This window comes from Nonomuraea sp. NEAU-A123 (assembly GCF_018603905.1).
Lineage (GTDB): Bacteria > Actinomycetota > Actinomycetes > Streptosporangiales > Streptosporangiaceae > Nonomuraea.
Genome location: NZ_JAHFZZ010000001.1, coordinates 110,497 through 339,119 on the forward strand (window position 1 = coordinate 110,497; position 228,623 = coordinate 339,119).

A 228,623-nucleotide genomic window follows, 5' to 3' on the forward strand; every position below is an offset into this window, starting at 1 on the left:
AGGATCAAGGCGGGCACGGTCAACATCAACGAGGGGTACGGCTCGGCGTACGCCTCCTATGACGCGCCCATGGGCGGCATGAAGGCGTCCGGGCTGGGCCGCAGGCACGGCGCCGAAGGCCTGCTCCGCTACACCGAGGCGCAGACCGTCGCCGCGCAGGCCACGTGGCTGGGCTTCGAGCCGCCCCTCGCGATGACGTACGACAAATGGGCGAATGTCCTGGTCACCACCCTCAAGACGATGAAGAGGCTCCGCCTGAAGTAGGTATACGCTGTATACGTGAAGGAACAGGGAACGGCCGCCCGCATCGCGGATGTCGCGCAGCGGATCCTCGTCGAGCAGGGCGCCGAGGCGGTGAGCATGCGCCGGGTCGGCGAGGCCGTCGGCGTCACCGCGATGGCCATCTACCGCCACTACCCGAACCGCGAGGCGCTGCTGCGGGCCGTCGCCACCACCAGCGGTCGCGAACTGGCCGCGGAATGGGCGCGACTCCCGCGCTCCGGCACGCTGGAGGAGCGGATCGACGTCCTGCTCGACGGCTTCCTCGACTTCGCGCTCGGCCGGCCGCACCTGTACACGTTCCTGATGTCGGACGCCTGGGCGCGGGCACGGCGTTTCCCCGAGGACTTCCGCGAAGGACAGGGGCCGCCGTTCACCGTGATCGTCGAGGTCGTCGAGGAGGGGATGCGCACGGGGCTGCTGCGCCGTGACGACCCGCTGGAGGTGGCGCTGACCGTCACGTCGAGCATGCAGGGGCTCATCCAGCAGTACCTGAGCGGGCGCGTCGCGATGGACGAGGCCGGGTTCCGCGCGCTCTGTCACCGGTGCATGCGGCGGATCATCGACGGCCTGCGCGTGTGAGCGGAATACCGCGTCCGGCGCGGGTGTCGTGATCTCCATGGAGATTCGTTACGTGGGCGGCCCGACCGCGGTTCTGGAGATCGGTGGGGTGCGGCTGCTGACCGACCCCACGTTCGACCCGCCGGGTGACTACCCGATCGGGAACCGGGCGCTGGTCAAGACGGCCGGACCGGCGTTCGGGCCCGGCGCCACCGGGACCGTGGACGCCGTGCTGCTCTCCCACGACCAGCATCCCGACAATCTCGACAAGGCCGGACGCGCCTTCCTGGCCTCGGCGCCGGTGGTGCTGTCGACGGGGTCGGCGGCCGAGCGGATCGGCGAGCCGGTCCGGGCGCTGCCGAACTGGACGCACACCGATCTCGTCCGGCCCGGCGGCGGTGCGCTGCGGGTGACCGGCGTGCCCGCGCAGCACGGGCCCGACGGGAGCGAGCACCTGGTGGGCGAGGTGACCGGGTTCGTACTGAGCGGCGAGGGGCTGCCGACCGTGTACGTGAGCGGGGACAACGCCTCGCTGGACGTGGTCAGGGACATCGCGGGGCGCGTCGGGGCGGTGGACGTGGCGGTGCTGTTCGCCGGAGGGGCGCGGACGCCGCTGGTGGGTGACGCGTATCTGACGCTGACCAGCGACGACGTGGCAGAGGCGGCCGAGATCCTGGGCGCCCGTCACGTGGTGCCGCTGCACTTCGAGCACTGGGGGCACTTCACGCAGGGCCGGGACACGCTGGTCAAGGCCCTCGCCGGGCTCGGCGAGCGCGTGCACCTGCTGGAGCCGGGTGAAGGGGTGACGCTCTCTTAGGGGGCGCTGGCTCTTGGGCGTTTTGGGCGCTCGGGTCAGCTGAGTGGGTGGCTGACCCAGACGTTCGGCTCGACGTAGACGGCGTGGTCGTGGGCCACGTCGCAGTGCACGGGGTTGAGCGCGCCGGGGACCTCGACGGGACCGGGCCGGTCGAACGGCAGGCCGGTCCACTCGCGCCACTCGGCGAGCGTGCCCGGGATCACCATCGAGCGCGGCGCGACCTTGACGATCTTCGCGCCCGCCCGCACGTGCACGCGCAGCCAGGCGTCGTGCGGCAGGCCGTCGTCCCGGGACCTGAAGGCGTACTCCGTCATAGGCGTGTGCGGTTCGAGGTGCTTCTGGTTCGGCCGGACCGGCGCCACCAGCTCGCGGAACCCCAGCCGCGCGGCTTGATCCCGCATCGCGGCCAGCATCAGCGGTGACAGCCCCGAGCCCAGCAGGTCGCTCCTGACGGTGATCTCCAGCGCGGAGACGGCGTCCAGGGGGCGGTCCCGCTTGACGGCCAGCCATCCCTGGCGGATCACCCCGTCCCAGCCGTCGTCGGGCAGCTCGGCGCCCCTGGTCGCGAAGGGGATCATGCAGGCTCTGGCCACCATCCGGCCGGGCTCGGCGTCGTCATCGGCCACCAGCACGTATTCGGCGTAGTCCGTCGCGGCGACCGGGTAGAACAGGTCGGCGATCGGGTCGTTGAGCATGAAGACGCGCCACGAGTTGTCCATCTCCCATAACGCGGGCGCGAACTCGGGACGCTCGGCGAGCGTGGTGATCCGGAGTGACATGCGGGTTATTGTCACATTTCCCGCGATCAGCTCTCATCACATTTCCGACGGTCGCTGGATGGGCTGGTGCTCGGTCTTGAAGATCAAGGTCGTGTGCAGGTGCACGATCTCCGTACGGATCAGGAACTTCTCCAGCGCCAGCCGGTGCAGGTGGTCGGCGTCGGCCACGGCCACGTGCACCAGGAAGTCCTCGGTGCCCGCGACGTGGAACAGCGTGATCGTCTCCGGCAGCCCCAGCACGAACGTGCGCAACGGGTCCACGATCCGGCTGGTGTGCGGCCGTACGCGCAGGGCGAGCAGCGCCTGGAGCGGGCGGCCGAGCCGGGCCGTGTCCACCGAGGCACGGAACCCGGTGATCACCCCGCGACGGCGCAGCGACCGCACACGTTCCAGCGCCGTGGAGGGCGCGACGCCGAGCCGCTCGGCCAGGTCCTTGTTCGGCAGCCGGGCGTCCTTCTGCAACTCGGCCAGGATCGCCAGGTCGATCGAATCCAGTTCGGCGTTATGCACTATGACCGGCCTCCCATTCGGCAAAGCTAGTGGAACGCCGTCAGCGCGTCGACGGGGTCGCTACTTCGGCGGAAAGAGGCCGGCTGTGGTCCGTTCGGTTGCGGGCAGGCGGTAGCCGGCCGCCTTCATGGCCTGCCGGTAGGCGCGCAGGGCCGCCGCGGCGTCGCCGCGTTGTTCGTAGTGGACGGCCAATCGGTTCCACAGGTCCACCGCGGCGCGACCGGGGGTCGCCTGTTCCAGCGCGTGTTCGCCCTGGGCCAGGGTGGCGATCCCGTCGTCCCGGTGGTCCGCGGTGATCTGGGCTAGCCCCAGCGTGATCAATGCCTGGGCCTCGCCCGCGCGTGAGGTGCCGGAGGCGATGCGCGAGCGGGCGGCCTGTGCCCATCGCAGGGCCTCCTCGGGTTCGCCGAGTTGGGTGGCCGCGCGTGACAGGCTCACCTCGCACTCGCGGAGTTCGACGGGGCCGCCGACCGAGGTGAGCCGGTCGTGCGCGTCGAGCAGGATCTCGCGGGCCTTGACAGGCTCGGCGTCCTTGGTCTCCAGCAGCAGTGATCCGTAGGTGTGCCGCAGGACGGCGAGGTTGCGGTGGTGGTCGGTCTCGCCGAACAGGGCCAGGGCGCGGTCGGCCAGCGCCTTGGCGTCGGCGTCGCGTGCCCGGTGGTGCGCGACGATCGCGGCGTTCCAGTATGCCGAGCCCCTGGCCAAGGGACTGCCCATGTCGTCGGAGACCTCGATCAGACGCTGGAGCAGACGGGAGGCCCGGGTCAGATCGTCTCGGACGATGTAGACGCCCGCGAGCGACACCCCGAGTCGTACGACCTCGTCGCTCCAGGGCAGGCCCAGCTCCTCGAACGCGGCCATCGCGCGTTCGCCGAGGTCGCAGGCGTAGCTGAAGTCGCCGGCGTCTCGGCTGCAGCGCAGCACGTCGGTGGCCCGTTCGGCCCACTCACCGGTGCCGGATTCGGCGGCCTTCCACAGCGCCTCATAGGCGTTCAGCGCCTCCTCGGTACGGCCGAGCAGCTCCAGGGCTCGGGCCCGGCCGAGCCTGGCACGCGGGTGCAGCGGTGGAGGTCCCTCGTCGAGGACGGCTTCGAACTCGCTCAGCGCGTCCTGGGGCGAGGAGTTGTGCAGGGCGAGCTCGGCGAAGGCCAGGCGCCGTTCGGTTTCCTGCCATGACGCCGGATGCCGGCCGGTGAGCAGGTGCTCGGGTGTGGTGTCGAGCAGCTCGGCCAGATGGCGCAGCACCTCTGAGGAGGGGCGACGCTGCCCGGACTCGATCAGCGACAGGTAGCTGGCCGACAGCAGGCCGGGCTTGACCAGGTCCGCCTGGGAGAGCCGCCGCTTGCGGCGCAGCTCACGGATGCGGTTGCCGATGTCCCCGTCTGCCATGAGCCCATCCTAGCGGTGTGAAGGGACATATTTACAAAATTCACAACCTTCATTACTGTCGCCTTCACCTTCACCGCGAGGTTCCCGGCCCTGGCTGGCGGGCCGCGCCTGCCATCCGGTGACCATCCACTGTGCGACTTCCATGGAGCGACGCAATGACTGTCCGTACTGAATCAGTGACTTTCACGAGCGAGGGAGAGACGCTGCGAGGCGAGGTTCACCTGCCGTCCAGCGCACCCGAGGGAACCCGGCTGCCGGCCGTCGTGGTGACGGGGTCCTGGACCACCGTCCGCCAGCAGATGCCCGCCCTGTACGCCCGCCGCCTGGCCGAACGCGGCTACCTGGCGCTGGCCTTCGACTTCCGAGGCTACGGCGACAGCACGGGTTCGCCTCGCGACCTCGAATCCCCCGTCCAGAAGGCGGCCGACATCCACCAGGCGGTCACCTTCCTGACCGGGCACCCCCAGGCCGACCCCGACCGGATCGGCGCCCTGGCCCTGTGCGCCGGCGCCGGCTACGCCGCGGTCAACGCCGCCGGCGACGATCGCGTCCGCTCTCTGGCGCTGGTCGCCCCCTGGTTGCACGACGCCACCCTCGTCGAGGCGCTCTACGGCGGGCCCGAGGGCGTGGCCCAGCTGATGAAGACCGGGCAGGATGCCGAGCGGCACTGGCGCCAGACCGGCGAGGTGACCTACGTACCCGCCGTCAGCGCCACCGACCCCGACGCCGCCATGTACGGCCCGTTCGACTACTACCTCAACCCGGAGCGGGGCGCGATCCCGCAGTGGGGCAACCGGTTCGCCGTCATGGCCTGGCCCGGCTGGCTCACCTTCGACCCCATCGCCGTCGCCCCCAAGATCCACACCCCGACGCTGCTCGTCCACAGCGAGGAGGCGGCCATCCCTGACGGCGCCCGCCGTTTCCACGACGCTCTGGCGGGCCCCAAGGCGTTGGTGTGGACCTCCGGCACCCAGCTCGACTTCTACGACCAGGAACCCCACGTCACCACCGCTGTCGACGCCGCAGTAGACCATTTCACCGCGACCCTCTAGAAGCCTCTAGAAGACGCGACTCTCTAGAAGAACGGAACAGCGGTTGGCGCCTGCCGAGCTCGAAGCCGACCCGCTGAAGATGCGCACCCGCGAAGGCACGGTCATCGCCCGCTCGCCCGAACTGGTACGCATGCACGCCACCGTCGCCGACCTGTTGGAGGTGTTCTCCAACGGTCGGGCGACGGTGTACCGCGTCCTTGAACGCGCCTCATGGCGGACGGCGCCTTCTGGACGCGATCGAGGCCAGAACGCCGCAGCACACTGTCTGATGAGCCAGCTCTCGCGGGACTCCTCAAGATCAAGGGTGTGCGCTAGCGTCGGCGGCATGACGGAACTCGACCCCAGGCTCCGTGCCATCACGGACCTGAACGTGGCCGACGCCCGCGAGTCGGGCGGCAGGCACGAGTACGACGGCAGGATCCAGGACCTGTCGCCAGAAGGCGTACGGGCCGGGCTGGCGCGGCTTGGCGAAGGCGCCGCACCGGCCGACCCGTACGACTCGGCGCATCTCCGGATCTTCGAGGACGGCCTGCGTGCCCAGTTCGGCGAGCTGGAGCTGCATCGGAGCAACCCGCTGCCGCACCTGTCGAACCTCGACCTGGCCTGCTACGACCGCGACTACGCGCCGGAGGCCGAGCGCGAGGCCGCCAAGGCCGCGCACCTGGCGCTCTGGCCGGAGGCGGTGACGCACGCGATCGCCGCGCTCGACCGGGTCAGCGCGCCCGTCGCGAGATCGCTGGTCGCGGCCGTCCAGGGCCTGGCCGCCGGTGTCACGGACGGGGCCGCGCTCGACGCGCACGGCCTGCTGGTCGCGCACGTCGAGCGGGCGGCGGCGGTCGGCGATCCCGACGCGGCGCTCGGCGGCGAGGCGCTGGCCCGGCTGATGGGCGCCACCGAAGGGCTCCCCGTCGACCTCGGCAGGCTGGCCGAGCGCGCCGACGCCGAGCGCGACCGGCTCATGGCCCTGCTCACCGAGTCCTGCGCCAAGCTGGGGCGGCGGGGCGAGCCGCCGCTCGACGTCGTACGCGACCTGGTCAAGCAGCACCCCGACGCCGACGGCGTCATCGAGGCGGCCAGGATCGGCGCCGAGAAGGCCATCGCGTTCACCCGCGAGAAGGACCTGGTGCCCTACCACGACGGCGAATGCCTGGTCGGCCTGGCGCCCCCGTCGCGCCGCTGGGGGATGGCGATGATGTCGTGGAACTCTCCCGGCGAGCCGGAAGGCCCCTCCTGGTACCACATCACCCCGCCCGAGCCCTCCTGGCCCGCGCAGGACATCGAGGAGTGGCTGGAGGTCTTCAGCGACACCACGCTGCCCGCGATCAACGTGCACGAGGTCGCCCCCGGGCACTTCTCGCACGGCCGCGCCCTGCGCCGGGCCGGTTCGGACGTCCGGCGGCTGCTGCACTCGATGGCGTTCGCCGAGGGCTGGGCGCACTATGCCGAGGAGCTGTGCGTCGAGGAGGGGTTCGAGGCCCAGAACCCGCGCTTCGAGATCGGCATCTGGGTGGAGGCGCTGATCCGCGTCACCCGGCTGGCCTGCGCCATCGGCGTGCACACCGGGCAGATGACGGTCGAGGACGGCGCCCGGCGTTTCGAGTCCGACACGCACCTGGCCGGACCGGCCGCGCTGTCGGAGGCCAGGCGGGCCACGTTCGACCCCACCTACGGCCGCTACACCTGGGGCAAGCTGCTCATCCTCGACCTGCGCGAGCAGGCACGCAAGGAGTGGGGCACCGGCTTCACGCTGGGGCGCTTCCACAAGGCCCTGTTCGACCTGGGCTCGCCGCCGTTGGGGCTGATCGGCAGCATCCTCTAGGTTCACCCCCCGATACACTTGGAGCACCGCATTCGCCTTTGGGGGGTCCTCTCGGTGTCTGAGTTCGACACAGTGCTCGTCGTCGACTTCGGCGCGCAATACGCGCAGCTGATCGCCAGACGGGTGCGTGAGTGCCACGTCTACTCCGAGATCGTCCCCTCGACGATGCCGGTCGAGGAGATGCTGGCCAAGAAGCCCAAGGCGATCATCCTGTCCGGCGGGCCCTCCTCGGTCTACGCCGAGGGCGCGCCCGCCGTGCCCCACGGGCTGTTCTCGACGGGGGTGCCGACGTTCGGCATCTGCTACGGCTTCCAGGCCATGGCGCAGGCGCTGGGCGGCGAGGTCGCCCAGACGGGCGTCGCCGAGTACGGCGGCACCGACCTCGACGTGCTCAGCGAGGGCGTGATCTTCGCCGGGCTGCCCACCGCGCAGAAGGTGTGGATGTCCCACGGCGACAGCGTGGCCGCCGCCCCCGACGGCTTCACGGTGACCGCCTCGACCCGTCAGACCCCCGTCGCCGCCTTCGAGGACACCGGGCGCGGGCTCTACGGCGTGCAGTTCCACCCCGAGGTGCTCCACTCCGAGCACGGTCAGGCGGTGCTCAAGCACTTCCTCGACGCGGCGGGCTGCCGCCCCACCTGGACCATGCTCAACATCGTCGAAGACGCCGTCGAGGCGGTCCGCCAGCAGGTCGGCGACGGCCGCGCGATCTGCGCGCTGTCGGGCGGCGTTGACTCGGCGGTGGCCGCCGCGATGGTCCAGCGGGCCATCGGCGACCGGCTGACCTGCGTGTTCGTCGACCACGGCCTGCTGCGCAAGGGTGAGGCCGAGCAGGTCGAACGCGACTTCGTACGCGCCACGGGCGTCAAGCTCCGCGTCGTCGACGCCGCCGACCGCTTCCTCAAGGCGCTCGACGGCGTCAGCGACCCGGAGGACAAGCGCAAGATCATCGGCCGCGAGTTCATCCGGGTCTTCGAGGACGAGCAGCGCGCGATCATGGCCGACGGCCCCGTCGACTTCCTGGTCCAGGGCACGCTCTACCCCGACGTGGTCGAGTCCGGCGGCGGCACGGGCACCGCCAACATCAAGTCGCACCACAACGTCGGCGGCCTGCCCGAGGACCTGCAGTTCAAGCTCGTGGAGCCGTTGCGGACGCTGTTCAAGGACGAGGTGCGGCGGGCGGGCGAGGAGCTCGGCCTGCCGGCGGCGATGGTGTGGCGCCAGCCGTTCCCCGGTCCTGGGCTGGGGATCCGCATTGTCGGCGAGGTCACGCGGGAGCGGCTCGACCTGCTGCGTGAGGCGGACGCGATCGCGCGCGAGGAGCTGTCTCGGGCTGGGCTCGACCGGGAGATCTGGCAGTGTCCCGTCGTGCTGCTGGCCGACGTGCGGTCGGTGGGGGTGCAGGGCGATGGGCGGACTTATGGGCATCCGGTGGTTTTGCGGCCGGTGACGTCTGAGGACGCGATGACGGCTGACTGGGCGCGGGTGCCTTATGACGTGCTGTCACGGATCTCGACCCGGATCACGAACGAGGTGCGTGACGTGAACCGGGTCGTGGTGGACATCACGAGCAAGCCGCCGGGCACCATCGAGTGGGAGTAACCGGGGCCTGGGGCCTGGGTTGGCGAGTATGCGAGTGATGCCATCGCTCGTAACTACAAGCCATTTTTAGTTTGGCGTCTTGGAGCTGCGCGAAACTAAAAATTTCTCTTAGGACCTAGACTGGTGTTGTGGAGTCACGTGAAGACACGCCTCGTGTGCGGCTCTGGCGACGGGCAGCGCGCCAGCGTGGCTACTTCACCGCGAACCAGGCCCTTGAGGACGATTACTCCTACCAGTCACAGTACTTTCAGGTCCGCCAGGGTCACTGGACGCGGATCGATCGCGGCGTCTATCGCTTCCGGGAGTTCGTCGATCTCCCTCAAGGCGAGCATGATCACTTCGTACGCTGGGCGCTGTGGAGCCGGGGACAAGCGGTCGTGTCCCACACCACCGCGCTCGCTGTTCACGATCTGGGCATCGCCAATCCTGCCCGGATCCATCTGACGGTCCCGCCCGATTTCCGTCGGCGAAGTTCCTCGGTGGTCCTCCATCGAGCGGAGCTGGCGAGTGACGAGGTGGAAGAGCATGAAGGATTTCGGGTGACCAGACCCGTACGCGCCATCGCGGAGTCCGCTGCGGACGGCGTTGATCAGGATGTGATCGATTCCGCGGTCGCCGAGCTGCTCGATCGTGGTGCCGCGACCAAGGGACAACTTCTGAGGGCTGCACAGCAAGCCGACTCGAGGGCCGAGCTCGTGGTAGAGCGAGCCATTCGCGCGGAGCTCACATGAGCGGCTATGTAACCCCGGTGGATCTCCGACGCGCCTCGTCCAGTTCCTCGTGCCGGCCGCCTGACCGGAAGGTGGTGGCGTGATGAACGAGCGTACCGATTCCGTGGAGATCATCAGCCCGAACAACGTGCTGGCGAACGCGATGCCAGCCCGCGAGATGAACCTTTACCGCCGCTACTTCGACCTGGTCGCCACCGGCCGCAAAACAATCGAGGTCCGCGTCCAGTACCCCAACCTCCGCACCCTGACGGTCGGCGACCACATCCGCTTCGTCTGCGGACGCGACGACGCACTCACCCGCGTCAAACGCGTCGCCCGCTACGCCTCGTTCGAGGAGATGCTCGATACCGAAGGCCCCGCCAACGTCAACCCCGACAGCCCCCGCGACCAGCAACTCGCCAACATCCGCCGCATTTACGGCCCTGAGAAGGAAGTACTCGGCGTCCTGGCCATCGAGATCGAACTCCTCGACCCACCTGCGAACCCCTGACACCCGAGACCTGCAGCCGTCTACATCCACATGGCCGACCACCTATCGGTGTGAGCGTGATGTGGATCATTCGGGTGACACACGCATGGCGACGTCGTCTAGGGCTCGGTCAGGGAGGCAACCTGAGGTGATCGCGCAGGAGATCGTAGAGGATCTTGAGGCTGCGCTCAGCGAGTCCGCTGAGGCTCTGCAGGAGGTGCGAGCTAAGACCGTGCTGCGCTATTTGCCGGCTGGTGACACGTTCGGTTGCGGGAAGCCCTCCGTCAGGGCTTGTTCAGGTAGGCAAGGACGGCGAGGACACGGCGGTTGCTGTTGTCGTCATCGATGATGCCGAGTTTCCCGAACAGGGAGGTGGTGTACTTGCTGATGGCGCTCTCACTGAGGAAGAGCCGCTGGCCTATGGCCTGATTGGACAATCCCTCGGCCATGAGGCTGAGCACGGAGTGTTCGCGTTCGGTGAGCTGTCCGAGTCGCCGGTTCGAGGATCCGCTGGACAGCAGTTTGGCGATGACGGCCGGGTCCATGGCGGTCCCGCCATCGGCGACGCGTTCCAGCGCATCGATGAACTGGTCGGCGTCGAACATGCTGTCCTTGAGGAAGTAGCCGATGCCACCGGAGCAGTCGGCCAGGAGTTCGCGGGCGTACAGCTGTTCGACGTGCTGAGAAAGAATCAAGATCGGCAGTCCGGGAACCTCGCTGCGGGCAGCGAGAGCAGCCCGCAGGCCCTCGTCCGATTGGGTCGGCGGCATGCGGACGTCGACGATGGACACGTCTGGCCGCCACCTCAGCAGCGCGTCGAGTGTCTCGGGTCCGGTGGTCGCGGTCGCCACCACCTGGTGTCCGTAGGCCTGGAGGAGGCAGATCATCCCGTCGCGCAGGAGGTAGAGGTCTTCGGCTACAACGATGCGCATGGCAGCATCATCCTCGCGCGGGTCGGACCGCCTGCCGGGCTGGTGATCTCCAGAGTGCCGTCGAAGACCGCGAGGCGGCGGTGCAGCCCCGCGAGCCCGCCGCCGGCTCGCACGCCGGCCCCGCCCCGGCCGTTGTCTTCGACCTCAACGACGATGTCGGTGTCGTCCCGGATGATGAAGATGCGTGCCCGGGTCGCATGGGCGTGCTTGGCCGCGTTCGTCAGCAGTTCGGCGACTCCGAAGTACAGGGCGGACTCGATCGGCGGGTCCAGACGTAGCTGAACGTCGGCGCTGACCGCCGTTTCGAGCGGACTGTCCAGGGCGAGAGCGCGCACGGCATCGATGAGCCCACGCTCGTTCAGCACCGGCGGGTTGATTCCCTTGACCAGTTCCCGGAGCTCGGTCAGTGACGTGGTGGCGCCGGCTTGTGCTTCCCGCATCAGCGCCTTGGCTTGGTCGGGGTCGGTCTCCATTCGTCGCGGCCTGTGGCGCGGTCAGTGTCGCAGTCCTCATCGTGGTGGTCATTCTCTCGGTCACGGGCCGCGAGGTGACTTCGTTCATGTGGGGGAGGACAGGTGGAATATTCGCGAGCGGCGTGGTGACCTACTGGCTGGCTGTCCTCGCCTCGCGGGGAGCAGGATGGGCCTACGTACGCGTGCGCATCATCTCCGTCATCGTGCCGATCGCGATCATCGCCATTGACAGCATTCCAGGTGCCCTTCCGCCGTGGTTCATCGCGATGCAGGTCGCAGGTGCCCTCACGCTCGTACCGGCCGCGTTCATCGTCAACCGATCCGAATTGAGCGCCGCTTTCCCCAAGGCACGCTGACCCACTCAGGAGCGGGTGGCGTAAGAAGCCCTCAGTGGCCGGACAAGCTTGCCACCCTGGGCATTTACCGCCGCCCATCAGACAACCGGGCAAGGGCGACGGTAAATTTGCCGGGGCAGGGGATTTCCCCAAAGCGAGCGCAGATCGTTGACGCGTGACAGCCCTTCAACCGCTGGCGCCGAACCAATCTCAGTCAACTGCACGACCTACTGCGCTAACGCGGTTCACCCGTAATAGCGGTACAAGGCGAGCCAGAGAACCGCCACGTGGTCTTCGGAGGCGAAGGCGATTACTTCGTCGCGGGACAGGTAGTCCTCAGACCAACGGTCCCAACCGGCATGCGCACCGACAAAATAGCGACTTCGTTCCGGCGGGAACGCGGTGAGGAGCTGGTCAGCCAGCTCCGCTCGGCTGGCTTGTGTCTCGGCAAGCTGGATTCGCTCCTGCTCGGTGTGCGGGAACTCGGTGTAGTCGCCATCGTTCATCGTCCAGCGCATCCGACCGATCAGCCAAGCCCGCAGGAGGTCGGGGGCACCGGTCACTTCCTGCCAAGGTTCTCGACGATGCGGGGCATCGTCGTCTTCGTCCCCGAACCCAGCGTCGGGCAAGACAAGGTTCCCGTTGGAGACCAGGGTTATCCGCTCGCCGGTGGACCCTAAGCCCCGCACACCCGAACCGTAAGGTCCGGGCCCGGCCGGCAGGGGTCCGGCTTCTTCGTCGTCGTCTTCCCAATGCGCGCGCTCTTCCAGCGGCGTGAACGCCTCCGGCAGTCGCGTTTCAAGAAGGGTGTCGAGCAGCCGGAAAATCTCGTCCGTTGCCGTAACAAGGCCGCCGTGGCGGGATCGGTAGGTCACTGATGCGGTGCTGTCCGCCACGGCCTCCAGAGCCTCCACCCGCAGGTCGTCCACGCCGCGAACCCTGACGATGCACCTTTCCTGATACAGGTGCGCAACCTTGAAGTCGGCCAGATCCGCCGCCAATGATCCCATCACTCTCGCTTAATCATCCAAAGGTGCTAGGGGCACGAAATACCGCCAGGCACGGATCCTAGCGGGTTCCATTACGTGAGTGGTTGAGCAATCCCGGCCATCGGCCTGGCCCGACTGATCGGCTGGACCAACCTCGCCGCTGCTACCGACCCCACCCTGCTGACGGGTTCCAACTACTTGGTCTCACAACATGAGAACGCTTCAGCCCTGAGGTGCAGGCGAAGGCCCATTCGTAGCGGACCAGACGCCTCGCGGTCGGTCAGCAGGGCGTCTGATCGCCTTCGCAGACGAGACTCTATACGAGGTCGTCGAACTCCCCAGCCAAAAGGCCACGTCGAAAAGCCGCGAACTCGCTACGGGTGAAGTACAGCCTGGGACTGTCTTCTTTCGAATCGCGTAGTGCGATCGGTGGTCCCTGATCGGCCTTGATTCCTGCCACGTGAGCTCTGTATTCGGCTTCGCCAGAGCTGTCGTCCAGCAATGCAACTTCGACACAATCTCCACCGGTGCCGTTGGAGAATCTGGACTTGCGCAAGATTGCGCGGGGAGGCTGCGCCGATCTATCGGCTCGCCCGGCGTTCACCGCGTTCCCTCCTGCCGCCTCTGCTCGTGTGACGGGCGATGGGTGATGCCAGTGAGGGTGCCTGTCACCTGGGTCCTGATACATCTGCCGGGTCGGTTGGGATGGTTTGTGGCCCGGTCAAGTTGTCAGGTTGGGGGAGAGAGGTGCCCGTGGGGTGGGGTCTGGTAGTCCACCAGCGGATCGTGCTGACTCTGGCCGAAGCGCCGTCGCGCGGTAGCGTTCCATCCGTGATTGAGAACAGCGAGATTGAAGAAACCAAGCAAACTGCAGGGGCGCCCCACGTTGACCTGGGGCGCTCTCCTCGCGTGGCCTTGCGCCGCATCACCAGTTACGATCAAGACGAGTTTCTTGAACGGGTCCGTGCCAGCGTCAACTTGAACCTGCCCGCGACCCCGGAGGCGTTCCAGGCGTTCCTCAGCCGATTCGATGAGGGACGTTCTGCCGAAGGATTGCTGGTCTGTCTGCGCGACACTGGTGTCATAGCAGGCAATGTCAATATCAACAGCATCATTCGTGGACGCTTCCAGAACGGCTCGCTGGGCTACGCCGCCTTCGCGCCCTATGCCGGTCACGGGTACATGTCAGAAGGTCTTGGCCTGGTGCTGCGCCATGCATTCGAAGAGCTACGGTTGCATCGGCTGGAAGCGCAGATCCGGCCCGATAACCAGGCGTCCATCAAACTGGTCCAACGCCACGGCTTCCGTTACGAGGGTTACTCGCCCGATCTCCTGTTCATCGATGGCACGGGGCAAGGTCATGGCCGATGGGCCCTCACCAACGACATGTTTGGCATCGTTCCCGACGCTCCGCATCACACGCTACCTAACCATTGACAACGCTGGCCGGGGCAACTCCAGTTCGTGGCCTGGTTATATTGTCAGGTTGGGAGTTGCGACTTTCTTGCCGAAATCGTCCGCAGATGCTTGCCCAATGGCTGTGACGATCCCACCAGCCCTTCAGCCGCGACTGGCGAGGCGGGTGGGAATTCATCTCCCTCGATGCGGGTGGGTAGCGCGTCCGCAAGCTGGAGGCAGGGCGCTCGCAGCCCGTCTGGATCTATCTTCACAACAACGGTTCTGTGATGTAGTCAGGGCCTTTCGGCGTCGGATCCAGCAGGCGACTTCACATAAACGCCCATCCCGCGAACGGTTTCCACGAGCCCTTCATCCTTGAGAACCTGTACGGCCTTGCGAAGTGTGTCGCGCGCGACGCCGAACTCGGCCTCCAACTCCACCAAGCTCGGTATGCGTCGGCCTGGCGGGATCTGTCCTGACTGGATGCGCTTCCGGACGGCTGCCGCAATCTGCTGGTACGGCGGAACCGGCCCCTCTCTGTCAATCACTCCAACAAGCTATGCGACTAGCGCAAACAGGCCATAGCTACCCCAGAGGCTAGACGTGGGTAGTACACCGGCTTACTCTGCTACTAGAGCGGTTCGCTGCAGGCGCTTCGGACACCGAACGGCCTCTTTTGGCACCTGACCTGCGAGGAGACATAGCACTATGACCGAGCTGCCCGACTTCCACGGCCCGCACATTGAGCACCGTCACGCTGCTATCGAACGGATCGATTGGTGTGAGCCGGTGCCGCGCTTCGATCGGATTCGGGTTCTGCGGCATACGTGCGAGTGCAAGGCCCGCATCTACGAGTTTTGCGCTGCGGGCGGGCTCGCCTGGGTGCGACGAACGGACCGGGTCGAGCAGGCGCCAACCTCCAGGGAGAGCCCTCCGAGGCCGGTCGGCGAGGTCGAGAAGCTCTGGGCGAAGCTCCTGTCTGGTCGGGCTCGATAGTGGCATGCCGCAGTTCGGCGCGGGTACGCGTTCTACCAGTCGGAGAAGCCGGATCAGGGCAGGTCGTACCGGACTACTGTCGGGGCCGCATGTGATCATGTTGGTCCCCGACCCGGAGGCTCCCGATGTCCATCACTCCTCTGTTCGGCGCGCGTGTGCTTGCGATGTCCCCCGATCGGCTGACCGCCCGGCTGAGGATCTTTGTCGTCCACTACGGCTCCGACCCGTACGAACAGGTCACGCTGAACGGGGAGCACTGCGAGTTCCTCCGGCACCTCTGGGACTTCGCCATGGAGGTGGACGGCCCGCTCGCGACTCGGGTCACCATGGAACAGCTCTACGACGAGATCTGGCTCGACGACGGGCCCGCCGCGTTCATCGAGGACGTCCGGCAGCTCACCCCGGTTGCCGGACAGCCCCCGACCGGCGCGGACCTCCAACGTCTGCACGACCATCCGGACCCCTACGGCGGCGGTTGGCCCGGTGAGGACGGCCTCGTTCGGGCGGACTATCTCGTCCGGGTCACCGACCCGCGCTGGTTCGACCACCTGAGGCCGGGCGTGACCTGGACGTCGTCGTGGCATCCGGTTTGGCCGGAGGCGCCGGAGGACCGCCCGCACATCGACCTGCCGGACGAGGCCGTCGGCCCGACACCTGAGCTCCGCCAGGCCGAACGGCTCGCCGACCAGGACGCCGACCTGGAGGAGATCCGCCAGGCGTTCGAGGCCGCGCAGCCGCTCGACACGAGCGCGCCCCCGCTCGCCGAGGTCGGGCTCTACTCGGTCACCGGCAACTCGCATGCTCTCGCGCCCGTGCTCGAACGGCTCAAGGCCGGGGGCGGCGAGGACTATCCGCGCGCTTGCCGCCTGGCTACGCGTTTGGGGAGTCGCGTGCTGATGAAGAGCACACGCCCGCTCGAACACCCCCTCCTGGAGTTGCTGGCCGGACTGGACGGCGATCCCGAGTCGGCCGCGAACGCACTGTGGCTTCGGGGGAGGTTGCGTTTCCAGAAGGGCGCCTACGACGAGGCCCGGGATGTCTGGGCGCAGGCCGCCGCCACCGGAGTCCGCCCGTACGCGGACTGGGCCGCGAACGGACTCGCGGCCGGAGGTGGGACGACGCACCTTCACGACCGCGACGACCGGCTCATCACCGAGCTCGCGGACGAACTCTTCTTCGCTGACCGCCTTGAGGAAGCGCTCCACGCGTACTCTCTGGCCGCCGAAACCGAGATGACCGAGAAGGTCGCCCACTGCATCGGTGACATCCATCGGAAGCAGGGCCGTCCCGCCGAGGCCGCCGAGGCGTACGAGCGCGCGCTCGAGCTCTCCGACGGATGGAACGCCACGACCGCCGCGTTCAACCTGGCCGCGATGAGGGCGAAGCTGGGCGACCACGACGGCGCGGTCGCGGCGGCCCGCGAGGCGCACCGCCGCTGCGTCACCGAAGGCCAGTCGCGGGAGCGGAGAGCGAAGACCGCGACGCACCTCGGTGACATGCTCCGTCTGCGTGGCGACTGGGCGGAGGCGAAGGCCGCGTACGAGGAGGCCATCCAGACGGGACAGAGGAAGAAGCGGGGGGAGGGCCAGCTCTGGTCGGCGCGCTGGACCTACATCGGTCTCGGCGAGGTCAAGGCCAAGCTCGGCGAGACCGATGCCGCCAGGGAGCTGCTTCAGCGCGTCCTACAGCAGTGTGGACCCGTCTCCATCGACATGCCCGAGGACCGGCGAAAGGCCTGGGCCGCCGCGACGGAACGGCTCGGCCATATCGCTAAAAACCAGCGCGACGCACCCCAGGCCGAGTCGTGGTACCACCAGATCATCGAACATGGCACGCCCAGGGAGGCGGTCTGGGCTACGGCGCATCTGGCCGAGCTGCACTACTGGCTCGACCACCATGACCATGCCCGCACGCTCTACCAGCGGGTGCTGGACCGCACCAAGGAGGCCGAACTGGTCGCCGAGGCCGCGTTCCGGCTCGGCGAGCTGACCGCGCAGGCCGGTGACCACCCCCGGGCGATGGACCTGATGGAGACAGCGATCGCCACGGCCGACCCATCGTTCATGCCGCAGGCCGCCGACCTCCTCGCGCGCCTACGCGAACGCGCCTAGGGCCTCCTCCTGCCCCCGACAGGCAGTGATCACGTGGTCCTCCTTGACGGAGCGCGCCACCCGATCTCAAGCAGGGCGAAAAGCCCCATAGGGGATGTCTTGTCACAGTGGTCATGATGTGTGACCATCAAGGTCCTATGGAGGACGTTGTACCGCCGCGCGAGATCCTCGACCGCATCGCCGGCAAGTGGGCGATCGAGATTCTGGTGGCGGCGTCTGACGGGCCGATCAGGTTCACCGAGTTGGAGCGGCTCGTCGAGGGCAGCCGCCGGATGCTCACCCTGACGCTGCGCAGCCTGGAACGTGACGGCCTGCTCCAGCGTACGGTTTACGCCACGGTCCCGCCCAAGGTCGAGTACATGGCCACGCCCATGGCGCTGGAGCTCCACGAGGCGCTGCGGACGCTCACCGACTGGTCGGTCAGGCACGGCGAGTCCGTGGCGAAGTCCCGCGAGAGCTACGACGCCCGCCACGCGGCCGCGAGTTAGACGACTGCCTCCTCGCGCTCGGCGGCCGACGCCGGTCCCCGCGGGGGCAGGCGCCGGACAAGTCGTACGACGGAGGCGACCAGCAGCGGCACCAGCAGGACGCTGATGAGGATCGGCGAGGCCATGTAGCGGAAGTCCTGGGCGGAGATGTTGGCCAGGATGGCGAGCTGCTGCCCCACCACCGGCGCCGCCACGGCGATCACATAACGGTTGCGCAGCGCCAGCGCGCCCAGCGCCACGCTCAGATAGGACAGATAGCACCAGAACGCCCCCCGCCACAGCGCCCAGTCGTACTGGGGTTCCTCGGCGGTGGCCAGCCACGAGCTCGCCACCTGGTAGAGGTCCTGTGACATCGGCCTGAGCGAGTAGACCCACCGGCCCTGGAAGTCGGGCACCTTGCCGGGGCCCACGTAGGTGTCGGCGTTCGGGCGCAGCGAGAACCGGTAGGTCCGCCCGCCGGGAGCCGTGTCGTCCCCGAACACCTTCCAGGCGATCGCGCCCCGGCACAGCCTGGCGTCGACCACCATCGCCGGCCGTTCGACCAGCAGGCGTTTCCAGAGGTCGAGCAGTTCGGTGGCGTGTGTGTCGGCCTGCTGCCAGTTGAAGTCACGCCGCCAGATCAACGGGTTGATCGTGTAGCAGGTGCCGCCCTCGGTCCACCTGGTCAGCGGCGCGACGGCTGACATGAGCGTCTTGTCCTGCTCGGTGAACAGCTCGGGATGGTCCCGGTAGGCGACGGCGATGTCGCCGAAGGCCGTGTGGTAGACGTACGTCTTCGACGGTGCCGCGATGCCGAGCTGGGGGAAGACCAGGTTGCTGAGCAGCAGCGGGATGGCCGCCGCCACCGTGCCGACCAGCGCCAGCCGTACCCGCATGACCGTGACGATCACCAGCAGCACGACGATGGCGACGCCCACCACGAGGAAGCCGTTCGCCCGGAACAACCCCAGCGTGGTCATCAGCAGGCCCAGCCCGAGCAGCCTGCGGTTGGTGACGGTACGGTCGGCGGCCATCGCCGCGCAGGCGGCCGCGATCGCGACCGCGCAGATCGTGAACGGCACGTCCTTCCAGAGCGTGACCGTGAACGCCCCGGCCGTGGGCACCAGCGGCAGGAGCACCGCCACTACCGTTGTCGTCTTGCGCGGCGCGCCGAGCGCCTTGAGCGCCTCCGTCAGGTAGGTGAGCGCGGCCGCCATGGCGGTGGTCTGCAGGAACGTGACCGCGCCGAGGTCGCCGGTGGTCCTGAAGCTGAGCCACAGCAGCGAGTCGTAGAGGACCGAGTGGTCGCCCACCCACGGGCCGACGATGGTGTGACTCAGGTAGAGGACCGAATCGCGGCTGAACAGGCCGGGGTAGAAGGCCGCCCACCAGCAGGCGAGAACGGCCTGAACAGCGACGAACGTCCCAAGCGGCACCCATCGCCGGCGCTTGGCGATTTCGATCTGCATGGCTCCCGATCCAGGCGGTCTAGGGGTAGCTCACCCCGGCTTCCATCCCCTTGCCGCGCAGCAGCGTCGGCACCGTGACGAGGTGGTAGCCGTGTTTTTTGAGCTCCTTGATGATCGCCGGCATGGCTTGCACGGTCTGCGGCACCACGTCGTGCATGAGGAGCACGCCGTCGCGTTTGGCCAGCCTCAACACGGCCGCCTTGATCTTCTCTACATTACGCAGGCTCCAGTCGAGCGTCGTACCCGTCCACAGCACCTGCGACATGTCCTGCGAGCCCGCCAGGCCCAGCACCCGGTCGTCGGTGGCTCCGTACGGTGGCCGGAACATCGTCGGCAGCTTGCCCGTCTGCTGCCGGATGAGCTCCTGAGTGGTGTGGATCTCGTCGAGGATCTCGTTGTCGAGCAGTGTGGGCAGCGACGGGTGTGAATAGGTGTGGTTGCCGATGGCGTGGCCCTCGGCGGCTTCCCGCCTGACGATGCTCGGATATTTCTCCACCTGCGCGCCCACCAGGAAGAAGGTGGCTTTGACACGTTCCTTCTTGAGCAGGTCGAGCAGCTTCGGCGTGTAGACGCTCGGGCCGTCGTCGAAGGTCAGGGCCAGACATTTGACCCGGCTGCAATTGATCTCTGCCTGAACGTCGGTCGCGGGGAGTGCGGTCATCGCCAATGACGCCGCCAGTAAGCCGTGAATCACCACAACCGATAGCCTATGGCCAAAGACGCCGGCGGAAGACTCTTAGATCGTTCCCATATATGACGCGGTGCGCCGTACGGGACACCTCCAGGGCGAGCCGGTTCTCCGCGGCCCAGTTCTCGATCGTGGTGATCGGCACCGGTTGGATCCACTCGTGGGCGGTGATCAGATCGTGGATCCGGCAGGCGGCGTTGCGCCACAGGGGTCTCGCGCTCATGTCCTTGTAGACGAACAGGCCGCCGGGCCGTACCGCCGCGCAGGCCCGGTCGAACACGGCCCGCTGCGCCGGAATCGGCAGGTGGTGGATGACGTCCTGCATGTGGACCACGTCGTAGGAACGGTCCGGCCACGGCGAGCGGGCGTCGCGGTGCTCGAAGCGGAGCGTCGAGCCGCTGTCGCGGAGCCGGACGGCCATCCGCCCGGCCAGCCCGATCGCGACCGGGCACGGGTCGAAGCCGTGGCCCTGGACGCGCTTCCCGCGCGCCGCCATGAGGCCAAGCGTCAGTCCTGAGCCGCACCCGATGTCGAGCACACTCGCCCCCTCCGGCACGAACCCGATCGTCACCTCGAACGGGCAGACCAGCACCCGCAGCCGCTGCTTGAGCCGCAGGGCCCGGGGCGCGTCCGCGTACAGCCGCCACGCGTCGTCGAGCAGCACGCTCCGGTCGAGCGGCACGCGGGTCTCCTAACTCTCGCGCCGGGCGCACATGAACAGCGTCAAACCCCTGAGCGAACGGACCGGGAGCCGCCTCTCCAGCATGACGACTGCGGTCAGTCCCGCGTTGATCAGCGGAGGCACCCGCTCCAGGTCACTGCCCGTGGACGAGCGCCGGTGCCGGGCGACCAGCGGGCGAAGGAGCACGTTCCAGCTCCACAGCCGCTCGACCCGCAGGCCCGCCTTCTCGACCACGCCGGTCAGCGAATCGCGGCAGTAGCGGCGCACATGGCCGACGGCCTCGTCGTGGGCGGACCACAGCGACATGTCGCAGGGGACCGCGATCAGCGCCCGCCCGCCCGGCCGCAGCACCCTGGCGATCTGCTCGGTGGCCAGATAGTCCTCCTCGATGTGCTCCAGCACGTCGAGGGCGGTCACCAGATCCACGCTCCCGGACTCGATCGGCAGGTCACGCGCGTCAGCCTGTACGGCCCGGAGCCCCCGATCCCTGGCCACCTCCACCGCGAACCCGGAGCAGTCGGCCGCGGTCGCGTCCCAGCCCTCCTCGACCAGCACCCGGGTGTTGCCACCACCGCCCGCGCCGATGTCGAGCGCCCGGCCCGGCCGCAGGCGGCGCAACTCGGCGCGGAGGAGGGCCCGGCGCTCCCGGTACCACCAGTGGCCGTCTTCGAGCGCGGTCATGCGGCGGATCTCTTGTGTTCGCATCTCTGTCATTTCTCTGGGAAGACCCACCGATCCAGCGCGACGAAGCGCAGCAGGGTGAGCAGGCAGTACGTGCCGGCGACGGTGGTCACCTCGGACAGACGACTGCCCGGCGGCAGGCCGTGCAGCGCCATGGTGGTGATGGCGTAGTCGGTCAGGAAGACCAGCGAGGCCCGGGCGTGCGGGGTCTTGCGGTGACCGCCGAGCAGGTTGACCGTCCAGCGGCGGGCCTCGGCGTTCGCGAAGCCGGTGAGCGCCAGTGCGGCGAGGTTGGTCGCGGCGGGCGACCAGAGTTCGCGCAACGAGAGATAGAGCAGCACGTAGAGGACCGCCGAGGCCACGCCGATCACGGCGAACGACGCGAATCTGGCCGGCGGGCGGGCGACGACCGCGTCCGGGTGCGTGGGTGTGAGTTCGGTCTCCTTCCGCACCTTGAGCGCGGCCTTGCCGGTGGACATCGACCGCGCCACCCTGGCCAGCCCCCGGAGGTCCTCGATCGCCGTCCTGACGATGCGGACGCGCGAGTCCAGGTCTTCGACCCAGTCCACGGGCACCTCGTGTACGCGCAGGCCGTTGTGCTCGGCCAGCAGGAGCAGCTCGGTGTCGAAGAACCAGCCGTCATCCTCGACGCGGTCCATGAGCGGCCTGATCACGTCCGTTCTGGCGGCCTTGAAGCCGCACTGGGCGTCACTGAATCCGGCGCCGAACCCGTACCGGAGCAGGGCGTTGTAGCCGCGCGAGACCAGTTCGCGCCGTAGCGACCGGCGGGTGCGGGCGCCGTGGGCGAGCCGGGTGCCGATCGCGACCTCGGAATGGCCGCTGGCCAGCGAGGCCACCATCGGGAACAGCGCGCCGAGCCCGGTCGACAGGTCGACGTCCATGTACGCGACGATGTCGGCCGGGCTGTCGCGCCAGGCGGCCTTCAACGCCGCACCTCGGCCCCTGGTCTCCAGCCTGCGGGCATACACCTGCGGGAACTCGCGGGACAGGCCCCTGGCGACCCGCCAGGTGCCGTCGATGCTGCCGTTGTCGACGATCGTGATGCGCCACGGCAGCGGGAAGGAATCGCCGAGGAACGCGTTGAGCGTCCTGATACAGCCGGGCAGGGCCCTCTGTTCGTTGAGCACCGGAATGACGATGTCCACAGTCGCCAGGGTGACCGGTCCGTCGAGAACGGCCTGGCCCAGCTCCATGGCGGAACGCGTGTCCATACGGGAATGGTGCTGGGGCCGTCCATTGATGCGCGGGCTGTTTCTCCGCACCATTCTTCGGGTAGGGCAGACTTTTACCCGAGCTGATAGACGGAACACGGCCCGCTACGGAAACGCAGTTTCGCGAACCCGTCAAGGGCCGTGCCATTCTCCGTGAACGCCCATTTGACGCCATATTCATGTACGAGCCGCGAGATGTTCTCCGCTGACGGCTGCCGGAACACCTCGTCGTTCGCCGCCAGGCGCGCCTGGTCCACGAACGGCACGGCCAGGAACGAGGTGCCGAACGGCGTGCTCCGCGACAGCGTGCTCTGGGCGTACGCCCAGCTCTCCACCAGCACCCGACGCTCACTGTAGGCGGACACCCAGAAGTGGCGGCTGTCGCACCTCTTCCCTGCGATGGGCCGGCAGTGCCCATCGGTCGCCACGACGTCGCCCGGCGCCGAGTGGTCACGCAGCCATCGCGCGGCCTCCATCCCGCCCGGCGGCAGCACACGTGTGGGCGGGACTCCGCTGCTCGACGGTCCGATGCCGCTCGACGGCCCGATCCCCTTGGTCACGGTGGCCGGCAGCGCGTACCCGGTGAGCAGCGCGACCACCGCGAGCGTCACGGGCCCGCGCCGCAGCGCGACCGCCGCCGCCACCACCGCGGCCACCACCCCCAGCACGAGGTACGGCAGCGCGAGGGGGAACAGCTCCTGGACCGGCACGTCCGGCCCGAGCAGCGCCTGGACCCCCACGACCAGCCCGGCGCCCAGCGCCACCCACCACTTGGCGGCGGCGAATCCCCGCTCCCGGCCCAGGGCCGCCATCCCGGCCACGGACGCGATCGACAGGTACGGCCGAGCCCCCTCCAGGAAGTAGTACTGGCTGAGCGCCGGATGGCCCAACAGCACGACGCCCGCGACACCCGCCGCCCCGATCCCGAGCAACAGCAGTACCCCAGGATCCAGCCGCGCCGCCCGCCTGGCGACCACCCCCAGCAGTCCCGCCCACACGCACGCCAGGCACGCCAGGTGAATCACCGTCAGCCCGGCAATGGGCCACACAGGCGCCTCGGCGAGCGGCTCACCACCGAGGTACGTCACCGCCCCCCACACCCGCCGCATGCTCGCGAACGGCGCGAGTATCAACCCCTGCCGCTGGCCCCCGAAGACGACGAACTGCGCGAACGCCAGAGTCGGCACCGTGATCAGGATTCCCACGAGAGCGGGCCGAGACCACCGCCTGACGACCAGGACGAGCACCAGCCCACCCAGCAACAGCGGGAGGAACGTCGCCTTCGCCCCGGTCAGCGCGACCAGCAGCACCGCGACCAGTACCCACCCGCCGACCCCGGCCCGCTCCCCGCGCAGACGGCCGACGAGCAGCAGCACCACAGGGACACAGAGCAACGCGCCGAACGTCTGCGTCGGACTGGTCCACACCGTGAACAGCGACCGCGACGTGAACAGATTGCTCGCTCCCCAGTAGAGCTCCGGGCAGACAGCGAAGTACGTCACCACGACCGCGGCCACGCCTGCCCACCACCGCCCGGTCACCCGCCTGGCGAGCACCGCCACCAGCACGACCATCGCCACCATCATCGGCAGCATCGACAGCCGGTACAGCAGCGTCTGCGGCTCGATCCCGGTGACCCAGCTGGTGGCGGCCATCTCGGCGTAGACGTACCAGTGGTAGGTCAGCGGCTCGCCCAGGATCGTCGGGAGCGTAGGTGGCATGTGGTGCTTGAGCTCGCCGAGCAGGGCGAGGTGGTAATGCATGTCGACGTATGGCGCCGCGTTGCCGGGCCAGGTCAGGCCGTGGCCGAGGTAGAACGACCGGGCACTCCAGACGATGAGATAGCAGATGACCGCCGCGACGGCCCACGCACACCACAAGGGCATCCGCTCACCAGCCGCAACCGCCCAGGGTGTCCGCTCGCTCTTTGGGTGCGTCTGCTCGCTCTCTGGGGGCGTGCGCTCGCGAGCCGTCGCCCCCGGCCGCCAGTGCCGTCGCAGTCGCGGTACGGCTGTGAAAAGGGCGATCACCGTAACAGGCCACGCGAGCACCAGTTGCGGCACCCCCGCCGCGCGCGCCGGGATGTAGGTCAGCACTTCGACCGCGTAGCCCAGCGCCAAGCCCGCCGCCAGCTCCTCGGCGAGCGACCCCCCAGCCCGCCCCAGCGCCCGCCACAGCAACGTCCCGGGAACCAGCACCCCGACGCCGACATAAGCCCCGAAAGCCACCAGATCCCGAACGGATACCCCGCGCCAGATCAGCGCCATCACGGCCACCAGACCCACCAGCGCCACCGGCACCCAGCCGGACCATCTCCGCCGCTCCGACACCGGCGACGTGACCGCGCTCGTAACCGCCGTGATCGTCATCCCACCACGCCCTCCAGGCCACCGTGCCTGACCAGGCGGCGGTGGTCCGTAGTCCCCCGAACCCTGCTCGTCATGCGATCACCGTCACCAGGCGGGTGAACTCCGTGGTCAGCTCCACCCCATCCCAAACCCGGTGAAAACTCAGCGCGCTCCCGATCGGCACCATCCGATCGACCCCCCGCCCGCCCAGCGCCCCCGCCAGCAACTCCAGCTCGGCCGGGACGAACCCGAAGTGCGTCATCGTCTGATCCCGACGCTCCACCAGCCCGGCCAACTCCCCGAGCCCCTCGATCCGGGCATGCGCGAACGTCCCCGTGCCCAGCCACCGCCGCGGCGCCGCCTCAGGACCCGCCAGCGTGACACTGGCCAGCGCGTTGCCGTGGAAGTCGATGGCGCTGGCCCGGCCATCGGCGGCCAGCCCGTACGTGGCCACTCGCTTCTCGACCGCCATCGCGGCGTCCACGGACCACCCACGCTGAGCCACCGCCCGCGCCAGGCAGGCGGTGAAGCCGTCGCGCGCCGTGTCGCAGTCGGCGGGTGAGCCGACCCAGTAGACGGTGCGCGGGGACGAGCACGCCGCCTGGTCGAACCAGTAGGCGTCGTTGGCGAACCCGTCGGCGACCGCGCCCCGAGTGGCGGCCGACGCCGACAGCCAGGCCGCCGCCCGCAGCACCGCGAACGAGGTCCGATCGGGAAAGGTCAGATCACGCGCGTGCGGGGCGAGCGGATGGCGGCGAATCTCGTCGACCGTGGCGTCGCCGCCCCAGATGACCCGCAGATCACAGGCCGCCGACAGGGCTGCGGTGACGGCGTCGGAACGGTCGTACGTGACGATGCGCTGCGTGGCGGCCACCACCGGATCGGCGTCGGCCAGCGACTCCTGAAGCGTCCGCGTGATCGTCGCGGCCACGGCGCCCGCGCGGGGCGACAGGCGTACCACGTTGCGGTTCCCCATCAACGCCGACAGCGCCCAGGAGTAGACGAAGACGGTGTCGACGTTCGCGGGCGGGACGTGGAACACGAGGCCACGCGGCGCCCTCAGGTGATCGCCTCGCGGCCCGTCCAGAATCCGCGCGAGCTCGCTGGGTCGCAGGAAGAAGCCGAGCGACGCCAGCTCCGGATGGCGCCGCGCCAGCTCAGGACTCAGCAACCGCCTCCCGAACTCGGCAATGAACCCGCGAATCCGCTCATCCCCCACCGCAAGCGGCTCACCCTCGCGTACCTGCCCAACCAACGTCCCAACGGCCACATCCGGCCCCTCAGGAAACCGAACCCTGACCGACGCGCCCCCGGTAGCCAGACCAGCCCGCTCGTCCATCACGCCGCCGCCCATGCCGCCGTGTCGCTGCAGCCGCGTGCCTCTGCTTTCGGCAGCCGCCCGAGCACCGAGAACCGTTTGCCCGGCCACACCCCGTCGTCCACCCCGTGCACCACGCCGAGGTCCTCCGTCAGAAGGACGTGCCCCGGATACGACGTGGGCAGCGTGCTGACCACCTCGATCAGCCCCGGCACGCCGACGGGCGCCTCCTGCCACGTCTCCGGGTCACGGATCACGACATCGGCGAAATCGGGGCAGTAAAGCCCACCCCCATCCGGCCCCTCCAGGAACACGGTGCCGATCTGCTCGACCATCCCGTAGAAGTCGTGGATCCGCCGCAGCCCGCACTCCTCGCCCAGCCGCCTGCGGAACGTGGCGTTGTCGACGGCCTGCTCGGCCAGCCGCTTCCAACCCCCGGAGTGGATCAGCACCCCCTGCGACAGATCAAGCCCCAGCTCACGCAGGTGCGACCACGCCATGAACGTGAACCCGAAGATCAAATAGGGCGCACCACCATGCCGTGCGAGGAAGCCCCTGACCGCCTCGGCGTCCAGCCCGCCACCCTCGTCGAGGACGAACGCGTGATCCCTGCCGAAGTTCATCATGCCGAGCACGCCCGCGCCGCGAGCGCTCAGCGTGGGATCGCGTACCACCGACCGGCTGTCGACGATCAGCATCGGCAGCCGCCGCCCGCCCAGCACCGCCCGGAGCGTCGCCGCCAGCATGCGCGGCTGCGCGGCCGCCGCCTCGCGGTCGAGGTAGACGCGGCTGGGCCGCTGCCCGGTCGTCCCGCTGGAGGTGAGCACCCTGAACACCGCACTCTCCGGCACACTGCGCAACTCGTGCGTCTTGAACAGCCGCACCGGCAACCACGGCAGATCCGCCACCCGCCCGTACGGCCCCACCGCCCCGATCGCGTCGAGAATCCTCCGGTACGGCAGGCACGCCCGCCGATGCCGCTCGGTCAGCGCGACCAGCTCAGGCAGCAGCACCGCCTCCTTCGCGCCCTGGGCCAAGGTGAAGACGCTCATGTACGGGCCTCCAGCGTGCTGTAGTCGATCTTTCCCGTGCCGAGCAGTGGCAGCCGGTCGACGCCGCGTACGTCGAACCCGCTCCAGTGGAGCCGCAGCTCGGACCCCAGCCGCCGGGCGAGCGTGGTGCAGCCGTCGGCGTCGAGGCCCTCGGCCCAGACCGTGATGCGGTCGTCGCCGCTCGTGGCCGCGATGGGTCCGCGGCCGCGGAGCAGGTGTTCGATGTCGTCGAGGTTCACGCGTACGCCGAAGACCTTGGCGATGCGTTTCATCCGGCCGGTGATGTAGAGGAAGCCCTCGTCGTCGAGGTGGCCGAGGTCGCCCGTAGGCAGCACGCCGCCCAGGTCGTCGCCTCTGGCCAGGTCGTCGGCCGTTTCGGCGTAACCCATCATCACGTTGGGGCCGTGATAGACGACCTGGCCGTCGTCAATGGTCAGGCGGCCGCCTGCGACGGCCAGGCCGGCGGAGCCCGGTTTGGCGGCCAGGCGGTCGTGGGGGAGTACGGCGATGCGGGCGGTCGCCTCCGTCTGGCCGTACATGACGAAGAATCGCTGGGCCTTGGCGGCGAACTCGGTGACCAGCTCGGGGCGCAGTCGCCCGCCCGCCTGGGTGAGGGTGGTGAGCGCGGGGTGTTCGATCGGGTCGAAGCGGAGTTTGCGCAGCATCTCGTACTGGTAGGGGACCGCGGCGAGTGAGGTGCACCGGTGCTCGTCGAGCATGGTCCAGAAGGACCGTTCGAGCAGGCCCGCGTCGGTCAGCACCACGGTGGCGCCCGCGGCGAGGTGGCTGTTGAGCACCGACAGGCCGTAGCTGTAGTACAGCGGCAGGCTGGTCGGCGCGGTCTCGCCGGGGCCGATGGCCAGGGCGGCGGCGATGGCTCGGGCGTTGGCCAGCACGGCGGACCGTGACAGTCGTACGAGCTTGGGGTTGCCGGTGGAACCCGAGGTGGCGAGCAGGACGGCCAGGTGCGGGTGGTGCTCGGGGGTGCCGCCCCGGGCGCGCCGCAGTCCGTCGGCGGCCCGCGTGAACCCGAGCAGGGCGGCGGGCTTGAACCTGGCGGCCAGCTCGGCCAGCGTGCCGGGCGGCAGGTCGGGGTCCAGCAGCGCGATGGGCCGGCCCGCCTGCAACGCCGCGAGGTAACGCAGTACGGACTGCAGATCGATGCGCATGCCGCAGAACACCGGACCGGGCGGCAGGGCGGCCAGAGCCTGCATGGTGCTCCCGATCCGGGCGCTCAGCTCGTCGCCGGTGAGCACACCCGGCTCCCCGGCGACGACTATCCGCGCGTCCGGGTGCGGAAAGCACTCCCGAGGCAGCACCTCCTGCCGCAGAGAGCCCCCGGCCCCGCTGTCAGCGGCGTCCGCGGTATGAGGTGCGCCGGGGTGTGGGGAATGGGTTGTGGAAGTTCGCCCGTTGCCCACGGTGCCGCCGTTGGTGTGCGGTGGGGAACCGTTGGCGGGGTGTAGAGAAGCGTTCATGGAAGACCGCCCGTCCATCGTGTCGGAGGCTTACAGCACCAGTCCGCCGTCCACCCCGATGACCTGGCCGGTGATGAAGCAGGCGTCGGCGGAGAGCAGGAAGGCGGCCGCGGCGGCCACGTCGCCGGCGGTGCCCAGGCGGCCGAGCGGGGTCGCGGCGATGGTTTCGGCGCGTGCCCGGTCGTCGAGCGTGGAGAGCATGTCGGTCTGGATGTAACCGGGTGCCACCGCGTTGACCCGGATGCCCTGGGGCCCCAGCTCCTTGGCGGCGGCCAGGGTGAGGCCGAGCACGGCGGCCTTGGTGGCGGAGTAGACGGCCTGGCCGGGCGCTCCCTTGCGGCCCATGACCGAGGAGACCAGGACCACGGCCGGGTCGGTGCCCCTGCGCAGCAGCTTGACTGCGGCCTGCAGGGTGTGGGTGGCGCCCAGCGCGTTGACGTGGAAGAGACGGCTCACCACGTCGCTGTGCATCATGCCGAGCAGGCTGGCCGCGTGCCCGCCCGCGTTGATCACCAGGGCGTCGAGCCGCCCGTGTCGCCGGTGGACCTCCCGCATCATGGCGGACACCGCGGCGGGGTCGGCCACGTCGCCGTGGACCGTGTCGGTGTGGCCGCCGGTCTCGGCGGCCACCTCGGCCGCCGCCTTGGCGGCCCGCTCCCGGTCGCGCCCATGGACGACGACCTCGTGGCCGGTGCGGGCCAGCCGGACGGCGACGGCCCGGCCGATGCCCAGCGTGGAGCCGGTGACGAGCGCGACGCGGCGGTCAGGTGACGGCGTCGGCACCGTGCTTCTCCAGCAGCTCGGCGGCCTTGGCGAACGAGCTCATGTCGATCATCTCGTCCGTGTCGATCATGATGGCGAACTCGTCCTCCATCGCGGCGACGAGGGCCATGTGGGCCAGCGAGTCCCACTGCGGGATCGCGCGGTAGTGGAGCCCGTCGACGTCCGTGTCGGCCGGCAGGCTCAGCGAGGCGCGGAAGACGCCGCGCAGGCGGTCGAGCTGGCTCATGTCTGCTCACTTTCTGTCGCCGAACAACGACTTAGTGTAGCCGTGATCGTCCGTCAACAGAAACCAAGCCCCCGTCGTGAGTAATGGAACCGTATAACGGCGAGTGCCCGCTGTGCCGGGCTGGGAATGTCGCATGGCGCGCGTCAACCGCTACAGGGGGAATGATGGACGAATCCAATCACTGGTACGGGCACTCCCGCATACTCGGCCGATACTGTGAAGTGGCGGAAGACATTCCCCGGCGAATACAGGGTTTCTTGCAGCACGGCTGGAACTATCTCCACGGATTCCCGCCCAACGACCACTGGTGCAGCCCCGGCTACCCCCGTTTCGTCTGGTCCGACGTGCTCAGACGGCGTGGCTGGTCGATGGGCCGCCGAGGTCACTATGTCATCGGCGCGCCGTGGATCTACCTGCTTGATATGGAGCCCCGAACGGGCGCCGTTCCCGAAAGGGAGGGTACGATCTGGTACCCCTTCCACGGTTGGGAAAAGCATTCGGTCACCGGGGACCATGCCCGACTCGCCGCTGAAATCGCTGAAGTGGAGACAGGGCCGGTGACAATCTGTCTTTACTGGTTGGAATTCGCTAATCCGGACATCCGGCGTGCTTATCGGTCGGCGGGTTTCCGGGTCATCTGTCATGGCGAGCGTGGTTCGCGGTGGGATGGCAAGGGGCGGGACTTCCTGCCCGGCCAGCTCGCCGAGCTGCGGCGGCATCGCAGGGTGGCCTCCAACCGGCTGGGCAGCGCGCTGTTCTACGGCGCCTCCGTGGGCTGCGAGGTCGCCGTCTACGGGGACCCGATGCAGTTCGAGGACGAGCGGCCCGAGTACGGCGGCACCGCCCGCCGGATGCGGCTCTGGCCCGAGTTGCACGGCGCGCACGTCGATCCCGAGGCGGCCAGGGAGGCGGCGCGGCAGGAGCTGGGATTCGAGTATCAGGCGACACCGGAGGAGCTACGGCGAATGTTCGGCTGGAAGCGGGCGCAATGCGCATGAACGAGGCACCCGAGAACGTCCGGCTGATCGGCGGCGAGATGCTGCTGTGGTCAGACTCATCCCATACGTCCGGCGTCACGGACTGGCGAGGCGTGGCCCTCGAACTGGTCAGGCGCCTGCTCCCCATCGAAACCGACAAGGCGGCTTGGGCCGACGACGAGGCCGGCGCCGGAGAGGGCACCAGGTGCCACGAACGGGCCAGGGCCGGGGAACAGGCCTGGGATGACGGGGTGGCGAGGGCCGGGGAGTGGCCTTGGGGTGGTGAGCGGGCCAGGGTGCTGCTGGTCGGGCCGCACCCGCGCGGCCTGGTGGACGAAGTGGTGGCGCGGGCCTCGTCGGTGGCCGTGCTGCTGCGCTCCTATCCCGACGCGTGCGCCCTCGCCGAGCGCCATCCCGGTATCGCAGTGCACTGCGGCCGCCTGGCGGCGTTGCCGGCGGAGGAGACGTACGACCTGGTTCTGGCACTCGACGGATTGCGGCGTACGCACTCGGCCGAGGAGGTCGCGCCGCCCTGGCGTGAGTCGCTGGGCATGCTCGCCGCGCGCGTCGCGCCGGGCGGGCGGTTCGTCCTGAGCGTCAGCAACGACCTGGGCATCGACCGGTTCGTCGAGGCCAGGCCCGCCGACAGGGCGGGAGCCGACGAGCACTGGGAGCCGCACGGCTTCGACCAGGGCTACCCGGATGGCTCCGGCGCCCTGGACGAGGAGCTGGCGGCGGCCGGACTGGTCCCTGAGAGGTGTTACGCCGCCTATCCGGGACGTGGGGCGCCGCGCGCGCTGCTCGCCCGCGAACTGCTCGGGCCCGACCTGCCCGACGCGCTCACGGTCCCGCTGAGCGCCCGTGGTGGCGACAGGATGCTGGTGGCCGACCCGCTGCGGCTGACCCGGCTGGTGTTCAGGCACGGCCTCGGCGAGCAACTCGCCCCGGTATGGGTGGCGACCGCGACCAGACCCCCGATCGCGACCACCGCCCCGACCGCGACCAGACCTTCGGTCGCGCCCGTCGTGGTGGGTCTGCCGCTCGGACTCGTCGAAGAGGGGCACGCCGTACACGAGGTCACTCGGAGCACCACCCGCCAACTGCCCGACGGTGTGGAGCGGGCCATTCCCGGCGGGCGGGTCGTGGAGGAGGTCCTGGTCGAGGCGTGTGCCCGTGAGGACGTGCGGGCCGTCCGCGACCTGCTTGCCGCGCTCGGCGGCTGGGTCGAGATGGGCGGCGACGCCGCGGCCGACAACCTGGTCTGGGACGGTGAGCGGTTCGCCGCCATCCACCCCATGCCCGTGCAGCCTGACCGGCCCGCTGACCGCGTGGTGCTGTGCCGGGTGTTGTGGCGGTTCGCGGTCCGCCTGCTGGCCGCCGGTCACCACCATCCGTGGCCGTGGCCGCGGCAGGCCGAGCAACTGGCGCTGACGCTCTGCGGCATGGCGGGCCGGCCTTGTGATCAGGCCGACCTCGATCTGGCCCGCAAGCTCGACGCCGAGCTGGGGCAGCCGGCCGAGCTGAGTGAGGCCGCCCCGACGTACCGTGACCTGCTCGGCGCGCGAGACCGGCTGGCGGATCAGCTGACCGCCGCGCTGGCCAGGGTGTCCCGTCTGGAGACCAAGCTCACCTACCGCGAACGCGAGCTGCTGCGGGCCAGGGGCCGGCTGAGAAAGAGCCAGCGGAAGTCAGCCGCCTACCGCAGGACGCTCGGCTACCGGCTCTCACGCCGTCTGGCCCGCCCGCGCAAGGTCGCCCGCAGGGTCCTGCGCCTCCTGTCCGGCTGACGAAGAGGAGTTCCTGTGCCGGTTCTTTCGGTGATCGTCCCGTTCTACAACGTCGAGAAGTACATCGGTTCCTGCCTGGATTCGCTGGCCGCGCAGAAGCTCCAGGACCTTGAGATGATCTGCGTGGACGACGGCAGCACCGACGCCGGTGCCGCCGTGGTCGAGGCCCGGATGGCGACCGACGGGCGGATCAGGCTCATCCGGCAGGCCAACCAGGGGGTCGGGCGGGCCCGCAACATCGGCGTACGGCGGGCGACGGGCCGCTACCTCGCCTTCGTCGACGGCGACGACATGGTGCCGCCCCGCGCGTTCCAGCGGCTGGTCTCCTCCCTGGAGGCCACCGGCTCCGATCTGGCCTGCGGCAACGTCATGCGGCTCTACCGCAACCTGCTCGTACCCTCGTGGGCGCACAAGCAGGCGTTCGCCGAGCCGCTCAAGCGCACCCACATCACCCGCCACCCGCTGCTGATCCGCGACCGCATGCTGTGGAACAAGGTCTACCGCCGCGACTTCTGGGACGCGCTCGGTCTGACCTTCCCCGAGCGCATGTACGAGGACCAGCCGGTCGCCATGGCCGCGCACGTGGGCGCGTCGTCGGTGGACGTGATCAAGGGCATCGTCTATCACTGGCGGCAGCGCGACGAGGAGGGCTCCTCGATCACCCAGCGCTGCCTGGAGCCGGCCAACCTGCGTGACCGCCTGCTGTCGGTGCTGGAGACGGCCGCGCTGCTGGACAGGGACGCGCCCGCGCTCAGGCCGCACTTCGACCGCGACACGCTCGACATCGACATGACCGTAGCGGTGGCGGCCATGGCCGGGATGGGCGCCGCGGCCGCCCCCGCCCTCGTCGACCTGATCGTCCGCTATCTCGACGGCGTCGCGCCGGAGGCCTGGCAGAGCATCCCGTTCGCGCAGCGGCTCCAGGCGCACCTGCTCCACGGGCGCCGCCTGGACGAGCTGGCGCGCGTCTTCGAGCAGGACCGCGAGGGTCTCCTGCAGCCGCGCATCAGCCTCGCGGGACTGCTGCGCAAGCGCTGGCACGGCCGGCACCCGGCCATGCCCAGGCGCCTGTCGGAGGTGTCGGCCGAGCTCAGCCTGTCGGCCCGCCTGCTGGAGCTGGAATGGCACGACGGCCGGCTCAGAGGTACGGGGCGCGTGAGCGTGGACCGGTTCGACGCGTCGGACCTGCGCAAGGCGAGCGTGCAGGTGTGGCTGGAGGAGCGCAGGACCGGCGACGTCATCCCGCTGTCCGACCAGCGCGTCTCGTCGACCTGGGCGAACGTCGAGCAGGAAGGCGGCGGTGCGGTGCCGGAGCACGGCTTCTCCTTCGAGTTCGCCTTCGACCCGGCGGCTCTTACGGGCCCGCGGCTCGCCCGCCGGGGGCACTGGAACCTGAAGGCGCGGCTGCGCGCTCACCGGCTGACGCTGGAGGCGAAGGTCGCGGGACCGCGCTGGTTGCCGCCGCTGGTGCCCGCGCCCAGGCGTATGGCGGGCGTGTGGCTGGTGCCGGTACGCGGCGGTGGCGGGGCCTGGGGGCTGCGGCTGCGCCGGGCCCAGGCGCTGATCGGCGAGTGCCGGGTCGACGGCGACGACCTGGTCTTCTCCGGTCAGCTCGCCGACCCGGGCGACGGCGACCCGGTGCTGCGGCTGGTGCGCAGGAGCGACGGCGAGGAGATGTACTTCCCCGTCATGCTGGCCGGGCACGACTTCCGGGCCAGGGTGCCGCTGGTGGACATCGACGAGGTCGTCGGCCACGAGTCGCGCTGGGACTTCGTCATCGACCAGGGCCGGATGATCCGGCCGCTGGCGCGTACCCAGGCCCGGCCGATCGTGACCGTCGCCGAGCGGCGCTTCCTGGTCGACCGGAGCGACGACGGCAACCTCATGCTCGCCGAACGCTGAGCCGACGAGCTGGCGAGCCGACACACCGGCGTCGGCGAGTCGACAAGCCAGCGAGTCGACAAGCCAGCGAGTCGGCGAGCCAGGCAAGCCGGTGAGTCGGCGAGCCGCGGATCACTCCAGGATGGCGCGCAGCCGGTCGACGACCTCGTCCTGCTGGTGGTCGGTGAGGTCGGGGAAGAGCGGCAGAGAGAGCTGCTCGGCGTAATATGCCTCGGCCTCCGGGCAGATCCCGCGCCGGTAGCCGAGGTCCGCGAAGACCGGATGCCAGTAGGCCGGGATGTAGTTGACCTGCACCCCGATCCCCGCGGCCCGCATGCGGTCGTACACCTCCCGCCGGCGCCCGTCGCGGATCCTGACCGGATAGAGGTGCCAGCTCGGGGAGGTGTAGGGGCGCCGGGCGGGAAGTGTCAGCCCCGGCAGGTCGCCGAGCAGCGTGTTGTAGCGGGCGACCAGGTCGGCTCGCCGCGCGCGGAAGCGTTCGAGCCGCCGCAACTGGCTGACGCCGAGCGCGCAGAGCACGTCGGGCAGCCGGTAGTTGAGGCCGAAGTCGTGGACCTCCTGGTGCCAGCCGCCGTGGCCGGGGTCGCGCTGCTCGGCCGGGTCGCGGACCAGGCCGTGGTTGCGGAACCGGGCGGCGCGGGCGTAGCGGTCGCGATCGTGTACGGCGACGGCGCCGCCCTCGGCGGTGGTCACGGTCTTGGTGGGGAAGAACGAGAACGTGGTGATATCGGCCGGCTCCCCGACCGGCCGGTCCTTGTAGAACGAGCCGATGGAGTGGGCGGCGTCGCCGATCAGCAAGGCGCCGGTCCGGTCGGCGATCACGCGCAGTTCGTCGTAGTCGGCGGGATGGCCCGCGTAGTCGACCGCGGTGATCGCCTTGGTGCCGTCGCCCGCCAGCGACTCGACCGACACGGGATCGAGGTTGCCCGTGTCGGGCTGCACGTCGGCGAAGACCACCCGGGCACCGCGCATGGCGGCGGTGGCGGCCGTCGCCACGAACGTCAGCGGCGAGGTGATCACCTCGTCACCCGGCCCGACCCCGGCCGCCACGTACGCGACGTGCAGGGCCGCCGTGCCGGAGGTGACCGCCAGGCACGGCACGCCGCCCGTCCAGCGGGCCAGCTCGGCCTCGAACGAGCCGACCATGGGCCCGGTCGTCAGCCACTCGCCGCGCAGCACCTCGGTCACGGCCTCGACATCGGCGTCGGCGATCGACTGCCGTCCGTAGGGCAGCATCAGACGCTGACCGCGGCCATGGCGCGCAGGTCGTCGACCGACAGCCAGCGGTCGTTGGTGTCGGAGCGGTAGGCGAAGCCCTCCGGCAGCAGCTCGCCGCCCTGCGGGGGCACGTAGCCCCAGGTGGCGATCGTCGGTTGCACGACGTAGCGGTCACTCAGGCGCAGGGTCCTGCGGCCGTCGTCGGGGCCGATCATCTCCTCGTGCAGCTTCTCGCCGGGCCGGATGCCGATCTCGTAGACCGGGCACTGCGGCGCCAGAGCCTGGGCCAGGTCGGGCAGGCGCATGCTGGGGATGCGCGGCACGTACAGCTCGCCGCCCTGCATCAGGTCGAAGGAGTCGACCACGAACCGGACGGCCTGGTCGAGCGTGATCCAGAACCGGGTCATCCGCTTGTCGGTGATCGGCACGCTGCCGCCCTCCTCGGCCAGCCGCAGGAAGAACGGCACCACCGAACCCCTGCTGCCCACCACGTTGCCGTAGCGCACCACGGCGAAGCGGGTCACGTGGCTGGCGGCGTAGTGGTTGGCCGAGACGAACAGCTTGTCGGCGACCAGCTTCGTCGCGCCGTACAGGTTGATCGGGCTGGACGCCTTGTCGGTGGAGAGCGCGACGACCTTGCGCACGCCGCAGTCGATGGCGGCCTCCACCACGTTCTGGGAGCCGGAGACGTTGGTCACGACGTACTCGAACGGGTTGTACTCGGCCGTGTCGACCTGCTTCAGCGCCGCCGCGTGCACCACGTAGTCGATGCGGTGCATGGCCCTGGTCAGGCGGTCCCTGTCGCGCACGTCGCCGATGAACCAGCGCAACCGCTGGTCGTCGCCGAACAGGTGACGCGCCTCGTACTGCTTGAGCTCGTCGCGCGAGAAGATCACCAGGCGGCGCACGCCGAGGTGGTCCAGCGCGTGGCGGACGAAAGCCTTGCCGAAGGACCCCGTGCCTCCGGTGATCAGAATCGACGATCCACTGAGAATGCTCACGCGGCCCCCCGCTGTAGTCATCCAAGCTGCCCGGTAGCATAGCGCGATCGTCAAATGACACACAGTCACATAGGGGAATGGGGCTTCGGGTGAGGATTGTCGGAATCGTTCAGGCGCGCATGGGCTCGACGCGCCTGCCGGGCAAGGTCTTGCGCGAGCTCGGCGGCCGCTCCGTGCTGGGCTGGGTGGTCCGTGCGGTACGCGCGGCGGACGTGGTCGACGACCTGGTGGTGGCGACCACCACGGAGGCGGCCGACGACCTGGTGGTGGCGGAGTGCCGCAGGCTCGGCGTGTCCTGGCACCGGGGGCCGGTCGACGACGTGCTCACCCGGTTCACGCAGGTGCTGCGGGGTCATCCGGGCGAGGCCGTCATGCGGTTCACGGCGGACTGCCCGCTGCTCGATCCGGTGGTGATCCGCGAGGCCGCGCTGGTCTTCCGTGCGGTGCCCGGCCTCGACTACCTGAGCACGAGCCTGGCGCGCACGCTGCCGCGTGGGCTCGACGTGGAGATCGCCGGGCTGGCCGCGCTGGAACGGGCCGATCGGGAGGCCACCGCGCATCACCGTACGCACGTCACGTCCTACATCTACTCGCATCCGGGCGAGTCGCGGCTGCTCGGCCTCGCCTACGCGCCGGCGGCGGCCGACCTGCGGGTCACGCTCGACACGGAGGACGACTGGCGGCTCATCTCGCGGGTCGTCGCGGAGCTGGGCGACGGGTGCGTGCCGGTCCGGTCACTGGTCGGCTGGCTGCGGGAGCGGCCCGAGGTGTGCGAGCTCAACGCGCACGTGGCGCAGAAGGCGTTGCAGGAGGCGTGACGCACCGGGTGGGGTTCCGTTGTGACGCGGGCGTGGCGAGCGGGGTCGGTCATCTGATGCGCTGCGTGGCGCTGGCCGAGGAGCTGTGCGGGCGGGGGGCCGAAGTGCTGTTCCTGGGGGAGGTGGCGGGGTCCGAGTGGGCGGGGTCGCAGTTGCGGCAGCGCGGGTTCCCGCTGTGCGCCGCGCCTGCCGAGCCGGAGGCGCTGGTCGAGCTGGTGCGGGTGTTCGGGCTGGACGCGGTGGTGCTGGACTCGTACGTGCTGGCCGCCGGTACGGGGGCGGCGCTGCGGGCGGCGGGCACGGCCGTGCTGGCGATCATCGACGGCGACCCGCTGGGCCAGGAGGCGGACCTCTACCTCGACCAGAACCTCGGCGCCGAGCTGCGCCCCTTCCAGCCGCCCCGAGAGGCCGAGGGCGGTCCCCGGGACGAGCGGCCGGCCGGTCCCCGGGACGAGCGGCCGGCCGGTCCCCGGGACGAGCGGCCGGCCGGTCCACGGGGCGAGAGGCCGCCCGGTCCGCAGGGCGCTTGGCTGGCCGGTCCGCAGGGTGCGCGGCTGGCCGGGGCGCGTTATGCGTTGCTGCGGGACAGCGTCCTGCTGATGCGGGGGACCGCCCGACGCCGCCCGGCCCGGTCGGAGGGGCCGCTGGTGCTGTGCTTCTTCGGCGGCACCGACAGCGCCGGCGTGGCGCCGGCCTGGGCCGGGGCGCTGTGTGCGACCGGGCTGCCGTTCCGGGCGACCGTGGTCAGCCCGGTGCCGTTCGACGTGGACGGGCCCGTCACGGTCATCCCGCCGACGGACCGGCTGCCCGGCCTGATGGCCGAGGCCAACCTGGTGGTCACCGCGGCGGGCTCGGCCGTCTGGGAACTGCTCCACCTGGGTGTGCCGACCGCGCTGAGCTGGGTGGCCGACAACCAGCTGATCGGCTACGAGGCGCTGGTCGGCGGCGGCATCGCGGCGGGGCTGGGACCCGCCCCGGACGCGGCGGCCGTCGGCGTCCTCACCCGCCTGCTCGCCGACCCCGCGGCCCGCGACGAGTACGGCAGGCGCGGCGTCAAGCTGATCGACGGCCGGGGCAGGGAACGCGTCGCCGACGCGCTCCTCGCTCTCTTGTGAAGCACGTCAGACCAGGTCCCAGGTCAACGGTGTGCCGACCGTGGCGTCCCTGGCGAAGCGGCGGCCCATCACCTGCGCCGCCGCCGCCGGAGGCAGCCCGCCGGCCGGCCGGATGGAGCGGACGTTCTGCTCCGTCACCGGCTCGCCCGCCCGCACATCCCGTACGACGTACAACGACCGCCGGAACCGGAGCCCCTCGCTCTCGGAGGCCCGCGGCCCGATGACCGCGCTGCCCAGCGACTGCCAGGCTCGCTCGCTCTCCACCACGAGCGCCGCGAGTTCGGTGGGCTCCAGCGAGAACGCCGAGTCGACACCCCCGTCGCCCCGGTCCACGGTGACGTGCTTCTCGATCAGGCAGGCGCCGAGCGCGACCGCCGCCAGCGCGGCGCCGAGTCCGGGCGTGTGGTCGGAGATGCCCACGACCGCGCCGGTGAGCCCGGCGAGCAGCGGCAGCGAGCGCAGGTTGCTCTCGGTGGGCGCGGCGGGGTAGGTCGCGGTGCAGGTCAGCACGGCGAGCTGGGCGCAGCCCGCGTCACGGGCGGCCGCCACGGCGGCGTGGATCTCGCCGATCGACGCCATGCCGGTGGAGAGGATCAGCGGCTTCCCCGTGGCGGCGGCGAGCCTGATCAGGGGGAGGTCCACGATCTCCGAGGAGGCGATCTTGTAGGCCGGGGCGTCCAGGCTCTCCAGCAGCTCGACGGCCGTGGGGTCGAAGGGCGAGGAGAACGGGATGAGCCCCCGCCGGCGAGCCTTGGCGAAGATCGGCTCGTGCCACTCCCACGGCGTGTGGGCCCGCTCGTAGAGCTGGTAGAGGCGTTCGCCGCCCCACAGCTCGTGCTCGTCGGCCAGGCGGAAGGCGGGGCCGTCGGCGTCGACGGTGATCGTGTCGGGGCGGTAGGTCTGCAGCTTCAGCGCGTGGGCGCCGCTGTCGGCCACCGCGTCGACGATGGCCAGCGCCTGCTCGAGGCGGCCGTTGTGGTTGCCCGACATCTCGGCGATGACGAAGGGAGGCTGGTCCGCCCCGATCGCGCGCCCGGCGATGGAGATCATGCGCTGTCGTCCTTCCTCCATGAGTCGTCCTTCCTGGTGAGTTGCACGGTGACCACGTCCCGGCGGACGCCGTCGATGTCGCGCGGGTGGACGGCGACCTCGGCGAAGCCGAAGCGCCGGTGCAGCCTCCTGGCCGCCTCGTTGCCGGCGAGCACCTGTCCGCGCAGCGTGGTCAGCCCCAGCGGGCCGAACGCGTGGTCGATGGCCGACCGCTCCAGCCCGATCCAGGCCGGCAGCAGCGCGCCCGACCGCTCCAGCCCCGCCAGATCGAGGTAGAAACCCCACTCGCCGCTCCGCGAGCCGGGGTCGAGGCCGGAGAACGTCACCACCCCCGCGACGGTCCCGTCGTGGACGTAGATCAGCACGCGGGTGGCCGGGTCGTCCTTTACCGAGGCCCACCACCGGGCGTGCTCGTCCTCGGCGATGACGTGGGTGGTGAAGCTGGCCGCCCGCACCTTCGGGTGGTTGCGCCATCGGCGGATGGCGGGCAGCTCATGGTCGTGTACGGCTCTCAGCACGGCGTCTCCCTACTCAGCGCGCTCGACTGACTGCACAACGTAGCGGATTCATCCGGCAAAGAGCTGATCAGGGGGCGGTAGCGAAGGTCGTGCGGGGGTGATGAGCGAGGCATGCTGCCCTCGACCCCAACCCCGACCCAAGGGAGCTTCTCGGTATGACGCCCATGCTCAGCGTCGTCGTCCCGATCTACAACGTGGAGCCGTACATCGCCGAATGCCTGGAGTCCCTGGCGGCGCAGACGCTGGAGGACATCGAGGTCATCCTGGTCGACGACGGCTCCGTGGACGGAAGCGTGCGGGTGGCGCGGGAGTTCACCGACCGCGATCCGCGCTTCGTCCTGTTCGACCAGCCGAACCAGGGCCCTGGTCCGGCGCGCAACGCGGGGATCCGCCGGGCCCGCGGCACCTATCTGACCTTCGCCGACGGTGACGACGTCGTGCCGCCCAAGGCGTACGAGCTGCTGGTCGGGTCGTTGCGGGAGAGCGGCTCGGACTTCGCGTGCGGCGGGGTGCTGCGCATGAAGGAGGGGGAGCTGGCCGTGTCGTCGCTGCACGAGAAGGTGTTCAGGCGGCATGTGCCGCGCTCGCACATCCTGGACCGGCAGGTCCTGATCAGGGACCGCACGGTGTGGAACAAGGTCTACCGGAAGGACTTCTGGCACGAGCACGGGCTGGAGTTCCCGGCGGGGATCTATGAGGACGTGCCGCTCAGCATGCGGGCGCACGTGCTGGCGACGGGCGTCGACGTGCTGCCCGACATCGTCTACCACTGGCGCAAGCGCGAGGAGGGGGAGAGCTCCATCACGCAGCGGCGGGCGGAGCTGTCGAACCTGGCCGAACGGCTGACCGCCATCCGGGCGGTCCGGGCCTTCCTCGAGGAGAAGGCGCCCCAGCTCATCGACGCCTTCGACGGCCTGGTGCTGGAGAAGGACCTCCTCTTCCTGTTCCAGGCGCTGGAGTACTGCCAGGACGACGAGATCGGGCCGCTGCTCGAACTCTCGGAGCAGTGGATGGCCGGGATGAGCCCCGTCGCGCTCGGCTCGGTGGCGTCGCTGCGCAGGCTCGAACTCCACCTGCTGAGCCGCGGCCTGGTCAAGGAGCTGCGGGAGGTACGCAGGTTCAGGCGCGAGGCGGTCAACGGCACCCCGATCCTGCCGCACGAGGTCGGCTGGTACGGCGACTACCCCTACTTCCGCGACCGGACCCTCAAGATCCCCGACGCGGTCTTCGAGGCGAGTGAAGAGCTCAAGCTGGTGGCCACGGTCGACGAGTGCGACTGGACGGGGGACCGATTCGAGGTACGCGGCGAGGTGTACATCCACCGGGTGCCGCAGCAGCCGACCCGGGTCGACATGTGGCTGGCCGACGGCGAGCGCCGGGTGATGCTGGACGTGGAGCGTACGGGCGAGCGGGGTGTCCAGGTGGCGATCGACCCGGGGCTGCTCGAAAAGGGCGGCCCGAGCTGGCGGCTGCATGCCCGGGTGGAATTGTGCGGCCTGGCGCTGAAAGGGTGCTTTCGCGAAGGTGAGGCGCAGAAGGTCTGGCGGCTGTCGGTGCCAGGATGGTCAAGAACCTGCATGGACATCACCCAGTAGTTCCAGAGAGTAATTGGAACACGACGGCGCGTCGCCATGCTTGGAAGCCATGAGGACCTATTCGCTCGATGACGTCTACGCGACACGCAAGCGGAGAGACTCCTGGTGGACCGTGTACTTCGTGGACCCGGTCGCCTGCCGGGCCGCTCTGCTGGTGGCCAACCGCACGCGGTTGACGCCCAACCAGCTCACGGTCCTGTCACTGGTCCTCGGCATGGTGTCGGCCACTTTTCTGGCGATGGACCGGCTGGCCGCGGGGGCGGCCATGTTCTACCTGAGCTTCATGGTGGACTGCCTGGACGGCAAGATCGCGCGGCTCAAGGGCTCGGGGACGCCCTTCGGTCTGTGGCTCGACTACCTCGGTGACCGGATCAGGGTGGTGTTCTGCGCCGCCGGGCTCGCCTACGGACAGTACGCGATCACCGGCGACGTCGGATACGTCGTCATGGGCGCGGCGGTGGCGGTGGTCGACCTGATCAGGTACGTCAACGCGCCGCAGATGAGGCGGGTCCGCGAGACGGTCCGGGCTGAGGCCGAAGCCGAGACCGGCGCCGAGGCGGAGACGGAGGCGGATGCGGACGGCGCGGGCCAGGCGGAGGACGACGAGGTCGAGGTGTGGGTGCCGCGCCAGCGGCCACCGCTCAGCCGCAGACGTCGTCTCACACGGCGGATCAACAAGGCCATGGCCCGCCGCCGGATCCGTTCTCACCTGATCAGCGGCATCGAGTTCCACGCCGCTGTGTTCGTGGTCGCGCCGCTTCTGGGACCCGTGGCGCTGATCCCGATCTCCGCGGTCGCCAGCGTCCTGCTGCTGGCCAATGAGGTCGTCCTCGTCCGCCGGATGTGGCTTTTCATACGCAAGCACCGCGTGCCCTCCAAGGGGAGCCGAGAGCACGTTCTCGTCTAAGTTTTCGGGGGTTTTACATGTCAGACCGGCCCATCTTCGTCGTCGGGTGCCCGCGCTCCGGCACCACGATGCTGCAGCTCATGCTCCACTCGCACCCGCGGATCGCGGTGGCGCCGGAGACCAGGTTCCTGGTGCCGGCCTACCATCGGCGGCGGACGTTCGGCGACCTGCGCGTCGAGGATCGCCGCCGCGCGCTCGCGCAGTGGATCTCCAGCGACCGCAGCACCAAGTTCCACGAGCTCAAGCTCGCCAAGGACGACTACGTCCGGCAGGTCGTCGAGGGGCCCGGGTCGCTCGGCTCGGTGATCGGCACCACCTTCCGCATGTACGCCGACCGGTTCGACAAGCCCCGCTGGGGAGACAAGCGGCCGAGCTACGTCAAGCAGGTCGACATGCTGCTCAGGCTCTTCCCGGACGCCCAGTTCGTCCACCTGATCAGGGACGGTCGCGACTGCGTCTCGTCGCTGAAGGAGATGCCCTGGTACACGCTGGACTCCTTCCACGCGATCTCCACCTGGGCCGAGGCCATCGACGCGGGCAACAAGCTGAGGCGGACGATGCCCGAGGACTCCTACTACGAGCTGCGGTACGAGGACCTCACCGACGACCCGGCGACCGAGATGAAGAAGCTCTGCCACTTCCTCGACGAGGACTTCGACCCGATGATGGTGTCACCGCGGGAGGCGGCCCAGGTGGCGGTCCCGCCGCACAAGGTCTGGCACCGCAACACGCACGAGGAGGTCACCCGGAGCAGGGTGGGGAGCTGGACCAGCCGGCTGGACGGCTGGGAGATCGCGCTGTGCGAGCAGGTGCTCGGCGCCCGGCTCCAGGCCAACGGGTACGAGCTCACCGGCGCGCCGGCGGCGGCCAAGGAGCACGTGCTGTCCCTGCAGAGGACGATGCAGAAGCGCCGCGCCGGCCGGATGCGCAAGGCGATGCGCGACCGCATCAACCGGCTGCGCGAGCCGAGCCCGGTCGCCGCGCTGCTCACCTCGACGCAGCAGGTGCTCGCCGGGGTGCCGCAGCCGCGCAACGAGTCGCCCGAGCTGGCCCAGCGCGCGGGGTAACCGCCGGGCTCACCGCGCCAGGTGGGCGAACAGGGATTCCCAGCGGTCCAGGACGTGGTCGAGCCGGAAGGCGCCGGCCCGTGCCCGAACGGCGGCGCCCAGGCGCCGCCGTTCGCGCACCGAGCCCATCAGCCGGGCCAGCTCCACGCCGAACGCGGCCACGTCCCCGGCCGGGACGAGCACCGGCCCGGCCGACCGCACCCCGCCCGACACGTCGAACGCCACTGCGGGCACCCCGTGCGCCGCCGACTCCAGCAGCACGACGGGCAGCCCCTCGTGCTCGCTGCTCATCCCCACGACCGCCGCCTTCAGGTACTCGCCCGGCATGTCGGCGGCGGGCACCCGGCCTCTGAACACCACCCGGTCCCCGACGCCCTCGCGTACGGCGTGCGCGCGCAGCCGCTCCAGCTCGGCGCCGTCGCCGATCAGGTGCAGCTCCCACGGCGGCGGCGGCGCGGCCCTGGCGAACGCGCTGATGAGCCGGTCGAACCGTTTGATCCCCTCCAGCCGCCCCACTCCCAGCACCCTGAGAGTGTCCAGCTCGGACACCGCCAGCGGCCAGCGCGCCAGCGGGTTCGGCAGGGTCCAGGTGTTGGGCAGCAGCGCGTCCTCGGAGAAGCGCCAGGCGTCGTCCTCACTGAGGAAGACCGCCTGGTCGAGATTGGGGTAGTGCCGACTGATCGAGCCGAGGTGCCAGCAGCCGCGGGCGTGCTCGTACGAGCCGTGGTACTGCCCCACCGGACGCAGCGAGCGGGGCAGCAGGGACGTCAGCCGGGTCACCACCCCCGGCGAGGTCAGCACCGCGAAACCGGCCCGCATCGGGCCGAGCAGGGCGGCCAGCCGTTCGTCGGCCCGCCGGCGGGCCCGCGGGCTCTGCGGTCCCACGGGCTCCGGGCTGATCACGTGGTGCCGGTAGCGCGGCGCCTCGACGTAGCGGAACGGCGCCGCCGCCCGGTGCAGCCCGACCACGTGCACGTCGTAGCCGCGTCCGGCCAGCCCCTGCGCCAGCGTGTGCGTCACCTGCTGGATGCCGCCCAGCGTGTCGGCGTCCATGCACGCGAACATCACGGTCATGACGCCGCCCGGTGCCCGAAGAAGGCGTCCACGACGCGCGCGGCGGCGTCCCCCCGCTCGTCGGCGCACCACAACCGATGGAAGGCCGCGTACCGCTCGGCATAGGCCGCGTGTACGGCCGGCAGCTCCCGCAACGCCGCCACCACCTCCTCGGTCGTCGTGACGCACGGCCCGGGGGCGATGGCCGGCAGGTCGTGGTAGACGCCCCGCTCGGTCAGCCGGTACTCGTCCCAGTCGTCGATCAGGAACACCATGGGCTTGCCGGTCAGCGCGTAGTCGCACATCACCGACGAGTAGTCCGTGAGCAGCGCGTCCGAGGCCAGGATCAGGTCGTTGATCTCCGGGTACGACCCGGCGGGCCGGACGAAGTGCCTGAGGTGCTGCGGGATCCTGAAACGTTCCACCGGGTGCGTCCGCAGGATCAGCACCCACTCGCCGGACAGTTCCTCGGCCATCAGCTCCAGGTCCGCCCGGACCGACCGCCCGCTGTTCTTGGCCCGGTCGCGATAGGTGGGCGCGTACAACAGGGTCTTCCTGCCCGGCGGTATCTCCAGCCGGGCCATGACGTCGTGCCTGGTCTCCCGGCGCACCAGCGCGTCGCAGCGCGGCGTGCCGTACCTGAGGACCCAGCCCCGGTAGCCGTTGGACGGCAGGAAGATCCGCGAGAACTCGGCGCTCGGCGAGATGAGCGCGTCCCAGCGGGCGACGGCGGCGCGCCACTCGTCGCGCGGCCGGTCGAAGTCGGCGCGCAGGTCGGGCGCGTCGAAGCCGACCGACTTGATGCCCTGGCCATGCCAAGTCTGGAGATAGCGGGTTCCGGGCGGTTTCGGATAGTTGAGGGGGAAGCCGTGGCTGTCGACCCAGATGCCCGCACGGGCCAGCAGCCACACGTAGTGCCAGCCGCCGCGGCGGACGAGCCGCGTGTCGCTGGGGAAGTTCGCCCGGTCCCTGGCCACGGACCAGACGACGTCGATCGGCAGGTTCCGCCGCCGCAGCTCCTCGTAGATGGCGCGCGGGCTGCCGGTGTAGCCCTTGCCGACGTCGGCCTCGAACAGGGCCAGGTTGCGGCGCGGCGGGAGCAGGCGGATCACCGCCTTGTAGAAGCGCAGTTTCATGGCCGGCGTGCTGAGCCGCTTCATCAGCCGGCGCTTGATTCTCTGGCGCAGCGACGGGGCCGATGGCGCGCGCACGTGCAGGTACGCGGCGTTGCCCTCGGCGGTGATCGTGCGCCCCCGCAGCGCGATCGGCTCCATGGTGGGCGGGGCCATCAGCCGGTCGGTCGTGGTGCGGCCGTCGGAGATCCTGGTGAAGCCGATGCGCGGATCGCACGAGTCCGCGGGCGTGAAGGTGATCTCACTCACGTACCCGCCGTCACCGGACGGGACGGGCCTGATGGGGACGCGTTCGCCGCCGAGCTGGAGGAAGGCCGCCCATTCGCTGGGCAGCATCCCAAAAGGGTCGTAGGAGTGCACGACCATTCGGATCCGCTCGCCGTCGGCGGCGATCTCGGTCACCTCGTGCCGCAGCCGGGCCGCGGTGTAGGGCAGCTCGGCCATCCGCAGCCGGGTGATGTCCATGCCGGGCGTGACCGTCGTGCCCCAGTACGTACGGCCCGCGTGCCGTACCGCGGTCCGCGGGGCGGCGCACGGGTAGGACAGCGACCGGGCGGCCACCATCAGGTCGTCGACCCGGTCGTCGAGGATGAGCCGGCAGCAGACCCGGGCCATCGGCTCGATCCGCTCGAACGCCTCGGCCGGCACCTCCTCCAGGTACGGCCGGACGATCGAGACGAACTCCCTGACCCACGCCCGATCGCGCCTGGGCAGCGGGTTGAGGTACACACGCAGGTCCTGCCTGAGGAAACGGTGCTGCCTGGCGGGCACCAGGTCCCCGGCGTCGTGGGCCCGCAGCAGGTCGTCGCTCAGCCGGGCCGCCGCCACACGGTGCCGTACGTTGTCCAGCTCCTTGATGTTGAGCGAGATGGAGCTGTCGTCGGATGCGCGGTGCCAGTGGTAGACCACCCAGGGCACGACCGCGAACCGGCGCGACATGGCGTACAGCCCGGCGGCGAAGACGTGGTCCTCGTAGTGGATGTCCTCCGGGAAGCGCAGCCCGTTCTCGCGCAGGAAGCGCACGCTGTAGAGCTTGTTGGTGCTGAAGGAGTCGAGGAACAGCTCGGGCTCCTCGCGGATGCCCGCCACGACCCGCCGCCTGGCGAACAGCGACGGGTAGTAGGGCGCCAGCCGCCCGCTCCTCTCGTACAGCCGCGAGATCTGCCCGGCCACGAAGTCGGCGCCGGTCCGCTCGATCTCGCCGAGCAGGCTCTTGCAGGCGTGCCTGGGCAGCTCGTCGTCGCTGTCGAGGAACATCACGTACGGCGCCGCCGCCGCGTCGAGACCGTCGTTGCGCGGCGCGCCGCAGCCGCCGCTGTTGGTCTGCCTGCGCAGGTAGCGGACGCGTGGATCGCTCCCCGCGAGCTCGCCCGCCACCCGGGCCGTGTCGTCGGTGCTCGCGTCGTCGGCGATGATCACTTCGAGGTCGCGCAGCGACTGGCCGAGTACCGAGCGCACGGCCCTGGGCAGGCGGGCCGCGTCGTTGTAGGTGATGATGACAACGGTGCAGTCCGGCATGCCATCTCCCCGAAGGTCCCTCGAAATAAGACATGTGGGGATGAACTTCCCCGGCTCCGAGTGAAGTGTCCGGACTTGATGGTCTTTTTGCTGAATCAGCGCATGAGGCGTCTGATCAACCAGCCGATGAACAGCAGCGCCGCGAGCGCCCCGACGACGGGAGCGAGCCGCTTCAGCAGCGGCGTCCCGGCGATCTCCAGCAGGTCGAGCGCCTCCTCGTCGGGCGTGAGCGACGTACGCAGCGTCCCGGCGGGCCGGACGTCCTCCTCGGGACTGGGCACCGCGCTCAGCCGCGGCCCCTCCTCCTGAGGTACGGCGGGCGCCTCATGGGCGGGCTCGGCCAGGAGCTGCGCGAGGTTGCCCGCGAACCTGTCGATGAGCTTCGCGCCGACCTCGGCCATGACCCCGCGCCCGAACTGGGCGGGCCGGCCGGTCACGTTGAACGACGTCTCGACGAAGACCGCGGTGGACCCGTCGCCGGGCGTCAGCGTGGCCTTGACGGTCGCCGAGGCCGTGCCCGCGCCGCGGGCCTCCTTGCCCGACGCCTGGAGGGTAAGCGTGTGAGCGTCCTTGTCCACGTTCTCGAACCTGGCCGAGCCGCGGTAGGTCACGGTGATCGGACCGACCTTGACCTTCATCCGGCCGGTGAACTCGTCGCCCTCGAAGATGTCGAGCGAGGCCCCCGGCAGGCACGGGGCGACCCGTTCGACGTCGAGCAGCACGGCCCACGCCTGCTCGACCGGCACCGGAACACTGAACTCGTGCTCGAACCGCATCGCCATCGATCCGCTCCTCTCCCGTCACTGCGCCCCGTCTGTTTGCGACATTACGTCTGAGAGGGGGCACCCCGGAAGAGGTGCCCCCTCGAACCGGTCAGGGGGATCCGGCGGCGTTCAGAATCGCGCGATGGGTCAGCACCCTGGCCAGATGCCGGCGATAGTCGGGCTGGGCGTGCAGGTCGGAGGGCGGCGAGGTGTCGGCCGCCGCCTCCTCGCACGCCTGCCGTACCTGATCGCCGAGCTGGACACCCCGCAGGGCGGTCTCGACCGCGCGGGCCCGCACGGGCGTCGGGCCCATGTTGGTCAGGCCGATCCTCGCCTCCTCGATCGCTCCGTTGGAACGCTTGACCGCCGCGGCCACCCCGACGATGGCCCACGACTGCGCGGTCCGGTGGAACTTCTCGTAGTGATAGCCCCAGCCGGCGCCGAGCTTCGGGATCCGCACCCCGACCAGGATCTCTCCCGGCCGCAGCGCCGACTCCAGGTAGTCGACGAAGAACTCGGCGGCGGGTATCTCCCGCTCGCCCTCCGGCGACCTGGTCACGAAGACGCCCTCCAGCGCCAGGACCACCGCGGGCAGGTCGCCCGCCGGGTCGCAGTGCGCCAGCGAGCCGCCGAACGTGCCGCGGTGCCGCACCGCGGGGTCGGCGACCTTCGTGGTGGTGAGCGCCACGAGCGGGCAGTCGGCGTTGACCACGCCGGAGCGCATCACCTCGTCGTGCGTGGCCATCGCGCCGATGAAGACGTGGTCGCCACGGTCGTGCACGCCCGTCAGCTCGGGCAGGCGGCCCACGTCGACCAGCTTCGACGGGTAGGCCAGCCGGAGCCGGAGCAGCGGGAGGAGCGACTGCCCGCCGGCGAGGACCTTGGCGTCCTCGTCGGCGGCGAGCTCCTGGACGGCCTCGCCGAGCGAGCCTGCGCGGACGTAGTCGAACTGAGCCGGGATCATCGCAGCGCCCTCCAGATCCGCTCGGGTGTACATGGCATCTGGATGTCGTGCACGCCGCGCGGGCGCAGCGCGTCGACGATGGCGTTGACGACGGCCGGAGTCGAGGCGATCGTGCCCGCCTCGCCGACACCCTTGGCGCCCAGCGGATTGCTGGTGGCCGGGGTCTCGGTCCTGTCGGTGACGAAGTCCGGCAGGTCCATCGCCGTCGGCAGCAGGTAGTCGGCCATCGTGGTGGTGAGCAGGTTGCCCTCCGCGTCGTAGACGGCCTCCTCGTACAGCGCCTGCGCGACGCCCTGCGCGATGCCGCCGTGGATCTGGCCCTCGACGATCAGCGGGTTGACCACCTTGCCCACGTCGTCGACCGCCACGTACGAGCGGATCTTCGCCATGCCGGTCTCGGTGTCCACCTCCACGGCGCACAGGTGGGTGCCGTGCGGGAAGGAGTAGTTCTCCGGGTCGAAGGTGGCGTCGGAGTCGAGCCGCGCCTCGACGCCCTCGGGCAGGTCGTGTGCGGTGAACGCGGCGTAGGCCAGCTCCTGGATGCTCTTCTGGGAGTCGGTGCCTTTCACCTTGAACACGCCCTCGGCGAAGTCCAGGTCGTCGGGCGAGCATTCGAGCATGTGCGAGGCGAGCTTCCTGGCCTTGTCCTTGACCTTGTCGCACGCCTTGAGCACGGCGATGCCGCCGACGGTCAGTGAGCGCGAGCCGTAGGTGTCCATGCCCCGGGGCGCGATCGCCGTGTCGCCGTGGAGCACCGTGATGTCCTCGAACGGCACGCCGAGCGCGTCGGAGGTGATCTGGCTCCACGCCGTCACGTGTCCCTGGCCGTGCGGGGAGCTGCCGGTGACGACCTCGACCTTGCCGGTCGGCAGCATGCGTACCGAGCCGTGCTCCCAGCCGCCCGCGCCGTAGTTGGCCGCGCCGAGCATCCTGGACGGGGCCAGCCCGCACATCTCGGTGAACGTGCTCACGCCGATCCCGAGCTGGACCGGGTCGCCCCGGTCACGCCGGTCGGCCTGTTCGGCGCGCAGCTTGTCGTAGCCGAACAGCGCCATCGCCTTGTCTGTCGCCGCCTCGTAGTTGCCCGAGTCGTAGGTCAGCCCGGAGATGGTGGTGAACGGGAACTCCTCGTGCTTGATCCAGTTGCGCCGCCGCACCTCCAGCGGGTCCAGGCGGAGCTCGGCGGCCAGCTCGTCCATCATCCGCTCGATGCCGTACGTCGCCTCGGGGCGGCCCGCGCCGCGGTAGGCGTCGGTCGGCATCTTCGTGGTGAAGACGCCCGTGCAGCCGAACTCGTAGGCGTCCATCTTGTAGATGCCGTTGAACATCGACGCGCCGAGCAGCGGCACGCCGGGCGTGACCAGCATCAGGTAGGCGCCCATGTCGGCCAGCAGCTCCACCTGGAGCCCGCGGATCCGCCCGTCGGCCTCGGCCGCCAGCCTGAGATGCTGGATCTGGTCGCGGCCGTGGTGCACGGTCAGGTTGCCCTCGGAGCGGGACTCCGTCCACTTGACCGGCTTGCCCAGCCGCTTGGTGAGCAGCAGGCACAGCACCTCTTCGGCGGTGACCTGCAGCTTGGAGCCGAACCCGCCGCCGACGTCGGGCGCGATCACCCGGATCTTGTGCTCGGGGATGCCGGTCACCACGGCCAGCATGACGCGCAGGACGTGCGGGATCTGCGTGGCCGACCAGAGCGTGAAGGAGTCGCCGTCGGTGGTCGCGAGCACCGACCGCGGCTCCATCGCACTCGGGATCAACCGCTGCTGGATGTAGGTCCGGTCGATGACCACCGGCGCGTCCCTGAAGGCCGCCTCGACGTCACCTGAGGTGATCTTCACGGTGAACGCCTGGTTGCCCGCCTCGTGCACCTTGGGGCTGTCCGGGGCGAGCGCCTCGTTCATGTCGAGTACGGCCGGCAGCGGCTCATAGTCGACCTCGATCGCCTCCAGCGCGTCCGCGGCCAGGTAGCGGTCGGTGGCGACCACGCAGGCGACGGCCTCGCCCACGTAACGCACCTCCGACACGGCCATCGGGGGGTGATCGGGGATCACGATGTCCTCGCTCACCGGCCACGCGCACGGCAGGCTGCCCTGTTCGGCGGCGAAGTCCTGGCCGCTGAACGCCGCCACGACACCCGGCAGGTCGCGTGCCGCCGAGACGTCGACGCCGGTGATCCGCGCGTGCGCCATCGGGCTGCGCAGGAACATGACGTGCAGCATCCCCGGCTGCCGCAGGTTGTCGGTCCACTGGGTGCGCCCGGTCAGGAGCCGCGCGTCCTCCTTGCGCTTCCTCGCCTTGCCGACCTCGGTCACGGCGTCCTCACCGCCTGGCCCATCTCCTGTGCGCCCCGCCGTACCGCGCGGACGATGTTGCAGTAGCCGGTGCACCGGCAGAGGTTGCCTTCCAGGCCCTCCCTGATGGCGTCCTCCGACGGGTCCGGATTGTCCCTGAGCAGGTCGATCGCGGCCATGACCATGCCGGGCGTGCAGTAGCCGCACTGCAGGGCGTGTTCCTCGTGGAAGGCCTGCTGCATCGGGTGCATCGACCCGTTGGCGCCCAGGCCCTCGATGGTGACGATGTCGCAGCCGTCAGCCTGTACGGCGAGCACCGAGCAGCTCTTGACACTCTTGCCGTCGAGCATCACGGTGCAGGCGCCGCAGTTGCTGGTGTCGCAGCCGACCGGGGTGCCGGTCTTGCCCAGACGTTCTCGTAGCAGGTGAACGAGAAGGAGTCGCGGCTCGACTTCCTCCTCGTACTTGACTCCGTCGACGGTGACGGCTATCCGAGGCATACGTCCTCCCCAGAGGAGCGCGGGAAACGCGGACAAAGCCAACGTACGCTCGTGTTTTTCCCGGTCAAGGGTTACTTGCCGCGGATCACCCGCGCGATTACCGCCACGAGGCCCGCGAAGCCCAGTCCCACGATCACGAGAGACACCAGGACCAGGGGGTCCGTGATCGCCCGGGTCAGGATCAGGATGCCGAGCACCACGAAGAGCGTGCCGCTCAGCAGCGCCATCCAGTCGGTCCTGTGGACGCTGCGCGGCTTGTCGACCTCACGCTGCACGTCGCACCTCCATGTCGCCGACGCCGCCCCTCAGGTTCAGCACGATGGTCGAGACGGCGCCCTTCGGGCGCGTGTCAGGCTCCAGCACCTTGTCGAACTTGACGTCGACGCCGCCTCTGAGTGATTGGTCCACCTTGATGTCGCCGACCTTGTTGCTGGCGTGCACCTCGACCCTGGCGGTCGGCGGCACGATCACCGTCAGCTCGCCGATCGAGACCTTGGCGTTGAACGTCAGGCTGGTGCCCGGAGTGAGCTTGAGTTCGGACAGGTCGAGCCGGCCGTCCCCGACGCCTACGTCGTAGAGCTTGCTCGCCTCCGCCACGGTGGTCGGCCGCCAGACGAAGTCGCCGACATTCCGTGGCAGGTCCCCGAGCATCAGGCCGAGGCCGATCAGCAGCGCGACCATGGTGCCGATCGCGACCAGTCCCGCGCCGCGGCCCCACCAGGCCGCGATGAGCAGCCCGGCGCCGATGGTGACGAGTACGGCGCCGCCGACCAGGGTGGGACTGACCCCCGAGGCGGACCTGGCTTGGACCGCCACGACGATCCCTCCAATGATGATGGCCAGCAACATGGTGATGGCGCCGATGAACGATCTGGGCCGCTTCCGGCGGGGCGGGGACGGGGGCGTCGGCCGGCCGTACAGGGCGGGGTCGTACGGTGAGTAGCCGCCGGGCCGCCTGCTCGGGTCGAGCGGCTGGTAGGGGCCTCTTGGCGCGAACGGCTCGCCGTAGGCGACGGCGGTCTTCGGCTCGGCTCGGAAGCGCGGCGCGGCGGGCGGCGGCGTCTCGCCGGCGGGCCTTTGGAACGGCGCCTCCTGAGACGAATCCCGGGTCGGCTCCTGAGTCGGCTCCGGATATGGCTCAGCCCGGGCGGTGGCCGGTTCGTCGAGCGGTGCATCGGCGGCGACGGGGTTGACGCGCGTCGGGGCGGTCGGCGGCTCGGGGCCGACGGGCGGCGCGGGCTCCGTCACCGGCTCGCGCGCGTACGAGTCGGCGGGGCGGGATCGCGGAAAGCCCGCCGTGGGCGCGGTGGGGCTCGGGATGGGCGAGTGGGCGAAGTCGTACAGGAACGGGTCGGGCTCGCCCTGTGGGGGACGGCGGTTGAGCCGCTCGGGCATCGACCGGACCAGCCCGAGCAGGTCCACGCCGCTGGTGTGCGCCGCGAGCAGCCCGATGGCCAGCATCATGCCGACCACCAGCGTGCCGGTGCCGAGCCAGACCGACGCCAGGTTGATGCCGAGCCCGGCCGCGAGCACCGCCGCGAGCAGCGCCATCACGGTGTCGGCGGCGAAGTCGCGCCGGGTCCACTGCTCGATGTAACCGGGCCGCCCGTTCGGCTCCTTCATCAGCAGGAACGCCGCGATGTACAGGAACAGCCCCACCCCGGAGCCGAACAGCAGCACCGTGAAGCCCACGCGGAACACCACCGGGTCGATCCCGGTGTGCCGCCCGAGTCCGGCGCAGACTCCCATGAGGAAGCGCCCCTCGCTGCTGCGTCGCAGCGCGCTGGGCGGAGCGGCCGGTCTCTTCGGCGGTGCTTCTGTCATGTCACTATCGTGGCCCCACCCGGCGGCGATCTCCATCCGGGAGACCCCTGACCCGACCCGGGGGTTGTTCCCTGATGTCACCAACGCACGCGACATGTGACGATGGCGATGTTATGGCTGACCAGAAGACTCTTGCCGAACCCGGTGGCGACGCGCCGTACCGCCGGATGATGCGCCCCATGGAGGGCCGGCTGCTCGGCGGCGTTGCACAAGGGCTCGCGGCTCAGCTGAAGCTTGATCCTGTCGTGATCAGGTTGATGTTCGTGCTGCTCAGCGTGGTTGACGGAGTCGGCGTGGTGGCCTACGCGGTGCTCTGGATGATCACGCCCCGTAAGCCGCACGAGGGGCAGCAGTCGCCACAGCGCGACTGGAGCCAGCTCGCGGCGTTCAGCGCGATCGGTGTTGCGCTGTCCGCCGCGAGCTGGCTGACCGGTGCCTCCAAGGGAGGCATCGGCATATTGCCGTTCGCTGTGGGCGGCATCGGCGCGATCATCCTGTGGCAGCAGGCCGATCCCGAACGCCGCCGGAACTGGATGAGCGGGGCGACCAAGAGCATCAGGAAGAACCGGGTGCGCACGCTGCTCGGCATCGTGCTCGTCGTCATCGGCGCGGCGGGCTTCCTGGCCGCCCAGGGGGAGCTGTCCAAGGCCAAGCCCGGCCTGATGTTCACCGTCGTCGTGGTCGGCGGGCTGGCGGTCATCGCCGCGCCCTGGCTCGCGGGGCTGTGGAAGGAACTCCAGCTCGAGCGGCGCGAGCGCATCAGGTCGGAGGAGCGGGCCGAGGTCGCGGCCATGGTGCACGACTCGGTCCTGCATACGCTCACGCTGATCCAGCGCGTCGCGCACGACCCGCGCGAGGTCACCAGGCTGGCCCGCGCGCAGGAGCGCGACCTGCGCAACTGGCTCTACCAGCCCGCCCAGGACGCCGACGCGACACTGGCCGCGGCCGTACGGAGGATCGCCGCGGAAGAGGAGGACGCGCACGGCGTGCCGATCGAGGTGGTCTGCGTGGGCGACATCGAACTCGACCCGGCCGGCAAGCTGGCCGCCATGCTGAAGGCGTCGCGGCAGTCGATGGTCAACGCCGCCAAGTACTCTGAAAGTCCGTCTATTTCCGTATATGCGGAGGTAGAGGGCGAAGAAGTGACGATTTTCGTGAAGGACCGTGGCAAGGGATTCGACATGGACACGGTGCCTCTCGACAGAATGGGGATCAGGGAGTCCATCATCGGGAGAATGGAACGTCACGGTGGCGCCGCCAGGGTGCGCTCCGAGCCCGGTGAGGGAACGGAAGTGATGTTGACGATGAAGGTGGAGAAGCAATGACCAGGGTGCTGATCGTCGACGATCACCGGCTGTTCCGCTCCGGTGTACGGGCCGAGCTGGGCGACTCCATCCAGGTCGTCGGCGAGGCCGAGGACGTCGAGACGGCGGTCAAGGCGATCGCCGAGCTCACCCCCGACGTGGTCCTGCTCGACGTGCACATGCCCGGCGGCGGCGGGCAGGAGGTGCTGCGCAGGGTGCTCGGCGCCGGTTCGCAGGTACGTTTCCTGGCGCTGTCGGTGTCCGACGCGGCCGAGGACGTGATCGGCGTCATCCGAGGCGGCGCCCGCGGCTACGTGACCAAGAACATCAGCGGCAAGGAGCTGACCGACGCCATCCGCCGGGTGGCCGACGGCGACGCGGTCTTCTCGCCGCGGCTGGCCGGCTTCGTGCTCGACGCGTTCGCCTCGTCGGAGGCGCCGTCCATCGATCCCGAGCTCGACTCGCTGACGCAGCGCGAGCGCGAGGTGCTCCGGCTGATCGCCCGTGGTTACGCCTACAAGGAGATCGCCAAGGAGCTGTTCATCTCGGTCAAGACGGTCGAGACGCACGTGTCGTCGGTGCTGCGCAAGCTCCAGTTGTCCAACCGGCACGAGCTGTCCCGCTGGGCCACCGCCAGGCGGCTCGTCTAGCCCGCGTTTTCTCTTATGCGGAGGCCGGGGTGCTGGCTTAGTTGGCTCTGGCATGCGACATTTCCAGAATGGGCAGGGACGTACCGGTCGTCGTGTTCAGCCGAGACGATCGACGGAAATATCGGGATAAGGTGCGGCGATGCCTTGATGTCTTCGCCCAGATGCTCCGCGAGGATCGCTTCGAGGCCGATCGCGACCGGCCCCTCGCCGGGCTGGAGATCGAGCTCAACATTGTGGACGCGGCGGGCGAGGCGGCCATGTGCAACGCCGCGGTGCTCGCCGCGATCGAGCAGCCCGACTGGGCCACCGAGCTGGGCCAGTTCAACATCGAGATCAACATCGAGCCCCAGGAGCTGGGCGGCGACGGGCCGCTCAGGCTGGAGAACGACGTCAGGGCCCGGCTCAACCACGGCGAGGAGCGCGCCCAGTCCGAGGGCGGCCACCTGGTCCTGATCGGCATCCTGCCCACGCTGCGCGAGCAGGAGATCGGCGAGGGGGCGCTGTCGGCCAACCCGCGCTACCGGCTGCTCAACGAGCAGATCTTCGCCGCGCGCGGTGAGGACCTGCACCTGTCGATCGAGGGCATCGAACGCCTCGACACCCACGCCGACAGCATCACCCCCGAGGCCGCGTGCACCAGTGTGCAGCTCCACCTGCAGGTCAGCCCGGAGCAGTTCGCCGCGCACTGGAACGCCGCCCAGGCCATCGCCGGGCCGCAGGTGGCCGTCGCCGCGAACTCGCCGTACCTGTTCGGCAAGGAGCTGCACCGCGAGACCAGGATCACACTGTTCGAGCAGGCCACGGACACCCGTCCCACCGAACTGAAGGCCCAGGGCGTACGGCCGCGCGTCTGGTTCGGCGAGCGGTGGATCACCAGCGTCTTCGACCTGTTCGAGGAGAACGTCCTGTACTACCCGGCGCTGCTGCCACTCTGCGACGACGAGGACCCACGGGCCGAGCTGGAACAGGGCCGCATCCCGCAACTGCACGAGCTGACCCTGCACAACGGCACGATCTACCGGTGGAACCGGCCGGTGTACGCGGTGGCCGACGGCGCCCCGCACCTGCGGGTGGAGAACCGGGTGCTGCCCGCCGGGCCGTCCGTGGTCGACATCGCGGCCAACGCGGCCTTCTACTACGGGCTGATGGCCGTACTCCCGCATGCCGAGCGGCCGATCTGGAGCCAGATGTCGTTCGCCGCCGCCGAGGACAACCTGAACAGCGCGGCCAGGCACGGCCTCGACGCGCGCCTCTACTGGCCGGGCCTGGGCGAGGTGTCCGCCGGGGAGCTGATCCTGCGCCGCCTGCTCCCGATGGCCTACGAGGGGCTCAGCAAGTGGGGCGTGGACCGGCCCGTGGCCGACCGGCTGCTCGGGGTCATCGAGGGCCGGTGCCTGTCCGGCCGTACCGGGTCGACCTGGCAGGTCGAACGAGTACAGGCGCACGGCGGAGACCGGCACGAGGCGCTGCGGGCGATGACGCTTGAGTACATAGAACGCATGCATGGCAACGAGCCGGTGCACACTTGGGACGTGTGATGCCTGTGCGACGATCCTTGGCCGTTGTCCTGGTGCTCCTCCTGGCCGCGTGCGGGCTGTCCCGGCCGGCTTCCCTGGACACTTCGGGGGCCGACACGTTCGAGGGTGACGTACGGACCGCGCGGGAGCTGACGGAGGCGTTCTGGAAGCAGCAGTTCAGCACCCTCGGCCGGACTTACCGGCCTATTTCCGATTTCGTCCCCTATTCCGGGACGTCCGGGCCGAGCTGCGGCGGCGAGCCTGCCGTACCGAACAACGCCTTCTACTGCCCTGCCGGCCATTTCATCGCCTATGACCAGGACTGGATGGAGTCGCTCTGGACCGACATGGGGGACGGCTCGGTCTACCTGATCATTCCCCACGAGTTCGGGCATTCGGTGCAGGCGCAGCTACGGGCCGGCTTCGAGCTGAACGTACAGGCGGAGCTGCAGGCCGACTGCTACGCGGGCGGCACGCTGGCGTCGCTGGTCAACGCGGGCGCGCTGCGGGTGGAACCGGGGGACGAGGACGAACTGTTCCGCAACCTGGAGGCGGCGGGCGACCCCACGGACGACTGGCTCAACCCCAGCGCCCACGGCACGGCCGAACAACGCCAGCAGGCCTTCACCAACGGCGTCCAAGGCGGCGTGGCCGCCTGCTGAGAAGCTGCGGCTGGGGATGTACTCGCGTGTCAACCCAAAGGATGATGCGGCCGATCATGACGTCGGCATACCGTTGCCCCATGCCATTGGGAGAGATCGGCTGGCTGCGCGGGGGCGCCTGCAGATCCAGCGATCCTGAGCTGTTCTTCCCGCTCGCGCCCTCTGCCCCACAGGAGGCGCAAGCCAAAGCGATCTGCGCCACCTGCCAGGTCCTGACCGACTGCCGCTCGTACGCGCTGAGCGCGGGGGAGGCGGACGGCATCTGGGGCGGCCTGACCCCAGAGGAACGCCGCCGCTCCCGCTTCCCCTTAGGCTGGCGCAGCCCAGCCGCCACTTAGCGGCACACGACGCGCACCACGACCTGGCCTGCGTAGGCGGGACATGCCTTGATCGCGCAGGCCCGGATGGCGCGGACCCCGGGCCCTGTCGGTCTGGACGTGACGGTCCGGATGTGACGGTCCGGATGTGACGGTCGGGACGTGACAGTCCGGGTGTGTCCGTCCGACACGATGGTCCGATCGTGTCGGTCCGATCGCGATGGTCTGGACTCCGCTAGGTCCGAACCCACGATGCCCGTGCCCACGCCCACGCCCACGCCCGTGCCCACACCCCACACTCGTGCCCGTGCCCACGCTGGCCAAATGGCGCCGACTTCGGCGCGCGGGTGGGTGGGTGGTTCAAGCACACGGCGGACTCTCGCCTGAGTCAGCGTGGATGGCCGATATTCACCAGTTGGAATGGATAGCGAGCGGCGTAGCCTGCAGGGGTGCTACTTCGCTCGATCGCCGTCCTGGCCGTGGCCAACGTCCTGAACAACCGGGTGGCGCCCCGGCTCGCGCCCCTGACCTCCGCCGCCGCGACCGCCGCCCTGGTGGTCATGGCGCGGCGGTCCGGGGTGCCGTGGCAGGAGCTGGGGTTCGAACACGGGCGAAGGGGCGCGGCGATCGGCGGCGCCCTGGCAGCGGGTGTCGCCGCCGTCTACACGGCCGGTGTCGCGATGCCGCGCACCCGCCCGTTGTTCCAGGACGACCGCGCCCTGTCCCTGTCGCGCGCACGCGTCCTGGAGGAGGCGCTGGTCCAGGTGCCCCTGGGCACGGTCCTCCTGGAGGAGGTGGGCTTCCGCGGCGTCCTGCACGGCACACTCCGCCGCACCCACGGAACCGTCGTGGCAACGGCGGTGTCGTCGGCCCTGTTCGGGCTGTGGCACATTCTCCCGGCAATCGACATGGCCCGCGCCAACCCAGCGCTCGGCGCCCTGACGGCCGGCGAGACGCCAGGCCACCTGGACACGGCACGAGTGGTGGCGGGCAGCGTCATATCAACGGCCGCAGCCGGCGTCTTCTTCTGCGAACTACGCCGCCGAGGCGGCCTGACAGCCCCAACCATGCTGCACCTGGCAACCAACTCCCTCGGCTACCTCTTCGCCCGAATCGCCGGAAAACAGCCGCAACCCAGCAAATGAGACCGGCCGCCGCAAGAACGCCCCAGACCGTCAGCTCCCGCCCCCCGCAACAGCCGGCCCGTTCCCCAGCCGGCCCAGCCCCCGGAGGGCTTGAGGACGATTCAGAGCGACCTGCCGCGACGGTCCAGGGGTAAGCCCGGCACCCACTTCGGCAGTCCACCTCTCTCGGGGCGCCCCGGCTCAGATCGCCAGCCCGCCCCCGAGAATGGCCCGCCCTCCAGGACGGTCCGGTCGCCGGGATCGGTTGGCCCCGACAAGGCGGTCCTTTCGGGACGGTTCAGGGGTGGGGGTCAGGCTGTGGTGACGGTTTGGAAGGCTTCTGCGTAGTGGCCTTCGCCGAAGCCGGCCTGTTCGGCCCATGAGGCGAAGCGGGTCTTGACGAAGTCGGCGAAGCCCTCCACGTGGGCCACCTGGCTGACGTGCGACTGCAAGGCCGTCAGTTTGCGGTCGATGGCCTCTGTGATGTCCGTCCAGTGGTTGGGGGTGGAGCCGCCCATGAGCCAGACCTCGCGGACCGTCCAGGCCGCCAGGCCCTCTTCCTTGACCAGTTCGGGGAAGGCGTACGGGTTGCGGGCGTCGGGGTAGACGGCGTCGAGTGTGGAGCCGCCCACCGCGCGGTGGTCGGGGTGGCTGGGGGCGATGAACTGGTAGTTGCGCTCGGGGTGGTGGGTGATCACCAGGTCGGGGCGTACCTGGCGGATGACCCTGGCGATGTCCTTGCGCAGTGCCAGCGACGGCACCACGGTGCCGTCCGCGTGGCCGAGGAAGCGGACGTCCGTGACGCCCACCGCCTTGGCGGCCGCCGTCTGTTCGGTTCTGCGTAGTTCGGCCATGCCGGTGTTGTCGAGCGTACGTTCGTTGCCGCCCGCGTCGCCGTCCGTAACCAGCAGGTAGGTGACCTCGACACCCCGATCGACGAAGAGTGCCACCGTGCCCGCGGCGCCGAAGTCGGCGTCGTCGGGATGTGCGGTCACGACAAGTACCCGGTTGATCTCGTTGTCGGCCAGCATCTTCTCCCTTTCGGATTGTCCATTGACGACAACCAGCAGCTCGTAGCGGGCATTCCGGACGCCGATCGATGGGGCCGCGGTCCCAGGCGTCAGGGTCCGATCGGTGGAGCCGGGGTGGGGATTCCAGCCGTCGAGGCGCCGATTGTCGGTGGAGAGTCTTAACCTAGGTGCGTGCCGACCCAAGTCTCTGTTGACCACCCCTTGCTCGATGGCCTCAACCCGCAGCAGCGGGAGGCCGTGATCCATCACGGCGGTCCGCTGCTGATCGTGGCGGGGGCGGGTTCAGGAAAGACGCGGGTGCTCACCCATCGCATCGCCTACCTGCTCGCCGAGCGTGAGGTGCATCCGGGCGAGATCCTGGCGATCACCTTCACCAACAAGGCCGCGCGCGAGATGAAGGAGCGCATCGACCGGCTCGTCGGGCCCAGGTCCAAGGCGATGTGGGTGATGACGTTCCACAGCGCCTGCATGCGCATCCTGCGCCGCGAGGCCAAGCGGCTCGGGTTCCCCTCCAGCTTCTCCATCTACGACCAGGCCGACTCGCAACGGCTGATGGCGATGGTGTGCAGGGAGATGGACCTCGACCCGAAGCGCTATCCGCCGCGGTCGTTCTCCGCCCAGGTGAGCAACTTCAAGAACGAGCTGGTCGACTACGAGACCGCGCTCGACAAGGCGGGCTCGCACCTGGAGAAGGTGCTCGCGGAGGCCTACAAGAGCTATCAGCGCAAGCTCACCGAGGCCGGCGCGATGGACTTCGACGACATCATCATGAACACGGTGACGCTGTTCCAGCTCTTCCCCGACGTGGCCGAGCACTACCGGATGCGGTTCAGGCACGTGCTCGTCGACGAATACCAGGACACCAACCACGCCCAATACATCCTGATCAGGGAGCTGGTGGGCCGCCCCGACCTGCGCACGACCGACGGCGAGCTGGTCCGTTCGGGCGCCGACCAGTCGGAGCTGTGCGTGGTCGGCGACGCCGACCAGTCGATCTACGCCTTCCGCGGCGCGACGATCCGCAACATCCTGGAGTTCGAGCGCGACTACCCCGACGCGCGCACGATCCTGCTGGAACAGAACTACCGCTCCACCCAGAACATCCTGGCCGCCGCCAACGCCGTCATCTCCCGCAACGAGTCGCGCAAGCCGAAGAACCTCTGGTCCGACCAGGGCGACGGGCCCAAGATCGTCGGTTATGTGGCCGACAACGAGCATGACGAGGCCATGTTCGTGGCCCAGGAGGTCGATCGGCTCAGCGACGACGAGGGCGTCAAGGCCGGCGACGTGGCGGTCTTCTACCGCACCAACGCGGCCTCCCGGGTGTTCGAGGAGATCTTCATCCGCACCGGCCTGCCGTACAAGGTGGTCGGGGGCGTGCGCTTCTACGAGCGCAAGGAGGTCAAGGACCTGCTGGCATACCTGCGCGTGCTGGCCAACCCCGCCGACGTGGTGTCGATGCGCCGCATCCTCAACGTGCCCAAGCGCGGCATCGGCGACCGGGCCGAGGCGATGCTCGAGGCGCTCTCCTCGCGCGAGCGCATCTCCTTCTGGGACGCGCTGCGCAGGGCTGACGAGGCGTACGGCATGGCGACGCGGTCGCTCAACGCCGTGCGCGAGTTCGTCGCGATGATCGAGGAGCTGATCGGCAAGGCCGAGGGCATGCCGCCGTCGGCGCTCGCCGAGGAGGTTCTGGTCGCCACCGGCTACCGCGCCGAGCTGGAGGCTTCGGAGGATCCGCAGGACGAGTCCCGGCTGGAAAACCTCAACGAGCTCATCTCGGTGGCCTCGGAGTTCGAGGAGGCCAATCCCGAGGGCACGCTGGTGGAGTTCCTGGAGCAGGTGTCACTGGTGGCCGACGCCGACCAGATCCCCGAAGCCGACGGCGGGCAGGGCGTGGTCACGCTGATGACCCTGCACACCGCCAAGGGGCTGGAGTTCCCGGTCGTCTTCCTGACGGCGATGGAAGACGGCGTCTTCCCGCACGTCCGTTCGCTGGGCGAGCCGAAGGAGCTGGAGGAGGAGCGTCGGCTGGCTTACGTCGGCATCACCCGGGCCCAGAAGCGCCTCTACATCACGCGGGCCGCGGTACGCAGTTCGTGGGGTTCGCCGTCGTTCAACCCGGCCTCGCGGTTCGTCAGCGAGGTGCCGGTGCAGCTACTCGACTGGCGCACGCCGCCGGAGAAGTCGGCGTGGAGCGCGGCGACCCGGCGCGAGCCCGCGCAGACGGCGGCGCCGAAGAAGGGCGCCCGCGTGGTGCCCACACTGGCGCCGGGGGACCGGGTCACGCACGACGCGTTCGGGCTGGGCACCGTCGTCTCGGTGGACGGGGTGGCGGAGAAGACCAAGGTCAAGATCGACTTCGGGAGCGGAGGCGAGAAGACGCTGCTCCTCGCCTACGCTCCGCTGGAGAAGCTCTAGCTCTTGGCGACGGTGGTCTTGGTGAGGGCGCTGCCCTTCTTCCACTCGGTCCAGTTGAGCTGCCAGTAGCTCCAGCCGTTGCGCCAGTCGAGCTTGCGCTTGGTGCCGGTGATCTTGACGACGTCGCCGCGCTGGGCGATGCCGTAGAACCACTTGGCGCCGGCCGGAGTGGCGCGGACGCAGCCGTGGCTCTGGTTAGAGCGGCCCAGATACTGGTAGTAGCCGGCGCTCTGGTGCACATACTCGCCGCTGTCGGAAATGCGCACCGCCCACGGGATCTCCTCCTTGTAGTAGCGAGGGTCCTTCGGGTCGGTGACGCCCATCCACGCCGAGGTCATGGTCTCCATGGGCTTCTTGTTCATCGTGAGATGGGTGCCGCTGGTGGTCAGGTAGACGTCCACGCCGTTCTTGGGCATGCCGCCGCGGCCCGCGCTGATCGGGATCGACTTGACCAGCTTGCCGTCACGCCTGACCTTCATCACGTGGCTACGGGTGTTGACCACCGAGATGTTGGAGTAGCCGACGGCGAAGCGGCGGCTGACGTCCTTGGCGGCCTCGTTGCCGGGAATCTGGCTCAAGCGGGCGTTGAGCTGAACCTTCTGGTGCGGGCGCCAGTACGTCTTGGTGCGGTAGACGACCTTGCGGTCGGTCACCCAGCGCCAGGCGCCGTCGACCGGCCGGTCCGCCTGCACCTGCAGTGCGGCCTCGGCCGCCGCCCGGTCGGTCACCTTGCGGTCGAACGTCACGATGATGGGGAAACCGACACCGACCTTCTCCTTGGCTTCACCTTCGGGGGTGATGTCGGCGATCTCCAGCTTGGCCTTCTTCGCCACGACCTTCTGTACCGGGCTCCTCGGTACGGCCCGCTTCGGTGCGGCCGCACCGGCTGCGTGCACTGGGGTCGCGGCGGCCTGAGCCACCGGGGCAGGCGTTCCTTCCGTGGTACAAGCCGCCACTGTGGTGATCAGGGCGGCCAGAGCCAGCATCCGGGGGAGGGGATTCAAGGGTTACTCCAGGACTATGTGCTACTCATGAGGCGTCTCATAAGTGAGACAACCAAAAGGCGTCGTACGTGGACGATCGGCTGTAACGATCACGTAACACCTACTGGAGTGCAGGTTTGCCGCGAACCCGGCTCAGTCCTTGAGGTCGGTGGTGACCTGGTTCGCGGGCGGGGACTTGATCGAGACCTTGGTGCCCCAGCCGGTGTAGCGGGTGTCGGTCGTGACGGCCTTCCCCTCCCACCAGGAGATGTCCAGGAAGTCCGTGGCCTGCCACGAGGTGGTCAGCCGGCTCGGGAGCCCCTTGCCGTCGACCTTGAGGGTGTAGGTGACGGTGGCCTCGGTGTCGCTGCGCATCGGGATCGAGCTGCTGAACCAGGGGGAGATCTTGAAGAGCTGGCTGAAGGTGATCTGGCCGCGGTAGGTGGACCCGCTGAGCTTCCCGTTCTTCACCAGGGCCGCGAGCGTCGCCGGCTCGGCCGGGCTCACCACCTGGCCGAACCAGCTGCTCATGGTGGTGAGGTTCATCTTGCTGTAGGTCTTGAGCCAGGTCTTGCCCTTCGGCATGTTCTCGCCCAAGTCCCCGCCCGTCACCCACGCGACGTCACCGATCGCGATCGTCCGCTCGGGCGTGGTGTTGTGCCCGTCGTACAGCGGACTGGAGAACTTGCCGGTGATGTCCCAGCCGGTGAGCCCCTTCTTCCCGAACCGGATCTTGCCGGTCCGCACGACCAGCGGGTCCTTGTTGATGCTGCCGACGAACGCGCTGGTGTCCGTGAAACGCACCCCATGCCCGGCCACGAGCTGGGCTTTCAATGCCGCGACGGGGTTCTTGGCCGCCGCCTGGGCGGGAGCGGAAGAGATGAGGACGGCGACGGCGGCCGTAAGAGCGGTGATCATGAGTTTCATGAGGCGCAATCCTGCCGACAAATGATCACAACCGCACCTCATTACTCGCCCGAGAAAGCCACACTCGTCCGGCTTGCCCAGTGGGACAGGGCTGCGGCGGGACTTCGCGATTGACGCCGGGCTCGGTGGGGGACCCAATAGGGTGCCGGGATGCGGGTACTGATTTCGGGTGGGGCGGGGTTCATCGGGAGCACGGTCGCGTCGGCGTGCCTGGACGCGGGGATCACGCCGGTGATTCTCGACAACCTGGTCACGGGGCGGCGGGAGTTCGCCGAGGGCCGGACTTTCTATGAGGGCGATATCGCCGACGGGGCGCTGGTCGACAAGATATTCGCCGAGCAGCCCGGCATCGAGGCCGTCATTCATTGCGCGGCGCTGATCGTGGTGCCGGATTCGGTGGCCGATCCGGTCGGCTACTACCGGGCTAATGTCACCAAGAGCCTGGAGTTCGTGGATCACCTGCTGCGCAACGGGTGCCCGCGGATGATTTTCAGCTCCTCGGCGTCGATTTACCGGACCGGGGACGATCATACGGTCGACGAGAGCTCGGCCCTCGACCCGCAGAGCCCGTACGCGCGGACCAAGGCGGTGTGCGAGGCGATGTTCGCCGATATCGCGGCGACGCGGCCGATCAGGGTGCTCTCCCTGCGTTACTTCAATCCGATCGGGGCCGATCCGGCGATGCGGACCGGGCTGCAGTTGCGGCGGCCCAGCCATGCGCTGGGCAAGATGATCGGCGCGCACGAGGAAGGCGTGCCGTTCGAGATCACCGGCACCGACTACTCGACGCGGGACGGGTCCGGGATTCGCGACTACGTACACGTCTGGGATCTGGCGGCGGCGCACGTGGCCGCTCTGCAGCGGTTCGACGCGCTGTCCGACGCGGAAGCGGTCATCAACCTGGGCACCGGGTCGGGGACGACCGTCCGGGAGCTGGTCGACGCGTTCAACCGGGTGGTGGCGCGGCCGGTCGAGGTGGTGGAGACCGAGCGGCGGCCCGGCGACGTGGCGGGCGCCTACACGCGGAGCGATCTCGCCGACCGGCTGCTGGGGTGGCGGCCGCGCTACTCGATCGAGGACGGGATCAGGCACTCGCTCGAATGGGCCGCCCTACGGGACTCGCGCCTCGCCGAATGACCTCTGGACCAAGAGGTTCGTTCGGCGGTACAATTCGTACACGAACTGTTCGTATGCGAAAGGAATGATGGACGAGGCGGAGGCGGCACGTGAGGTCGCGCGGCTCTACCCGGCCGTCTACCGGCGGTTCAAGGCGTCCAAGCGGCCCATCGCGGCCGGGCTGACCGCGCGGATGCATGCCGTGCTCGGTCATCTCATGGACGCCGGCCCGTTGACGCTCGGTGAGCTGACCGAGCACCTGCAGTTGTCCAAGGCGGCCACCACCGAGCTGGTCGACCGCGTCGAGGAGCGCGGGCTCGTGGCCAGGATCAGGGACGAGCGTGATCGGCGTCGGGTGTTCGTCTGGGTCACGGACGAGGGGCGGGCCGCTGCCGCCACGGCCTCGCCGCGCGTGCTGGCGGACGATCTGCTGGCGCGGGCCGTACGCGACATGACGCCGGAGGAACGCGAGGCGCTCATCACCGGGCTCCGCGCGCTGCTGAGGGAGGAGCGCCCGTGACGCGCTCCTGAGAAGGCGCCGCCCGCGAGGCGGTCCCGGAAAGAAACCGCCCGTGAGGCGGTCCGGAAGGAGAGAGTCATGATGTCCGCTGACGAGAGCGTGAGCTGCGAAAGCTGTGGGATGCCGATGAACTCGGCCGAGGATCACGCGCCCGGACATCCGGAGAGCACGTGGTGCCGGATGTGCAGCAAGCCCGACGGCGCGCTGCAGGACTTCGACGAGCGGTTCGAGCGTATGGTCCAGTGGCAGACGCAGCGCACCGGCCAGCCCAGGGGCGAGGCGGAGGAGGCCACCAGGGCCTACATGCGGACGATGCCCGCCTGGCGCGGCCACCCGAGGCTGGTCCCGTGAACATCCTGGTCGTCAGGAGGGGTGGCCGGGCTTCATGCGGGTGTGGCCTCTCCCGCCTGACGACGGGAGAGGCGTGAGCCCCACTGCCTCACGATCAGGCTGAGCGGATGCTCGGTTACTTCGCGATCCGGCTGAACGGGATGTCCAGCGAGGGAATCGTCTCATCCTCCGTGCCGGACTTGGGCTTGTCCGTCACCTGGTCGGCCGGCGGCGCCGTGATCTTCGCCGTGATGCCCCAGCCGCTGTAAAGGGTCTCGATGCTGAGGCCCTCCTTCTTGCTCGCGCTCGAGGAGAGCGCGGTCAGCGGGAACGTCGTGACCAGCCGGGAAGGCAGGCCCTTGGCGTCGACGGTGAGCTTCCAGGAGATGGCGACCTTCGCCGTCTTGCTGCTGGGCGCGCCGAGCAGCAGGTTGCCGCGGAAGGACGGGGAGACCCTGCGCAGGTCACCCACGGTGATCTTGCCCGTGTAGCCGCCGTTGGCCGCCTTGGCGCCCTTGAACAGGGTCTTGAGCGTGGCCGCCTCGGTGAGGTTGAGCGGCTGGCCGTAGACCCCGGTCATGCCGGTGAACGGCGTGTTCGGCGCCTTGAGCCAGGTCTTGTCCTCGGGCAGCACTTCGCCCCAGATGCCGCCGGACAGGTACGACGTCTTGCCGATCGTGATCGTCCGCTCTGGCGAGGACAGGGCCTTGTAGAGCTTGGCTTCGTCCTCATCGGTGGGTTCCGGTGCCAGCGCCTTGATGTTGAACTTGCCGGTGATGTCCGACGCGGCGACGCCCGTGTTGCTGAACTGGTAGGTCCCCGACCGGCGGGTGATGATGAAGCGCCTGCTGCCCGAGATGGCGGTGGAGCGCTCGCTGAACTTCACACCCTTACCGGCGACGTACTGCTTCTTCACCGCGGCGACCGGGTCCTTGGCGGCCGGTGCCGCCTGTGCCGGTCCGGCCGTGATGAGCGTGGCGGCTGACGCTAAAGCCAGCCCCGCGATGATGCGCTTCATATCAATGCCCTCGTCTCTGATTTACGGAAGCGGGAGGATCTTGCCAAACAAAGATCACAACGATATCTCAGACGATTGTCTGCAGAGAGGAAAATATGTGGATTTTTCGTGCAGAAGGGCCCGGACGCGGTCCGGGCCCTTCTGTGGCAATCTCTGACTATTCGGTGTTGCCCTCGTCATCGGGCGGAACGCTGACGTAGTTCCGGTCGATGGCGGCCGGCGGCTCGGGAGCCTTCTTCATCAGGTCCTTGAAGTCCACGACCTGATCGGCGGGAGGCGCGGTCACGTTCACCGCGGTGCCCCACTCGGTGTATCGGCTTTCGGTCGAGGCGCTGAGGGTGACCTTCTCGATGACCGGCATAGACCACGAGATGGCCAGTCGCTTGACCAGTTTCTGCGCGTCCAGTGTGAGCCGCCAGGAGATGACTGTTTTGGCCGGCTTGCCGGTCGGCTTCGTAGCGATCTGCTCGCGGAACGTCGGCGACACCTTGTACAGCTCGGCGAAAGTTACCGAACCCCGATACTGGGCGCCGCTCACCGTCTTGGTCTTCGCCAGCAGATATTTGAGCGTCGCCGGTTCGAAGATGTTGATGAGCTGGTCGCCGTAAGCGGCTGAGGACGGGCTGCCGTTCATGCCGATCCAGGTCTTGTTCTCGGGCATGAGCGTGCCGTAAAGACCGCCGTTGACGTACAGGCGCTTGCCGACGCTAACCAGGTAGATCCGCTCGGTGAGCAGGTCGACGGAGTCGGAGAAGGAGGCGTCCTTCGCGGCGATCTTCTCCAGCCGCGCCCGCTCTTTCTCGGTGAGGATCGGAGTGCGGGTGTTCTCGGCGCTCGCGATGCCCTTGGCGTCGAAGCCGATCACGCCCTGCCTGTCGGCTCGGGTGTAGGACTCACGGCCGACCTTGATGCTGGTGTGCTCGGTGAGCTTGACTCCCTGCCCCGCGACGAACTGCTTCTTCAATGCCGCCACCGGGTCCGCCGGTTTGGCCTGCGCGTACGCGGGGCCGGCCACGGCCAGCGCGGAAACTGCCACCGCGCCGGCGATCCATCGCCTCATAGATGTGGGTGCCCTTCTTCAGATGTCCAGAAATATCGTGCTGAAGTGAGATCACTGTCACATAACGGGATAACCGAGACCCGATGACCTGGGCAGGTCAAGCTTGGGGCTAGGCTTCACTGGCGGAAACGCCCGGCACGCACGCACGGGGTGGCCCGGGCCGTCGAACATTCAGTCGGACAAGCGTCGAACATCAGTCGGATAAGCAAGGACGGACCCTCGTGGACCTGTTCGAACATCAGGCGAAGGAGCTCTTCGCTGACTACGGCATTCCGGTGCCACGCGGCATCGTCGCCCACACCGTGGAGGAGGTGCGGGCGGCGGCAGAGCAGCTGACCGGCCGCGTCGTCGTCAAGGCCCAGGTGAAGACCGGTGGCCGTGGCAAGGCCGGTGGCGTGAAGGTGGCAGATGACGCCGCCGATGCCGTTGAGAAGGCCAGCGCCATCCTGGGCATGGACATCAAGGGCCACACGGTCCACAAGGTGCTCGTGGAGGAGGCCAGCGCGATCGCGGAGGAGTACTACTTCTCCTTCCTGCTCGACCGCGCGAACCGTACATTCCTCGCGATCTGCTCCGCCGCCGGCGGCATGGACATCGAAGAGGTCGCGCACTCCGCCCCCGAAAAGGTGGCCAAGGTGCCGGTCTCCGCGCTGGACGGCATCGACCGCGCCAAGGCGCGCGAGATCGCGCTCGCGGGCGGACTGCCCGAGGTGGCGCTCGACGGCGCCGCCGAGCTCATCGAGAAGCTCTGGTGCGCCTTCGTCGACGAGGACGCCACGCTGGTCGAGGTCAACCCGATGATCCTGTCGGCGGACGGCCAGGTGAAGGCGCTCGACGGCAAGGTCACGCTCGACGACAACGCCGTCTTCCGCCAGCCGGAGCACGAGGCGTACGCCGACAAGGCCGCCGAGGACCCTCTTGAGGCCAAGGCCAAGGAGAAGGACCTCAACTACGTCAAGCTCGACGGCGACGTGGGCATCATCGGCAACGGCGCGGGCCTGGTCATGTCGACGCTCGACGTGGTCGCCTACGCCGGCGAAGGGCTGCCCGGCAAGCCGTCGCCCGCCAACTTCCTCGACATCGGCGGCGGCGCCTCGGCCGAGGTCATGGCCGCGGGCCTGGAGATCATCCTCTCCGACCCGAGCGTGAAGTCGATCTTCGTGAACGTCTTCGGCGGCATCACCTCCTGTGACGCGGTGGCCAACGGCATCATCTCGGCCTTCAAGCTGCTGGAGAGCCGCGGCGAAGCGGTGACCCACCCGCTGGTGGTCCGGCTTGACGGCAACAACGCCCTGCTCGGGCGGCAGATCCTGGCCGACGCCGCACTCCCGCGGGTCGAGCTGGTCGACACGATGGACGACGCGGCCAAGCGGGTCGCCGAGCTCGCTGCGGTAGGTGCGTAACACATGGCTATCTGGCTGACCGAGAACAGCAAGATCATCGTTCAGGGCATGACCGGCGGTGAGGGCACCAAGCACACCCGCCGCATGCTGGCCTCCGGCGCTCGCGTGGTGGGTGGCGTCAACGCCCGCAAGGCGGGCACGACGCATGAGGGCCTGCCGGTGTTCGGCACGGTCAAGGAGGCCATGGAGCAGACGGGCGCCGACGTGTCGGTCGCCTTCGTGCCCCCGGCTTTCACCAAGGACGCCGTCAAGGAGGCCATCGACGCGGAGATCCCGCTCTGCGTGGTGATCACCGAGGGCGTGCCGGTCCACGACTCGACCGAGTTCTGGGCGTACGCGATCGCCAAGGGCAACAAGACCCGCATCATCGGCCCGAACTGCCCCGGCATCGCCTCGCCCGGCGCCTCCAACGCCGGCATCATCCCCGCCGACATCACCACGGCCGGCCGCATCGGCCTGGTGTCCAAGTCGGGCACGCTGACGTACCAGCTCATGTACGAGCTGCGTGACTTCGGCTTCTCGACCGCGGTGGGCATCGGCGGTGACCCGGTCATCGGCACGACGCACATCGACGCGCTCCAGGCGTTCCAGGAGGACCCGGGCACCGACGCGATCGTGATGATCGGTGAGATCGGCGGCGACGCCGAGGAGCGGGCCGCCGCCTACATCGAGCAGCACGTGACCAAGCCGGTGGTGGCTTACGTCGCGGGCTTCACCGCCCCGGAGGGCAAGACGATGGGTCACGCCGGTGCCATCGTCTCGGGCTCCGCAGGCACCGCTCAGGCGAAGAAGGAGGCCCTCGAAAAGGTGGGCGTCCGCGTCGGCAAGACTCCGTCCGAGACCGCGCGCCTCATGCGCGAGATCATGCAGTCGCGCTGACCCTCCGGCTCCAGCACGCCCCGCCCGTTTCGTGGCGGGGCGTTCTGCTGTCCTCACCCGCTCGGGGGAGAGCAGGTGGCTCCCGAGGGGGATGGCACAGGCCAGGGGAGACGGAAGCCTTTGGGCGTCAAGCTGATGATGTCCGGAGGTCTTCATGGTGGTGGCGCGGTGGCCCATGTGGGCGCCTTTCACGGGTGCCGTCTGGGGGGTGGTCTATGCCGTCGTGCAGGTGGTGTGGGTCGTCAGCGGTACTGACGTCGCGTGGACGGTGTTCTCCGGGCCCCAGGTGCAGGTCGGGTTGGCCGTCTGCGGGGTGATCGGCGCCGGGCTCTGCCTGGCTGCTCGCCAGGGTTCCCGGGCGGTGGTCGGCGCCGGGTTGGCGCTGGTTGCCGGGGTCTTCGGCCTGGGGATGCTGGGGCTGCCGATGTACTTCGTGACGATCGTGTCCGGGGCGGGGATCGAGAGCGTGGCCGAGCTGGTCCAGGTGGTGGTGAACGCGGCCGGGGCCGGCCTCATGATGCTCGTCGGTCTCTCCTATGTCCGGCGGTTGCGCGGCCTATGTCCCCGTTGCGGGCAGGCGCACGCCGCCACCACGGACGGCCGTCTCGCCTACCCGGGAGCGTCTGTCGCGTCCAGGCGGGTTCGAGCGGCGGTCTACCTGCTCATGTGCGGGATCCTGCCGTGGGCCGGGGTCAAGACCGTCTGGATGCTGGGCGGCGACGCGCTCGGCGTGACTGCGCGAGCCTGGGGGCAGGAGGTGGAGGCCGGGGCCAAGGGAGCGGCCAAGGCGCTCGCCACCGTAGGTGTCGACGTGACCGTATTGGCCGCGCTGCTCGGCGTCTTCTTGATGCTCGGCCTCCTCCACCGCTGGGGGCTGATCTTCCCCCGCTGGACCCTGCTCCTGTCCGGTCGCCGGGTCCCGCGTCTCCTGCCGCTGATCCCGGCCTGGCTGACCGCGGCCAGCCTGTCGGTGTACGGCATCGCCCTGCTCGTCATCGCCCCGCTCAGCGCTGTCGGCGTACTCCCGGGGTTCGAGCCGGTATCGCCCTTCACTACTCGCGAGGGTCTGACCTGGATGATCGAGTTCGGTGGACTGGCATTCACCGGTCTGGGAGTGGGCTTGATCGTGGCGGCCCGGTCCTACGGCCGGCGAACCCGGCCGGTCTGCGCCACGGCCGGCGAATGACCACGCGGGTGGTCTCACCGTCTCGTAGCGGTGCCCGGCCCCGCATCACCGGAGGAGCGTATCCCTGGACGGAGCCCGGCCATGGTCGGTGGGTGGGGCCTGCCGGGCCTGCCGTAAAAACGGAAAATCCCCGAATTTGGCAGAGGGAAAGCACCGCGCGCGGCGCGTCAACCAAGCGCAGGTTGGGAAACCTTGAGAAAATAACTACTTGTGACGGCGCTACTCGAATCGGTCCTTGGCCGGCTGCCCGGTGTCTCGAGTGATGACGACGAGGCGCGCCGGCCGCTTCCCGTGTCCGGGATGCTCGCCGCCGCCATCACCCTCGGCGTCGGCCTGGCCGTCCTCACCACGCTGACCCTGGTCGGCTGGATCGCCGCGCCGCGCGGCGCGCTGGGCGCGGGGCTGCCGGGAGTGTTCCGTACGGCGGCGCAGGTCTGGCTGGCCGCCCACCACGCCGGGTTCGCGATCCCCGGCGGCAAGGTGGGGCTGCTGCCGCTCGGCCTGACGATCCTGCCCGCCGTGCTGCTCTACCGCGCCGGGCGATGGATGGCCCGCGACGCCGACCTGCGCCTGCGCCTGCCCGCGCGGCTGCCCAAGAACAGCCCGCGCGAGCAGGCCAACGCGCGCCGCCGGGCCCAGCTCGTGCTGGTCGCCCAGGCCGGGGTCTCGCTGGCCGCGCCCTACGCCCTGCTGGCCGGGCTCATCGCGCTCGTGGCCCGCAACGAGGTCACGCAGCCGTTCATCGGCGAGGCGCTGATCAGCCACTTCGCGCTGGCGTTTCTGGCCGGGGCGCTGGCCACCGCGCGGACGATCGGTCCGTGGCGGGCGATGCTGCGCCTGCTGCCCGAGCGGGTGCGCGCGCTGACCGTCGGCACGGCCGTCGCCATCACGGTGCTGCTCGTCGCCGGGCTCGCCCTCGTGCTGATAGCCCTGATCATGAACTTCGGGCAGGTACGCGAGCTGTCGAACGTGCTCTCGCCCGGCTTCGTGGGCGGCGTGCTGCTCCTGCTGGTCCAGGCCCTCTACCTGCTCAACACCGTCATCTGGGCCGCCTCCTACATCGCCGGGCCCGGGTTCGCCGTCGGCGCCGGCACCCTGGTCGCGCCCACGGGCGTGCAGCTCGGCACGGTGCCGAGCCTGCCGCTGCTCGGCGCGCTGCCCGAGAGCGGTCCCGTGCCGGGCTGGACGATGGCGGTGATCGCGCTGCCGTTCGCCGCCGGGACCGTGGCGGGCATCGTGGTGGCCCGGATGGCGCCGTCGCCCTCGTACGAGGCCGCGCCGTTGTGGGGGTTCTTCACCGGGATCACCACCGGGCTGGTCGCCGCGCTGCTCGCCGCGCTGTCCGGCGGCCCCATCGGCGGCGGGCGGCTGGCCACGGTCGGGCCGTCGCCATGGGAGGTGGCGCTGTCGGTGGGCCTGGAGGTGGGCGTCGCCGCCGGCATCTCCGCGGGGGTGGCCAACCTGCTGCTGCTGAACCGCAAGGCCCGTGCCCCGCTCGACAAGGCCGCTGTCCCGGTACGGAAGGCGGGCGCCGCGATCGCCAGGGCGGCGAGCAAGGTCGGTCTGGCCGAGGCCGACGCCCGGCCGCTGCCCGGACACTGGATGGACGCCACCGAGGCCGACACCCAGGCCATCCCGGTCATCCGCGACGACTGGCAGGACGAGCACGCCTCGGCCGCCGCGGAGACGCTGGCACAGGCCCTGCCCACGCTGGCCGATCGGGACCGGCCGCCGCGCAAGGACATCGTCGACGAGTCCGACGACCGGGGCGGCCACGTCATCTACGTCGACCCGTACGCGTGGGACCGCGACTAGGGCTGCACCGCGCCCAGGAGTTCGAGCACGTCGGGCGGGAGCTTCTTCTGGGCCGCGTCCCTGAACTGGGTGAAGCACTCGCCCTGCGACGAGACGGTGCCCGCGCCCTTCATGCATTCCTGGTAGGCGGAGTATTCGTCCATCAGGTAGAGCTGCATCCCCGTGGCCATGGCCGACAGCGCGAGCGCGATCGAGGAGACGACGATGCCGCCCACGGCCATGCCCAGTGGCTTTTCCGCGCTCTTCAGCTGCGGGAGCGCGCGAATGCCCGCCATCAGCGCGAACACCGCCATGACCAGCCCCGCCAGCGGCAGCATGAACGTCATGGCCAGCGCTGCGATGGACAACCAGATCGCGCGGCGGCCCGCGGAATCCGCGGGCTGCTGACCCGCCGGTGCCTGCACCGGTGTCGACACCTGACCTCCTCTGCGTCGCCGGACGAAGAGCGGATACGCTTGCAGCCCCACCCTGTTTCCCATTGGAGTGCGCGTGTCAAAGGCTGGGCGGCTCGTCGTCCTCGTCTCCGGCTCTGGAACAAACCTACAGGCCCTGCTGGACGCTTCCGCCGACCCGGCTTACGGCGCCCGCGTGGTGGCCGTCGGCGCGGACAGGGACGGTATCGAGGGATTGGCTCGGGCGTCGCGGGCTGACGTCCCTACTTTCGTCGAAAAACTGGGTGATTACGAGAAGCGTACGGAATGGGATGTGGCGATCGCGGGCCGCATCGCCTCGTACGAGCCCGATCTGGTGGTGTCCGCGGGCTTCATGAAGATACTCGGCGCCCCGACGCTCGACGCGTTCCCGCTGCTCAACACCCATCCCGCGCTGCTGCCCGCGTTCCCGGGCGCGCACGGGGTGCGCGACGCGCTCGCCTACGGCGTCAAGGTGACGGGCTGCACGGTCATGCTGGCCGACTCCGGCGTCGACAGCGGGCCGATCGTCGCCCAGGAGGCCGTGGCCGTGCTGCCGGGCGACGACGAGGCGGTTCTGCACGAACGCATCAAGACCGTCGAGCGCCGCCTGCTCGTCGAGATCGTCGGCCGGATGGTCCGCGAGGGCTGGACGGTCAGCGGACGTACCGTCCGCATCGGTAACCAACCAGAAGGGGAATCGAAGTGACTCGCATCGCCATCCGGCGCGCGCTGATCGCGGTGTACGACAAGTCCGGGCTGGAGGAGCTGGCCAGGGCTCTCGACGGCGCGGGGGTGGAGATCGTGTCAACGGGCGGCACCGCCGCCGCCATCGCGTCCTACGGCGTCCCCGTCACCAAGGTCGAGCAGTTGACCGGCTTCCCCGAGTGCCTCGACGGCCGGGTCAAGACGCTGCATCCGCGCGTGCACGCCGGGCTGCTGGCCGACCTGACCAAGCCCCACCACGTGGCCCAGCTCGAGGAGCTGGAGATCGACCCGTTCCAACTGGTGGTGGTCAACCTCTACCCGTTCGAGCAGACGGTGGCCTCCGGCGCGTCCGACGAGGAGTGCGTCGAGCAGATCGACATCGGCGGGCCCGCGATGATCCGCGGCGCCGCCAAGAACCACAGCACCTGCGCCGTCGTGGTCGACCCGCGTTTCTACGGCGACGTGCTGGGCGCGCTCGCCGAGGGCGGCTTCACGCTGACCGAACGGAAGCGGCTGGCGGGCATCGCCTACGCCCAGACGGCCTCCTACGACGTGGCCGTGGCGTCCTGGTTCGCCAACGCCTACCGGGTCGACGACGACTGGCCCTCGTTCATGGGCGTCACCTGGAAGCGCAAGTCGACCCTGCGCTATGGGGAGAACCCGCACCAGTCCGCCGCCCTCTACAGCGGCGGCCTCGACGGCCTGGCCAACGCCGAGCAGGTGCACGGCAAGGAGATGTCGTACAACAACTACCTCGACGCCGACGCCGCCTGGCGGGCGGCCTGGGACTTCGCCGACCCCTGTGTCGCGATCATCAAGCACCAGAACCCGTGCGGCATCGCCGTCGGCTCCGACGTCGCCGACGCGCACCGCAAGGCGCACGCGTGTGACCCGGTCTCGGCGTACGGGGGCGTCATCGCGGTCAACGGGGCCGTCACGGCCGAGCTGGCCGGGCAGATCGCCGAGGTGTTCACCGAGGTCGTCGTCGCGCCGTCCTACGATCCCGAGGCGCTGGCCGTGCTGACGCAGAAGAAGAACGTCCGCCTGCTGATCTGCCCCTCGGGCCCGGCGAACGCCGCCGAGTTCCGCCGGATCGACGGCGGGCTGCTCGTCCAGCAGACCGACCGGGTCAACGCTCCTGGTGACGCGCCGGAGCACTGGCAGCTCAAGGCGGGCGAGCCGGTCTCGGACGCGATGCTGGCCGATCTGGCGTTCGCGTGGCGGGCCTGCCGCTCGGTCAAGTCCAACGCCATCCTGCTGGCCTCCGGCGGGGCGACCGTGGGCGTCGGGATGGGACAGGTCAACCGGGTCGACTCGTGCCGGCTGGCGGTGGCCCGCGCCGGTGAGCGGGCCGCGGGGTCGGTGGCGGCGTCGGACGCGTTCTTCCCGTTCCCCGACGGGCTGGAGGTGCTGATCGAGGCGGGCGTCAAGGCCGTCGTGGAGCCCGGCGGGTCCGTACGCGACCAGCTCATCATCGAGGCGGCGGAGGAGGCGGGCGTGGCACTCTATTTCACGGGGACGCGCCACTTCTTCCACTGATTCGTCAAGGGTAAAAGGGCGGCGCAAAGCCGCCCTTTTGCACACAGGCATAGCGAATGTCCGGTTACGCTGTGGGCCTTGCCGGTCTTTTCCTCGGGAGTTCCCCTTATGGCGCTGCTCGACTCAGCTCTCTATGCCTTCGTGACCATGAACGGAATCGCCACCAGCCCGGTCGTGCTGGTCGTGCTCGCCTTCATAGGTGCCTACCTGGGCGGACGCGTCGTGGAGGTCATCCCGTTCACTCGTCGCATCATCGAGCGCCGCGAGGCGCAGGCGGCCGAGCGCGAGTAGCCCGCTCGGCCGCCGGTTCGAGCGGCTCAGACGGCTGAACGGGAGTGGTCCCAGGCCAGCTTGGCGGCTCCGGCGAGTGCGGCTCGTACCCCCAGGGTGGTCGGCTCCACCTCCACCGCCCTGACGAACGCCAGCCCGGCCACGTCGTCCAGGGCCCGCGCCAGCGGGTCGAACAGCACCGGTCCCGCCGCTGAGACACCGCCGCCGATGACCACCTTGGTGAGTTCGACCGCGGCCGCGGTGGAGGCGATCATGCCGGCGAGCGCCCTGGCACCGCGTTCGAACGCCGCCACCGCCACGGGATCCCCGGCCGCCGCGTCCCGCGCCAGCGCCCGTGCGTCAGCCGCCACGTCCGGTGCCAGTACCCGCGTGTCGGCCGAACCCTCCCGTGCGTCAGTCGTACCGTCCCGTGTGTCGGCCGGACCATGCGCGCCCGGGGTCCAGCCGTTGGCCAGGGCCCAGCGGGCCAGGTTCGGGCCGCTGGAGTAGCGCTCGACGCAGCCGCGCCCGCCGCACTCGCAGCGTTCGCCGTACGGGTCGATGGACATGTGGCCGACATGTCCGGCATTTCCGTTGGGGCCGAGCAGCGGGACGCCGTCGATCACCAGCCCGCCGCCGATCCCGGTGGACACCACGATCCCGAGCAGCGCCGAACTCCCGCGCCCCGCGCCCAGCCAGTGCTCCCCGAGCGCCATGCACTGCGCGTCACCCGCGAGCATGGTCGGCAGCCCGGTCAGCTTGCGGACCTCGTCACGCAGCGGGAAGCCGCGCCAACTGGGCATGTTCACCGGGCTGACGGTCCCGGCGGCCAGGTCCAGCGGCCCGGCGCAACCGATCCCGACCGCCTCCGGCGCGGGCCCGCCCCCGGTCACCTCCTCGACCAGGGCCGCCAGAGCGACCATGACCTCCGCCCGCGGCGTGGGCCGGGTAGCGGAACGCAGCATGGAACCCGCCTCGTCCACCAGCGCGGCGGCGAGCTTGGTTCCCCCGATATCAATGGCAAGTACGAAGGTCATCAGTGTTTGTGGTGGTTGTCGGGCTGGCGGGGATCGCCAGGGTGTTCCAGTCCGGGCACGAGTTCGACCTTGGCGGCCCGCAGCTCGTCGAGCCACCGCGCGAACATCCGGCGCCGCGCGGCGTCCCTCCGCGAGACCGTACCGGGCTTCGAGGAGGGGGAGTGGGCCGGGGTGGGTTCTGGGTGAGCCACCGCTACGTGCCAGCCCAGAGCGTCTTCGATCGGTCCGACGAGCGTTCCGTACGGTCGGCGCTGGATGGCGTCGGCGATCGCCGCGGGCAGGGACCCCAGCGTCACCGGGCCGAGCGGTTCCAGGTCGGCGGCCGTGGCGGCGGCCGCGTCGGCGCGGTCGGCGAACACCCGATGGCGTACGACATGCCGGGCCGCATCCGGTGCTGCGACCGGTGGCAGCCACTCCGGTGGCACCTCGGCGGTGGCCGTCACGTGCTCGAACAGCGCGCGTACCCATGGGTTGCCGTTGTAAGCGGCGGCGTTGATCGACCCCAGCTCCACGGCGGCCAGCGGGGCGAGCGGTTCGGTCTCCACCGGGGCCAGCCCTCGGGCTGTGGCCTCGTCCTCGCACAGCGCCTCGGTGAGGATCACCTGCGTCAGCCACCTGGCCAGTTGACGGTCCTCGGAGGTTCCCGGGACAGGCAGTGCCGCGTTGAGCGGGCTGTCGCGCAGCTCGCGTATCCGCCGGTCCAGCGGCTCGCGGGAGATCGGCCGGCCGCCGACCCAGCCGATCACCGCGCCGACGCCGGGCGCGGTGGCCGCCCCGGTCGCCGCGGGCCGCTCCCGCACCGGACCGCCCGGCGGATCACCGTGCCGGTGTCCGGCCGGGTCGGTGAGCGTGTGGTTCATCGGACTACCTCCAGGCGGACGGCGGGTGCGTACTGGCAGCGGCCGTACCACATGACCTTGGCCAGAGCCCAGGAGTGCCCGGCCGCCATGTCGTACGGCACCTCCACGGGGAACGACACGTCGACCGTCTCGCCCGGTGCCACGGTGAAGCCCTGGATGACCGTGGGCAGTAGCTCCCACGAGCCCCATGGGGCCGCGAGCTGGGACTCGCCGTGGATCTCGTCCGAGGTGGTGTTCGTCAGCCGTACCACGAGGGACGTGCGGTCGCCCGGCCGGAGGGAGAGCGCGTCCGTGAGCGTGGTGACGGAGAGGCCGGTCGCGCGGCCCTCGGTGGCCTGGGTGCCCTGGAACGCGTCGCTCATCTTCGGGACGGCGCCCTCGACGGGCAGTTCGGGAACGTCGCCCAGCGCGACGGTGGCGACGTCCTCCACGAGCTGATCGCCCACCTTGGTACGGGCCGCGACGAAGTACAGGCCCTGACCGGGGGCGGGGGTGACGGTGACGGGGAAGCGGAGGTGTCCGCCGGGTTCGAGGCGGAAGGCGCGCTGGGCGGGGGTGGCGCTCCAGCCGTCCGGGACACGGAGGTCCACCACGCCTTCGTGCGGCGCGTCGACGAGGTGGGACGACACCACGACCTCCACCTCGACCGCCCCCTGCGCCGCCGGGATGAGACCGGGCGTGACGGCGATCGACACCGGGAGGTAGCCGAGGGGCGCGGGTCCCTTGTTATGCAGCCAGTAGCGGCTGTAGACGGGCTGGGCCTGCTCGGCCGTGGCGCCCAGGTCGGGCCGGGCGGGCCGGGCCGGGGTGGGGGCGAGATAGGTGGCGACCTCGGCCCCGGCCAGGTCGAGTGTGGTCACCGGATCGCCGGGCCGTTCCAGCAGGTCGGCGTGGACGAGGCCGCCGAGGTCGAGAACCGGCGACTCGATCACGGCCCGCGAGCCGAGCCCGGTCGACTCCACAAGCCGGATCGTCACGCCGCCGGGCACCGCGCCGGGCGCGCCGTCCGCGTTGGTGCCAGCCGCGCCACCAAGGCCATCCGCGCCACCAGCGCCACCAGCGCCGCCGGCGCCAACGCCGGCGTCGCCGACGGACAGGCCGTGAGCGTGCGGGTTTCCGGTGGCTTTGAGGGTGCCGAGCAGGACGTCGCGGGCCGGCTCCACCCGCAGGAGGGAGTGCACCTGCGGCAACGCGCCGCCAGTGCCCGATGAGACCACCTGCGCCAGCAGCGGCGTGATGAACTCCTGCCCCGTCGCAGGCAGCCGCAGCGCCCGCCAGTCCCCATCCCCACCGGCCAGCGCGTACGAGAACTCATGCGTCCAGTGCTGCACCTGGAACCCAGCCCCATCAGGCCCGGTACGCCGAGGCGGATCCAGCCAGACCCCCGACGGCCACCCGGTACACGACCGCATGAGCGACAGATGCAACGCCCCCGACGAATCCACCGCGAACCCCGGCAACCCATACGTGAGCAGCGCAACCGTCCGAGACTCCAGCACCTCCTCGCCAACCGGGCACACGGCGGAGATCACGGCATCCGCCAGATCCTCCACCAACTCCGCCACCGGCCCGGCGACGATGAGCGCGGGCAGCGCGCGCACGTCACGCAGGTCGGCGCTCGGCTGCCACACCTCGGCCAGCGGGCGCTCCGCGGGCACCCACACCAGCGGCGCCCCCGACTTGAGCGCGTCGAGGAAGGCCGGGTCGCTGCGGGAGAGGAGCTCGGCGGCCAGCGGGTTCGCGTCCGGGCCGCCCAGGATGATCCGGAAGTCCGGCAGGTTCGAGTCGACGTCCAGCCAGCCGTACCGGGACCCGGCGGCGGACGAGGTCGTGGCGGTCACGCCCGCGCGGGCCAGCGCCACCACCAGCGAACGTGCCCCGGGCGCGTCCTCCAGAGCGGGCACCACCACCTCGGCGACCCCCAGCGCCCGCGCGCCCGCCTCGCCCAGGTCCACCCTGGCCGTGGCGGACAGGCCGAACCAGGTGTTGGCCGGGTTGTCCAGCGTCCACGGGTGCTCGGCGACGTCGACGTCCGGCTGCGCGAACCCGCGCCCCACCACGGCGCCCGCCACGTCCGAGACCGGCAGCGCGCCCGCCACCTGCGCGGGGAAGCGGACCCGCAGCAGCCGGTCGGCGCCGGTGTAGTCGAGCACGCGGGTGGTGAACTCGACCCGGTCCGAGCCCGTCCACAGCGTGATGATCTGCTCGTAGGAGACCTCGCCCACCTGGCCGGTGATGGTCAGGCGCTGTCCGAGGGGACTCCGCTCGGCGTGTACGGCCAGCGCGGCGGCCTCGCCGGAGCCGGTGACGTGACCGGTCGGCAGCAGATGCCACGGCCCCTCGCCCATGTCGGGGTGCGTCGGGTATTCGTCGTACAGCCGCAGCTCGTTCCCGAGCCCCGACAGCAGCTCGCGCCCCGCGGCGCGGTCGAACACCGACTCCAGCCCGCCGCCCCGCGACGGATCGGCCACGACGCGCCACCGGTCGTTCGAGATCGAGGTGGCCTCGGGCAGCGGCTGCCAGGTGTCGGGCGCCCCCTCGACGATCCGGTACGTACGCCAGCCCATCGAGGGCACGTCCTCGGCCAGGAAGACCAGCGTGCCGTCCTCGTCGATGGCCGGGACCGAGTCGACCCGCTCGCCCGGCGCGAGCCGTACCCGCACCAGGCCGTCACGCGCGAACGGCAAGGTGTTGGTCACCACGACGCTGCGGCCGTCGAGCGAGATCTGGCCGACCAGCGCGTCCAGCGCGCGGTCGCGGGCGTCGGCGGCCAGGTCGTGCGCCTCGCGCCAGCCCGTCAGCAGGTCGATGTAGACCTGGTCGGACTCGGAGCCGGTGATCCCGTCGTGGTGCGCGCCGTACGCGAGCTGCCGCCACACCTTGTCCAGCGCGGTGTGCGGGTAGCCGCCCAGCCCCAGCAGCGACGCGAACGCCGACAGCCGCTCGGCGTCGAGCGCCGCCACCTCGGCCGCGCGCTGGGCCTGCTTGGTGTCGATGTACGAGACGTCCTTGCCGGTGTAGATGGGGTTCATATCCCGGGTCTGCGGGCTGAACGCGGATATTTCCCCGCGCACCGCGTCGAGGAAGTCCCGCGGTGTGCCGCAGACGAACCGGGGCCAGACGTACCGGGCCGCCCAGGTCCGGTGGATGTCGGTCACCCACTTGTTCGGCGGGGTGTAGTCGGTGCCGACGGGCAGCAGGATGTTCCTGGTCGCGGCCACCGGCTTCAGCGACCGGTAGAGCTCGTACGTCGCCCGCGTCGCCTCCTCCAGCGATGGCGAGGAGTCCATCCACCAGCCGGCCGAGTAGTGGGCGGGCATGTAGTGCGTCAGCACGCCCCGCCCCGACGGCGAGATCCACTCGAACTCGCTCGGGAACTGCATCAGGGAGGCGTCGTTCTTGGCCTCCCTGAAGTTCTTGCTGATCGGCCCCCACTGGTGGAACGGCCCCCGGGCCCACGCGCTGCCGGTCAGCCCGGCCGCCGCCAGGTAGCCGGGGAACTGCGGGTCGTGCCCGAACACGTCGAGCTGCCAGGCGGTACGCGGATCGCCGCCGAGGATGTCGCGCTGGTAGCCGATGCCGTAGACGATGTTGCGGATCGTGCTCTCGGCGCCGGTCAGGTTCGTGTTCGGCTCGTTGTACGTTCCGCCGAGGAGCTCCACCCGGCCCTCGGCGAGCAGCGCGCGCAGGTCGGCGCGGCGCTCGGGGTGGGTGTCGAAGAACGGCTTGAGATAGTCGACCTCGGCCAGCACGAACCGGTAGTCGGGATCACGCAGCGCCAGCTCGATATGCGCCTCGACCAGCGCGAACGCGTTGTGCTCCCACAGCGGCCTGGTCGTCGCGTCGACCGAGAGCAGCTCCCAGGGGCTGGTGTAGGCGGCCTGCGTGTTCCACCAGACCGGGTCGTAGTGGAAGTGCGACACCATGTACATCGTCCAGCCCGGCTCCTCGGCCGTGACCTCCACGTCGAGCGACGCGTCGCCGAGCGTGACGGTGCAGGGCACCACGGTCCCGGCCGGTACGGTGACGTCCAGCGGCACCTCGACAGTGCGCGGACCCACCCCCGGCGGCACGCTCACGGGCGCCGCGCAGGACACCCCGGGGCCACGGACGTCGAGCGGCGCCTCCTGCCCGCTCAGCTCCAGCGTGACCTTGAGCACCTGGTACGGCCGCTCCATCGAGCCGACGAACAGGTCGGTCGACTCCGCTGACAGCAAGTGAGCAGGCAAGACGACTCCTTAAAGGACATATAGGCGGCGACGTCACCATATGCTGTTCCAAGATCCATGACAACGATGTCATCACCGCCTCCTGCGAACTCATGGAAGGATTGCCAGACATGAGCGCAGTGAGACTCGACGGCAAGGCGACCGCCGCAAAGATCAAGGCAGACCTCGCGACCCGGGTGACCGCGCTCAGGCAGCGCGGCATCACCCCCGGCCTCGGCACCGTGCTGGTCGGCGACGACCCCGGCAGCCAGATTTACGTGGCGGGCAAACACCGCGACTGCGCCGAGGTCGGCATCTCCTCCATCCGCGTGGACCTGCCCGAGGACGCGACCCAGGCCGAGGTCGAGGCGGCCATCGACGAGCTCAACGCCTCGCCGGAGTGCACCGGCTACATCGTCCAGCTCCCGCTGCCCCGCCACCTCGACACGATGGCGCTGCTGGAGCGCATGGACCCGGCCAAGGACGCCGACGGCCTCCACCCGATCAACCTGGGCCGCCTGGTCCACATGGTCGACGCGCCGCTGCCGTGCACGCCGCACGGCATCGTGCTGCTCCTCCAGGAGTACGGCGTGCCGATCAAGGGCGCCGAGGTGGCCGTGGTCGGACGCGGCATCACGGTGGGCCGCTCGCTCGGCCTGCTGCTGACCCGGCGCAGCGAGAACGCCACGGTGACCCTCTGCCACACCGGCACCCGCGACCTGGCCGCGCACGTCCGCCACGCCGACATCGTGGTGGCCGCAGCCGGAGTGCCCGGCCTCATCACCCCGGCCATGGTCAAGCCGGGCGCGGCCGTGCTGGACGTGGGCGTCTCGCGGGTGGACGGCAAGATCGCCGGTGACGTGGCCGCCGAGGTGGCGGAGGTGGCGGGCTTCCTGACCCCCAACCCCGGCGGCGTCGGCCCGATGACCCGCGCCCTCCTGCTCTCCAACGTAGTCGAAGCCGCCGAACGCGCCTGACCCCACTACCAGCCGCGAACTCGTTACGGCTGGAAGTCGGGGTCCACGGCGACGGTCACATCGAGCAGCAGGGGCTCCTCGCGGGCCGCGAGCGTGGGCACCACCTCGTCCAGCACCGCCGCGAGCTCCTCCGCCGTGTCCACCCGCCTGGCCGCGCAGCCCAGCGACCGGGCCATCCCACCTATGCTCACCTCGGTGAACGCGGGCCACGGCGCCTTGCCGCCCGCCTTGTCGGCCAGCCGGTCCATGACCGCGTACCGGCCGTTGGCGAGCACCACGAACAGCGCGCCCACCCGGTAGTGCGCCGCGCTCCACAGCGCGTGCACGCCGTACAGCGCCGAGCCGTCGCCCACCACCGCGACCACCGGCCGGTCGGGCAGCGACATACGCAGGCCGACCGCCGCGGGCAGGCCGAACCCCAGCCCGCCCATGGCCGCCGACACGAAGCCGAGCGGGTTGCGGGCCGGGACCAGCCGGTGCAGGTCCGGGCGCGAGGACGGGGTCTCCTCGACGAGCACCGCATCGGCCGGGAGCCGCCTGGCGAGCTCATGCAGCACGTGCGCGGCTCGCAAACCGTCGTCTGCCAGGGGGAGCGCGGGTCCGGCGGGGGTGGGCCGTACCGGAGCCGATCTGGCGGGCACGAGCACGGCCAGGTGCTCGCATACGGCGGACGGGGCGGCGAGATAGGCCAGGTCGGCGGGGCTGCGGTGCGCCTCGGCCGGGTCGTCGGTGACCAGCGCGACCGTGGTGCCGGGCTCGACCAGCGGGCCGGTGTCGAACGGGTACTGGCGGAAAACCGGGGCGCCCACGGCGAGCACCACGTCGTGCCCGGCCAGCGCCGCGCGCAGCCGGGTGCGATCAGCGGGCAGCACCCCGGCGTACTGCGGATGATCCTGCGGGAACCCCGCCATCGCGCCGAACGACTCCTGCCAGACCGGACACCCCAGCCGCTCGGCAAGCGCCACCACCGCCGCCCAGCCCGCCTCCCGACCACCTGAGTCCGCGGACAAAGCGCCATCACCAGACACGCCCGCGGTGCCCGCGGTCGCGGTGCCCGCGCCTGCGACGATCGCCGGGGAGCGGGCCCCGGACAGCAGGTCGACCAGGGGCGCGAGCGACTCGTCCGGTACGGAGGCAGGCCGCAGCAGGCGGGCCGGCGCCGCGATCGTCTCGTCCTCGAACGGCGCCGCCCAGTCGTCCATCGGCACCACCACCAGCGCGGGCCCCCGGAAGGTGACCGCCTCGTGGTAGGCCCGCGCCACGGCCCCCGGCACGTCCTGGGGCCGCGCCGGTTCGTCGACCCGCACCGGATAGTCCCCGGCCAGCCCGGCCAGCCACCCGGTCAGGAACGGTTCCAGCGCCAGATGGCGGCGGTCCTGCTGCCCGACCAGGATCACCAGCGGCACCCGGTTGGCCCGCGCGGTGGCGATCGCGCCGACCGCGTTGCCCAGGCCCGCCGCGGTGTGCAGGACGGCCAGCGCCGGAGCCCGGTGCCCGATCGCCCACCCGGTGGCCATGCCGACCACCGACCCCTCGTGCAGGGCGAGCACGAACCGCAGGTCGTCGGGCAGCCCGGTCAGCAGCGCGACCTCGGTCGAGCCCGGATTGCAGAAGATCGTGGTCAGCCCGAAACGCCTGAGCACCTCGAACGTGGCCTCCCGCACCGTAACCGTGCTCATCGGGCCTCCCTGGCGCGCTGGATCCGCTCGTAGATGTGCCCGCGCAGTTCGCCGAAGCGTGGCAGCGACCGCGTGGTGAGCTGGTCGCGCTGGGCAGGCAGGTCGATCTTCAGATCTTCCATGATCACTGTCGGTGACGACGATAGCACGATCACGCGTTGTCCCAGGTAGACGGCCTCGTCGATGTCATGCGTGACGAACAGGATGGTCACCCCGAGGTCCCGCCAGAGCGCCAGGATCAGGTCCTCCAGATCGGCCCTGGTCTGCGCGTCCACGGCGGCGAACGGCTCGTCCATCAGCAGCACCTGCGGCTCGTACGCCACGGCCCTGGCGATCGCGACCCGCTGCTGCATGCCGCCGGAGAGCTGCCAGGGGTGCGCGTCCGCGGCGTCCGTGAGGCCCACCGACTCCAGCGACTCGCGGACCAGCTCCAGGCGGCGCGGCCTGGGCACCCGTTTCTCCTTCAGCGGCAGCTCGACGTTCTGGCGCACGGTCATCCAGGGGAACAGGCTCCGGCCGTACTCCTGGAAGACCACGGCCATACGCGGCGGCGGCCCGGTGACCGGCACTCCGGCCACCCGCACCTGGCCGCCGCTGACCGGCAGCAGCCCGGCGATGGACCGCAGCAGCGTGGTCTTGCCGCAGCCGGAGGGCCCGACCACGCACACCAGCTCGCCCGCGCCGACGCTGAAGGTCAGTGAGCGGATCGCCTCGACGCTGCGGTTCGGGCTCTCGTAGACCTTGCGCAGCTCCGCAATCTCAAGCACGGGCGGCTCCAGCGCCGTAGTACCAGGAAAGGACCCGCCGCTCCACGAAGCGGAAGAGCAGCGACAGCGTCAGCCCGATCAGCCCGAGCAGCAGGATGCCGCTCCACATCTCGGCGATCTGGAACTGCCGCTGGAACAGCACGATCGTGAACCCGAGCCCGCTGGAGCTGGCGAACATCTCACTGATGACCATGAGGATGATCCCGATGGACAGCGCCTGCCGCAGCCCGGCCATGATCTGCGGGCTGGCCCCGCGCAGCACGAAGCGGCGCAGCCGGGTGGCGCCGTGCACGCCGTACATCCGGCAGGTGTCGGCGAGCACCTCGTCCAGCGCCCGTACGCCTTCGACGGTGTTGAGCAGGATCGGCCAGACGCAGCCCGAGACGATGACCAGCACCTTCATCGGCGTGTCGATCCCGGCCAGCAGCATGAGCAGCGGCACGAGCACGGGCGGCGGGATCGCCCGGAAGAACTCCAGCACCGGCTCCAGCGTCGCGCGCAGCCGCGGCGACAGCCCGATCGGCACGCCGAGCCCCACGCCCAGCACGGTCGCGAGCGCGTACCCGGCGAGCAACCGCCCGATGCTGGGCAGCACGTCGTCGAACACCCGCGCCGAGAACCAGGTCTGCCCGAACGCCCGCGCCACGCGTACGGGATCCGGCAGGTAGAACGACCGGCCGCTGACCAGCCACCAGCCCAGCACCAGCAGCACCGGCAGCCCGAAAAGCCTGACCACCCGCACGCCCGCCTTCCCCCGCACGCCTGCCTTCACGTGCCGGCCTCCGATCGCACGGCGGGATGCCATGACAGCACCCGGCGCTCCAGCAGCCGCACCGCGGCGTTGACCCCGATCCCGACGAGGCCGGCCAGCACGATGAGCGCGTACACCGTGGGCACCGCCCCGCTGTTCTGCGCGACCTGGATCTCCGCCCCGAGCCCCGGACTGCCGATCACCAGCTCCGCCGTGACCGCCAGGATGAACGCCACCGCCGCCGCCAGCCGCAACCCCGTCATGACGTACGGCAGCGCGGTCGGCCAGACCAGATGCCGGACCCGCGACCAGGACGACAGGCCGTAGGACCGGGCGGTGTCGTAGGCGACCGGGTCGACGGCCGCCACGCCGTACAGGACCTGGATGAGCACCTGCCAGAACGAGGCGTAGACCACCAGCAGCAGCGTCGAGCCGAGCGAGGGACCGTACAGCAGGGTGGCCAGCGGGACCAGCGCCACCGAGGGGATCGGCCGCAGGAACTCGACCGTGGAGTGCGTCGCGGCCCGCAGCCCGGGGACGATCCCGATGACCACCCCGGCCGCCACCGCCAGGCAGAACGCGATCGCGAGGCCGAGCGCCCAGCCGAGCACGGTCTCGCCCAGCGCGAGCCACAGCTCGGCCGTGACCAACTGGCCGGCCAGCGTGCCGAGGATGCGCGAGGCGGGCGGCAGGAACCGCTCGTCGACCAGCCCGAGCCGGGGCACCGCCTCCAGCAGGGCCAGCAGCCCGGCAAGCCCCGCGAGCCCATACAGAAGCCGCCTCACCGCACCAGCGCCGAGACGTCGACCTTGTCCTTGAGGATGCCGTCGGCCAGCGCGAGGTCGGCGATGGTCTGGACGGACGCCTGGTTCACCTCGGCGGGCCACTTGGGCAGGTAGATCTTCGCGATCACCTCAGGTGTGATCTTGGTGTAGGTCTTGAGCACGTCCCTGACCTCGTCGGGGTGGCTGTCGGCGTACTCCAGCGACTTGCGGATGGCCGCGGTGAACCGCTTGGTCAGGTCCGCGTCGGTCTTGCCGGTGGTGAAGTACATCGCCACGGTCAGGTCGGGGGCGGCGTCGGCGAAGTTCCAGGCCACGGCGCGGGCGCCCTGGCTCAGCGCCTGGCTGACGAAGGGCTCGACCACCCAGATGGCGTCCACGCGGCCGGCCTGCAGCGCGGGGGGCGCGTCAGGGAAGGGCAGCTCGACGAACTGGATGCCCGACGGGTCGCCACCGGCCTTGCGTACCGAGGCCCGTACGGTCGTGTCGCCGATGTTCTTGAGCTGGTTGACCGAGATCTTCTTGCCCGCCAGCTCCTTGGCCGACTTGATCGGGCTGTCGTTCTTCACCAGCACCGCGCTGAAGTCCTTGCCCTGCTGACCGGTCGACGAGACGCCGTTGGCGACCACCTTCACGTCGAGCCCCTGCTGCTTGGCGGTCAGCAGCGAGGTGGTGTTCGCGAAGGCGAACTGGAACTGCCCGCTGACCGCGCCGGAGATCGCGGCGGCGCCGCCCTGGACGGGAGTGATCGTCAGGGCGATGTTCTGCTCGTCGAAGAAGCCTTTGGCCTTGCCCAGGTGGATCGGCGCGGTGTCGACGATCGCGATCACGCCGGCGGTGACCTTCGTCTTGCCCTGGTTCGTCGTCGCCGGCTGAGAGGAGCCGCCGCACGCGGCTGTGAGGATGAGAACGGCTAAGACCACGAGAGTGCGACGCACTTTGTCTCCCGTTGTTCGCGATGCGCACAGATATTCTCTGAACGAACAACCCCGTATCGTGGAAGCTACGCCTTTGATGACCTATGTTCAAGGATCGTCATGGTTGATCACGTACAGTCGCTGGCCCGCGGTCTCGCGGTGATCCGCGCGTTCAGCGCCACGGCGCCCGAGCTGACGCTGAGCGAGGTCGCCCGCGCGACGGACCTCAGCAGGGCGGCGGCCAGGCGGTTCCTGCTCACGCTCGCCGACCTTGGGTACGTGCGCTCGGACGGGCGGCTGTTCTCGCTCACGCCCAGGGTCCTGGAGCTCGGCTACGCCTATCTGTCCAGCCTCTCGCTGCCGGAGGTGGCCGATCCGCATCTCGAACGGCTGGCCGCCGAGGTGCGCGAGTCGGCGTCGGTCGCCGTGCTCGACGGCGAGGACGTCGTGTACGTGGCGCGGGTGGCCACCGCCAGGATCATGCGTGTGACGATCAACATCGGCACGCGGTTCCCCGCGTACTGCACCTCCATGGGCCGGGTGCTGCTGGCGGCGCTCTCCCCGGAGCGGCTCGACGGCTACCTCGGCTCGGCCGAGCTGCGCGGGCTCACCTCGCGGACGATCACCCAGCCGGCGGCGCTGCGGGCGGAGCTCGACCGGGTGCGGGCGCGGGGCTGGGCGATGGTCGACCAGGAGCTGGAGGAGGGGCTGCGGTCCATCGCCGTGCCGATCCGCGACCGTTCCGGGCAGGCGGTCGCGGCGGTGAACGTCTCGACCCACGCGAGCCGTATGACGTCGCAGCAGGTCAGGCGGGACCTGCTGCCGCCGCTGCTGGCCACGGCCGCCAAGATCGAGGCGGACCTGGCGACCCTGTCCGTGGCCAGGACATAGCCCGAAGCACGGTGAGCTAGCGGCGCCGGTAGCGGTCCGTGGCCTCCTTCGTGGCGCGGATCGCCGCGTCGGCCGTGTCGTAGGTGCGCTGGGCCAGCCCGACGAAGATGCAGTCGACGATCAGGAGCTGGCTGATCCGGCTGGCCAGCGCCCCCGGCCGGAACGCGGTCTCCCGCCCCGCCGACACCAGCGTGTAGTCGGCCAGCCCGGCCAGCGACGACCGCGGATTGTTGGTGATCGCGACCAGCAGCGCCCCCGCCTCCGCGGCCGTGCGGGCCGGGTCCAGCACGTCCGGCGTCTCGCCGCTGCAACTGATCGCCACCACCACGTCGCCGGCCCGGAGCAGGGCCGCGCTGGTCAGCGCCATGTGGGCGTCGCTGAACGGGTGGCTGGACAGGCCGATCCGCAGCAGCTTCTGCGACATGTCGGTCGCCACCAGCCCGGACGCCGCCACGCCGTACACGTCCACCCGCCGGGCCCCGGCGATGGCCGTGACGATCTCCCCGAGCGGCTCGGGGTCGAGCTGCGCCGCCGTGTCGGCCAGCGCCTCGGACTCGGCCCGCGCCACCTTGGCGATGACGTCGGTGAGCGGGTCGTCGGGGCCGAGGTCGCCGGGCACCAGCCGTTCGGGCTGCTTGGCCACGGCGGCGGCCAGGGCGAAGCGCATCTGCGAGTAACCGGCGAAGCCGAGCGCCCTGGCGGTGCGTACGATCGTCGCCTCACTCGTCCCGGACACCGCGCTGAACTCGGTGATCGTGCTCCGGACGACCACACCGGGGTCGGCCAGGATGATGCGCGCGATCGCCTGTGCGGCCGGGGTCAGCGACGGAAACACCGCACGGACGGCGGAGACCGGGTTCGACGGCTCGTTCATCCGCCCGCCCGGCCCATCAAGCGGCGCCCCGGTCACCGGGTCAGCCATTCCGCGGCCGCCTGCGCCGAGACGCGCGAGATGCCGTGTGTGACCAGGTGCGCGGCGCCGGCGGGCGCCGCGGGGATGCCGGTGTCCACGACGATCACCTCGGGCCGCACCCGTACGGCCCGCGCCACCGTCTCCCGCACCCACGGATGCCGGGCGGCGTCGTGCACCACGAGGACCACCGGCCGATCGTCGAACGGCGGCAGCTCGCCCTCGGGCTCCATCTGAACTCGCTCGGTGCCCGGCAGCAGCGCGCCGAGAGCCGCCGTGATGCCGGTCGGCGTCGAGGGGTCCACGGCCTTGTTGAGGCGCGTGTTGACCTCCACGACCAGCGGCGCCCGGGTCAGCGAGGCCGTTCCCGTGGTGGTCAGCGCGGCTCTGGCGGCGTCCAGGCCGACGCCCCCGTCGACGTCGGCGCAGGCCTTCTCGCGCAGGGCCGACTGCCGGTCGTACCAGCCGGACAGGGCGAGGACACGGCCGGCGGCCTCGGCCAGGCGCTCTTCGGGGAGCACGCCCGCCTGGACGGCGGCCACGACGGCGTCGCGGATCTCGTGCAGGCTCCGCTCGGTCGACAGGCCCACGCAGATGGCGTCGACGCCCGCGCCGAGCGCGCGGACCGCGATCTCGCCGGGGGAGAACATCGCGGCCACCGCCCGCATCTCGATCGCGTCGGTGACCAGCATCCCGTCGAACCCGAGCTCGCCCCTGAGCAGCTCGGTCATGACGGAACGACTGAGCGTCGCGGGCATCGACGGATCGAGGGCGGGGACGAGCAGGTGGCCCGACATGATCGAGCGCACCCCGGCCCCGATCGCGGCCCTGAACGGCGGCAGGTCGCGCTCGGCGAGCAGCTCACGCGAGGCGTGCACGGTCGGCAGCGCCAGGTGCGAGTCCGTGACCGTGTCGCCGTGGCCGGGGAAGTGCTTGGCGCAGGCGGCGACCCCGGCGCCCTGCACCCCGTTGACGTAGGCCACGGTGTGGCGGGAGACCAGGTCGGCGGTCGGGCCGAACGAGCGGACGCCGATCACCGGGTTGGCCGGGTTGGCGTTGACGTCGGCTGAAGGCGCGTAGTTGAGCGTGATGTCGGCTTCGGCGAGCATCCGGCCGATCTGGCGGCCCACGCGCTCGGTCAGGGCCACGTCGTCCACCACGCCGAGCGCCCGGTTGCCCGGGAAGGAACTGCCGGAGGTCACCTCCAGGCGGGTGACCGCCCCGCCCTCCTCGTCGATCGCCACGACGGCGCCCGGGTTCTCGGCACGAAAGCGCTGGACGAGCTGCTCCCCGGGGTCGTTGCGGGCGAACAGCACCAGGCCGCCGAGTCCTTCGCCGAGCGCCCGGAGCAACCAGTCGGGCGCTGAGGCGCCTTCGTAGCCTGGTTGGAGCACAGTCATCGCTAGTCGGTACAGGTCAGGGGACATGTCGGCGTTTTCCTTCACGATTATTGAATTGAAGGTAATTTTCTGTCATCGTCGCCCTCGACACAACCACTTCCGAGAGGCCATCCCCCATGCCCAGCAGAAGGACGTTACTGAAGGGCCTCGCCCTCGCCGCTGCCGCCTCTGTCGTACCGCTCCCCGCCTTCGCCGCCGACTATGTCCCGCCGTTGCGCCAGATGCGGGGGATGTGGATCGCCTCCGTGGTCAACATCAACTGGCCCTCCAAGACCGGGCTGACCGTCGAGCAGCAGAAGGCCGAATACCTCGCCTGGCTGGACCTGGCGGTGCAGCGGAAGCTGAACTCCGTCTTCGTGCAGATCAGGCCGACCGCCGACGCGTTCTGGCCGTCGCCGTTCGAACCGTGGTCGCAGTGGCTGACCGGCACCCAGGGGCAGGACCCCGGCTACGATCCGCTGGGCTTCATCGTCGAGGAGACGCACAAGCGCGGGCTGGCCTTCCACGCCTGGTTCAACCCGTACCGGGTCTCGATGCAGGCCGACCCGGCCAAGCTGCACCCCGACCACCCGGGCCGCAAGCACCCCGACTGGATCCTGCCGTTCGGCGGCAAGCTCTACTACAACCCCGGCATGCCCGAGGTCCGTAAGTTCTGCCAGGACGCGATCATGGACGCGGTCACCCGTTACGACATCGACGGCCTGCACTTCGACGACTATTTCTACCCGACGAACACCACTGCCTTCGACGACAGCGCCGCGTTCGCCCAGTACGGTGCGGGCTTCCCGGACCTGGCCACCTGGCGGCGCAACAACGTCGACCTCATGGTCTCGGAGATGCAGCAGCGGGTGCGCCAGGCCAAGCCGGACATCGCGTGGGGCATCAGCCCGTCGGGCATCTGGCGCAACAAGGCCAGCGACCCGCTCGGCTCCGACACCGCCGGCGGCCAGTCCTACGACGGCCTGCACGCCGACACCAGGGGCTGGGTGAAGAAGGGCTGGCTCGACTACATCGCGCCCCAGCTCTACTGGTACATCGGGCAGCCGCCGGCCGACTACGCCAAGCTCGTCCCGTGGTGGTCCGACGTGGCGAACGGCACCGGCACGCTGCTCTGGATCGGCCAGGCGGCCTACAAGGCGGGCGACCCGGCCCAGACCGCGCCCGAATGGCAGGTCCCGGCCGAGCTGTCCAAGCACCTCACCCTCAACCGGGACAATCCACCAGTCAGCGGCGACATCTGGTACAACGCCAACGACCTGCGGGCCGACCGGATCGGCTCGATCAGCACGGCCGTGGCCGACCACTACACCCGGCCCGCGCTGGCCCCGGTGCTGACCAGGCTGGCGGGTGGCGAGGCGCCGCACCGGCCGGTGCTGGCGTACGCCCTGCGCAAGCATGATGGGGTGGAGGTACGCGCGGTCGCGACGGATCGGCACGAGCCCTTCCAGTTCGCCATCTTCCGCTTCCCCGGCAAGGCCGGGTCCGGCGCGTTCGCCGACGCCCGCAACCTGGTCGCGGTGGTGCCGGGTGACCGGCAGGTGCGCTGGACGGACCCCGAGGGCAAGCGCGGGGATCACTACTACGTGGTCGCCGTCGACCGGGTCAACCGGACCAGCAAGCCGAGCAACGGCTTCCGGGTCCTCTAACCAGTTTCGGAGGGAGCGCGATGCGGGTTCTCGGCCTCATCTCGGGCACGTCCCACGACGGGATAGACAGCGCGGTCGTGGACTGGTCGCTGGACGGCGGCGTGCTGACCGGCACGCTCGTCCACACCGGCGAGCGGCCGTACGACCCTGGCCTGAGAGCCCGTATCGCGGCCGCGCTGCCGCCCAGCCGGATCGACCTGGGCGAGGTCTGCGCCCTGGACACGCTCATCGGCCAGGCGTTCGCCGAGGCGGCGGCGGAGGGGCCGGCGGCCGACCTGATCTGCTCCCATGGGCAGACGCTGTTCCACTGGGTGGAGGGCGGCCGGGTGCTCGGCACGCTGCAACTGGGGCAGCCCGCCTGGATCGCCGAGCGCACCGGGCTGCCCGTGGTGTCGGACGTGCGGGCGCGCGACGTGGCCGCCGGTGGGCAGGGGGCGCCGCTCGTCTCCTACCTCGACCTGCTGCTCATGGCCGGGCTGCCGGGGCGTACCGGGGCGTTGAACCTGGGCGGGATCGCCAACCTGACCGTGCGGGAGCCGGCCGTCGCCTACGACACCGGGCCCGCGTGCGCGCTCATCGACGCCGCCGCCCCGCCGTACGACGAGGACGGGGTGCTCGGCGCGGCCGGGACGGTCGACGCGGCGCTGCTGGCGGAGCTGCTCGCCGAGCCGTACTACGCGAAGGAACCGCCGAAATCCACGGGAAAAGAGCTCTTCACCCCGGGCTACGTCAAGGCGGACCTGGCGCAGGCCGACCTCGTCGCCACACTCACCGCGCTCACCGCGGAGACCGTGGCGGCCGAGATCCGCAGGCACGGACTCGACACCGTGATCGTCTCCGGCGGCGGTGTGCGCAATCCCACTCTCATGGGCATGCTGCGCGCGCGTGTGCCGCGGACGCGGCTCGTGACCAGTGACGAGCTCGGCGTGCCGGCCGACGCGAAGGAGGCGATCGCCTTCTCGCTGTTCGGCTGGCTCACCGCGCACGGCCTGCCATCGACCGTGCCCAGTTGCACGGGCGCCTCGGGGGCGCGCGTCCTGGGCACGGTGACGCCGGGCTCCGGTCCACTCGCGTTGCCGGAACCCCTCGCCGTGGCACCGGTCGCGATCCGTTTCCTCTAGTGGGCCGCGTTCAGCGGCTCGCTACAGGTAGCGGTCTCCGCACCCTATGAAGCCCTGCGTCCGGCGGCCGTCGGCTGCTGCTCGGCCGACGTCCCCGACCGCTGTGGTGGCACCACGGGGGTCGGGCGCACCAGGCCCAGCGCGACGACCTCGTTGGCCAGTCGCGTGCGCCGGTTGGTGCCCTCAGGAATGCGGAACTTCTGGTACAGCCGCAGCAGGTGTTGCTTGACCGCGGCTTCGGTCACGACCAGGTCGTCGGCGATCTCGCGTGCGGTCGCCGGGGCGACGAACGCCTCATCCGACAGCGCCGGTCTGCAGAGCGAGGTCAGCACATCGACCTCGCGCCTCGTCAGCTCCGGCGCAGCGGCCCTGCGCAGTTCGACCTCGGGGGTGAAGTCCTCTCGGGGGACTCCGCCGATACGACCGCGCGCCGCTCCGAAGGAGACGACGTCGCCGTCGTCAAGCACCCTCCGGGCGATCGGCCTGCCGTTCACCCGCGTGCCGTTGCGGGACAGGCCCAGATCAACGACGTACAGGTAGGGTCCTCGCCTGACGAACTCGGCATGGAGTCGAGACACACTCGGGTCGGTCAGCCGGATGTCTGCGCCCCGGCCCCTCCCCACCGTTGTGATCTCGGGGCGCAACGGGACCACCTCGCCGGTGTCCTCGATGCGTATGAACGGCCCCTCCACGGCAGTTCCTCCCCAGGTAGCCCGCCGTAACTATTACTACAGCTCCGGCTTACCCAAACGAGGGGATGCGGAATCGCCTTTGCCATAAGGAGAATCCGGCGTGAAATTGGTCTGGACCTTCGCGGACGGTTTTGCCAGCTCACAGGTAGACTTCGGGCGGAGATATGCGGAGGAAACACTCATGGCGGACAAGCCCACGAAAGGCCTGGCCGATGTCGTAGCCGCGTCGACAGCGCTCAGCGACATTGACGGGAAGGCCGGTCGCCTGTTCTATCGCGGATACGACATCCACGATCTGGCCGGCCGCGCGACGTTCGAAGAGACGGCTCACCTGCTGCAGCGTGGCAAGCTCCCCAACCGGGACGAGCTGGACAGGTACGGCCAGGAGTTGGTCCGGGGACGCGAGCTCGGCGCGCTGGTCTCCGCGAACATCTCGGAGATCGCCGAGAAACAGAAACCGATGGAGGCCCTGCGCACGCTGGTCTCACTCGCCGGCGCGGACGATGCGGACAAGGACTCCACCGCCCCCGAAGCGAACCTGCGCAAGGCCGCCCGCCTGACCGCGCAGCAGCCCCTGCTGGTCGCCCGCTACCACGCCGCCCGCAACGGCGCCGAGGCCCCGGAGCCCGACCCGGCGCTGAGCATCGCGGCGAACTTCCTTCTGCAGGTCACCGGGCGCGCTCCCGCCCAGCGCGAGGTCGAGCTCTTCGACACCTGCCTGGTGCTGCACGCCGACCACACCATGAACGCCTCGACGTTCGCCGCCCGCGTCTGCGCCGCGACCCTGTCGGACATGCACTCGGCCATCGTCGCCGCCATCGGCACGCTCAAGGGCCCCCTGCACGGCGGCGCGAACGAGCAGGTCATGAAGACCCTCGAATCGATCTCGCCCACCGGGGTCGCGCAGGCCGTCCGCGAGAAGCTGGCCGCCGGCGAGAAGATCATGGGCTTCGGCCACCGGGTCTACAAGACCGAGGATCCGCGGGCCACGCATCTGCGCAGGATGTCGCAGGAACTCGCCGAATCGACCGGCGACGACACCTATTATCGGATGTCCAAGGAGATGGAGGAGGTCGTCTTCGAGATGAAGGGCCTCTATCCCAATGTCGACTTCTACGCGGCATCGGTCTATCACTATCTCGGCATTCCGACGGACCTATTCACGCCGGTCTTCTCGATCAGCCGCATGTCCGGCTGGACCGCGCACGTCATCGAGCAGCACGCCGACAACAGGCTGATCCGGCCCGACAGCGAGTACATCGGTGAGCGTGACCAGAAGTGGAAGCCGATCGAGGAGCGTTGACGATTTCTAAGGAGAGCTGGGGGCCGTACCCGCTGATCCTGGCGGGTGCGGTTGTCGGCGTTGTCCTGATCTTTCTCGTGGATCCGCGGTGGGGCGGGTTCGCGCTGGGCGCCGCCATCATGGTGGCCGCCGCGCTCCGGTTCGCCGGGTACGGCGGGCTCGCCGTACGCAGCAAGAGGACCGACGTCATCACGCTCGGGGCGTTCGGATTCGTGCTCGTCCTTACCTCGCTGATCTTGGCGAACGACGAGCTCAAGGGGATCATCATGTCCCTTTTGGCCCGGTGACCGGGCAGTCCGATAGCCTCAATGTATCGATTTATTGAAGGGGAACCATTCGCATGCCCAAGATCAAGGTGGAGGGTCCGGTCGTCGAGCTTGACGGCGACGAGATGACCCGGATCATCTGGCAGTTCATCAAGGACCAGTTGATCCTTCCCTACCTCGACGTCGACCTGAAGTACTACGACCTCGGCATCGAGCACCGCGACGCCACGGACGACCAGGTCACGATCGACGCCGCCAATGCCATCAAGAAGTACGGCGTGGGCGTCAAGTGCGCCACCATCACCCCGGACGAGGCGCGTGTCGAGGAGTTCGGCCTCAAGAAGATGTGGCGGTCTCCCAACGGGACCATCCGCAACATCCTCGGCGGCGTCATCTTCCGCGAGCCCATCATCATGTCGAACGTGCCGCGGCTCGTCCCGGGCTGGACCAAGCCGATCGTCGTCGGCCGTCACGCCTTCGGCGACCAGTACCGGGCCACCGACCTGAAGATCCCGGGCGAGGGCAAGCTGACCCTCACCTTCACCCCGAAGGACGGCTCCGAGCCGGTCGAGCTCGAGGTCTACGACTTCCCGAGCAGCGGTGTCGCCCTGGCGATGTACAACCTGGACGACTCGATCCGCGACTTCGCCCGCGCCTCCATGCGTTACGGCCTCGCTCGTGACTACCCGGTCTACCTCTCGACCAAGAACACGATCCTCAAGGCGTACGACGGCCGGTTCAAGGACATCTTCGCCGAGGTCTTCGAGACCGAGTTCAAGGCCGACTTCGAGAAGGCCGGCCTCACCTACGAGCACCGCCTGATCGACGACATGGTCGCCGCGGCGATGAAGTGGGAGGGCGGTTACGTCTGGGCCGCCAAGAACTACGACGGCGACGTCCAGTCCGACACCGTCGCGCAGGGCTTCGGCTCGCTCGGCCTGATGACCTCGGTCCTGATGACCCCCGACGGCCAGACCGTCGAGGCCGAGGCCGCCCACGGCACGGTGACGCGTCACTACCGCGAGCACCAGAAGGGCAACCCCACCTCCACCAACCCGATCGCCTCGATCTTCGCGTGGACTCGTGGCCTCGCCCACCGCGGCAAGCTGGACAACACCCCGGCCGTGACCGCGTTCGCCGACGCGCTGGAGCAGGTCTGCATCGAGACCGTCGAGAGCGGCCTGATGACCAAGGACCTGGCACTGCTGGTCGGCGGCGACGCCAAGTGGCTCACCACCCAGGACTTCCTGGCGGCGCTGGACGAGAACCTCAAGAAGAAGATGGCCTGACTGTCGAATACGGCCTCTACCTGCGGCTACGCCGCGTGGTAGAGGCCGTTTCGCTTGTCTGGGCCGTCTGTGGGCCGTCACGGCTTCGGATCGGGCGCGAACACGGCGGCGACGGCCTTCCGGGTACGCTCCTGGCTGCTCGGCATGAGGTGGGTGTAGGTCCGCAGAGTGAAGCCCGGGTCGTGGTGACCGAGGTACTCACTGAGGGCCTTGATGTTCTCTCCCGCGTCCAGGAGCACTGAAGCGTAGAAGTGCCGCAAGGCGTGCATGCCGTGTTCGCGGGCGGCAGTGTGACTCTCACCACGTTTCCGCTCGGGGATCACTCCGGATGCCACGAGCGCGGATTTCCAGTGGACGTTGTTGAAGCTCGGGCGGCGTACCAATTCGCCGCTCTCTTGGGTGAAGATCAGACGCTTGGTGACCAGAGGCCCGTCTGCCGTTCCCCAAGGAAGAGTGATCTCGACCGGCGGGAAGCGCTTGATGTGCGCGCGAACTCTGTCGGCAACAGGTCCCGGTAGCGGAACATCCCGGAGCTTGCCGCCCTTGGGCGGGGCGAAGACGAGCCTGCACTCGCTGTACTTGAGCTGCTGGACGACATGCAGCGTGTCCGAGTCGAAGTCGAGCTCATCCACGTCCACGGCGAAGATCTCGCCCTGACGCAGCCCGCATCCGCCTCCGAGGTCCACCATGGCCTGGAATCGCTCCAGCAAGGCGGTGCGCACGGCGAACACGCGCTCAGCAGGCCAGGGCACGACGCGCTTGGTCTCCACTGCCGGCGCCTTCACAGAGCGCGCTGAGCAGGGGTTGCGGGCGAGATGGCCGTCATCTACCGCCGCGTTGAGCACGGCGCGGACGTTTGAGTAGATCGTCTTCGCGTACGAACCTCGCACGCCGTTCTCTTCGAGCTGCTTCACCCAGGCTCGGATGTGTCCTGGCTGGAACGAGCCGAGGGGGCGGGCGCCGATGTAGGGGAAGGCGTGGATGCGCAGCTGCGAACCCATCGATGCCCGGGTATTCGGGTCACCAGTGCGTTCGGCGAGCCACTGCTCGGCGAACTGACGAAAGGTCACGCGGGCCGCGCGTGGGTCGATGTAGTGCCCGCGTGACATGTCTGCGGCGATCCCCGTCAGCCATTCTTCAGCCTGGCGCTTCTGCCGGTCGGGGAAGGACTGGCTCTTCTCCGTACCATCCGGCCCGACGTACCGGGCGCGGTACCGCATGCCCGAGCCATGCCGGTCAGTACGCACGCGCACGGGCTTGCCGTCGGGGCCGTTGACCGTCTTGAACCAGCGGTCCTGAACGTGTCCGGCCATCTCAGTTCACTCCAGCCCGGGTTTGATCGGCGACCCATGCGAGTACGGCGGCGAGGTCATAGCGAAGGTGACGGCCAACCCGGAAGCCAGGAGGGCCAGTGTGCTTCCGTCGCCACTGGTAGACGGTCTCCAGGGGTATGGCGAAGAGATCGGCGAGTTCATCGGGCGTGAGGAACCGCGGACTGGAATCGGTCGAGTGGAATCGCTTGGCGACGGCCATCAGCCTGTGGTCCTTCCGGTTCCGTGCTGGTGGAGACTGGGGTGAACGGCGTAGGCCGGGGATGGGCGCCGGCCGGGGCCGGTGCGGGGTGGTTCCGGTTCGCGGCGGATCCAGCCGTGCTGCTCCAGCAGGTCGAGCGGGGCCTCCAACTCCGTGACCTTTCGGAAGCGGCTGCGTGGGAGGGCGGTGAAGGCCTCGCGGACGGTGAAGCGCTCGGTGCGGGTGCGGTGGAGCCAGGCGTGTACGACGCGGGCGGCTTCCACATCGGGGTCGGCGCCCATGGCGTCGAAGGTGGCCAGGGCGTGAGCGGTGAAATAGCTGCCGAGCTGGATTGCCGCGTTCACCGTGTCGGTGCTGATCGGCCGACGCCAGGCGCCCTCAACGTCGGTGGCCAGGTGGATCAGTCCGGCCAGGCGCATGACCGCGCCGTCGAACTTGCCTGCCCAGTCCGTGATGTGGCCCAGGTCTCCGGAGTCCGGCCGTAGGCGGCGTTCGGTGGTGCGGCGGTGCTCGGTGAAGGCCTCGGCGGCATCTGGTGACAGCACGAGCCGGGCGGGATCTTCCCAGCCGTACAGGTCCACCGTGAGCCGTTGCAGGTTGGCGTCGTAGCGGGCGGCGACGGCCTCGGGGACGGGTGGCGGGTCCACTCGGCGGTATCCGACGTTGCTCTTGGGCAGGCTGTACAGGATGCGTCCGAGCAGGCCCTTTCCCCGGAATCCGGGCATGCCCGCGATGTCGGCGACGATTTCGGGTTGGACGGCCAGGCCCATGGTCAGGGCGGCGTGATCGACGTGTTCGCTGCGGCCGCGTCGATCGACGATGAGCGGGTCTCCGGCGTGTCCTTTGAGGAACAGGTCCAGGTTCGGTGTGCCGGAGTAGCGTCCTGCCAGGGTGGCGAAGATGCCGCCCTCGGCGGACAGTACGGCCAGGCGTCCGCCTTGCTCCACGAGGATCGTGGAGGCCGTTTCCGGGGTGATGTCGTCGGCCATGAGGCGGGGCTTGACCGGGATCTTGATATCTTCTGCGGCCAGGGCGGCGCTTTGGGCCTCGGCGATGGCATCCGGTGCGGCCTCGCCGCGTGCCGAGCCGGCGGTGCGGGCGGCTTTGTCGGCTGCCTCCACGGCCAGCCGCCGGGCTACCTCGGCCTCGGTGATCTGTGGGCTGATGCGGTCCAGCAGGGAGCTTTCCGCGCGGGCCAGGGGTGCGGTCATGGCCCGGAACACGGCGGATTTGCGTGAGCCGGGCGGCATGGCCACCAGCACGAAGAGGTTGACCGGTTCGATCCAGGAGCCCCGGACATTGACCACCGCGCGCCCACCTGCGGCGGTGGACAGGGCAGCGAGGCTGACGCAGCCTGCCAGGTCAAGCGGCGTCTGAGTCTCTTCGGCTACCGCGCTGACGTGCTCGGCAACCCATCCGGGGAGCGCCTGCACGGGAAAGGGCGGCAGCTCGCCTCGCTGTCCGAGCGGTGCGGGGGTGTCCCATACTGGCGGTGCGTTATGCAGTTCGGTGAGCTGGTCGGCGGCGCCGAGACTGGTCAGGATGGCTTCGGCGGTTGTCCGGTGTCCGTTGAGGGTGGTCATGCCGCTGCCCTCCGGGGATGACGCAGCCCGGAGTCAAGTCCTGAGCGGATGGTGCCAAGCGCCTCGCCTGCACTCAGTCCGATGGCCTCGGCAGCGGCTTGCAAGCACTCTGCGGCGAGCTGACGCGGTAGGAGGCCGGAGCCGGTGAGCTGGCCCAGGGCGAACGCTGCGGCGTTGAGGGTGTCGTTGCGGGTGCCAGGTACGGCGGCGAGGACGTATTCGACCTCACCGCGCAGGGCCGTCATGGCGTAGCCTGCGGCGCGGTCTCCGCAAATGGCGTCCACCACGGCTACCCGGTTCGCCGGCGGTGGGGGCGCGAGGCGGTCTGCGAGCCAGGTGGGCATCGGCGCGGGCGAAGGGTTGTGCAGTACGTCATAGGAGCCGGTGCCGTCCGGCAGCTCTACGAAGCTGCCGGGGCCGACGACGTATCCGCCGTGGGCGCGGGTGTCGATTTTCCAGCCGAGTTTGCCCGCGCTGTTGCCCAGGCGGCCCTCAGTCGGTGCTGTGAAGTACAGGTGTGTACCGCCGCGCCTCGTACGGACGGTGAAGGTGTCCAGCGGTAGTGGCTGCTGGGCCTGTTCGCACAGGACGGCCAGCACGTCGGCCCCCTCGGAGAGGCCGGGGCGCGCCCATTCGAGCGGCGGTTCCTCGCCGGGCTGTGGAACGTCGAGATCGAGCACCACCAGGCCCGAGGGGCCGCAAGCGATGCCGATGTTGAACGGGCCGCGTGCCCACATCCGGCGGATGCGCTCGGGGTCGTTGGTGGCGTGCCGCTCCCAGGCGGTGAAGCCCCGTAGCGGGCGCTTCTGGCTTGGGCTGAGCGGGAAGACGTGCCAGCCGCGAGCGGCGGCGCTGAGGGCGTACAAGGTCAGGTCGTGCATGTGGATCTTCTCCAGGGGTGAAGTCATCAGGAGCCGTCGCGGTGGAGGCGGCGGGCGTAGACGTAGAGCTGCCAGCCGAGGCGAGGCCGCATGCCGGTGCCGTCGCAGGCGCGGCATGTGCGGTTCTTGCCTCCGGGGCGGCATCGGGTGCAGGTGCCCCAGGGCGAGGCGAGACAGAAGCCGATATAACCGAGAGTGACGATCAGTAGGCAGAGGACTAGAAGGGTGATGGCGGTAGCCATAAGGGGCCTCCAGGGCCGTTTCCGGGGTTTCCGCAGATGGAGGTCTAGGCGCTAGAGCACAGGTGGGCTGCCGGTTCTGGCTCTAGGAGGGCCTCTAGGCCTAGAGGTCGCTGCCTCTAGGCCTAGAGGCGATCGCACCGCTACGAGGCGACCCCGCGCCCCTTCTTGCTGTCACGTTCCGTAACGGCTGTGGCGACGTCGTCGCGGACGATGCCGATGCGGTTGGCGCCCTTGCCGCCACCCTCGGGCGTGCCCCAGACCTGGCCGGTCTTGATGCCGTACGGCTTGAGCGCGGTCGTGAGCTGGGCCGTCTTCGCGCCGCCCTCCAGCGCCGCCCATACGCCGTACGCGTCAGGCCGAAGTTCGGCCAGGCGATCCACGATGACCTCGTTCCATACCTTGGTCTCCGAGGGTGGAACCACGGCCAGGACGTCGGCCAGCAGATCGAAGGTGGGCGCGTTCCGCTCGGGGGTCTCGCCGAGGGCGTGCCCGGACAGCGTGCCCGCGCTGTGGCGCAGGGCGTGGGCACGGTCGGCGATGCGCTGGGTGGCGGGCGTGTCGAGGTAGGCCGACTTGACCACCTTGGGCATCGGTGTCGCGCCGACCAGGTAGCCGGTACCGGCATCGCCCCCCTTGGACGGGGGACCGGGGACGAACATCGTGGCGCGGATGCCGTTCTTGTACGCGCTGGTGCCGAGGATCATGTCGTTCTCAAGCTGGCCGGCGACTCGCAGGCAGAACCGGATGGTGACGTTCGCGCTGATGCCGGTGGGCAGGCTGTCCTTGTCCGGGCGCTGGGTGGCCAGGACAAGGATCACGCCGAGGGCGCGACCGAGTTTGATGATGAACTCGGCATCCTGGCCCGCCTTGTCTCCGTACTCGGAGTGGGCGAACAGGTTCTGGCACTCATCGAAGACGGCCACCAGCGGATGCAGTCCCAGCGATCGCTTGTCGGCGATCTGACGGGTGACCTTTTTGTCCGGGCATAGGTCCGCGGGCAGCGCCTTGAGCGCGGCGGCGCGGCGCATGACCTCCCTGCGCAGCAACGTCAGGGAATCGGCGGCGTACGCAATGGCCTCGTCTTCGATACCGGAGACGTAGCGGTGGCAGTTCTTCTCATGCGGGTCGAGGTCGCCGGTGCCCTTCAGTTCGTGAATCCACAGTTCAGCCGTCGGGTCCAGGGCCGCGCCGGAGGCGAGCACGCGAACCGAAGCGGTCTTGCCCTGACCCGGCTGCGAGCCGATCAGGATGTTCTGTTCGATCACCGGGACGGTGATGGGGCGGCCTCGCGGGTCGCAGCCGAACGGGATGCCCTTGAACACATCGTGGCTGCCAGCCTTGACCAGCGGCGATTTCACGACGGTCTTGGCCAGGTCCTTGTCTCCGACCCACAGGATCAGTCGCCCCTCGTGGATGGAGGAATCACCTTCGGGCCAGATGCAGCCGAGCGGGCGCCGCAGCGCTCCGGACATCCGGTCGCGCTTGTCGAGGACGTCGCCCACGGTCACGCCGTACGGCAGGTCGATGTCGGCTCGCCAGCCGGGGCCGTCCCTGGTGATAGGGGCGACGAACCGAACGGCGTCCTTGGGGTTCTTCGCGATGGCCTGGTTGATGCCCGCGATGCCGAGCACGGTCAGGGAGCGGATGACGATGTCGCTGGTCAGCTTCTCCACGGAGGTCGGAATGACGGCGCGGTTGATCAGCGGGCGGTCGGCGGGTTTGCCCAGGATGCCGAGGGCGATGGCGACAGCGAGCGTTGCCCACTGCGCGGCGTTGGGCTGGTTGGCCGCGATGATGGCCGCGACCAGCAGTATGAACAGGGCGACGATGGAGAGGAAGGTGCGCAGCCGTACGCGGGAGTCCCGCTGCCTGCTGAGCTTCAGGTACGCCTCGGGGTCGGCCTTTTGGACTGCGGCCAATCGTACGGGCTCGCCCTCCAGGTCGAAGGTCCACTTGACGATGCCGCTCACCAGGCGGACGAACCCGCGCGGCGCCCGTATCGTCAGCCGTCCGCCATATAGCGGCAGGCGAGCGAGCTGGTATCCGGTCACGTGCAGATAGTGAAGGCTGACCCACCTGAGCGTTTCTACGGCCTCAGCGCGGGAGCGCAGCCACAGAGGGACGATGGGCTGCCGGGTGCGCGCCTTCTCCTCCAGGGTGGTCCGCCAGCCCGGTCCGCTGGTGTCCGGCTGATCCACGCGGGCGGCTTCGCCTTCACGGACCGGTCCGTCGATCGCCTCCTGCTCCGACCGGTCGGCGGCGGACTGGTACGGGTGACGTCCGGCGCGGGCGGCGTCCAGGTTGACGATCTCCGCCCCCTCGTCGTCCGACCGGTCCGGGTCGTTGTTGGGGTTGTCTTGATGGGTCATGATGTGTGCACCTCGTCTGACTTGCTGGTCGCGGGGTCGTGGGACGCGGTCGTTGTCTTGGCGGATGAGGCCGCGTCCCATGTGGCGGTCAAGGACGATGGGCGGTCGGACCGCTGCTCGTCCGGTCGGTCTTGGGCGGACAGGTCGTGCGGTCCGTCCGCCTCGGTGATCCCGAGTTCGGCGCGCCAAGAGGTGGCAAGCAACTCGATTCGGTCTTCGGGGAACGGACGCTCGGTCAGCACTTCGGCCAGCAACATGGCGGTGATGGCCTGGTTGCGGTCGAAGGTTCGTCCGGGGTACCCGGTGACGGTCCAGCGGCGGTCCTGGAGTTCGGCCACGTTCGGGCAGGCGTCGGACGTCATGCGCGTGTCGGTGATGCTCAGTCCCATCAGGCGGCCTCGTCGTCCTGTGCGTCTGCTGGATGAGCTTCGGTCTTCAGATGCGCCAGGAGCACTCCCGCGCGATCGGTCGAGATGCTCTGGCCGTGGCTGCGGATGGCGTCTCGCAGCCGGTCACGGGTCAGGGGCTCGCCTTGCGCCTTAAGGTCAGCGGCTACGCGTCGTCCCAGTGGCACGAGGTCGCCCAGGCTGGGCTGAGGCTTCTTGAGAGCGGCGCGGTTGGGTGGCGCGGCCGGCGGTTGGTCGAGCCGTACGGCATGTGCCTGGATGCGGATGTTGTTGGGGGTGAACTCGCCGAGGCGGTACAGGGCGCGCTCACGGCGGGTGGCCTTCCAGCGCCAGAGCAGGCCGTACCGGTCCTGGAGCTCTGTCTTGGCCACGATGCGCTCGCGTTCACGTACGAGGGCATCGGGGTAGCTGCGGATCTCCCAGAGCACCATGCGGCGCCACAGGGAGACGGTCGCCACAGGGGCGAGCAGCCAGCGAGAGCGCCGGATCCCGTCCATGCGATCGGGCTCGGCCAGGTCGGCGCGTCTGCGGATGACGTGGGCGCCGATCTCGATGGCGATGACCCACAGCAGCGGCAGCAGGGCATGAGCCACCACGGCGAACCAGTCGAGCGCGGTGAGGTAGGTTGCGATGTTGAGGTAGATCGTGGCGGCGGTCAGCATCCACGGGATGAATCGCAGCCAGCTCAACCGCATCCCAAGGCGGGCCAGCACGATGTCCAGCGCGCTGAAGACGGCGATACCGAGATCAATGCCGAGCGGCACCGTCCAGGCGAACCATCCGAACGAAGGGGCAGCCGCACTGGCAACGCGCTCGAAGCTGTTGACGAAGCCGAGGAGTCCGAGGGCGCCGGTTAGGGCAGCGGTGACGGTGATGGCCGTCTGTTCGCCCTGGGTCAGTGGGCGGGTGGTCATCGCTTGTTCTTCCTAGGCGAGAAGTGCGGGCGGCGCTCTGCCGCCGGTCGCTTGCTGCGGTTCGTCATCACGCCACCTCCAGGTCATTGAGCGCGGCCATCTGCTGTGCGAGTTCGGTGGGCGTACGGCCAGCCCAGATCCCCGAGGTCGGGCGGATCTCCATCGCGTACAGCTCGCAGAACATCAGGGCCGGGCAGGTGGCGCAGATTTCCCGAGCGACCGATTCGCGGGCGGCGCGCTCCTCGGAGGTCTCGATGGTCAGCCGCGGGCCGGTGTGCAACTCGGGGTCGTAGGTGCATTCGGGGAGCGGCGTTCCGTCCTGCGCACGCCAGGCCGTCTCGACTTCGGCGAGCGACATGCGTGCCGGGTGGTTCGTGTTGAGTCCCATTGCCGGGCTCCTCTCTCTTCGGTCAGCTGTTGATGGTGTGGACGAACCGGGCGAAGGACTCGGAAGCGCTCATGACCAGGTGCGCAGCGGCCTTGACCATGGAGGCCGCGCCCTCGGGGTCCTTCAGGGCGTAGAGGGCGGCACAGATCGTGAGGACGGTCGGGAGCACCTTTCGCGGGCGGACGAGCATGGGAGTCCTCTCGGCTCGCGAACCTGTTGAGCAGGTCCTGTGAGATATAGAACATGTATAGCTACACAGAGTCAAGCCATGGGGACCGATCGTGTTGGGATCCGGCGGCTCTTGGCTCGCTCTTGTTGACTCAAGCCTTCCTCGCGGAGGCCTGGGGCAACACTGTGCTCGTGGCCGGGACTGAATGCACAGGGGGTTCTTATGGGGGGTGATTTAGGCCTTGAGCTGGAGAAACGTGAAGGCGGAATTCGCGTAAATGTTGGTCGTGGTGACCTTGTTTGCGACATGATTGCCAAGGCGCGCACGTGCGGAGGTGAGAATGTCCCGAATGCCCAATGTGGGGCTTGCTGATGCCATGCGGCGTGCAGATTGTTCTAATTCGGGACTTGCCTCACGGGTGCGGCAAGTTGCGCTAGAAGACGGCGTAGGCCTGAGTTGTACGCATGTGGACGTCAAGCGATGGCTTGATGGTGTTAAGCCACGACCTGCTACTGCACGGTTCATCGCGGAGGCCCTCAGCAGGAAAGCCGGCGTGACTTTCACAGTCGACGACATCGGCCTAGCCAGTGTCGTAACGCCGGATACGCTTGAGCGCACACTGGCGCACGGCGGCGGGATGTCTGATGTTGGAAGCCGTCTGCTGGGCCTTACGCGCCGAGACCTTGCTGACGATCCTGCCGCCCTTGAATCCGTAGTCGTGCCGGATGCTTGGGGAGAATCCCTTATCGCATGGCTGCTATCTCGCCCTGAGCCGCTTCACGTTAGAGAGCACGCGAGACCGTCTGTTGGAAAGTGGGATGTTGAGGCCATCCGTGCGACCACAGAGCTGTTCGCCAACATGGGTTTCCAGTTCGGTGGAGGGCACGCGCGCTCGGCTCTGCTTCAGTATTACAACCGCGAAGTCGTCCCGATGCTGGATGGCAACTTCAGTGAGCCAGTCGGGCGGGAGTTGTATGCGGCGGCGGCTGAAATCACGGAGCTGGTTGCCTGGACGGCGTATGACCTTGGCCGGCATGGGCTTGCCCAGCGGTATTTCCTTCAAGGCTTGCGCCTTGCTCAGGCGTCTGGTGACCGCATGATGGGAGGCTTGCTTCTTGCCGACATGAGCCATCAGGCCAACTACCTGGGTAGGTACGACCAGGCCGTACAGCTTGCTCGTGCTGCTCAAGAGGGCTGTAGAGGAGCGGCGACAGCCACGCCCATGGCACTGTTCTTCGCGATGGAGGCGAGGGCGCACGCGGGCAACGGGAACGAGGTGGCGTGCGCGCGAGCGCTCCTTGAAGCGGAAAGATTCTTCAGCAGACGGAACCCGGACGATGACCCTTCCTGAGTTCGCTACTTCGATGCGGCGGAACTGGCCAGCGAGGGGGCTCACTGCTACCGCGATCTCCGGAAACCGTCGCAGGCGCTGGAGTTCGTAGCTCAGGCTGTTGACCTCTGCGATCCGATGTACGTGCGGACGTTGTCCTTTGATCGCCTGGTCCAGGCGGCGACCTTTGTGCATATGAAGGAGCCATCGAAGGCAGCAACTGTTGCACTAGAGGCAATTGCGCTCGCCGGAGCTCTCAAATCTGAGCGCTATCTGCGATACATTCGAGATCTCAAGGCCGACCTTGCGGGTTACGACTGCGAAGATGAAGTTGCAAGATTCAATACTCTTGTAGCGGAGAAGTACCCTTCAGTAGGTGCCTAGAAGGGGCGCCATTGCCGAGGCGCATCCGGGTTCTGAAGGCAGAAGAGGCGGTTGCGGAACTCTGTCGCGATGGCTTGGTCTTCATCTACGTTCTGCATGAGCCATGTCGTCATCTTGAGTTCGTTGATGTCTCTGAGGACGGGGTAACCATCCCAGGCTAGGACATCGAATCCGTAACGCTCGGCGAATTGGTCATATTCGGCGCGAGTACCCCATCCCAAGGAATGCTCGATGGCTGTTACGGCAAGGTCTGTCTCTGGAGGGCCGAACGCGAAGCGCTCAAGATCTATGAGCACTGTTGTGCCGTCGGTAGCTTTGATGAGGTTGTCCGAATGCGCGTCGCCATGAACGGCGCACGAAGGGAGAGGAAAGTCCAATGCTATGTAGGCGGCCTGAAGCTCGTCATGCCTCTTCAGGAGCAGTTGCCGGTCCTCTTCGGTGAGGACGCTGGCCGCAGCGATGCGCTCTGAGACGCGCCCGAGGATGTTCAACTCTGGCAGTGCCAGTCCCGCGGGGACCGGTATTCGATGGAGGTCGCGAAGAACCATGGCCAGGTCAACAAGACTCGCGCGAGAGCCGCTGTCTGGGATGAGGTGCCAGAGGGTTACCGGCTTGCCTCTTACGATGAGTGGTTGGACGTGCTCGGTTGTCCGCCCTGCCGGAAGCCCTGCCTCGCGCAACCAGGTCGAGACCGCAACCTCCTTGCGGGCGTCATCGAGGACGTCGAGGCTGCGAGCGATCCGCACGACCACCTGTTCGGCTGTCAGAGCGAACAGGGCGTTCTCGCCGAGGCGCATGAGCCGAGCATCCTCACTCGCCAACCCCGCGATGCGACAAGCCTCATGAAGGGTTGCGTGCGCTTCCTGGGAGGTGAAGGGGAGTGTGGGTGCAGTCACCTAAGTACCTTCTGGTCGTGACTTAACAACACGGCCTTTCCCTGGTCTCTTCTCGACTATCCCTTCCGCTTCTAGCAGCGCGAGAGCTCGCCTGATGGTGATGCGGCCGACTCCTTGCTCTTGGGCCAGCACGTTTTCCCCGGAAAGAACGGAACCCACGGCGAGCTCGCCGGATCCGATTTCCCTCCGGAAGTGGTCGGCGACCTCGTCGGCACGTGTACGCGCGTGGTCAGCCCCACCCACGAACCATCCTTTGCCGTGGATGGAAGAGATCAGTTGCTCAGCGGCCAGCATCTGAAGGGCCTGACGGGCCGTACCCTTCGATACCCCGAACTCGTCTGCCGTTGCCCCCTCACCGGGAAGTTGCTGGCCAGGGAGAAGCTCGCCGCTCTCGATGCGCTTGCGGAGCGCCTCGGCAATCGTCTCGTACTGGCTGGAGGTTGCACGGCGGGCATCTGTGGGGCTGTTGCTGACCACACGGCGCCCACGGCCCGCCTCGCTGACCACCAGTCCTGCGCGCTCCAGCTCGGCGACGGCTTGGCGGATCGTGCCTCTTGCCACTCCGTACGTGCGAGCTAGCGCGGCCTCGGAGAGCAGCATGCTGCCAGCCGGCGGATCGCCTTGCTTTATGTGGCTGCGGATGTCCTCGGCTATCCGGACGTAGGTGGGCTCATCCTTAGCCTTGCTCATCGCGCTCCCTCGCCGAGGCACATCGTCTCTAGGGTAGGGCGGATACCTGTGGTCCTACGAAGGATCGCGGCTCAACGTTCTCTCAATCCCTTCCCGCAATGGGACTGGCGGACGCCGGATCGCTCTTCCCGCGAGGTTGAATCTTCTGAGAGCGGCGTGGCGACGCCTTTCAGCAGGGCGAAGAACCCGCATGCATGCCAGCGGGAAGACGTGCCAGGGGCTGTTGATCGGGCTGTGCCCGCACAATCCGCAGAGCCTGCGCTACCCCTCGGGAGCGCATCGGCGCGCCCCTCCGAAGCAGCCCTGGGGGCTCGCGATATGCCGCAGAAAGCCGCAGATTCTGATCACGGGATGGCGTGAATGGACTCGATCAAGCCGCATGCCCTCGACGTGTTCGGGGGTTGTGGCCTGCGGCGCGAGCAGCCTTTTGACGGTGCTCCATCTCATGGAGAACGAGCAGAACATGCCATACGTGACGCGCCGTTCGATAACGGCCTCTAGCCGTCTCTTCGTAGCCCTCCGGTTGCTTGGGACGGAGGATCAGGAACTCTCCCCCGTGGCACGCCCATTCGTAGGCTCCACAACACGAAGTCTCCGTGACCCGGATGCGGTCACTCCGGGAACGCTGGAACGGCTCCCACGGCGGTACGAGTGGGTCAGAAAAATTGGTCACGGCGCGTTCCTTCATCGGCGTACTGCACGAGGTAGCGGTAGACGGTGCGTCGGCTCCGTTGCCAGGTGCACTTGAAGGCCAGGTGCAGCGGTGACTCGGCGACCAGCTCCGGCAGGATGCGGAAGGCGATTTCGTCGGTCGTGAGTTTGGGCAGCGGCCTTGCGTGCCAGCCACCGTCAGCGGTGCGCCATACGTAGAAGCGCCTGAACGCCCCGCGCAGGTCGTGGCTCGCCAGGGTGTCAAACATGGAAGTTATGTGGCGTTGATCTTCTGTCATCATATTTGGGTGATTTGTGAATCAAGAATTAGTCGGAAGCAACGTTTCTCCACGTTAACGCTGGGGCCTCATAGCCACAAGGCTCATGGCAATATGGCCCTGTGAGACTCAAGTACTGTGATCGACTACAGCTCCGGTGTGCCGGTGTATCGGCAGGTCGCCAACGCGATCCGCAGCGAGATCACCTCTGGTCGCTACGCGCCGGGAGCGTGGTTGCCCTCCGAAGCGCAGTTGGCGCAGATGTACGGAGTCGGTCGCGACACGGTGCGCGAAGCTCTCGCGTACCTGCGTGCGGAAGGCCAGATCACCACGGTTCGCAAGCGGGGCTCGATGGTGGCTGGTAAGCCTACGCGCGAGCCGTATCATGTCCCCGTCGGGGCTCGCGTGATCACACGGATGCCGACGCCGGAGGAACGGCGGGACCTGGCCGCCCCTGGCGAGCTACGGGAGTTCGGGGGCCTTCCCGAGGGAGTGCCAGTCTTCGAGATCACGCCGGGGCCCCGTAAACACCGCCGGGTGCTGCGCGGTGATCGCGTCGAACTGGTCTTCAACGCTCAGTTAACGGACGAGTGATCACTCGCCACACGAGGTAATCGTTTCTGCGGAATATAGCGGCGATTCGCGGACGGTTTAGTGGCAGGTCTGTTGCGGCCTGAGGCCTCGTGGCCTGCCGTTACCTGTCCAGTCTGTATTCTGCGGATTGTGCTAGGCATAGAGGTTGGCGAGCGCACGCGGCATCGGCTGCATGCGACACGGCGTAACGCACCAGCCGCCACAAAGTAGGATCCTGCGCTTGTCGCCGTTTGCGCCATGGCCAGTGGGTAGCTCCCCGCTGCTCTCATGTGCTCGCTGCAGATGATCATTGAACATCTGCAGCGCCGCTGGCGAACGATCCTGGGCTCATATGGCTGGATGATCCGTCGGTTCTTCGCCTCTCGTGCGCACACGCGTCGCCATATGGGCGTGATCATGAGGAAAGTTGCAATCCGTCACGATTGATCACACAAATCGATCTTGTGTCCGTTTTATGTGCAGCTTACGCTCAGTCCGTTTGGGATCATGCTCCGAGCCTCACGGTCGGGGGCCTTCGGGTTCGTGCCGCTGAGCTGGGGCTTCGTCCGGCATCGTGAGGTGCCCCGCGTGGTTCGGAGTGTGACGGCGTATGCGCCGATTGCTGGCTTTGGCTCGTTCGTGTGCGGTGGCGGCCCTCGTGGTGATCATGGCTGGGGCGACGCTGGCCGTCCTTCCTCCGTCTGCGCAGGCGCTAGGGGCTAGCGAGGCGGAGCAGGCGCAGGCAATGCCCGTGACGCCGAAGCAGATGGTTGGTGAATGGGGCCTGCTGCCGACGCGCGACGTGCTCGGCACCAAGTCGGCGACGGGTCCTGTCAAGGCCACCAAGGGCGAGTGGCCCAAGGGTGCGTTGCCGCTCGAACGCCAACGCGGGGATCGGGCGCCGGCAGCGGCCGATGATGAGCGGGCGCTGCCAGGCGGGGTGGCTCGTGCCGAGAGTTTGGACGCCGCCTGCTGCTCGCCTGTGATCGAGGACATGTTCCCGTTGGATTTCGCGCTGGTCGGGACCAGGACCCCGTTGCTGGTCGTGTATGTGACCAGCGATAACGGCATCGATTACACCTTCAAGGTGTGCCGGGACGGCTCGATGCTGGCCGGGTGTTTCTCGTCCGCGGTGTTGAGCGACATCAACACCTGGCAGGTGCCCGCGGGCAAGCTGGCATGGGGCAAGCAGTACTTCTGGCGGGTGACGGCCAAGGATCGCGGCACGCTGGCGGAGACCGAGTCGGTGGTGAACTCGTTCACCACCGGAGTGAAACAGCCCGTGGTGGGTTCGCAACTGGCGGCTCGAGGCGTGAGCGGCCAGGAGTTTCAGCAACTGGACGGCAATTACACGACCACGTTCGCCGACGCGTCCGTGGCGACGGCCGGTCCGCCGCTGTCGGTCGTACGCACCTACAACACGCTGGACGCGCGCGTGGACGGGATGTTCGGCGCCGGGTGGTCCACGCGCTGGGACATGCGGATCGCCCAAGAGACGGGAGCGCTGCTGGTCACCTGGCCTACTGGTCAGGTTCTGCGTTTTGCGGCCAATGGTGACGGCACTTTCCAGTCTCCGCCGGGTATGCATGCCGCGCTGGCCGCGCAGACCGGTGGCGGCTGGCGGTTGATGGATCAGTCGTCGACGACGTATGTGTTCGATGCGGCCGGGCGGTTGCTGAAGGTGCGTGACGGTCGTGGTCGTACGCAGGATGTGGCGTACGGGACCGACGGCAAGCTGGCATCGGTGACCGCCACCGGCGGCCGGTCGTTGCGGTTCGGCTGGACGGGGAACCACGTCACCACTGTCTCGACGGATCCCGTGGATGGCGCGGCGTTGACCTGGTCGTATCAGTACGACGGAGATCGGCTGACGGCCTCGTGCTCGCCGGTGACGGCGCCGAACTGCACCACCTACGGCTACGGCAGCGGGTCGGTGTACCGGCCGCAAGCGCTCGATTCTGACCCGTACGGATATTGGCGCCTGAACGAGGCCACGGGCACCGAGGCGGCCGGCCTCGGCTGGGGCGCGGGCCCGGCGACCTATAACGACCCCACACTGCGGCAGCCTGGCGCGCTGGCCGGAACCGCTGACGCCTCGGTCGGTTTCACCTTCGGCGGCCTGGCGACCGGTGGCATCCAGCTGAAGCCCAACGTGGTCGGCAGGCTGGCGGGACAGGCTTCGGTGGAGGTGTGGTTCAAGACCACGCAACCCGGCGTGATCTTCTCCGCCGGCGAGATGGGAAGCTCATCTTCGGCGATCTACGTTGGCACCGATGGCAAGCTGCGTGCGCAATTCCGAGCGCTCGGTGGGGATGTGGACGACTGGTACACGCCGATCACCACCGCGGCCACGGTGAACAACGGCCAGTGGCACCACGTGGTCCTGACAGCCGAAAACGGAACCGACCGGCTGTATCTGGATGGACAGTCGGTGGGCGTGCTGCAGTCCACGCGGGAGGAATCATGGCAGCCGGCGGCGCAGTTCGCCGGCGGGCAGCTCGGTTTCCGCTGGCCCTCTGAGAGCAGCGGTTTCCGCGGCCAGCTGGATGAGGCGGCGATCTACGACCGGCCCTTGACGCAGGCGGAGATCCAGGCGCATTACGCAGCCCGCCTGGAGGCGCCCAACAAGCTGACGAAGACAACCTTGCCGTCCGGCCGGGTGTGGGCGGAGAACACCTACGACCCGGCGACGGACCGGATCAAGACCCACACCGACCAGCACGGCGGCACCTGGCAGATCGGTGAGCCGGTCATCGACGCGGATGAGGGAAAGTCCACCATTGAGGTGACCGACCCGAACGGCAAGAAGATCACCAGTGTGCACAGCATGTGGCGTGGCGGCCGGCTGGTCTCGGTAACCGATCAGGTCGGCGGAGAGGCCAGCTACGACTACGACACCGGCGGATTCCTGGCACAGGTGATCGACCCCAATGACAACGTCACCACGCAGGCCAACGATGAGCGGGGCAATCCGGTCAGCGGCAAGAGCTGCCGGACCACCACGCTCGACTGCCAGATCGCCTATGCCACGTACTACCTGAACAAGAACGACGAGTTCGACCCGCGTAACGACCGCATGCTGACTAATCGGGATGCCCGCTCGTCCAGTTCCACGGACAACACCTACGTCACCACCTGGGAGTATAACCAGTACGGGGAGTCAACGAAGCAGACTTCCCCCGCAACATCCGATTTCCCCAATGGCCGTTCGATCAGCATGAGCTTTACCGACGGCACTGAGTCGGCGATCGGCGGTGGGACCACTCCCGCAGGCCTGGTCGCCTCTCAGACCGATGCCAGAGGCTACGCGTGGACTTACCGGTACACGGCGGCTGGTGACTTGGCCGAGCAGACCAATCCTGAGGGCCTGCTGGTCAAGCTGACCTATGACGCCCTCGGTCGCGTCCGCGAGAAGTCCGAGGTGTCGCAGGCGAACCCGAACGGCGTGAAGACCACCTTTACCTACGACGGTGTGGGCCGTCCCTTGACGCAAACCGATCCAGGGGTGAAAAACGAGGTCTCCGGGGCCACACACACCAAGCGCACCACGCTCGCCTACGATCCGGACGGCAACAAGCTGAGCGAGACGATCGCCGACCTGACCGGCGGCGACGCCGAGCGTTCAACCGTCTACACCTACGACACGCACGGCAAGGTCGCGACCGTCACCGATCCGGGCGGCGGCGTAGCCCGTCAGGGCTGGAACACCCGGGGCCTGCTGGCGACCATGACGGACGCGCGCGGCGCGGTGATCGATTACGGCTACAGCGATCGTGGAGAGCTGACCAAGCGCACGCTGAAGGGCTGGACTGGCAGTCCCGTCAACCCGGAGCCGGCCAAGGACGTGGTACTGGAGTCATTCACCTACGACGCTGGCGGGCGGCTGGTGTCCAGGGTCGACGAGATGCTCCGCAAGACCACGTTCACGTACTTCATGGACAACCGGTTAGACCAGAAGATCGCCGACGACGTCAAGTTGAACGGCTCGACCAACACCACGGAGGACGTGGTGTTGGAGGACCACACCTACGACGCGGCGGGCAATGAGATCAAGCTGGTCACCGGCGGCGACAAGGCCATCACCACGGCCTTCGTCTACGACGCCGCCAGTGGGCTGACCTCGCAGACCTTCGACCCCGCCGGCCTGGCCCGCAAGACGGCCTTCGTCTACGACGCCAACGGCAACGTGCTCAAGACGACTCGTACCGGCACCGGATCCAGTCGCGCCGAAATCACCGAGTACGCCTACAACAAGGTCAACCAGGTCATCAAGACCACGGTGGAGAATGGTGATCAGGACCTGGTCTCCACCACTACCTATGACGATCGTGGCTTGGCCATCGCCGGCACCGACCCGCGCGGCAACGCCACCGGCGCGAACGCGGCCGACTTCACCACCACCATGCGCTACGACGCGCTCGGCCGGCTGATCGAGGCAAGCGGCCCACAGGTCAAGGTGGACGAGGCCGGCACCTCCAGCGATGCCCACCCCACCGCCCACTTCGGCTACAACACGCTCGGCACCAAGACCCACGAAACCGACGCCGAGGGCCGTACGGTCACCTCGGTCTTCGACAAGGCCGGCCGACTGACCAGCCAGAGCGCCCCCAGCTACACCCCGCCCGGCGGCACCGCCATCACCCCCACCACCGCCTATGGCTACGACACGGCCGGTCAGCTGATCACCACCACCGACCCGCGCGGCTACGTCACGACGTTCGAGTACGACAAGCTCGGCCGCCAGGTCCGCATCACCGACCCCGCCCCAGACGGCCAGACCCCAGGCCGCTCGATCATCGAGTACTACATGGACGGCGCGAAGCGGGCCACCGTCGACCCGACCGGCGCTCGCAGCGAGGCCACCTACGACGACCTGGGCCGTCAGGTCACCCAAACCCAGATCGAGCGCAAGCCCGCCGCGGCCGCCTACACCACCAACCTGACCTACAACCAGGCCGGCTTCCTCACCAAGACGGTCGCCCCCGGCAACAAGACCACCGACTACTCGCCGAATACGGCCGGGGAGGTCGAGACGCAGATCGTCGCGCAGGGCACGGCCACGGCGATCACCACCACGATGAAGTACGACCTGGCCGGCCGCCTGACCAAGAGCGCTGACGGGCGGGGCAACTCCACCACCGCTGAGTACGACCTGGCCGGCCGCAAGATCGCCGCCCAGGACCTGGAAGGCGCGACCATCCGGCGCACCACCAGCGCCGGCTACGACCCGGCCGGCAACCAGACCAGCGTCACTTCCGGCGAGGGCCATACCACCCGGCAGACCTTCGACGCGCTCAACCGCGTCACCTCACTGATCGAGCCGATCTCGGCCACTGACTCGATCACCACCGGCTTCGGCTACGACGCCACCGGCGCCCGCACCCGCCTCACCGACGGCCGCGGCAACGCCACCTGGACCACCTACAACAGCCTCGCCCTGGCCGAAACGGTCACTGAACCGGCCACCACCGCCCACCCGGACCCCGCCGACCGCACCTGGACCACCGGCTATGACGCGGCCGGCAACCCCAATGTGGTCATCCAGCCCGGCGGGGTGCGCATCGACCGCACTTTCGACCACCTCGGACGGCTCACCAAGGAGAGCGGAGCGGGCGGCGGTGCCGCCACCGCGGAGCGCACCTTCGGCTACGACCTGGCCGACCGCCCCACCACCATCGGCGACCTCACCGTCGACTACAACGACCGCACCCTGCCCCTGTCGATCAAACGCGGCACCACCCAGCTGACCGGCTACACCTACGACGGCCTCGGCAACCCCACCCAGCGCGTGGACGCCGCCGGCACCGCCACCTTCACCTGGGACGCCAACAACCGGGCCGCAACCGCCACCGACCCGGTCACCGGCCGCAAACTCACCTACGCCTACGACACGGCCAACAACCTGTCCTCGCTGACCGCCACCACCGGCACCACCACGGTCGACACCCAGATCTTCACCTATGACTACGCCGACCGGCTGGACTCCCAGACGCTGCGCAAGGGCAGCAGCACCGGCACCCAACTCGCCAAGATCACCTACGGCTGGGACAAGGACGATAACCTCACCACGAAGACCACCGCAGGCCTGGCTGGAGCGGGTACCAACACCTACGGCTACGATCACGCCGGCCGCCTCACCTCCTGGACCGCCCCCGGCGGCGCCACCACCGCCTACGAGTGGGACAAGTCCGGCAACCGCACCAAGGCCGGCACCAAGACCTACGCCTATGACGAACGCAACCGCCTCACCTCAGGCGACGGCATCACCTACACCTACACCCCGCGCGGCACGCTGGCCACGGAAACCAAAGCCGGCGCCACCACCAACTACACCTTCGACGCCTTCGACCGCCTCATCGCCGACGGCGACTCGCTGTACAGCTACGACGCCCTCGACCGCGTCAACTCGCGCATCAAGGGGGCGGCCAAGCAGAATTTCGCCTACGCCGGACTGAGCAACGACCTGGCCGCCGTGACCGACAGTAGCGGCGCCATCCAGGCCAAATACGGCCGCGACGCAGGAGGCACACTCCTCGGCCAGCAAGAGGGCACCAACCCCGCCCTGGCCACCCTGACCGACCTGCACGGCGACCTGGTCGCCACCTACAGCACCACCGCGCTGGCCACCACCACCGCATATGACCCGTTCGGCACCGTCACTGCCCAAACTGGCGTCAAGACCACCCTCGGCTACCAGGGCGAATATACCGACCCGGACACCGGCAAGGTCAACATGCACGCCCGCTGGTATCAACCCGGCACCGGTAACTTCGCCAGCCGCGACACCGCGACGCTGGATCCGAACCCGTCGGTGCAGGCTAACCGCTACACCTACGCCAACGCCTCCCCCCTCACCGGCACCGACCCCACCGGCCACTACACCACCCAAATGGACAGCTGGGGCAGCTACAACTCCGGCTATGACGGCCAAACCGTCGCCGATACCTACGCCCAACACGGAATCTTTACCGGAGATAGCGGTGGAAGCGGCGGCCAATGCATCGGAAGCTGCGGAATCGGTGGAGGCAGCGGCCCGATCGCCTGCGACATCTGGGGATGCGTCGCGGCCGACCTTTCCCGCACGGTCTCGGTCATGACCGAAGAAGAAATGAAGTGGCAGAAGGTTCTCCCCAACGGAATGGAGATATGGGACGGCTACTGGCAGTCGTCGAAGAGCACCAGAGACAAAATTGTGGCAATGGCATACGCCGACAAAGACCCACAACAGATCATGGCAAAATGGATGCAGTTGCGACTGCAGGAAGTTTCGCCAAGTGGTGGCTCAGCAGGAAAGCCTGCACTCTCTGACAGCGGGATGAGCAAGAACGGCTGCATCAAGGCGCTGGGCAGCAAAACATGCAAAGCAATACAGAAGGCGGCGCAAACGGCTCAAGATGTTAAGACTTTCTTTAAGGGTTGCATTTTCCGGGAAGCAGTTGGCACTCCAACGTGTGATCGCTTGGCTGTGGAGCTCAAACTAGCGGGCCCACTCTGGGAAAGCCTTATAGATCAGAAGGGGATTGCCTATAGCAAGAATTCGAAGAAACAGTGGTTCTGGGACATTCTAGACGGCTCCATCGACTTCTTCTTCGACGACGCTGATCGCTGTGTAGCGGGCAGTTTCTCCTCTTGTCTGCTATTTCTTTCCAACTTCATTCCAGGGGAAGCCGTAGCCGCTGGTGCCGCTAAAGCGTTAGGCAAGATAGCCACCAAAATTCCCAAAATAGAAAAGGCGGCTGAGCTTGCCGGGAAGGTATGCAAAAACAGCTTTGTGCCGGGAACCTTGGTGCTGCTGGCAGACGGGCAACGCAAACCAATTGAGGACGTCCGCGTTGGCGACAAAGTCGTAGCCGCAAATCCGTCCACCGGCGAATCGGCGACCAAGAAAGTGACAGCCCTCATAAGTGGCGCTGGCACGAAGGATCTGGTCGAGATTACTCTCAGCCCCGAAGGCTTCACGAAGACCCAAGATACATCGATAACCGCAACTGCAGGCCATCCATTCTGGATTCCATCCCTACAAAAGTGGATCGACGCAGCTGCTCTTCGCCCTGGCCAGTTGCTCCAAACATCTACAGGTACCTGGATTCAGATTGGTACTGTCAAGAGGTGGACTGCAACACGACAGGTCTACAATCTGACCGTCTCTGACATCCACACCTACTATGTCGGCGTAGGGGCGGCTGACGTCCTGGTTCACAACACCGAGTGTGCGAAGGGAAAACTGTCGAGCCTTCTGCCCCATGGTATGAACTACAAGATCGCCTCAGCGTATGACGATGTTAAGGCGGGAAGAATCGCATCGCACAACACATACGAGGGGCGTGAGCACGCATGGTGGAAAGGCGCCAAAGAGTATGCCGTGCCCGGAAGGCCAAATTCTGATAGAATCCTGGTTAAAACATTGAATAACGGCACAAAGGTATATGGATGGACGTCTACGCATTACGTAAAAATTGAACGCTTCAGTGCCCCTCATTTTCCCGATTCGGGATGGTAGTCCTAAACACTATTGGTTAACTGGTGTAGCGGTCTTCTAGGTGTTGCTACATCAGTTCGGCTACGAAGATGACATGTGCGGGTAGAATTCCATGACGCGTGCTGCGGATTTTCCGCTTTATGTAGTCCTTGAGGAAGAGTCTCGGGACGTGCTCGTTGCAGCTGAAGAGGTATTTGGCTTTTTCGTTGAGCTGCCAGAGTCGTCGCAGGAAGTGGTGTTCCAAGGAATCCACGAGGTGAGAAAAGGCAGACGGAGAACTGAAGACGCAGTCCTAGAGATTGTGAACTTTCGACGCAGGAAGATTGGTGAGTACTTCATCGGGCGGGCAGTGCTTGGCGATGTAGGCTTCGAAGCCGAAGAAGGTGCGCGTTCGAGAGTCTCGTACCGTTGCTTCGGCAATCGCTGCGAGTATCCGGAGGCTGCGGAAATCTGGAGGCGCTGGGCGTCGGATGTTGCCTTGCTAAAGGGCGAATGGATTCAACGGCCGATGAGCTACCAGGATGCCTGGCTGCATGTCGTTCAGAACTCTTGGTTTGCCTTAAAGCGCAGAGCTGCTCGCTATGGCACTGATGAGGTCGCGCATTTGGATGGCGCGCAGATTCTTACCATTCCGGGGTTTTACTGCGCGCTGGGAGAGGCGGTTAACGGCCCTGGCGGATACTTCGGGTCAAATCTCGATGCGCTTGCTGATTGTATGTCCTCGGATTACGGAGAGGGGGCACTAGTCAAGATCGTTTGGCAGGATTGCCAGGCGTCCAGAAGATCGCTGGGTGATGAATTCTTGGATTCAATTATGAATCTCATGCGAGAATTCCATGTGCAGGTCTCTATGTGTTAATTTTGATTCTCTGCGAGATGATCGTCGCATGGCCGTGAAAGGGACGTCGGGCTGCTTGCGAGGGGGCTGCACGCTCTACAGCAATCGAGAGTGGATGGTCTTTTCCTGCCAAAGAATTCATCATCGTCAACGGTCAGATGGGTGTGGCTCAGGCGCAAAATGTGGGGGTGACTGACTGGTCTGGGTTGTTTATGGCTGCAGACGATGATCTCTCGAAGGGGGTCGAGGTTGGCGCGGCTTATCGGCTGCGTTTGAGGGCCTTGGCCCTGGTCACCTTGGCCTCGCCTGCGCTGGATGAGTAGGCAGGGGGCCGTGGTGACGAAGTCCAGGAATCTGTCTCCGAACCGTCTCTCTGTGCTTAGATGCGTTTCTGCAGATCCATAGGCGTTGGGAAACTTCGGAAATTGAGCGGACACGGGAACGAGCGCGCAGAGCCTCTCAGGTAGATCCAGTCGAGTGACTTTGGCAGCGCCTTGATCGAGCGCCCACACAAGGCGCGCTTCGCCGTAACGTCCTCTGGCGCTCTGGCGCTCTGGCGCTCTCCTGGTGGCCGTCCTTGCTGTGGCGGAAGATCAAGAACTGTCTGCCGGGGCATGCCTACTCATACGTCTCGCAGCAGGACATTTCTGTCACGCGGATACGACCTCTCGGGACGTACGGTTCCCATGGTGCGTCTTGGTGACGTGAAGACTTCATCCGGCGCGCTCGAACACAAGCTCGCCGGTCACGTTGTCACGGCGTACATGCATCAAGGCAGGCCCGTACTGAATGCTTTTCATCCTCACGCTGCCTGCGCAACTCGGTGATTCTGAAGGACAGCGATGGCCTTGCACAGGTGGCCGGCCTTGCTGGGGCTGCAGCGTAGCTTGTGGAGGATCTTCCAGCTCTTCAGCTGGGCGTTCGCTCGTTCACCGGGACCCCGAAGCTTGGCGTGGGCGCGGTTGGCCTGCTTCTGGGAGTCCGGCTTGTTCTTGCCCTTGTATGGAGTGAGCACCGGACCTTCGGCCCCCTGATACGCCTTGTCGGCCAGGGTGATGACCCCGGCCGTCTCCAGCGCGCGCAGGATGCCCCAGATACGGGCGGCGCTCAGATCGTGGGCTTTGCCGGGCAGCGCTCCGGAGGTCCACAGGATCGTCCCGTTCGGTGAGGCGATGACCTGGACGTTCATTCCGTGTACACGGTGCTTGCCGGAGAAGTACGGCCGATCGGCGGCGACGCGGTCGGTGCGGATCAGGGTGCCGTCCAGCACCAGGTAATGCAGCCCGTCCCGCTTCGCCTTGCGCAGCGCCTGTCCGAGCTTTGGTGAGCGGGCCGACAACAGCGCGACCGTCTCCTCCACATACCGCCACGCGGTCGCCGTCGACACCTCGAACCCGGCCCCGAGTTCGGTGAACGTCTCGCCCTTGCGCAGGTAGACCAGCACCAGCAGCGCCTGCTGCCCCGGGTTGAGCCGCCGCCAGGCCGACCCGATCGCCTTGCGATGCCGGCGGATCACGCCGGCGACGTAGTTCAGCGTTGAACGCGACAAATCGACGGCGGCACGATAGAAAAGCATCCGAGGCCCCTGGTTGTGACGGATCTGGTTGTGGTGATCAATCCATCTACCAGGGGTTTCTTACGTCGTCAGGCGAACACCAGGCTCGCGATCATGCTGTGACCAGCAACCCGCCACCAGGGGGATGCAAAAGCCTCACTGATAGCTCGGGTGTCGCGCTGCGAGGTCAAGGCGGATACACCAGATCGTGCCCTTTGCCCCTGGCGCTGATGCCAGCAGAGCCTCAAGCAGCCTGGCGGTAGCGCGCTGGTACTCCCTGGTGACGCCACACGCTCCGCGTCTACTCCCGTTCGTGATGCCCCAGGCGTAGAAGCCATCGCCGTCCCCAAGGAGGTTTCCCTGCGGTGTGCAGGAGGAGCGTGGCGACGGCTCGACGCGCCAGCGGATCCCGGCGGCCAGCAGCGAGAGCATGTCCCGGAAAGTCATGTAGTGAAGCTATGACTCTGAGTGACCATTCTCCATGGACGGCGTGTCCTACCTGTGCTGACAGCCTCAGATGACCAGGACGCCGTGTCCTACTTCAGATGTCGAGGGTGCTGGCCAGTGACCGAATGGCCGCCGAAGGGCGCGTCTCCCTCTCTCGGATGCTCTCCACTAGCTGGCGGGCAACTGTCTGGTGGCGGAACCACACCACCGATTGAGAGCGGGCCTCCATCAGCCGTTCGGTAGCGGCGGCCAGGTGCCGGTTGTCAAGGTGCGCCTGTCCGACGTCCAGCAGGTGCCGACCGTAGGCGATGCCGGTCAGATCTCCGGGCATGATGCGCCGGGCGGCTCGTAGCGCCTTGGCTGGCTCCCGCAGCACCGTGTAGGCGTGGGTCTCCTGTGTCGCCACGGCGGCAGGGCCGAAAGAGGTGTTGTAGAGGGCGACTCGGTGGCCAAGCCGTTGGGCGCCGGCCATCGCCAGGTGGATGTAGCTGGCCACGTCACGGGCTGACCACAGCGCCACGAGCCCATGGCCCGCGTTTGAGCCGTAGCCGGGAGGGTGCCTGCCCCGGGGCTCCGTCCGAGCACTCATGATGTGATGCCCTCGCCTCGTGGTGAGCGGCGAGGGGCCTGGGCCGCGAGCGACTGCCGCACCACTGCTATTGACGGCAGCACCTCTCGCAGCATCAGGCTCGGCCCTCGGCCCTCGGCTCGGGTGGAGGTGGGCCGTCTCTGGGCCGTCCGAGGTGGCTCAACGATGACAGAAGTTGATCGGCGATGACGGCGGCGGTCCAGGTCAGCGCAACCTTCTGTCGGTGCTGTCCAGATCGGTGAGGCCGTTTGACAGTCCCTCAAGAAGAAGATGGCCTGATCTTCCTCTACGTGGAGGGCCGCCCTCGGGCGGCCCTTTCGCGTTCTCCAGAACATCTCTTGGCTGTCACAGAACGTGGTCGAGACGATTCAATGGGTAAGAGTCCCTGGTAACAGTCATAGGCGTCCCAGGGAGTTCGGATGCGATTGCGTCTTTTGAGTGGGGTGGGGCTGATCGCGGTCACGGCGGTCGTGTGCGGCTGCGGTTCGGAGCCGGCCAAGCGGCCCGTGACCACCAAGGCCGACATGGCGGCGAAGCTGCAGCAGGTCAAGGCGGCCAAAATGGCGGCCGCCGCCAAGGTGAAGGCCAACGAGCTGGGGCAGATCCCGGTGCTGATGTTCCACCGGGTCATCAAGAGCCCCGCGACCACTGACGACCGGACTCCCGAGCAGTTCAGGGGCGACCTCGAGCGCCTGGTCAAGGATGGGTACGTACCGATCACCGCCGCCGAGTTCGTCACCGGGAAGATCGACATCCCGGCGGGCAAGCACGCCGTCGTGCTGACCTTCGACGACTCCTCGCCGTCACAGCTCACGCTGGACGAGATGGGCAACCTGGCGCCGGACACCGCCATCGGCATCCTGCGCGACGTGGCGGCGAAGAATCCCGGCTTCCGGCCGGTGGCCACGATGTACGTCACCCGCGACATGTTCGGCAAGACCGAGCACGATGAGCAGGCGCAGATGCTGCTGTGGCTCAAGGACAACGGGTTCGACATCGGCAACCACACGCGTGACCACATCAACCTGCACTCCCGGTCGGAGAAGGAGGTCGAGGAGCAGATCGCCACCATCCAGACGATGATCACCTCCTTGGGCGCCGCCAAGCCGGTGACCCTGGCCCTGCCGTACGGGAACCAGCCGCACAACAAGAAGTGGGCCATGCACGGCAAGCTCGGCGATGTGGCCTACGACCACAGCGGTGTCTTCCTGGCCGGTTACACGCCCGCGCCCGCGCCGTTCAGCAAGTCCTTCGACCCGCTGGGCATCCCGCGCATCAGGGCCATGGACAAGAAGGGCGACTGCGTGCAGTTCTGCTCCGTGGCCTGGCTCGACTGGCTGAAGAGCAACCCGGACATGCGCTACACCTCGGACGGCGACCCGGCGACCGTGGCCTTCCCCAAGTTCAAGACGCCGTTCCTGCGGTCGTCCTTCAAGACGTGGGCTCTCGCGTACTGAACGTGATGCCTGCCCGGCGTAGGCGGTCGATCAGCGGGCGGCCCATCGCGGACGCGGTGGTGACCTGGCCCGCGATCTCCGGCACGTCGTCGAAGGCCAGGCATAGCGCCGACTCGCTGAGCATCTTGGCCGTCTCGTCGTAGCCGGGGTCGCCGCCCGCGACTTCGGTGACGACTCGCCGTCCGCCGCCCTCGCCGAGGAAGGTGATCTTGAACCAGTTGCGGGCCCGCTGCTCGGGGGTGGGCCCGTCGCCCGGCTTGATGCGGCCCGCCATCCAGTCGCGTACCGGGGCGATCTGCGCGAGAGCCGCTATCGTCCCCGCTCCCGCCGCCACCGCGAGCGCGGCGGGCAGGCCCTTGACGGCGTAGTACTGGCGGTAGGTGAAGTCGGGCCCGTAGCGGTCGAGCAGGCGGGCCGAGCGGCCGACGATCTGCGGGTCGAGGCTGGGCATCGGTAGCGCCCAGCCGCCGACGTAACGCAGCCCGCCGGGCAGGGAGCTGATCCGGCGGCCCGGTGTTCGCGGTTCGGCCGCGCGCCGCCGCGCCGCCGCGTCGAGGAGCTGCAGGGGGCGCGAGACGATCGTCATCGCGGAGGCCCGCGTGCCTCCGGACGCCCGCATCTCACTCCTGAGGAACCCACTGACCTTGAGCGGCACGTGCTCCGGCAACTGGCCGACCGTGAACAGCACGCCCAGGTCGTAGGGGATCGAGTCGAAGCCGCACGCGTGCACGAGCTTGGCGCCCGTCGTGGTGGCCAGCCGGTGGTAGCGGACGTACATCCGGTCCACGAACTCGGCCTCGCCGGTCAGGTCCAGATAGTGGGTGCCCGCCTCGGCGCAGGCGGCCACGAGCGGCTCTCCGTAACGGATATAGGGGCCGACGGTCGTGACGACGACGCGCGCCTCGCGGGCGATCGCGGCCAGTGAGGCGGGGTCGGTGGCGTCGGCGACCAGGATCGGAGCGTTGAGGCCGAGCCGTTCCAGCTTGGCCCGGTCCCGTCCGGCCAGTGCCCAGCGCACCTCGGGCCCGGCCGTTTTGGCGAGGTAGGCCGCGGTGAGCGCCCCGGTGAATCCGCTCGCGCCGAACAGCACGATGTCGTACGTACGGGCCATATTCCCGAGCCTCCCGGTGTTTCTCATCACTTTGCCCGATACTGTGCTTATTCGGCGTTTCTCCCGACGATGGTGATGCCGGGTGGCCATACTGCTCCTGGCGACAAACCGTGACGTCACGAACGGTTAACGGTTCCCTGAGAGCTTACTGAGCGTCGTAAAGTTTGCGTCGTTAGGCTTTGTTTGAACGTGGGGAAGATGAATGCCGCAGATCTCGCCGCTGGTCGCCGGCGACCCCGGCCAGCTGGGGTCGTTCCGGCTGGTCGGCCGGGTTGGGGAGGGCGGCCAGGGCATCGTCTACCTGGGCGTCACCGATGAAGGTGAGCAGGCGGCGATCAAGCTGCTGCATGTCAAGTTCAGCGGGGACACGATCGCCAGGTCGCGGTTCGCCAGGGAGCTGAAGGCGGCGCAGCGGGTGGCGTCCTTCTGCACGGCCCGGGTGATCGAGGCCGACCTCGACGGCGATACGCCGTACATCGCCAGCGAGTACATCGACGGGCGCGCGCTCAGGGACATCGTCGACGACGACGGCCCGCTGCGGGGGACGGCGCTCGACCGGCTGGCGATCGGGACGGCGACCGCGCTGACCGCGATCCACCACGCCTCGATCGTGCACCGCGACTTCAAGCCCGACAACGTGCTGATCGCCGCCGACGGGCCGCGCGTGGTGGACTTCGGCATCGCCAGGATCATCGATTCAAGCGGCACCATCACCAGCCGGGCCATCGGGACGCCCGCCTACATGGCCCCCGAGCAGATCGCCGGCGACGATGTCGGGCCTTATACCGACGTGTTCGCCTGGGGAGCGGTGATCGCGTTCGCGGCCACCGGGGAGACCGTGTTCGAGGGCAACTCGATCGCGGTGGTGCTCAACCGGATCCTGAACCACGAGGTCGACGTCTCCATGCTGGCCGAGCCGCTGCGCGGCGTGGTGCGGTCGGCGCTGTCCAAGTCACCCGACGACCGGCCCTCGGCCGACCAGATCCTGCTGCGGCTGCTCGGCCAGCCCGAGACGGTCGGGGCCTCCACGGCCCTGCTGACCCGGGGCGTGCAGGTGGCCAGCGATGACACCACCCCGTTCTTCAGGGTGCCGACCGGGATGGCGGGCACGGGCTCGCTGCCGAAAGCGCAGCTCATGCATCCGCCGGAGCAGTCCTCGGTGACCGGTGGCGAGCCGATCCCGTGGGCGACCGGCTCCACGCCGCCGCCCCGTGACCGGGACACCGACCTGCCCGCGCCGGCCCGGGACACCGACCTGCCCGCGCCCGCCCGGGACACGGGTCCGCCCGCGCCGCGCCGCCGCCGCGCCTGGTGGTTCGCGCTGGCCGCGGCGGCCCTGCTGATCGGCGCGACTTCGGTCGTGGCGGTGCGGAACGATTGGGCGCAGCTCGTGTTCAGCACGGGCACCTCGCCCGTTCCCGCCCCGCCCAACTCCTTCACCTCGGTGGTCGACAAGGTGGCGCAGACCAAGAAGATCGTGATCGGCGTGAAGGGCGATCTCCCCGGCGTCTCCCTGGAACGTGACGGTGGCTTCGAGGGCTTCGACATCGAGTTGGCCAAGCGCATCGCGCAGGAACTCGGCGCCAAGCAGACCCAGTTCGTCAGGATCCCCAAGACCGGGAGGGAGAGGGCGCTGGCCGACGGCACCGTGGACCTCGTGATCGCCACCTACTCCATCGACAAGAGCGACGTCGAGTTCGCCGGCCCGTACTATGTGGCCCACCACGACCTCCTGGTCAGCGATGGCAACTCGATCGACTCGATCGACGACCTCCAGGGCAAGAAGATCTGCGCCCCCAACAGCCCGTCCGTCGGGAATGTCCAGGCCCGGGTGAAGGTCCAGCTCGTCCCGGCGACCGACTACGCGCAGTGCATGGACAAGCTCAGGAGTGGCGAGGTCGACGCGGTGCCGGGCGAGGATCTCATCCTGGCCGGCTTCGCCAGCCGCGAGAACCAGCGCTTCAAGATCCTCGGCGCCAAGCTCAACGATGAGCGCTATGCCATCGGCATCAAGCACGGAGACACGAGGACCTGCAAGGCGGCCGAAGGCGTCATTACCGCCCTCTACAAGGAGGGCGTCGTCAAGAGCCTGCTGGCCCAGTATTTCCGCAACGTGGACTTCACACCCGAGCAGGACACGCCCTCGATGAACTCCTGCGGATGACGAACGGGTAGCATCCGAAAGTCAATGATTCACCCTCCGAGTTAGGGGAAGGCCATGGCCACGCCCGTCAAGGTGACCGTCACCGGAGCCGCCGGTCAGATCGGCTACGCACTGTTGTTCCGCATCGCGTCGGGGCAGCTGCTTGGCTCGAACGTCCCGGTCAAGCTCAGTCTGCTGGAGATCCCGCAGGCGGTGAAGGCAGCCGAGGGCACCGCCATGGAGCTCGACGACTGCGCGTTCCCGCTGCTGTCCGGCATCGAGATCACCGACGACCCGAACACCGCGTTCGCGGGCGCCAACGTCGCACTGCTCGTCGGCGCCATGCCGCGTAAGGCCGGGATGGAGCGCGGCGACCTGCTCGGCGCCAACGGCGGCATCTTCGGCCCGCAGGGCAAGGCGATCAACGAGCACGCCGCCGACGACATCAAGGTCTTGGTCGTGGGCAACCCGGCCAACACCAACGCGCTCATCGCCCAGCAGAACGCGCCCGACGTCCCGGCCGACCGCTTCACCGCGATGACCCGCCTCGACCACAACCGCGCGCTGTCGCAGCTCGCCGCCAAGCTCCAGGTCCCGGTCACCGAGATCAAGAACATGACCATCTGGGGCAACCACTCCGCCACCCAATACCCGGACCTCTACCACGCCGAGGTCGGCGGCAAGATCGCGGCCGAGCAGGTGGAGTCCGAGTGGCTGCGCGACACGTTCATCCCGACGGTGGCCAAGCGCGGTGCCGCCATCATCGAGGCCCGCGGCGCCTCGTCCGCCGCCTCCGCGGCCAACGCCGCGATCGACCACGTCTTTGATTGGGTCAACGGCACCGACTGGACCTCGGCCGCCGTGGTGTCGGACGGGTCCTACGGCGTCCCCGAGGGGCTCATCTCCTCGTTCCCGGTGCGGGCGGCTGGGGGCCAGTTCGAGATCATCCAGGGCCTGGAGATCGACGCGTTCTCCCGCGAGCGCATCGACGCCAGCGTGCGCGAGCTCACTGAGGAGCGCGACGCGGTGGCGTCCCTCGGCCTGATCTGAGCCGTCACTGGTCTGTCCTGACAAGGCGCGCGTCCGTTTCCGGGCGCGCGTCTTTTCTCTGGCCGCACCTGTACGATTTGCGGCTTATTTCCCTTTTGTACGCCTAAGGGCACAGAGTGATTCCCGCGGCCGGAGCCGGCGGCGAGGTGGCGAATATCACCCCTGCCGCCGCGGTGAGGCTGCCCAGTAGAACGAGGACGCCGAAGAGTACCTTCGTGACCCTTGGTGAAAAGCTCCTCACATTTCGATATCACAGCACATATCTGGACTTCCTATACCGATTTCCCGGAAAGCGCTCCCCAAGCGTCAGAGACGATGTCCCGCAGGGACGCCCGCTCGGCCTTCCAGCCCAGCTCGCGCCGGATCTTCTCGGACGACGCGACGAGCACGGCCGGGTCGCCCGCCCGGCGTGGCCCGAGGACGGTGGGGATGCCGTGCCCGGTGACCTCGCGGCAGACCGAGATCACCTCCTGAACGGAGAAGCCGGCGCCGCTGCCCAGGTTGTAGATCTGGTGCTCTCCCGGGGAGAGCGCCTCCAGCGCCAGCAGGTGGGCGACCGCCAGGTCGGCCACATGGACGTAGTCGCGCACGCACGTGCCGTCGTCCGTCGGATAGTCGGTGCCGAACACGCTGACCGACTCACGCTCGCCGGTGGCCACCTTGAACACGTTCGGGATGAGGTGGGTCTCGATGGCGTGCCGCTCGCGGTAGCGGCCGTACGCGCCGGCCACGTTGAAATACCGCAGGCTCACCGCTCCGAGGCCGTGCAGGCCCGCGTAGGCGGTCAGGGCGGTGTCCACGGCCAGCTTCGAGGCGCCGTACGGGTTCGTGGGCCGCGTCGGGTCGGTCTCCAGGATGGGGGAGCGCTCGGGCTCGCCGTACGTGGCCGCGGTCGAGGAGAACACGATCCCGCGCACGCCCTGCTCGCGCATCGCGTCGAGCAGCGCCAGCGTGCCGCCGAGGTTGTGCGACCAGTAAAGGCCGGGCTTCTCCACCGACTCGCCGACCAGCGACTTGGCCGCGAAGTGCAGCACCGCCTCGACGCCCGCCAGCGCGTCGTGGGCCTCGGTGATGGAGCCGCGGACGAAGCGCGCCCCCTCCGGCACCGCGTCCTCGTGGCCGGTCGACAGGTCGTCGAGCACGGTCACCTCGTGGCCCGACTCGACGAGCTGCGCCGCAACGACACTGCCCACGTATCCGGCGCCTCCGGTGACCAGCAACCTCATGTTTACTCCTGTGGCTATATGTTTGATTTTGTCGGGCTCAGGGTTCAGCATACGCGGGAAATCCGCCGAGTACGCTGCCAACCACCATGTTTGACACCCTCGCGGCCAATATCGCGCTGGTCCTGCTGTTCATCCTCGTCGGCGGCTTCTTCGCCGCCGCCGAGATGGCGCTGGTCTCCCTGCGGGAGAGCCAGGTGCGCAAGCTCGCCCAGAAAGGTCGCCGCGGCGAGCGGGTGGCCAAGCTCGCCCGCGATCCCAACCGCTTCCTGTCGGCGGTGCAGATCGGGGTGACCGTCGCCACCATGCTGTCGGCCGCGTTCGGCGCCGACCGGCTCGGCATGCAGTTCGTGCCCGTGCTCGAAGGGTGGAGCGTGCCCCACGCCGTCGCACCCGTACTCGGGCTGGTGCTGGTGACGCTCGCCATCTCGTACGTCTCTCTCGTGCTCGGTGAGCTGGCGCCCAAACGCCTGGCCCTGCAGCGGGCCGAGGGGCTCTCGCTGGTCGTGGCGCCCTTCCTCGACCGCATGGCCATGCTGTCGCGCCCGGTCATCTGGGCGCTGTCGAAGTCGACCGACGGCGTGGTCAGGCTGCTCGGCGGCAACCCGCAGGCCGACCGCGAGGAGGTCACCACCGAGGAACTCCGCGACATGGTCGTCGGGCACACCGACCTGACCGCCGACGAGCGCAAGCTGATCGCCGAGGTGTTCGCCGCGGGCAAGCGCCAGCTCCGCGAGGTCATGCTGCCGCGTACCGAGGTGGAGTTCATGGAGGCCGACACCACGCTGGCGGAGGCGGCGGTGCTGGCCTCGGGGCTGCCGCACTCGCGCTTTCCCGTCTATCGCGAGTCGTACGACGAGGTCATCGGGTTCGTGCACGTCAGGGACCTGCTCGACCCGGTGCTCACCGGGCGGATCGAGCCGATCAGCGAGCTGGTGCCGATCAGGCCGGTCAAGTTCGTACCGGCTTCCAAGCGCCTGCTCACCACCCTCTCGGAGATGCGCGACGAGGGCCACCACCTGGCCATCGTCGTCGACGAGTACGGCGGGACGGCCGGCATCGTCACGCTGGAGGACCTGGTCGAAGAGCTCATCGGCGACATCAGGGACGAGTACGACGTCGAGGGCGACACCGTGGTCCTCCCGGCGGGCGAGATGGAGATCGACGGCCTGACGAACCTCAACGACTTCTACGCCGAGACCGGCATCCGGTTGGCCGACGGCCCGTACGAGACGCTGGGCGGGTTCGTGATGTCCGTGCTCGGCCACGTGGCCGCCGTGGGGGAGGTGGTGGAGGTGCCCGGATTCGAACTGACCGTCACCGAACTCGACGGCCGCCGTATCGCCAGAGTGAGAGTGAAACGGCGTCCGGTCGTCGAGTCGCCGCCCGACCTGGATTCCTGACACAATTGGCTGCTATGGCCAGACCTCGTGTCCTCTCCGGCATCCAGCCCACCGCAGACTCCTTCCACCTGGGCAACTACCTGGGTGCGGTCCGCCAATGGGTGACGCTGCAGGAGACTCATGACGCCTTCTACTGCGTCGTCGACCTCCACGCGATCACCGTGCCGACGGAGCCCGCCGCGCTGCGCCGCCGCACCCGCGTGGCCGCCGCCCAGCTGTTCGCCGCCGGGCTCGACCCCGAGCGCTCGACGGTGTTCGTGCAGTCGCACGTCCGGGAGCACACCGAGCTGGCCTGGATCCTCATCTGCCTGACGGGCATGGGCGAGGCGGCCAGGATGACGCAGTTCAAGGACAAGTCCGCCAAGTTCGGGGAGAACGCGGCCAGCGTCGGGCTCTTCACCTATCCGGTGCTCCAAGCGGCCGACATCCTGCTTTATCAGGCCAACAGCGTGCCGGTCGGCGCCGACCAGAAGCAGCACCTGGAGCTCACCCGCGACCTCGCCCAGCGGTTCAACCACCGCCTCGGCGACACGTTCACCATCCCTGAGCCGTACATCCTCAAGGAGGTCGAGAAGATCACCGACCTCCAGGACCCGACGGCCAAGATGTCCAAGTCGTCCTCCAGCCCCGCGGGCATCCTCGACGTCCTGGAGCAGCCGGGGCCGCTGCGCAAGAAGGTCATGCGCGCGGTCACCGACACCGGCTCCGAGGTCCTGTTCGACGAGGACGGCAAGCCTGGCATCTCCAACCTGCTCCGCATCCTGTCCGCGCTCACGGCCACGCCGATCCCCGACCTGGTCGCGCGTTACGCCGGGCAGGGATACGGGACGTTCAAGAAGGACGTGGCGGAGGCCGTGGTGGAGGCGTTCACGCCCATCCGGGAGCGCACGGAGAAGCTGCTGGCCGACGAGGCCGAGCTGGACCGCCTGCTGGCCATCGGCGCCGAACGCGCCGGCACCGTGGCCCGCCAGACCATGGCCGAGGTCCGCGACCGCGTCGGCTTCCTGCCCAGCCTCTGATCTTCGGCAGATTTAAAGGGCAAGAGTCGGCAGATCTAAAGGCTGGGCGATCGCATGCTGGCGGGGTTCGTTCTCTACTGCGGGCCTGAGTCGTTGAGCTTCGGTGACGGGCTCTCCGGTCTCCGCTCTTTGGACGACGCGTTCTCCAGGGCAGGCGGCGCTTTCCGGTGATCAGTAGTCAAGACAGGGGTCACCAGGGGACGACGCCGCCCTCTTCGCTGAGGAAGGCGCCGGTTGTGGGCATGGTGGTGGCCTGGCGGGCGATGTGGGCGCCGCCTTCGTCGGCGGTCAGGGTGCCGCGGTGGTTGTTGAGGTCGGTGGCGCAGAAGCCTGGTGAGACCGCGTTGACCTTGATCGGGGTGTCGCGGAGTTCGTCCGCGTAGATCAGGGTGATCGCGTTCAGGGCGGCCTTGGAGGAGTTGTAGCCGAGGAGTCGGCTGTAGTCCTTGAAGGGCGAGTTCGCGTCGGTCAGGAACGCGATCGTGCCCAGGCCGCTCGACACGTTGGCGATGTGTCCGGCCGCCGACCTGCGGAGCAGCGGGAGCATCGCGTTGGTCACCGCGACGACCCCGAAGACGTTCGTCTCGTAGATCGCGCGCAGCTCCGTCAGCGGCAGCTCGCTCGGCCGGTATGGGCGGTCGCGGGTGATTCCGGCGTTGTTGATGAGGATGTCCAGGCGGCCGAACTCCGCGTCGATGTACGCCGCGGCGGCCTCGACCGTGGCGAGGTCGGTGACGTCGAGCCGGACGAACCGGGCGTCCAGTCCTTCGCCGACCAGATTCGTCTCGGCCTTCCGCCCTCTCTCCTCGTCGCGGGCGCCGAGGAGCACCACGTGCCCCTCCCGGCCGAGCTGCCGCGCGGTCGCGTAGCCGATCCCCTTGTTGGCTCCGGTGATGAGGACGATCTGCTGCTCCGTCGAGTACGTCATGACCTCAGGCTCGCGCAGGCCGCGCGGGATCGGCAGAGCACCGTTGAGCCTGGGATCGGGGATCCCACTGCCGGCCCGGTCTCTAGCGGAAGCGGCGGCGGCCCACTGCCAGGAGCACCTCCCGGAGGGCGTCCGCCGCCTGTCGTACCGCTTCCTCCGGGACGCCCGCCAGCACCTCCTCGTGCGCCTTCCCCGAGGCCTCCAGGGCGGTGTTGGCCAGGCGCAGGCCCTCGGGGGTGAGCTGGACCCACCGGCTGCGCGCGTCGCCCGTGTTGGCCGCCCGCTCCACATACCCGGACGAGGTCAGGCGCTGCAGGACGTTGCTCGTGCCGCCCGAGGTGAGGTAGAGGCTCTTCGACAGCTCGCTGGGCTTGAGGCGGTGCGGGGGGCCGGTGCGGGTCAGGGCGGCGAGGACGTCGAACTCGGCGTAGGTCAGGCCCAGGTCCGCCAGCTCGGCCTTGATCGCCGACTCGAAGAGCATGTTGAGGCGGGACATGCGCTTGCTCAGTTCGAGGCCGGCGATGAGCGACGATGACAGGCCCGAGTCCTGCCAGCGGGGGACCATCGCGTCGACCTCATCGTGCTTCATGGGATCGAGGATACTTGGCGGTATATTGCTTTCTGAAAAGCTTCTCATTAAGCTTTTCGCCATGACAACTTTGATCAGGAACGGGATCGTCGTCGACACGGAGCCGGAGCCGGTCGTACTCGGGCAGGTGGACGTACGGGTCGAGGGTGGTCTGATCGCCGAGGTGGGGCCGGATCTGCCCGAGGTGCCGGGGGCGGAGGTCATCGACGCGACCGGGATGATCGTGCTGCCCGGGTTCGTCGACAGCCACCGGCACACCTGGCAGGCGGGCATCAGGGCGATCGCGCCCGACATCACGTTCGGCGGATATCTGCAGCGCATCCTGGGCGAGCTGGCCCCCGGCTACCGGCCCGAGGACGTCTACGCGGGGAACCTGGCCGGAGCGCTGGAGTGCCTGGACGCCGGGATCACCACACTGCTCGACTGGTCGCACGTGCAGTTCACGCCCGAGCACACCGACTCCGCCGTGCGGGCACTGCGCGAGTCCGGCATCAGGGCGATCTTCGGGTACTGCCACGGCGGCCCGCGCGAGAACCTGCTGAAGGAGGGGCGCCGGGTCCATGACGAGCACTTCGGTACGGCCGGCCTGGTCAGCATGGCGATCGCCGCCCTCGGGCCGGAGATCGTCAGCGAGGAGGACGCGCTGGACGAGTGGCGGCTGGCTCGCGAGCTCGACCTGCCCGTGACCGCGCACCTCGGCGGCCACAACAGGGAGAGTGCCACCAAGGGGCTGGCGTTCCTGGCGGCCAACGGGCTGCTGGCGCCGCGGACGACGTACGTGCACGCCAACCACTACAGCGACGACCAGCTCAAGCTCATCGCCGACAGCGGTGGCGGCGTGTCCGTGTCGCCGATCGACGAGATGGCCCTGGGCATCGGCTACCCGATCAGCGGGCGGGCGCGGGCCGCCGGGATACCCACCTCGTTCAGTATCGACACTGTGACGTGCGCGCCCGGTGACATGTTCAGCCTGATGCGGACGGCGTTCGCGCTGGAGCGGGGTCGTCCCGACGGGCAGGGGCTGGGGTTCCGTGCCCGTGACGCGCTGCGGATGGCCACCATCGAGGGGGCCGAGGTGGTGGGGCTCGGTGACACCGTCGGCTCGCTGCGGGTCGGGAAGCAGGCCGACCTCGTGCTGCTGCGTACCGGCACGCTGGGCATGGCGGCCGCGCACGATCCGATCGGCGCGGTGGTGCTGAACGCCGACACCAGCGCCGTCGACACCGTCCTGGTCGCCGGGCAGGTGGTCAAGCGGGACGGGCGGCTGCTGCGCCACGACGTCACGGAGGTGCTCGCCCGACTCGCGGAATCAGCCCGCGCCGTGACCACGCCACGCTCCTGACCGCGCCACGCCCCTAGCCGCACCACGCTCCTGACCACGCCACGCCCCTAACCGCGCTTGGTCTCGCGGTTCGCGAGCCCCCGTCTCCGTGGTAGAAGAGCGGTAGCCCGGGCAGGTGCCCGGCGACGGCGGGGCACCTTGGAAGGCGGCCGCGGCACAGTGTTGGCGAAGGTAAGGCGCTGGTGCATGGCGCGCGTCGAGTCGGCCAAGGCGCGGGGTGGCCGCATCGTCGAGTCCTGGCGGATCCGTCGCCCCGGGCTCGACCATCTGATGAGGACCGTGCAGCGCTACCAGCTGCGATTCGGCGACCGGCTGGCCGGCGCGGTGACCTACTTCGCGTTCCTGTCGTTCTTCCCGCTGATCGCGCTCGCGTACGCGCTGTTCGGGTACGTCCTGTCGAACGACACCAACGCGATCAGGGCGCTGGAAAAGGCGATCAAGGAGCAGTTGCCCGGACTCGCCGACCAGATCAACCTTCAGGCCATCGCCGAGGCCAGGGCGACCGCCGGGATCATCGGCCTGGCCGGTCTCCTCTACGCGGGCCTGGGGGCGGTGGACGCGCTGCGCGGGGCGCTGGCGGAGATATCGATGGCCACGGCCCCGCCACTGAACTTCTTCGTCGGCAAACTGCGCGACCTGATCTCCCTGCTCATGCTCGGGGTCACCATGGTCGTGTCGGTGCTGATCGGCGGGGCCGCCACGCAGGCGACGACCAACGTCGCGACGACCCTCGGGCTGGGCAGCGCGCCGGTGACGACCGGCACGCTCTGGCTGGTGGGACTGGTGGCCAGCGTGGCCGCCGACTGGCTGCTGTTCCTGATCGTGCTGGGCTGGGTGGGCCGGACCACCCAGCCCTTCCGGGTGCTGGCCAGGGGCGCGCTGCTCGGTGCCGTAGGGTTCGGGCTGCTCAAGCAGGTCGCGTCGCTGCTGCTGGCGCAGACGCTGTCCAACCCGGTCTACGGCGCGTTCGCCGTCATGGTGGGGCTGCTGGTGTGGATCAACCTGTCCGCCAGGTTCGTCCTGTACGTCGGGGCCTGGACCGCCACCGCCGGGCTCAACCCGCCGCCGTCACCCTCACCCATCCCCTCGAACGGGTTCACCTGAGCTCAGAGTTCTCCAGGCCTCGGGACTTCAGAGCCAAGCGTCTCCTGCGGCGGATGCCGTACCCCAGCCACACCACACCGAACAGCAGCCCGCCACCGATCACGATCGAGCCGACCGTGCGGCTGGTGTCGGTCTGCTTCGACGCGGTCCTGTCGAGCAGCGGCGCCGTGGCCGGCGACGCGGTGACGACCGGCGCGGTCGCCTGCTGCGCGGGCAGTATGACCGGCAGCGGATCGACGAGCCGGCCGACCGGCGTGACCTTGCCCCGGGCGGCGAAGCCCCAGTCGAGCAGGTCCGCGACCTCGTCCCAGAAGTACCCGTCGTGCCGCATGATGGTCACGATGATCGTGTGGCCGCCACGCGTCGCGGCGCCGACGAAGCTGCCCAGGGCCTTGGACGTCCAGCCGTTCTTGACGCCGATCATGCCCTTGTAGCGCCACAGCAGCTTGTTGTGGTTGCTGATCTCGTAGTAGTGCTTGGGCGCCGGAAACTTCGCAGTCTTTGTACTGATGTATCGCCGGAAATCGGGGTTCGCCAGGCCGGCCCGCGCGATGAGCGCCAGGTCGTACGCCGAACTGCTCTGCCCCGGTTTGTCCAGCCCGCTGGGCGTCTTGGCCACCGTGTCGTTCGCCTGCAGGTGCTTGGCCTCGGCGTTCATGTCGCTCATGGTCTTGGCCAGGCTGCCGTTCGCCTCGGCCAGGGCCATCGCCGCGTCGTTGCCCGACGACATCATCAGCGCCCTGAACAGGTCGTCGACCTTGTAGAGCGGCTTGGTCGTCAGGCCGACGGCGGTGCCCTCCTGGTTGACCGCGTTCCTGCTGGGCTTGACCGTGAGGTTCTTGTCCAGCTTGGGGATGAGCGTGAGCGCGGTGAGCGTCTTGAGCGTGCTGGCCGGCAGGTAGCGGCCGTGCGGGTTCTTGGCCGCGAGCACCTCGCCGGTCTCCAGATCGGCGATCACGTACGACGTGGCCTTGGATTTCGGCGGTGCCTTGATGCCGTCGGGCTTCACCAGACCGCGGCTGCCCAGCAGATCCCCGCCGACGGGAGTCGTCGGCGCGGAATTGGCCGGCCCCGTGAGCGCGACCGCCGCGAGGAGTGCCGTGACAGGCACCAGTTTCATCAGCATGGCGGTCTCAGCGTAGCTTCGTGTCATTGCACATGTGCCGACACATCCCCCGATGCTCGGCGCCTGATACTAGAGAAGTGGTCATGTCGCGAAAGATCGCCGGATTCCTCATATTGCTCGGCGTGTTCATGGTGTTCGAGTGGGTCAACCTCGGGTTTAACCTGCAAGACGGCCATCCCACGAGCTTCTACGTGGTGCACGGCATCCTGATCGGAGTGAACCTCATACTCGCGATCGTGCTGGGCGTCATCGGCTGGAAGGGGCTCCGCAGAGCGCGCGACAGGTGAGCCGGTGCAACTCGTCGGCCTCCTCGCGGGAGTTACCGATCGTGGTGAAGCCGAGCTTGCCGTGCTCGGGGATCGCCCCGAGCAGGTGGAAGACGTTTCCGGTACGACGGGCGCGATCGAAGCCGAGACCGAGCTGCTCGAGCATCCGGACGACCTGGCCGGGGGAGCGCCCGCGTAGGCAGCCGGCCGCGCAGTTGTCGGTCGCGGTGTAGTACTTGGGCTGGTCGCCGGCCATGAGCAGGCCGGTGGCCGGGTCGTAAGAGGCGCCGGTGGTCAGCACGGTGGCGCCGAAGGGATGCGTGGTGCCGCCGATCCGCAGGTTGACCTCGCACAGCAGCGCCGCGTAGCCGGCGTCGGTCTCCAGCGCGAAAAAGTCCATGCCGAACAGCCCCACCACGCCCCGCTCCGCCATGATGCGGGCGATCCGCTCGGCCGACGCGCCCACCTCGTCGCGGTACTCCGGCGCCGCCGGGAACGTGCAGCCCTGGTAGACGTCGTTGTTGGCGCCGCCGAGCACCTGGTCGTGGGTGGCGATGACGTAGTGCTGCCCGCCGGGCGTGATGCGGGCCAGCGCGCTGGGGTAGTGGAGCGGGCGCTGCTCGATGAACTCCTCGACCACCGCGCCGCGCTCGCGGATCTTCGTGGTGAAGCTCTTCCAGGTCTCGCCGTACGCGGAGAAGCTCGTCCGAGATGGGTCGCCCTTGGTCACGATGGCGTTGCCGAGGCCCGAGTAGCCGTCGTTCAGCTTGACCATCACCCGCTCGCCCGGCAGCGACTCGATGGCGTCCTCGATCTCGGCCAGGGAGTGCAGGTCGCCGAAGCCGCGGGCCATCGGCACGCCGGCCTCCTGACCGACCTCGCGGGAGCCGCTCTTGGAGCCGTAATAGGCGAGCGACGTGGCCGGGCCGTAGACGGGAATGTTCAGGAACGAGGCCAGTTCCTCCTCCAGCTCGCTCAGCACGAACGGCACCATCCACGCGTCGCCGTCGATCGCCTCGCGTAGCTGTTCGAGGACCTCGGGCCGCGAGAACAGGGTTCTGGTCAGCGGCTGCGAGTGCGGGTCGTCGAGGCTGATCAGGCGCAGCCGCTTGGCGGCGTCATCCGGATCGGGCAGGAAGCTGAAGTAGTAGGCGATGATGTCCGGATCGATGGGCGCGGAGGAGAGGTAGACCACCTTGACGCCGGGTTCGCGGAGCGTGAGCAGGAGGAAGAGCAGCCGCTCCTCGTAGCACCTCGCCCCGGTGATGCGGCGGAGCTCATCCTGCGGGAGGGAGAGCGAGGGCACGACCACTAGGGTCCCCTCGCTCGGCTCGAAGATGCTCAACCCGGCATACTTCTCCCCGAACGGGATTTTAGTGATCATATTGCGAGTGAAACACGCAGTCTATGCGAAAGCATCCATCGTCGGAGTGTCATGACCATGACGGGAGGTGACAGGATTCGAAATCCTTGACCACGTTTGGAAGTGGCGTCCGCGGGTCACCAACTAATGATCCCTTGTGACTATTTTTCGGGTCAGCCGAGCCCTCACGCACGGTGACGACCTGCGGTTACGGGCATGCAGTCGGCCGACTTTCGGGGTATCTGTCGGCGCGAAGCCGCGCCTAAGAGATAAAGTTGGTCCATCGCCTTCGGGTTCATGGCCGACCGCCGTGTTTCCGCAGTGGGTTGTCCTCAGGAGGGGATCACAACCCCGTGCTGACGATCTCTGGCACCGAAACCTGTGGGTGCGGCATTTTCGCCGGACGGCTGCTCTGACCGGACAGCTGGCCTCAGCGATGCCAAAGGACGATTTACGGCGCTATAAGCCGTGCGACTTCGGGCAGTCGACGATCGCGTGGCAATTGGACGGGACGGTGACTCATGCGGGGACGTGAGCTTCGGGGGGAACTCGACGCGTTCCTGACGGAGACTGATCAGGAGTTGGTGGCGTTCCGCCGCGACTTGCACATGCATCCTGAGCTGGCCTTCGCCGAATATCGCACGACGCAGCGCATCGCCGAGCGGCTCACCGCCGCCGGGCTGATGCCGTCGGTGCTGCCACGCGGCACCGGCCTGATCTGCGACGTGGGCAGTGGAGACGGTCCGACGGTCGCGCTGCGCGCGGACATCGACGCGCTGCCGCTGCACGACGAGAAGGACGTGCCCTACCGCTCGACCGTCCCTGGCGCCTGCCACGCGTGCGGCCACGACGTGCACACCGCGATCCTGCTCGGCACCTCGATCTTCCTCGCCCAGCAGGCCGCCGCCGGCCTGCTGCCCGGCCGGGTCCGGCTGATCTTCCAGCCCGCCGAGGAGCTTCCCGGCGGCGCGCTGGAGGTCATGGCGCACGGCGGCATCAGCGGCGTGGAGCGCATCTTCGGCCTCCACTGCGACCCGCGCGTCGACCTCGGCCAGGTCGGGCTCAAGCCCGGCCCGATCACCTCCGCCTGCGACAAGCTGGTCATCAGGGTGTCGGGTCCCGGCGGCCACACGGCCCGGCCGCACCTCACCGCCGACCTGGTCTTCGCCCTCGCCAAGGTGCTCACCGAGCTGCCCGCCGCGCTCTCGCGCCGGGTGGACCCGCGCTCCTCGCTCAGCCTGGTCTGGGGCAAGGTGGAGGCCGGCACCGCGGCCAACGCCATCCCCGACGAGGGCGTGGCCGAAGGCACCGTGCGCTGCCTCGACGAGAACGCCTGGCACGCCGCGCCCGACCTGATCAAGTCGCTGCTGGAGTCGGTCGCCAGCGCGTACGGGATCGAGGCGACGATGGAATACACCCGCGGCGTGCCGCCCGTCGTCAACGACGAGATGAGCGTCGACATGCTGGCCGAGGCGGTCGAGCGGGCGCTGGGGCCGGGCGCGGTGGTGCCCACGCAGCAGTCGCTCGGCGGCGAGGACTTCGCCTGGTACCTGGAGTCGATCCCGGGGGCGCTCGCCCGCCTCGGCACGCGCTCGCCCGGCGGCGTCACGTACGACATCCACCAGGGGACCTTCGACGTCGACGAGGCGGCCATCTCCATGGGCGTCCGCCTGATGTCCGCCACCGCCCTGACCGCGCTCTGGGAGCCGGTCGTGGACTCAATACTCGCCTAATTTTCTGTTACGGCCAGCATGGGCCAGCCCCACCCTTCTGGGCGGGGCTGGCCTCTTTCCAGGGGCACGCTCCTGGGGTTTACGGGGCTGGGCGCCGTGACGTGCGCTTTCTTGGCCCTGGCCGCCCTAGGGCTTGGTCACCGGCAGGATCAGTGATGAGTGGGCCGGGTCGATCGTGAATTTGCTGCCTTCTGGGTAGCGCAGGGTGTAGTCGTGGTCGGTTGAGGTGATGATCAAGCCGATCTTGTGGCCCTGCTTGAAGCGGTAGTCCTTTGGCTGGAAGTCCCAGGTGAAGGTGTAGTCCCTTGATGGGGTGACGCTTTCTGTGCGTGCTGGGTTGTGGCGGTTTCTGATGTCCAGCCAGCCTCTTGAAACGATCTTGTAGGGGGTCGTCGCGGTGCCCAGCCTGCGCAATGCCGTGCAGCCCGTGTCGCCTGGGATGCCTTGGCCGTAGCAGAGGGTTTCGCCGGTCGCGACCAGGGTTCCGTCCGCTCTCGTGTCCGTGCCGTAGTCGACCAGCAGGGCCGTGAGATAGGGGGAGGGGCCGGCGTCGCGGGCGGCGCGGAGTGAGATCTCCGGGGTGCCGGAGATCCGGACGTCCGCCGGCAACTCCGGAGTCAGGTAGGCCAGGCGGTTGGGGTCAGGGGCGGGGGCCGTTTCCACGAGTTGTTCGGCGGTGCGGGTCTTCTGGTCGACGAAGGATTCGCGGGGCGAGCGCTCCGGGAAGAGGCTCAGCTTCGAGCCGGAGCCGAGATGGAGGGCTACGGGCTTGGTGGCCGGAAGTGGCCACGATCTGTGAGTGCCCCACTCGCCGGGGGCGATTTCGACGTCCGCCTGGGGCTCCCGCATGATGCCGCTGTCGATCCCGTACAACCAGTAGTCGAACCAGCCGTGCAGTTGCCGGAGCCATTCGACGGTGCGCAGGTTGAAGGGGCTCATGTGGGTGCCCTGGTGCAGCCAGATCTTGCGGGGCACGTGGCGCTTCGACAGGGCGTACCACCATTGGGCGAACTGCTTGGTCTTGACGTTCCAGTCGTTGAGGCCGTGCACGAGGAAGACGCTGGCCTTGACCTTGTTCACGTCGTTGAGGTAGTTGCGGGCGTTCCAGAAGCGGCTGTAGTCGCCGCTGATCCGGTCCTGGGTCGCCGTCAGGTAGTCCATGACGGGTCCGCAGACCTGCTGGCCGTCGGCGCGGGTGAGCACGTACTTGGCCAGCACGTCCGCGTCCTCGCCCTGGAAGCCGCCCGCCGCGACCACGCCGCCGTTCGCCCGGTAGTAGTCGTACCAGGAGGAGATCGCGGCGATCGGCACGATCGTCTTCAGGCCCTCGACGCCCGTCGAGGCGACCGCGTTGGGCAGCGTGCCGTTGTAGGAGACGCCGATCATGCCCACGTTCCCGGTCGACCAGGTGGCCGAGACGGGCTCGCCCGTCGGGGTGAAGCCCTTCGCGCGGCCGTTCAGCCAGTCGATCGCGGCCTTCGGGCCGGCCGTCTCGTTGCGGTCGCCGGTGGTGGGGCAGCCGGTGGCGCGGCCGCTGCCCAGGTTCTCGACCAGCGCGATCGCGTAGCCGCGGGGCAGGAAGTAGTTGTCGTAGTAGCCGTCGAACGGCTCGGCCGCCAGCTTGTTGGCGAACACGCGCAGGGTCGGCAGCGGGTTGCCGTTCTCGTCCACGTCCACCACGTGGTTCGGCACGTCGTTGCCGCCGGCGTAGTAGGGACTGGCCTCCATGATGACCGGGACCTTCAGGCCCTCGTCGGTCTCCTTCGGGCGCAGGATGTCCACGGCGACGCGGTCGGGCAGGCCGTCGCTGTCGCTGTCCGTCCCCGCGACCTCGACGTACACCGTCTGCCTGACGGCGTCGGCGCGGGAGAAGACGGGCTGGGTGGCGTTGTTCTCGATCGTGATGGTGGGAGCGGCCACCGCGGCGGCCGATGTGCCCGCTGTGGCGGGCGCCGTGCCCATGGCCGCGAGAAGGACCGCGGCCATGGGCATGATCATGGCCTTCCAAGGATGCATGAGGGCTCCAGGATGAAATATCCACCGTTGATCAGTGAATCTCTGCCATGATCGGCCGGACGGCAAGGGCCCCCCTGCCTTCAAGGTTGGGCAAAGTTTCGGGTGCCGGTCCCCGACTCGCATCCGCAGATTCAGGTCACGGACGCGACTGATGTCGATAACGGAGCGGTTGCGACCCTGTGTGCCGGTTTTGTCCGCCCTGGTCAACCAACTATCTTCCGTGCAGGGTTGCCGTACATTTCTTCGCGCCCGCGATGAAGTTTGACGGCGGGGAAATGGAAGGGAGTCGCCTTGCTCAGCAAGCGATTCGGCAGGATGGCGACCGGCTCAGTAGCCGCCGGTGCCATGCTCATGGCGGCCGCGGCCTGTGGCGGCAGCGGCGGTACCGGAGGGGATGCCACGTCCAGCGCGGCACCCAGCTCCGCGGCCAGCAGTGAGGCGCCGAAGTCCGGCGCGCTCAAGGTGGGACTCGCTTTCGACGTCGGCGGCCGTGGCGACAAGTCCTTCAACGACGCCGCCTACGCGGGCCTGGAGAAGGCCAAGACCGATCTCAGCGCCGACATCAAGGAGCTGAGCCCGGCGGCCGACGGCTCCAACCGCGGCGAGCTCCTTCGCCAGCTGGCCGACGCGGGCTACAACCCGATCATCGGTGTCGGCTTCGCCTATGGCGACGACATCAAGAAGACGGCCGAGGAATACCCGGAGATCCAGTTCGCCGTCGTCGACTCCGCCTCGAACGCGGCCAACGTCACCGGCCTGCTGTTCGCCGAGGAGCAGGGCTCCTACCTGGCGGGCGTCGCCGCGGCGCTCAAGGCCAAGAGCGGCCACGTCGGCTTCGTCGGCGGTGTCGAGAACGACCTGATCAAGAAGTTCCAGGCAGGCTTCGACGCCGGCGTGAAGTCGGTCAAGAAGGACGCCAAGATCGACGTCAAGTACCTGACCCCCGACGGTGACTTCAGCGGCTTCAAGGCCCCCGACAAGGGCAAGGTCGCGGCCGAGAAGATGTACCAGGACGGCGCGGAGATCGTTTACCACGCCGCCGGCGACTCGGGTCTGGGCGTGTTCCAGGCGGCGGCCGCGGCCAAGAAGAAGGCCATCGGCGTCGACTCCGACCAGCGCCAGACGGTCAAGGAGACCGACCTGCAGTCGGTCATCATGACCTCGATGCTCAAGCGCGTGGACGTCGGCGTGTTCGAGTTCATCAAGGCGTTCCAGGGCGGCGCCAAGGGTGGTAGCAACACCATCTACGACCTCAAGGTCGACGGCGTGGGCCTGGCCACCACCGGTGGCGAGATCGACGACATCAAGGACAAGCTGGACGCCGCAAAGCAGGACATCATCGACGGCAAAATCACGGTTCCGTCCAAGCCGTAATTGAGATAGGAACGTTGATCGAGGGCCCGGAGTCCAACCCGACCCCGGGCCCTCGGCCTATCCCTCACACCAATGAGCGGAGCGATTGAGGAGCGGTGAGCGACCAGTGAACGCCGACACCGTCGCCGCGGTGCAACCCGCCGTGGAGCTGGAGGGCATCACCAAACGCTTCCCCGGCGTCGTCGCCAACCACGACATCCGCATCACCGTCGAACCCGGCACGGTGCACGCGATCGTCGGAGAGAACGGCGCCGGCAAGTCCACCCTGATGAAGATCCTCTACGGCATGCAGAAGCCGGACGAGGGCACCATCAAGGTGAACGGCGAGGAAGTGGCCTTCCGGACACCGAGCGACGCCATCGCCTCGGGCATCGGCATGGTGCACCAGCACTTCATGCTGGCCGACAACTTTACCGTGCTGGAGAACATCGTCCTCGGCGCCGAGCCGAAGAAGGTCGGCATGCTCGACGCCGCCGGGGCCCGCGCGCGCATCACCGAGCTGGCCGCCCGCCATGGCCTGCGCGTGGATCCCGACCGGCTCGTGGAGGACCTCGGTGTCGGCGACCGGCAGCGGGTCGAGATCCTCAAGGTCCTCTATCGCGGCGCGCGCATCCTGATCCTCGACGAGCCGACCGCGGTGCTCGTACCCCAGGAGGTCGACGAGCTCTTCGACAACCTGCGCGAGCTCAAGGCCGAAGGGCTGACGGTCATCTTCATCTCGCACAAGCTCGACGAGGTGCTCAACATCGCCGACGCGATCACCGTGATCCGGCGCGGCACCACGGTCGCCAGCGTCGACCCCGGCCAGGTCACCGCGCGGCAGCTCGCCGAGCTCATGGTCGGCAGCGAGCTGCCCACGCCGGAGACCCGCGAGTCCACGGTGACCGAGGACGTGGCGCTGACGGTGTCGGGCCTGACCATGGAGGCCGACGGCTTCCGCCCGGTGCCCAAAGGCACGTCGGTCGCGCTGTACGTCGAGAAACTGCGCGAGGAGGGCCGGCGGCTGCTCCTCGACGACGTGTCGTTCGAGATCCGCAAGGGCGAGATCCTCGGCATCGCCGGGGTCGAGGGCAACGGCCAGTCCGAGCTGATCGAGGCCATCATGGGCCTGCGGCCCGTGCACGGCGACATCACGCTCGACGGCGCCGACCTCAGCGCCTGGTCCACCCTCAAACGCCGCGAGTCGGGCATCGGCTACATCCCGGAGGATCGCCACCGCCAGGGTCTGCTGCTGGAGGCATCGCTCTGGGAGAACCGGGTGCTCGGCCACCAGACCAGGCCGCCCGCGCGCTCGGGCATCTGGATCAACCGGCGGGCGTCCAGGGCCGACACCGAACGCATCATCAAGGACTACGACGTCCGCACGCCGGGCGTCGACACGCTGGCGCTGGCCCTGTCGGGCGGTAACCAGCAGAAGCTGATCGTCGGTCGGGAGATGAGCGGTGAGCCCAAGTTCCTCATCGCCGCCCACCCCACCCGTGGCGTCGACGTGGGCGCGCAGGCCGCGATCTGGGACCACCTGCGTCACGCCAGGGCCGCGGGCTTGGCCGTACTCCTGATTTCGGCCGACCTCGACGAGCTCATCGGGCTGTCCGACACGCTGCGGGTGATCTACCGGGGCCGGCTCGTCGCCCGCCTCGACCCGTCCGACGTCACGCCCGAACGGCTGGGCGGCTACATGACCGGCGCCATCACCAGTACTGAGGAGACGTGATGCCCGCCGGGCTCTACCGGGCGCTGCTGACGATCGCCGGCGCCATCGCGGCCATCATCCTGGCGATCGTGATCTCCAGTGTGGCGATCAGCGCGGCGGGGGCCAGCCCCGAGGCCGCGTTCGCCGCCTTCTTCGACTTCGGCGAGACCGAGCGGGCGGTGGTCAACGGCATCGTGACCATGCTCAACCGGGCCGTGCCGCTGTTCATCGCGGGCCTGGCGGTGGCCGTCGGGTTCCGGATGAACCTCTTCAACATCGGTGTGGAGGGCCAGTACCGGATCGCGGCCGTCTGCGCCGCGTACGTCGGCTCCACCTTCGCGGCGCCCGCCTGGATCCAGATCCCCATGATCATGGTGGTGGCGATGGCCGTGGGCGGCTTCTACGCGCTGATCCCCGCCGTGATGAAGGTGACCCGGGGGGTGAACGAGGTCATCTCCACGATCATGCTGAACTACATCGCGATCAACCTGGCCGCCTTCCTCGTCCGCGGCCCCTTCACGGGGGAGCGGGCCAAGGGCGTGCTCACCACCACGACGCCCACGCTGCCCCAGTCGGCCTGGTTCCCCAACCTCAATGTCGTGTTCGAGATGTTCGGGCTGCCCGCCCCTCGCGGCGGCGGGCTCTGGGGCTTCCTGCTGGTGGCCATCGTGCTGGGCGTCGTGCTCTGGGTGGTGCTGGAGCGGACCCGGTTCGGCTTCGACGTCAAGGCCAGCGGCCTCAACGCCTCGGCCGCGCTGGCCTCCGGCGTCAACCCGAAGAAGATGGTCATCTCCGCGATGGTGCTCTCCGGCGCGATCGCCGGGCTGATCGGCATGCCGGAGATCCTCGGCGACAAGCACTCCTTCGGCTCCAACTTCACCCCCGGTCTGGGCTTCCTGGGCATCGCCGTGGCACTGCTCGGCCGGAACAAACCCGGTGGCATCGCGGTCGCGGCGCTGCTGTTCGGCTTCCTGGACCGGGCGCAGGGCCCGCTGCAGTTCGCCAACGTGCCGCCCTCGGTCATCATGATCATGCAGGGCACGATCGTGCTGCTCGTGGTCATCGCCAACGAGATCACCAGCAGGATCGCGCTGCGGCGCGAGGAACGGCGGGCCGCTCAGCAGCTCGGCAGGAACACTCCCGTTGAGGTGGCAGCATGAGCAAGCTCAGCCGGTATCACATGGCGCTCATCGGCGTGGCCGTGCTCATCCTGCTGATGTCGCTGGTCCGCGTCATGTCCGGGCAGGACGACATCACCTCGTCCGGCACGTTCAACGCGGCGCTGATGCTGTCGGTGCCGATCGGCCTGGCCGGGCTCGGCGGCCTCTGGGCCGAGCGGGCGGGCGTGGTCAACATCGGCCTCGAAGGCATGATGGTGCTCGGCACCTGGTTCGCCGGCTGGGCCGGATACCAGTGGGGCTTCATGGCGGCGCTGGTCGCCGGCCTGGTCGCGGGCGCGCTCGGCGGTCTCATCCACGCGGTCGCGACCGTGACGTTCGGCGTCGACCACATCATCAGCGGCGTCGCCATCAACCTGCTCGGCCCCGGCATCACCCGCTTCCTGTCGGAGGTCTTCTACAAGGAGGGCACCGCCGCGGCCGCGGCGGGCGCGGGCATCACCACCTCGCCGGCCATGTCTTCGGAGGCGCCCCAGCCCAGCCTGCCGCTGTTCTCGACGGGTCCCGACTGGCTCGGCAGCCTGGAGCGCACCCACTGGTTCCTGGTCTCCGACCTCGCGGGCATCCTGCGCGGGCTCACGCACGAGGTGAACGTGCTGGTGATCCTGGCGGTGCTGCTGTTCCCGCTGACGTTCTTCGTGCTCTGGCGTACGGCGTTCGGCCTGCGGCTGCGCTCGGCGGGCGAGAACCCGTGGGCGGCCGAGTCGCTGGGCGTGAACGTCTACCTGATCAAGTACGTTGCCGTGGTCATCTCCGGCGCTTTCGCCGGGCTCGGCGGCGTGTTCCTGGTCTTCGTCACCACCAAGTACGTCGAGGGCCAGACCGCGGGCCGCGGGTTCATCGGCCTGGCCGCCATGATCTTCGGCAACTGGCGGCCCGGCGGGCTGGCCGCGGGCGCCGCGCTGTTCGGGTACGCCGACGGTCTGCAACTGCGCAGCTCCGGGGCCCGCTCGCCCGTCACGTCGTTCTTCCTGTTCGGCGCCATACTGCTGCTCATCTACATCGCCGCCAAGGTGCGCGCGCTGCTGTCGTCCGGCCAGCCCGCGGAGATGGTGGCCAGGGGCACCAGGGAGTACAACCTGATCGCGGCAGCCGCCGGGGGCATGATCGTGCTGATCTGGCTGTGGCTGACCGTCGACCAGCTGCCGAACGAGTTCGTCTTCATCACACCACACGTGCTCACGCTGCTCGTGCTCCTGGTGGCTTCGCAGCGACTGCGGATGCCCAAGGCCGACGGCGTGCGCTATCGCCGGGGGGAACAGCATTGAACGTCGACTGGGACGGCCTGCGCGCTGAGGCCATCGAGGCCATGCACCACGCGTACGCGCCCTACTCCAAGTTCCCCGTGGGGGCGGCGGCGGTCGTGGACGACGGCCGCGTCGTCACCGGCTGCAACGTCGAGAACGCCTCCTACGGCCTGGGCCTGTGCGCCGAGTGCGGGCTGGTCTCGGCGCTGCAGTTGTCCGGCGGCGGCCGGCTGGTGGCCTTCACCTGCGTGGACGGCCACGGTGAGCTGCTGATGCCGTGCGGGCGCTGCCGGCAGTTGCTGTTCGAGTTCGGCGGCGAGGAACTGCTGGTCGAGACCATAGATGGGCCGAAGCGGATGGCCGAGATCCTGCCCTACGCGTTCGGCCCGGATGACCTGTCCAGGTCCGCCTGATGGACGCCATCGAGGTCATCGTCGCCAAGCGCGACGGTGGCGAGCTGTCGGCCGCCCAGATCGACTGGGTGATCGACGCCTACACCCGTGGCGAGGTGGCCGACGAGCAGATGTCCGCGCTGGCCATGGCGATCCTGCTGAACGGCATGAACCGGCGCGAGATCGCCGGCTGGACGCAGGCGATGATCCGCTCGGGCGAGCGGATGGACTGGTCCGCGCTCGACCGGCCCACCGCCGACAAGCACTCCACCGGCGGCGTCGGCGACAAGATCACATTGCCGCTCGCCCCGCTGGTGGCCGCGTGCGGCGCCTACGTCCCGCAGCTTTCGGGCCGCGGCCTCGGCCACACCGGCGGCACCCTCGACAAGCTGGAGTCGATCCCCGGCTGGCGGGCCTCGCTGTCCAACGACGAGATGCTCTCGGTGCTGCGGTCGGCGGGCGCGGTCGTCTGCGCCGCCGGCTCGGGCTTGGCTCCGGCCGACAAGAAGCTGTACGCGCTGCGCGATGTCACGGGCACGGTCGAGTCGATCCCGCTCATCGCCTCGTCGATCATGTCGAAGAAGATCGCCGAGGGCACCGGGTCGCTGGTGCTCGACGTCAAGGTGGGCTCCGGGGCGTTCATGAAGACGCCGGAGCGGGCCCGCGAGCTGGCCGAGACCATGGTCGCGCTGGGCACCGACGCGGGCGTGCGCACGGTCGCCCTGCTCACCGCGATGGACCGCCCGCTGGGCCGCGCCGTGGGCAACGCCCTGGAGGTCCAGGAGTCGGTCGAGGTCCTCGCGGGCGGCGGGCCGCCGGACGTCGTGGAGCTCACCGTACGGCTGGCGCGCGAGATGCTGGAGGCGGCCGGGATCTCCGGCCGGGACCCGGCGGAGGCGCTGGCGGACGGATCGGCGATGGACGCCTGGCGCCGGATGATCACCGCTCAGGGCGGCGACCCGGACGCGATCCTGCCCAAGGCGGCGGAGACCATGGTGGTCGAGGCGCCTTCCTCGGGTGTCCTGTCGCGCCTGGACGCCTATGCCGTCGGCCTGGCGGCCTGGCGGTTGGGGGCGGGCCGGGCTCGTAAGGAGGATCCGGTGTCGTTCGGCGCGGGCATCATGCTGCATGCCAAGCCGGGGGACCTCGTTCGTGAGGGGCAGCCACTGATGACGCTGCACGCGGACGAGACGGCTCGCTTCGAACGGGCCTTGGAGGCGTTGCGGGGTGGCTACGAGGTCGGGGCGGCGAGCACTGAGGTGCTGCCTCTGGTGATGGACCGGATCACGGCCTAGCCGCCCGTCTGCGTCCTCGTAAGAGCGCTGTTCGAAGTCAGCGGGCGAACGCGGGTGCGTCGGTGAACACGTCGGCGAGCACGGCGCGCTGCGTCGGGAGAGCCTCCCGGTGGCGCTGTCTGCCCGCGTCCGTGATGCAGACGAAGACGCCGCGGCGGTCCTGGGCGCACACGCCGCGCGAGACCAGCTGAGACTTCTCCAGCCGCGCCACGACCCTGGACAGCGCGCTCTGGCTCAGATGGACCTCGTCGCAGAGCTCCTGGATCCGGAGCTCCCTGTCGTGATGGACGATTCGGTCCAGCACCTCGAACTCGCTCGGCCCCAGGCCGTGCTTGTCACCCAGCTCGCGTTCCAGCGAGCACATCGCTTTGGCGTGCTTGGCCAGGACGTAGTGCCAGGTCCCGACCACGAACTCCTCGTCCATGACGCGGAGGTTACCACTTCGCTAAAACTTATGCAACGGAATTAAATGCTGTTGCATTAGATGCGGATGCATGTAATGTACTGACCCATGTCCTCTTCTTCATCCCGTTGGGGCGCGCTCGCCGTGCTCTGTGCAGTGATCTTCCTTGATGCCCTGGATGTGTCGATGGTCGGCGTGGCACTGCCCGCCATCCAGCATGATCTGGGCCTTTCTACCTCTTCTCTGCAGTGGGTTGTCAGCGGCTACGTGCTCGGTTATGGCGGTCTTCTGTTGCTGGGCGGCAGGACTGCCGACTTGCTCGGGCGACGCAGGGTGTTCCTGGTCGCGCTGGGTGTCTTCGCCGTGGCGTCGTTGCTCGGTGGGCTGGTGGACGACGGCACCCTGCTGATCGTGGCCAGGTTCGTGAAGGGGGTGGCTGCCGCCTTCACCGCGCCGGCCGCGCTTTCGATCATCACGACCACGTTTCCCGAGGGCCCTGAGCGCAACAAGGCGCTCAGCATTTTCACCGCGTGTGGCGCCAGTGGCTACTCGCTCGGGCTGGTGCTGTCCGGCCTCCTGACCGAGATCGGCTGGCGCTGGACGCTGCTGATGCCGGTGCCGGTCGCGATCATCGCGCTGGTCGCCGCGCTCAAGGTGCTGCCGCGCAGCGCGGAGGAGCGGGCCGAAGGCGGCCACGACCTGATCGGCGCCGTGCTGATCACCGCCTCGATGCTGCTGCTCGTCTTCACCGTCGTCCAGGCGCCCGAGGCCGGCTGGACCTCGCTGCGCACGATCGGCTCGCTGGTCGCCGTCGTCGCGCTGCTCGGCCTGTTCGTCCTCGCCGAGCTGCGGATGAAGCACCCGCTGGTCCGGCTCGGCATCCTGCGCTCAGGCTCGCTCGTCCGGGCGAACCTGGGGCTGCTCATCCTGATGGGCTCCTACGTGGCCTTCCAGTTCGTGGCCATGCAGTACTTCCAGAACCTGCTCGGCTGGTCGGCCCTGGGCACCGCGCTGGCGTTCCTGCCCGCCGGACTGCTCGTCGCGATCACCTCGACCAAGATGGGCGACTTCGCCGACAGGTTCGGCACCACCAAGCTGACCATCATCGGCGCGGCCGCGCTGGCCGGTGGTTACGCGATGTTCCTGGGCATCGACGAGCGGCCCAGCCTGGGCGGTCTGGTCATTCCCGGCATGCTGCTGCTGGGGATCGCGTTCGCGCTGTCGTTCGCGCCGCTGAACATCCAGGCCACGAACGGCGTGAACGACGACGAGCAGGGGTTGGCCTCCGGCCTGCTCAACACCTCCGGACAGGTGGGCGGCGCGATCGTGCTCGCCGCGGTCTCGGCGGTGCTCTCCTCGGGCGGTACCACCCTGTCGATCGACACGCTGCGCTCGGCGATCGTGGTGTCGCTGGTGCTGGCGCTGGTGGGGGTGGCGATCTCGGCCACCGGGCTGCGGGCACGGAAGCCGGTGGTGGCCGAGCCGGAGGACGCCAAGGTCTTCGAGACGGTCTGACCGATTCGTTTGTTCGGCCCCGCGCGGTGGCGTACCGCGCGGGGCCGCTTGTGCTCCCCTGTACTGGGGAATCACTCTGGTATGCGCCCGTCATCCGCGCCCGGGCAGCCGTCGGGGCTCCGACCAGCCCGCGCCGCCGCTCTCGTCGCTGTCGCCTGTCTCGCCGTACTGACCGCGTGCGGTACGACCCCGTCGGGCGGCACGGCCGGCGGCGCCACCACGAGCGCGGTGCCCGAGGCCGCCACTCCATCGACGACGCCCAGTGCTGTGGCCACGCCGAGCTACGCCAAGCAGCCGGCGTCGCCGACGAGCACGGTCGAGGTGGACGTACAGCACGGCGGCGGCGACCCCGCGCTCGTGCTGGCCGTCCGCTACGCCGCCCACGACACCTACGACCGCGTGGTGATCGACCTCAAAGGCGCCATGCCCGGCTACAACGCCCAATGGGTAAAGAAACTCCTCCAGGACGGCTCGGGCAAGAACTTCCACGTCCCCGGCGGCGCGTACCTCCAGATCCTCCTCAACCCCGCCGAGGCCCACAACGCCAAGGGCGAGCCCACCTGGAAGGGCGGCCCCATCTTCCCGGCCAACCTCGGCAACGTGACGCATGTGGTCAAGACCGGCGACTTCGAGGGCTACGTCGGCGTCGGCCTCGTGCTCGACCACCAGGCGGCGTTTGAGCTCAAAGAGCAGACTGGCCCTGACCGGCTCATCATCGACGTGGCACACTGACCTGGTGGTGAGAAAGATCGAGGCGGCGACCCGCATCCCGGTGCCCGGCGGCAAGCTCATTGACGAGCACGTGGGCCGCGTCAACAGTGGCGACGAGGCGATCTCCATCGCCCACATGGTCGCCCCGCCCGGCTGGGACGAGCCCGCCCAAACGCCCTCGTTCACGGAGTACACCGTCGTCCTGCGCGGCACGCTCCTGGTAGAACACGCGAACGGCACCACCGAGGTGAGTGCCGGCCAATCCGTGGTCACGGACCCGGGCGAAAAGATCCGCTACAGCACCGGCCCCGACGGCGCCGAATACATCGCCGTCTGCCTTCCCGCCTTCTCCCCGGACACAGTCAACCGCGCCTAACCCACATTTTGTTCTTGTACGGCACCGCCGCCCCCACCCCCAAACGCTGTACGTGGCGGGGGACCTCCAGGGAGACGGTCTCTGACCCGCACGGGGTCGGGCGCCGTTACGGCGTGTTCTTAGCCGGTTTCCTGGGACGTGGGCGGGCCCTTTCACACGTCGCGCCGATCCTCGCCGCACCGGCGCGTGGCTGCCCGAGGACTGTCGGGTTACGCGAGCCGGCCCGTCTGGTGCAGGTGGTCGAAGACGATCTGGTCGACGGGGGATACGCGGTCGCGGTCGGCGTAGGTCAGCCAGCCGAGTTCTTCGATCTCGCTGCTCGGGGTCGGGGTTCCTCGATAGTCGGCGGTGTAGCAGGTCATCTGGACAGTGACCCCGTTGGGGTGGCCGTGCGCCTGGGCCTGGAAGGTGCCGAAGTGTGTCGCGCTGGCCGGGATGATGGCGACGGCGAGTTCCTCGTCGATCTCTCGGATGAGGGTGTCGAGGTCGGTTTCGCCCGGCTCGCGCTTGCCGCCGGGGATGTAGTAGACGTCCCTGCCTCGTGATCGGGTGCTGAGGATCTTGCCGTCTTCCAGGTGGATCCAGGCGATCTTGTCGATGGTCACTGTTGGTTTCCTGTCTGTGAACGCGGGCCGCGTGTTGGCCGGGACGTTCGATGATTATGCCGCCGGTCGGCTGCCGTGTCGGAGCGAAAGGTTCGTGGGGCGAAGGCGCATATCATGGGCGGATGAGGCCCACGCTTGACGAGATCCGACGGGCGCCCAAGGTGCTGCTGCATGACCATCTTGACGGCGGCCTGCGGGCCGAGAGCATCGTCGAGCTGGCTCGCGACTGCGGCTATGGCGAGTTGCCCACCACCGACGCCGACAATCTCCGGGAGTGGTTCGAGGCGGCGGCCGACTCGGGCTCGCTCGAACGCTACCTGGAGACGTTCCAGCACACCGTCGGCGTCATGCAGACGCGCGAGGCGCTGACCCGCGTCGCCGCCGAGTGCGCCGAGGATCTCGCCGATGACGGGGTCGTCTATGCCGAGGTGCGGTTCGCGCCCGAGCAGCACACCACTACGGGGCTCAGCCTCGATCAGGTGGTCGAGGCGGTGCTTGAGGGGTTCAAGCAGGGCTCCGAGGGGCGCGGGATCAAGGTCGGCACGCTGCTGACCGCGATGCGGCACCAGGCGCGGTCGATGGAGATCGCCGAGCTGGCCGTGCGTTATCGGGATGTCGGCGTGGTGGGGTTCGACATCGCCGGTGCCGAGGCGGGCTACCCGCCCACCAGGCACCTCGACGCGTTCGAATACCTGCAGCGGGAGAACGCGCACTTCACGATCCACGCCGGTGAGGCGTTCGGTTTGCCGTCCATCTGGCAGGCCATCCAGTGGTGCGGCGCCGACCGGCTCGGGCACGGGGTGCGGATCATCGACGACATCTCGGTGTCCGGCGACGGCTCGGCCAAGCTGGGCCGCCTGGCCGCGTACGTCCGTGACAAGCGCATCCCCCTGGAGATGTGCCCCACCTCCAACCTGCAGACCGGGGCCGCCGACTCCATCGCCGAGCACCCGATCGGGCTGCTGCGCCGCCTGCACTTCAGGGTGACGGTCAACACCGACAACCGGCTGATGAGTCGCACCAGCGTGTCGCTGGAGTTCGACAAGCTGGTGGAGGCGTTCGGCTATGGCTGGGACGACCTGCAGTGGTTCACGGTCAACGCGATGAAGTCGGCGTTCATCCCGTTCGACGAACGGCTGGCGCTGATCAACGGTGTGATCAAGCCCGGGTTCGCGCGGATGAAGTGGCAGCCGTGAAACAGACCTATCGCTCCAAGACCGCCTTCGTGCTCGGCTGGGTGTGGCTGGCGTTCGTCGCCTTCAACATCTGGGATCTGACCGCCCGCTACAACGGCAAGCCCTCGCTGGTGGCGGGTGCCGTGCTGGGCGCGCTGACCGCCGTGGTCTACCTGGTCGCGCTCCGGCCCGCGACCGTGGTGACCGAGGAGGGGCTGGTGGGGCGCAACCCGCTCCGCTCGACGTTCGTGCCCTGGGCGTCGGTGAACGACGTGGTGGTGGCCCACACCATCAATGTCCGCTACGGCGCCGAGCAGGTGTTGCGCCTGTGGACGCCGATGAGCACGGCTCGCGAGCGGGCCAGGGCGCAGCGCCGGTCCGCGCCCAGGCCGCAGCGCGGTCGGTTCAAGACCGAGCCCACGCTGAGCAAGGCGGAGCAGGCCGCGGCGGAGGCGTTCGCGGGGAAGACGCACGCCGACTGGGTGGGGCAGCAGATCACCGAGCGGGCGGAGTCGGCCCGGCGCCGTGACGTGGAGGCCCCGCCCGCCCGCGCGAGCTGGGCGATCGACTCGTTCGCGGTGCTCGCCGCGGCGATCGCGCTCGTGGTGATGGCGGTCGTGATCGGCTAGCCAGAGGTGCGAGGCGACGCCATGGCGTTGACCCTGACACCGTGTCAGGCCCTACACCTGGAGGGGTCATGTTCAGCATTGGAGACTTCGCCAGGCTCGGGCTCGTGTCCGTACGCATGCTGCGCCACTACGACGCGATCGGGCTGCTGCGGCCCGCGCACGTGGACCCGGCCACCGGCTACCGCTCATACCAGGCGGCGCAGTTGTCCAGGCTCAACCGCATCGTCGCGATCAAGGACCTCGGCTTCACGCTGGAGCAGGTCAGGACGATCCTCGACGACAAGGTGAGCACGGAGGAGCTGCACGGCATGGTCCGTCTGCGCCGAGCGCAACTGGAGGCGCGGATCAGCGCCGACCTGGCCAGGCTGCGCGGCGTCGAGGCGAGGCTCCGGACCATCGAGACAGAGGGGCACATGAAGACGGACGAGGTCGTGCTCAAGCAGGTCGCCGCGATCAGGGTCGCCGAGCTCAGCGCGAAGGCCGCCAGCTATGAGGGCGAGGACATAGGCCCGGTCATCCAGCCGCTGTACCGCGAGCTCTGCGAACGGCTGGAGGCGGCACAGGTGACCACGCCGGGTCCCGGCATCGCGTACTACATCCCCGAAGACGACGGCGCGGTCACCGTGCACGCCGCGTTCCCCGTGCCGGTGGAACCAGCGGACCGTTACGACTTCCAGATCGTCGCCCTGCCGCGCATCGAGACGGCGGCGACGATCATCCACCACGGCTCGATGGAGGAGGTCGGCTCGACGTTCCAGGCACTGGCGCACTGGATCGAGGAGAACGGCTACCGGTCCAGCGGCCTGGCCAGGGAGGTCTACCTGCACTGCCCGGACGACCTGGCCGAATGGGTGACAGAGCTCCAGATCGAGGTGGCGCCGGTCTAGCCGATGAGTTTCGGGGGCCCGCCTCGTCTAGGTAAGTGAAGGAGGGCAGAACAATGCCGAACATCATTGACCATCCCGACCGCCCCTACGTGGGGATCCGCAGGACCATCAGCATGACCACCTTCGGCCTGGTGGCCGACCGCATCGGCGAGCTGATCGGCTGGCTGGCCGAGCGCGGCGCGGCGCCCGCCGGAGCGCCGTTCCTCAGGTACCTCTCCATCGACATGCCGGCCGACCGGCTGGAGGTCGAGGCGGGCGTGCCGGTCGCGACCCCGGTGACGGGCGACGGGGACATCTTCGCCGCTCACCTGCCCGCCGGCCGCTACGCGACGGTACGCCACCACGGCCACCCCGACCAGCTCATCGGCGTCATCGAGAACCTCCTGACCTGGGCGGACGGGCAGGGCCTGAAGTGGGACATGACGCGGAACGGCGACACCGAGCACTGAGGCTGCCGCCTGGAGATGTACCAGACGGACCCGCGCGTCGAGCCCGACCTCAACAACTGGGACATCGACCTGGAGTTCCGCCTGGCCTGACGATCCCGGGTGGTGCCTAGAGCCCGAGTGCGGCGCCGACGTCGGCTTTCAGGGCGTCGAGCTCTCGTACGGCCAGCGCCCGGGCATCACCCACCGGCCCGGTCACCGGGATGACCACCTCCAGGTAGCACTTGAGCTTGGGCTCGGTCCCCGAAGGCCGGACCACCACCCGGGCGTCGCCGGACAGCGTGTAGCGCAGCCCGTCGGTAGGCGGCAGCCCGCCATCACCCAGGCTCAGATCGTCGGCCCGCTCCACTGCGCGCCCGCCGAGCGCGGCCGGGGGGTCGGCGCGCAGCCGGGCCATGGCGTCGGCGATGAGCGACAGGTCGTCGACCCGGACGGACAGTTGCGCGGTGGCGTGCAGCCCGTAACGCCTGGCCTGGTCGTCGAGCAGGTCGAGCAGGGTCCGCCCGGCACGCTTGGCCGTTGCGGCGATGCCGGCCACGGTCAGGGCGGCGCCGATGCCGTCCTTGTCGTGGACCGGCAGTCCGGCGTCGGAGCCGACGCTGTAGCCGATCGCCTCCTCGTACCCGAAGACCAGCCCGGGGCCCGCTTTGATGATCCACTTGAAGCCGGTCAGCGTCTCGCCGTAGCGGACGCCGTGGGCGGCGGCGATCTTGCCGAGCAGTGTCGAGGAGACGATCGTGGTGGCCACCATGCGATCGCCGGACGTGTGCGTGATCACGTGCTCGGCCAGCAGGCCGCCCACCTCGTCACCGGTCAGCATGCGCCAGGAGCCGTCGCCCAGCGGCACGGCCACGGCGCAGCGGTCGGCGTCGGGGTCGTTGGCCAGCACGACATCGGCGTTGATCTTGACGGCCAGCGCCACGGCCAGGTCGATCGCGCCAGGTTCCTCCGGGTTGGGGAACGCCACCGTAGGGAACTCGGGGTCGGGGTTGCGCTGCTCCTCGACGGCCATCGGGCTCTCGAACCCGGCGGCCAGGAACGCGCCGGTCAGCGTGGCCGATCCGACGCCGTGCAGCGGCGTGTAGGCGACCCGCAGCTCGCGCGCGTCGCCGAGCGGCAGCGCGGTCACCGCGTCGATGTAGTCGTCGATGATGCTCTCGCCCAGCTCGGTGAACGTGCCGGGGCCGTCGAGCGGCAACTGGTCGACGCGGCCCACGGCCTCGATGGCGGCGGAGATCTCGGCGTCGATCGGCGGCACGATCTGGGAGCCGTCGCCCCAGTAGACCTTGTAGCCGTTGTCGCGCGGCGGGTTGTGGCTGGCGGTGACCATCACCCCGGCGTCGGCGCCGAGGTGGCGGACGGCGAAGGCCAGCACGGGGGTCGGCAGCGGGCAGGGGAGCAGTGAGGCGTGCAGTCCGGCACCGGTCAGGACGGCCGCGGTGTCGCGGGCGAACATGTCGGACTTGTGGCGGGCGTCGTAGCCGATGACGACGTGCCTGCCGGCGCCGAGCACTTCGGCCAGACCCGCCGCGGCCCGCATGACGGTCACCCGGTTCATCCGGTTGGGTCCGGCGCCCAGCTCGCCGCGCAGGCCGGCCGTACCGAACTCGAGCCGGGCGCCGAAGCGGTCACGCAGCGCCTCGTCGTCGCCGGATTCGAGCAGGGCCGACAGCTCGGCCCTGGTCTCGGGATCGGAGTCCTGAGCCAGCCAAAGACGGGCCGCACGGGCCAGGTCAGCGCTCACTGTCGGCCTCGCGGGTCGGGTCGGCGGTCAGGGAAGGGCCCAGCCGGGCCGGTCAGGGAGAGCCCAGCCGGTCGGTCAGGGGAGGCCCAGCCGGGTCCGTCAGGGGAGGCGTCGGGGGTCGGATCGGTGGTCACTGTCGGGCCTCACGAGTCAGGTCGGCGAGATCACGGGGGAGGAGGGAACCGGGTCGCCGGTCAGAGCCGGTCCACGATCTTGGACAGCAGCGTGCCCATGCGGGCCGCCGTCTCGCGGCCGACCCGCAGGACCTCCTGGTGGTCGAGCGGTTCGTCCGCCAGCCCCGCCCCCGGGTTGGTGACCAGGGAGACGCCCAGCACGTCGAGACCGGCCTCACGGGCCGCGATGGCCTCCAGGACGGTGGACATGCCGATCAGGTCGCCGCCCAGCGTGCGCAGCATGCGGATCTCGGCGGGCGTCTCGTAGGTCGGGCCGCGGAAGGCCACGTAGACGCCCTCGGCGATGGTCGGGTCGACCTCGTGGACGAGCGCCCGCAGCCGCCGCGAGTAGACCTCGGTGAGGTCGATGAACGTGGTGCCGGTGATCGGGTTGGCGCCGGTCATGTTGATGTGGTCGCTGATCAGCACCGGGTCGCCGACCTGCTGCGTCTCGGGGCGCAGACCGCCCGCCGCGTTGGTCAGCACGATCGTGCCGACACCCGCGGCGGCGGCGGTGCGTACGCCGTGGACGACGGTGTCGACGCCCCGGCCCTCGTAGAGATGGCTGCGGCCGAGGAAGACGAGCGCGTGCCGTCCGCCGGGGGTGCGGATGACGCGGATCTTGCCGCCGTGCCCGGCCACGGCCGGAGCCGAGAAGCCGGGCAGGTCGGTGAAGGGGATCTCCGTGACCGTCTCGCCGATCGCGTCGGCGGCCGGCACCCAGCCGGACCCCATGACGAGGGCCACGTCGAAGGTGTCGAGGCCGGACGCGCTCTTCAGCGCGTCGGCGGCCGCTCCGGCCAGGGTGTACGGGTCGTTGCTCACGTCAGTAGTTTAGGAGGAGCCTGTCGAGCACCCGTACCCCGAACTGAAGGGCGTCCACCGGCACCCGCTCGTCCACGCCGTGGAACATCGACGCGAAGTCCATGTCCCCGGGCAGCCGCAGCGGCACGAACCCGAACCCGCGCACGCCCAGATCGGCGAAGAACGTCTTGTTGTCGGTGCCGCCGGACATGCAGTACGGCACGGCTCGCGCGGCCGGGTCCTCGGCCTTCAGCGCCGCGATCATCGACTCGACCAGGGCGCCGTCGAACGTGGTCTCCAGCGCGATGTCGTGGTGCACGAACTCGCGGCGTACGCCCGGCCCGATCAGCGAGTCGATGGTCTTGAAGAACTCATCCTCGTGGCCGGGCAGGAAGCGGCCGTCGATCACTGCCGTGGCCTGACCGGGGATGACGTTCGACTTGTAGCCGGCGTTGAGCTGGGTCGGGTTGGCGGTGTGGTTCAGCGTGGCGCCGACGAAGCGGACGAGCGGTCCGAGCTTGTCCAGGAGGGGGGCCGGGTCGTCCTCGTCGAAGGGCAGGCCGAACGCGTCCGCGACCTCGGTGAGGAACTGGCGGACCGTCGGGGTGAGAGTGATCGGCCACTCGTGCGCGCCGACCCTGGCCACGGCCTTGGCCACCTCGGTGACCGCGTTGTCGGTGTTGAGCATCGAGCCGTGCCCGGCGGTGCCGTCGGCGATGAGCTTCATCCAGCCGAGGCCCTTCTGCGCGGTCTCGATCAGGTAGAGCCGCAGCGACGGGTCGACCTCCAGGGAGTAGCCGCCCACCTCGCTGATCGCCTCGGTGACGCCCTCGAACAGCTCGGGGTGGTGCTTGGTGAGGTGCTTGGCGCCGTACGTGCCGCCCGCCTCCTCGTCGGCGAGCCAGGCGAAGACCAGGTCGCGGCGCGGCTTGCGTCCCTCGCGGGTGAGCTGCCGGAGTACGGCCAGCATCATCGCGTCCATGTCCTTCATGTCCACCGCGCCCCGGCCCCAGATGTAGCCGTCACGCACCTCGCCGCCGAACGGGTCGACGGACCAGTCGGCCGCGTTGGCCGGCACCACGTCTAGGTGGCCGTGGACCAGGAGCGCGGGCAGCGACGGGTCGGCGCCCTCGACGCGGGTGATGACGTTGCCCCGGCCCGGCTCGCTCTCGATGTAGGTGGCCTCGATGCCGACCTCGTCCAGCCTGGCCATGACGGCCTCGGCGGCGGCCCGCTCACCGGGGCCGGTGCCGTCCCCGTAGTTGCTGCTGTCGACGCGGATCAGTTCGGCGCAGAGGTCGGCGACTTCGTTCTCAGCGGGCGTCATGGTGTCCTCTCCAGGGTGAGCAGGCCGGACTTGTGGAGGTGACCGCGCTTGTAGGCGCGGGTGATGAGGGTGACGTCCATGTCGGTGACCTCGTCGAGGGGGCCGACGACACCCGTCAGGAAACGGTAGAGGTCGGCCTCATGGGCCACCGCGACCTGGACGATCAGGGAATGCGTGCCCGACGTGGCCGCACAGTAACGCACGCTGGGGTGCGCCGCGAGCGTCTGGCCGACCCGGTCGAGGCCGTACGGCCGGACCTTGAGCCAGAGCTTGCCCTCCACTTCCAGGCCGAGCAGCGCGGGCTCGACCTCGGCCCGCAGCAGCAGGAGCCGCCGTTCGAGCAGCGAGGAGACCCGCCTGCGCGCAGTGGGTACGGAGATGTCGAGCCGCTCGGCGATCGCGGTGAAGGCGATCCTGCCGTCACCGGCCAGCAGCTCGGCGATGTCCTGTTCCAGAGGTGAAAGACCGTCCTGATCAGGAAGGGGATCATGGAGCATGGCCGGGCGGAGTTGGGCGGCCTCCTGCTCGCTGAGGTAGGGCGCGTGCCACTCGGCCACGGTCCTGAACGTGTGGAGCACGACCTGCGTCTGCGTCTGCAGCACCCCGTCGATCTCGCTGATCTCCGCGGTGAGGATGTCGTGCAGCTCGTCGCGCGTACGGGCGACCAGCTCGCAGGCGAGGTCGGCCGCCCCGGTCAGCGAGTAGACCGAGCGTGTGTCGGGCCGGTCGGCCAGCGCCTTGGCGACCTGCGCCGCCGCACCGGGACGGACCTGGACGTGCAGGTGCACGGGTCGCCCGTGGCCCGAACGCAGGTCGTCATAGATCGCGGTGACGCGCACCATGCCATCGGCGATCAGCCGCTGCAACCGGCGCGCGACCGTGCGCTCGTGCTCATCGACGGCCCGGCCGATCTCGCCCCACGACGCGCGGGGGCTGATCTGGAGGGCGGCGACCAGGCGCCGGTCGAGAACATCCACAGGGAGCCGTTTCTATGTCGGGTTTGTAAATATGTGCCGAGGCATTTGACTGTTTCGGTCGCCCGAATGCACAGTAAGCCATCATCGCAGTTGTCAGCAAAGGAGCCCCCGTGGCGACACCTCCTGTAGCTCAATCGCCGATCGGCATCCCCCGGAGCCGTGTCCGCCAGCTCATGGCGGCAAGCATCGGCAACGTCGTCGAATGGTTCGACTGGTACACGTACAGCTTCCTGACCGTCTACTTCGCCGAGCAGATCTTCCCCAAGTCCGGCACGAACAGTCTGGTCCCGGTGCTGAGCGCCTTCGCGGTGTTCGCGGTCGGTTTCTTCATGCGCCCGCTGGGCGGCCTGCTGGTGGGCGCGTTTGCCGACCGGTACGGACGCAAGGCTGCGATGACCTTCACGATCATCCTGATGGGCGGTGGCTCGCTGCTGCTTGCGGTCACGCCGACGTATGAGGCGGCGGGCGTGCTCGCGCCGATCATCCTGACGCTGGCGCGGCTGATCCAGGGCCTCTCGGTCGGCGGCGAGTTCGCCGCCGCCACCACGTTCCTGGTCGAGTCGGCACCTCCCGGACGCCGCGGGTTGTTCTCGAGCTTCCAGTACGTCAGCACCACCATCGGCCAGCTCTTCGCCTCCGGCCTGGCCGCGCTGCTGGCCGCCAACCTCGCAGAAGCCGACATGAGCTCGTACGGCTGGCGCATCCCGTTCGTCGTGGGCGCGGTCATCAGCCTCGTGGGCCTGTGGATCCGCAAGGGCGCCGAGGAGACCAGCGCGGTGGTCAGCGAGATCCAGGAGGGCACGACGGAGCGTCCGGGCCTGTTCGAGTTCCTGGTCCGCTACCCGACCAAGGCCGCGATGATCGTCGGCATCACCGTGGCGGGCACGGTCGCCTACTACACCTGGACGACCTTCCTGCCGACCTACGCCCAGCAGAACGTGGGCTTCGACAAGGGCGAGTCGCTCACGGTCAGCACGATCTCGCTGGTCTTCTTCATGATCCTGCAGCCGCTGCTCGGCATGCTCTCGGACCGGATCGGGCGCAGGCCCATGCTGATCACCTTCGGCCTGGCGTTCACGATCCTGCCGGTGCCGCTGCTCGGCATGCTGACGAACTCCTTCTCCAGCCTGCTGTTCATCCAGTGCCTCGGCATGGTCTTCCTCGGCTGCTTCACCTCGGTCTCGGCCGCGGTCAACTCCGAGCTGTTCCCGACCCGGGTGCGGGCGGCGGGGGCGGGCTTCCCGTACTCGCTGACCGTCGCGATCTTCGGTGGCACCGCGCCGCTCATCGGCACGGCGCTGAAGGACGGGGGCAACTCGGGACTCTTCCCGTGGTACATGTCGGCGCTCGCCCTGGTCTCCACTCTGGTGTACGTCTTCGCGCTGAAGGAGACCAAGGACCAGCCGCTGAGCTAGTCGCCGATCGATCTGCAGGGGCGTCCCCGCAGCTCCTTGACGTAGTCGTCGGGGGCGCCCGCCCGCTCGGCGGCGTCCGCCAGGATGCCCAGGTAGCGGGCGGAGGGCAGGCCGCCCTCGTAGCCGTCGAGCACGTAGAACCAGGCCACCTGCTCGCCGTCGAGGGTCTGCACCCGCAGCCGCACCTTGTGGTAGAGGCCGCGGACGGCGCCCTCCCACTGGTCGAGAGAGTTGGCGTCCAACTCTGGCACGTCATAGAGGACGACGAACACGTGCTCGTCGGGGTCTTCGACGATGGTGGAGAGCGAGCCCTCCCAGCCGATGTCGTCGCCGCCGAACGTCAGGCGCCAGCCCTGCAGCCAGCCCACACCCCGGATCGGGGAATGAGGGGCGCGCATGGCCATCTGCTCGGGGTCCATGTTGCTGCCGTAGGCCGCGTATACAGGCACAGCAGATAAGAGTAGCGGGCGAGAGGCCGCCCCGTTCGTCGTCAGCGCGCGCCATGCGGGAGAATGGGCACGTGACGAGGATCGTGATCATCGGTGGCGGACCAGGCGGCTACGAGGCGGCCCTGGTGGCGGCGCAGCTAGGCGCGCAGGTCACCATGGTCGAACAGGACGGACCGGGAGGCGCGTGCGTGCTGACCGACTGCGTGCCGTCCAAGACCCTCATCGCCACCTCCGTACGTAAACAGGCCCTGCTCGACGCGCCCTCGCTGGGCGTCGGCTTCACCGGCGGGCTCGACGGCGACGTCGGCGTGGCGAGCGTCGACCTGCCGCTGGTCAACAAGCGGGTAAAGGAGCTGGCACAGGCCCAGTCGGCCGACATCGAGACCCGGGTGGCCGCCGAGGGCGTCGAGATCGTCAAGGCACGCGGGCGGCTGGTCGATCCGCAGCTCGTCAAGGCGGGCGACCGCGCGATCAAGGCCGACGTGGTCATCGTGGCGACCGGCGCGACGCCGCGCATCCTGCCGGGAGCCGAGCCCGACGGCGAGCGCGTGCTCACCTGGCGCCAGCTTTACGACCTCGACGCGCTGCCCGAGCATCTGATCGTGGTCGGCTCCGGGGTGACGGGCGCCGAGTTCGCGGGCGCCTACCGTTCGCTGGGCGCCGAGGTCACGCTGGTCTCCAGCCGTGACCGGATGATGCCCAACGAGGACGCCGACGGCGCCGAGGTGCTCGAAGAGGTCTACCGGCGCCGCGGCATGAACGTCATGGGCCGCTCGCGCGCCGCCTCCGTCAAGCGGACCGCCGACGGCGTCGTGGTCACGCTCGAAGACGGCCGCACGGCCGAGGGCTCCCATGCGCTGATGACGGTCGGCATGGTGCCCAACACGGGCGGCATCGGCCTGGAGGAGGCGGGGGTCCAGCTCGACAGAAACGGCTTCGTCAAGGTCGACAAGGTCTCGCGCACCTCCGCGCCGGGCGTCTACGCGGCGGGCGACTGCACCGGCGTGCTCATGCTCGCCTCGGTCGCCGCCATGCAGGGCCGGATCGGGGTCTGGCACGCGCTGGGTGAGGCCGTTCAGCCGTTGCGCCTGGCCACGGTGGCCTCCAACATCTTCACCGATCCGGAGATCGCCGCGGTCGGTGTCGCGCAGCGCTCGATCGAGGCCGGCGAGATCGAGGCCAACGTCGTCAAGTTGCCGCTCGCCACCAATGCCCGCGCGAAGATGCAGGGGTTCAACGACGGCTTCGTCAAGCTGTTCTGCCGCCCGCACACCGGGATCGTGCTGGGCGGCGTGGTGGTGGCCCCGAGGGCGTCCGAGCTGATCCTGGCGCTCTCCGTGGCCGTACAGCAGCGGCTCACGGTGGACCAACTGGCCCACACTTTCGCGGTTTATCCGTCTTTGTCGGGATCCATCACCGAGGCGGCCCGCCGCTTGATGCAGCCCGAGGCGCAGATCGGGATCTGACCCGGGGCCCTAACGGAAAACGGGCGCGTCCCCCAGAAGGGAACGCGCCCGATCATCCGCTGGACGGGTTACCAGTCGCCGCCGCCGAAGTCGCCACCACCGAAATCGCCGCCGCCGCCGAAGTCACCCCAGCCGCCGCCGTCTCCGCCGCCGAAGTCGCCGCCGCCACCGAGGTCGCCCCCGCCGCCGTCACCGAAACCGCCGCCGTAGCCGTAGCCGCCGAAGCCGCCGCTGAGCATGCTGCCCATCAGGGTGCCGACGAACATGCCGGTCATGATGTCGCCGAAGCCGCCGTAGTAGCCGTAGGCGTAAGGCTGGTAGGCCGGGCCCGCGTCGTAGTAGGGACGCCGCTGACCGTCGACCATGACCTCCCGCATCTGCGGGTCGAAGCCACGCTCCACGGCCTCCGCGTCGGCCGCGCAGGCGGGCACGTCGCGCACCGCGCCGGCGGGCGGCGCCCACCGTACGTCACGCACCGACGGGCCGTGCTGCGGGTTGAAGAAGCAGGGCGCCCGTCGCTCGGGGGCCGGCTGGTTGTTGACCTTGGCCTTCACCACGGCCAGCCAGTAGCGGCCGTCCTCCAGCGTCTGGGTCACCTCGCGGATTTGGTCGGCTCGCTGGATCGCGGCGAGCTGCGTCTTGGCCTTCTCGTAGGAGTCGAGTGCCTGCTGCCACTCGGTGATGTGCTGGCCGCTCTGGCCGGAGAGCGCGACGTCGGCGTCGAGCGCGGTGATCTCCTCGCCGAGCTTGGTGACGTCCTCCTCCACGGTCTGCTTGACCGCGGCCAGGTCCTTGGCGTCCTGGATGGCCTGCTTCTTCTTCTTGTTCTTCGAGTAGACGAAGTAGCCACCGCCGCCGACCACGACGAGCGCGCCCAGGGCGATCAGCGCGCCGCTGCCACCGCTGCCGCCGACCGGGCCCGAGTCGAGCGCGGACCGCTTGCCGGAGGAAGCGAGGTTGACCCGCTCCACGAAGTCGTTCATGCCGGACACCACGTCGTCGTGGTTACGCACCGCGAGCTTGGCCAACTGGTCGGTGAGGCCGGGGCTGCCGAAGTTGGACTCCGCGAACAGGGAGTTGCCGTCGAGCACGGCCACGGTGACCCGGCCCCCGCCCTTGGCGGCCGCGGTGGCCGTGCCGAGGGAGTTGAGGTACTGCTTGGCGCTCGACGACGAGGTCAACGTGCCGTCGGGCAGCGCCGCGACGTAGATGTCACTCTTGGAATCCTTCAACGTGTCGCGGATCTCGGACTGCTGGTCCGAGGTCAGCGGCGAGCCCGATTGCACGAAGAGCGGATCCTTCTTGTCCTTCCAATAGGACACAACGCTCGATGCATCAGGGGGTGCGGCCGCCGCGTTGGCGGCAGGGGACAGCGCAAGGACGACGAAAAGACCGGCGATCAGAGCCGCGATCGCGGCCCCTGCTCGGCGCAGCGAATGGGTCATTGGCAGCAAGCCTCCTTCGCTCAGGATGACGAACGGGCGCTCAACAAAGTTCCTTTGCATATGCACGTTACCCGTATGAAGCCGTCCGAGCGCGGGGCGTGGTCAAGGTTCCTGGAGCCGCCGGCTCGATCAAGCGTCCTTGATCTCACAGATCGTGGCCCCTGACGTGACGGTCTGCCCGACCGCGGCGGTCAGGCCGGTGACGGTGCCCGCCTTGTGCGCGGTCAACGGCTGCTCCATCTTCATGGCCTCGAGCACCACGATCGCGTCGCCCTCGGCCACCGTGTCGCCGTCGGCCACGACGACCTTGACGATCGTGCCCTGCATCGGGCTGACCAGCGTGTCGCCGCCCGCCGCGGGCTGCTTCGCGCCGCCGCGCTTGGGCTTCCTGGCCGCGGGCTGCGCGCCGCCCCTGGAGGCGCCGGTCGTACCGAGACCGGAGGGCAGGACCACTTCGAGGCGCTTGCCGCCGACCTCGACCGTCACCGACTCGCGCGCGGCGGGCTCGTCGGCGGAGCCGTCTCCCGCGTAGGGCGGGATCGTGTTGTCGAACTCGGTCTCGATCCACCGGGTGTGGACGGAAAACGGCTCGGCGGTGAAGGCCGGGTCCGACACGACCGCGCGGTGGAAGGGCAGCACGGTCGGCATGCCGTCGATCTCGAACTCGGCCAGCGCCCGGCGTGAGCGCTCCAGCGCCTCCGTACGCGTGCGGCCGGTCACGATCAGCTTGGCCACCAGCGAGTCGAACGTCTGAGGCACGGTCATCCCGGCCTCGAACCCCGAGTCGAGCCGCACGCCGGGACCCGACGGCGGGCGCATGACGGTGAGCGTGCCCGGCGCGGGCAGGAAGTTGCGGCCGGCGTCCTCGGCGTTGATCCGGAACTCGATCGAGTGGCCGCGCGGCGCCGGGTCGTCGTAGCCGAGCGACCCGCCGTCGGCGATGCGGAACATCTCGCGCACCAGGTCGAAGCCCGACACCTCCTCGGTGACGGGGTGCTCGACCTGCAGGCGGGTGTTGACCTCCAGAAAGGAGATCGTGCCGTCCTGGCCGACGAGGAACTCGCAGGTGCCCGCGCCGACGTAACCGGCCTCGCGGAGTATCGCCTTGGAGCTGGTGTAGAGGGTCTCGACCTGTGATTCGGACAGGAACGGCGCGGGCGCCTCCTCCACCAGCTTCTGGTGGCGGCGCTGGAGCGAGCAGTCGCGGGTGCCGACCACGACCACGTTGCCCTCGCGGTCGGCCAGGCACTGGGTCTCGACGTGCCGCGGGCGGTCGAGATAGCGCTCCACGAAGCACTCGCCGCGGCCGAACGAGGCGATCGCCTCGCGCACGGCCGACTCGTAGAGCTCGGCGACCTCTTCCAGCCGCCGGGCGACCTTGATGCCCCGGCCGCCGCCGCCGTACGCGGCCTTGATCGCGATGGGCAGCCCGTGCTCCTCGGCGAAGGCGACCACCTGCTCGGCCCCCGAGACGGGGTCCTTGGTGCCCGCGACCAGCGGCGCGCCGACCTTCTGCGCGATGTGCCTGGCCTGGACCTTGTCGCCGAGCGCGGCGATGGCGGCCGGCGGCGGGCCGATCCAGATCAGGCCCGCGTCGATGACTGCCTGGGCGAAGTCGGCGTTCTCGGCCAGGAAGCCGTAACCGGGATGCACCGCGTCGGCGCCGGAGCGCCGGGCGATCTCCAGCAGCTTGCCGATGTCGAGGTAGGTCTCCGCGGGGGACTGGCCGCCCAGCGCGTACGCCTCGTCAGCGATCTTGGCGTGCAGGGAGTCGAGGTCTTGGTCGGCGTAAACGGCCACGCTGCCGATCCCGGCGTCCTTGCACCCCCGTGCGACCCGGACGGCGATCTCGCCCCGGTTGGCGATCAGAACCTTCTGCACCGACCTACGTCCTTTCCTTAACATCCTTCCGCGCCGGGCACTGAGACGGAGTGTAAGTGTTCGCTGTCGGCCGCCGGTCAGCGACCCAGATAAGCGCCGCCGTTCACATGGATCACCTGCCCCGTCAGATGCCGTGCACCCGGGGAGGCCAGGAAGGCAACGCTGTCCGCGACGTCGGACGGAGTGCCGGGGCGGCCGTTGCGGGTGTTCTCGACGCGGGCCCTGATGCCCTCCTCCGTCAGGCGCCCGCGGAAGAACTCGGTGTCGAGCACCAGGCCGGGGGAGACGACGTTGGCGGTGATGCCCCGCGGGCCGAGCTGAGCGGCCAGGTCGGCGGTCCACGCCTCGACGGCCGCCTTGGCCGCGCCGTACGAGCCGGAGCCCGTACCGCGGGCGGCGATCGAGCCGATCGTGATGATCCGCCCGCCCTTGGCGAACCGCGGCAGCAGCGCGGTCGTGACGAGCACAGCGGACAGCAGGTTGGCGTTGAGGTTGGCCAGCCAGCCCTCGGCCACGTCCAGAAGGTCGTCGGACTGGCGCCGGTCCAGGTTGGTGTTGCCGCCCGCGTTGTTGACCAGGACGTCGACCCGCTCGGGCAGCCGGCCCGCGGCGTCCTTCACGGCGGCGGGGCTGGCGGCGTCGAACGGCAGGTAGGCGGCGCCGAGCCGGGCCGCGGCCTCCTTCAGCACCTGCTCGCGCCGGCCGGTGATCGTGACCCGGTCGCCCGCGGAGGCGAACGTCGCGGCGATCGCGTAGCCGATCCCGGTGCCACCGCCGGTGACCACAACCTCGCGCATGGCCGGAATCTCCTTAGATCCGAATATTCCTCTGGAAGACCATAGCCGCTCGGCATAACAGGAGCGAGGCGTGAGTGACGCGTCTATGTTGAGGGCGCTTTCAGTCGATCCAGGAGGTATGCATGAGCCAGAGCCTGCTCGGTGGCGACCCCGCGGAAATGCAGCAGATGGCCACCCAATTCACCCAGCAGTCCGAGGCGGTGCGCACCACGATGACCGCGCTGGACCGCGAGGCCGCCAAGGTCGGCACCGCTTGGACGGGCCCGGGAGCCGAGCGCTTCCAAGGGGCCTGGCAGAACTACCGGACGGCCTTCCAGCGCATGACGGAAGAGCTCCAGGAGGCCTCCCGGGTGATCAACACCTACCGGGGCAACATCGAGTCCGCGACCCGCTGAGTCTCGCGGAGGGGCCCCGGTCTGACCACCGGGGCTTCTTTTCGAGGTGAACAGGGTACGAACTGTTGCCCGCCCTCGCGATGCCGACCGGTTCTCAACCACGGTCCGCCCGGCTCACCGGACGGACGCGGCATCGGCTTCCACCAGATCGCTTCCCGACCATGCTCGGCAGGCGACGAGGCTACGCCGATGTCCGTTTTACCCAGGTAAACACAGAGAGCCGAAGACGCTACGCTCTTCCGCCATGATCGGACGGACTCTCGCGGCGAGTGTGCTCGCCCTGCAGCTCACCTCGGCCCCCGCACTCGCCACGGTGCGGGTGGAGAGGGCAGCGCCGGTGGAGTGCAAGCCACGCAAGGGGACGACGCAACTGCCCGGCACCGAGCCGTGGGCGCAGCGAAGGCTCGACATCAAGAACGTGTGGCGCATCACCCGGGGCGCGGGCGTGAAGGTCGCGGTCGTCGACAGTGGCGTCGACTACCAGCACCCGCAGATCCAGATCTCCAAGTTCATCGACGTCACCCACACCGGCTACCGCGACTGCGTGGGGCACGGCACTGCCGTCGCGGGCATCATCGCCGGCCGCTATCTCGCCGGGGTCCCCTTCCACGGCGTCGCCCCCGAGGTCCAGCTCATCTCGGTGAAGCAGAGCAACAGCGAGGAGGGTGAGGTCGCCGACCTGGTCAAGGGCATCAAGGAGGCCGTGGACCGCAAGGCGGACGTGATCAACGTCTCGGTGCGGGCCGCCGACCATCCCGACCTGAAGGCGGTCATCCAGTACGCGCTGGCCAGGGACATCGTGGTCGTGGCCGCCGCCGGCAACATCACCAAGGAAGACGGGCCGCCCGAGCCCGCCTACCCCGCGGCCTACGAGGGCGTGCTCGCCGTGGGCTCCGCCAACAGCGACGGCCGCCGCGCCGACTCCTCCAACACGGCCACGCCGGTCGGCGTGCTCGGGCCGGGTGTGGACATCACCGCCCCGTGGACGGGCAAGAGCTACATGCGCGGCCTGGAGGGCACCAGCTTCGCCGCGCCGTACGTGGCGGGCGTCGCCGCGCTCGTACGCGCCCGCTTCCCCAAGCTCGACCAGCAGCAGGTACGGCAGCGCATCACCGCCACGGCCGACGGCTCGGTGGGCACCGGCACCGGAGCCGGGATGGTCAACCCGCTGCTGGCCGTCACCGCGTCGCTGTCCTTCGACCCGGCGGGCGCCCCTGTGGTCGCCCCGCCGCCGCCCTCGCCGCTGCCCGCCGACGCGGTGGCCAAGGCGCCGCGGCCCGACGAGCACGCGACGAACGTCGCCCTCCTGGTGACGGTCGGCGCGCTGGGAGTCGCCGCCGTGGCAGCGGCCGCGGCGTCGCTCATCCCGCTGGGCCGCCGCCGCGGATGGCGTGCCGGCCGTCCGGCCGCTTGATGTCTTTACGGTTAAATGTCAGGCCGCGTCCGAAACTACTGATACAGATGTGACAGATTTGGTTGAATGTACGGGAGAATCGAGTTTTGACTTGAAGGGAAAGAGATGCACCCTCTGCGGCCGGGTGATCCTGAGCGTTTAGGAGCTCACACCCTTTTCGGACGGCTGGACGAGGGGCCGCGAGGAGTCGCGTACCTCGGCAAGGAGTCCGAGGACGGACCCACCCGAGTGATCAAGCTGCTCCCGGCCGTTCCCGGCGCGGGGCCGCACGACGCTGAGCGGTTCAAGGGTGTCCAGCGTATTTCGAGCGTGTACGTCGCCAGGACGCTGGACGCCGGAATGCACGACGAGCAGCCGTACATCGTGCGCGAGCACATCGAGGGCCGCAGCCTGGCAGAGACGGTGGCGGCCGATGGGCCGCTCGACGGCGACACCCTGGAGCGGGTGGCCGTCGGCGTGCTGACCGCGCTGACCGCCGTGCACCTCGCCGGCGTCACACACCGTGGGCTCACTCCGCACAACGTGCTCATCGCCGCGGACGGCCCCCGCGTGACCGACATCGACCTCGGCGAGGCCGCCGGCGAGCTCGGCTACCGCTCGCCCGAGCAGCTCAGCGGGCTGGGGTACGGCCCTTACGCCGACGTGTTCGCCTGGGCCGCCACGATCGTCTTCGCCGCGACCGGGCAGCCCCCCTTCGGGCACGACGCCCAGGCGGTGCTCAACGGGGAGCCCGAGATCGGCGCGCTGGCCGAGCCGCTGCGCCGGGTGGTGCTCTCCGCGCTCTCCAAGGACGTCACGCAGCGGCCGACCACCTACACGGCGCTGCTGCAACTGCTCGGCGACAAGAGCGGCGCCGCGGCGCCGCGGGTGGGCGTCGTGGCCACGGTGCCACCGCCCCCGCAGGCGCCGGAGGGCGAGCTCTTCCCGCCGCAGACCATCCAGCTCCCGCCGCTGGAGGCGCCGGTCGAGCACCAGGCGCTGGCCGCGCACCAGCCGCCGCTCGAAGGCGTGCCGGTCCCGCAGCAGACGTGGGGCCCGCCGCCCGTGCCGCAGCAGGGACCGTGGGAAGGGGCGCCCGGCGGGCAGCAGCCGTCCCAGGTATGGCAGGCGCCACCGCAGCACGGCGGCGCCGCCCCCCGGCGCAAGTCGTTCCCCATCGGGCTCGCCGCGGCCGTCACGGCGGTCGCGCTGCTGTCCGGCGTGGGGCTGTGGGGCGCGGGCCACTACGCCAAGCTGGAGACGGTGTCCAACTCCTCGTCCGAGGCCAAGAACGGCGGCACGCTCGCGATCGGCGGGGGCGGCAGTGACTCGTCCACGCAGCAACAGCAGCAGCTCCCCGGCCAGCCCAATCCTCAGCAGTCGCAGCCCGACGTGACGGTGCCCTGGGCCTCCTCCAGCCCCGACCCGACCGACGTGGTCCCGCTGGTGCTGCCGACCGACTATCCCTCGTCGGCGCCCACCGCTCCGGAGTTCAGCACGGTCCCGACGCCGCAGCCGATCCTCACGCAGCCGGTGACCCAGCCCGCGACGCAGCCCGCCGCCCAGCCGACGGCGACGCAGCCCACCGCGAGCGCCACGGCTACCGAGCGCAAGAGCAAGAAGCGCCAGGCGAGCCAGACCCCGACTCCCACCGAGTCGAAGGAGCCGACGCCGGAGCCGACGAAGTCGAAGGACCCGGACCCCACGCCGGAGCCGACGAAGACCAAGGAGCCGGAGCCCACGCCGACGAAGACCACCGAGGACCCCAAGCCGACGCCGACGAAGACCACGGCCAAGCCGACGCCGACGCCCACGAAGACCACGGCCAAGCCGACGCCCACGCCGACCAAGACCACGGCTAAGCCGACGCCCACGCCGACGAAGACCACCGCCAAGCCGACGCCGACGCCGCCCAAGACGAACCCCTACACGCCGACGCAGGTCTGCGGATCCGGGTTCAGCGTGCAGCGCAGCGGTTCGTTCTCGGGCGGGGTGACGTACCAGCTCTACAACAGCGGCACCGGCGAGAACTGCGTGGTCACCATGAAGACCGCGAACGTGGGTCAGAAGACCCCGGTCAGCGCGACGCTCGACGTGCAGAGCGGGGGGAGCAAGACCGACTCCGGCAGCTACGAGTACTACGCCGGCCCGGTCAAGCTGCCCGCCAAGGGCAAGTGCGTGAAGTTCGCGGGCAGCGCCGGTTCCGGCAGCACAAGCGCCCCGTATGGAAACTGCGGCTGAGACGGTCAGCACGCGAACAGCGGGGCCGGTGAGGAGTGATCCTCACCGGCCCCGCTGTCTTTGGAGCTCAGTCCTCCCAGGCGCGCTGCGTGCGGCGCATCCCTTCGAGCCGTTCGCCGGTCTCCCTGGCGTAGGCGTCCTGCAGCTCGTCCAGGTCGCGCTTGAACGTGCCCAGCGGATCCTCGTCGCCGAGCGGCAGCCCGAGCAGTTCGCGGGCCTGCCGCTCGTGGTCTTCCTGAGCGGCGCGTACGGCCTCGACCACGTCGCGGCCCAGCTCTTCCGGATCCAGCCGCATGGCCCGGTGGGTGATCTGCACGTCGATGAGTTTGCTGTCGGCGTCCACGCGCGCGGTCACCGTCCCGCCGCGGCTCTCGCCCGAGCCGGTCACCTGACGTAGCTCCCGCGTGGCCTGTTCGAGCTCGCGCATCGTCCGTTCGCTGGCCTGTACGAGCCGGTCGAGCTCGTCGAGGCGGGGGTCACTGGAATCCATGCGCTCCACGGCATCGGCAGCAGGTTAACGAACGCCCATCGGCAGCCGTCCAAACGTCTAACTGATCATTAAGAGTGCCGTGCAAACAGGGAGGTAAGGGACAACATCGGGAAGAATTCGTACATATGACGACGAAAGCGGTTGCGCCGGGGCAGGAGATCTACGTCACCTCCACGGCCATCGGTCACACGCGCGATCGGGTCGACGACGAGCTGAAGGCGGCGATCTCCTTCGTCAGGAGCCTCGTCGGCACGGTCGGGGTCGAGGCCCCGGGCTTCGGCGTACTCGGGGAAATGGTGCTGGGTGGCACCTACGACGGCATGTGCCGCTGGGCCGACAGCACGCTGGGCCAGGCGGAGGAGACAGTGGACAGCTGGGTGGGAGCGCTCGGCATCGGGGAGCGCAACTGGCGCGCCGCCGAGAAGCAGAGCGCCGTGAGGTATCGCAAATGAGCTACCCGCACCCCGCCTACAACCCGCCCTCCGCCCCGTACAACGCCTACAACCCGTACAACTACAACCCGTACAGCTACACGCCGCCCAACACCTACGGGCCGCCGCTCACCCCCTACAACCCGCCTCCGCCTCCGACGGTGCCGGAGCCGATCGGGCCCAAGGTGCTGGAGTCGCTGAAGAGGCTGGGCCGGATCTCGGCCTGGGTCATCCCCGCCGTGGTCGTCGCGGGCACGGCCATCGCCAACGAGCCGGGCATGGCGCAGGCGGCCACGAACTGGAAGAACGGCATCGCGGGCCGGCTCGACGACGGGGTCAAGCAACTGCTGCCCCAGCTCGTCGCCACGTCGCGGAGCGGCTGGATCGCCCTCGACCAGCAGGAGTTCGAGCGGGTCGTGTGGATCTTCCACCGGGAGATCGGCGCGCTGCGCGGCGTGCTCGGCGACGTGGGTGGGATGGTCGACGAGGTGGCCGCCGGGTACCGGAGCTACTGGGTCAAACTGGCCACGCTGGGCGTGACCACGCTCACCCTGCTGATGTTCGCCAAGCGACTGCAGGCGTTCCCGCACACCAAGCTGTATGGCGGCCTGCTGGAGAAGTTCGTCGCCTCCGGAACCAACGGCGCGGTGGCCATACTGACCTTGACGCTGGTGTCGGGTCTGCGCGGAGCGGGAGACATCATGTCCTCCGTGATCAAGAAGGAGCACCAGTTCGGCTACATCAAGCCGAGCGGCGCCGCCGCGGTGAACTTCGAGCAGGCGACCATCAACGCCAAGGGGTTCCCGTCGTTCCAGGCTCCGGACAAGCCCGGCGACCTGCCCAAGGGCTATGAGAAGTTCGACTGGGTGGAGCCCAACCAGGAGTCCACTTAGTAGGGCCGGTACGGGCCGCCCTGCTCCACCGACTTGATGCCCGGGTGATCGGCGAGCGATCCGTACCGGTCGTAGGTGTACAGCACCCCGGCGATGATGTTGTCCACCGGCTCCAGGATCTGCTTGTGTCCCGGCAGGCTGTTGTGGTCGAACGTGGGCGGGATGGTCTGCATCAGTCCCTGTGACGGCACGCCGTTCTTGGCGTTGATGTCCCAGTTGTTGATGGCGCTCGGGTTGCCCCCGGACTCGTGGTAGATGACGGTCCAGATCCGCTGGATGGTCTTGGGGTCGTTCGGGTCGAGGTCCTGGAGCTTGCCCAGCAGCCCCCTCTTCCGCAGCGCATCCGCCATCTCCGGCGACTTGATGACCCGGAGGGCCTCCTTGATCCATCCCACGACCTCGGCCTTGGGCGCGGGGGCGTTACCGGCCGAGGAGACGCCGCCGCTGTAGGCGTAGCCGGCACCGCCGCTCGCGCCGCCGCCGTCGCTGCCGCCGGCGGCGGCCGCCGACTCCAGCGAGGTGCGCTTGTCGTCGAACGGTGTCCTGACCCACTCGACCTTGTTGTCGCCCGCCTCGAAGTCGGCTCCGTCCGGCGGGGGGATCTTGGTGAAGAAGCCGAACCCGGCATCCGCGCCGAGCTGCTTGGCCAGCGCCTTCTTGGCGTCCTCGAGGTCGCCTTCGGCCTTCTCGACCAGACTCTCGGCCTGCGTGACGTTGCCGCTGACGATCGTCGTACGCGCGAGCGCGGCTTCGGCATCCTGCGAGGTGGCCTTGGGATTCAGCTTCGCGTACTGGCTCTTGTACGTTGCCGCGCGCTCGACCGCGTCCTGGCAGAGCGTGCTGACCTTGCCGTGGGCGTCCTCCAGCGAGGTGGCCGCCTTGTCGAGAGCGTCGGCGCAGGCCGTCAGCGCCTCGTTGAGATCGGTGCTCGCCCGCGGGTAGGCGCCCATGTGCTTGGTGAAGGCATCGGCCGAGCCGCCCTGCCACGCCTTGTCCACCTCGCCGACCGCCTTGGTCAGGGAGTTGGTCGACCTGGTGACGTGACCGGCCGCCGCCCGCCAGGCGCCGGCGGTGCTCCTGATCGCCTGCGGATTCCCGGTCACCTTCGCGAGGAGCGCGGCGAGCCGCTCACCACCGGGCAGATCGCTGACCCCGCTCATCCGCCGGAGGCCTTCGCCGCCTTGCGCAGGTTGGTCTCCACCTGGTCGATGGCCTTCTCGACGCTGTTCAGCCGGCTCTTACCCGCCTGCAGTTCTTCCTCGAGCGCCCGCCACACCTTGTCGACGTCCGTGGCCAGGTCGCCGGAGTCCTTGAGGGCGCCGAAGGTCTTCGACGAGGTCTGCCCGGTCGGTGCCGAGGACTTGGTGCCCTCGAACGCGTCGTCCAGGTCGAGCATGTTCGCCACCTTGCGGGCCCGTTTCCCGCATTCTTCGAGCGCCTGGTAGTGCACGTCGACCCAGCCGCTCATCGGACCCCCAGACGACTTGCTGTGAAGTGCACAAAACATGAGCATAGTGGACAGTTATCTGAGATGTCCTTGAGGAAGGAGAAACGATTGGGGCAGGAAGCCAGCTACTCCGCGCAATGGCCAAAAATCCGGCGTGGGGCCGAAACGGCGAAGGAGGAGGCCGAGCACGTGCGCAAGGTCCGTGACGAGCTGCGCGCCGTGTTCGTGGCCGAGGGGCGGCCCATGGGGGACGACCAGTACGGCGCGGAGTTCGAGAAGAGCTTCCCCCTCCGGACGAAGGCCGTCTTCAAGGGCTTCGAGGACTACATCGACGAGCTGGAGGGTGTGGGCGACGGGCTGCACGTCAACGCCAACACGTATGAGACCGCCGAGCTCGACTCACAGGGCTGACCAGCGTGTGCGCACAGGTGACACGGCCGACGATCTACGGCGTGTCCAGGAACGCCGTCTGGATCAGGCGCGCCCCCGACCTCCTGTCCACGTAGAAGCCGCGGCCCGGCGGGAGCGGCTGCGGACGCACGTTGCCGAACAACGCGCCCTCGTCCTTGTTGCCCGACATGATCAGCGCCGGGCTCGCCATCTCCTTCAACCGCTGGACGGCCGGGTCGAACATGGACCGGCTCGCGCCGCCCATCTGGCGGGAAATGATCAGGTGCAGGCCGATGTCGCGGGCCTGCGGCAGCAGTTCGGCCAGGGGCGCCAGCGGGTTGTTCGAGGTGGCGACCAGGTCGTAGTCGTCCACGATGATGTACAGGTCGGAGCCCTGCCACCAGCTACGCTCCCTGAGCTGTTCCGGCGTGAGGTCCGCCGGAGGGAGCCGCTTGAGCAGCGCGGTGCGGGCGTCCTTTATCAGCTCGGCCGCGGCGGTGCTGGAGGCCGCGTACCCGATGCGGTGGTCGGTGACCGCGGTGTCGAGCAGGGCGCGACGGTAGTCCAGCACGATCATCATGCATTCCTTGGGCGTCTTCCTCGCGACCAGGCCTTCCATGATGAGCTTCAGCACGTTCGACTTGCCGCACTCGGTGTCGCCGAACACGATGAAGTGCGGGTCGACGTCGAAGTCGAGCGCGACCGGCGCCAGGGCGGCCTCGTCGATGCCGATGGCGATCCGGTTCGGCCCGGTCAGGGCGGGCTCCGGGAGCGACGCGGCGGGCAGCAGCGCCGGCAGCAGCCGCACGGGGCGGGCGGCAGGACCCTGCCAGGAGGCCCGTACGACCTCCACCAGCGAGCGCACCCCGGCGGAGAGGTCGTCGGCACCGCGCACCCCGTCGACGCGCGGCAGCGCGGACAGGAAGTGCATGCCCTCCTTGGTCAGCCCGCGCCCCGGCACGCCTTCCGGTACGGCCAGCGCCGCCTTGCGGCTGACCTCCGACTCGTAGGCGTCACCGAGCTTGAACTCGAGCCGGGTGCCGAACAGGTCCCTGATCCCCGCCCGGAACTCCGACCACTTGTTGGTGGAGGCGATGATGTGGATGCCGTACCCGAGCCCTCTGGCGGCCATGTCGGTGATGACCCCCTCCAGCGCCTCGAACTCCTGGCGGATGGTCAGCCAGCCGTCGATCAGCAGGAAGATGTCGCCCCAGCCGTCGCCCTCGTACTCTCCCGAGGCCACGAGACGGCGGTAGGTGCTGATCGAGTCGATGCCGCGCGCGGCGAAGTCGCGCTCGCGCTGCTGGAGGATCGTGGCGAGCTCGGCGACGGTCCTGCGTACCCGGTCGCCGTCCATGCGGGTGGCCACGCCGCCGACGTGCGGCAGGCCGTCCAGCGCGGCCAGCGCGCCACCGCCGAAGTCCAGGCAGTAGAACTGCACCTCGCGCGGCGTGTGCGTGAGCGCCATGCTGGTCACCAGCGTGCGCAGCACGTTGCTCTTGCCGCTCTGCGTGCCGCCCGCGACGCCGACGTGGCCGGCCGCCCCCGACAGGTCCAGCCAGTACGGGTCGCGACGCTGCTCGAACGGCTTGTCGATGATTCCCACGACCCCGGCCAGGCGGCCCCGGCCGTCCCAGCCGGGCGTGGACAGGCCGAGTTCGGGGGTGACGGTCAGCGGAGGCAGCAGGTGCGCGAGGGTCGGCGGCTCGCCGAGCGGCGGCAGCCAGATCCGGTGCGCGGCGGGGCCGTGCCCGGACAACCGCTCCACCATGATGTCGAGCAGGCTGACTCGCGGCCCTCTCTCCTCGTCCGTCCTGGCGACCTCCTTGGCCGGCTCCTCCACGACCGGGAGCGGCGCGTAGGCCGGGCCGTACTCGACGACCTGGCGGATCGTCGTGTCGCCGCCCTCGGGGGCCGCCAGGCGGGGGTCGCTCTGGTGGGGGCCGGACACGTACGCGGCCTTGAACCGGGTCATCCCGGTCGTGTCGAACTTGAGGAAGCCGTTGCCCGGCGCGGACGGCAGCTCGTAGGCGTCGGCCACACCGAGCACGACGCGGCTCTCCATGGCCGAGAACGTACGCAGCCCGATCCGGTACGACAGGTGCGTGTCCAGGCCGCGCAGCCGGCCCTCCTCCAGCCGCTGGGAGGCCAGCAGCAGGTGTACGCCGAGCGAGCGGCCGAGCCGCCCGATCATCACGAACAGCTCGATGAACTCCGGCTTGGCCGACAGCAGCTCACTGAACTCGTCCAGCACCACGAAGAGCGTCGGCATCGGCGCCAGTTGGGCGCCCTGCTCGCGGGCCCGCTCGTAGTCGCGCAGCGAGGCGTAGTTGCCGGCCGAGCGCAGCAGCTCCTGGCGGCGCACCATCTCGCCGTGCAGCGCGTCGTACATGCGGTCGACCAGCGGGAGCTCGTCCTCCAGGTTGGTGATGACCGCGGAGACGTGGGTGAGCGTGTCGAGCCCGAGGAAGGTGGCGCCGCCCTTGAAGTCGACCAGGACGAAGTTCAGGATCTCCGACGAGTGGGTGACGGCCAGGCCGAGCACCAGCGTGCGCAGCAGCTCGCTCTTGCCGGAGCCGGTGGCGCCGATGACCAGGCCGTGCGGGCCCATGCCGCCCTGCGCCGACTCCTTGATGTCCAGCTCGACCATCCGGCCGTCGGCGCCGAGGCCGATCGGCACCCGCAGCCGGTTGCGGCCCGCCCGCGGCCGCCAGGTCAGCGCCGGATCCAGCCGCAGGGGGTCGCCGATGCCGAGCAGGTCGGTCAGCGTGGTGTTGACCGACAGCACATCCTCGACCTCGCCGCCGCTGGTGGCGGAGGCGCGCAGCGGCGCGAGCTGCCTGGCCAGCCCCTCCACCCGCAGGTAGTCGAGCTTGTCGGGGTTGCCGAGCCGGGTCTTGTTCTCCTTGCCGGCGTGGTCCAGCTTGATCATGTGGAAGCCGTCGGGCTGGATCTCCAGCCGGAGCGTGGCCTTCTCCTCCACCGGCCCCGTGGCCCCGGACAGGTCGATCACCGTGACGCCCTGGATGGCGTCGGTGCCGAGCTGCGAGTCGTGCGGCACGTGCCCGCCGTCGACGATGAGCACGTGGTATGGCAGAGCGTCCGCCGGCGAGCCGGGCCGGAACCTGGCCCGCTCCTTGAGCTCGGTACCCACCAGGCGGTCCAGCTCACTCATGTTCTCGGCCATCAGGCGCACGGGCCCGGCGGCGTCGACCTCGTCGGGGTGCAGCGCGTGGGGCAGCCACTTGACCCAGTCCCAGTGGCCCATCCACTCCTGGCCGGCGCACACCATGATCCGCAGGTCGTCCGGCGAGTGGAACACCGCCATCTGGCCGATCATGGCCCGCACCAGCTCGCGCATGGCCATCGGGTCGCCGCTGAGCTTGATGCGCGCGAACGAGCCCAGCGCCACGGCCACCGGCAGCTCCGACACCGTCGCGTGCGCCCTGACGAACCTGCGCAGCGCACCGGCCGACAGCGCGTCGAGGTCCTCCACCGGCTTGGAGTCCGGCGGGATGAGCTGGATGGCCAGCTTCTGCACGCCGGTGCCGAGCCTTACCGTGCTGAAGTCGTCGTCACGCGGCCGGCGCTCCCACAGACGGGGGCCCATCGCGATCCACCAGAGCGCGTCGGGCTCGGGGCCGCTCCACTCCAGTGCCTCGCGCTGCTGCTTGGCCGCCCGCCTGACCTTCTTGCGCACCTGCGACAGGTAGCGGAAGTAGTCGCGGCGGGCCCCGTTGAGCTTGTGCTTGCGCTCACCCGCCTGGCGGCCCATCTGCCCCAGCGTCATGCCGACCATGGAGACCGCGAACATGCCGCTGGCCACGTACATGATCGGATTGGAGTTGCCGCCCGCGGTGAACATCAGGGCCATCGCGGCGGCGCCCGCCACCATGGGCAGATACGTGAGCACCAGCATGAAGCCCTGGCCCTGGACCTCGGGGATCTCAGGCGGCGATTCGAGCAGGATCTCCCCGCGCGGAGGCTTGGGGCTGGGACGACGTTCGGGTCGCCGGACAACGACGATGCTCACCGTGGAATGGTCCTCCGTATCGGTTGCTGACCTTCTTACCAGAAGCGACCCGATATGTTCTCTCTTGTCCATGATGCTCGTGGGACGGAGTCCAGCGATGGGATCGATGGTCCACGGACCGGCCGTTCAGGGACCGTTTCCGCAGGGTCCGCCGCGCCTGCCAGGCCCGCCGCACCTGCAGGGCCCCCCGCATCCGCCGGGGCCCATGCAGGTCAGCTCGCTCGCCCAGGTGCACGTGCCGCTGCCCCCGCTGTGCCACGTGACGATCGTGGGACCGCGGCGCAAGGCCGACCTGGCGCTGCCCGCCGACATCCCGCTCCCGCACGTCCTGCCCGGCCTGCTGCGCGCCCTGGACGAGCTGGGCGGCGAGTCCGCCGCCGCGCCGGGATGGACGCTGCAGCGGCTCGGCGGCTCCCCGCTCGACCTGGGCCAGAGCCTCGGCGCGCTGGGCATACTCGACGGCGAGGTGCTCTACCTCAGGCCGCGCGAGGCGATCCTGCCGCCCGCCCTGTACGACGACGTGGCCGACGTGGTCGCGACCGGGGTGAAGAACTCCTCGGGCATCTGGGAGGGCAGGAACACCCGGCTGATGGGCGCGAGCGGCGCGCTCGGGCTGCTGGTCGTCGGCGCGCTCGCCCTGGCGCTCTCCGGAGCGCCCCCGCTGGTCGTCACGGTGGTGGCGGCCCTGATGGCGCTCGTGATCGTGGCCACCGGCGCGGCCCTGTCGAGGGCGGTGGGCGACTCCCTGGCCGGCGCCCTGATCGGGCACGCGGCGCTGCCGTACGGCTTCATGGCGGGCCTGTTCGCACCGGCCAGCGGCGGCGTCCTGAACATCGGTGCTCCCCACCTGCTGGCCGCGCTCGCCTGCACCGCGCTGGTGGCGACCATCGCGGGCGCGCTGATCTCCGACGGCGTACCGGGATTCCTCGGTACGGCCGTCGCCGCGACCTGCGGGGCGATAGGCGCGGCCGTGGTCATGGTGTGGGGATCGCCGCCCGCGGGAGTGGCCGGGGTGACGGTGTCGATCCTGCTGGGGTTGAGCCCGCTGGTGCCCACGCTGTCGTTCCGCCTGGCCAAGGTGCCGCTCCCGGCCATGCCCACCACCGCCGAGGAACTGCGGGCCGACAACCAGCGCCTGGACAGCACGGCCATCCAGGAGCGGACCATCATCGCCCAGCGCTACGCCACCGGCATGATCATCGCGGTCGGGCTGGTGGCGCTGGTCTCCGAGGTGCTGCTGGCGACGTACGGCGGCTGGGTCGCCTCCCTCATGACCGGGACGCTCGGACTGACGCTGATGATGCGGGCCCGGGTCTTCCGCGGTGTCCGTCAGCGGCTGTGGCTGATCACCGTCGGTCTCGCCGCGTTCGGCATGCTGGCGCTGACCCTCGGCCCGAAGTCCGGCGTCATCGGGGCCGTGGCCGTGGCGATCATCATGCTGTGGCTGGCGCTGACCGCCGTCGGCATCGGCCTCTGGCTGCCTACGGGCCGGCCGTCGCCGTTCTGGGGCCGTGCGGCGGACATCGTGGACGTCATCCTGATCGTGGAGCTCTTCCCGCTTGCGCTGGGCGTTCTGGAGGTCTATTCCTGGGTGCGCGGTTTGTCGGGCTGATAGGTTGCTGCGCGATTTAACACTGCTGTGAGAGTGGAGTGAAGATGCAGGAGTTTGGGGACTTCGCGAACATCGACATCGAGAAGCTTCTCAAGGGCGCGGACGAACAGTTCGCCCGCATCGAAGAGCTCCAGAAGAACATGACCGACATCGTCGGGCGGGCCCAGGACGACGACGGCCTGGTCACGATCGCGTACGGCAGCGAGGGGCTGCGCGACCTCCTGCTGCATCCCAAGGCGATGCGGCTGAGCTCGGGCGAGCTGTCCGAGCTCATCAAGGAGCAGCTCCAGGCGGCGACCGCGGACCTGCAGAGGCAGGTCACCGAGGCCATGGGCGAGGCGTTCGGCGACGAGGACAACCCGATGAAGTACGTCGACGACCCCGAGGCCGCCCTGCACAAGATCAAGGAGGCCGAGTCCGCCTACAACCGGACGTTCGAGGACGTCATGGGCGAGCTCGACCGCATCCGCCGCCGCCTGGACCTCTGACCGTCGCCTAGGCGTCCTTCTTCGTGCCCAGGGGCTTGTGGTCCTTGCCGAACCGGGGCAGGTTGGGAATGTAGACCTGCTCGAACACCGGCATCTCCTTGGAGTCCGTGGGCGTGACGGCCTTGTTCATGTTCTCCGAGGCGCTCTGGCTCATCTGCAGGGCCACCGTCGCGGCGATGCTGCCGGCTGTCGCGTAGATGGCCATGCTGCTGGTCGCGATCTTCCTCAGCGCGGCGAGCGCAGCGCTGCCCGAAGCGGTGGTGGCGAGCTCTATCGCCGGTGCCGCGGGAGGGAAGGTCTTGCTCGCGACGCTGGCAATGGAGAGGGCGACCAGGACCGAGGCTACGGAGACGCCGGCCACGGACATCTGGAAGGAATTCTGGGCGAGCTGGTCGAGCGCTCTCGCGAGTGCTTCGTAGATCTGCGAGCCGTTCTTGGCCTGGGCGGTGAACTTCTTCATCGCCGCGTCAACGTCCGGACGCGCCATCTTCTCCCAGTCGTCGTCGCTGATGGTGTTTATGGCGGTGTCGATGGATGTCGCCGCGTTGTCGACCGTCTTGGTCATGCCGCGGGTGTGCCTGGCCGCTTCACGGATGTCGCTGGGGCTGGAGTACATCGTGCCGATAAGCGTCCCGGCGAACTTGGAGATCGTTTTCAGTGCGGGATTGGACGGCATCACCGCAGCAGCGAGGCAAAGTCCCATCGCCACGGAGTAGTAAGTTGTGCCGTTTGAGTAATAGTCCATGTCATCCCTGGGGTCAGCTCTACACGGTGCTCTTGTTGTCGGCGTCCCGGATGAAGCCGGCTCCCGTTTGGAGTTGCTCGTCCCATGCGCCTAGTTGGTGCTTGGCGCTCTTAAGGTAGTCGGCGGCCGTCGAACGGGCCGAGTGGTACGCGGGGGCGAACGTCACCGCGCCCAACAGGCCGAACCCCGGGAAGCCGATGTCGATGTTCCGGGCCGTGTCCTCCGCGGCGCCCATGTGGTCGCCTGGGGTGTCGCCCTTGCCGTCTTTGGAGGGGCCGATCGCCTTGCCAAGCTTCTCCATGACCTCGGGGCGGATCTTGCGCCAGCCGCCGTCCACGCCGTCTGCCGCGAGCTTGGCGTCCCTCGCGGTTTTGGGGGTGTCCTTGCTGTCGGTTTTGTCGTCGCCTTTGCCCTTGCCCTGGTCATCACCCCCGCCCCCGCCCCCGCCCCCGCCGCCTCCGGTGGAGCTGGGGGTTTCGGCGGACGGGGTGCCCGCGCTCGGCATGTCCGCGCTGGGCATGTCCGCGCTGGGCATGTCCGCGGCCGGAGTCTCCGCGGTGGGTGTGTCCGCGGCCGGAGTCTCCGCGGTGGGTGTGTCCGCGGTTGGCAGGTCCGGGGTGGGGGTTTCCGTGGTCGGCGTTTCCGGGGTGCCGGAGCCGGGGTCCTCGGTGCCGCCGCTACCGGCTGACGGATCCGTCGAGGGAGTCTCGGGAACGGTCGTGCCGTCCTGGCCGTCGGGCACGCTGGGGTCGGTCTGGCTGCCCGGGTCCGTCTGAGAGTCCGCGGGATCCTGCCCCTGGGAGCCGCTGGGGTCTTCCTGGCCGGTGCCGGGGTCGGTTTGTGGGTCCGACGTGTCGCCCTGGTCGCCCTGGTCGCCGGTGTCCGTGCCGTTCTGGTCGTTGGTGTCGTCCTGGTTTCCGGTGTCGTCCTGGTCCTGCGGGGCGTTCGGGTCCTCGGTCGCGTCGTCCGACGTGCCGGTGCCGTCGGGGTTCGCGCTCTCGTCGGCGTCTGAGGGCTCCCACGCAGGGTCGCCTTCGGCGGCCTGCGGATCGACCGAGCCGGGCTCGCCGTCGATCACGTCGTCCACCGTCTCGGGCCCGACACTCAGTTGGTCGGACTGGACCTCGGCCACCGTGGGGTCCCCCTGGCCGTCGGCCGGGCCCGCCTGATCCGGTGGGATCTGGTCGACGGCAGGTCCTGCCTGGTCCGGCGGGACCTGGTCGACGGCGGGTCCCGCCTGGTCTGGCGGGATCGCCTGGTCGTCGATGGTGCCCGACTGGGTCGTCTGGTCGGCGACCGAGCCGGCCTCGACGAGGCTCACGGGGTCTCCCGAAGTGCCGCCGTCCTGGGGGCTCGCCGGGGAAGTGTCCCCGTTCGCGCTACCCGCGGAAAGGACGGTCGTTCCACCGTCGATCGAGCCCGGGGGCGCGGTGCCCACCTGGACTTCGCTCGGTCCCTCCTGCGGCGGGGGAGAGCTCCAGTTGAGCAGGCTGTCGATGCTCGACCGCCCCACGGTCCCGAATTCGGCCACCTGTCGCCCTCCCAGCAATCAACACAGAAGCGGCAAAAGCGTATCTGTGAGGCTGCTGGGCCGTACAGGTTGTGGGCTTTACGACAAGTCGCGACCACCCAACAGCGGGGCCAGTCAGAAATCGGCGGCCCGTCTACCTGCTTGTTTACCAAGAAGTCGCCTAACGGTGACCTAGCCGTTATGTTAAGTATCTGTTATTTCTGGGGCAGATGGGGGCTAGCATGCCATTTGATGTTGTTTGCGGGGGTACCCGGGTTGACCGGACCTACGGCACCGCCGTACAGAACCAGACCTTGTTGACCTGGAGGTCCAATGGCCACACTTATGGGTACGGCGCCCACAAAGCTCATCAAGGCTGCCGGCCAGTGCGAAACCACCGCCCAGTACATCGAGGGCATGCGCCAGAGGGTGCAGACCATCAAGGGTGACCTGATGAACGCGGGCTGGAAGGGCGGCGCCTCCCAGCAGTTCGGCAAGGCTCTCGACGCCTGGGACGTCGACTTCCGTCAAGTGATCAAGATCCTTGAGGAGATCTACGACAAGCTGAACGTCGGTGCCGGTGTGTACGCCGACGCCGCGCAGCAGAACATGGACATCTCCAGCGGGCTCAACAGCGCTGGCGGCGCCGGCCGTATCGACTCGCTCATCAACGCGTCGAACTAAGCCCCCCAGCAGCTAGGACGGAGACACTCATGGCCGACAGCACGTTCACCCCAGAGGACTACACCTACGCCCACTTCCCCAACATGGAAGCGGCGTACGAGCAGCTGAAGTCGATCGTCACCGAGCTGGACCGGGTGACGGACGATCTCTACAACGACGTCAGGACCACCCTCGGCGCGGACTGGGAGGGTGAGGCCAAGACGTTCTTCGACGGCAAGAAGGCCCAGTGGGACAACCTCGAGGTTGAGATGGGCAAGCAGCTGTTCGAAGCGGCTAAGGCCGTCGAGATCGCCAAGGGCAACTACCAGACCGCTGAGCGGCGCAACATCAGCATCTGGACCGACTAGCAGTCCGTTGCGGCGATCGTGCCTCCCTCGGCCGGTGCCGTGAAGCGCCGGCCGGGTTCCGTTGTCTAAGGGGGTTGGGGATGACCCAGAAGGATGCCATGGAGGGCGGCCAGGACCCTCTGTACGTCGATCCTGATCTGTTCGACGCGGGAGCGGGACGGGAGCACTCCCCAACCGCCATGCGTGCGATCGCCGACGAGCTCAAGTCGTACCTCGGCGGGATGCAGGGGCCCGGCTCGGCGGAGGGCTACACCAGCGGCTCCGTCAACGGCATCCTGGACCACTGCCAGCTCTCCGAGGCGCAGATAGGCACCTGGCACGACGCCAGCGCCTTCAGCAGCACGGTCGGCTCCAACAGTGGCGGCAAGAAGTTCGCGCAGGTGTACAAGGAGTTCATCGACGCCTACAAGGACGTGATCGCCGCGGTCGAGGCGAGCGCGGCCAACCACAGCGCCGGTGACCAGGCCAATGAGGGCAAGGGCTGATGGCCGAGGGCAAGGGCGGTAGGCACGTCGTCGTCATCCTGTCGTTCGACAAGATGCCGGAGGGCGGGTCGGTAAACGCGTCCAAGGACGAGATCCTGACGATGCTGCAGAACACCGAGCCCACCCAGATCGAGAACGCCGGGTTCGCCTACGACAAGGCGGCAAGCACGATCGAGCAGGCGACCAACGCGCTGGAAGAGCACGCCGGCAAGATCATCAAGGTGTGGACGGGCCCGGACGCCAGCAAGGCGCGCCACGCGCTGCAGATGCTGCACGCCTCCGGCGGCGAGCTGGCCACCAAGCTGGAGATGATGGGCTCGGCCCTGCGCCAGTACGCGAGCTACCTGCCCGAGACGATCTCGAAGGTCCAGGGCATCTCGGCGGCGGACAGCTCCAAGAACGATGTGCCCAGCTCCGAGATCGCCGTGGACAAAGAGGCCACGAACAAGGCCTTCGAGGACCGCGAGGCCCAGAAGGCCATGCAGGAGCTGAACAAGAAGATCGTCGATCTTTACAACGTGCAGGTCCCGCACGACGTGTCCTACGAGCTGCCCGGCGTCTCGATCCCGGGCGGTACGGGCACGTACCGCGACCCCGGATACCCGGGCGGCGTGGGGATCAGCGACAGCTCCGGCGGGAGCGGGTCATCGGGTGGCTCTGGCGGGTTCGACGGCGGTTCCGGTTCCGGCGGCACAGGTTCCACCGGCTCCACGGGCTCTACGGGTGGCACGGGCTCCGACGGCTCGCGCGGCGGCGGTACGGGAGACTCCTCGGGCTCCGGCTCGGACAAGCCGGGCTCGGACTCCGGAGGCCAGAACGGTTCCGACTCCGGCGACAAGCCGGGCTCGGACTCCGGCAGCGACCAGAACGGCTCCGACTCCGGCGGTCAGGGCGATTCGTCGAGTGACGGCACCGGCAGCCAGGACCCATCGAAGACCGGCGGTTCCGACACACAGGACCAGACGGTCCCGCCCGTGCTCGGCCAGGACGACAAGACCAGCAGCGACAACGTCAAGGGCGGCTTGGACCCGAACGGGACAGAAGTGTCCTCTTATACGCCGACCACGCCGACCATACCGACCACGGCCAACTTCAACCCGACCGGCAATCCGGTGAGCACCATCGCCCCCAACACGGTGGGCGTCCTCTCGCCCACCGGCACGCCCAGCGTGCCCTCGGTGCTCGGCTCGCCGAACGGTGGCATGGGCGCGGGCGGCCAAGGGCTCGCGACGGCGATGCGGACGTCGGGGAACGGCATGAATGGCGGCATGCCGTTCATGCCGATGGGCGGTGGCGGCGCCACGGACCAGGGGGACTTCGAGAGAATGACGTATCTCCCCGCGGACAAGGACGACTGGAACTCCGCGCACGACGTGACCGACCCGGTCATTTGCTGAACGCGCTACGGGGAGCGGTATGGGCGACTCAACGCAGAATTCCAGCCAGGCGGCCAAGCTCGCGCAGCTGCAGAGTGGACAGCTGCCGACGATGTCGTCGGGCGTCTCCTTCAAGGCCAGCGCGCTCGAGACCAACAGCGAGAAGATAGACGACCACACCGTGGCCATCTCCGCGCTGGAGGCCAAGACGAGCACCCTCCCCGTACAGTGGCCCCATTTCGGCGTGATCGGCATCGGCGTCAACAACGTCCACGACAAGGCGGTCGACCAGCAGAAGGATGCGCTCGCCAAGGGACGCAAGGCGCTGCAGAGCTGGAAGACCGCGCTCAGGCAGGCCTCCAGCAACTACCGGGCGGCGGAGGACGCCAACGGCGACCAGTTCCAGAACATGAACTTCGACCCGAACAGCCTCGGCGGCGGACCGAACCTCGGCGGCCTCGGCAATCCCGGCGGCTCCGGCCTGCCGAACACCGGCGGCATGCCGGACCTGTCCGGTGTGGGCACGCCGCCGGGGGTCGACCCGAACCTGCCCACCAGCGGCCTGCCCAAGACAGACCTTCCCTCGACGGATCTTCCCTCAACGGATCTGCCGAAGACCGACCTGCCTTCGACGGACCTCCCCAAGACGGACCTGCCATCGGTTCCTGACGGGAGCCAGATCAACCAGCCCGACATGAAGGTGCCGGACATCGACTCGGCGCTCAACGGCCAGCCGCAAATGCCCGATCAGAAGCTGCCCGGCGTCGACGGCAACGTCCCCGACACGACGTCGCTGTCCCAGTTCGACCCCAACTCGGTGAACAATCCGCAGCTCAAGAACCCGGACCTCAGCGGCCTGTCTCCAGACTCGACCGGCTCCGGCACCGGCACCAGGACCGGCACAGGCGCGGGCACGGGTACCGGCACGGGCATAGGCACCGCGCTCGGCACCGGTGGGAGTGTTGGCGTGGGCGCGGGCGCCGTCCCGGCCGGTCTGAAGGGTGTCAACGGTTCGAGCGGGATGCCGATGATGCCCATGATGCCGATGGGCGGCGGCGGGGCCGGTGGCGACAAGGAAAAGGAGCGCGAGAACGCCCTGCTCGGCGAGGACGAGGGCGTATGGGGCGGCGACGATGAGATCGCGCCCGAAGTGATCGGACGGGATTCCAGATGAGCTACGAGTCCGACGCGTCGATCTACATGGTGGCGGCGAGCACCGCAGCCGCCGGCGCCGCCATGATCATGCAGCCCTGGGCTTTCTACGCCGCCGCCGCCATTGGCGTGATGGTCTCGGACCCCGGGGCGATGGCGAAGACCGCCAAGGCCTGGCGGAGTCTCGACCACGACGGTCTGATGTCGGAGCTGGACGAGCTGGCCGGCGGGCTGGACAAACTCAAGACGGACCTGAAGTCCTCGGCCAAATGGGAGGGCGCGACCTTCGACACCTTCGAGGGCATCCACACGGCCTTCAAGAACGGGGTCAAGTCCCTCAAGGACACCCGCAACGACACCGGGGACGCCGTCGATGCGGCGGCCAAGATCTACCACATCGGCGCCATCGCGGCCGCGGCGGTGGGCTACGTCATGCTTTGGATGGGTCTATCCAAGATGGCCGCGAGATTCACCCCGGGGTTGGGGATGTTCGCCGAGATGCTGACAGCCGCCAGGGGCTCCGTCACTCTGCAAGCGGTCAGGGCGATACTCAAGAAGCATGTCCTGGTCGTTGGAGGTGTCACCATGGTCCTCTACATGGCCATCCAACAGACCGAGATGACCGGAAAGCTCTTCCCCGGGCTTGAGGCCTCCATCCCCACCGAGATGACCGCGATGAAGTCAGGCGGCATGCCGCCGTTCTCCGATGCGGGCATGCAGTACGACGAGAAGATGGGCGGCCTCAGCGTGAAGATGGACGAGTCGCTGGGCAAGGTGCCCGGCGGCACCGCGTCGATCTGACCCTCACTCGTCCAGCGGGATCCGCAGCAGCTGTCCGGGCACCAGCTTGCGCGGGTCGTCTCCGATGACCTCCCTGTTGGCGGCGTAGATCTCGCGCCACCGGTTGGGGTCGCCGTACACCTTCTCGGCGATGTCGTACAGCGACCCGTTGTCAACGGGCCAGTAGCCGACCTTTTCCGTCCGATCGGGCCGCGGTGCGACCGCCTGCCCGTTGGCGGTGGGCAGGTTCGTGTCGGGCAGCTCGCCGAAGTCGGGGTTGGTCTGCAGAGGCCGCCACACCCGGAAGAGGGACGTCGGGATGCCTCCCCAGAACTGCTTGTGGAAGTTGCCCGGCTTCCCGGCCACCCTGGCGCCGGGCAGCTTGTGCTTGATCTGCTCGTACGTCCAGTTGCGGAGCCCGACGAAGCTGCCGAAGGCCATGCCGGACTCGCCGACGGCGGCGCCTGTCTTGGTCAGGGTCGCCGCCCAGCTCGCCGCGGTGCCGCCCTGAAGGAGACCCTTGCCGAAGAAACCGGAGGCGGGCGCGAAGGTGGCCACGAGCATCGCGCCCGTGGTGATGCGGGCCGCCTGGGTGAAGCTGATGGGGCTCAGGTTGAAGATGCTGTGGCCGCTCATGCCCTGGGCCGCCATCTGCGTGCCGATGATGCCGCCGTACACGCTGCCGGAGGTCCTGGCGTAGTTCTTGAAGCTGGCCTGGGCGAACTTCTCGGCGTATCCCGTGAGGTTGCGGTTCTTCGCCGCCTGCAGCACGGCCTTCTCCATGGCGCCGACGGCCCGCATCGAGCGGAGCCTGACCAGCAGCCGGCCGACCACCGGGAGGTTCTTGAGCGCGGTCGCGAGGGTCCTGAGCAGGGTCCCGAACCTGATCATGACCTGGACCGCGTAGAGGACGAGCTGCCGGGTGCGGATGTAGGCGATCATCTGCGCCATCAGCCCGCCGGCCATGGAGGCGGCGAACCTCGCGGCCAGGTACTTGAACGCCATGAAAAGGGCGCCCCAGAGCAGCGCGGTCCTGAGGAGCTCGAGAATGGCCTTCTTGGTCAGGGCCGCCGAGTCGGCCACCATCCTGAGGATCTGGGCGATGTCCGTGGAGCTCTTCTTGAGCGCGGTGCGATTGTCCTGCTTGACGACCTCGCCCCAGACCTTCCTGAACTCCTCGGCCGCCGTCCCCTTCCACTCCTTGACGACCCTGTCGAGATAGCCGGAGCCCTGGCCCTTGGCATGCCCGTCGAGCACGTCGAAGACCTTGTCGAGGTTCTGGGCCAGGCTCTCGTGCGCCGCGGCGGCGGCGCGGAGCCTGCCTTCGCTCTCGTCGTCGCCCATGAGGGAGGGGACGGCGTGGAACATCGCCTTGGCGGTGTTGACCAGCGGGGTGATGTCGAACATCGAGCCCCAGTCGAGGGCGAACGGCCAGTGCGTCCAGTTCCACTCGATGGGGTTGAGGCTGCCCTCGGTCATCTGCCGCCGTCCCTGCTGGCACTGGCCAGGCTGGCGGCCCGGTAGTTCTGTTCGGAGACCTCCAGCGCCTTGGAGAGGTACTCCAGGGCCTCGCACAGGTCGATGACGTAGTTGTAGGCGGATTCGTACCGCTTGTCGCGGTGGCCGTACTCCTGGGTGCCGTCGACGTACGCCGAGCCGAGCTCGTCGGCTCCCGGCGCGAGGCCGAAGTCGTCCTTGCGCAGACGTGCGGGGGCGAACTCGGCCGCGTAACCACGCAGGACCGGCGCCTGATCCGCACAGACTTCCAGCGCCTTGCGAAGATCAGGCGGTATGACCTCATACCCCTCGATCTGGTCCCCCATGAGCCCCCCAGGCATCACAAAGCCATATATGTCCCTTTCATATTAATGTTCACGGCTATTTCTCGTCTAGGAAACATGCTGGTTACGAGCCACCTGAGCGCATGGCCGGGGTGTCCGAGACCGGTGTCCTGGCGGCCGCCGGGTCCAGCGTCGGCCCCTCGGGGATCAGGCGCAGGAGGTGGGCGGGCAGCGGGGCCACGTTCGCGGCGTCGTACCCCAGCTTGGTCAGGACGTCGGGCGAGGCCAGCCGGTACTTCTTCCCCTGGTCGGTGACCAGGTAGAACTGCTGCACTGAGGAGAGCTGGTTCTCGCCGGGCAGCAGCCCTGCCACCGCCGCCGTGCCCGGCGGCAGCAGCACCTGGTCGAACCTCTCCGGGTTGCCACTCGACGCCGGCGTCGGGATGCCCATCCGGCTCCCCACGGTCAGCGTGCCCTTCACGGACCCTTTCAGGGTGTTGGCGTAGACCATGCACAGCGGTGCCGAGGGGGCGGGCACCTGGAAGCGCGGCATGGTGGCCGGCATGCCGCCGCCCGTGATCCGCTGGGCCGACACCTTCGCCGCGTTGGCGTTCGCCGCGTCGATGGGGATCTCCCGCACGTGCTCGCGTCCGTACGCCGCCTGGCTGGCCGGATCCTGGACCAGCAGTGTCGCCTGCGTCTGGGTGATCGGCGCGAGGCCGTCCATCAGCATGACGTACCAGCGCGCGGGGGCGCCCGCGACGGGCGCGACCTTGAAGACCTGCCCGACCTTGAACGTCGAGCCGCCGCGCCCGGGGATGTTGCGGCCGCGATGCTCGATCGTCGGCGCGGCGAAGTCCGAACCCTCGGCGATGGCGTTGATCCACGAGGTCGGCACCCGCCGGGGGGTCTGGTCGGTGAGCCGATCCACGTTCCTGACGGCCATGCGCTGGTTACCCCAGAGCGCCCAGTTCTGCCGCCCATCGCTGACGATCAGCGCGTCGCTTCCGGCCGGCGTGCCGCCGACGTCGGTCCCGCCCACGAGCGTCACGTACGACTTGCGCCCCCCGGCGGCGTCGGTCGCGTCCACCACGCAGGCGGACCAGGGCGACTTGACGAGCCGCTCGGCCTTGGGCAGCGAGTCGGGAGCGCCCGCGATGCCCACCTGCCCGCCGCGCGCGAAGCCGGCCAGCGACTCCGTGGAGACCGTCTTGACCTTGATGCTGTCGCTGTCCAGCAGGAGCCGGGCGGAGACGTAGTTGGCCACGGGCAGCAACTGGCCGGTCTGCTGGCTGTAGACGTAGGAGGCGCCGGTCTCCTCCTCCACGATGAGCTGCCCGGCGTCCCGCAGATTGGTCGCACCGCCCGGCTTGAGCATGCCCCAGATGCCGAACCCGGCGATGATGAGGACGCCGACCATGATGCCGGCGAACGTCGCCACGTTGTGCCGCCGCATCGGCGATTCGGGTAGGTCGGGTTCGCCCTGCAACAGGGCCATACCCAGGCGCTGGGTCATGAGCCGATGTGCCTGGTAGAGATCCTTGCGGGTCTGCATGCCACTCCGTTCCGGTCCAGCCTGAGGACAGCATAGGAGTGTTGCCTATGAGGGCAGTGGGGGTTATGTCGCAAATGAGGGCACTAGATCGTGATATATGAGTAAAGTTTGTGGTCAGTGGTGTTCGGGGAGGTTGCTGTGTCAGATCCCGATAAGTTGAGTCCGCCGGCCCAGGGGTGGCATCTGGAATCGGACTGGGCAGGACTCGAAGCCGGGCGCGATGGCGTCACGTACAGCGCCAGCAAGCTCAAGAAGCTCGCCGAGCAGCTCACGGACGAATTCGCCAAGTTCTCAGGGGAGAAGCCCGGATCCGTCAACGACCTGGACATGAAGGCCAACCTCATCGGCCTGAAGGCAGCTGTCGACCAGGTCAAGCGATGGGACGGCGGGCAGGCCTTCGTCGAAACGGTCCAGCGTGGGCACAAGGAGTTCACCGAGGTCTACCGCGAGGTCGTCGAGAAGACACGGATCGCCATCGAGCTGATCAACGCGGGCGCGGGCAACTACGAGCGCGTCGATCTCGCCAACCTCGGTAATAAGGAGGCGTAGGAGCTCCCGTGGCCGAAGACAAGAAGATCAAGGTCAAGCAGCAGACACACATGATCAAGACGTACTGCCCGACCTTTGGGGTGGACGACGACGGCAGGAGCGTCGCCGAGGTCAAGACCTTCGTCCAGTCGCTGGACGCGACGGCCGTCAAGCAGGCGGGCAACGCCTACCTCGACGCCTGCTCGACGCTGGCCGGTGCCCAGCGCGTCATCGAGGACATCAACGTCGAGATGGCCAAGTGCTGGGACGGCAAGGCGTCGGTCGAGGCGCAGGAAGCCCTCAGGGTGTTGCACGCGACGGTGCGCGAGCTGTCGGGCAAGCTCAACTGGATGGGCCGCCCTCTGCAGTCACTCGGTGACAGGCTCCGTGAGCATCAGGAGTTCATGGACAAGGGAGGCTTGTCCTGGGCCGACAACACCTACACCTGGGACGACTCCATGGTCGGCTGGTATCGCACCATGGACAAGGGCATCGAATGGGGCTCCCAGGACGAACTCGCCGGCAAGCACCTGCGCCTGCTGAACGACGACCTCACGCAGACCTACCAGAACCTGCCGGACTCCTTCCACAAAGAGATCCCGGACATCAAGGACCCCGCCGCCGCGTCCCCTCCCGTCACGCCCTTGAACACGGACTTCTCCCACCCCGGCGGCACGAACGGACTGGGGAACGGCGACTACAACGGCGCGGGCTTCAACGACGGCTCCTCTGACGGCTCGGACAAGAGCGGGGGCGTGACGGACCCCACGGGCGGCGTCACGGATCCCACCAACGGCCTGACAGACCCGACGAAGGGCGTGACGGACCCCACCACTGGCGCGACGGACCCGACCAACGGCGCGACAGACCCCACGAACGGCGCGACAGACCCGACAAAGGGCGTGACCGACCCCACGGGCGGCGTCACGGATCCCACCAAGGGCCTGACAGACCCGACGAAGGGCGTGACGGACCCCACGTCGGGCATCACCGACCCCACCAAGGGCCTGTCCAGCCCCACCTCCACCAAACTGGAGGACTTCCAGCCCCCCGCCGACTGGAACTCCGGCAACACCCCCACCTCCTCCACCCCCACTTCCACGAACGCCAACCCCAACTTCACCTCCCCGAGCTCCCCGAACTCCTCCTCGCCCGCCACCGGACCCCTCACGAGCGCCGGAGGCAACGGCAGCATGGGCTCGGGCCTGTCGAACGGCCTGGGCTCGGCCAAGGCAGGCAGCGGGACCGGGTCGGGCATGCCGTTCATGCCCATGGGCGGCGGCGGCGCGGGCGCCGAGGAGCGGACCAGTGAGGGCGGCACCTGGCTGACCGAGGACGACGACGTGTGGGGCGGCGAAACCGAGGGCGTCGTCAACGACCGAATCGGCTGACCGTCACACGTGTGCCTGCGGGGCCGGGGCATCCGTACGTACGCGCTTGTCCAGTAGGGCGGCCAGCCCCACGGTCCCGAGCGCGGCGACGCCCAGCCCGGCCCCGATCCAGGCCACCACCGGATACCCGAACCCGGCCCCGATCGCCAGCCCGCCCACCCACGGCCCCACGGTGATCCCAACGTTGAACGCCGAGAAGTTCGTGGCGGCGGCCAGTGTCGGAGCGTCCTTGCCCACCGTGAACACCCGCGTGTTCAGGGCCGGATTCGTGGAGAACCCGAACGCTCCCAGCAGGAAGATCAGCCCGACGGCCACCCCCGGCACCCCGGCGAACACCCCCAACCCCACCGAGGCAACAACAACGCCCGCCACCCCTACGTACAACGTCCCAAAAGGCCGCGCGTCAGCCTGACGTCCACCCAAGCTGATGCCGATCAGCGACCCCACCCCGTACAAGCCCAGCACCACAGGAACCCACCCCGCTGCCAGCCCGGTGGTGTCGATGAGCATCGCGCCGAGATAGCTGAACGTGACCAGCACCGCGCCGGTCGCCAGCGCCGTCGTCCCGTACGAGAGCCAGAGCCGCGCGTTGACCATGCTCCGCAACTCCTGCCCCAGCCGCGGCACACTCCCCGCCTCAGGCCGCCCACCGGGAATGGTGGCCACCACCCCGATCGCCGCAAGCCCCGACAGCACCGTGACCGCCCAGAACGCCGCCCGCCACCCGAACTGCTGCCCGATGACCGTCCCCGCGGGAAGCCCCACGATGGTGGCCACGGTAAGTCCCCCCGCCACGATGCTCATGGCCTTCCCCCGCGCACCTTCCGGAACAAGCCCCATGGCAGTGACCGCCGCCACCGCCCAGAACCCCGCGTACACGAACGCCCCCACCACCCGGGTCCCGAACAGCACTCCATAGCTCGGCGTCACCGCCCCCACGACATGCGTAAGGGCAAAGATCGCCAGAAAAGTCAGCAACGCCGTACGACGCGGCCACCGCAGAGTCACCACGGCCAGCACCGGCGATCCCACCAGCATCCCGAGCGCGAACCCGGAGATCAGCAACCCCGCATAGGGGATGGACACGCCCAGGTCGGACGCCATCTCGGGTAGCAGCCCCGCGAGCATGAGCTCGGAGGTGCCTTGGGCGAATATCGACAGCCCCAGGATGTACACGGCCAACGGCATAGCTACTCCTCCTTCGTTTTAGACCAATCAGTTCAAAATCAAGACACACCACATGACCGCAAGCGCGCACAGGTCTACGCGTTGAGCCACCGCCAGCCCGAAGTGCGTGCCGGCTCGCCGGCTCGCAGGCTGGCGGGCTGGCGGGCTCGTCAGAGCGCGTTGGATTGCGTCAGAGCGCGTTAGATCGCGTTAGATCGCATCGAGCGTGATCTTCGCAACGGCCTCCAACGCCGCCCGATCCGCACCCCCGCGCGCCATCACCCGCATGCCACTGATCGCCGCGACAACGAACTGCGCCAACGCGACCGGATCCTTGGCCGCTTCGACCTCGCCCCGGCTATGCCCAACCTCGAACGCCGCCCGCAACGCCGCCAGCCGCCGATCACCGTCCCGCCGAAGCTGCAAGGCCACCTCCGGATCCCGAGGCGCCAACTCCACCAGCGAGTTGACCACCAGACACCCGACCGGATCCCCGACCTCGACATCAACGGCCTGCCACAACAGGACCCGCACCTTCTCCCGGACCGGGAGATCCCCGTCCAGGAACTCCGTCAGCCACGCGGTCTTGCTGTCCATATAACGCCGCAGGGCCTTCTCAAACAGATCGTGCTTGCTCTTGAACGTGTTGTAGATACTGCTCCGCCCCAGCCCAGTGGCATCACATAGATCCTTGGTCGAGGTCCCCTCATAGCCCGCACTCCAGAACGCCCGCATAGCCGCCTCAACGGCCCGCCCCTCGTCGAACTCCCTCGGTCGCGCCATACCCAGCACCGTAACACGTTTTGGACCGATCAGTGCAATACACCCTCCATCACAACCCGAACCACCCCATCGAAGATCCCCAGCCCCCATCCGGAACGCATCGCGGATCCCCGAGCCAACCTGGAACGCATCGCAGGACCCCGAGAACGCGCTGCGGGTCCCCAAGGCCCCTATCTGGGCCCCCACTCACCGACTACGAGCAGCGCGCTACGACCTGCCCGTGGTGTGCTCGGCGAGGGTTGGCGCCGTCCGCCGCGACGGCGACCTCCTGCGCGTCGAGTCCACCGCGGGCCTCTGGCGGGGCGCGCACGGTCATCAGCGCCACTTTCTGGGCCGCCATCGGTTCAACATCACGACCAGCGGCCCCGGAGGCCAGCTACGTCAACGGCGCCACCCTCAGCGCCATGGGCGGCCAACCCGCCCTCGGCTCGGCAAACTCTCACAAATGACCAGTTCTGCGCGACCGGAGCCCGTGTGCTTGGGGCCGCGTTCGCGCAGGTGGCCGTCCGCAAAACTCCTCGCAGAACCTTCCCGTTGTGAGAGAGGGTCCGGCGAGACGAGGCGGGTGCAGCTGACGCCGGAGGAGGCCGCCGAGGCGGTCGAGCGCTACGACTGCCCGAACTGCACGGCGATGGCGCCGTCGCCGTGCCGGACGCGGGGTGGGAAGGTCGCCTCCAAGTACCACACCGCGCGGTTCATTCTGGTGCCCGCGTTGCGCGAGCTGCTGAAAATTCCGGTTCCGGCCGGGCGCAGGCCGGGCGCGCCGTGGCAGGCGCTGCCGCCGGTGGCTGCGGCCGAGGTCGGTCCGGCCGCGCCGGCGATCCGGATCGGGTACGCGCGGTGCTCGACCAAGGATCAGGAGTTGGAGAGTCAGTTGGTGGCGTTGCGGGCGGCCGGGTGTACGCGGATCTTCTCCGCGAAAATCTCCACACGGGTCAAGGTACGGGCCGAGCAGGATGCCGTGCTCGCGCTGTGCCGGGATATCAAGTCGGCGGCGCCCGGTCAGGCGGTCGTGTTCACCGTGCACGAGCTGAAGCGGCCGGCGCGCAATGCCGCCGAGTCGATGGTGTTGGCCAGCGGGTTGCAGGCCGCTGTGATCCAGTTGGAGTTGCTGACCGGGCCGCTGACGGGGATCTACGTGTCCGAGATCGCGGCTTGGATGGGTGTCGTGTTGCCCATGGTGACCAGCAGGCCGCGTCCCGGTGGGCCTCCGACGGCGCCGCGCGGTAGACGGACCGTGAACAGGTCGCCGTCGGCCGGACTCTGTACCGACAGGAGTACGCCGGTGCGCGACTTGCGGGTTTCCGCCACGAAGCCGCGGTATGCCGTCGCCAGGTCACCCGTCGCGCCCGCGATGATGAGGCCGTGGTCTCCGTCCCGGCCTGATCGAAGGACCTCTTCCAGGGCCGTACCGAGAGGGGAGTCCGGGTTGATCAGCTCGGCGTCGTCCACGATCACCACGTAGCGGTCGCGGTCCGCGAGCAGCTCCTGCAGCCCCGCTCCGTCACCATCGAGTATGGCGAGAACGCCGTCCAGCGTACGCAGCGGGCTACGCCGGGGGGCGATGGCGATGACCGGCGTGCCGTACGAGATGAGCGACCTGGCGGCCGTCACCAGCACCGAGGAGCGACCCGAGCGGGCCGGCCCGGCGACGACGGCGCCGGGGCCGTGCGCGAGCAGGTCCAGACCCATCGGGGCGAGGGCGTCACCACCTGCGCCGACCAGTGCCCACAGGGGCGAAGGCCGGGCGAAGCTCGGTTCCAGGTCCATGGCCTGGCCGGCGGTGATGCGCATGGGAAGCGCGTCGACCCGAAGCGGAGGCTCTCCCTCCCAATGCCACGCGCCACGTCCCAGACGAGCCGACCGACCGGATCGGGCAAAGCCGCCCAACGCGCCCGCGCTGTCCGACGTACCGCCCGAGACGTCGCCGACTGGGGCGCTGCCCGACGTGCCGCCCGGGACATCGCCACGTGATGCGCCGCCCGAGGTCCTGCTTGACGTGCTGTCCGGTACGCCCGCCATGGCCTCCCGGGGGTTCGTTGCAGGCTCTGTGGGGGTGGTCGTGCTGAGGTGGGTGGGGTCTTTCGAGGACGCTGTGGATGCGTACGTCGGGATGCTGCTGAGAGGGGCTGCCGCGCGGGCGAGGGACTGGAGGGCCGCTACCTGGGCGGGGCCCGAGGGGTCTCGGGTGAGGAGGGCGATCTGGCTTTCGACGATGCCGTGTTCGCCCATCGAGAGAGCTCGGCCGGAGGGCATCGATGTGGGGAGTCCCTTCATCGGCATGCCTGCCAGGCCGTAGTCGGCCGGGTCCGCGAGGCGGAGGAGGAGGCGGTCGTCGAAGACCGTGGAAATCTGGCCGAGCAGGCACGAACGGTCGCCGGTCACCACCGCCCGCAGTCCCACCGCCGGACCCTCTCTGAGCAGTTGGAGGAGCGACTCTGTGAGGCGGCCGTAGTCGTAGCCCTCGAAGGCCGCCACGTACCCCTCCCAGCGGTCGACCATGAGGACCAGCCAGGGGAGGCGGTGGCCTGCCTGGCGGTATTCGGCCAACGAGGCGTGTCCGGCTTCGGCGAGTAGTTGCTGGCGGCGGCCCACTTCGGCGCGGAGGCGGGACAGCAGGCGTTCGACGCGGTCGAGCTGGTCGCGGGTCACGACCGCGCCGCAGTGTGGCATGGCCATCAGCGGGAGCAGTGCGCCTGATCCGCAGTCGATGGCGTGCAGGTGGACGTCGGCCGGGGACGCTTGCGCGGCGATGGCGCCGGCGATCGTCCGTAGTGCGGTGGATCTGCCGCTGCGGGCCGCTCCCGCGATGAGCAGGTGGCCGCCTTGGGCCAGGTCCAGCGCGAGCGGGCGTCGGTCCTGCGCCCAGGGCCGATCGATTATTCCGAAAGCCAGCGGGCCCACTTCGGGGAACGTCCCCGAGCCGGGGAACGTCCCTGAGCTGGCGACTGGCCCTGAGCCAGTGAACGTCCCCGGTCCGGTGACTGGCCCTGGTCCGGTGAACGGCTCTGATCCGGCGGCGGATCGCGAGCCGGCGATGGCCTCTGGTCGAGTGGATGTCCGTGATGTGGTGGATCTGGAGGATGTTCCGGGGCCGGAAAGTGCTCCGGCTGCCAGGGAAGGCGCCCCAGCCGTCAGGGAAGGGATGATCTCGTCGAGGGTCACGGTCGAGGGCAGCGGCTCCAGCCATGGGCTCGGTTGCTCTGGTACGCCGGTGAGGCGGGCTGCCTCGATGAGCGCGTCCGCGAGGACGGTGAGGTCGGTGATCGTCGACCCCTCAGGCGGCTCAGGGAGCGGGGGGAGTGCCCGGCCCAGGGAACGCCAGTCCACGTCGATCACCCGCAGCCGACCGCCCGCGCCCGCCAGTCCTCCAGCGCCCGCCAATCCGACCGACATGCCGCCCGGGCCTGCCATGCCGCCCGGGCCTGCCATATTGGCCGGACCCGCCATATTGGCCGGACCCACAAGCCCGCCCGGATCCACAAGCCCGCCCGTGCCCAGCGGGCCGCTCGCCCCAACCGGCCCGTTCGTGGCCGGTTGGTCGGCTCTGAGGGATGCGCTTGCCACTGGGCTCCGGCCGCCCACTCGTGCGGTCTGTACGGCCGCAGCCGCCCCCACGCCGGACTTCACGTAACACCGGCCAGGCGTCGACTTGGAGATGTGCGCCGCGTCCGGCAGGTCGATGACGTCGGAGGACTCGGCGGGCTCGGTGACCCGGAGCGCGATCCGCAGCGATGTGTTGGCCTGGATGTCGGCCGTGACCACGCCCGCCGGGCGCTGGGTGGCCAGGATCAGGTGGATGCCGAGCGAACGGCCCCGGCGGGCGATGTCGACCAGGCCGTTGACGAAGTCGGGCAGCTCGGCCACCAGGGCGGCGAACTCGTCGATGATCAGCACGAGCCTGGGCAGCGGCTCGCCGGTGTAGTCGTCGATGTCCTTGGCGCCGGCCGCCAGCAGCAGGCGTTCGCGTCGCCGGATCTCGGCGGCCAGGGAGTCGAGGGCCCGCTGTGTCAGGTGGCCGTCCAGGTCGCTGACCATGCCGACCGTGTGTGGCAGGCGTACGCACTCCTTGAACGCGGCACCGCCCTTGTAGTCGACCAGCACGAACGTGAGCTGGTCCGGCCGGTTGGCCACCGCGAGCGAGCAGATGAGCGTCTGCAGCAGCTCCGACTTGCCCGCGCCCGTGGTGCCGGCGATCAGGCCGTGCGGGCCGTCCACTCTCAGGTCGACGGAGAACGGGCCGTCGGGGCCGATGCCGATGACCGCCTTCGTGGAGCCGTGGCCGTGCCAGCGGGTGGCGAGGTCGTGGCCGGATGGGGCGGGCATGCCCAGCAGGTCGAGCAGGCGGATCGCCTCGGGGAGGTGACCGGCCGGGTCGTCCCTGCTCACGTCGCGGATCGGGCCGAGCGCCCTGGCCACGCGGTCGCACCACGACGGTGACACCAGGTCGGCCAGGACCGGGCCGATGACCTCCAGGCCGCCGCCGAGCAGGCGTACCTGACCGTCCGCGGCGCACGCGGCGACGGTGGCGCACTCCTCGGGGAGCAGGCTCTGGTCGTCGTCGAGGGCGAGGGTGAAGACACCCGAACGCGGGCCCTGACGAAGGATCTGCGGCATGCCGGGGAGGCCGCGCAGTACCTGGGCGCCGTCGAGTACGACGAGAACGTCGTAGGGGCGTACGTCGTAGGAGGTCAGAGCCGGCGTCTCCGGGCCGCCCAGGTCGTCCCAGCCGGTGGGGATCTTGCCGAGCTCGGGGATGGCGGTGTTCTGGCGTTCGTCGATGAGGGCGGCCAGTTCGGCGACGCGGTGGGCGGCGGACTCCGGGTCGGTGCCGACCAGGGTCACGCAGTCCTCGCCGCCGCGCGGGGCGCAGTGCGGCAGCCAGCGGACCCAGCCCCAGCGGCGCTCGCCGTCGGCGTGCGCGGACAGGACCACGATGGCCAGGTCGCGCGGGCTGTGCAGCGTCGCCGCCTGGCCGATCAGCCAGCCGGTCAGGCCGGTCGCGGTGTCGCGCGGGCCGGTGACTCCCGCCACGCCTAGCCTGCGCATGGCCAGAGCCACCGGTACGGACCGGCAGATCGGCGGGGAGAGCGCGCCGCCCTTCTCCTCGGAGAGCTCCAGGTTGGCCGGAAGGTCGGCCAGCCCGACCCTGAGTCGCAGCGCGTCGGGATCGTGGATGCGCCGCTCCCACAGCCGCCTGCGTGGACCGGTGGCGGTGAGCAGCACCTGGGCTGGGTCGGGCGCGTCGGATCGGCGGAGCAGCTCGTCCTCGGCCCTGGCCTGCTCGACCGCCAGTTCGTACGCCTCCAGGCGCTCCTTGTGCTGCTTGGCGGCCTTTCTGTGCTGCTTCTTGCCGTGGCGGCGGTCGCTCCACCACTGGCCGATCATGATGAGGGGGCTCATCAGGGCGATGAGCAGGTAGTACGGCTGACGTAGGACGAAGGCCAGCGTGACGCCCATCACCGCGGGCAGAAGCGCGGCCAGCAACTGCAGGCGCATCCCTTCGGTGCGGCTGGGCTCCTGGGGGCGTTCGAAGGTGCGCTCGGGCTCCGGTCTGCGGAGGCGTGGCGGGCGGTTGTAGGCGACGCCGCCCTCCGGGAGGGGCGCCAGGTGCGCGTCCTGCGGCTCGATCGCGGTCAGGGTGAACACCGAGGAACCACAGGTCAGCAGCGTGTGCTCGGGCCAGTCGACGGGTTCGGTGAGCGGCTGGGCGGCCAGCGTGGGCGGCTCGTAGTGGACGGGCGTCAGCTCTGCCGCCTCGCGTTCGGCGACTCGGGCGGTGAGCTCGGCGACCTCGTCGGCCCACCGGCCCTTGAGCTTGAGGCGCTGCGCCTGCTGGGGCACCCGGTGGCGGACCGGCTCGACCGTGATCGCGTCGGGCGTCACGCGCAGGGTGGCGGCCTCGGGGGCGAGGGACGGGTCGGCGACGGTCAGCGCGCACATCGGGTCGGACCCGATGACGTGCACGCCCAGGCCCAGACGGTGAACGGCGCCCGCGGCCGGGCCGCCGACCACCCGCACCTCGGCCACGCCGCCGGGCTCCTCGATGATCGTGGAGCGCGCGAGGTGGGCGTCGAGGGTGACCTTGTCGCCGTCGCGCAGCACCGCCCCGGCCAGGGCTCGCGGGTCGAGCGGCCGGCCGTTGCGCCAGATTACGGCGCCATGCCAGCCAGGCCCGTCGGCCCGGCCTTGGCCGAACCCCTGGGTCTGGTCCTGGTGGGACCTCTCAGCCCAGCCCTGGCCGGGCCTATCAGCCAAGCTCCGGCCGGACCCCTCGGTCCGGTCCCGGATGGGCGCCCCGAGAGGGGCACTCGGGTCACTGAGAGGGTTGCGCGGGTCACTGAGAGGGTTACGCGGATCAGGGGTGGGTGCGCCCGGCGATCCGCTGGCGCGGGTGTGCCGCCTCGGTGGGCGGCCGCCGGGGTCGGTTACCGACATGCCGTAGGGGGCTCGGGCTCTGGGCAGGCGGACGACTTCGGCCAGCGGTGCCTGACCGCTGAGTGCCTCGCTCACCCTCGCCACCGTGGCGCCGTTGTCACCCTCGATCACAACGTCACGATCGCCTTGCTCGCCGAGCACGGTGAGCATGATCCGCATGTGCCGTCTCCTCGATCGGGCCTCGGCGCAAAGGTAGCGCCCGAAGAAAGGGTAGGTCCGGCGGTTGACGGCAATGGCATAGAAGGGCCGGGTTGTGGATAACCGGCGACGGCAATTATGGCCTGTGGAAAGTCGACGATTTGGTTGCCCATTTAAGGGGTGGCGGGCAACGCAGGTTAATGGAGGGGATGGTGTGAAAAAAGGGGCGCAGGTGGCCACCCCCCACGCCAGCAGGGCCGCTGGAAGGCCGGGGCCTGAGTAGGTTCGCGAATCGCCCCACTCCATCCCGCCATCGCCGCTCTTATCCCGAAAAAACCACCCCCGTCAACTTGGTAGAAACAATAGGCATCGATTATTTCTTGTTGACACCGCGCCACCTGCGAAACGAGCATGGTTCCTCGCATTCCAGCCCCGCTCCCACAAGCGGGTGCACATAATGGCGTGAATTCGACAATTCACAATGGGAGCCCCCCACCCATGAGGACCAGTGAAAAGCCTGCCGTCAACACGGCGGGGTTGTCCGGCCCTGCCTCGCGCAAGCTCCCCGTGCCGCCCCGCGAACGCAAGCCCGCCCTGGCCGCTCTCGCCGTACTCCTGATCCTCGGCGGAGCGCTCGCCACGACGCTGCTCGTGCTGCGCAGCGGCGACCGGATCTCCGCGATCCGGGTCACCCAGCAGATCGGCGCCGGGCAGCAGTTCACCATCGAGGCGCTCGAAGAGGTGCAGATCGCCAATACCGGTCTCGACTTCGTCTCCTGGTCACAGAGGGGCGAGGTGACGAAGAGCTTCGCGGCCGTCACGATCGTGCCCGGCACCCTGCTGACTCACAACATGGGCGTCAGGGCCAGCAGCGAGCTGGTGCCCGGCAAGGCCAAGGTGGGTCTCGCCCTGAAACCTGGGCAATTCCCAGCCGGCCTCGCCGCAAGCCATCGGGTCCAGGTGGTGTACGTCCCAGCCCGTACCGAACAGGCGGAAAGCCGCGTTCTCGCACAGAGCGCGCTCGTCCAGAGCGTCAGCGACAGCGGCAGAACCGGCGGATCAATCCTGATCACCGTGATCGTCGACGCTGCGGCGGCGAAGACCATAGTCCAATACGCCTCCAGCGGTGAGATCGCCGTGGCCGACCTGCCCGGAGTAAGTTGACGTGGCGCTGATCGTACTGGCCGCCGACAAGGGCGCGCCGGGCGTGACCACTGCCGCGACGGCACTCGCGGCAGTCTGGCCGCGTCCCGTACTCCTCGCCGAGTGCGACCCCGCAGGCGGTGACGTCGCCTACCGGCTGCCCGCGGCCGACGGCGGCGTGCTCAACCCGGGCAAGGGCCTGCTCACGCTGGCCGCGACCGCCCGGCGCGGCCTGGAGCCCGCGCAGATCCACCAGCACACCCAGAAGATCGTCGGCGGCCTCGACGTGCTGGTCGGCCTCACCCACGGCGAGCAGGCGGCCGGGCTCACCTGGCTGTGGGGGCCGCTGGGCAGGGCGCTCGCCGCGATCCCGAACGCCGACGTGATCGCCGACTGCGGCCGCCTGGGCGGCCACCCGCAGATCGGGGACCTGATGGCGCAGGCCGAGCAGGTGGTGCTGCTCACCAGGGCCACCCTCGACCACGTCGCCCACCTGCGCGAACGCCTGTCCATCACCAAGGCCCACGGCGTCGCCGTGATCGCCGACCCGCGCAACTACCGCTCCTCGATCGACGACGTACGCAGGATCGTCGGCCCGAGCGTCAAGTTCGTCCACGGCCTCGCGCACGATCCCAAGGGCGCCGAGCTGCTGCGCGGCCAGTGGGGCGGGCGCCTCGACCGCTGCCTGCTCATCCGCACGGCGCGAGACCTCGCGGGCCGCTTGGTGAGCCACCTATGAGCGGGCCGCTGGGTGACTCACCCACGAGCGGGCCGCTTGGTAAGCCACCTATGAGCAGGCCGGTAAGTGACCCACCCATGACACCTATGACACCTATGAATTTCGGTATGGCATTCAACCTCGCGAGGCGACCGGCACGTACAACCCGGAGACGCCTCCTCGCGAGAGTGAGCAGCCAGTGATCGACCACTCCCTAGTCAAGCGCTTCCGCCAGGAGGTCGGCGACCGCCTGGCCCACCAGCGCCGGCTCGACCAGGTCAACGGTCTGGCCTCGATGACCGGCGAGGACGAGCGCCAGTTCGCCAGGGCGCTGATCTCCCAGGTTCTCGAAGAGCACGCGCGCAGCGAGATCGGCCTGGGCCGCACCCCTCCCACCGTCGAAGAGGAGGAGGCGCTCGCGGCCGGTATCCACGCCGCGCTGTTCGGCGTGGGCCGCCTCCAGCCGCTCCTCGACGACCCCGAGGTCGAGAACATCGACATCAACGGCTGCGACCGCGTCTTCGTCAGCTACGCCGACGGCCAGGAGCTCATGCGGGAGCCGGTCGCCGAGTCCGACGACGAGCTCATCGAGCTGATCCAGATACTGGCCGCCTACTCGGGCCTGTCGAGCAGGCCGTTCGACACCGCCAACCCCCAGCTCGACCTGCGCCTGCCCGACGGATCGCGGCTGAGCGCGGTCATGGACGTCACGCTCAGGCCGGCCGTCTCGATCCGCCGCGCCCGGCTCGGCAAGGTGTTCATGTCGGACCTCGTGGGCAACGGCACGTTGAGCCCGGAGGTGGGCAGGTTCCTCAGCGCGGTGGTCGGCGCCCGCAAGAACATCATGATCGCCGGATCCACGAACGCCGGTAAGACCACCCTGCTCAGGGCCCTGGCCAACGAGATCCCGGCGTACGAGCGCCTGATCACGGTCGAACGCGCGCTGGAGCTCGGCCTCGACCAGTTCCCCGAGCTGCACCCCAACGTCGTCGCCTTCGAGCAGCGCCTGCCCAACTCCGAGGGCCAGGGCGAGATCACCATGGCCGAGCTGGTCAGGAGGTCGCTCCGGATGAACCCCAGCCGGGTGATCGTCGGCGAGGTGCTCGGCGACGAGATCGTCACGATGCTCAACGCGATGACCCAGGGCAACGACGGCTCCCTGTCCACCATCCACGCGAACTCCAGCATGGAGGTGTTCAACCGCATCTCCACCTACGCCCTGCAGGCCGGCGAGCGGCTGCCGATCGACGCCACCCACATGCTCATCGCGGGCGCGATCGACTTCGTGGTCTTCGTGGAGAAGCGCAACGACTACAACCGCGGCGGCACCCTGCGCCGCTATGTCTCCAGCATCCGCGAGGTCAACGGCTGCGACGGCCGCGTCCTGTCGAGCGAGGTGTTCATCCCGGGCGCCGACGGCACCGCCACGCCGCACGCCCCCATCTCCTGCATGGAAGAACTCGCCGCCCACGGATACAACCCCGGAGGCTGGCTGTGATCAACCTCGATCCGCTCGCCCTGCTCGCCGGCGCCCTTGTCGGCGGCGGCCTGTTCCTGTTCTTCCTCTCCCTGTACGGCATGCGCGTCCGGCCCGCCCGGCCCAAGCGCGAGCTGGTCAAGACGCTCACCACCCGCACCGCGATCGCCGCGGTGTCCGCGACCCTGGTGCTGGTCGTGACCGGCTGGCCGGTCATGGCCGTGGGCACGGTGCTGCTGGTGTTCGCGTGGCGCGGCCTGTCCGGCGGCGCCGCCGAGGAACGAGCCGCGATGCGCCGCCTCGAAGGGCTGGCCGCCTGGACGGAGTCGCTGCGCGACACGATCGCCGGCGCGGCCGGGCTGGAGCAGGCCATCCCGTCGTCGATCAGGGCCGCCGCGCCCACGCTCAAGCCGCACCTGCGCGCGCTGGTCGACCGCCTGCACACCCGCATGGCGCTGCCGGAGGCGCTCGCGCTCTTCGCCGACGAGCTCGACGACCCCTCGGCGGACCTGGTGGTGGCCGCGCTGATACTCAACTCCAAGCTGCGCGGCCCCGGGCTGCGCGACGTGCTCGGGGCGCTGGCCGTGTCCGCGCGCGAAGAGCTCGACATGCGCCGCCGCGTCGAGGCCGAACGCCGCTCGACCAGGCGCAGCGTCCAGATCGTGGTGGTCACCGCGCTGGTCTTCGCCGGGCTGCTCGTCGTCTTCAACCCCTCCTACGTCAGCGAATACCGCGGCGTGCTCGGTCAGGCCGTGCTGGTCGTCGTGGCGGCGCTGTTCGGCGCCGGGTTCGCGTGGATGCGGCGCCTGGCCCGCTTCGACAAGCCCACCCGCCTGCTCGTAGGGGGCGGCCATGGATGAAGGGGGCGGTCATGGTTGAGGGCGTGCTGGCGGGCTCCGTGCTGGGCCTCGGCCTGTTCCTGCTGCTCCGGGCGCTGTTCCCGGCCCGCCCCGGCCTGGTGGCGCGGCTGCTGGCGATCGAGGCCGTCCGCGAGGACGCCGACGCGCCGCGCATCCAGCTCGTCCTGCCCGACGAGGAGGTCTCCGCCTTCCGCCGCGGCCTGGGCGTACGGCTGGCCCGCCTCTACCACGCGCGCGGCTGGGAGGTCCGGTCGGTCAAGGCCGACCTGGCGCTGGTCGGGCGGTCGTTCGAGGGCTACCTGGCCACCAAGGCGCTGCTCGCGTCGGCCGGGCTGCTGGCCTTCCCGGTGCTGCTCGGCTGGCTGGCGCTGATGGGCTGGGGCGCGTCCCTGACCATCCCGTTCTGGTCCGCCGTACTCATGTCGCTGGTCTTCTTCTTCCTGCCCGACGTGCAGATCCGGCGCGACGCGACGGCGAGGAGGCGCGACTTCAGGCACGTCGTCGGCGCCTTCCTCGACCTGGTCTCGATGAACCTGGCGGGCGGGCGCGGCGTGCCCGAGGCGCTGATGATGGCGGTCTCGGTCAGCGGCGACCAGCCCAACTGGGCGATGTCGCGCATCCGCGAGGCGCTGAGCGGCGCCAGGATCGTCGGCATCACCCCGTGGGCGGCGCTCGGCCAGCTCGGCGAGGAGATCAACGTCGACGAGCTGCGCGACCTGTCCGCCGCGCTCGGCCTGGTCGCCGACGACGGTGCCAAGGTGCGCGCCTCCCTCACCGCGCGGGCCGCCACGCTGCGCCGCCGCGAGCTGGCCGAGATCGAGGGCCGGGCCGGTGAGCGCTCCCAGTCGATGCTCGTCGCCCAGCTCCTGCTCTGCGCGGGCTTTGTGATCTTTCTTAGTTTTCCCGCCGCTATGAAGATGTTGGGGTCCTAATGAACCATCCCTGGGTCATCTACCTGCAGGCCTACCTCGGCGTACGTATCCACCGCGCCCGTACCGCCCCCAGCCGGGGCGCCTCGGCGGTCGAGTGGGTGATCATCACGGCGATCATCGCCGGAGTCGCCCTCGGGCTGGCCACCCTGATCAAGACGCTGGTCGAGCAGAAGCAGGGTGAGATCCAGACCAGCTTCGGCCAGACCGGCGGGAATCCGTGACAGCTGCCCGGCGACCACGTGGGCACAAGCGCGACCGCGGCGCCTCGGTGATCGAGCTCGCCCTGCTGATGCCGGTCATCCTGGCTGTCGTGCTGCTCATCGTGCAGGTGGCGCTCTGGTTCCACGGCCGTCAGGTGGCCGAGGCGGCCGCCCGGGAAGGCGCCAGGGTGGCCAGGTCGGCCCCCTTCGACTCGGGCGACTGGGAGGGCGCGGCCACCACCAAGGCCACCGACATCGTCCGCGCCATCGGTCCCCGCCTGCTCTCCAACGCGACGGCCACGACCGCGGAGAAGGACCCCGACGAGCGCTTCGTCACCGTGACCGGCAGCGCCGTACAGGTCATCCCGCTCCTGCCGGAGCTCACGTTCACGATCACGGCCACCTCGGGCGGTCCCGTCGAGTGCTTCCGCCCGGACGACGGGAGTGACGACTGCGAATGAGCCAGAACCGGCGGCGTGAGCGCGGCTCGATGGCCGTGGAGACGGTCATGCTGGCGCCCGTCTTCCTGCTGTTCCTGATGTTCCTGGCCGGAGCCGGCCGGCTGGTCGAGGCGCAGGGCGAGGTCAACGGCGCGGCACGGGACGCGGCTCGGGCCGCGTCGGTGCGGCGGTCGTTCGACGCCGCCGGCGACGCGGCGGACAGGAGCGTCAAGGCCGCGCTCGACGGGCGGTGCCAGAGCCCGGCCGTGTCCCTCGACGGCTCCAAGTGGGAGGAGGGCGGACAGGTACAGGCCGAGGTCACCTGCGAGCTGGACCTGGGCTTCCTCGGGTTCCCGGGCACCAAGCGGATGACCGGCACCTCGGTGGTGCCCCTGGAGCAGTTGCGGAGGACCGAATGAGCCGCCGCGACCGCGGGACGATGTCGGTCTTCACCGTGCTCTTCTCCGTGGCGGTGTTCCTGCTGGCGGGGCTGCTCGTCGACGGAGGCTCGGCGATCAACGCCCGGCTGCGGGCCGCCGACGTCGCCGAGCAGGCCGCGCGGGCGGGCGCCGACCAGGTCGACGTCGACCACCTCCACGAGACGGGTGAGATCCGGCTGCTCGGCGACGGCCAGGTGTGCGACCGGGCCGACGAGGTGATCGCGGCGGTGGCGAGCGGCGACGTGACCAGGGGCACGTGCACCGTCGAGCCGGGCCAGGACGGCGTGACCGTCTCGGTGAAGGTGCGCTGGACGGCCTTCTTCCTGCAGGCCATCGGCTTCCCCGGCACCGAGATGGAGGGCGAGGCCGCAGCCGGGCCACAGGCCAGGTGAGCCAGACCCATTCCGCTCACTCGATGGATCAGAGCACGACCACGCAGGACCCTGAACACGGAGAAGGGAGAGGCGATGCCGACGCGAGAACCCACGCGTCCCGCGGGCCGGCCGCACGGGCCCGGGCAGGCGCCCGCGCGCATCCCGGCCAGGCGGAGCGTGGGCGACGTGCTGGGCGGCCTCGGCGCGCTCGTGGTGCTCGTGGCGATCGTCGGCGGCGTGCCGTACGCGCTGCTCACGTTCGCCGGGCCGCCGCTCTCTCCCGAACTGCTCGATCTCGACCTGCTCACCAGCCGCGTGGGGCCGAGCACGATCATGGCCGTGCTGGTGCTGTTCGTCTGGCTGGCCTGGCTGCAGTTCTTCGCGTGCGTGGTCGTCGAGGTGTACGCGGGGGTGCGCAAGGTGGGCATGCCCGCCAGGGTGCCGCTCTCCGGCGGGTCCCAGGCGCTGGCCAACAAGCTCGTCTCGGCCGTGCTGGTGCTGTTCACCGCCGGCGCCATGGTCGTGCCCATCGCGAAGCTGGCGACGCCGCCGCCCACCGCGCCGCCCATGACGACGGTCGCGTACTCCGCGCCGATCGTGGAGCAGCCGCAGGAAACGCAGCAGACCAAGAAGGTGTACGTGGTCCAGCCGCCTCACGGCCGGCACCACGAGAGCCTGTGGGAGATCGCCGAGAAGTGCCTGGGTGACGGGCGCCGATATCCCGAGATCTACCGGCTCAACCAGCACAAAGAGCAGCCCGACGGCACCCGGCTGCGCATGGCCGACCTGATCAGGCCGGGCTGGGTGCTCGACATGCCCGAGGACGCGCGCCACGCCCACGTCGTGCCGGTGAACCAGGCGCGGGCCCAGACGCTGAAGCAGCACCCGGCGGGGTCGCACGGCGGACATCGGCAGGTCACCGACGAGGTACGCCAGACCTCCAGCGTGAAACAGGGACCGGCGCACGAACGGCGGGACACCCAGGGCATCAGAGCCGAGCCGGCGGCGGAGAGCTCCGGCGTCGACCTGGTCGACTACCTGGCCGCCGCGTCGCTGGCCGCGGCCGGCCTGCTGATCGTGCTGGCCAGGCGGCGCCGTGAGCAGTTGTGGCGGCGGGTGTTCGGCCGCCGCATCGTCCGGCCGCGCGACGACGCCGCCAAGGCCGAGGTCGCGCTCAGGCTGGGCGCCGACGCGCCGGGCACCCGCATCCTCGACATCGGGCTCAGGCTGCTCGGCGCCGAGCTGGCCACGCAAGGCCGTACCCCGCCGACCGTCTATGCCGCCCATCTGTCGCCGCGCAACCTCGACCTGTGGATCCACCCGCCGGACGGCGACGCGCCCGAGCCGTGGATGGCCCAGGACGGCGGCCAGGTGTGGCGGCTGGCCGCGCACGAGGGCCGCCTGCTGGAGGAGCAGCCCGGCGGCGCGCCGTACCCGGGGCTGGTCTCGATCGGCGCCGACGCGAGCGGCCGGGTGCTGATCGACCTGGAGGCGGCGCAGGGCCTGATCAACATCCGCGGCCCGCAGACCACCGCGGCGCTCGCGGCGCTGGCCGTGGAGCTGGCCACCAACCGCTGGTCCGACCGGATGCGCATCACGCTCGTCGGCTTCGGTGACGAGCTGACCGCGATCGCGCCCGACCGGATCAGGGCCGTGGGCAGTCTGGCCGAGGTGCTGCCCGAGCTGGAGGCCACCGCCGCCCCGCGCCAGGAGGTGCTCACCGGGCGCATCACCGGCAGTCCGCGCGACGCCCACTACCTGCTGTCCGCCGTGGCCCCCACGCATGAGGAGGCGCGCCGCCTGGCGCTGCTCGCCCGCAAGGACACCGCCGGATACGTGGTGACGGGCGACGTCCCGCACGCCACCTGGACCCTGGAGATCACCGAGGGTGGCAAGGCGAAGATCGCGGAGCTGGGCTTCGAGGTGACCGCCCAGTTGCTGCCGCGCCGCCACTACCAGGCGCTGATCGATCTCTTCCGTACGGCCGAGCAGCTCGACGGCGAGGTGCTGCCCGAGGCGGAGCCGCTGGAAGAGCTGACGCCACCCGCGGTGGAGGTCAGGATGCTCGGCCCCATCGAGATCCTCGGCCGCGACCCCCTCGAAGAGGGGCGGATGGCGCTGGCCACCGAGCTGCTGGTCTACCTGGCCACGCATCCCGGCGGCGTGCACCCCGTCGTGCTCGGCGGTGTCCTGTGGCCGCGCGGCGTACAGCCCATGGTCAGGGACGCCACGATCGCCAGGGTCGTCGACTGGGTGGGCCACGAACACCTGCGGGAGGACGAGGCGGGCCGGCTGCGGCTGGGGCCCGGCGTGCGCACCGACTGGGCGCTCTTCCGCGAGCTGGTCCGCCGGTCGCACGGCGATCCGACGGCGCGGACCGTACTCCTGGAGAAGGCGCTCGGCCTGGTCAGGGGCCCGCTGCTGAGCGCGCGGCCGTCCGGGAGATACGCCTGGCTGGCGGGCGACGAGCTCGAGTACGACGTCGCGGCCGAGGTCGCCGACGCCGCCCACCGGCTGTGCGAGATCCGGCTGGCGCACGGCGAGCCGGACGCCGCGGTCGCGGCCGTACGCGCGGCCCTGCTGCTCGCCACCGACGACGAGGGGCTCTGGCGCGACCTGCTGCGCGCCACGCACGCCACCGAGGATGTGATACGGCTCCGCACGGTCGTCGAGGGGCTGACCCGGCGCGCGTCCTCCCATCCCTACGGCGGCGGGATGGCACCCGAGACCGAGGCCCTGATCGACGAGCTGCTGCCGTCGTGGCGCATCCACATAGTGAGGGAGTCGTCGGCATGAGGCGGATGACGGTAATGCTGGCGCTCCTGCTCGTGGCGGGCTGCGCCCCGCCCGACCGGCCGTACGTCCCCGGAGACGTGCGGGCACCCGCCACCGGCCAGACCGCCGCGCGCCCCGCCCCCACGTCCTCCCAGGGCAAGACGGTCGAGGTCGGCGACGGCCTGAAGGTGAAGGTGGAGAAGGGGACGACGGGCAACGCGCTGCAACGACTCTTCGCCGACTACTACGTCGAGCGATGGAAGGCGGTCGAGACCGGCGACAACCAGTACCTGCGTCACCTCGAGGCGCCGCTGATACCGCAGGCGGGCGAGTGGGTGCGCGGGTTCGCCGACCGCAAGGAGTCGGCGCGCGGTGTCGCGCGGCTCTACAGGCTGCGGATCACGGCGGTCATGGGCAAGGGAGCCCAGGTCGACACGTGCGTGGACGAGCGGGGCGTACGTCTTGTCTCCACGCCCACCGGCAAAGCGGTCGCGCCCCAGCCCGACTGGGTGCGCGCTCCTTACCTCCAAGCCGTGCTCGCGCATCGCGGCGACGACGGTGTGTGGCGGATCAGGGAATTCCGCCAGGACAAAGAAGGGTGCACCTGATCAACTACCACCGGTTGAAGCCGGTGGTTTGCTCTCACGGTCCCGTCTGGCTGAAGGGAGGCCGGTAGCGTGTGGCTGGTTGATGACAGCCCAGCCCGTGACGGCGCGTGTGGCGATGTTGCGGGCCGCGATGTGGTCGGCGTGCCCAGCGAGGCCGCACCGGGTGCAGACGAATCGGCCCCGCGCCGGCCGGTTCGCCCTGGCCACGCACCCGCACTCCGGACAGGCCTGCGAGGTGTAGGCGGGGTCGACCAGGACGAAGGCGACCCCCGTCCGGGCGGCCTTGTAGCGGGTGAAGGTGATCTGCTGGGCGAACGCCCAGCCGTGCAGGGTGCGCCGCTGGAGCCGGTGAGCCCTGACCCGGCCGCGGATGCCCTGCAGATCCTCCAGGGCGACACCGCGGCCGGTGCGTTCGGCTTCACGCACCACATGCTTGCTGATCTGGTGGTTGAGGTCGGTCATCATCCGGTGCTCACGCCCGGCAAGGCGGCGCAACACCCGCCGCGCCGCGGCAGTGCCCTTCTTCTGCAACCGGCGGCGCTGGCGATGGCGCCGCTCCCGCAGCGTTCGGACGTGGCCGTTGCCGTCGATCGGCCCGGCCAAGGCCGGTCCAGGCAGCACCACGCCGTCGCAGGTGACCGCCAGGTTCGCCACCCCTTGATCCACCCCGAGGAAGCCGTGGTCCGGCTCACGCACCGCCGGTGTGGGCAAGATGACGGTGACCTGCAGCAGCCACACCCCTCGTCGGCAGATCAGGTCGGCCTCCCCCACCGGCAGCCTGTCCACGGCTTTGAGGTCGTCTGGGCGGCCGGTGTAGGGGACGGTGGCGCGTCCGGTGGGGGTCCACAGCGACACGGTGCGGGCGTCACGGTTGAAGCTCAGCAGCCGGGCGTCGTAGGGGACGGCGCCGTGCGGCCGGAAGATGTGGGCGCGTTTCTTGCTGGCGCGCCGGTTGGCATACGCGCCGGCGACCCGGGCGATCGCCCGCACCGCCGCCTGCGCGCCCAGCCCGGCCACCTGAGCCCGCACCTCGTAATAGGCCAGCCGGTGCAACTCCACCACAGCGAAGACGCGGTGCTGCCAGGCCAGCCGGGACACGACGGTGGCCGCCTGATTGCACAACAGCACCGCCGCGGCCAGCGCGTCGGCCTGGCCCGGCGTCGGCGTGAGCCGCAGTTGCACGACCGTGGGCAGGCCGTGGCGTTTGGTGGCGGAGCGGCGGATCGCCATCGCGCACCTCCTGTCACAGCGCCATCACCCACCGCACACATTACTGAATGTGACCGAGACTTTCCATACTGTTTTCGAAAGGAGGGATGGCGCTTTCTCCCGATACTGCAAGACCGGGTCTCCGCGCCAACACTCAAATGAATCCCCTGATCCCGGTGCTCATCACAGGACTGCTGCTGCTCACGCCCACCCCGCCACCCTCCACCTCCACGGAGGTCACGCATAGGGACGACGGCAGAACGAAGATCCTCACTCTCAGAAACTCCAAGATCGTGGTCAACGGCGACGTAGGCAAAGGCGGTCGCAGCGACAGCTACCGGATCAAACGCCCCTGCTGGTATGAGCCGGGGCTCTCCGCCGACGAGATGATCAAGTTCCAGACGGACCCGAAGGCCCAGTTCTCGAGGATCAAGGCCGACGAGAGTAGCTTCAAGAAGTTCATCCAGCCGTTCCTGGACAAGAAAGGGCAGCCGGGGAACTGGTGGACGCCCGCCTACGACGCGTCCGACCCCAACGGCGCCGTCTGCTGGGCCGGGCTCGAACTGTTCATCTTCGTGCCACCGAACGAAACGCCGCCCTCCGGCATCACGTTCGAGCAGCTGGCCGAGATCGCGAGGGCGGCGATCACCGTGCCCGAGCAGACGGTCAAGCTGAGCCCCGACGCCAAGAGCTTCGTCAACCTGCCGACGTTCGTGTGGCTCGAAGGCATCGGTCAGCCGCGGCGGACGGCGACGGCGACACTGCCCGGCGTCATGAGCGCCACCGTGGTCGCCACGCTCCAGAACATCAAGATCGACGCGGGCACGGGCAAGGACCGGGCCGAGGTGCGCGAACAGTGCGGCGCCACCGGCAAGCCGTACGCCAAGGGGGCCGCGTTCACCTGTGGCGTGCAGTACCTGCGCTCGTCGATCGACCAGCCACGGCAGGTGTACCAGCTGACCGTGACGACCGTGTGGCCGGTGACGGTGGCGGGCCAGGTGCCGGTCCAGTTCGCGCCGGTCGAGGTGGGGGTCACCCGCGACGTGCCGGTGGGTGAGGTGCAGAGCAACGTCCGCCCATAAGCGGGTCGTCATGGCGCTGTTCGGGGTGGGTCTCGTGGTCGGCAACCTGATCGGTGGCCGGCTCGCCGACCGGGCCGTCATGCCGAGCATCTACGGTTCGGCGGCCCTGCTCACGCTCGCGCTGGTGGCGCGGAACCAGGTCGCGTTCATCGTCACTATCACGTTGTTCGGGGTGGCCGCCTTCGCGACCGTGCCGCCGCGGCCGATCAGGGGCCGGTACGTATCGCGCCGGCCCCCGGGTCAGCCGAACAACTCGTCCACGCTCTGCGCGGTCACCGCCCTGACGGTCCAGCGGTCGAGCAGGCTCTGGTCCGTGCACGCCTGGATGCGGGCCCGAGCCTCCTCGGGGACCGAGATGTGACGTGCGTCGAGGAATCCCAAGATGAGCTGGGCCGGCGTCCTGTCCGGCCCGCCCCTGTATTCGTGTGCTCCCGCCATCGACCAAATCGTACAGAGCGCTGCCGTTCCATGACGGGGAGTTGCTAGAGCCGGGCGGACTCGTGGGCGAGCAGCCACTCCTTGACCGGCACGCCGTAGTAGTAACCGCCGTAGCCGCCCGAGCCGGGCAACACGCGGTGGCAGGGGACGAAGGGGGCGATCAGGTTCTGGGAGCAGGCCGACCCGGCCGCGCGGGCCGCCGTCCTGGGCAGGCCGGCGCGTTCGGCCAGCTCGGCGTACGAGACCGTGGTGCCCGGCTTGACCTCGCGCAGCGCCTCGTGGAGGCGCTTGCGGGTGGCCGTGCCCGGCTGCTCGACCGGAACGGCGTCCAGCGCCAGGAGGTCGCCGTCCAGATAGTCGCGTACGGCCTGAGCGGCGGGGCCGAGGTCGTCGACCACGTCCAGGCCCTCGGCCTGCAACGCGGGTGACAGCCGGACGAACATGTCCGAGGGGTCGGCGGTGAAGCCGGCCGCGACCAGCACGCCGTCGCGGCACAGCAGGGACAGCGGGCCGATGGGCGTCGGCAGGACTTGGGCGTCGATCATGAGGAACTCCAGAGATGCAGGGCGGCGTAGGCCCGCCAGGGCCGCCACCGCTCGATGTGGTCTTCGGGAATGCCCAGGCAGGCCATGCGCTTGTTGAGCACCAGGTCGCCGATGGGCCAGGCGTCGGGGTCGCGCAGCGCGCGCAGCGCGACATAGCTGGCGGTCCAGGGGCCGATGCCGGGGACGTCGAGCAGCTCCGCCACGGCCTCGGCCGGATCCTGGCCGCCGTCGAGGTCGATCCGGCCCTCGGAGACGGCGATGGCCAGCTCCTTGAGCGTCGAGACGCGGCGGTTGGTGAGCCCCAGCTCCGAGAGGTCCGCCGCGAGCAGCTCCGCGGCGCTGGGGAACAGGTGGGTCAGCCCGGGCACCGGGCCCTCGACGGGCCGGCCGGCCCGCTCGACGATCCGGCCGAGCATGGTGCGGGCGCCCGCGACGGAGATCTGCTGGCCCACGACCGCGCGTACGGCCAGCTCGAACCCGTCGAACGCGCCCGGCACCCGCAGCCCGGGCCGGGACTCGACGAGCCGGCTCAGCGAGGTCTCGGCCAGCGCGGTCGCGATGGCGTCGGGGTCGGCGTCGAGATCGAGCAGGCGGCGGCAGCGGGCCACGATGCGGGCAAGCTGCCGGGTGTCGGCCACGGCGACGTCGAGCGCGATGTGGCCGGACTCGGGGGTGAGCGTGATCGTCCCGCCCGGGACCGCCCGGCTGTAGGACGTCAGGCTCGCCACCTCAAGGCCGGGAATCGCGCGCGAGGCCAGGAAGGAGAAGACGCCCTCAATGTCGTACGGCTCCCGCCGGTGCAGGCGCAACCGGAGCGTCGCGGGCCCGGCCACGACCTCGACCGCCGGTGGCGCCGAGGCGGACAGGCCGCCCGCCGTCGCACGGAGCTCGCTGGGCGTGAACCCGTACGTCTCCCGCATCGTCGCGTTGAACTGCCGCACGCTCCCGAACCCGGCCGCGAACGCCACCTCGGTGACCGGGAGCCGCGTCTCCGTCAGCAACTGCTTGGCCAGCAGCAACCGCTTGGTCCGGGCCACCGCCAGCGGCCCCACGCCGAGCTCGGCCACGAACAGCCGGTGCAGGTGCCGCTCGGTGATGTGCAGCCGCCTGGCCAGCCCCGCCACGCCCTGCTCGTCGGCGTCCCCGTCGTCGATCAGCCGCAGCGCCCGCCCGATGAGGTCGCCGCGCAGGTCCCACCCGGGATCGCCGGGGGACAGCTCCGGGCGGCAGCGCTTGCACGGGCGGAAGCCCGCCGCCTCCGCCGACGCGGCGTGCCGGTAGAACCGCACGTTGCGCGAGGCCGGCGTGCGGGCCGGGCAGATCGGCCGGCAGTAGATCCGCGTCGACGTCACCGCCGTGTAGAAGCGCCCGTCGAATCGGGCGTCCCGGGCTGAGACCGCCCGGTAGCAGGAGTCGAAATCGAGCTCAAGTGGCGACATGACAACGAGCGTATGCGTTCCCCCAGCCCCCCGACTGGCGGAAATCAGACCTGACCGTAAAAACGCTGGTCAGCAGGTCAAAGCTATCGACTAGCGGAAATCAGACCTCACTTCGACGAAACGCCCACGCCCAGGTCGAACTCCCGGTACACGCGCGCCCAGAACCCGTCACGCAGCCACACCCGCGCCTCGGGGAACGGCCGCAACGAGTGGCCGAGCTCCTTCTCCGCCTCGATGAGCAGCTCCGTGTCGATGACCGTCGGCAGGATCGGCCCCGGCAGCAGGTCGCGGATGTTGTCGCGGCCACGCGTGAGTATCCACTTCTGTGCCACGTGCTCGCCCACGTCCTCGACGCGCGGCCTGTTGGGCCCGAGCTTGGCCACCTGGCCGGGCTTGACGTGGGGTTTGACCGGCGCGCGTCCGGCGAACACCTGCGCGGGCGACGGAGCGGTCACCGGCGGGGTGACCGGAACAGGCTGCGGAGCACGGCTGAAAAAGGGCCTCAGGAAATCAGCAGTGATCACTTCCACGGTGTCGGACTCCCACACCAGGCGCTCGGCCTGGTTGGTGCCGTACGGTGGCTCGACGCCCCACAAGTGGATGCGCACCCCGTACGCCTGCGCCGCCTCCACGGCGGGCACCATGTCCTCGTCTCCGGCGAGCAAGATCGTGTCAGTTACCGCATGGTGCCTGGCCAGCGCCTCCAGGTCACTCCTGATCTGCGCGTCCACGCCTTTCTGCTGGCCACGGGCGTTCAGGTTGCCAAGCCGTACCTTGACCCAGGGCAACTGGGCGATGACCCGCTGATCGACGGTCGGCACACGGTCACGAGCGGCGTCATACCAATAGATCCGGAGAAGTTCGCCAGATATACGTTCCAGCGCATGTTTCTGTAGACTCTGGATCAGCTCATCGGCGGCAACTCGATATTCTTTGCGCTCCTTGGCGCCCAGCAGCACTTCGCCTGCGGCAGCATAGAGATATCCGACGTCCACCAGGACGGCGTACTTCGCTGCCACAGCATGCGGCATGAGGTCTGGGATGGCCATGTGTCCTCCAGGCCGCGGTTAGTTGATCGGCTGACTATATACGCCTACTTTCTCTAGATAGTCCCAACTCCTCGAGAACTTGACACCCGATTCCCGGGATCTATCTAAGGTAGGGCGCTCATCCGCCAAGCCGACTTCCCCGGTACGACTGGCTTACGCATCGCTCTAGCCAGGTTTCGCCATGTTTGAGTTCGCGGTTCGGCACGCGGCTCCGGGGCGGACCGCCGGGTGGCGAGCACGGCCACGAGGGCGGCGATCTCCTCCGGCGTGGCGTCACCGCGAACGATCCTCAGCTGGGCGCTCATAGCGGGATGTTCCCATGCTTCTTCGGCGGCAGCGAGGCCCGCTTGTTCCGCAGCGCGCGCAGCGCCTTGACGACCTGAGCGCGCGTCTCGGCAGGTCTGATCACCGCGTCGACGTAGCCGCGTTCGGCCGCGATGTACGGGTTGGCCAGCGTGTCCTCATACTCGGTCACCAGCCTGGCCCGCTCGGCGTCGGCCTCGTCGCCCGCCGCGGCCAGCTCACGCCGGTAGAGGATGTTGACGGCGCCCTGCGCGCCCATGACCGCGATCTGCGCCGTGGGCCAGGCCAGGTTGACGTCCGCGCCCAGGTGCTTGGAGCCCATGACGTCGTACGCCCCGCCGTACGCCTTGCGGGTGATCACCGTGACGAGCGGCACAGTGGCCTCGGCGTAGGCGTAGAGGAGCTTGGCGCCGCGACGGATGATTCCGTTCCATTCCTGATCGGTCCCTGGGAGGAATCCCGGTACATCGACAAAAGTCAGGATAGGAATATTAAAAGCATCACATGTTCGAATAAATCTGGCTGCCTTCTCGGAGGCGTTGATATCCAGGCACCCGGCGAAATGCATCGGCTGGTTGGCCACCACGCCCACCGACTGCCCGTCCACCCGGCCGTACCCGACCACCACGTTCGGCGCGAACAGCGCGTGGACCTCAAGGAACTCACCGTCATCGAGCACCCGCTCGATGACCCGGTGCATGTCGTAGGGCTGGTTCGCCGAGTCCGGGATCAGCTCGTCGAGCTCGGGATCCGGCTCCAGGTCCCCGGCGCCCTCGAAGAGCGGCGCCTCGTCCAGGTTGTTGGACGGCAGGTAGGACAGCAGCGCCTTGACGTAGTCGAGCGCGTCGTTCTCGTCCGTGGCCTGGTAGTGGGCCACGCCCGACTTGGTGTTGTGCGTGTGCGCGCCGCCGAGCTCCTCGAACGTGACCTCCTCGCCGGTCACGGTCTTGATCACGTCGGGGCCGGTGATGAACATCTGCGACGTCTGGTCGACCATCACCACGAAGTCGGTCAACGCGGGGGAGTAGACGTGGCCGCCGGCCGCCGCGCCCATGATGAGCGAGATCTGCGGGATCACGCCCGAGGCGTGCACGTTCCGCTTGAAGATCTCCGCGTAGAGCCCGAGCGCGACCACGCCCTCCTGGATGCGGGCGCCGCCGCCCTCGTTGATGCCGATGATCGGGCAGCCGGTCCGCAGCGCCAGGTCGAGCACCTTGACGATCTTCTCGCCGTAGACCTCGCCGAGCGAGCCGCCGAACACGGTCACGTCCTGCGAGAACACGCACACCTGGCGCCCGTCGATCGTGCCGTGACCGGTGATCACGCCGTCGCCGTACGGCCGCCTGCTCTCCAGCCCGAACATCGTGGACCGGTGCCTGGCGAACTCGTCGAACTCCACGAACGAGTCCTCGTCGAGCAGCGCCAGCACCCGCTCCCGCGCCGTCATCTTGCCCTTGGCGTGCTGTTTGGCCACGGCCGCCGCGGAGCCGGCGTGGACGGCCTCGTCGAGTCGGCGTTCCAGGTCGGCGATCTTGCCTGCGGTGGTGTGGATGTCCGGTGGATCCGGTACGGCCTCGGCAGCGCTCATGCGCGCAAGATTAACCCGCCTCCTAGAGTGGATCCATGACGGAGGCGGTTCACACGCATGGCCTTTTCAAGAGATACGGCCCACAGATCGCGGTGGCCGGCATCGACCTGGTGGTCCCGGCAGGCAGCTTCGCCGGGCTCGTCGGCCCCAACGGCGCCGGCAAGACGACCTCTCTCAGTATGATCACCGGTCTGCTCCGCCCCGACGGCGGCCAGGCCGAGATCGACGGCTTCGACGTGTGGCGCGATCCCGTCGCGGTCAAGGCCCGCATCGGCGTGCTGCCCGAGGGGCTGCGGCTGTTCGAGCGGCTGTCGGGCCGCGAGCTGCTCCTCTACAACGGCAGGCTGCGCGGCATCTCCAAGGCCGACGTCGAGCAGCGCGCCGAGGAACTGCTGCAGGTGATGGACCTGGCCGAGGCCGCCGACAAGCTCGTCGTCGACTACTCCACCGGCATGCGCAAGAAGATCGGCCTGGCCGCGGCGCTGCTGCACAACCCGTCCGTGCTCTTCCTCGACGAGCCGTTCGAGGGCGTCGATCCCGTCAGCGCCAACACGCTCACCGAGGTGCTCCGGCGCTTCACCGCGTCGGGCTCGACCGTCATCTTCTCCAGCCACGTGATGGATCTCGTCGAACGGCTCTGCGACTGGGTGTCGGTGATGAGCGCCGGGCACATCGTGGCCCAGGGCCCGCTGGAGCTGGTGCGTGAGGGACGCAGCCTCAACCAGGCCTTCCTGGACCTGGTCGGCGGCCCGCGCGACAACGGCGACTCTGGCCTGACCTGGCTCGGCCGGGGGAAGGAGCCGGCGTGAGCACGGTCGCGCTCTTCGCCCAGCTCAAGCTCCGGTTGCTGGTCGGCAACCTCCGCGGCGACCTGCAGCGCAAGCTCGGCTTCACCCTCACGCTCATCCTGTCGGTGTTCGTGAGCGTCATCGGCTTCCTCCTCATGAGCCTGCTCCGGCTGGCCCCGCACGACGTGGCCGCGTCGATCGTCGTCGTGGTGTTCTCGCTCATGCTCATCGGCTGGATGATCGTGCCGCTGCTGGCGTTCGGCCTGGACGACACGCTCGACCCGGCCCGGCTGTCGCTGTTCCCCCTGCCCACCCACCGGCTCGCGGTCGGCATGTTCACCGCCTCCGCCACCGGCGTCTGGCCGCTGGCCACGCTGATCGTCACGACGGGCGCCCTGGTGGGGCTGGCCACCGGCGTCGGCGGCGTGCTGCTCGGGATCATCGCCGTGCTCCTGCAGTTCGCGCTCTGCCTGGTCACCTCCAGACTGGTCACCACCGCACTGTCCAGCGCGCTGCGCACCCGGCGCGGCCGGGATGTGCTGGCCGTGGCCGCGATCTTCGTCGTCCTGCTCGCGCAGCTGCCGAACCTGGTGCTCAACGGCAACCTCGGCGACCCGGCGGAGATGCTGCGCGGGGCGTCGGCGATCCTCAGGTGGACGCCTTCGGGCATGGCCGCGCACGCGATGGCCGACGGCGGTCTGACCGGCCTGGCCGAGCTCGTCGCCGTGGCCCTCGTGGTCGTCGTGGCCGGCTGGCTGTGGATCAAGGCGCTCAGCCGGGCCCTGGTCACGCCCGACGCCTCCACTCGCGCCGCCTCCGTACGCAGGGAGAGCGGGCTGATCGACCGGTTCCTGCCGGACGGGCCGCTGGCCGCCGTGGTCACCAAGGAGCTCAAGTACATCAGGCGCGAACCCCGCTCCCGGGTCGGCTGGTTCTCCTCCCTCGTGGTGGCCGTCGTGCTGGGGTTCTCGGTCACCCGTTCCCTGGAGACCGGGGCGTGGCTCCCGATCCTGCTCACCGCGTCGGCCGGGATGATGATCGCCCTGCAGTCGGCCAACTCGTTCGGCATCGACGGCCGCTCGCTCTGGATGAACGCCGTCGCCACCGGCTCGGAGCGCGGACTCAGCACCGATCTGGCCGGGCGCCACCTGGCCGGCGCGGTGATCGCGACGCCATTGCTCATCCTGATCGCCACCGTCGCCGGACTGCTCGCCGGCCACCCGGAGGGGATCGCCCCGGCGGTACTCACCGGCCTCGGGGCGCTCGGAATAGGGTTCGGCGTCGGCTCCGTGACCAGCGTCGTCATCCCCTACACCGTGCCCGACCGGATGAACGCCTTCACCGGGGCCGCGCCGGGACAGGGCGGGCAGGCGTTCGTCTCCGGCATGGGCGCGCTGCTGGGCGTCAGCGCCCTGTCGCTGCCGTTCGTGGTGCCGCTGCTGTTCGGGCTCTTCTGGGTGTCCGTGCTCGCGCCGTTCTACGGGCTGCTGGCGGAGTTCCTGGGGCGGCGGCTCGGCGCGAAGATCGGTTTCGCCCGCTTCCCTGAGCTGCTCGCCGCGGTGTCCCAGGCCACCTGATCAATGGTCTAGTCCAATACGTGAGACCGCCTTACGGTCTTTCCGGGCTTGTGGATACCTTTGAAGCATGATTGACCAGGGGATTGAGCGTCGCAGTGCCGCGGTCACCGAAATGCCCGACGAGCTGCGTCAGGACGTGCGATTGCTCGGCAAGCTGCTCGGGCAGGTGATCGCCGAGCAGGGCGGCGAGGATCTGCTGGCCGATGTCGAACGCCTGCGTAAGGCCGTGATCGCCGCACGCAGGGGCGAGGTCACCGGCGACGAGATCACGGCCATGGTGGCCGCGTGGGAGATCGACCGGGCCGTGCAGATCGCCCGTGCGTTCACCTGTTACTTCCATCTGGCCAACCTGGCCGAGGAGCACTACCGCATCCGCATTCTGCGCGAACGTGACGCCGAGGGCCGGGTCGAGCGGGAGTCGCTGGCGCAGGCCGTACAAGAGCTGGGCGACGAGCGCGTCACCGAGCTGGTCAAGGGGCTGGAGCTGCACCCGGTCCTGACCGCGCACCCGACGGAGGCGCGCAGGCGCGCGGTCGTCACCGCGATCCAGCGGGTCAGCGGCCAGCTCACCGAGTACAACGCGGCCGGTCGCGGCGCCTCCGAGCGCGCCGAGAGCCGGCGGCGGATGCTGGAGGAGATCGACCTGCTGTGGCGTACGGCCCAGCTCCGCTCCACCAAGCTCGACCCGCTCGACGAGGTACGGACGGCCATGGCCGCCTTCGACGAGACGCTGTTCCGCATGGTGCCGCAGGTCTACCGCTCGCTCGACGCGGCGCTCGGCGACGGCACCGGCACCCGGCCGCCGCTGGCCAGGCCCTTCATCCGCTACGGAAGCTGGATCGGCGGCGACCGCGACGGCAACCCCAACGTGACCGCCAAGGTCACCCGCGAGGCCGTCCAGATCCAGTCCGACCACGTGCTGACCGCGCTGGAGACGGCCTGCACCCGCATCGCCCGCACGCTCACCGCGGCCGAGCAGTTCGCGCCGCCTTCGCCGGAGCTCAAGGCGGCGCTGGCCGCGGCCGTCGACGCCCATCCCGAGGTGGTCTCGGTGATGGCCACCCGCTCGCCGAGCGAGCCGCACCGGCAGTGGCTGCTGTTCGTGGCCGCCCGCATCACCGCGACCCTCCGGCGCGACCTCGACCTCGCCTACCGCGCACCGGCCGAGCTGCTCGCCGACCTGCGCCTGGTCCAGGAGTCGCTCGCCGCTCATGCGGCGCGGCAGGCGTACGGCGAGCTGCAGCACCTCATCTGGCAGGTCGAGACGTTCGGCTTCCACCTGGCCGAGTTGGAGGTACGCCAGCACTCCGAGGTGCACGCGGCGGCGCTGGCGGAGATCAGGGCCGGCGGTGAGCTGTCGGAGCGCACCGAGGAGGTGCTGGCCACGATCCGGGTGATCGCCTGGATCCAGGAGCGGTTCGGGATCACGGCCTGCTCCCGCTACGTCGTCTCCTTCACCCGCTCCGCCGACGACATCGCCGCGGTCTACGAGCTGGCCGAGCACGCGCTCGGCCGGCGCGCGCCCGTGCTCGACGTGGTGCCGCTGTTCGAGTCGGGCCAGGACCTGGCCAACTCCCCGGCCGTGCTGTCCGGGATGCTGGAGCTGCCCCAGATGCGTGAGCGGCTGGCCGCCACCGGCAGGCGCATGGAGATCATGCTCGGCTACTCCGACTCGGCCAAGGAGCTCGGCCCGGCCGCCGCGACGCTCCGCCTGTACGAGGCGCAGGAGCAGCTCACCGCCTGGGCGGTGGAGCACGACGTACAACTGCGCATGTTCCACGGCCGGGGCGGCGCGCTCGGCCGTGGCGGCGGCCCCGCCAACCGTGCGGTGCTCGCCCAGGCGCCCGGCTCGGTGGCCGGCCGCTTCAAGGTCACCGAGCAGGGCGAGGTCATCTTCGCCCGCTACGGCCACATCGCCATCGCCCGCCGCCACCTGGAGCAGGTCACGAACGCGGTGCTGATGGCCTCCTCGCCCTCGATCGGCGCCCGCACCGCCGCCGCGGCCGACCGCTTCCGCCCGCTCGCCGAGAAGGTGGCCACGGCCTCGGAGCAGGCGTACCGCTCGCTCACCGAGGCCCCCGGCTTCCCCGAATGGTTCGCCCTGGTCAGCCCGCTGGAAGAGATCGGCTCCCTGCGCCTCGGCTCCCGCCCCGCCCGCCGCGGCCTCGGCGCCCCCCGCTCGCTCGACGACCTGCGCGCCATCCCCTGGGTCTTCGCCTGGGCCCAGACCAGGGTCAACCTGCCCGGCTGGTACGGCCTGGGCACCGGCCTGGCCTCGGTGGCCTCGCTCGACGAGCTGAAGGCCGCCTACGCCGAATGGCCGCTGTTCAACGCCCTGCTCGACAACGCGGAGATGTCGCTGGCCAAGACCGACAGATCGATCGCCGAACGCTACCTGGCACTCGGCGGCCGGGACGACTTCGCCCGCCAGGTCCTGGAGGAGTACGACCGGACCCGCACCCTGGTGCTGCAGGTCACCGGCCACACCCGATTGCTGGAGAACCGCAAGGTCCTGTCCCGCGCCGTCCAGCTCAGAGACCCGTACGTGGACGCCCTGTCCCACCTGCAACTCCGCGCCCTGACGGCCATGCGCACCGGCACCCCGTCCGACCGGGAGCGCGAGCGCCTGTCGACGCTGCTCCTGCTCTCGGTCAACGGGGTGGCGGCGGGCCTGCAGAACACCGGCTGACCTCAGCCGAGGCTCTCGAAGAAGGCGCGGATGTCGGCGGTGAGGGTCTCGGTGGCGGTGTGGGCCGTGTAGTGGCCGTGGGCCGGGGCGGGGAGGGTCCTCCAGGAGACGATGCCGGTGTGGTCGCGCTCGGCGAAGGCGCGGATGGACCGGAAGTCGCCCTCCCCCATGGCCAGCGCGGTCGGTACGGTGGTCGGCTCCTTGGGGTGCTCGGCGCGGGCGTTCTCCCAGTACAGGCGGAGGGCCGAGCCGGCCGTGCCGGTGAACCAGTGGATCGCCGCGTTGGTGAGCACGAAGTCGTCGTCGAGGTCCTCGTCGAAGAGCTGAGCGAGCCAGCCGACCAGCCCGGCGGGTGAGTCGATGATCGCGTGGGCGAGCGTCTGCGGCTGCTGGGACTGCAGGACGTTGAAGGCGCCCTTCTCCTTCCAGAACCAGTCGAGTACGGCCAGCCCGGCCTGGTCCTCCTCGCTCAGGTTCGCGAACTCGGCCGGGTCACCGGAGGGGAAGGAGAACAACTGCGTCACATGGACGCCGACGACGCGGTCGGGGGCGAGCCGGCCGATCTCCGGCGAGATCATCGAGCCGGCGTCGTTGCCCACCGCGCCGTAACGCTCGTAGCCGAGGCGGGCCATCAGCTCGGTCCACGCCTTGGCGATGCGCTGGTTGTCCCAGCCCAGCTCGGTGGTCGGCCCGGAGAAGCCGTAGCCGGGCAGCGACGGCACGACGAGGTGGAAGTGCCGCGACAGCGGCTCGATGGCGTTCAGGTACTCGACGATCGAGCCCGGCCAGCCGTGAGTGAGGATCAGGGGCAGGGCGTCGGGGTTTTCCGAGCGGACGTGGATAAAGTGGATGTTCTGGCCGTCGATCTCGGTGGTGAACTGCGGGTAGGCGTTGAGCCTGGCCTCCTGCGCCCGCCAGTCGAAGCCGTCGAGCCAGCGGCCGACCAGCCGCCGGACCCGCTCGACGCGCACACCCTGGTCGGCGTCCGCGATCTCGTCGGCGAAGCGGGTCATGGCCAGGCGGGTCCGCAGGTCGTCGAGGTCGGCCTGGGGGATCTCGATGCGGAAGGGGTGAACGCTCATCGCGGGCTCCTCGTTGGAACGGCTTATTCTGTTCCAACTATAGCAGAACGGAATGCTTCATTCCACTAGAATCCGCTCCTGTCCCGAGTACACGTTGCACCGCTGCCCCCGCAGGAACCCGACGAGCGTCATGCCGAACTCCCTGGCCAGGTCCACGGCCAGCGACGACGGGGCCGAGACCGCGCACACCGCCGGCACGCCCGCGACCAACGCCTTCTGCATGATCTCGTAGCTGGCCCGGCCGCTGACCATCAGCACGTGCTCGGTCAGCGGGAGCCGTTCGCCGAGTGACGCCCAGCCGACGAGCTTGTCCACCGCGTTGTGCCGGCCCACGTCCTCCCTGAGCGCCACCAGCGTGCCGTCGGGG

At 69.1% G+C, this 228,623-nt stretch carries 206 protein-coding genes and 1 pseudogene (2 of these 207 only partly in view); 105 read left to right on the plus strand and 102 right to left on the minus strand.

Annotated features, from left to right (window positions below; genetic code table 11):
• The 3 genes in view from KLK06_RS00610 to KLK06_RS00620 are tightly spaced (at most 37 nt apart) and all read left to right on the plus strand, a layout consistent with a single transcriptional unit that may run on beyond the window.
• A protein-coding gene (locus tag KLK06_RS00610; RefSeq protein WP_214633265.1) for a succinic semialdehyde dehydrogenase crosses the window boundary here: on the plus strand, positions 1–264 show its end. The gene continues 1,242 nt to the left of window position 1, outside the view; the window shows 264 of its 1,506 coding nt (coding positions 1,243–1,506); its start codon lies beyond the left edge, outside the window; it ends in the stop codon at positions 262–264.
• Between the two features lie 15 nt (positions 265–279).
• Positions 280–861, plus strand: coding sequence for a TetR/AcrR family transcriptional regulator (locus KLK06_RS62150; RefSeq protein ID WP_214633266.1), 582 nt, complete (start codon positions 280–282; stop codon positions 859–861).
• Between the two features lie 37 nt (positions 862–898).
• Positions 899–1,657 (plus strand): MBL fold metallo-hydrolase, encoded by a 759-nt coding sequence (locus KLK06_RS00620; RefSeq protein ID WP_214633267.1) that lies wholly within the window; start codon positions 899–901, stop codon positions 1,655–1,657.
• Positions 1,658–1,692: 35 nt separating this feature from the next.
• Here the strand turns inward: KLK06_RS00620 and KLK06_RS00625 are convergent, their stop codons facing one another.
• The 3 genes from KLK06_RS00625 to KLK06_RS00635 are packed head-to-tail and all read right to left on the minus strand — an operon-like array spanning position 1,693 to position 4,335.
• The gene (locus KLK06_RS00625) at positions 1,693–2,436 is read right to left on the minus strand and encodes an N-acetyltransferase (protein WP_214633268.1); all 744 of its coding nucleotides are present in this window, start codon (positions 2,434–2,436) and stop codon (positions 1,693–1,695) included.
• A gap of 36 nt (positions 2,437–2,472) precedes the next feature.
• The gene (locus KLK06_RS00630) at positions 2,473–2,946 is read right to left on the minus strand and encodes an Lrp/AsnC family transcriptional regulator (protein WP_308168045.1); all 474 of its coding nucleotides are present in this window, start codon (positions 2,944–2,946) and stop codon (positions 2,473–2,475) included.
• Between the two features lie 60 nt (positions 2,947–3,006).
• Complete coding sequence (locus KLK06_RS00635) at positions 3,007–4,335, minus strand: helix-turn-helix transcriptional regulator (protein ID WP_214633269.1); 1,329 nt, start codon at positions 4,333–4,335, stop codon at positions 3,007–3,009.
• 176 nt (positions 4,336–4,511) lie between these two features.
• On the opposite strand from KLK06_RS00635, the gene KLK06_RS00640 reads away from it, so the two are divergent.
• From KLK06_RS00640 to KLK06_RS00660, 5 genes are all read left to right on the plus strand, one after another.
• Positions 4,512–5,387: an alpha/beta hydrolase gene (locus KLK06_RS00640; RefSeq protein WP_214633270.1), complete on the plus strand. Its 876-nt coding sequence runs from the start codon at positions 4,512–4,514 to the stop codon at positions 5,385–5,387.
• A 325-nt stretch (positions 5,388–5,712) separates the two neighbouring features.
• A complete protein-coding gene (locus KLK06_RS00645; RefSeq protein WP_214633892.1) occupies positions 5,713–7,206 on the plus strand; it encodes a DUF885 family protein in 1,494 nt (497 codons plus the stop codon).
• 54 nt (positions 7,207–7,260) lie between these two features.
• Entirely contained in the window at positions 7,261–8,808 is a 1,548-nt protein-coding gene (guaA, locus tag KLK06_RS00650) for a glutamine-hydrolyzing GMP synthase (protein ID WP_214633271.1), read from the plus strand.
• Between the two features lie 128 nt (positions 8,809–8,936).
• A complete protein-coding gene (locus tag KLK06_RS00655; RefSeq protein WP_214633272.1) occupies positions 8,937–9,539 on the plus strand; it encodes a hypothetical protein in 603 nt (200 codons plus the stop codon).
• A gap of 82 nt (positions 9,540–9,621) precedes the next feature.
• A complete protein-coding gene (locus tag KLK06_RS00660) occupies positions 9,622–10,029 on the plus strand; it encodes an ASCH domain-containing protein (RefSeq protein WP_250904718.1) in 408 nt (135 codons plus the stop codon).
• Between the two features lie 263 nt (positions 10,030–10,292).
• On the opposite strand, the gene KLK06_RS00665 is transcribed toward KLK06_RS00660, so the two are convergent.
• Together KLK06_RS00665 and KLK06_RS00670 are read right to left on the minus strand one after the other, a co-directional pair.
• The gene (locus tag KLK06_RS00665) at positions 10,293–10,940 is read right to left on the minus strand and encodes a response regulator transcription factor (RefSeq protein WP_214633273.1); all 648 of its coding nucleotides are present in this window, start codon (positions 10,938–10,940) and stop codon (positions 10,293–10,295) included.
• Positions 10,925–11,413: a sensor histidine kinase gene (locus KLK06_RS00670; protein ID WP_214633274.1), complete on the minus strand. Its 489-nt coding sequence runs from the start codon at positions 11,411–11,413 to the stop codon at positions 10,925–10,927. Before KLK06_RS00670 ends, KLK06_RS00665 begins: the two co-directional genes overlap by 16 nt.
• Positions 11,414–11,454: 41 nt before the next feature.
• Between KLK06_RS00670 and KLK06_RS00675 the strand changes: the two genes are divergently transcribed.
• On the plus strand, positions 11,455–11,769 hold the full coding sequence (locus tag KLK06_RS00675) for a hypothetical protein (protein ID WP_214633275.1): 315 nt from the start codon (positions 11,455–11,457) through the stop codon (positions 11,767–11,769).
• A 224-nt stretch (positions 11,770–11,993) separates the two neighbouring features.
• On the opposite strand, the gene KLK06_RS00680 is transcribed toward KLK06_RS00675, so the two are convergent.
• Positions 11,994–12,758: a hypothetical protein gene (locus KLK06_RS00680; RefSeq protein ID WP_214633276.1), complete on the minus strand. Its 765-nt coding sequence runs from the start codon at positions 12,756–12,758 to the stop codon at positions 11,994–11,996.
• Between the two features lie 295 nt (positions 12,759–13,053).
• Positions 13,054–13,425 (minus strand): DUF397 domain-containing protein, encoded by a 372-nt coding sequence (locus tag KLK06_RS00685; RefSeq protein WP_214633277.1) that lies wholly within the window; start codon positions 13,423–13,425, stop codon positions 13,054–13,056.
• Between the two features lie 143 nt (positions 13,426–13,568).
• On the opposite strand from KLK06_RS00685, the gene KLK06_RS00690 reads away from it, so the two are divergent.
• Complete coding sequence (locus tag KLK06_RS00690; protein ID WP_308168046.1) at positions 13,569–14,174, plus strand: GNAT family N-acetyltransferase; 606 nt, start codon at positions 13,569–13,571, stop codon at positions 14,172–14,174.
• Positions 14,175–14,428: 254 nt separating this feature from the next.
• Here the strand turns inward: KLK06_RS00690 and KLK06_RS00695 are convergent, their stop codons facing one another.
• On the minus strand, positions 14,429–14,683 hold the full coding sequence (locus tag KLK06_RS00695; RefSeq protein ID WP_214633279.1) for a GntR family transcriptional regulator: 255 nt from the start codon (positions 14,681–14,683) through the stop codon (positions 14,429–14,431).
• A 573-nt stretch (positions 14,684–15,256) separates the two neighbouring features.
• Here KLK06_RS00695 and KLK06_RS00700 point away from each other — a divergent pair.
• Entirely contained in the window at positions 15,257–17,242 is a 1,986-nt protein-coding gene (locus KLK06_RS00700; protein WP_214633280.1) for a lipopolysaccharide assembly protein LapB, read from the plus strand.
• Between the two features lie 137 nt (positions 17,243–17,379).
• Entirely contained in the window at positions 17,380–17,730 is a 351-nt protein-coding gene (locus KLK06_RS00705; RefSeq protein WP_214633281.1) for a helix-turn-helix domain-containing protein, read from the plus strand.
• Here the strand turns inward: KLK06_RS00705 and KLK06_RS00710 are convergent.
• From KLK06_RS00710 to KLK06_RS00760, 11 genes are all read right to left on the minus strand, one after another.
• Positions 17,727–19,178 (minus strand): hypothetical protein, encoded by a 1,452-nt coding sequence (locus KLK06_RS00710; RefSeq protein ID WP_214633282.1) that lies wholly within the window; start codon positions 19,176–19,178, stop codon positions 17,727–17,729. The genes KLK06_RS00705 and KLK06_RS00710 overlap by 4 nt on opposite strands.
• 19 nt (positions 19,179–19,197) lie before the next feature.
• Positions 19,198–19,839: a polysaccharide deacetylase family protein gene (locus KLK06_RS00715; RefSeq protein ID WP_214633283.1), complete on the minus strand. Its 642-nt coding sequence runs from the start codon at positions 19,837–19,839 to the stop codon at positions 19,198–19,200.
• 46 nt (positions 19,840–19,885) lie between these two features.
• Complete coding sequence (locus tag KLK06_RS00720) at positions 19,886–20,548, minus strand: class I SAM-dependent methyltransferase (RefSeq protein WP_214633284.1); 663 nt, start codon at positions 20,546–20,548, stop codon at positions 19,886–19,888.
• A 9-nt stretch (positions 20,549–20,557) separates the two neighbouring features.
• Entirely contained in the window at positions 20,558–21,253 is a 696-nt protein-coding gene (locus KLK06_RS00725) for a bifunctional 2-polyprenyl-6-hydroxyphenol methylase/3-demethylubiquinol 3-O-methyltransferase UbiG (protein WP_214633285.1), read from the minus strand.
• A 5-nt stretch (positions 21,254–21,258) separates the two neighbouring features.
• Complete coding sequence (locus tag KLK06_RS00730) at positions 21,259–22,461, minus strand: glycosyltransferase (protein WP_214633286.1); 1,203 nt, start codon at positions 22,459–22,461, stop codon at positions 21,259–21,261.
• Between the two features lie 74 nt (positions 22,462–22,535).
• The gene (locus KLK06_RS00735) at positions 22,536–24,830 is read right to left on the minus strand and encodes a hypothetical protein (RefSeq protein WP_214633287.1); all 2,295 of its coding nucleotides are present in this window, start codon (positions 24,828–24,830) and stop codon (positions 22,536–22,538) included.
• 70 nt (positions 24,831–24,900) lie between these two features.
• Positions 24,901–25,980 (minus strand): acyl-CoA reductase, encoded by a 1,080-nt coding sequence (locus KLK06_RS00740; protein WP_250904719.1) that lies wholly within the window; start codon positions 25,978–25,980, stop codon positions 24,901–24,903.
• Positions 25,981–26,147: 167 nt separating this feature from the next.
• The gene (locus KLK06_RS00745; RefSeq protein ID WP_250904720.1) at positions 26,148–27,179 is read right to left on the minus strand and encodes an acyl-protein synthetase; all 1,032 of its coding nucleotides are present in this window, start codon (positions 27,177–27,179) and stop codon (positions 26,148–26,150) included.
• Positions 27,176–28,498: an AMP-binding protein gene (locus KLK06_RS00750; protein WP_308168047.1), complete on the minus strand. Its 1,323-nt coding sequence runs from the start codon at positions 28,496–28,498 to the stop codon at positions 27,176–27,178. Before KLK06_RS00750 ends, KLK06_RS00745 begins: the two co-directional genes overlap by 4 nt.
• Before the next feature lie 189 nt (positions 28,499–28,687).
• A complete protein-coding gene (locus tag KLK06_RS00755) occupies positions 28,688–29,440 on the minus strand; it encodes an SDR family NAD(P)-dependent oxidoreductase (RefSeq protein ID WP_214633289.1) in 753 nt (250 codons plus the stop codon).
• Positions 29,421–29,666, minus strand: coding sequence for an acyl carrier protein (locus KLK06_RS00760; protein WP_214633290.1), 246 nt, complete (start codon positions 29,664–29,666; stop codon positions 29,421–29,423). The genes KLK06_RS00755 and KLK06_RS00760 overlap by 20 nt, the downstream gene beginning before the upstream one ends.
• Positions 29,667–29,827: 161 nt before the next feature.
• On the opposite strand from KLK06_RS00760, the gene KLK06_RS00765 reads away from it, so the two are divergent.
• Genes KLK06_RS00765 through KLK06_RS00775 form a run of 3 tightly spaced genes read left to right on the plus strand, consistent with a single transcriptional unit; the run spans position 29,828 to position 34,332 of the window.
• The gene (locus tag KLK06_RS00765; RefSeq protein ID WP_250904721.1) at positions 29,828–30,664 is read left to right on the plus strand and encodes a hypothetical protein; all 837 of its coding nucleotides are present in this window, start codon (positions 29,828–29,830) and stop codon (positions 30,662–30,664) included.
• Positions 30,661–32,430 (plus strand): hypothetical protein, encoded by a 1,770-nt coding sequence (locus tag KLK06_RS00770; RefSeq protein ID WP_214633291.1) that lies wholly within the window; start codon positions 30,661–30,663, stop codon positions 32,428–32,430. Before KLK06_RS00765 ends, KLK06_RS00770 begins: the two co-directional genes overlap by 4 nt.
• Positions 32,431–32,445: 15 nt before the next feature.
• The gene (locus KLK06_RS00775) at positions 32,446–34,332 is read left to right on the plus strand and encodes a glycosyltransferase family 2 protein (protein ID WP_214633292.1); all 1,887 of its coding nucleotides are present in this window, start codon (positions 32,446–32,448) and stop codon (positions 34,330–34,332) included.
• A 111-nt stretch (positions 34,333–34,443) separates the two neighbouring features.
• Here the strand turns inward: KLK06_RS00775 and KLK06_RS00780 are convergent, their stop codons facing one another.
• Together KLK06_RS00780 and pseB are read right to left on the minus strand one after the other, a co-directional pair.
• Complete coding sequence (locus KLK06_RS00780) at positions 34,444–35,568, minus strand: DegT/DnrJ/EryC1/StrS aminotransferase family protein (protein ID WP_214633293.1); 1,125 nt, start codon at positions 35,566–35,568, stop codon at positions 34,444–34,446.
• Entirely contained in the window at positions 35,568–36,551 is a 984-nt protein-coding gene (gene pseB, locus KLK06_RS00785) for a UDP-N-acetylglucosamine 4,6-dehydratase (inverting) (RefSeq protein WP_308168048.1), read from the minus strand. The genes KLK06_RS00780 and pseB overlap by 1 nt, the downstream gene beginning before the upstream one ends.
• 89 nt (positions 36,552–36,640) lie before the next feature.
• Here pseB and KLK06_RS00790 point away from each other — a divergent pair, with 89 nt between their 5' ends.
• Positions 36,641–37,369, plus strand: a complete 729-nt coding sequence (locus KLK06_RS00790; RefSeq protein ID WP_308168049.1) for a glycosyltransferase family protein — start codon at positions 36,641–36,643, stop codon at positions 37,367–37,369.
• On the plus strand, positions 37,366–38,484 hold the full coding sequence (locus KLK06_RS00795; RefSeq protein WP_214633295.1) for a PseG/SpsG family protein: 1,119 nt from the start codon (positions 37,366–37,368) through the stop codon (positions 38,482–38,484). The genes KLK06_RS00790 and KLK06_RS00795 overlap by 4 nt, the downstream gene beginning before the upstream one ends.
• A 6-nt stretch (positions 38,485–38,490) precedes the next feature.
• On the opposite strand, the gene pseI is transcribed toward KLK06_RS00795, so the two are convergent.
• Together pseI and pseH are read right to left on the minus strand one after the other, a co-directional pair.
• Complete coding sequence (gene pseI, locus KLK06_RS00800) at positions 38,491–39,555, minus strand: pseudaminic acid synthase (protein ID WP_250904722.1); 1,065 nt, start codon at positions 39,553–39,555, stop codon at positions 38,491–38,493.
• Entirely contained in the window at positions 39,531–40,052 is a 522-nt protein-coding gene (pseH, locus tag KLK06_RS00805; protein ID WP_214633296.1) for a UDP-4-amino-4,6-dideoxy-N-acetyl-beta-L-altrosamine N-acetyltransferase, read from the minus strand. Before pseH ends, pseI begins: the two co-directional genes overlap by 25 nt.
• Positions 40,053–40,207: 155 nt before the next feature.
• On the opposite strand from pseH, the gene KLK06_RS00810 reads away from it, so the two are divergent.
• The 3 genes from KLK06_RS00810 to KLK06_RS00820 are packed head-to-tail and all read left to right on the plus strand — an operon-like array spanning position 40,208 to position 43,621.
• On the plus strand, positions 40,208–41,647 hold the full coding sequence (locus KLK06_RS00810; RefSeq protein WP_214633297.1) for a glycosyltransferase family 2 protein: 1,440 nt from the start codon (positions 40,208–40,210) through the stop codon (positions 41,645–41,647).
• A 49-nt stretch (positions 41,648–41,696) separates the two neighbouring features.
• Positions 41,697–42,554, plus strand: a complete 858-nt coding sequence (locus KLK06_RS00815) for a CDP-alcohol phosphatidyltransferase family protein (RefSeq protein WP_214633298.1) — start codon at positions 41,697–41,699, stop codon at positions 42,552–42,554.
• Positions 42,555–42,571: 17 nt separating this feature from the next.
• Entirely contained in the window at positions 42,572–43,621 is a 1,050-nt protein-coding gene (locus KLK06_RS00820) for a sulfotransferase (RefSeq protein ID WP_214633299.1), read from the plus strand.
• 9 nt (positions 43,622–43,630) lie between these two features.
• Here the strand turns inward: KLK06_RS00820 and KLK06_RS00825 are convergent, their stop codons facing one another.
• From KLK06_RS00825 to KLK06_RS00860, 8 genes are all read right to left on the minus strand, one after another.
• Positions 43,631–44,695, minus strand: coding sequence for a glycosyltransferase (locus tag KLK06_RS00825; protein WP_214633300.1), 1,065 nt, complete (start codon positions 44,693–44,695; stop codon positions 43,631–43,633).
• Positions 44,692–47,325: a CDP-glycerol glycerophosphotransferase family protein gene (locus KLK06_RS00830; RefSeq protein WP_214633301.1), complete on the minus strand. Its 2,634-nt coding sequence runs from the start codon at positions 47,323–47,325 to the stop codon at positions 44,692–44,694. Before KLK06_RS00830 ends, KLK06_RS00825 begins: the two co-directional genes overlap by 4 nt.
• 95 nt (positions 47,326–47,420) lie before the next feature.
• Complete coding sequence (locus tag KLK06_RS00835) at positions 47,421–48,107, minus strand: SRPBCC family protein (RefSeq protein ID WP_214633302.1); 687 nt, start codon at positions 48,105–48,107, stop codon at positions 47,421–47,423.
• 91 nt (positions 48,108–48,198) lie between these two features.
• Entirely contained in the window at positions 48,199–49,053 is an 855-nt protein-coding gene (locus tag KLK06_RS00840; protein WP_214633303.1) for a xanthine dehydrogenase family protein subunit M, read from the minus strand.
• On the minus strand, positions 49,050–51,365 hold the full coding sequence (locus KLK06_RS00845) for a xanthine dehydrogenase family protein molybdopterin-binding subunit (RefSeq protein ID WP_214633304.1): 2,316 nt from the start codon (positions 51,363–51,365) through the stop codon (positions 49,050–49,052). Before KLK06_RS00845 ends, KLK06_RS00840 begins: the two co-directional genes overlap by 4 nt.
• Positions 51,362–51,844: a (2Fe-2S)-binding protein gene (locus KLK06_RS00850; protein ID WP_214633305.1), complete on the minus strand. Its 483-nt coding sequence runs from the start codon at positions 51,842–51,844 to the stop codon at positions 51,362–51,364. The genes KLK06_RS00845 and KLK06_RS00850 overlap by 4 nt, the downstream gene beginning before the upstream one ends.
• 71 nt (positions 51,845–51,915) lie before the next feature.
• Entirely contained in the window at positions 51,916–52,119 is a 204-nt protein-coding gene (locus tag KLK06_RS00855) for a hypothetical protein (protein ID WP_214633306.1), read from the minus strand.
• Positions 52,109–53,668 carry a PspC domain-containing protein gene (locus KLK06_RS00860; RefSeq protein WP_214633307.1) on the minus strand — a complete coding sequence of 520 codons (1,560 nt, stop codon included), beginning with the start codon at positions 53,666–53,668 and terminating at the stop codon, positions 52,109–52,111. Before KLK06_RS00860 ends, KLK06_RS00855 begins: the two co-directional genes overlap by 11 nt.
• Positions 53,669–53,781: 113 nt before the next feature.
• On the opposite strand from KLK06_RS00860, the gene KLK06_RS00865 reads away from it, so the two are divergent.
• The 6 genes from KLK06_RS00865 (at position 53,782) to KLK06_RS00890 (ending at position 59,263) form a co-directional block, all read left to right on the plus strand.
• Complete coding sequence (locus KLK06_RS00865) at positions 53,782–54,993, plus strand: ATP-binding protein (RefSeq protein ID WP_214633308.1); 1,212 nt, start codon at positions 53,782–53,784, stop codon at positions 54,991–54,993.
• Positions 54,990–55,622, plus strand: coding sequence for a response regulator transcription factor (locus KLK06_RS00870; RefSeq protein ID WP_214633309.1), 633 nt, complete (start codon positions 54,990–54,992; stop codon positions 55,620–55,622). The genes KLK06_RS00865 and KLK06_RS00870 overlap by 4 nt, the downstream gene beginning before the upstream one ends.
• Positions 55,623–55,783: 161 nt before the next feature.
• Positions 55,784–57,160 carry a glutamate--cysteine ligase gene (locus KLK06_RS00875; protein ID WP_250904723.1) on the plus strand — a complete coding sequence of 459 codons (1,377 nt, stop codon included), beginning with the start codon at positions 55,784–55,786 and terminating at the stop codon, positions 57,158–57,160.
• Positions 57,160–57,801, plus strand: coding sequence for a neutral zinc metallopeptidase (locus KLK06_RS00880; protein WP_214633311.1), 642 nt, complete (start codon positions 57,160–57,162; stop codon positions 57,799–57,801). The genes KLK06_RS00875 and KLK06_RS00880 overlap by 1 nt, the downstream gene beginning before the upstream one ends.
• Positions 57,802–57,881: 80 nt before the next feature.
• The gene (locus KLK06_RS00885; protein ID WP_214633312.1) at positions 57,882–58,139 is read left to right on the plus strand and encodes a WhiB family transcriptional regulator; all 258 of its coding nucleotides are present in this window, start codon (positions 57,882–57,884) and stop codon (positions 58,137–58,139) included.
• 428 nt (positions 58,140–58,567) lie between these two features.
• Positions 58,568–59,263, plus strand: a complete 696-nt coding sequence (locus tag KLK06_RS00890) for a CPBP family intramembrane glutamic endopeptidase (protein WP_214633314.1) — start codon at positions 58,568–58,570, stop codon at positions 59,261–59,263.
• 290 nt (positions 59,264–59,553) lie between these two features.
• On the opposite strand, the gene KLK06_RS00895 is transcribed toward KLK06_RS00890, so the two are convergent.
• Positions 59,554–60,273: a PIG-L deacetylase family protein gene (locus tag KLK06_RS00895; protein ID WP_214633315.1), complete on the minus strand. Its 720-nt coding sequence runs from the start codon at positions 60,271–60,273 to the stop codon at positions 59,554–59,556.
• A 201-nt stretch (positions 60,274–60,474) separates the two neighbouring features.
• Between KLK06_RS00895 and pcrA the strand changes: the two genes are divergently transcribed.
• A complete protein-coding gene (gene pcrA, locus KLK06_RS00900; RefSeq protein WP_214633899.1) occupies positions 60,475–62,694 on the plus strand; it encodes a DNA helicase PcrA in 2,220 nt (739 codons plus the stop codon).
• Here the strand turns inward: pcrA and KLK06_RS00905 are convergent.
• Together KLK06_RS00905 and KLK06_RS00910 are read right to left on the minus strand one after the other, a co-directional pair.
• Positions 62,691–63,698 carry a L,D-transpeptidase gene (locus KLK06_RS00905; RefSeq protein ID WP_214633317.1) on the minus strand — a complete coding sequence of 336 codons (1,008 nt, stop codon included), beginning with the start codon at positions 63,696–63,698 and terminating at the stop codon, positions 62,691–62,693. The genes pcrA and KLK06_RS00905 overlap by 4 nt on opposite strands.
• Before the next feature lie 132 nt (positions 63,699–63,830).
• Positions 63,831–64,604 carry a hypothetical protein gene (locus tag KLK06_RS00910; protein ID WP_214633319.1) on the minus strand — a complete coding sequence of 258 codons (774 nt, stop codon included), beginning with the start codon at positions 64,602–64,604 and terminating at the stop codon, positions 63,831–63,833.
• 150 nt (positions 64,605–64,754) lie between these two features.
• Here KLK06_RS00910 and galE (KLK06_RS00915) point away from each other — a divergent pair, with 150 nt between their 5' ends.
• The 3 genes from galE (KLK06_RS00915) to KLK06_RS00925 all read left to right on the plus strand — a co-directional run bounded on the left by galE (KLK06_RS00915) (position 64,755) and on the right by KLK06_RS00925 (position 66,591).
• Positions 64,755–65,741, plus strand: a complete 987-nt coding sequence (gene galE / locus KLK06_RS00915; RefSeq protein WP_214633321.1) for a UDP-glucose 4-epimerase GalE — start codon at positions 64,755–64,757, stop codon at positions 65,739–65,741.
• Between the two features lie 64 nt (positions 65,742–65,805).
• Positions 65,806–66,240, plus strand: coding sequence for a MarR family winged helix-turn-helix transcriptional regulator (locus tag KLK06_RS00920; RefSeq protein ID WP_214633322.1), 435 nt, complete (start codon positions 65,806–65,808; stop codon positions 66,238–66,240).
• Positions 66,241–66,318: 78 nt separating this feature from the next.
• The gene (locus KLK06_RS00925) at positions 66,319–66,591 is read left to right on the plus strand and encodes a zinc ribbon domain-containing protein (RefSeq protein ID WP_214633323.1); all 273 of its coding nucleotides are present in this window, start codon (positions 66,319–66,321) and stop codon (positions 66,589–66,591) included.
• Positions 66,592–66,706: 115 nt separating this feature from the next.
• On the opposite strand, the gene KLK06_RS00930 is transcribed toward KLK06_RS00925, so the two are convergent.
• Both KLK06_RS00930 and KLK06_RS00935 read right to left on the minus strand, forming a co-directional pair.
• Positions 66,707–67,588, minus strand: a complete 882-nt coding sequence (locus KLK06_RS00930; protein WP_214633324.1) for a hypothetical protein — start codon at positions 67,586–67,588, stop codon at positions 66,707–66,709.
• A gap of 157 nt (positions 67,589–67,745) precedes the next feature.
• Positions 67,746–68,648 (minus strand): hypothetical protein, encoded by a 903-nt coding sequence (locus KLK06_RS00935; protein WP_214633325.1) that lies wholly within the window; start codon positions 68,646–68,648, stop codon positions 67,746–67,748.
• A gap of 221 nt (positions 68,649–68,869) precedes the next feature.
• On the opposite strand from KLK06_RS00935, the gene sucC reads away from it, so the two are divergent.
• From sucC to KLK06_RS00955, 4 genes are all read left to right on the plus strand, one after another.
• Positions 68,870–70,051: an ADP-forming succinate--CoA ligase subunit beta gene (gene sucC, locus KLK06_RS00940; protein WP_214633326.1), complete on the plus strand. Its 1,182-nt coding sequence runs from the start codon at positions 68,870–68,872 to the stop codon at positions 70,049–70,051.
• 3 nt (positions 70,052–70,054) lie between these two features.
• Complete coding sequence (gene sucD / locus KLK06_RS00945; protein WP_214633327.1) at positions 70,055–70,930, plus strand: succinate--CoA ligase subunit alpha; 876 nt, start codon at positions 70,055–70,057, stop codon at positions 70,928–70,930.
• A gap of 154 nt (positions 70,931–71,084) precedes the next feature.
• Positions 71,085–72,116, plus strand: coding sequence for a hypothetical protein (locus KLK06_RS00950; protein WP_214633328.1), 1,032 nt, complete (start codon positions 71,085–71,087; stop codon positions 72,114–72,116).
• 210 nt (positions 72,117–72,326) lie between these two features.
• Positions 72,327–73,931: a DUF6350 family protein gene (locus KLK06_RS00955; protein WP_214633329.1), complete on the plus strand. Its 1,605-nt coding sequence runs from the start codon at positions 72,327–72,329 to the stop codon at positions 73,929–73,931.
• Here KLK06_RS00955 and KLK06_RS00960 read toward each other — a convergent pair.
• Positions 73,928–74,347 carry a hypothetical protein gene (locus tag KLK06_RS00960; RefSeq protein ID WP_308168050.1) on the minus strand — a complete coding sequence of 140 codons (420 nt, stop codon included), beginning with the start codon at positions 74,345–74,347 and terminating at the stop codon, positions 73,928–73,930. The two genes, KLK06_RS00955 and KLK06_RS00960, sit on opposite strands and share 4 nt — an antisense overlap.
• A gap of 73 nt (positions 74,348–74,420) precedes the next feature.
• Between KLK06_RS00960 and purN the strand changes: the two genes are divergently transcribed.
• The 3 genes from purN to KLK06_RS00975 all read left to right on the plus strand — a co-directional run bounded on the left by purN (position 74,421) and on the right by KLK06_RS00975 (position 76,879).
• Entirely contained in the window at positions 74,421–75,050 is a 630-nt protein-coding gene (purN, locus tag KLK06_RS00965) for a phosphoribosylglycinamide formyltransferase (protein WP_214633330.1), read from the plus strand.
• Positions 75,047–76,588, plus strand: a complete 1,542-nt coding sequence (gene purH, locus KLK06_RS00970) for a bifunctional phosphoribosylaminoimidazolecarboxamide formyltransferase/IMP cyclohydrolase (RefSeq protein WP_214633331.1) — start codon at positions 75,047–75,049, stop codon at positions 76,586–76,588. Before purN ends, purH begins: the two co-directional genes overlap by 4 nt.
• Positions 76,589–76,696: 108 nt before the next feature.
• The gene (locus tag KLK06_RS00975) at positions 76,697–76,879 is read left to right on the plus strand and encodes a hypothetical protein (protein ID WP_214633951.1); all 183 of its coding nucleotides are present in this window, start codon (positions 76,697–76,699) and stop codon (positions 76,877–76,879) included.
• Between the two features lie 26 nt (positions 76,880–76,905).
• Here KLK06_RS00975 and KLK06_RS00980 read toward each other — a convergent pair whose 3' ends face one another.
• From KLK06_RS00980 to KLK06_RS00990, 3 genes are read right to left on the minus strand one after another with little or no spacing between them, the layout of a single operon-like run.
• Entirely contained in the window at positions 76,906–77,895 is a 990-nt protein-coding gene (locus KLK06_RS00980) for an ROK family protein (RefSeq protein ID WP_214633332.1), read from the minus strand.
• On the minus strand, positions 77,895–78,755 hold the full coding sequence (locus tag KLK06_RS00985; RefSeq protein ID WP_250904724.1) for a peptidylprolyl isomerase: 861 nt from the start codon (positions 78,753–78,755) through the stop codon (positions 77,895–77,897). Before KLK06_RS00985 ends, KLK06_RS00980 begins: the two co-directional genes overlap by 1 nt.
• On the minus strand, positions 78,752–82,984 hold the full coding sequence (locus tag KLK06_RS00990; RefSeq protein WP_214633333.1) for a glycoside hydrolase family 38 C-terminal domain-containing protein: 4,233 nt from the start codon (positions 82,982–82,984) through the stop codon (positions 78,752–78,754). Before KLK06_RS00990 ends, KLK06_RS00985 begins: the two co-directional genes overlap by 4 nt.
• Before the next feature lie 110 nt (positions 82,985–83,094).
• On the opposite strand from KLK06_RS00990, the gene KLK06_RS00995 reads away from it, so the two are divergent.
• Positions 83,095–83,940: a bifunctional methylenetetrahydrofolate dehydrogenase/methenyltetrahydrofolate cyclohydrolase gene (locus tag KLK06_RS00995; protein WP_214633334.1), complete on the plus strand. Its 846-nt coding sequence runs from the start codon at positions 83,095–83,097 to the stop codon at positions 83,938–83,940.
• A 23-nt stretch (positions 83,941–83,963) separates the two neighbouring features.
• On the opposite strand, the gene KLK06_RS01000 is transcribed toward KLK06_RS00995, so the two are convergent.
• The 5 genes from KLK06_RS01000 to KLK06_RS01020 are packed head-to-tail and all read right to left on the minus strand — an operon-like array spanning position 83,964 to position 88,857.
• Entirely contained in the window at positions 83,964–85,619 is a 1,656-nt protein-coding gene (locus KLK06_RS01000; RefSeq protein WP_214633335.1) for a thiamine pyrophosphate-dependent enzyme, read from the minus strand.
• Positions 85,616–86,386 (minus strand): ABC transporter ATP-binding protein, encoded by a 771-nt coding sequence (locus KLK06_RS01005; RefSeq protein WP_214633336.1) that lies wholly within the window; start codon positions 86,384–86,386, stop codon positions 85,616–85,618. The genes KLK06_RS01000 and KLK06_RS01005 overlap by 4 nt, the downstream gene beginning before the upstream one ends.
• Positions 86,379–87,158: an ABC transporter permease gene (locus tag KLK06_RS01010; RefSeq protein WP_308168051.1), complete on the minus strand. Its 780-nt coding sequence runs from the start codon at positions 87,156–87,158 to the stop codon at positions 86,379–86,381. The genes KLK06_RS01005 and KLK06_RS01010 overlap by 8 nt, the downstream gene beginning before the upstream one ends.
• Positions 87,155–87,922 carry an ABC transporter permease gene (locus KLK06_RS01015; RefSeq protein ID WP_214633338.1) on the minus strand — a complete coding sequence of 256 codons (768 nt, stop codon included), beginning with the start codon at positions 87,920–87,922 and terminating at the stop codon, positions 87,155–87,157. The genes KLK06_RS01010 and KLK06_RS01015 overlap by 4 nt, the downstream gene beginning before the upstream one ends.
• Entirely contained in the window at positions 87,919–88,857 is a 939-nt protein-coding gene (locus KLK06_RS01020) for an ABC transporter substrate-binding protein (RefSeq protein ID WP_214633339.1), read from the minus strand. Before KLK06_RS01020 ends, KLK06_RS01015 begins: the two co-directional genes overlap by 4 nt.
• A gap of 99 nt (positions 88,858–88,956) precedes the next feature.
• Between KLK06_RS01020 and KLK06_RS01025 the strand changes: the two genes are divergently transcribed.
• A complete protein-coding gene (locus KLK06_RS01025; protein ID WP_214633340.1) occupies positions 88,957–89,727 on the plus strand; it encodes an IclR family transcriptional regulator C-terminal domain-containing protein in 771 nt (256 codons plus the stop codon).
• Between the two features lie 16 nt (positions 89,728–89,743).
• On the opposite strand, the gene KLK06_RS01030 is transcribed toward KLK06_RS01025, so the two are convergent.
• A complete protein-coding gene (locus KLK06_RS01030; protein WP_250904725.1) occupies positions 89,744–90,649 on the minus strand; it encodes a MurR/RpiR family transcriptional regulator in 906 nt (301 codons plus the stop codon).
• Positions 90,634–92,037 (minus strand): glycoside hydrolase family 3 protein, encoded by a 1,404-nt coding sequence (locus KLK06_RS01035; protein WP_250904726.1) that lies wholly within the window; start codon positions 92,035–92,037, stop codon positions 90,634–90,636. The genes KLK06_RS01030 and KLK06_RS01035 overlap by 16 nt, the downstream gene beginning before the upstream one ends.
• 116 nt (positions 92,038–92,153) lie before the next feature.
• On the opposite strand from KLK06_RS01035, the gene KLK06_RS01040 reads away from it, so the two are divergent.
• Together KLK06_RS01040 and KLK06_RS01045 are read left to right on the plus strand one after the other, a co-directional pair.
• The gene (locus KLK06_RS01040; RefSeq protein ID WP_214633342.1) at positions 92,154–93,683 is read left to right on the plus strand and encodes a glycoside hydrolase family 10 protein; all 1,530 of its coding nucleotides are present in this window, start codon (positions 92,154–92,156) and stop codon (positions 93,681–93,683) included.
• Between the two features lie 20 nt (positions 93,684–93,703).
• The gene (locus KLK06_RS01045) at positions 93,704–94,804 is read left to right on the plus strand and encodes an anhydro-N-acetylmuramic acid kinase (protein WP_214633343.1); all 1,101 of its coding nucleotides are present in this window, start codon (positions 93,704–93,706) and stop codon (positions 94,802–94,804) included.
• Between the two features lie 44 nt (positions 94,805–94,848).
• On the opposite strand, the gene KLK06_RS01050 is transcribed toward KLK06_RS01045, so the two are convergent.
• Positions 94,849–95,496 (minus strand): FHA domain-containing protein, encoded by a 648-nt coding sequence (locus KLK06_RS01050; RefSeq protein WP_214633344.1) that lies wholly within the window; start codon positions 95,494–95,496, stop codon positions 94,849–94,851.
• 181 nt (positions 95,497–95,677) lie between these two features.
• Between KLK06_RS01050 and KLK06_RS01055 the strand changes: the two genes are divergently transcribed.
• The 3 genes from KLK06_RS01055 to KLK06_RS01065 are packed head-to-tail and all read left to right on the plus strand — an operon-like array spanning position 95,678 to position 98,354.
• Positions 95,678–96,799: a citrate/2-methylcitrate synthase gene (locus KLK06_RS01055; protein ID WP_214633345.1), complete on the plus strand. Its 1,122-nt coding sequence runs from the start codon at positions 95,678–95,680 to the stop codon at positions 96,797–96,799.
• Complete coding sequence (locus KLK06_RS01060; RefSeq protein WP_214633346.1) at positions 96,796–97,086, plus strand: DUF3017 domain-containing protein; 291 nt, start codon at positions 96,796–96,798, stop codon at positions 97,084–97,086. Before KLK06_RS01055 ends, KLK06_RS01060 begins: the two co-directional genes overlap by 4 nt.
• 53 nt (positions 97,087–97,139) lie before the next feature.
• Positions 97,140–98,354 (plus strand): NADP-dependent isocitrate dehydrogenase, encoded by a 1,215-nt coding sequence (locus KLK06_RS01065; RefSeq protein WP_214633347.1) that lies wholly within the window; start codon positions 97,140–97,142, stop codon positions 98,352–98,354.
• A 77-nt stretch (positions 98,355–98,431) separates the two neighbouring features.
• Here the strand turns inward: KLK06_RS01065 and KLK06_RS01070 are convergent, their stop codons facing one another.
• The 10 genes from KLK06_RS01070 to KLK06_RS01115 form a co-directional block, all read right to left on the minus strand.
• A complete protein-coding gene (locus KLK06_RS01070) occupies positions 98,432–99,574 on the minus strand; it encodes a tyrosine-type recombinase/integrase (RefSeq protein ID WP_214633348.1) in 1,143 nt (380 codons plus the stop codon).
• Positions 99,575–99,668: 94 nt separating this feature from the next.
• A complete protein-coding gene (locus KLK06_RS01075; RefSeq protein WP_214633349.1) occupies positions 99,669–99,887 on the minus strand; it encodes an AlpA family transcriptional regulator in 219 nt (72 codons plus the stop codon).
• Positions 99,887–101,470 carry a YfjI family protein gene (locus tag KLK06_RS01080; protein ID WP_214633350.1) on the minus strand — a complete coding sequence of 528 codons (1,584 nt, stop codon included), beginning with the start codon at positions 101,468–101,470 and terminating at the stop codon, positions 99,887–99,889. The genes KLK06_RS01075 and KLK06_RS01080 overlap by 1 nt, the downstream gene beginning before the upstream one ends.
• Entirely contained in the window at positions 101,467–102,351 is an 885-nt protein-coding gene (locus KLK06_RS01085) for a bifunctional DNA primase/polymerase (RefSeq protein ID WP_214633351.1), read from the minus strand. Before KLK06_RS01085 ends, KLK06_RS01080 begins: the two co-directional genes overlap by 4 nt.
• A 26-nt stretch (positions 102,352–102,377) precedes the next feature.
• Positions 102,378–102,593, minus strand: a complete 216-nt coding sequence (locus KLK06_RS01090) for a hypothetical protein (RefSeq protein WP_214633352.1) — start codon at positions 102,591–102,593, stop codon at positions 102,378–102,380.
• A gap of 140 nt (positions 102,594–102,733) precedes the next feature.
• Positions 102,734–104,962 carry a cell division protein FtsK gene (locus KLK06_RS01095; RefSeq protein WP_214633353.1) on the minus strand — a complete coding sequence of 743 codons (2,229 nt, stop codon included), beginning with the start codon at positions 104,960–104,962 and terminating at the stop codon, positions 102,734–102,736.
• Positions 104,959–105,351, minus strand: coding sequence for a hypothetical protein (locus tag KLK06_RS01100; protein WP_214633354.1), 393 nt, complete (start codon positions 105,349–105,351; stop codon positions 104,959–104,961). Before KLK06_RS01100 ends, KLK06_RS01095 begins: the two co-directional genes overlap by 4 nt.
• Positions 105,351–106,283, minus strand: coding sequence for a DUF2637 domain-containing protein (locus KLK06_RS01105; protein ID WP_214633355.1), 933 nt, complete (start codon positions 106,281–106,283; stop codon positions 105,351–105,353). Before KLK06_RS01105 ends, KLK06_RS01100 begins: the two co-directional genes overlap by 1 nt.
• 67 nt (positions 106,284–106,350) lie before the next feature.
• Complete coding sequence (locus KLK06_RS01110; protein ID WP_214633356.1) at positions 106,351–106,671, minus strand: WhiB family transcriptional regulator; 321 nt, start codon at positions 106,669–106,671, stop codon at positions 106,351–106,353.
• Between the two features lie 22 nt (positions 106,672–106,693).
• Positions 106,694–106,861: a hypothetical protein gene (locus KLK06_RS01115; protein ID WP_214633357.1), complete on the minus strand. Its 168-nt coding sequence runs from the start codon at positions 106,859–106,861 to the stop codon at positions 106,694–106,696.
• 445 nt (positions 106,862–107,306) lie between these two features.
• On the opposite strand from KLK06_RS01115, the gene KLK06_RS01120 reads away from it, so the two are divergent.
• Complete coding sequence (locus KLK06_RS01120; RefSeq protein WP_214633358.1) at positions 107,307–108,191, plus strand: hypothetical protein; 885 nt, start codon at positions 107,307–107,309, stop codon at positions 108,189–108,191.
• A gap of 359 nt (positions 108,192–108,550) precedes the next feature.
• On the opposite strand, the gene KLK06_RS01125 is transcribed toward KLK06_RS01120, so the two are convergent.
• From KLK06_RS01125 to KLK06_RS01135, 3 genes are all read right to left on the minus strand, one after another.
• A complete protein-coding gene (locus tag KLK06_RS01125; protein ID WP_214633359.1) occupies positions 108,551–109,351 on the minus strand; it encodes a phosphotransferase family protein in 801 nt (266 codons plus the stop codon).
• Between the two features lie 99 nt (positions 109,352–109,450).
• The gene (locus KLK06_RS01130; RefSeq protein ID WP_214633360.1) at positions 109,451–110,140 is read right to left on the minus strand and encodes a GntR family transcriptional regulator; all 690 of its coding nucleotides are present in this window, start codon (positions 110,138–110,140) and stop codon (positions 109,451–109,453) included.
• 656 nt (positions 110,141–110,796) lie between these two features.
• Positions 110,797–111,060: a hypothetical protein gene (locus KLK06_RS01135; RefSeq protein ID WP_214633361.1), complete on the minus strand. Its 264-nt coding sequence runs from the start codon at positions 111,058–111,060 to the stop codon at positions 110,797–110,799.
• A gap of 147 nt (positions 111,061–111,207) precedes the next feature.
• Between KLK06_RS01135 and KLK06_RS01140 the strand changes: the two genes are divergently transcribed.
• The 3 genes from KLK06_RS01140 (at position 111,208) to KLK06_RS01150 (ending at position 120,980) form a co-directional block, all read left to right on the plus strand.
• The gene (locus KLK06_RS01140) at positions 111,208–111,663 is read left to right on the plus strand and encodes a GntR family transcriptional regulator (RefSeq protein ID WP_214633362.1); all 456 of its coding nucleotides are present in this window, start codon (positions 111,208–111,210) and stop codon (positions 111,661–111,663) included.
• Between the two features lie 589 nt (positions 111,664–112,252).
• A complete protein-coding gene (locus KLK06_RS01145; RefSeq protein WP_214633363.1) occupies positions 112,253–120,142 on the plus strand; it encodes a LamG-like jellyroll fold domain-containing protein in 7,890 nt (2,629 codons plus the stop codon).
• A gap of 91 nt (positions 120,143–120,233) precedes the next feature.
• A complete protein-coding gene (locus tag KLK06_RS01150; protein ID WP_214633364.1) occupies positions 120,234–120,980 on the plus strand; it encodes a barstar family protein in 747 nt (248 codons plus the stop codon).
• A gap of 781 nt (positions 120,981–121,761) precedes the next feature.
• Here KLK06_RS01150 and KLK06_RS01155 read toward each other — a convergent pair.
• Together KLK06_RS01155 and KLK06_RS01160 are read right to left on the minus strand one after the other, a co-directional pair.
• Entirely contained in the window at positions 121,762–122,535 is a 774-nt protein-coding gene (locus tag KLK06_RS01155; protein WP_214633365.1) for a transposase family protein, read from the minus strand.
• 520 nt (positions 122,536–123,055) lie between these two features.
• Positions 123,056–123,550 carry a hypothetical protein gene (locus KLK06_RS01160; protein WP_214633366.1) on the minus strand — a complete coding sequence of 165 codons (495 nt, stop codon included), beginning with the start codon at positions 123,548–123,550 and terminating at the stop codon, positions 123,056–123,058.
• A gap of 419 nt (positions 123,551–123,969) precedes the next feature.
• On the opposite strand from KLK06_RS01160, the gene KLK06_RS01165 reads away from it, so the two are divergent.
• Positions 123,970–125,007 carry a polysaccharide deacetylase family protein gene (locus KLK06_RS01165; protein ID WP_214633367.1) on the plus strand — a complete coding sequence of 346 codons (1,038 nt, stop codon included), beginning with the start codon at positions 123,970–123,972 and terminating at the stop codon, positions 125,005–125,007.
• Here KLK06_RS01165 and KLK06_RS01170 read toward each other — a convergent pair.
• Positions 124,982–126,118, minus strand: a complete 1,137-nt coding sequence (locus KLK06_RS01170; RefSeq protein WP_214633368.1) for a trans-acting enoyl reductase family protein — start codon at positions 126,116–126,118, stop codon at positions 124,982–124,984. The genes KLK06_RS01165 and KLK06_RS01170 overlap by 26 nt on opposite strands.
• Before the next feature lie 202 nt (positions 126,119–126,320).
• Between KLK06_RS01170 and KLK06_RS01175 the strand changes: the two genes are divergently transcribed.
• Positions 126,321–128,282: a serine/threonine-protein kinase gene (locus KLK06_RS01175; protein ID WP_214633369.1), complete on the plus strand. Its 1,962-nt coding sequence runs from the start codon at positions 126,321–126,323 to the stop codon at positions 128,280–128,282.
• Positions 128,283–128,336: 54 nt separating this feature from the next.
• The gene (locus KLK06_RS01180; RefSeq protein WP_214633370.1) at positions 128,337–129,311 is read left to right on the plus strand and encodes a malate dehydrogenase; all 975 of its coding nucleotides are present in this window, start codon (positions 128,337–128,339) and stop codon (positions 129,309–129,311) included.
• A gap of 272 nt (positions 129,312–129,583) precedes the next feature.
• On the opposite strand, the gene galE (KLK06_RS01185) is transcribed toward KLK06_RS01180, so the two are convergent.
• A complete protein-coding gene (galE, locus tag KLK06_RS01185; RefSeq protein WP_214633371.1) occupies positions 129,584–130,537 on the minus strand; it encodes a UDP-glucose 4-epimerase GalE in 954 nt (317 codons plus the stop codon).
• A gap of 86 nt (positions 130,538–130,623) precedes the next feature.
• Between galE (KLK06_RS01185) and KLK06_RS01190 the strand changes: the two genes are divergently transcribed.
• Both KLK06_RS01190 and trpS read left to right on the plus strand, forming a co-directional pair.
• Positions 130,624–131,937, plus strand: a complete 1,314-nt coding sequence (locus KLK06_RS01190; RefSeq protein ID WP_214633372.1) for a hemolysin family protein — start codon at positions 130,624–130,626, stop codon at positions 131,935–131,937.
• Positions 131,938–131,951: 14 nt separating this feature from the next.
• Entirely contained in the window at positions 131,952–132,956 is a 1,005-nt protein-coding gene (trpS, locus tag KLK06_RS01195) for a tryptophan--tRNA ligase (protein ID WP_214633373.1), read from the plus strand.
• A gap of 190 nt (positions 132,957–133,146) precedes the next feature.
• On the opposite strand, the gene KLK06_RS01200 is transcribed toward trpS, so the two are convergent.
• Positions 133,147–133,884, minus strand: a complete 738-nt coding sequence (locus KLK06_RS01200; RefSeq protein WP_214633374.1) for an SDR family oxidoreductase — start codon at positions 133,882–133,884, stop codon at positions 133,147–133,149.
• Between the two features lie 82 nt (positions 133,885–133,966).
• Positions 133,967–134,473 carry a MarR family winged helix-turn-helix transcriptional regulator gene (locus KLK06_RS01205; RefSeq protein WP_214633375.1) on the minus strand — a complete coding sequence of 169 codons (507 nt, stop codon included), beginning with the start codon at positions 134,471–134,473 and terminating at the stop codon, positions 133,967–133,969.
• Between the two features lie 61 nt (positions 134,474–134,534).
• Here KLK06_RS01205 and KLK06_RS01210 point away from each other — a divergent pair, with 61 nt between their 5' ends.
• Both KLK06_RS01210 and KLK06_RS01215 read left to right on the plus strand, forming a co-directional pair.
• Positions 134,535–135,815, plus strand: a complete 1,281-nt coding sequence (locus KLK06_RS01210) for an amidohydrolase family protein (RefSeq protein WP_214633376.1) — start codon at positions 134,535–134,537, stop codon at positions 135,813–135,815.
• A 186-nt stretch (positions 135,816–136,001) separates the two neighbouring features.
• Positions 136,002–136,919, plus strand: coding sequence for a YihY/virulence factor BrkB family protein (locus KLK06_RS01215; protein WP_214633377.1), 918 nt, complete (start codon positions 136,002–136,004; stop codon positions 136,917–136,919).
• Here KLK06_RS01215 and KLK06_RS01220 read toward each other — a convergent pair.
• The gene (locus tag KLK06_RS01220) at positions 136,912–138,045 is read right to left on the minus strand and encodes a D-alanyl-D-alanine carboxypeptidase family protein (RefSeq protein ID WP_214633378.1); all 1,134 of its coding nucleotides are present in this window, start codon (positions 138,043–138,045) and stop codon (positions 136,912–136,914) included. The two genes, KLK06_RS01215 and KLK06_RS01220, sit on opposite strands and share 8 nt — an antisense overlap.
• 83 nt (positions 138,046–138,128) lie before the next feature.
• Between KLK06_RS01220 and KLK06_RS01225 the strand changes: the two genes are divergently transcribed.
• Positions 138,129–138,332 (plus strand): SCO4848 family membrane protein, encoded by a 204-nt coding sequence (locus tag KLK06_RS01225; protein ID WP_250904727.1) that lies wholly within the window; start codon positions 138,129–138,131, stop codon positions 138,330–138,332.
• Here the strand turns inward: KLK06_RS01225 and KLK06_RS01230 are convergent.
• Positions 138,292–139,695 (minus strand): peptide ligase PGM1-related protein, encoded by a 1,404-nt coding sequence (locus KLK06_RS01230; protein WP_214633380.1) that lies wholly within the window; start codon positions 139,693–139,695, stop codon positions 138,292–138,294. The two genes, KLK06_RS01225 and KLK06_RS01230, sit on opposite strands and share 41 nt — an antisense overlap.
• Positions 139,696–140,195: 500 nt before the next feature.
• On the opposite strand from KLK06_RS01230, the gene KLK06_RS01235 reads away from it, so the two are divergent.
• Complete coding sequence (locus KLK06_RS01235; RefSeq protein ID WP_214633381.1) at positions 140,196–141,407, plus strand: M20 family metallopeptidase; 1,212 nt, start codon at positions 140,196–140,198, stop codon at positions 141,405–141,407.
• Between the two features lie 126 nt (positions 141,408–141,533).
• Here KLK06_RS01235 and KLK06_RS01240 read toward each other — a convergent pair whose 3' ends face one another.
• Entirely contained in the window at positions 141,534–143,393 is a 1,860-nt protein-coding gene (locus KLK06_RS01240; RefSeq protein WP_250904728.1) for a Xaa-Pro dipeptidyl-peptidase, read from the minus strand.
• 321 nt (positions 143,394–143,714) lie between these two features.
• Here KLK06_RS01240 and KLK06_RS01245 point away from each other — a divergent pair, with 321 nt between their 5' ends.
• The 6 genes from KLK06_RS01245 to KLK06_RS01270 all read left to right on the plus strand — a co-directional run bounded on the left by KLK06_RS01245 (position 143,715) and on the right by KLK06_RS01270 (position 150,602).
• Positions 143,715–144,797 carry a BMP family protein gene (locus KLK06_RS01245; protein WP_214633383.1) on the plus strand — a complete coding sequence of 361 codons (1,083 nt, stop codon included), beginning with the start codon at positions 143,715–143,717 and terminating at the stop codon, positions 144,795–144,797.
• 106 nt (positions 144,798–144,903) lie between these two features.
• Positions 144,904–146,511: an ABC transporter ATP-binding protein gene (locus KLK06_RS01250; protein ID WP_214633384.1), complete on the plus strand. Its 1,608-nt coding sequence runs from the start codon at positions 144,904–144,906 to the stop codon at positions 146,509–146,511.
• Positions 146,511–147,650 carry an ABC transporter permease gene (locus KLK06_RS01255; protein ID WP_214633385.1) on the plus strand — a complete coding sequence of 380 codons (1,140 nt, stop codon included), beginning with the start codon at positions 146,511–146,513 and terminating at the stop codon, positions 147,648–147,650. The genes KLK06_RS01250 and KLK06_RS01255 overlap by 1 nt, the downstream gene beginning before the upstream one ends.
• Entirely contained in the window at positions 147,647–148,936 is a 1,290-nt protein-coding gene (locus KLK06_RS01260) for an ABC transporter permease (RefSeq protein ID WP_214633386.1), read from the plus strand. The genes KLK06_RS01255 and KLK06_RS01260 overlap by 4 nt, the downstream gene beginning before the upstream one ends.
• Complete coding sequence (locus tag KLK06_RS01265) at positions 148,933–149,328, plus strand: cytidine deaminase (RefSeq protein WP_214633387.1); 396 nt, start codon at positions 148,933–148,935, stop codon at positions 149,326–149,328. The genes KLK06_RS01260 and KLK06_RS01265 overlap by 4 nt, the downstream gene beginning before the upstream one ends.
• Positions 149,328–150,602: a thymidine phosphorylase gene (locus KLK06_RS01270; RefSeq protein ID WP_214633388.1), complete on the plus strand. Its 1,275-nt coding sequence runs from the start codon at positions 149,328–149,330 to the stop codon at positions 150,600–150,602. The genes KLK06_RS01265 and KLK06_RS01270 overlap by 1 nt, the downstream gene beginning before the upstream one ends.
• Before the next feature lie 37 nt (positions 150,603–150,639).
• On the opposite strand, the gene KLK06_RS01275 is transcribed toward KLK06_RS01270, so the two are convergent.
• Complete coding sequence (locus KLK06_RS01275; RefSeq protein ID WP_214633389.1) at positions 150,640–151,026, minus strand: MarR family winged helix-turn-helix transcriptional regulator; 387 nt, start codon at positions 151,024–151,026, stop codon at positions 150,640–150,642.
• A gap of 87 nt (positions 151,027–151,113) precedes the next feature.
• On the opposite strand from KLK06_RS01275, the gene KLK06_RS01280 reads away from it, so the two are divergent.
• The 3 genes from KLK06_RS01280 (at position 151,114) to KLK06_RS01290 (ending at position 153,607) form a co-directional block, all read left to right on the plus strand.
• Positions 151,114–152,520 (plus strand): MFS transporter, encoded by a 1,407-nt coding sequence (locus KLK06_RS01280; protein WP_214633390.1) that lies wholly within the window; start codon positions 151,114–151,116, stop codon positions 152,518–152,520.
• A gap of 81 nt (positions 152,521–152,601) precedes the next feature.
• On the plus strand, positions 152,602–153,252 hold the full coding sequence (locus KLK06_RS01285) for a hypothetical protein (RefSeq protein ID WP_214633391.1): 651 nt from the start codon (positions 152,602–152,604) through the stop codon (positions 153,250–153,252).
• A gap of 4 nt (positions 153,253–153,256) precedes the next feature.
• Positions 153,257–153,607: a cupin gene (locus KLK06_RS01290; protein ID WP_214633392.1), complete on the plus strand. Its 351-nt coding sequence runs from the start codon at positions 153,257–153,259 to the stop codon at positions 153,605–153,607.
• 209 nt (positions 153,608–153,816) lie between these two features.
• Here the strand turns inward: KLK06_RS01290 and KLK06_RS01295 are convergent, their stop codons facing one another.
• A complete protein-coding gene (locus KLK06_RS01295) occupies positions 153,817–154,212 on the minus strand; it encodes an NUDIX domain-containing protein (RefSeq protein ID WP_214633393.1) in 396 nt (131 codons plus the stop codon).
• Between the two features lie 122 nt (positions 154,213–154,334).
• Here KLK06_RS01295 and KLK06_RS01300 point away from each other — a divergent pair, with 122 nt between their 5' ends.
• The 4 genes from KLK06_RS01300 to KLK06_RS01315 all read left to right on the plus strand — a co-directional run bounded on the left by KLK06_RS01300 (position 154,335) and on the right by KLK06_RS01315 (position 157,352).
• Positions 154,335–155,408, plus strand: coding sequence for an adenosine deaminase (locus KLK06_RS01300; RefSeq protein ID WP_214633394.1), 1,074 nt, complete (start codon positions 154,335–154,337; stop codon positions 155,406–155,408).
• Positions 155,405–156,016: a PH domain-containing protein gene (locus KLK06_RS01305; RefSeq protein ID WP_214633395.1), complete on the plus strand. Its 612-nt coding sequence runs from the start codon at positions 155,405–155,407 to the stop codon at positions 156,014–156,016. The genes KLK06_RS01300 and KLK06_RS01305 overlap by 4 nt, the downstream gene beginning before the upstream one ends.
• Positions 156,017–156,084: 68 nt before the next feature.
• Positions 156,085–156,903, plus strand: coding sequence for a MerR family transcriptional regulator (locus KLK06_RS01310; protein WP_214633396.1), 819 nt, complete (start codon positions 156,085–156,087; stop codon positions 156,901–156,903).
• Positions 156,904–156,956: 53 nt separating this feature from the next.
• Positions 156,957–157,352 (plus strand): GyrI-like domain-containing protein, encoded by a 396-nt coding sequence (locus tag KLK06_RS01315; RefSeq protein ID WP_214633397.1) that lies wholly within the window; start codon positions 156,957–156,959, stop codon positions 157,350–157,352.
• 106 nt (positions 157,353–157,458) lie between these two features.
• Here KLK06_RS01315 and KLK06_RS01320 read toward each other — a convergent pair whose 3' ends face one another.
• The 4 genes from KLK06_RS01320 to KLK06_RS01335 all read right to left on the minus strand — a co-directional run bounded on the left by KLK06_RS01320 (position 157,459) and on the right by KLK06_RS01335 (position 162,374).
• Positions 157,459–159,093 (minus strand): phospho-sugar mutase, encoded by a 1,635-nt coding sequence (locus KLK06_RS01320; protein WP_214633398.1) that lies wholly within the window; start codon positions 159,091–159,093, stop codon positions 157,459–157,461.
• Positions 159,094–159,287: 194 nt separating this feature from the next.
• Positions 159,288–160,091, minus strand: a complete 804-nt coding sequence (locus tag KLK06_RS01325) for a purine-nucleoside phosphorylase (RefSeq protein ID WP_214633399.1) — start codon at positions 160,089–160,091, stop codon at positions 159,288–159,290.
• Between the two features lies 1 nt (position 160,092).
• A complete protein-coding gene (locus KLK06_RS01330; protein ID WP_214633400.1) occupies positions 160,093–161,397 on the minus strand; it encodes a M20/M25/M40 family metallo-hydrolase in 1,305 nt (434 codons plus the stop codon).
• A complete protein-coding gene (locus KLK06_RS01335; RefSeq protein WP_214633401.1) occupies positions 161,394–162,374 on the minus strand; it encodes an Lrp/AsnC family transcriptional regulator in 981 nt (326 codons plus the stop codon). The genes KLK06_RS01330 and KLK06_RS01335 overlap by 4 nt, the downstream gene beginning before the upstream one ends.
• A gap of 110 nt (positions 162,375–162,484) precedes the next feature.
• Between KLK06_RS01335 and KLK06_RS01340 the strand changes: the two genes are divergently transcribed.
• Positions 162,485–163,789, plus strand: a complete 1,305-nt coding sequence (locus KLK06_RS01340; RefSeq protein WP_308168052.1) for an MFS transporter — start codon at positions 162,485–162,487, stop codon at positions 163,787–163,789.
• Here KLK06_RS01340 and KLK06_RS01345 read toward each other — a convergent pair.
• Entirely contained in the window at positions 163,786–164,238 is a 453-nt protein-coding gene (locus KLK06_RS01345; RefSeq protein WP_214633402.1) for a gamma-glutamylcyclotransferase, read from the minus strand. The two genes, KLK06_RS01340 and KLK06_RS01345, sit on opposite strands and share 4 nt — an antisense overlap.
• A 71-nt stretch (positions 164,239–164,309) precedes the next feature.
• Between KLK06_RS01345 and KLK06_RS01350 the strand changes: the two genes are divergently transcribed.
• Positions 164,310–165,704, plus strand: coding sequence for an NAD(P)H-quinone dehydrogenase (locus KLK06_RS01350; RefSeq protein WP_214633403.1), 1,395 nt, complete (start codon positions 164,310–164,312; stop codon positions 165,702–165,704).
• 68 nt (positions 165,705–165,772) lie between these two features.
• Here the strand turns inward: KLK06_RS01350 and KLK06_RS01355 are convergent, their stop codons facing one another.
• The 3 genes from KLK06_RS01355 to KLK06_RS01365 form a co-directional block, all read right to left on the minus strand.
• Positions 165,773–167,149: a hypothetical protein gene (locus KLK06_RS01355; RefSeq protein WP_250904731.1), complete on the minus strand. Its 1,377-nt coding sequence runs from the start codon at positions 167,147–167,149 to the stop codon at positions 165,773–165,775.
• A gap of 129 nt (positions 167,150–167,278) precedes the next feature.
• Complete coding sequence (locus tag KLK06_RS01360; protein ID WP_214633404.1) at positions 167,279–169,030, minus strand: biotin carboxylase N-terminal domain-containing protein; 1,752 nt, start codon at positions 169,028–169,030, stop codon at positions 167,279–167,281.
• Between the two features lie 77 nt (positions 169,031–169,107).
• Positions 169,108–169,827 (minus strand): SDR family NAD(P)-dependent oxidoreductase, encoded by a 720-nt coding sequence (locus tag KLK06_RS01365; protein ID WP_214633405.1) that lies wholly within the window; start codon positions 169,825–169,827, stop codon positions 169,108–169,110.
• A 122-nt stretch (positions 169,828–169,949) separates the two neighbouring features.
• On the opposite strand from KLK06_RS01365, the gene KLK06_RS01370 reads away from it, so the two are divergent.
• From KLK06_RS01370 to KLK06_RS61250, 3 genes are all read left to right on the plus strand, one after another.
• Positions 169,950–170,222 (plus strand): WXG100 family type VII secretion target, encoded by a 273-nt coding sequence (locus KLK06_RS01370; protein WP_214633406.1) that lies wholly within the window; start codon positions 169,950–169,952, stop codon positions 170,220–170,222.
• A 244-nt stretch (positions 170,223–170,466) separates the two neighbouring features.
• Positions 170,467–171,636: a S8 family serine peptidase gene (locus KLK06_RS01375; RefSeq protein WP_214633407.1), complete on the plus strand. Its 1,170-nt coding sequence runs from the start codon at positions 170,467–170,469 to the stop codon at positions 171,634–171,636.
• A 105-nt stretch (positions 171,637–171,741) separates the two neighbouring features.
• Positions 171,742–173,856, plus strand: a complete 2,115-nt coding sequence (locus KLK06_RS61250; RefSeq protein ID WP_214633408.1) for a serine/threonine protein kinase — start codon at positions 171,742–171,744, stop codon at positions 173,854–173,856.
• A gap of 67 nt (positions 173,857–173,923) precedes the next feature.
• Here the strand turns inward: KLK06_RS61250 and KLK06_RS01385 are convergent, their stop codons facing one another.
• Positions 173,924–174,346: a YbaB/EbfC family nucleoid-associated protein gene (locus KLK06_RS01385; RefSeq protein ID WP_214633409.1), complete on the minus strand. Its 423-nt coding sequence runs from the start codon at positions 174,344–174,346 to the stop codon at positions 173,924–173,926.
• A gap of 125 nt (positions 174,347–174,471) precedes the next feature.
• Between KLK06_RS01385 and KLK06_RS01390 the strand changes: the two genes are divergently transcribed.
• Both KLK06_RS01390 and KLK06_RS01395 read left to right on the plus strand, forming a co-directional pair.
• A complete protein-coding gene (locus tag KLK06_RS01390) occupies positions 174,472–174,798 on the plus strand; it encodes a hypothetical protein (RefSeq protein ID WP_214633410.1) in 327 nt (108 codons plus the stop codon).
• Positions 174,795–175,670, plus strand: a complete 876-nt coding sequence (locus tag KLK06_RS01395; protein WP_214633411.1) for a hypothetical protein — start codon at positions 174,795–174,797, stop codon at positions 175,668–175,670. Before KLK06_RS01390 ends, KLK06_RS01395 begins: the two co-directional genes overlap by 4 nt.
• Here KLK06_RS01395 and KLK06_RS01400 read toward each other — a convergent pair.
• The gene (locus KLK06_RS01400) at positions 175,667–176,830 is read right to left on the minus strand and encodes a WXG100 family type VII secretion target (RefSeq protein ID WP_214633412.1); all 1,164 of its coding nucleotides are present in this window, start codon (positions 176,828–176,830) and stop codon (positions 175,667–175,669) included. The two genes, KLK06_RS01395 and KLK06_RS01400, sit on opposite strands and share 4 nt — an antisense overlap.
• Positions 176,827–177,138, minus strand: coding sequence for a hypothetical protein (locus tag KLK06_RS01405; RefSeq protein WP_214633413.1), 312 nt, complete (start codon positions 177,136–177,138; stop codon positions 176,827–176,829). Before KLK06_RS01405 ends, KLK06_RS01400 begins: the two co-directional genes overlap by 4 nt.
• Before the next feature lie 87 nt (positions 177,139–177,225).
• Between KLK06_RS01405 and KLK06_RS01410 the strand changes: the two genes are divergently transcribed.
• Entirely contained in the window at positions 177,226–177,528 is a 303-nt protein-coding gene (locus KLK06_RS01410) for a hypothetical protein (protein WP_214633414.1), read from the plus strand.
• Between the two features lie 34 nt (positions 177,529–177,562).
• Here the strand turns inward: KLK06_RS01410 and eccCa are convergent, their stop codons facing one another.
• Positions 177,563–181,540 carry a type VII secretion protein EccCa gene (gene eccCa / locus KLK06_RS01415; RefSeq protein WP_214633415.1) on the minus strand — a complete coding sequence of 1,326 codons (3,978 nt, stop codon included), beginning with the start codon at positions 181,538–181,540 and terminating at the stop codon, positions 177,563–177,565.
• A gap of 97 nt (positions 181,541–181,637) precedes the next feature.
• Between eccCa and eccD the strand changes: the two genes are divergently transcribed.
• Entirely contained in the window at positions 181,638–183,152 is a 1,515-nt protein-coding gene (gene eccD, locus KLK06_RS01420; protein ID WP_250904732.1) for a type VII secretion integral membrane protein EccD, read from the plus strand.
• Positions 183,153–183,196: 44 nt separating this feature from the next.
• Positions 183,197–183,640 carry a YbaB/EbfC family nucleoid-associated protein gene (locus KLK06_RS01425; RefSeq protein ID WP_214633416.1) on the plus strand — a complete coding sequence of 148 codons (444 nt, stop codon included), beginning with the start codon at positions 183,197–183,199 and terminating at the stop codon, positions 183,638–183,640.
• Positions 183,641–183,647: 7 nt separating this feature from the next.
• Here the strand turns inward: KLK06_RS01425 and KLK06_RS01430 are convergent, their stop codons facing one another.
• Positions 183,648–184,385 carry a WXG100 family type VII secretion target gene (locus tag KLK06_RS01430; RefSeq protein ID WP_214633417.1) on the minus strand — a complete coding sequence of 246 codons (738 nt, stop codon included), beginning with the start codon at positions 184,383–184,385 and terminating at the stop codon, positions 183,648–183,650.
• Between the two features lie 19 nt (positions 184,386–184,404).
• Positions 184,405–185,916, minus strand: coding sequence for a hypothetical protein (locus KLK06_RS01435; protein ID WP_214633418.1), 1,512 nt, complete (start codon positions 185,914–185,916; stop codon positions 184,405–184,407).
• Between the two features lie 312 nt (positions 185,917–186,228).
• Between KLK06_RS01435 and KLK06_RS01440 the strand changes: the two genes are divergently transcribed.
• From KLK06_RS01440 to KLK06_RS01465, 6 genes are all read left to right on the plus strand, one after another.
• Entirely contained in the window at positions 186,229–186,579 is a 351-nt protein-coding gene (locus tag KLK06_RS01440; RefSeq protein WP_214633419.1) for a WXG100 family type VII secretion target, read from the plus strand.
• Between the two features lie 29 nt (positions 186,580–186,608).
• Positions 186,609–186,926 (plus strand): WXG100 family type VII secretion target, encoded by a 318-nt coding sequence (locus tag KLK06_RS01445; RefSeq protein ID WP_214633420.1) that lies wholly within the window; start codon positions 186,609–186,611, stop codon positions 186,924–186,926.
• 80 nt (positions 186,927–187,006) lie between these two features.
• Positions 187,007–187,411: a hypothetical protein gene (locus KLK06_RS01450; RefSeq protein ID WP_214633421.1), complete on the plus strand. Its 405-nt coding sequence runs from the start codon at positions 187,007–187,009 to the stop codon at positions 187,409–187,411.
• Positions 187,411–188,808: a WXG100 family type VII secretion target gene (locus KLK06_RS01455; protein ID WP_214633422.1), complete on the plus strand. Its 1,398-nt coding sequence runs from the start codon at positions 187,411–187,413 to the stop codon at positions 188,806–188,808. Before KLK06_RS01450 ends, KLK06_RS01455 begins: the two co-directional genes overlap by 1 nt.
• A gap of 19 nt (positions 188,809–188,827) precedes the next feature.
• Positions 188,828–189,961 (plus strand): type VII secretion target, encoded by a 1,134-nt coding sequence (locus tag KLK06_RS01460; RefSeq protein WP_214633423.1) that lies wholly within the window; start codon positions 188,828–188,830, stop codon positions 189,959–189,961.
• Positions 189,958–190,740 carry a WXG100 family type VII secretion target gene (locus KLK06_RS01465; RefSeq protein WP_214633424.1) on the plus strand — a complete coding sequence of 261 codons (783 nt, stop codon included), beginning with the start codon at positions 189,958–189,960 and terminating at the stop codon, positions 190,738–190,740. Before KLK06_RS01460 ends, KLK06_RS01465 begins: the two co-directional genes overlap by 4 nt.
• Before the next feature lie 3 nt (positions 190,741–190,743).
• Here KLK06_RS01465 and KLK06_RS01470 read toward each other — a convergent pair whose 3' ends face one another.
• From KLK06_RS01470 to eccB, 3 genes are all read right to left on the minus strand, one after another.
• Positions 190,744–192,198 carry a LysM peptidoglycan-binding domain-containing protein gene (locus tag KLK06_RS01470; RefSeq protein WP_214633425.1) on the minus strand — a complete coding sequence of 485 codons (1,455 nt, stop codon included), beginning with the start codon at positions 192,196–192,198 and terminating at the stop codon, positions 190,744–190,746.
• Complete coding sequence (locus KLK06_RS01475) at positions 192,195–192,542, minus strand: hypothetical protein (RefSeq protein ID WP_214633426.1); 348 nt, start codon at positions 192,540–192,542, stop codon at positions 192,195–192,197. Before KLK06_RS01475 ends, KLK06_RS01470 begins: the two co-directional genes overlap by 4 nt.
• 82 nt (positions 192,543–192,624) lie before the next feature.
• Positions 192,625–194,055: a type VII secretion protein EccB gene (gene eccB / locus KLK06_RS01480; RefSeq protein ID WP_214633427.1), complete on the minus strand. Its 1,431-nt coding sequence runs from the start codon at positions 194,053–194,055 to the stop codon at positions 192,625–192,627.
• Positions 194,056–194,193: 138 nt separating this feature from the next.
• Between eccB and KLK06_RS01485 the strand changes: the two genes are divergently transcribed.
• Both KLK06_RS01485 and KLK06_RS01490 read left to right on the plus strand, forming a co-directional pair.
• Positions 194,194–194,604, plus strand: coding sequence for a hypothetical protein (locus KLK06_RS01485; protein WP_214633428.1), 411 nt, complete (start codon positions 194,194–194,196; stop codon positions 194,602–194,604).
• Between the two features lie 8 nt (positions 194,605–194,612).
• Positions 194,613–195,974, plus strand: a complete 1,362-nt coding sequence (locus KLK06_RS01490; RefSeq protein ID WP_214633429.1) for a hypothetical protein — start codon at positions 194,613–194,615, stop codon at positions 195,972–195,974.
• Positions 195,975–195,977: 3 nt separating this feature from the next.
• Here KLK06_RS01490 and KLK06_RS01495 read toward each other — a convergent pair whose 3' ends face one another.
• The 4 genes from KLK06_RS01495 to KLK06_RS01510 all read right to left on the minus strand — a co-directional run bounded on the left by KLK06_RS01495 (position 195,978) and on the right by KLK06_RS01510 (position 198,776).
• Positions 195,978–197,162 carry a Cmx/CmrA family chloramphenicol efflux MFS transporter gene (locus KLK06_RS01495; RefSeq protein ID WP_214633430.1) on the minus strand — a complete coding sequence of 395 codons (1,185 nt, stop codon included), beginning with the start codon at positions 197,160–197,162 and terminating at the stop codon, positions 195,978–195,980.
• 189 nt (positions 197,163–197,351) lie between these two features.
• Positions 197,352–197,924 carry a TetR/AcrR family transcriptional regulator gene (locus KLK06_RS01500; protein ID WP_214633431.1) on the minus strand — a complete coding sequence of 191 codons (573 nt, stop codon included), beginning with the start codon at positions 197,922–197,924 and terminating at the stop codon, positions 197,352–197,354.
• A 193-nt stretch (positions 197,925–198,117) separates the two neighbouring features.
• Positions 198,118–198,264 carry a hypothetical protein gene (locus tag KLK06_RS01505; protein WP_214633432.1) on the minus strand — a complete coding sequence of 49 codons (147 nt, stop codon included), beginning with the start codon at positions 198,262–198,264 and terminating at the stop codon, positions 198,118–198,120.
• Between the two features lie 266 nt (positions 198,265–198,530).
• Positions 198,531–198,776 carry a hypothetical protein gene (locus KLK06_RS01510; protein WP_214633952.1) on the minus strand — a complete coding sequence of 82 codons (246 nt, stop codon included), beginning with the start codon at positions 198,774–198,776 and terminating at the stop codon, positions 198,531–198,533.
• 25 nt (positions 198,777–198,801) lie between these two features.
• On the opposite strand from KLK06_RS01510, the pseudogene KLK06_RS62915 reads away from it, so the two are divergent.
• A pseudogene (locus tag KLK06_RS62915) lies at positions 198,802–198,981 on the plus strand (recombinase family protein); the annotation flags it as partial.
• Between the two features lie 77 nt (positions 198,982–199,058).
• Here KLK06_RS62915 and KLK06_RS59465 read toward each other — a convergent pair.
• Positions 199,059–204,521 (minus strand): FtsK/SpoIIIE domain-containing protein, encoded by a 5,463-nt coding sequence (locus tag KLK06_RS59465; protein ID WP_250904733.1) that lies wholly within the window; start codon positions 204,519–204,521, stop codon positions 199,059–199,061.
• 477 nt (positions 204,522–204,998) lie between these two features.
• Between KLK06_RS59465 and KLK06_RS01530 the strand changes: the two genes are divergently transcribed.
• The 11 genes from KLK06_RS01530 to KLK06_RS01580 all read left to right on the plus strand — a co-directional run bounded on the left by KLK06_RS01530 (position 204,999) and on the right by KLK06_RS01580 (position 214,467).
• Positions 204,999–205,664: a hypothetical protein gene (locus KLK06_RS01530; RefSeq protein WP_214633433.1), complete on the plus strand. Its 666-nt coding sequence runs from the start codon at positions 204,999–205,001 to the stop codon at positions 205,662–205,664.
• Position 205,665: 1 nt separating this feature from the next.
• Positions 205,666–206,382: a hypothetical protein gene (locus KLK06_RS01535; RefSeq protein WP_214633434.1), complete on the plus strand. Its 717-nt coding sequence runs from the start codon at positions 205,666–205,668 to the stop codon at positions 206,380–206,382.
• Positions 206,383–206,560: 178 nt separating this feature from the next.
• On the plus strand, positions 206,561–207,859 hold the full coding sequence (locus tag KLK06_RS01540; protein WP_308168053.1) for an ATPase, T2SS/T4P/T4SS family: 1,299 nt from the start codon (positions 206,561–206,563) through the stop codon (positions 207,857–207,859).
• Positions 207,856–208,698, plus strand: a complete 843-nt coding sequence (locus KLK06_RS01545) for a type II secretion system F family protein (RefSeq protein WP_214633435.1) — start codon at positions 207,856–207,858, stop codon at positions 208,696–208,698. Before KLK06_RS01540 ends, KLK06_RS01545 begins: the two co-directional genes overlap by 4 nt.
• Before the next feature lie 11 nt (positions 208,699–208,709).
• Positions 208,710–209,630, plus strand: a complete 921-nt coding sequence (locus tag KLK06_RS01550; RefSeq protein WP_214633436.1) for a type II secretion system F family protein — start codon at positions 208,710–208,712, stop codon at positions 209,628–209,630.
• A complete protein-coding gene (locus tag KLK06_RS01555; RefSeq protein WP_214633437.1) occupies positions 209,630–209,851 on the plus strand; it encodes a Flp family type IVb pilin in 222 nt (73 codons plus the stop codon). Before KLK06_RS01550 ends, KLK06_RS01555 begins: the two co-directional genes overlap by 1 nt.
• A gap of 47 nt (positions 209,852–209,898) precedes the next feature.
• Positions 209,899–210,291 (plus strand): TadE/TadG family type IV pilus assembly protein, encoded by a 393-nt coding sequence (locus KLK06_RS01560; protein ID WP_308127445.1) that lies wholly within the window; start codon positions 209,899–209,901, stop codon positions 210,289–210,291.
• Positions 210,288–210,689: a TadE/TadG family type IV pilus assembly protein gene (locus KLK06_RS01565; protein WP_250904734.1), complete on the plus strand. Its 402-nt coding sequence runs from the start codon at positions 210,288–210,290 to the stop codon at positions 210,687–210,689. Before KLK06_RS01560 ends, KLK06_RS01565 begins: the two co-directional genes overlap by 4 nt.
• Positions 210,686–211,102: a TadE/TadG family type IV pilus assembly protein gene (locus KLK06_RS01570; protein WP_250904735.1), complete on the plus strand. Its 417-nt coding sequence runs from the start codon at positions 210,686–210,688 to the stop codon at positions 211,100–211,102. The genes KLK06_RS01565 and KLK06_RS01570 overlap by 4 nt, the downstream gene beginning before the upstream one ends.
• 75 nt (positions 211,103–211,177) lie before the next feature.
• A complete protein-coding gene (locus KLK06_RS01575) occupies positions 211,178–213,880 on the plus strand; it encodes a BTAD domain-containing putative transcriptional regulator (RefSeq protein ID WP_250904736.1) in 2,703 nt (900 codons plus the stop codon).
• Entirely contained in the window at positions 213,877–214,467 is a 591-nt protein-coding gene (locus KLK06_RS01580; protein WP_214633438.1) for a hypothetical protein, read from the plus strand. The genes KLK06_RS01575 and KLK06_RS01580 overlap by 4 nt, the downstream gene beginning before the upstream one ends.
• Here the strand turns inward: KLK06_RS01580 and KLK06_RS01585 are convergent, their stop codons facing one another.
• A complete protein-coding gene (locus KLK06_RS01585) occupies positions 214,468–215,697 on the minus strand; it encodes an RNA-guided endonuclease TnpB family protein (protein ID WP_250904737.1) in 1,230 nt (409 codons plus the stop codon).
• A 137-nt stretch (positions 215,698–215,834) separates the two neighbouring features.
• On the opposite strand from KLK06_RS01585, the gene KLK06_RS01590 reads away from it, so the two are divergent.
• The gene (locus KLK06_RS01590) at positions 215,835–216,758 is read left to right on the plus strand and encodes a hypothetical protein (protein ID WP_214633439.1); all 924 of its coding nucleotides are present in this window, start codon (positions 215,835–215,837) and stop codon (positions 216,756–216,758) included.
• Positions 216,759–216,768: 10 nt separating this feature from the next.
• Positions 216,769–217,119 (plus strand): hypothetical protein, encoded by a 351-nt coding sequence (locus tag KLK06_RS01595; protein WP_214633440.1) that lies wholly within the window; start codon positions 216,769–216,771, stop codon positions 217,117–217,119.
• Between the two features lie 121 nt (positions 217,120–217,240).
• On the opposite strand, the gene KLK06_RS01600 is transcribed toward KLK06_RS01595, so the two are convergent.
• From KLK06_RS01600 to KLK06_RS01620, 5 genes are all read right to left on the minus strand, one after another.
• On the minus strand, positions 217,241–217,741 hold the full coding sequence (locus KLK06_RS01600) for a methylated-DNA--[protein]-cysteine S-methyltransferase (protein ID WP_214633441.1): 501 nt from the start codon (positions 217,739–217,741) through the stop codon (positions 217,241–217,243).
• Positions 217,738–219,180 (minus strand): DNA-3-methyladenine glycosylase 2 family protein, encoded by a 1,443-nt coding sequence (locus KLK06_RS01605; RefSeq protein WP_214633442.1) that lies wholly within the window; start codon positions 219,178–219,180, stop codon positions 217,738–217,740. Before KLK06_RS01605 ends, KLK06_RS01600 begins: the two co-directional genes overlap by 4 nt.
• 107 nt (positions 219,181–219,287) lie before the next feature.
• Complete coding sequence (locus KLK06_RS01610) at positions 219,288–220,229, minus strand: NYN domain-containing protein (protein WP_214633443.1); 942 nt, start codon at positions 220,227–220,229, stop codon at positions 219,288–219,290.
• A 104-nt stretch (positions 220,230–220,333) separates the two neighbouring features.
• Positions 220,334–220,534 carry an acyl-CoA carboxylase subunit epsilon gene (locus tag KLK06_RS01615; protein WP_214633444.1) on the minus strand — a complete coding sequence of 67 codons (201 nt, stop codon included), beginning with the start codon at positions 220,532–220,534 and terminating at the stop codon, positions 220,334–220,336.
• Positions 220,531–222,120 carry an acyl-CoA carboxylase subunit beta gene (locus KLK06_RS01620; protein WP_214633445.1) on the minus strand — a complete coding sequence of 530 codons (1,590 nt, stop codon included), beginning with the start codon at positions 222,118–222,120 and terminating at the stop codon, positions 220,531–220,533. The genes KLK06_RS01615 and KLK06_RS01620 overlap by 4 nt, the downstream gene beginning before the upstream one ends.
• Positions 222,121–222,155: 35 nt before the next feature.
• Between KLK06_RS01620 and KLK06_RS01625 the strand changes: the two genes are divergently transcribed.
• The 3 genes from KLK06_RS01625 to KLK06_RS01635 all read left to right on the plus strand — a co-directional run bounded on the left by KLK06_RS01625 (position 222,156) and on the right by KLK06_RS01635 (position 227,174).
• Entirely contained in the window at positions 222,156–222,929 is a 774-nt protein-coding gene (locus KLK06_RS01625; RefSeq protein ID WP_214633446.1) for an ABC transporter ATP-binding protein, read from the plus strand.
• Positions 222,926–224,485: a hypothetical protein gene (locus KLK06_RS01630; protein ID WP_214633447.1), complete on the plus strand. Its 1,560-nt coding sequence runs from the start codon at positions 222,926–222,928 to the stop codon at positions 224,483–224,485. Before KLK06_RS01625 ends, KLK06_RS01630 begins: the two co-directional genes overlap by 4 nt.
• Before the next feature lie 67 nt (positions 224,486–224,552).
• Positions 224,553–227,174: a phosphoenolpyruvate carboxylase gene (locus KLK06_RS01635; protein WP_250904738.1), complete on the plus strand. Its 2,622-nt coding sequence runs from the start codon at positions 224,553–224,555 to the stop codon at positions 227,172–227,174.
• Between the two features lie 2 nt (positions 227,175–227,176).
• On the opposite strand, the gene KLK06_RS01640 is transcribed toward KLK06_RS01635, so the two are convergent.
• A complete protein-coding gene (locus KLK06_RS01640; protein ID WP_214633448.1) occupies positions 227,177–228,256 on the minus strand; it encodes an epoxide hydrolase family protein in 1,080 nt (359 codons plus the stop codon).
• A 57-nt stretch (positions 228,257–228,313) separates the two neighbouring features.
• On the minus strand, positions 228,314–228,623 hold the 3' end of the coding sequence (fdhD, locus tag KLK06_RS01645; protein ID WP_214633449.1) for a formate dehydrogenase accessory sulfurtransferase FdhD. Its footprint extends 542 nt past the window's final position; 310 of the gene's 852 nt are visible here — the last part of the coding sequence; the start codon falls outside the window, past its right edge — the gene reads right to left on this strand; its stop codon occupies positions 228,314–228,316.

Excerpts from the sequence above, each read along its gene's own strand:
- KLK06_RS00620 (WP_214633267.1), top strand. The coding sequence starts at position 899 with ATGGAGATTCGTTACGTGGGCGGCCCGACCGCGGTTCTGGAGATCGGT.
- KLK06_RS00625 (WP_214633268.1), bottom strand. The coding sequence starts at position 2,436 with ATGTCACTCCGGATCACCACGCTCGCCGAGCGTCCCGAGTTCGCGCCC.
- KLK06_RS00635 (WP_214633269.1), bottom strand. The coding sequence starts at position 4,335 with ATGGCAGACGGGGACATCGGCAACCGCATCCGTGAGCTGCGCCGCAAG.
- KLK06_RS00645 (WP_214633892.1), top strand. The coding sequence starts at position 5,713 with ATGACGGAACTCGACCCCAGGCTCCGTGCCATCACGGACCTGAACGTG.
- KLK06_RS00660 (WP_250904718.1), top strand. The coding sequence starts at position 9,622 with ATGAACGAGCGTACCGATTCCGTGGAGATCATCAGCCCGAACAACGTG.
- KLK06_RS00665 (WP_214633273.1), bottom strand. The coding sequence starts at position 10,940 with ATGCGCATCGTTGTAGCCGAAGACCTCTACCTCCTGCGCGACGGGATG.
- KLK06_RS00670 (WP_214633274.1), bottom strand. The coding sequence starts at position 11,413 with ATGGAGACCGACCCCGACCAAGCCAAGGCGCTGATGCGGGAAGCACAA.
- KLK06_RS00680 (WP_214633276.1), bottom strand. The coding sequence starts at position 12,758 with ATGGGATCATTGGCGGCGGATCTGGCCGACTTCAAGGTTGCGCACCTG.
- KLK06_RS00685 (WP_214633277.1), bottom strand. The coding sequence starts at position 13,425 with ATGTATCAGGACCCAGGTGACAGGCACCCTCACTGGCATCACCCATCG.
- KLK06_RS00700 (WP_214633280.1), top strand. The coding sequence starts at position 15,257 with ATGTCCATCACTCCTCTGTTCGGCGCGCGTGTGCTTGCGATGTCCCCC.
- KLK06_RS00705 (WP_214633281.1), top strand. The coding sequence starts at position 17,380 with ATGGAGGACGTTGTACCGCCGCGCGAGATCCTCGACCGCATCGCCGGC.
- KLK06_RS00710 (WP_214633282.1), bottom strand. The coding sequence starts at position 19,178 with ATGCAGATCGAAATCGCCAAGCGCCGGCGATGGGTGCCGCTTGGGACG.
- KLK06_RS00715 (WP_214633283.1), bottom strand. The coding sequence starts at position 19,839 with ATGACCGCACTCCCCGCGACCGACGTTCAGGCAGAGATCAATTGCAGC.
- KLK06_RS00725 (WP_214633285.1), bottom strand. The coding sequence starts at position 21,253 with ATGCGAACACAAGAGATCCGCCGCATGACCGCGCTCGAAGACGGCCAC.
- KLK06_RS00730 (WP_214633286.1), bottom strand. The coding sequence starts at position 22,461 with ATGGACACGCGTTCCGCCATGGAGCTGGGCCAGGCCGTTCTCGACGGA.
- KLK06_RS00735 (WP_214633287.1), bottom strand. The coding sequence starts at position 24,830 with ATGACGATCACGGCGGTTACGAGCGCGGTCACGTCGCCGGTGTCGGAG.
- KLK06_RS00745 (WP_250904720.1), bottom strand. The coding sequence starts at position 27,179 with ATGAGCGTCTTCACCTTGGCCCAGGGCGCGAAGGAGGCGGTGCTGCTG.
- KLK06_RS00760 (WP_214633290.1), bottom strand. The coding sequence starts at position 29,666 with ATGAGCCAGCTCGACCGCCTGCGCGGCGTCTTCCGCGCCTCGCTGAGC.
- KLK06_RS00765 (WP_250904721.1), top strand. The coding sequence starts at position 29,828 with ATGATGGACGAATCCAATCACTGGTACGGGCACTCCCGCATACTCGGC.
- KLK06_RS00770 (WP_214633291.1), top strand. The coding sequence starts at position 30,661 with ATGAACGAGGCACCCGAGAACGTCCGGCTGATCGGCGGCGAGATGCTG.
- KLK06_RS00780 (WP_214633293.1), bottom strand. The coding sequence starts at position 35,568 with ATGCTGCCCTACGGACGGCAGTCGATCGCCGACGCCGATGTCGAGGCC.
- pseI (WP_250904722.1), bottom strand. The coding sequence starts at position 39,555 with ATGGAGGAAGGACGACAGCGCATGATCTCCATCGCCGGGCGCGCGATC.
- KLK06_RS00810 (WP_214633297.1), top strand. The coding sequence starts at position 40,208 with ATGACGCCCATGCTCAGCGTCGTCGTCCCGATCTACAACGTGGAGCCG.
- KLK06_RS00815 (WP_214633298.1), top strand. The coding sequence starts at position 41,697 with ATGAGGACCTATTCGCTCGATGACGTCTACGCGACACGCAAGCGGAGA.
- KLK06_RS00820 (WP_214633299.1), top strand. The coding sequence starts at position 42,572 with ATGTCAGACCGGCCCATCTTCGTCGTCGGGTGCCCGCGCTCCGGCACC.
- KLK06_RS00825 (WP_214633300.1), bottom strand. The coding sequence starts at position 44,695 with ATGACCGTGATGTTCGCGTGCATGGACGCCGACACGCTGGGCGGCATC.
- KLK06_RS00830 (WP_214633301.1), bottom strand. The coding sequence starts at position 47,325 with ATGCCGGACTGCACCGTTGTCATCATCACCTACAACGACGCGGCCCGC.
- KLK06_RS00835 (WP_214633302.1), bottom strand. The coding sequence starts at position 48,107 with ATGGCGATGCGGTTCGAGCACGAGTTCAGTGTTCCGGTGCCGGTCGAG.
- KLK06_RS00840 (WP_214633303.1), bottom strand. The coding sequence starts at position 49,053 with ATGATCCCGGCTCAGTTCGACTACGTCCGCGCAGGCTCGCTCGGCGAG.
- KLK06_RS00850 (WP_214633305.1), bottom strand. The coding sequence starts at position 51,844 with ATGCCTCGGATAGCCGTCACCGTCGACGGAGTCAAGTACGAGGAGGAA.
- KLK06_RS00860 (WP_214633307.1), bottom strand. The coding sequence starts at position 53,668 with ATGACAGAAGCACCGCCGAAGAGACCGGCCGCTCCGCCCAGCGCGCTG.
- KLK06_RS00865 (WP_214633308.1), top strand. The coding sequence starts at position 53,782 with ATGGCTGACCAGAAGACTCTTGCCGAACCCGGTGGCGACGCGCCGTAC.
- KLK06_RS00870 (WP_214633309.1), top strand. The coding sequence starts at position 54,990 with ATGACCAGGGTGCTGATCGTCGACGATCACCGGCTGTTCCGCTCCGGT.
- KLK06_RS00875 (WP_250904723.1), top strand. The coding sequence starts at position 55,784 with ATGCTCCGCGAGGATCGCTTCGAGGCCGATCGCGACCGGCCCCTCGCC.
- KLK06_RS00880 (WP_214633311.1), top strand. The coding sequence starts at position 57,160 with ATGCCTGTGCGACGATCCTTGGCCGTTGTCCTGGTGCTCCTCCTGGCC.
- KLK06_RS00885 (WP_214633312.1), top strand. The coding sequence starts at position 57,882 with ATGCCATTGGGAGAGATCGGCTGGCTGCGCGGGGGCGCCTGCAGATCC.
- KLK06_RS00895 (WP_214633315.1), bottom strand. The coding sequence starts at position 60,273 with ATGCTGGCCGACAACGAGATCAACCGGGTACTTGTCGTGACCGCACAT.
- KLK06_RS00910 (WP_214633319.1), bottom strand. The coding sequence starts at position 64,604 with ATGAAACTCATGATCACCGCTCTTACGGCCGCCGTCGCCGTCCTCATC.
- galE (WP_214633321.1), top strand. The coding sequence starts at position 64,755 with ATGCGGGTACTGATTTCGGGTGGGGCGGGGTTCATCGGGAGCACGGTC.
- KLK06_RS00920 (WP_214633322.1), top strand. The coding sequence starts at position 65,806 with ATGATGGACGAGGCGGAGGCGGCACGTGAGGTCGCGCGGCTCTACCCG.
- KLK06_RS00925 (WP_214633323.1), top strand. The coding sequence starts at position 66,319 with ATGATGTCCGCTGACGAGAGCGTGAGCTGCGAAAGCTGTGGGATGCCG.
- KLK06_RS00930 (WP_214633324.1), bottom strand. The coding sequence starts at position 67,588 with ATGAAGCGCATCATCGCGGGGCTGGCTTTAGCGTCAGCCGCCACGCTC.
- KLK06_RS00935 (WP_214633325.1), bottom strand. The coding sequence starts at position 68,648 with ATGAGGCGATGGATCGCCGGCGCGGTGGCAGTTTCCGCGCTGGCCGTG.
- sucD (WP_214633327.1), top strand. The coding sequence starts at position 70,055 with ATGGCTATCTGGCTGACCGAGAACAGCAAGATCATCGTTCAGGGCATG.
- KLK06_RS00950 (WP_214633328.1), top strand. The coding sequence starts at position 71,085 with ATGGTGGTGGCGCGGTGGCCCATGTGGGCGCCTTTCACGGGTGCCGTC.
- KLK06_RS00975 (WP_214633951.1), top strand. The coding sequence starts at position 76,697 with ATGGCGCTGCTCGACTCAGCTCTCTATGCCTTCGTGACCATGAACGGA.
- KLK06_RS00980 (WP_214633332.1), bottom strand. The coding sequence starts at position 77,895 with ATGACCTTCGTACTTGCCATTGATATCGGGGGAACCAAGCTCGCCGCC.
- KLK06_RS00985 (WP_250904724.1), bottom strand. The coding sequence starts at position 78,755 with ATGAACCACACGCTCACCGACCCGGCCGGACACCGGCACGGTGATCCG.
- KLK06_RS00995 (WP_214633334.1), top strand. The coding sequence starts at position 83,095 with ATGAGCGCAGTGAGACTCGACGGCAAGGCGACCGCCGCAAAGATCAAG.
- KLK06_RS01000 (WP_214633335.1), bottom strand. The coding sequence starts at position 85,619 with ATGAGCACGGTTACGGTGCGGGAGGCCACGTTCGAGGTGCTCAGGCGT.
- KLK06_RS01025 (WP_214633340.1), top strand. The coding sequence starts at position 88,957 with ATGGTTGATCACGTACAGTCGCTGGCCCGCGGTCTCGCGGTGATCCGC.
- KLK06_RS01030 (WP_250904725.1), bottom strand. The coding sequence starts at position 90,649 with ATGGCTGACCCGGTGACCGGGGCGCCGCTTGATGGGCCGGGCGGGCGG.
- KLK06_RS01035 (WP_250904726.1), bottom strand. The coding sequence starts at position 92,037 with ATGACTGTGCTCCAACCAGGCTACGAAGGCGCCTCAGCGCCCGACTGG.
- KLK06_RS01040 (WP_214633342.1), top strand. The coding sequence starts at position 92,154 with ATGCCCAGCAGAAGGACGTTACTGAAGGGCCTCGCCCTCGCCGCTGCC.
- KLK06_RS01045 (WP_214633343.1), top strand. The coding sequence starts at position 93,704 with ATGCGGGTTCTCGGCCTCATCTCGGGCACGTCCCACGACGGGATAGAC.
- KLK06_RS01055 (WP_214633345.1), top strand. The coding sequence starts at position 95,678 with ATGGCGGACAAGCCCACGAAAGGCCTGGCCGATGTCGTAGCCGCGTCG.
- KLK06_RS01065 (WP_214633347.1), top strand. The coding sequence starts at position 97,140 with ATGCCCAAGATCAAGGTGGAGGGTCCGGTCGTCGAGCTTGACGGCGAC.
- KLK06_RS01070 (WP_214633348.1), bottom strand. The coding sequence starts at position 99,574 with ATGCGGTACCGCGCCCGGTACGTCGGGCCGGATGGTACGGAGAAGAGC.
- KLK06_RS01075 (WP_214633349.1), bottom strand. The coding sequence starts at position 99,887 with ATGGCCGTCGCCAAGCGATTCCACTCGACCGATTCCAGTCCGCGGTTC.
- KLK06_RS01080 (WP_214633350.1), bottom strand. The coding sequence starts at position 101,470 with ATGACCACCCTCAACGGACACCGGACAACCGCCGAAGCCATCCTGACC.
- KLK06_RS01085 (WP_214633351.1), bottom strand. The coding sequence starts at position 102,351 with ATGCACGACCTGACCTTGTACGCCCTCAGCGCCGCCGCTCGCGGCTGG.
- KLK06_RS01090 (WP_214633352.1), bottom strand. The coding sequence starts at position 102,593 with ATGGCTACCGCCATCACCCTTCTAGTCCTCTGCCTACTGATCGTCACT.
- KLK06_RS01095 (WP_214633353.1), bottom strand. The coding sequence starts at position 104,962 with ATGACCCATCAAGACAACCCCAACAACGACCCGGACCGGTCGGACGAC.
- KLK06_RS01100 (WP_214633354.1), bottom strand. The coding sequence starts at position 105,351 with ATGGGACTGAGCATCACCGACACGCGCATGACGTCCGACGCCTGCCCG.
- KLK06_RS01105 (WP_214633355.1), bottom strand. The coding sequence starts at position 106,283 with ATGACCACCCGCCCACTGACCCAGGGCGAACAGACGGCCATCACCGTC.
- KLK06_RS01110 (WP_214633356.1), bottom strand. The coding sequence starts at position 106,671 with ATGGGACTCAACACGAACCACCCGGCACGCATGTCGCTCGCCGAAGTC.
- KLK06_RS01115 (WP_214633357.1), bottom strand. The coding sequence starts at position 106,861 with ATGCTCGTCCGCCCGCGAAAGGTGCTCCCGACCGTCCTCACGATCTGT.
- KLK06_RS01125 (WP_214633359.1), bottom strand. The coding sequence starts at position 109,351 with ATGCGCCTCGGCGAGAACGCCCTGTTCGCTCTGACAGCCGAACAGGTG.
- KLK06_RS01130 (WP_214633360.1), bottom strand. The coding sequence starts at position 110,140 with ATGAGCAAGGCTAAGGATGAGCCCACCTACGTCCGGATAGCCGAGGAC.
- KLK06_RS01135 (WP_214633361.1), bottom strand. The coding sequence starts at position 111,060 with ATGTTTGACACCCTGGCGAGCCACGACCTGCGCGGGGCGTTCAGGCGC.
- KLK06_RS01145 (WP_214633363.1), top strand. The coding sequence starts at position 112,253 with ATGCGCCGATTGCTGGCTTTGGCTCGTTCGTGTGCGGTGGCGGCCCTC.
- KLK06_RS01150 (WP_214633364.1), top strand. The coding sequence starts at position 120,234 with ATGACGCGTGCTGCGGATTTTCCGCTTTATGTAGTCCTTGAGGAAGAG.
- KLK06_RS01155 (WP_214633365.1), bottom strand. The coding sequence starts at position 122,535 with ATGCTTTTCTATCGTGCCGCCGTCGATTTGTCGCGTTCAACGCTGAAC.
- KLK06_RS01160 (WP_214633366.1), bottom strand. The coding sequence starts at position 123,550 with ATGAGTGCTCGGACGGAGCCCCGGGGCAGGCACCCTCCCGGCTACGGC.
- KLK06_RS01165 (WP_214633367.1), top strand. The coding sequence starts at position 123,970 with ATGCGATTGCGTCTTTTGAGTGGGGTGGGGCTGATCGCGGTCACGGCG.
- KLK06_RS01170 (WP_214633368.1), bottom strand. The coding sequence starts at position 126,118 with ATGGCCCGTACGTACGACATCGTGCTGTTCGGCGCGAGCGGATTCACC.
- KLK06_RS01175 (WP_214633369.1), top strand. The coding sequence starts at position 126,321 with ATGCCGCAGATCTCGCCGCTGGTCGCCGGCGACCCCGGCCAGCTGGGG.
- KLK06_RS01180 (WP_214633370.1), top strand. The coding sequence starts at position 128,337 with ATGGCCACGCCCGTCAAGGTGACCGTCACCGGAGCCGCCGGTCAGATC.
- galE (WP_214633371.1), bottom strand. The coding sequence starts at position 130,537 with ATGAGGTTGCTGGTCACCGGAGGCGCCGGATACGTGGGCAGTGTCGTT.
- KLK06_RS01190 (WP_214633372.1), top strand. The coding sequence starts at position 130,624 with ATGTTTGACACCCTCGCGGCCAATATCGCGCTGGTCCTGCTGTTCATC.
- trpS (WP_214633373.1), top strand. The coding sequence starts at position 131,952 with ATGGCCAGACCTCGTGTCCTCTCCGGCATCCAGCCCACCGCAGACTCC.
- KLK06_RS01200 (WP_214633374.1), bottom strand. The coding sequence starts at position 133,884 with ATGACGTACTCGACGGAGCAGCAGATCGTCCTCATCACCGGAGCCAAC.
- KLK06_RS01205 (WP_214633375.1), bottom strand. The coding sequence starts at position 134,473 with ATGAAGCACGATGAGGTCGACGCGATGGTCCCCCGCTGGCAGGACTCG.
- KLK06_RS01210 (WP_214633376.1), top strand. The coding sequence starts at position 134,535 with ATGACAACTTTGATCAGGAACGGGATCGTCGTCGACACGGAGCCGGAG.
- KLK06_RS01215 (WP_214633377.1), top strand. The coding sequence starts at position 136,002 with ATGGCGCGCGTCGAGTCGGCCAAGGCGCGGGGTGGCCGCATCGTCGAG.
- KLK06_RS01220 (WP_214633378.1), bottom strand. The coding sequence starts at position 138,045 with ATGCTGATGAAACTGGTGCCTGTCACGGCACTCCTCGCGGCGGTCGCG.
- KLK06_RS01225 (WP_250904727.1), top strand. The coding sequence starts at position 138,129 with ATGTCGCGAAAGATCGCCGGATTCCTCATATTGCTCGGCGTGTTCATG.
- KLK06_RS01230 (WP_214633380.1), bottom strand. The coding sequence starts at position 139,695 with ATGATCACTAAAATCCCGTTCGGGGAGAAGTATGCCGGGTTGAGCATC.
- KLK06_RS01235 (WP_214633381.1), top strand. The coding sequence starts at position 140,196 with ATGCGGGGACGTGAGCTTCGGGGGGAACTCGACGCGTTCCTGACGGAG.
- KLK06_RS01240 (WP_250904728.1), bottom strand. The coding sequence starts at position 143,393 with ATGGCCGCGGTCCTTCTCGCGGCCATGGGCACGGCGCCCGCCACAGCG.
- KLK06_RS01255 (WP_214633385.1), top strand. The coding sequence starts at position 146,511 with ATGCCCGCCGGGCTCTACCGGGCGCTGCTGACGATCGCCGGCGCCATC.
- KLK06_RS01260 (WP_214633386.1), top strand. The coding sequence starts at position 147,647 with ATGAGCAAGCTCAGCCGGTATCACATGGCGCTCATCGGCGTGGCCGTG.
- KLK06_RS01270 (WP_214633388.1), top strand. The coding sequence starts at position 149,328 with ATGGACGCCATCGAGGTCATCGTCGCCAAGCGCGACGGTGGCGAGCTG.
- KLK06_RS01275 (WP_214633389.1), bottom strand. The coding sequence starts at position 151,026 with ATGGACGAGGAGTTCGTGGTCGGGACCTGGCACTACGTCCTGGCCAAG.
- KLK06_RS01280 (WP_214633390.1), top strand. The coding sequence starts at position 151,114 with ATGTCCTCTTCTTCATCCCGTTGGGGCGCGCTCGCCGTGCTCTGTGCA.
- KLK06_RS01285 (WP_214633391.1), top strand. The coding sequence starts at position 152,602 with ATGCGCCCGTCATCCGCGCCCGGGCAGCCGTCGGGGCTCCGACCAGCC.
- KLK06_RS01300 (WP_214633394.1), top strand. The coding sequence starts at position 154,335 with ATGAGGCCCACGCTTGACGAGATCCGACGGGCGCCCAAGGTGCTGCTG.
- KLK06_RS01310 (WP_214633396.1), top strand. The coding sequence starts at position 156,085 with ATGTTCAGCATTGGAGACTTCGCCAGGCTCGGGCTCGTGTCCGTACGC.
- KLK06_RS01315 (WP_214633397.1), top strand. The coding sequence starts at position 156,957 with ATGCCGAACATCATTGACCATCCCGACCGCCCCTACGTGGGGATCCGC.
- KLK06_RS01330 (WP_214633400.1), bottom strand. The coding sequence starts at position 161,397 with ATGACGCCCGCTGAGAACGAAGTCGCCGACCTCTGCGCCGAACTGATC.
- KLK06_RS01355 (WP_250904731.1), bottom strand. The coding sequence starts at position 167,149 with ATGACCCATTCGCTGCGCCGAGCAGGGGCCGCGATCGCGGCTCTGATC.
- KLK06_RS01365 (WP_214633405.1), bottom strand. The coding sequence starts at position 169,827 with ATGCGCGAGGTTGTGGTCACCGGCGGTGGCACCGGGATCGGCTACGCG.
- KLK06_RS01370 (WP_214633406.1), top strand. The coding sequence starts at position 169,950 with ATGAGCCAGAGCCTGCTCGGTGGCGACCCCGCGGAAATGCAGCAGATG.
- KLK06_RS01375 (WP_214633407.1), top strand. The coding sequence starts at position 170,467 with ATGATCGGACGGACTCTCGCGGCGAGTGTGCTCGCCCTGCAGCTCACC.
- KLK06_RS61250 (WP_214633408.1), top strand. The coding sequence starts at position 171,742 with ATGCACCCTCTGCGGCCGGGTGATCCTGAGCGTTTAGGAGCTCACACC.
- KLK06_RS01385 (WP_214633409.1), bottom strand. The coding sequence starts at position 174,346 with ATGGATTCCAGTGACCCCCGCCTCGACGAGCTCGACCGGCTCGTACAG.
- KLK06_RS01390 (WP_214633410.1), top strand. The coding sequence starts at position 174,472 with ATGACGACGAAAGCGGTTGCGCCGGGGCAGGAGATCTACGTCACCTCC.
- KLK06_RS01395 (WP_214633411.1), top strand. The coding sequence starts at position 174,795 with ATGAGCTACCCGCACCCCGCCTACAACCCGCCCTCCGCCCCGTACAAC.
- KLK06_RS01400 (WP_214633412.1), bottom strand. The coding sequence starts at position 176,830 with ATGAGCGGGGTCAGCGATCTGCCCGGTGGTGAGCGGCTCGCCGCGCTC.
- KLK06_RS01405 (WP_214633413.1), bottom strand. The coding sequence starts at position 177,138 with ATGAGCGGCTGGGTCGACGTGCACTACCAGGCGCTCGAAGAATGCGGG.
- eccD (WP_250904732.1), top strand. The coding sequence starts at position 181,638 with ATGGGATCGATGGTCCACGGACCGGCCGTTCAGGGACCGTTTCCGCAG.
- KLK06_RS01425 (WP_214633416.1), top strand. The coding sequence starts at position 183,197 with ATGCAGGAGTTTGGGGACTTCGCGAACATCGACATCGAGAAGCTTCTC.
- KLK06_RS01430 (WP_214633417.1), bottom strand. The coding sequence starts at position 184,385 with ATGGACTATTACTCAAACGGCACAACTTACTACTCCGTGGCGATGGGA.
- KLK06_RS01440 (WP_214633419.1), top strand. The coding sequence starts at position 186,229 with ATGGCCACACTTATGGGTACGGCGCCCACAAAGCTCATCAAGGCTGCC.
- KLK06_RS01445 (WP_214633420.1), top strand. The coding sequence starts at position 186,609 with ATGGCCGACAGCACGTTCACCCCAGAGGACTACACCTACGCCCACTTC.
- KLK06_RS01450 (WP_214633421.1), top strand. The coding sequence starts at position 187,007 with ATGACCCAGAAGGATGCCATGGAGGGCGGCCAGGACCCTCTGTACGTC.
- KLK06_RS01455 (WP_214633422.1), top strand. The coding sequence starts at position 187,411 with ATGGCCGAGGGCAAGGGCGGTAGGCACGTCGTCGTCATCCTGTCGTTC.
- KLK06_RS01460 (WP_214633423.1), top strand. The coding sequence starts at position 188,828 with ATGGGCGACTCAACGCAGAATTCCAGCCAGGCGGCCAAGCTCGCGCAG.
- KLK06_RS01465 (WP_214633424.1), top strand. The coding sequence starts at position 189,958 with ATGAGCTACGAGTCCGACGCGTCGATCTACATGGTGGCGGCGAGCACC.
- KLK06_RS01470 (WP_214633425.1), bottom strand. The coding sequence starts at position 192,198 with ATGACCGAGGGCAGCCTCAACCCCATCGAGTGGAACTGGACGCACTGG.
- KLK06_RS01475 (WP_214633426.1), bottom strand. The coding sequence starts at position 192,542 with ATGGGGGACCAGATCGAGGGGTATGAGGTCATACCGCCTGATCTTCGC.
- eccB (WP_214633427.1), bottom strand. The coding sequence starts at position 194,055 with ATGCAGACCCGCAAGGATCTCTACCAGGCACATCGGCTCATGACCCAG.
- KLK06_RS01495 (WP_214633430.1), bottom strand. The coding sequence starts at position 197,162 with ATGCCGTTGGCCGTGTACATCCTGGGGCTGTCGATATTCGCCCAAGGC.
- KLK06_RS01500 (WP_214633431.1), bottom strand. The coding sequence starts at position 197,924 with ATGGCGCGACCGAGGGAGTTCGACGAGGGGCGGGCCGTTGAGGCGGCT.
- KLK06_RS01505 (WP_214633432.1), bottom strand. The coding sequence starts at position 198,264 with ATGGCGGCCCAGAAAGTGGCGCTGATGACCGTGCGCGCCCCGCCAGAG.
- KLK06_RS59465 (WP_250904733.1), bottom strand. The coding sequence starts at position 204,521 with ATGCGGATCATGCTCACCGTGCTCGGCGAGCAAGGCGATCGTGACGTT.
- KLK06_RS01530 (WP_214633433.1), top strand. The coding sequence starts at position 204,999 with ATGAGGACCAGTGAAAAGCCTGCCGTCAACACGGCGGGGTTGTCCGGC.
- KLK06_RS01550 (WP_214633436.1), top strand. The coding sequence starts at position 208,710 with ATGGTTGAGGGCGTGCTGGCGGGCTCCGTGCTGGGCCTCGGCCTGTTC.
- KLK06_RS01555 (WP_214633437.1), top strand. The coding sequence starts at position 209,630 with ATGAACCATCCCTGGGTCATCTACCTGCAGGCCTACCTCGGCGTACGT.
- KLK06_RS01565 (WP_250904734.1), top strand. The coding sequence starts at position 210,288 with ATGAGCCAGAACCGGCGGCGTGAGCGCGGCTCGATGGCCGTGGAGACG.
- KLK06_RS01570 (WP_250904735.1), top strand. The coding sequence starts at position 210,686 with ATGAGCCGCCGCGACCGCGGGACGATGTCGGTCTTCACCGTGCTCTTC.
- KLK06_RS01575 (WP_250904736.1), top strand. The coding sequence starts at position 211,178 with ATGCCGACGCGAGAACCCACGCGTCCCGCGGGCCGGCCGCACGGGCCC.
- KLK06_RS01580 (WP_214633438.1), top strand. The coding sequence starts at position 213,877 with ATGAGGCGGATGACGGTAATGCTGGCGCTCCTGCTCGTGGCGGGCTGC.
- KLK06_RS01585 (WP_250904737.1), bottom strand. The coding sequence starts at position 215,697 with ATGGCGATCCGCCGCTCCGCCACCAAACGCCACGGCCTGCCCACGGTC.
- KLK06_RS01590 (WP_214633439.1), top strand. The coding sequence starts at position 215,835 with ATGAATCCCCTGATCCCGGTGCTCATCACAGGACTGCTGCTGCTCACG.
- KLK06_RS01595 (WP_214633440.1), top strand. The coding sequence starts at position 216,769 with ATGGCGCTGTTCGGGGTGGGTCTCGTGGTCGGCAACCTGATCGGTGGC.
- KLK06_RS01600 (WP_214633441.1), bottom strand. The coding sequence starts at position 217,741 with ATGATCGACGCCCAAGTCCTGCCGACGCCCATCGGCCCGCTGTCCCTG.
- KLK06_RS01605 (WP_214633442.1), bottom strand. The coding sequence starts at position 219,180 with ATGTCGCCACTTGAGCTCGATTTCGACTCCTGCTACCGGGCGGTCTCA.
- KLK06_RS01610 (WP_214633443.1), bottom strand. The coding sequence starts at position 220,229 with ATGGCCATCCCAGACCTCATGCCGCATGCTGTGGCAGCGAAGTACGCC.
- KLK06_RS01615 (WP_214633444.1), bottom strand. The coding sequence starts at position 220,534 with ATGAGCGCCCAGCTGAGGATCGTTCGCGGTGACGCCACGCCGGAGGAG.
- KLK06_RS01620 (WP_214633445.1), bottom strand. The coding sequence starts at position 222,120 with ATGAGCGCTGCCGAGGCCGTACCGGATCCACCGGACATCCACACCACC.
- KLK06_RS01625 (WP_214633446.1), top strand. The coding sequence starts at position 222,156 with ATGACGGAGGCGGTTCACACGCATGGCCTTTTCAAGAGATACGGCCCA.
- KLK06_RS01635 (WP_250904738.1), top strand. The coding sequence starts at position 224,553 with ATGATTGACCAGGGGATTGAGCGTCGCAGTGCCGCGGTCACCGAAATG.
- KLK06_RS01640 (WP_214633448.1), bottom strand. The coding sequence starts at position 228,256 with ATGAGCGTTCACCCCTTCCGCATCGAGATCCCCCAGGCCGACCTCGAC.